Annotated in this window: 203 protein-coding genes and 10 pseudogenes (2 of these 213 only partly in view); 130 read left to right on the top strand and 83 right to left on the bottom strand. The window is 58.6% G+C overall.

From position 1 onward, the window contains the following. Positions 1–1,628, bottom strand: partial view of a PKD domain-containing protein gene (locus ACZ500_RS14495; protein ID WP_464228058.1) — the 5' portion only. The gene continues 859 nt to the left of window position 1, outside the view; 1,628 of the gene's 2,487 nt are visible here — the first part of the coding sequence; its start codon is at positions 1,626–1,628; its stop codon lies off the left edge, out of view. Positions 1,629–1,987: 359 nt separating this feature from the next. Then, entirely contained in the window at positions 1,988–2,767 is a 780-nt protein-coding gene (locus tag ACZ500_RS14490) for a hypothetical protein (RefSeq protein ID WP_464228057.1), read from the bottom strand. Positions 2,768–2,931: 164 nt separating this feature from the next. Here ACZ500_RS14490 and ACZ500_RS14485 point away from each other — a divergent pair, with 164 nt between their 5' ends. Then, positions 2,932–3,486 (top strand): SHOCT domain-containing protein, encoded by a 555-nt coding sequence (locus ACZ500_RS14485; protein WP_464228056.1) that lies wholly within the window; start codon positions 2,932–2,934, stop codon positions 3,484–3,486. Positions 3,487–3,617: 131 nt separating this feature from the next. On the opposite strand, the gene ACZ500_RS14480 is transcribed toward ACZ500_RS14485, so the two are convergent. The 20 genes from ACZ500_RS14480 to ACZ500_RS14385 form a co-directional block, all read right to left on the bottom strand. Beyond that, on the bottom strand, positions 3,618–4,022 hold the full coding sequence (locus ACZ500_RS14480) for a DUF4150 domain-containing protein (protein WP_464228055.1): 405 nt from the start codon (positions 4,020–4,022) through the stop codon (positions 3,618–3,620). A 9-nt stretch (positions 4,023–4,031) separates the two neighbouring features. Beyond that, positions 4,032–4,682, bottom strand: coding sequence for a DUF3540 domain-containing protein (locus tag ACZ500_RS14475; RefSeq protein ID WP_464228054.1), 651 nt, complete (start codon positions 4,680–4,682; stop codon positions 4,032–4,034). A gap of 87 nt (positions 4,683–4,769) precedes the next feature. Beyond that, positions 4,770–5,927 (bottom strand): pentapeptide repeat-containing protein, encoded by a 1,158-nt coding sequence (locus tag ACZ500_RS14470; protein WP_464228053.1) that lies wholly within the window; start codon positions 5,925–5,927, stop codon positions 4,770–4,772. After that, entirely contained in the window at positions 5,924–8,533 is a 2,610-nt protein-coding gene (locus ACZ500_RS14465; RefSeq protein ID WP_464228051.1) for a DUF2169 family type VI secretion system accessory protein, read from the bottom strand. The genes ACZ500_RS14470 and ACZ500_RS14465 overlap by 4 nt, the downstream gene beginning before the upstream one ends. 34 nt (positions 8,534–8,567) lie before the next feature. Next, positions 8,568–10,844: a type VI secretion system Vgr family protein gene (locus ACZ500_RS14460; RefSeq protein WP_464228050.1), complete on the bottom strand. Its 2,277-nt coding sequence runs from the start codon at positions 10,842–10,844 to the stop codon at positions 8,568–8,570. Between the two features lies 1 nt (position 10,845). Then, positions 10,846–13,617 carry a type VI secretion system ATPase TssH gene (gene tssH / locus ACZ500_RS14455; RefSeq protein WP_464228049.1) on the bottom strand — a complete coding sequence of 924 codons (2,772 nt, stop codon included), beginning with the start codon at positions 13,615–13,617 and terminating at the stop codon, positions 10,846–10,848. Positions 13,618–13,652: 35 nt separating this feature from the next. Continuing rightward, a complete protein-coding gene (gene tssG, locus ACZ500_RS14450; protein WP_464228048.1) occupies positions 13,653–14,750 on the bottom strand; it encodes a type VI secretion system baseplate subunit TssG in 1,098 nt (365 codons plus the stop codon). Further along, the gene (tssF, locus tag ACZ500_RS14445; RefSeq protein ID WP_464228047.1) at positions 14,714–16,447 is read right to left on the bottom strand and encodes a type VI secretion system baseplate subunit TssF; all 1,734 of its coding nucleotides are present in this window, start codon (positions 16,445–16,447) and stop codon (positions 14,714–14,716) included. The genes tssG and tssF overlap by 37 nt, the downstream gene beginning before the upstream one ends. Before the next feature lie 77 nt (positions 16,448–16,524). After that, on the bottom strand, positions 16,525–16,938 hold the full coding sequence (tssE, locus tag ACZ500_RS14440) for a type VI secretion system baseplate subunit TssE (protein ID WP_464228045.1): 414 nt from the start codon (positions 16,936–16,938) through the stop codon (positions 16,525–16,527). A gap of 297 nt (positions 16,939–17,235) precedes the next feature. Beyond that, on the bottom strand, positions 17,236–17,727 hold the full coding sequence (gene tssD / locus ACZ500_RS14435; RefSeq protein WP_464228044.1) for a type VI secretion system tube protein TssD: 492 nt from the start codon (positions 17,725–17,727) through the stop codon (positions 17,236–17,238). A 63-nt stretch (positions 17,728–17,790) separates the two neighbouring features. Then, positions 17,791–19,281 carry a type VI secretion system contractile sheath large subunit gene (gene tssC, locus ACZ500_RS14430; RefSeq protein ID WP_464228043.1) on the bottom strand — a complete coding sequence of 497 codons (1,491 nt, stop codon included), beginning with the start codon at positions 19,279–19,281 and terminating at the stop codon, positions 17,791–17,793. 22 nt (positions 19,282–19,303) lie between these two features. After that, complete coding sequence (tssB, locus tag ACZ500_RS14425) at positions 19,304–19,792, bottom strand: type VI secretion system contractile sheath small subunit (protein WP_464228042.1); 489 nt, start codon at positions 19,790–19,792, stop codon at positions 19,304–19,306. 28 nt (positions 19,793–19,820) lie between these two features. Further along, positions 19,821–21,590 carry a type VI secretion system protein TssA gene (gene tssA / locus ACZ500_RS14420; RefSeq protein WP_464228041.1) on the bottom strand — a complete coding sequence of 590 codons (1,770 nt, stop codon included), beginning with the start codon at positions 21,588–21,590 and terminating at the stop codon, positions 19,821–19,823. Next, entirely contained in the window at positions 21,568–22,347 is a 780-nt protein-coding gene (tagF, locus tag ACZ500_RS14415) for a type VI secretion system-associated protein TagF (protein ID WP_464228040.1), read from the bottom strand. The genes tssA and tagF overlap by 23 nt, the downstream gene beginning before the upstream one ends. Continuing rightward, positions 22,344–25,832, bottom strand: coding sequence for a type VI secretion protein IcmF/TssM N-terminal domain-containing protein (locus tag ACZ500_RS14410; protein WP_464228039.1), 3,489 nt, complete (start codon positions 25,830–25,832; stop codon positions 22,344–22,346). Before ACZ500_RS14410 ends, tagF begins: the two co-directional genes overlap by 4 nt. Further along, positions 25,833–26,513, bottom strand: a complete 681-nt coding sequence (locus ACZ500_RS14405; RefSeq protein ID WP_464228038.1) for a DotU family type IV/VI secretion system protein — start codon at positions 26,511–26,513, stop codon at positions 25,833–25,835. It lies immediately after the preceding gene. 2 nt (positions 26,514–26,515) lie between these two features. Next, the gene (tssK, locus tag ACZ500_RS14400) at positions 26,516–27,901 is read right to left on the bottom strand and encodes a type VI secretion system baseplate subunit TssK (protein ID WP_464228037.1); all 1,386 of its coding nucleotides are present in this window, start codon (positions 27,899–27,901) and stop codon (positions 26,516–26,518) included. Positions 27,902–27,920: 19 nt separating this feature from the next. Then, positions 27,921–28,499 (bottom strand): type VI secretion lipoprotein TssJ, encoded by a 579-nt coding sequence (locus ACZ500_RS14395; protein ID WP_464228036.1) that lies wholly within the window; start codon positions 28,497–28,499, stop codon positions 27,921–27,923. Beyond that, positions 28,496–29,224, bottom strand: coding sequence for a hypothetical protein (locus ACZ500_RS14390; protein ID WP_464228035.1), 729 nt, complete (start codon positions 29,222–29,224; stop codon positions 28,496–28,498). Before ACZ500_RS14390 ends, ACZ500_RS14395 begins: the two co-directional genes overlap by 4 nt. A gap of 228 nt (positions 29,225–29,452) precedes the next feature. Next, positions 29,453–31,612 (bottom strand): hypothetical protein, encoded by a 2,160-nt coding sequence (locus ACZ500_RS14385; RefSeq protein ID WP_464228034.1) that lies wholly within the window; start codon positions 31,610–31,612, stop codon positions 29,453–29,455. A 379-nt stretch (positions 31,613–31,991) separates the two neighbouring features. On the opposite strand from ACZ500_RS14385, the gene ACZ500_RS14380 reads away from it, so the two are divergent. The 4 genes from ACZ500_RS14380 to ACZ500_RS14365 all read left to right on the top strand — a co-directional run bounded on the left by ACZ500_RS14380 (position 31,992) and on the right by ACZ500_RS14365 (position 36,980). Next, positions 31,992–32,141, top strand: a complete 150-nt coding sequence (locus tag ACZ500_RS14380; RefSeq protein WP_464228033.1) for a hypothetical protein — start codon at positions 31,992–31,994, stop codon at positions 32,139–32,141. Positions 32,142–32,347: 206 nt separating this feature from the next. Further along, the gene (locus ACZ500_RS14375; protein ID WP_464228032.1) at positions 32,348–34,192 is read left to right on the top strand and encodes a cache domain-containing protein; all 1,845 of its coding nucleotides are present in this window, start codon (positions 32,348–32,350) and stop codon (positions 34,190–34,192) included. An 8-nt stretch (positions 34,193–34,200) separates the two neighbouring features. Beyond that, positions 34,201–35,670, top strand: coding sequence for a sigma-54-dependent transcriptional regulator (locus tag ACZ500_RS14370; protein ID WP_464228031.1), 1,470 nt, complete (start codon positions 34,201–34,203; stop codon positions 35,668–35,670). Further along, positions 35,667–36,980: an ABC transporter substrate-binding protein gene (locus tag ACZ500_RS14365; RefSeq protein WP_464228030.1), complete on the top strand. Its 1,314-nt coding sequence runs from the start codon at positions 35,667–35,669 to the stop codon at positions 36,978–36,980. Before ACZ500_RS14370 ends, ACZ500_RS14365 begins: the two co-directional genes overlap by 4 nt. Before the next feature lie 370 nt (positions 36,981–37,350). On the opposite strand, the gene ACZ500_RS14360 is transcribed toward ACZ500_RS14365, so the two are convergent. Further along, a complete protein-coding gene (locus tag ACZ500_RS14360) occupies positions 37,351–37,620 on the bottom strand; it encodes a hypothetical protein (RefSeq protein WP_464228029.1) in 270 nt (89 codons plus the stop codon). 38 nt (positions 37,621–37,658) lie between these two features. Between ACZ500_RS14360 and ACZ500_RS14355 the strand changes: the two genes are divergently transcribed. Together ACZ500_RS14355 and ACZ500_RS14350 are read left to right on the top strand one after the other, a co-directional pair. After that, on the top strand, positions 37,659–39,215 hold the full coding sequence (locus ACZ500_RS14355) for a class I adenylate-forming enzyme family protein (protein WP_464228028.1): 1,557 nt from the start codon (positions 37,659–37,661) through the stop codon (positions 39,213–39,215). A gap of 228 nt (positions 39,216–39,443) precedes the next feature. Next, positions 39,444–41,507 (top strand): molybdopterin-containing oxidoreductase family protein, encoded by a 2,064-nt coding sequence (locus ACZ500_RS14350; protein WP_464228027.1) that lies wholly within the window; start codon positions 39,444–39,446, stop codon positions 41,505–41,507. A gap of 171 nt (positions 41,508–41,678) precedes the next feature. On the opposite strand, the gene ACZ500_RS14345 is transcribed toward ACZ500_RS14350, so the two are convergent. Continuing rightward, positions 41,679–42,338 carry a hypothetical protein gene (locus ACZ500_RS14345; RefSeq protein WP_464228025.1) on the bottom strand — a complete coding sequence of 220 codons (660 nt, stop codon included), beginning with the start codon at positions 42,336–42,338 and terminating at the stop codon, positions 41,679–41,681. Between the two features lie 94 nt (positions 42,339–42,432). Further along, positions 42,433–43,311: a LysR family transcriptional regulator gene (locus tag ACZ500_RS14340; RefSeq protein WP_464228024.1), complete on the bottom strand. Its 879-nt coding sequence runs from the start codon at positions 43,309–43,311 to the stop codon at positions 42,433–42,435. A 148-nt stretch (positions 43,312–43,459) separates the two neighbouring features. Here ACZ500_RS14340 and ACZ500_RS14335 point away from each other — a divergent pair, with 148 nt between their 5' ends. The 20 genes from ACZ500_RS14335 to uvrA all read left to right on the top strand — a co-directional run bounded on the left by ACZ500_RS14335 (position 43,460) and on the right by uvrA (position 69,237). Next, entirely contained in the window at positions 43,460–45,412 is a 1,953-nt protein-coding gene (locus tag ACZ500_RS14335; RefSeq protein ID WP_464228023.1) for a heterodisulfide reductase-related iron-sulfur binding cluster, read from the top strand. A gap of 35 nt (positions 45,413–45,447) precedes the next feature. After that, positions 45,448–46,437 (top strand): electron transfer flavoprotein subunit alpha/FixB family protein, encoded by a 990-nt coding sequence (locus ACZ500_RS14330; RefSeq protein ID WP_464228022.1) that lies wholly within the window; start codon positions 45,448–45,450, stop codon positions 46,435–46,437. Next, complete coding sequence (locus tag ACZ500_RS14325) at positions 46,434–47,228, top strand: electron transfer flavoprotein subunit beta/FixA family protein (protein WP_464228021.1); 795 nt, start codon at positions 46,434–46,436, stop codon at positions 47,226–47,228. The genes ACZ500_RS14330 and ACZ500_RS14325 overlap by 4 nt, the downstream gene beginning before the upstream one ends. Positions 47,229–47,296: 68 nt before the next feature. Then, positions 47,297–48,940: a phytoene desaturase family protein gene (locus ACZ500_RS14320; protein ID WP_464228020.1), complete on the top strand. Its 1,644-nt coding sequence runs from the start codon at positions 47,297–47,299 to the stop codon at positions 48,938–48,940. A 208-nt stretch (positions 48,941–49,148) separates the two neighbouring features. Then, a complete protein-coding gene (locus ACZ500_RS14315) occupies positions 49,149–49,913 on the top strand; it encodes an SDR family NAD(P)-dependent oxidoreductase (RefSeq protein ID WP_464233057.1) in 765 nt (254 codons plus the stop codon). Between the two features lie 209 nt (positions 49,914–50,122). Further along, entirely contained in the window at positions 50,123–51,271 is a 1,149-nt protein-coding gene (locus tag ACZ500_RS14310) for a (Fe-S)-binding protein (protein ID WP_464228018.1), read from the top strand. A gap of 44 nt (positions 51,272–51,315) precedes the next feature. Then, the gene (locus ACZ500_RS14305) at positions 51,316–54,420 is read left to right on the top strand and encodes an FAD-dependent oxidoreductase (protein ID WP_464228017.1); all 3,105 of its coding nucleotides are present in this window, start codon (positions 51,316–51,318) and stop codon (positions 54,418–54,420) included. Positions 54,421–54,447: 27 nt separating this feature from the next. After that, positions 54,448–56,277, top strand: coding sequence for an aldehyde ferredoxin oxidoreductase family protein (locus tag ACZ500_RS14300; RefSeq protein WP_464228016.1), 1,830 nt, complete (start codon positions 54,448–54,450; stop codon positions 56,275–56,277). Further along, complete coding sequence (locus tag ACZ500_RS14295; RefSeq protein WP_051184628.1) at positions 56,261–56,629, top strand: 4Fe-4S dicluster domain-containing protein; 369 nt, start codon at positions 56,261–56,263, stop codon at positions 56,627–56,629. Before ACZ500_RS14300 ends, ACZ500_RS14295 begins: the two co-directional genes overlap by 17 nt. A 217-nt stretch (positions 56,630–56,846) precedes the next feature. Further along, a complete protein-coding gene (locus ACZ500_RS14290; protein WP_464228015.1) occupies positions 56,847–58,529 on the top strand; it encodes a PEP-utilizing enzyme in 1,683 nt (560 codons plus the stop codon). 174 nt (positions 58,530–58,703) lie between these two features. Next, entirely contained in the window at positions 58,704–59,732 is a 1,029-nt protein-coding gene (locus tag ACZ500_RS14285) for a PEP/pyruvate-binding domain-containing protein (RefSeq protein ID WP_464228014.1), read from the top strand. Between the two features lie 60 nt (positions 59,733–59,792). Continuing rightward, positions 59,793–60,452: a hypothetical protein gene (locus tag ACZ500_RS14280; protein WP_464228013.1), complete on the top strand. Its 660-nt coding sequence runs from the start codon at positions 59,793–59,795 to the stop codon at positions 60,450–60,452. Between the two features lie 165 nt (positions 60,453–60,617). Beyond that, positions 60,618–61,529, top strand: a complete 912-nt coding sequence (locus ACZ500_RS14275) for a damage-control phosphatase ARMT1 family protein (RefSeq protein WP_464228012.1) — start codon at positions 60,618–60,620, stop codon at positions 61,527–61,529. A gap of 113 nt (positions 61,530–61,642) precedes the next feature. Beyond that, positions 61,643–62,491, top strand: coding sequence for a hypothetical protein (locus tag ACZ500_RS14270; protein ID WP_464228011.1), 849 nt, complete (start codon positions 61,643–61,645; stop codon positions 62,489–62,491). Positions 62,492–62,502: 11 nt separating this feature from the next. Further along, the gene (locus tag ACZ500_RS14265) at positions 62,503–62,763 is read left to right on the top strand and encodes a hypothetical protein (RefSeq protein WP_464228010.1); all 261 of its coding nucleotides are present in this window, start codon (positions 62,503–62,505) and stop codon (positions 62,761–62,763) included. Positions 62,764–62,905: 142 nt separating this feature from the next. Beyond that, complete coding sequence (locus tag ACZ500_RS14260) at positions 62,906–63,709, top strand: ARMT1-like domain-containing protein (RefSeq protein WP_464228009.1); 804 nt, start codon at positions 62,906–62,908, stop codon at positions 63,707–63,709. 450 nt (positions 63,710–64,159) lie between these two features. Continuing rightward, positions 64,160–64,384, top strand: coding sequence for a hypothetical protein (locus ACZ500_RS14255; protein WP_464228008.1), 225 nt, complete (start codon positions 64,160–64,162; stop codon positions 64,382–64,384). Between the two features lie 402 nt (positions 64,385–64,786). Beyond that, positions 64,787–64,993 (top strand): sulfur carrier protein ThiS, encoded by a 207-nt coding sequence (thiS, locus tag ACZ500_RS14250; RefSeq protein ID WP_464228007.1) that lies wholly within the window; start codon positions 64,787–64,789, stop codon positions 64,991–64,993. Positions 64,994–65,344: 351 nt separating this feature from the next. Then, positions 65,345–66,382: a 4-hydroxythreonine-4-phosphate dehydrogenase PdxA gene (gene pdxA / locus ACZ500_RS14245; RefSeq protein ID WP_464228006.1), complete on the top strand. Its 1,038-nt coding sequence runs from the start codon at positions 65,345–65,347 to the stop codon at positions 66,380–66,382. Continuing rightward, positions 66,379–69,237 (top strand): excinuclease ABC subunit UvrA, encoded by a 2,859-nt coding sequence (gene uvrA, locus ACZ500_RS14240; protein ID WP_464228005.1) that lies wholly within the window; start codon positions 66,379–66,381, stop codon positions 69,235–69,237. The genes pdxA and uvrA overlap by 4 nt, the downstream gene beginning before the upstream one ends. On the opposite strand, the gene ACZ500_RS14235 is transcribed toward uvrA, so the two are convergent. From ACZ500_RS14235 to ACZ500_RS14195, 9 genes are all read right to left on the bottom strand, one after another. Beyond that, a complete protein-coding gene (locus ACZ500_RS14235; RefSeq protein WP_464228004.1) occupies positions 69,191–69,835 on the bottom strand; it encodes a redox-sensing transcriptional repressor Rex in 645 nt (214 codons plus the stop codon). The genes uvrA and ACZ500_RS14235 overlap by 47 nt on opposite strands. A gap of 194 nt (positions 69,836–70,029) precedes the next feature. Further along, complete coding sequence (gene atpE / locus ACZ500_RS14230) at positions 70,030–70,395, bottom strand: ATP synthase F0 subunit C (RefSeq protein ID WP_028321054.1); 366 nt, start codon at positions 70,393–70,395, stop codon at positions 70,030–70,032. 69 nt (positions 70,396–70,464) lie between these two features. Further along, on the bottom strand, positions 70,465–71,151 hold the full coding sequence (gene atpB / locus ACZ500_RS14225) for a F0F1 ATP synthase subunit A (RefSeq protein WP_464228003.1): 687 nt from the start codon (positions 71,149–71,151) through the stop codon (positions 70,465–70,467). Positions 71,152–71,154: 3 nt separating this feature from the next. Further along, positions 71,155–71,544 carry an ATP synthase subunit I gene (locus ACZ500_RS14220; RefSeq protein ID WP_464228002.1) on the bottom strand — a complete coding sequence of 130 codons (390 nt, stop codon included), beginning with the start codon at positions 71,542–71,544 and terminating at the stop codon, positions 71,155–71,157. Continuing rightward, positions 71,544–71,762: an AtpZ/AtpI family protein gene (locus tag ACZ500_RS14215; protein WP_464228001.1), complete on the bottom strand. Its 219-nt coding sequence runs from the start codon at positions 71,760–71,762 to the stop codon at positions 71,544–71,546. Before ACZ500_RS14215 ends, ACZ500_RS14220 begins: the two co-directional genes overlap by 1 nt. Before the next feature lie 85 nt (positions 71,763–71,847). Further along, entirely contained in the window at positions 71,848–73,134 is a 1,287-nt protein-coding gene (hemL, locus tag ACZ500_RS14210) for a glutamate-1-semialdehyde 2,1-aminomutase (RefSeq protein WP_464228000.1), read from the bottom strand. 59 nt (positions 73,135–73,193) lie between these two features. After that, positions 73,194–73,730: a siroheme decarboxylase subunit beta gene (ahbB, locus tag ACZ500_RS14205; protein ID WP_464227999.1), complete on the bottom strand. Its 537-nt coding sequence runs from the start codon at positions 73,728–73,730 to the stop codon at positions 73,194–73,196. 350 nt (positions 73,731–74,080) lie between these two features. Beyond that, entirely contained in the window at positions 74,081–74,221 is a 141-nt protein-coding gene (locus tag ACZ500_RS14200) for a hypothetical protein (RefSeq protein ID WP_464227997.1), read from the bottom strand. A 5-nt stretch (positions 74,222–74,226) separates the two neighbouring features. Continuing rightward, positions 74,227–74,442 (bottom strand): hypothetical protein, encoded by a 216-nt coding sequence (locus ACZ500_RS14195; protein WP_464227996.1) that lies wholly within the window; start codon positions 74,440–74,442, stop codon positions 74,227–74,229. A 41-nt stretch (positions 74,443–74,483) separates the two neighbouring features. Here ACZ500_RS14195 and ACZ500_RS14190 point away from each other — a divergent pair, with 41 nt between their 5' ends. Then, positions 74,484–74,855: a DnaJ family domain-containing protein gene (locus ACZ500_RS14190; RefSeq protein WP_464227995.1), complete on the top strand. Its 372-nt coding sequence runs from the start codon at positions 74,484–74,486 to the stop codon at positions 74,853–74,855. A 73-nt stretch (positions 74,856–74,928) separates the two neighbouring features. On the opposite strand, the gene ACZ500_RS14185 is transcribed toward ACZ500_RS14190, so the two are convergent. Then, positions 74,929–75,087, bottom strand: a complete 159-nt coding sequence (locus ACZ500_RS14185) for a hypothetical protein (RefSeq protein WP_464227994.1) — start codon at positions 75,085–75,087, stop codon at positions 74,929–74,931. A gap of 29 nt (positions 75,088–75,116) precedes the next feature. Between ACZ500_RS14185 and ACZ500_RS14180 the strand changes: the two genes are divergently transcribed. The 8 genes from ACZ500_RS14180 (at position 75,117) to ACZ500_RS14145 (ending at position 83,417) form a co-directional block, all read left to right on the top strand. Next, positions 75,117–76,166 carry a branched-chain amino acid ABC transporter permease gene (locus ACZ500_RS14180; protein ID WP_464227993.1) on the top strand — a complete coding sequence of 350 codons (1,050 nt, stop codon included), beginning with the start codon at positions 75,117–75,119 and terminating at the stop codon, positions 76,164–76,166. Between the two features lie 17 nt (positions 76,167–76,183). Next, on the top strand, positions 76,184–76,333 hold the full coding sequence (locus ACZ500_RS14175) for a hypothetical protein (protein WP_464227992.1): 150 nt from the start codon (positions 76,184–76,186) through the stop codon (positions 76,331–76,333). A 97-nt stretch (positions 76,334–76,430) separates the two neighbouring features. Then, entirely contained in the window at positions 76,431–77,306 is an 876-nt protein-coding gene (locus tag ACZ500_RS14170) for a branched-chain amino acid ABC transporter permease (protein WP_464227991.1), read from the top strand. 46 nt (positions 77,307–77,352) lie between these two features. Further along, positions 77,353–78,549, top strand: coding sequence for an ABC transporter substrate-binding protein (locus ACZ500_RS14165; protein ID WP_464227990.1), 1,197 nt, complete (start codon positions 77,353–77,355; stop codon positions 78,547–78,549). A 112-nt stretch (positions 78,550–78,661) separates the two neighbouring features. After that, entirely contained in the window at positions 78,662–79,486 is an 825-nt protein-coding gene (locus ACZ500_RS14160) for an ABC transporter ATP-binding protein (protein ID WP_464227989.1), read from the top strand. Between the two features lie 38 nt (positions 79,487–79,524). Further along, entirely contained in the window at positions 79,525–80,292 is a 768-nt protein-coding gene (locus ACZ500_RS14155; protein WP_464227988.1) for an ABC transporter ATP-binding protein, read from the top strand. Positions 80,293–80,296: 4 nt separating this feature from the next. Next, a complete protein-coding gene (locus tag ACZ500_RS14150) occupies positions 80,297–82,105 on the top strand; it encodes an AMP-dependent synthetase/ligase (RefSeq protein ID WP_464227987.1) in 1,809 nt (602 codons plus the stop codon). 13 nt (positions 82,106–82,118) lie between these two features. Continuing rightward, complete coding sequence (locus tag ACZ500_RS14145) at positions 82,119–83,417, top strand: helix-turn-helix domain-containing protein (protein WP_464227986.1); 1,299 nt, start codon at positions 82,119–82,121, stop codon at positions 83,415–83,417. 130 nt (positions 83,418–83,547) lie between these two features. Here the strand turns inward: ACZ500_RS14145 and ACZ500_RS14140 are convergent, their stop codons facing one another. Beyond that, positions 83,548–85,131: an FMN-binding glutamate synthase family protein gene (locus ACZ500_RS14140; protein ID WP_464227985.1), complete on the bottom strand. Its 1,584-nt coding sequence runs from the start codon at positions 85,129–85,131 to the stop codon at positions 83,548–83,550. 313 nt (positions 85,132–85,444) lie between these two features. Then, entirely contained in the window at positions 85,445–86,155 is a 711-nt protein-coding gene (locus tag ACZ500_RS14135; RefSeq protein ID WP_464227984.1) for a GAF domain-containing protein, read from the bottom strand. A gap of 524 nt (positions 86,156–86,679) precedes the next feature. Between ACZ500_RS14135 and ACZ500_RS14130 the strand changes: the two genes are divergently transcribed. Both ACZ500_RS14130 and ACZ500_RS14125 read left to right on the top strand, forming a co-directional pair. Then, positions 86,680–87,267 (top strand): NUDIX hydrolase, encoded by a 588-nt coding sequence (locus ACZ500_RS14130; protein ID WP_464227983.1) that lies wholly within the window; start codon positions 86,680–86,682, stop codon positions 87,265–87,267. Next, complete coding sequence (locus ACZ500_RS14125) at positions 87,264–88,433, top strand: GHMP family kinase ATP-binding protein (protein WP_464227982.1); 1,170 nt, start codon at positions 87,264–87,266, stop codon at positions 88,431–88,433. The genes ACZ500_RS14130 and ACZ500_RS14125 overlap by 4 nt, the downstream gene beginning before the upstream one ends. On the opposite strand, the gene ACZ500_RS14120 is transcribed toward ACZ500_RS14125, so the two are convergent. The 3 genes from ACZ500_RS14120 to ACZ500_RS14110 all read right to left on the bottom strand — a co-directional run bounded on the left by ACZ500_RS14120 (position 88,388) and on the right by ACZ500_RS14110 (position 91,354). Then, entirely contained in the window at positions 88,388–88,855 is a 468-nt protein-coding gene (locus ACZ500_RS14120) for a hypothetical protein (protein ID WP_464233140.1), read from the bottom strand. The two genes, ACZ500_RS14125 and ACZ500_RS14120, sit on opposite strands and share 46 nt — an antisense overlap. A 164-nt stretch (positions 88,856–89,019) precedes the next feature. Continuing rightward, positions 89,020–90,249 (bottom strand): type IV pilus twitching motility protein PilT, encoded by a 1,230-nt coding sequence (locus ACZ500_RS14115; protein ID WP_464227981.1) that lies wholly within the window; start codon positions 90,247–90,249, stop codon positions 89,020–89,022. 22 nt (positions 90,250–90,271) lie between these two features. Next, positions 90,272–91,354: a type IV pilus twitching motility protein PilT gene (locus tag ACZ500_RS14110; RefSeq protein ID WP_464227980.1), complete on the bottom strand. Its 1,083-nt coding sequence runs from the start codon at positions 91,352–91,354 to the stop codon at positions 90,272–90,274. A gap of 395 nt (positions 91,355–91,749) precedes the next feature. Here ACZ500_RS14110 and ACZ500_RS14105 point away from each other — a divergent pair, with 395 nt between their 5' ends. From ACZ500_RS14105 to ACZ500_RS14065, 9 genes are all read left to right on the top strand, one after another. Further along, on the top strand, positions 91,750–91,914 hold the full coding sequence (locus tag ACZ500_RS14105) for a hypothetical protein (RefSeq protein ID WP_464227978.1): 165 nt from the start codon (positions 91,750–91,752) through the stop codon (positions 91,912–91,914). 52 nt (positions 91,915–91,966) lie between these two features. Then, the gene (locus ACZ500_RS14100; RefSeq protein ID WP_464227977.1) at positions 91,967–92,164 is read left to right on the top strand and encodes a hypothetical protein; all 198 of its coding nucleotides are present in this window, start codon (positions 91,967–91,969) and stop codon (positions 92,162–92,164) included. Between the two features lie 93 nt (positions 92,165–92,257). Continuing rightward, on the top strand, positions 92,258–93,091 hold the full coding sequence (gene panB / locus ACZ500_RS14095; protein ID WP_464227976.1) for a 3-methyl-2-oxobutanoate hydroxymethyltransferase: 834 nt from the start codon (positions 92,258–92,260) through the stop codon (positions 93,089–93,091). Positions 93,092–93,101: 10 nt separating this feature from the next. After that, entirely contained in the window at positions 93,102–94,064 is a 963-nt protein-coding gene (locus ACZ500_RS14090; protein ID WP_464227974.1) for a ketopantoate reductase family protein, read from the top strand. A 5-nt stretch (positions 94,065–94,069) separates the two neighbouring features. Then, the gene (locus ACZ500_RS14085; protein ID WP_464227973.1) at positions 94,070–95,020 is read left to right on the top strand and encodes an NAD-dependent epimerase/dehydratase family protein; all 951 of its coding nucleotides are present in this window, start codon (positions 94,070–94,072) and stop codon (positions 95,018–95,020) included. 306 nt (positions 95,021–95,326) lie between these two features. Beyond that, complete coding sequence (groES, locus tag ACZ500_RS14080; RefSeq protein ID WP_464227972.1) at positions 95,327–95,614, top strand: co-chaperone GroES; 288 nt, start codon at positions 95,327–95,329, stop codon at positions 95,612–95,614. Between the two features lie 59 nt (positions 95,615–95,673). Beyond that, complete coding sequence (gene groL, locus ACZ500_RS14075) at positions 95,674–97,317, top strand: chaperonin GroEL (RefSeq protein WP_464227971.1); 1,644 nt, start codon at positions 95,674–95,676, stop codon at positions 97,315–97,317. A gap of 685 nt (positions 97,318–98,002) precedes the next feature. Next, the gene (locus ACZ500_RS14070; protein WP_464233056.1) at positions 98,003–99,775 is read left to right on the top strand and encodes an autotransporter assembly complex protein TamA; all 1,773 of its coding nucleotides are present in this window, start codon (positions 98,003–98,005) and stop codon (positions 99,773–99,775) included. A gap of 7 nt (positions 99,776–99,782) precedes the next feature. Then, positions 99,783–104,162 (top strand): translocation/assembly module TamB domain-containing protein, encoded by a 4,380-nt coding sequence (locus tag ACZ500_RS14065; RefSeq protein ID WP_464227970.1) that lies wholly within the window; start codon positions 99,783–99,785, stop codon positions 104,160–104,162. A 237-nt stretch (positions 104,163–104,399) separates the two neighbouring features. Here the strand turns inward: ACZ500_RS14065 and ACZ500_RS14060 are convergent, their stop codons facing one another. Beyond that, positions 104,400–105,590, bottom strand: a complete 1,191-nt coding sequence (locus ACZ500_RS14060) for an MFS transporter (RefSeq protein WP_464227969.1) — start codon at positions 105,588–105,590, stop codon at positions 104,400–104,402. A gap of 272 nt (positions 105,591–105,862) precedes the next feature. On the opposite strand from ACZ500_RS14060, the gene ACZ500_RS14055 reads away from it, so the two are divergent. From ACZ500_RS14055 to ACZ500_RS14045, 3 genes are read left to right on the top strand one after another with little or no spacing between them, the layout of a single operon-like run. Next, on the top strand, positions 105,863–108,172 hold the full coding sequence (locus tag ACZ500_RS14055) for a xanthine dehydrogenase family protein molybdopterin-binding subunit (RefSeq protein ID WP_464227968.1): 2,310 nt from the start codon (positions 105,863–105,865) through the stop codon (positions 108,170–108,172). 5 nt (positions 108,173–108,177) lie between these two features. Beyond that, complete coding sequence (locus tag ACZ500_RS14050; protein ID WP_464227967.1) at positions 108,178–108,654, top strand: (2Fe-2S)-binding protein; 477 nt, start codon at positions 108,178–108,180, stop codon at positions 108,652–108,654. After that, a complete protein-coding gene (locus ACZ500_RS14045) occupies positions 108,651–109,502 on the top strand; it encodes an FAD binding domain-containing protein (RefSeq protein ID WP_464227966.1) in 852 nt (283 codons plus the stop codon). The genes ACZ500_RS14050 and ACZ500_RS14045 overlap by 4 nt, the downstream gene beginning before the upstream one ends. 26 nt (positions 109,503–109,528) lie before the next feature. Here the strand turns inward: ACZ500_RS14045 and hisC are convergent, their stop codons facing one another. Together hisC and ACZ500_RS14035 are read right to left on the bottom strand one after the other, a co-directional pair. Then, on the bottom strand, positions 109,529–110,644 hold the full coding sequence (gene hisC, locus ACZ500_RS14040; protein WP_464227965.1) for a histidinol-phosphate transaminase: 1,116 nt from the start codon (positions 110,642–110,644) through the stop codon (positions 109,529–109,531). After that, entirely contained in the window at positions 110,641–111,963 is a 1,323-nt protein-coding gene (locus tag ACZ500_RS14035; RefSeq protein WP_464227964.1) for a hypothetical protein, read from the bottom strand. Before ACZ500_RS14035 ends, hisC begins: the two co-directional genes overlap by 4 nt. Before the next feature lie 79 nt (positions 111,964–112,042). Here ACZ500_RS14035 and ACZ500_RS14030 point away from each other — a divergent pair, with 79 nt between their 5' ends. The 5 genes from ACZ500_RS14030 to ACZ500_RS14010 all read left to right on the top strand — a co-directional run bounded on the left by ACZ500_RS14030 (position 112,043) and on the right by ACZ500_RS14010 (position 119,845). Then, positions 112,043–112,174, top strand: a complete 132-nt coding sequence (locus ACZ500_RS14030) for a hypothetical protein (RefSeq protein ID WP_464227963.1) — start codon at positions 112,043–112,045, stop codon at positions 112,172–112,174. 392 nt (positions 112,175–112,566) lie between these two features. Beyond that, a complete protein-coding gene (locus tag ACZ500_RS14025; protein ID WP_464227962.1) occupies positions 112,567–115,260 on the top strand; it encodes a DEAD/DEAH box helicase in 2,694 nt (897 codons plus the stop codon). A 178-nt stretch (positions 115,261–115,438) separates the two neighbouring features. Continuing rightward, positions 115,439–116,617 carry a hypothetical protein gene (locus tag ACZ500_RS14020; RefSeq protein WP_464227961.1) on the top strand — a complete coding sequence of 393 codons (1,179 nt, stop codon included), beginning with the start codon at positions 115,439–115,441 and terminating at the stop codon, positions 116,615–116,617. Positions 116,618–116,755: 138 nt separating this feature from the next. Beyond that, the gene (locus ACZ500_RS14015; protein ID WP_464227960.1) at positions 116,756–117,109 is read left to right on the top strand and encodes an SAM-dependent methyltransferase; all 354 of its coding nucleotides are present in this window, start codon (positions 116,756–116,758) and stop codon (positions 117,107–117,109) included. 495 nt (positions 117,110–117,604) lie between these two features. Beyond that, positions 117,605–119,845 carry a TonB-dependent receptor gene (locus ACZ500_RS14010; protein WP_464227959.1) on the top strand — a complete coding sequence of 747 codons (2,241 nt, stop codon included), beginning with the start codon at positions 117,605–117,607 and terminating at the stop codon, positions 119,843–119,845. Here the strand turns inward: ACZ500_RS14010 and ACZ500_RS14005 are convergent. From ACZ500_RS14005 to ACZ500_RS13975, 7 genes are all read right to left on the bottom strand, one after another. After that, positions 119,836–120,072 (bottom strand): hypothetical protein, encoded by a 237-nt coding sequence (locus tag ACZ500_RS14005; protein WP_464227958.1) that lies wholly within the window; start codon positions 120,070–120,072, stop codon positions 119,836–119,838. The genes ACZ500_RS14010 and ACZ500_RS14005 overlap by 10 nt on opposite strands. Before the next feature lie 81 nt (positions 120,073–120,153). Beyond that, positions 120,154–121,005, bottom strand: coding sequence for an ABC transporter ATP-binding protein (locus ACZ500_RS14000; protein ID WP_464227957.1), 852 nt, complete (start codon positions 121,003–121,005; stop codon positions 120,154–120,156). After that, complete coding sequence (locus ACZ500_RS13995) at positions 120,996–122,033, bottom strand: FecCD family ABC transporter permease (protein ID WP_464227956.1); 1,038 nt, start codon at positions 122,031–122,033, stop codon at positions 120,996–120,998. Before ACZ500_RS13995 ends, ACZ500_RS14000 begins: the two co-directional genes overlap by 10 nt. Further along, the gene (locus ACZ500_RS13990) at positions 122,030–123,826 is read right to left on the bottom strand and encodes a radical SAM protein (RefSeq protein ID WP_464227955.1); all 1,797 of its coding nucleotides are present in this window, start codon (positions 123,824–123,826) and stop codon (positions 122,030–122,032) included. Before ACZ500_RS13990 ends, ACZ500_RS13995 begins: the two co-directional genes overlap by 4 nt. Next, the gene (locus ACZ500_RS13985; RefSeq protein WP_464227954.1) at positions 123,807–124,484 is read right to left on the bottom strand and encodes a class I SAM-dependent methyltransferase; all 678 of its coding nucleotides are present in this window, start codon (positions 124,482–124,484) and stop codon (positions 123,807–123,809) included. The genes ACZ500_RS13990 and ACZ500_RS13985 overlap by 20 nt, the downstream gene beginning before the upstream one ends. A gap of 15 nt (positions 124,485–124,499) precedes the next feature. Beyond that, positions 124,500–125,609, bottom strand: coding sequence for an ABC transporter substrate-binding protein (locus ACZ500_RS13980; RefSeq protein ID WP_464227952.1), 1,110 nt, complete (start codon positions 125,607–125,609; stop codon positions 124,500–124,502). Positions 125,610–125,797: 188 nt separating this feature from the next. After that, the gene (locus tag ACZ500_RS13975) at positions 125,798–130,933 is read right to left on the bottom strand and encodes a RecQ family ATP-dependent DNA helicase (protein WP_464227951.1); all 5,136 of its coding nucleotides are present in this window, start codon (positions 130,931–130,933) and stop codon (positions 125,798–125,800) included. A gap of 249 nt (positions 130,934–131,182) precedes the next feature. On the opposite strand from ACZ500_RS13975, the gene ACZ500_RS13970 reads away from it, so the two are divergent. From ACZ500_RS13970 to ACZ500_RS13960, 3 genes are all read left to right on the top strand, one after another. Further along, positions 131,183–131,398: a hypothetical protein gene (locus ACZ500_RS13970; protein ID WP_464227950.1), complete on the top strand. Its 216-nt coding sequence runs from the start codon at positions 131,183–131,185 to the stop codon at positions 131,396–131,398. A 177-nt stretch (positions 131,399–131,575) separates the two neighbouring features. Then, positions 131,576–131,794 (top strand): type II toxin-antitoxin system prevent-host-death family antitoxin, encoded by a 219-nt coding sequence (locus tag ACZ500_RS13965; protein WP_464227949.1) that lies wholly within the window; start codon positions 131,576–131,578, stop codon positions 131,792–131,794. Positions 131,795–131,922: 128 nt separating this feature from the next. Then, on the top strand, positions 131,923–132,216 hold the full coding sequence (locus ACZ500_RS13960) for an OmpA family protein (protein ID WP_464227948.1): 294 nt from the start codon (positions 131,923–131,925) through the stop codon (positions 132,214–132,216). A 122-nt stretch (positions 132,217–132,338) separates the two neighbouring features. Here ACZ500_RS13960 and ACZ500_RS13955 read toward each other — a convergent pair whose 3' ends face one another. The 4 genes from ACZ500_RS13955 to ACZ500_RS13940 all read right to left on the bottom strand — a co-directional run bounded on the left by ACZ500_RS13955 (position 132,339) and on the right by ACZ500_RS13940 (position 133,816). Then, the gene (locus ACZ500_RS13955; protein WP_464227947.1) at positions 132,339–132,527 is read right to left on the bottom strand and encodes a type II toxin-antitoxin system HicA family toxin; all 189 of its coding nucleotides are present in this window, start codon (positions 132,525–132,527) and stop codon (positions 132,339–132,341) included. Next, the gene (locus ACZ500_RS13950) at positions 132,508–132,744 is read right to left on the bottom strand and encodes a type II toxin-antitoxin system HicB family antitoxin (protein WP_464227945.1); all 237 of its coding nucleotides are present in this window, start codon (positions 132,742–132,744) and stop codon (positions 132,508–132,510) included. The genes ACZ500_RS13955 and ACZ500_RS13950 overlap by 20 nt, the downstream gene beginning before the upstream one ends. A 342-nt stretch (positions 132,745–133,086) precedes the next feature. Further along, a complete protein-coding gene (locus ACZ500_RS13945; RefSeq protein WP_464227944.1) occupies positions 133,087–133,419 on the bottom strand; it encodes an acyltransferase in 333 nt (110 codons plus the stop codon). Between the two features lie 7 nt (positions 133,420–133,426). After that, the gene (locus ACZ500_RS13940; RefSeq protein WP_464227943.1) at positions 133,427–133,816 is read right to left on the bottom strand and encodes a hypothetical protein; all 390 of its coding nucleotides are present in this window, start codon (positions 133,814–133,816) and stop codon (positions 133,427–133,429) included. A gap of 533 nt (positions 133,817–134,349) precedes the next feature. Between ACZ500_RS13940 and ACZ500_RS13935 the strand changes: the two genes are divergently transcribed. From ACZ500_RS13935 to ACZ500_RS13860, 16 genes and pseudogenes are all read left to right on the top strand, one after another. Beyond that, positions 134,350–134,592, top strand: a complete 243-nt coding sequence (locus ACZ500_RS13935) for a ribbon-helix-helix domain-containing protein (protein WP_464227942.1) — start codon at positions 134,350–134,352, stop codon at positions 134,590–134,592. Further along, positions 134,577–134,915 (top strand): annotated as a pseudogene (locus ACZ500_RS13930) (type II toxin-antitoxin system PemK/MazF family toxin). The gene ACZ500_RS13935 and the pseudogene ACZ500_RS13930 overlap by 16 nt, the downstream one beginning before the upstream one ends. 111 nt (positions 134,916–135,026) lie before the next feature. Then, positions 135,027–135,308 (top strand): hypothetical protein, encoded by a 282-nt coding sequence (locus tag ACZ500_RS13925; protein ID WP_464233139.1) that lies wholly within the window; start codon positions 135,027–135,029, stop codon positions 135,306–135,308. Positions 135,309–135,442: 134 nt separating this feature from the next. Next, positions 135,443–135,676, top strand: coding sequence for a DUF433 domain-containing protein (locus ACZ500_RS13920; protein ID WP_464227941.1), 234 nt, complete (start codon positions 135,443–135,445; stop codon positions 135,674–135,676). Next, positions 135,673–136,053, top strand: a complete 381-nt coding sequence (locus ACZ500_RS13915) for a DUF5615 family PIN-like protein (protein ID WP_464227940.1) — start codon at positions 135,673–135,675, stop codon at positions 136,051–136,053. The genes ACZ500_RS13920 and ACZ500_RS13915 overlap by 4 nt, the downstream gene beginning before the upstream one ends. Positions 136,054–136,151: 98 nt before the next feature. Then, positions 136,152–136,292 (top strand): annotated as a pseudogene (locus ACZ500_RS13910) (type II toxin-antitoxin system HicB family antitoxin); the annotation flags it as partial. Beyond that, the gene (locus tag ACZ500_RS13905) at positions 136,285–136,602 is read left to right on the top strand and encodes a type II toxin-antitoxin system HicA family toxin (RefSeq protein ID WP_464227939.1); all 318 of its coding nucleotides are present in this window, start codon (positions 136,285–136,287) and stop codon (positions 136,600–136,602) included. The pseudogene ACZ500_RS13910 and the gene ACZ500_RS13905, both read left to right, overlap by 8 nt. A gap of 42 nt (positions 136,603–136,644) precedes the next feature. After that, positions 136,645–137,544, top strand: coding sequence for a zinc transporter ZupT (gene zupT, locus ACZ500_RS13900; protein WP_464227938.1), 900 nt, complete (start codon positions 136,645–136,647; stop codon positions 137,542–137,544). A 97-nt stretch (positions 137,545–137,641) separates the two neighbouring features. Next, positions 137,642–138,913, top strand: coding sequence for a phosphopyruvate hydratase (eno, locus tag ACZ500_RS13895; RefSeq protein ID WP_464227937.1), 1,272 nt, complete (start codon positions 137,642–137,644; stop codon positions 138,911–138,913). An 83-nt stretch (positions 138,914–138,996) separates the two neighbouring features. Next, positions 138,997–139,512: a GNAT family N-acetyltransferase gene (locus ACZ500_RS13890; RefSeq protein ID WP_464227936.1), complete on the top strand. Its 516-nt coding sequence runs from the start codon at positions 138,997–138,999 to the stop codon at positions 139,510–139,512. Positions 139,513–139,654: 142 nt separating this feature from the next. Continuing rightward, entirely contained in the window at positions 139,655–141,193 is a 1,539-nt protein-coding gene (locus tag ACZ500_RS13885; protein ID WP_464227935.1) for a DUF1254 domain-containing protein, read from the top strand. Between the two features lie 92 nt (positions 141,194–141,285). Beyond that, entirely contained in the window at positions 141,286–141,450 is a 165-nt protein-coding gene (locus ACZ500_RS13880; RefSeq protein WP_464227934.1) for a hypothetical protein, read from the top strand. After that, the gene (locus ACZ500_RS13875) at positions 141,440–141,706 is read left to right on the top strand and encodes a type II toxin-antitoxin system RelE/ParE family toxin (RefSeq protein WP_464227933.1); all 267 of its coding nucleotides are present in this window, start codon (positions 141,440–141,442) and stop codon (positions 141,704–141,706) included. Before ACZ500_RS13880 ends, ACZ500_RS13875 begins: the two co-directional genes overlap by 11 nt. A gap of 8 nt (positions 141,707–141,714) precedes the next feature. Next, positions 141,715–142,053 (top strand): addiction module antidote protein, encoded by a 339-nt coding sequence (locus tag ACZ500_RS13870; RefSeq protein WP_035253745.1) that lies wholly within the window; start codon positions 141,715–141,717, stop codon positions 142,051–142,053. Between the two features lie 251 nt (positions 142,054–142,304). Next, a complete protein-coding gene (locus ACZ500_RS13865; RefSeq protein ID WP_464227932.1) occupies positions 142,305–142,610 on the top strand; it encodes a type II toxin-antitoxin system RelE/ParE family toxin in 306 nt (101 codons plus the stop codon). 24 nt (positions 142,611–142,634) lie between these two features. Beyond that, the gene (locus tag ACZ500_RS13860; protein ID WP_084517056.1) at positions 142,635–142,985 is read left to right on the top strand and encodes a HigA family addiction module antitoxin; all 351 of its coding nucleotides are present in this window, start codon (positions 142,635–142,637) and stop codon (positions 142,983–142,985) included. Here the strand turns inward: ACZ500_RS13860 and ACZ500_RS13855 are convergent. Next, positions 142,956–143,135, bottom strand: coding sequence for a hypothetical protein (locus ACZ500_RS13855; protein ID WP_464227931.1), 180 nt, complete (start codon positions 143,133–143,135; stop codon positions 142,956–142,958). The two genes, ACZ500_RS13860 and ACZ500_RS13855, sit on opposite strands and share 30 nt — an antisense overlap. Before the next feature lie 173 nt (positions 143,136–143,308). On the opposite strand from ACZ500_RS13855, the gene ACZ500_RS13850 reads away from it, so the two are divergent. Continuing rightward, positions 143,309–143,842 (top strand): hypothetical protein, encoded by a 534-nt coding sequence (locus tag ACZ500_RS13850; RefSeq protein WP_464227930.1) that lies wholly within the window; start codon positions 143,309–143,311, stop codon positions 143,840–143,842. A gap of 265 nt (positions 143,843–144,107) precedes the next feature. Here ACZ500_RS13850 and ACZ500_RS13845 read toward each other — a convergent pair. Then, positions 144,108–145,066, bottom strand: a pseudogene (locus tag ACZ500_RS13845) (integron integrase). Between the two features lie 403 nt (positions 145,067–145,469). On the opposite strand from ACZ500_RS13845, the gene ACZ500_RS13840 reads away from it, so the two are divergent. From ACZ500_RS13840 to ACZ500_RS13825, 4 genes are all read left to right on the top strand, one after another. Next, complete coding sequence (locus tag ACZ500_RS13840; RefSeq protein ID WP_464227929.1) at positions 145,470–146,345, top strand: HNH endonuclease; 876 nt, start codon at positions 145,470–145,472, stop codon at positions 146,343–146,345. 29 nt (positions 146,346–146,374) lie between these two features. Continuing rightward, positions 146,375–147,049 carry an MBL fold metallo-hydrolase gene (locus ACZ500_RS13835; protein ID WP_464227928.1) on the top strand — a complete coding sequence of 225 codons (675 nt, stop codon included), beginning with the start codon at positions 146,375–146,377 and terminating at the stop codon, positions 147,047–147,049. Positions 147,050–147,151: 102 nt separating this feature from the next. Next, positions 147,152–148,318 carry an isochorismatase family protein gene (locus tag ACZ500_RS13830; RefSeq protein WP_464227927.1) on the top strand — a complete coding sequence of 389 codons (1,167 nt, stop codon included), beginning with the start codon at positions 147,152–147,154 and terminating at the stop codon, positions 148,316–148,318. A 10-nt stretch (positions 148,319–148,328) separates the two neighbouring features. After that, the gene (locus ACZ500_RS13825; protein WP_464227925.1) at positions 148,329–148,613 is read left to right on the top strand and encodes a hypothetical protein; all 285 of its coding nucleotides are present in this window, start codon (positions 148,329–148,331) and stop codon (positions 148,611–148,613) included. 57 nt (positions 148,614–148,670) lie between these two features. Here the strand turns inward: ACZ500_RS13825 and tnpC are convergent, their stop codons facing one another. Both tnpC and ACZ500_RS13815 read right to left on the bottom strand, forming a co-directional pair. Beyond that, positions 148,671–150,227: an IS66 family transposase gene (tnpC, locus tag ACZ500_RS13820; protein WP_464227924.1), complete on the bottom strand. Its 1,557-nt coding sequence runs from the start codon at positions 150,225–150,227 to the stop codon at positions 148,671–148,673. Beyond that, a complete protein-coding gene (locus tag ACZ500_RS13815) occupies positions 150,224–150,454 on the bottom strand; it encodes a Druantia anti-phage system protein DruA (protein ID WP_464227923.1) in 231 nt (76 codons plus the stop codon). The genes tnpC and ACZ500_RS13815 overlap by 4 nt, the downstream gene beginning before the upstream one ends. Positions 150,455–150,851: 397 nt before the next feature. On the opposite strand from ACZ500_RS13815, the gene ACZ500_RS13810 reads away from it, so the two are divergent. Next, positions 150,852–151,010 carry a hypothetical protein gene (locus tag ACZ500_RS13810; protein WP_464227922.1) on the top strand — a complete coding sequence of 53 codons (159 nt, stop codon included), beginning with the start codon at positions 150,852–150,854 and terminating at the stop codon, positions 151,008–151,010. Further along, positions 151,003–153,090 carry a recombinase family protein gene (locus tag ACZ500_RS13805; RefSeq protein WP_464227921.1) on the top strand — a complete coding sequence of 696 codons (2,088 nt, stop codon included), beginning with the start codon at positions 151,003–151,005 and terminating at the stop codon, positions 153,088–153,090. Before ACZ500_RS13810 ends, ACZ500_RS13805 begins: the two co-directional genes overlap by 8 nt. A gap of 26 nt (positions 153,091–153,116) precedes the next feature. Here ACZ500_RS13805 and ACZ500_RS13800 read toward each other — a convergent pair whose 3' ends face one another. From ACZ500_RS13800 to ACZ500_RS13790, 3 genes are all read right to left on the bottom strand, one after another. Next, positions 153,117–153,623: a Druantia anti-phage system protein DruA gene (locus ACZ500_RS13800; protein WP_464227920.1), complete on the bottom strand. Its 507-nt coding sequence runs from the start codon at positions 153,621–153,623 to the stop codon at positions 153,117–153,119. 111 nt (positions 153,624–153,734) lie between these two features. Beyond that, a complete protein-coding gene (tnpB, locus tag ACZ500_RS13795; RefSeq protein WP_464227919.1) occupies positions 153,735–154,133 on the bottom strand; it encodes an IS66 family insertion sequence element accessory protein TnpB in 399 nt (132 codons plus the stop codon). Then, entirely contained in the window at positions 154,130–154,516 is a 387-nt protein-coding gene (locus ACZ500_RS13790) for a hypothetical protein (protein WP_464227918.1), read from the bottom strand. Before ACZ500_RS13790 ends, tnpB begins: the two co-directional genes overlap by 4 nt. Positions 154,517–154,545: 29 nt before the next feature. On the opposite strand from ACZ500_RS13790, the gene ACZ500_RS13785 reads away from it, so the two are divergent. The 3 genes from ACZ500_RS13785 (at position 154,546) to ACZ500_RS13775 (ending at position 157,680) form a co-directional block, all read left to right on the top strand. After that, on the top strand, positions 154,546–155,742 hold the full coding sequence (locus ACZ500_RS13785) for an MmgE/PrpD family protein (RefSeq protein WP_464227917.1): 1,197 nt from the start codon (positions 154,546–154,548) through the stop codon (positions 155,740–155,742). A 58-nt stretch (positions 155,743–155,800) separates the two neighbouring features. Then, positions 155,801–156,469 carry a hypothetical protein gene (locus ACZ500_RS13780; RefSeq protein WP_464227916.1) on the top strand — a complete coding sequence of 223 codons (669 nt, stop codon included), beginning with the start codon at positions 155,801–155,803 and terminating at the stop codon, positions 156,467–156,469. A gap of 704 nt (positions 156,470–157,173) precedes the next feature. Next, positions 157,174–157,680, top strand: a complete 507-nt coding sequence (locus ACZ500_RS13775) for a GNAT family N-acetyltransferase (RefSeq protein ID WP_464227915.1) — start codon at positions 157,174–157,176, stop codon at positions 157,678–157,680. 546 nt (positions 157,681–158,226) lie between these two features. On the opposite strand, the gene ACZ500_RS13770 is transcribed toward ACZ500_RS13775, so the two are convergent. From ACZ500_RS13770 to ACZ500_RS13760, 3 genes are read right to left on the bottom strand one after another with little or no spacing between them, the layout of a single operon-like run. After that, positions 158,227–158,388 carry a hypothetical protein gene (locus ACZ500_RS13770; protein WP_464227914.1) on the bottom strand — a complete coding sequence of 54 codons (162 nt, stop codon included), beginning with the start codon at positions 158,386–158,388 and terminating at the stop codon, positions 158,227–158,229. A 22-nt stretch (positions 158,389–158,410) separates the two neighbouring features. Beyond that, positions 158,411–158,827 carry a type II toxin-antitoxin system HicB family antitoxin gene (locus ACZ500_RS13765; RefSeq protein ID WP_464227913.1) on the bottom strand — a complete coding sequence of 139 codons (417 nt, stop codon included), beginning with the start codon at positions 158,825–158,827 and terminating at the stop codon, positions 158,411–158,413. Positions 158,828–158,836: 9 nt separating this feature from the next. After that, a complete protein-coding gene (locus ACZ500_RS13760; protein ID WP_464227912.1) occupies positions 158,837–159,025 on the bottom strand; it encodes a type II toxin-antitoxin system HicA family toxin in 189 nt (62 codons plus the stop codon). Between the two features lie 339 nt (positions 159,026–159,364). On the opposite strand from ACZ500_RS13760, the gene ACZ500_RS13755 reads away from it, so the two are divergent. The 3 genes from ACZ500_RS13755 to ACZ500_RS13745 are packed head-to-tail and all read left to right on the top strand — an operon-like array spanning position 159,365 to position 163,748. Then, positions 159,365–160,120: a MinD/ParA family ATP-binding protein gene (locus ACZ500_RS13755; RefSeq protein ID WP_464227911.1), complete on the top strand. Its 756-nt coding sequence runs from the start codon at positions 159,365–159,367 to the stop codon at positions 160,118–160,120. Continuing rightward, positions 160,104–161,180 (top strand): ECF transporter S component, encoded by a 1,077-nt coding sequence (locus tag ACZ500_RS13750; protein WP_464227909.1) that lies wholly within the window; start codon positions 160,104–160,106, stop codon positions 161,178–161,180. Before ACZ500_RS13755 ends, ACZ500_RS13750 begins: the two co-directional genes overlap by 17 nt. A 15-nt stretch (positions 161,181–161,195) precedes the next feature. Continuing rightward, complete coding sequence (locus tag ACZ500_RS13745) at positions 161,196–163,748, top strand: hypothetical protein (protein WP_464227908.1); 2,553 nt, start codon at positions 161,196–161,198, stop codon at positions 163,746–163,748. 265 nt (positions 163,749–164,013) lie between these two features. Here ACZ500_RS13745 and ACZ500_RS13740 read toward each other — a convergent pair whose 3' ends face one another. Further along, positions 164,014–164,916 carry an integron integrase gene (locus ACZ500_RS13740; RefSeq protein WP_464227907.1) on the bottom strand — a complete coding sequence of 301 codons (903 nt, stop codon included), beginning with the start codon at positions 164,914–164,916 and terminating at the stop codon, positions 164,014–164,016. A gap of 466 nt (positions 164,917–165,382) precedes the next feature. Between ACZ500_RS13740 and ACZ500_RS13735 the strand changes: the two genes are divergently transcribed. Together ACZ500_RS13735 and ACZ500_RS13730 are read left to right on the top strand one after the other, a co-directional pair. Next, positions 165,383–166,588 carry a hypothetical protein gene (locus tag ACZ500_RS13735; protein ID WP_464227906.1) on the top strand — a complete coding sequence of 402 codons (1,206 nt, stop codon included), beginning with the start codon at positions 165,383–165,385 and terminating at the stop codon, positions 166,586–166,588. Further along, positions 166,575–168,350 carry an ATP-binding protein gene (locus ACZ500_RS13730; protein ID WP_464227905.1) on the top strand — a complete coding sequence of 592 codons (1,776 nt, stop codon included), beginning with the start codon at positions 166,575–166,577 and terminating at the stop codon, positions 168,348–168,350. Before ACZ500_RS13735 ends, ACZ500_RS13730 begins: the two co-directional genes overlap by 14 nt. A 552-nt stretch (positions 168,351–168,902) precedes the next feature. On the opposite strand, the gene ACZ500_RS13725 is transcribed toward ACZ500_RS13730, so the two are convergent. The 7 genes from ACZ500_RS13725 to ACZ500_RS13695 all read right to left on the bottom strand — a co-directional run bounded on the left by ACZ500_RS13725 (position 168,903) and on the right by ACZ500_RS13695 (position 175,512). After that, a complete protein-coding gene (locus ACZ500_RS13725; RefSeq protein WP_464227904.1) occupies positions 168,903–170,042 on the bottom strand; it encodes an ISL3 family transposase in 1,140 nt (379 codons plus the stop codon). Between the two features lie 42 nt (positions 170,043–170,084). Beyond that, positions 170,085–171,460 (bottom strand): IS3 family transposase gene (locus ACZ500_RS13720; protein WP_464233055.1). Its coding sequence is split into 2 segments (ribosomal slippage): positions 170,085–171,148 and positions 171,148–171,460, totalling 1,377 coding nucleotides; the frame shifts between segments, so codons are not numbered across the junction. A gap of 246 nt (positions 171,461–171,706) precedes the next feature. Further along, on the bottom strand, positions 171,707–172,447 hold the full coding sequence (gene istB, locus ACZ500_RS13715; protein WP_464227903.1) for an IS21-like element helper ATPase IstB: 741 nt from the start codon (positions 172,445–172,447) through the stop codon (positions 171,707–171,709). 2 nt (positions 172,448–172,449) lie between these two features. Next, entirely contained in the window at positions 172,450–173,916 is a 1,467-nt protein-coding gene (istA, locus tag ACZ500_RS13710; protein ID WP_464227902.1) for an IS21 family transposase, read from the bottom strand. Then, positions 173,891–174,280 (bottom strand): hypothetical protein, encoded by a 390-nt coding sequence (locus ACZ500_RS13705; protein ID WP_464227901.1) that lies wholly within the window; start codon positions 174,278–174,280, stop codon positions 173,891–173,893. The genes istA and ACZ500_RS13705 overlap by 26 nt, the downstream gene beginning before the upstream one ends. 86 nt (positions 174,281–174,366) lie before the next feature. After that, a complete protein-coding gene (locus ACZ500_RS13700; protein WP_464227900.1) occupies positions 174,367–174,786 on the bottom strand; it encodes a hypothetical protein in 420 nt (139 codons plus the stop codon). Between the two features lie 336 nt (positions 174,787–175,122). Further along, complete coding sequence (locus tag ACZ500_RS13695; protein WP_464227899.1) at positions 175,123–175,512, bottom strand: site-specific integrase; 390 nt, start codon at positions 175,510–175,512, stop codon at positions 175,123–175,125. 182 nt (positions 175,513–175,694) lie between these two features. Here ACZ500_RS13695 and ACZ500_RS13690 point away from each other — a divergent pair, with 182 nt between their 5' ends. The 15 genes and pseudogenes from ACZ500_RS13690 (at position 175,695) to ACZ500_RS13620 (ending at position 202,798) form a co-directional block, all read left to right on the top strand. Continuing rightward, on the top strand, positions 175,695–176,819 hold the full coding sequence (locus ACZ500_RS13690; protein WP_464227898.1) for a hypothetical protein: 1,125 nt from the start codon (positions 175,695–175,697) through the stop codon (positions 176,817–176,819). Between the two features lie 289 nt (positions 176,820–177,108). After that, positions 177,109–182,211 (top strand): NACHT domain-containing protein, encoded by a 5,103-nt coding sequence (locus tag ACZ500_RS13685; protein WP_464227897.1) that lies wholly within the window; start codon positions 177,109–177,111, stop codon positions 182,209–182,211. A gap of 439 nt (positions 182,212–182,650) precedes the next feature. Beyond that, positions 182,651–183,577, top strand: a complete 927-nt coding sequence (locus ACZ500_RS13680; RefSeq protein WP_464227896.1) for an FRG domain-containing protein — start codon at positions 182,651–182,653, stop codon at positions 183,575–183,577. 146 nt (positions 183,578–183,723) lie between these two features. After that, entirely contained in the window at positions 183,724–184,365 is a 642-nt protein-coding gene (locus ACZ500_RS13675) for a hypothetical protein (RefSeq protein ID WP_464227895.1), read from the top strand. Between the two features lie 134 nt (positions 184,366–184,499). Then, a complete protein-coding gene (locus ACZ500_RS13670) occupies positions 184,500–185,093 on the top strand; it encodes a hypothetical protein (protein ID WP_464227894.1) in 594 nt (197 codons plus the stop codon). Between the two features lie 418 nt (positions 185,094–185,511). Then, positions 185,512–188,043 (top strand): type I restriction-modification system subunit M, encoded by a 2,532-nt coding sequence (locus ACZ500_RS13665; protein WP_464227893.1) that lies wholly within the window; start codon positions 185,512–185,514, stop codon positions 188,041–188,043. Further along, on the top strand, positions 188,036–189,268 hold the full coding sequence (locus ACZ500_RS13660) for a restriction endonuclease subunit S (RefSeq protein ID WP_464227891.1): 1,233 nt from the start codon (positions 188,036–188,038) through the stop codon (positions 189,266–189,268). Before ACZ500_RS13665 ends, ACZ500_RS13660 begins: the two co-directional genes overlap by 8 nt. Further along, complete coding sequence (locus ACZ500_RS13655) at positions 189,265–189,849, top strand: DUF1016 N-terminal domain-containing protein (RefSeq protein ID WP_464227890.1); 585 nt, start codon at positions 189,265–189,267, stop codon at positions 189,847–189,849. The genes ACZ500_RS13660 and ACZ500_RS13655 overlap by 4 nt, the downstream gene beginning before the upstream one ends. Then, on the top strand, positions 189,846–193,379 hold the full coding sequence (locus ACZ500_RS13650; RefSeq protein WP_464227889.1) for a type I restriction endonuclease subunit R: 3,534 nt from the start codon (positions 189,846–189,848) through the stop codon (positions 193,377–193,379). Before ACZ500_RS13655 ends, ACZ500_RS13650 begins: the two co-directional genes overlap by 4 nt. After that, entirely contained in the window at positions 193,360–194,067 is a 708-nt protein-coding gene (locus ACZ500_RS13645; protein ID WP_464227888.1) for a M48 family metallopeptidase, read from the top strand. Before ACZ500_RS13650 ends, ACZ500_RS13645 begins: the two co-directional genes overlap by 20 nt. Before the next feature lie 179 nt (positions 194,068–194,246). Next, positions 194,247–194,537 carry a hypothetical protein gene (locus tag ACZ500_RS13640; RefSeq protein WP_464227887.1) on the top strand — a complete coding sequence of 97 codons (291 nt, stop codon included), beginning with the start codon at positions 194,247–194,249 and terminating at the stop codon, positions 194,535–194,537. A 156-nt stretch (positions 194,538–194,693) separates the two neighbouring features. Beyond that, a pseudogene (locus ACZ500_RS13635) lies at positions 194,694–195,005 on the top strand (AlbA family DNA-binding domain-containing protein); the annotation flags it as partial. 237 nt (positions 195,006–195,242) lie between these two features. Further along, positions 195,243–196,103, top strand: a complete 861-nt coding sequence (locus ACZ500_RS13630) for a Fic family protein (protein WP_464233054.1) — start codon at positions 195,243–195,245, stop codon at positions 196,101–196,103. 28 nt (positions 196,104–196,131) lie between these two features. Further along, positions 196,132–196,665, top strand: a pseudogene (locus ACZ500_RS13625) (N-6 DNA methylase); the annotation flags it as partial. A gap of 172 nt (positions 196,666–196,837) precedes the next feature. Beyond that, positions 196,838–202,798 (top strand): DUF3320 domain-containing protein, encoded by a 5,961-nt coding sequence (locus ACZ500_RS13620; protein WP_464227885.1) that lies wholly within the window; start codon positions 196,838–196,840, stop codon positions 202,796–202,798. Positions 202,799–202,969: 171 nt separating this feature from the next. On the opposite strand, the gene ACZ500_RS13615 is transcribed toward ACZ500_RS13620, so the two are convergent. After that, positions 202,970–203,392, bottom strand: a complete 423-nt coding sequence (locus tag ACZ500_RS13615; protein WP_464227884.1) for a PIN domain-containing protein — start codon at positions 203,390–203,392, stop codon at positions 202,970–202,972. 2 nt (positions 203,393–203,394) lie between these two features. After that, positions 203,395–203,676 carry a type II toxin-antitoxin system Phd/YefM family antitoxin gene (locus ACZ500_RS13610; protein WP_464227883.1) on the bottom strand — a complete coding sequence of 94 codons (282 nt, stop codon included), beginning with the start codon at positions 203,674–203,676 and terminating at the stop codon, positions 203,395–203,397. Between the two features lie 186 nt (positions 203,677–203,862). On the opposite strand from ACZ500_RS13610, the gene ACZ500_RS13605 reads away from it, so the two are divergent. The 3 genes from ACZ500_RS13605 (at position 203,863) to ACZ500_RS13595 (ending at position 206,835) form a co-directional block, all read left to right on the top strand. Continuing rightward, positions 203,863–204,774, top strand: a complete 912-nt coding sequence (locus ACZ500_RS13605) for a class I SAM-dependent methyltransferase (RefSeq protein WP_464227882.1) — start codon at positions 203,863–203,865, stop codon at positions 204,772–204,774. Between the two features lie 83 nt (positions 204,775–204,857). Then, positions 204,858–205,022, top strand: coding sequence for a hypothetical protein (locus tag ACZ500_RS13600; RefSeq protein WP_464227881.1), 165 nt, complete (start codon positions 204,858–204,860; stop codon positions 205,020–205,022). Between the two features lie 331 nt (positions 205,023–205,353). After that, on the top strand, positions 205,354–206,835 hold the full coding sequence (locus tag ACZ500_RS13595) for an ATP-binding protein (protein WP_464227879.1): 1,482 nt from the start codon (positions 205,354–205,356) through the stop codon (positions 206,833–206,835). Between the two features lie 11 nt (positions 206,836–206,846). On the opposite strand, the pseudogene ACZ500_RS13590 reads toward ACZ500_RS13595, so the two are convergent. Then, positions 206,847–206,978, bottom strand: a pseudogene (locus tag ACZ500_RS13590) (IS1380 family transposase); the annotation flags it as partial. 384 nt (positions 206,979–207,362) lie between these two features. On the opposite strand from ACZ500_RS13590, the gene ACZ500_RS13585 reads away from it, so the two are divergent. Both ACZ500_RS13585 and ACZ500_RS13580 read left to right on the top strand, forming a co-directional pair. Next, positions 207,363–207,635, top strand: coding sequence for a type II toxin-antitoxin system Phd/YefM family antitoxin (locus ACZ500_RS13585; protein ID WP_464227878.1), 273 nt, complete (start codon positions 207,363–207,365; stop codon positions 207,633–207,635). Positions 207,636–207,638: 3 nt separating this feature from the next. Next, complete coding sequence (locus ACZ500_RS13580; protein WP_464227877.1) at positions 207,639–207,965, top strand: type II toxin-antitoxin system RelE/ParE family toxin; 327 nt, start codon at positions 207,639–207,641, stop codon at positions 207,963–207,965. A gap of 174 nt (positions 207,966–208,139) precedes the next feature. On the opposite strand, the gene ACZ500_RS13575 is transcribed toward ACZ500_RS13580, so the two are convergent. From ACZ500_RS13575 to ACZ500_RS13560, 4 genes are read right to left on the bottom strand one after another with little or no spacing between them, the layout of a single operon-like run. Beyond that, entirely contained in the window at positions 208,140–208,322 is a 183-nt protein-coding gene (locus ACZ500_RS13575; RefSeq protein WP_464227876.1) for a hypothetical protein, read from the bottom strand. A gap of 22 nt (positions 208,323–208,344) precedes the next feature. After that, entirely contained in the window at positions 208,345–208,761 is a 417-nt protein-coding gene (locus ACZ500_RS13570; protein ID WP_464227875.1) for a type II toxin-antitoxin system HicB family antitoxin, read from the bottom strand. Between the two features lie 9 nt (positions 208,762–208,770). Next, positions 208,771–208,908, bottom strand: coding sequence for a type II toxin-antitoxin system HicA family toxin (locus ACZ500_RS13565; protein WP_464227874.1), 138 nt, complete (start codon positions 208,906–208,908; stop codon positions 208,771–208,773). Positions 208,909–208,955: 47 nt separating this feature from the next. After that, positions 208,956–209,141 carry a hypothetical protein gene (locus ACZ500_RS13560; RefSeq protein WP_464227873.1) on the bottom strand — a complete coding sequence of 62 codons (186 nt, stop codon included), beginning with the start codon at positions 209,139–209,141 and terminating at the stop codon, positions 208,956–208,958. Between the two features lie 156 nt (positions 209,142–209,297). Between ACZ500_RS13560 and ACZ500_RS13555 the strand changes: the two are divergent. From ACZ500_RS13555 to ACZ500_RS13540, 4 genes and pseudogenes are all read left to right on the top strand, one after another. Further along, positions 209,298–209,771, top strand: a pseudogene (locus ACZ500_RS13555) (MinD/ParA family ATP-binding protein); the annotation flags it as partial. A gap of 157 nt (positions 209,772–209,928) precedes the next feature. After that, a complete protein-coding gene (locus tag ACZ500_RS13550; RefSeq protein ID WP_464227872.1) occupies positions 209,929–210,591 on the top strand; it encodes a hypothetical protein in 663 nt (220 codons plus the stop codon). Positions 210,592–210,644: 53 nt separating this feature from the next. Beyond that, entirely contained in the window at positions 210,645–210,944 is a 300-nt protein-coding gene (locus tag ACZ500_RS13545) for a type II toxin-antitoxin system RelE/ParE family toxin (RefSeq protein WP_464233053.1), read from the top strand. Between the two features lie 11 nt (positions 210,945–210,955). Further along, entirely contained in the window at positions 210,956–211,297 is a 342-nt protein-coding gene (locus tag ACZ500_RS13540; RefSeq protein WP_464227871.1) for a HigA family addiction module antitoxin, read from the top strand. A gap of 472 nt (positions 211,298–211,769) precedes the next feature. Here the strand turns inward: ACZ500_RS13540 and ACZ500_RS13535 are convergent. Continuing rightward, positions 211,770–211,919 (bottom strand): annotated as a pseudogene (locus tag ACZ500_RS13535) (tyrosine-type recombinase/integrase); the annotation flags it as partial. On the opposite strand from ACZ500_RS13535, the gene ACZ500_RS13530 reads away from it, so the two are divergent. The 3 genes from ACZ500_RS13530 to ACZ500_RS13520 all read left to right on the top strand — a co-directional run bounded on the left by ACZ500_RS13530 (position 211,903) and on the right by ACZ500_RS13520 (position 217,050). Then, a complete protein-coding gene (locus ACZ500_RS13530) occupies positions 211,903–212,382 on the top strand; it encodes an IS91 family transposase (protein ID WP_464227870.1) in 480 nt (159 codons plus the stop codon). The pseudogene ACZ500_RS13535 and the gene ACZ500_RS13530 overlap by 17 nt on opposite strands. 433 nt (positions 212,383–212,815) lie before the next feature. Then, entirely contained in the window at positions 212,816–215,101 is a 2,286-nt protein-coding gene (locus tag ACZ500_RS13525; protein ID WP_464227869.1) for an AAA family ATPase, read from the top strand. A gap of 83 nt (positions 215,102–215,184) precedes the next feature. After that, positions 215,185–217,050: a UvrD-helicase domain-containing protein gene (locus ACZ500_RS13520; RefSeq protein ID WP_464227868.1), complete on the top strand. Its 1,866-nt coding sequence runs from the start codon at positions 215,185–215,187 to the stop codon at positions 217,048–217,050. Positions 217,051–217,320: 270 nt separating this feature from the next. Here ACZ500_RS13520 and ACZ500_RS13515 read toward each other — a convergent pair whose 3' ends face one another. Continuing rightward, complete coding sequence (locus tag ACZ500_RS13515; protein WP_464227867.1) at positions 217,321–218,430, bottom strand: IS4 family transposase; 1,110 nt, start codon at positions 218,428–218,430, stop codon at positions 217,321–217,323. Positions 218,431–218,617: 187 nt separating this feature from the next. Between ACZ500_RS13515 and ACZ500_RS13510 the strand changes: the two genes are divergently transcribed. From ACZ500_RS13510 to ACZ500_RS13485, 6 genes and pseudogenes are all read left to right on the top strand, one after another. After that, positions 218,618–219,316 (top strand): hypothetical protein, encoded by a 699-nt coding sequence (locus ACZ500_RS13510; protein ID WP_464227866.1) that lies wholly within the window; start codon positions 218,618–218,620, stop codon positions 219,314–219,316. A 187-nt stretch (positions 219,317–219,503) separates the two neighbouring features. Further along, on the top strand, positions 219,504–219,686 hold the full coding sequence (locus ACZ500_RS13505) for a tyrosine-type recombinase/integrase (RefSeq protein WP_464227865.1): 183 nt from the start codon (positions 219,504–219,506) through the stop codon (positions 219,684–219,686). 124 nt (positions 219,687–219,810) lie between these two features. Beyond that, complete coding sequence (locus tag ACZ500_RS13500; protein ID WP_464227864.1) at positions 219,811–220,206, top strand: IS91 family transposase; 396 nt, start codon at positions 219,811–219,813, stop codon at positions 220,204–220,206. Positions 220,207–220,244: 38 nt separating this feature from the next. Next, positions 220,245–220,831 (top strand): annotated as a pseudogene (locus ACZ500_RS13495) (Druantia anti-phage system protein DruA). A gap of 309 nt (positions 220,832–221,140) precedes the next feature. Further along, a complete protein-coding gene (locus tag ACZ500_RS13490; RefSeq protein WP_464227863.1) occupies positions 221,141–221,467 on the top strand; it encodes a hypothetical protein in 327 nt (108 codons plus the stop codon). A 23-nt stretch (positions 221,468–221,490) separates the two neighbouring features. Further along, the gene (locus ACZ500_RS13485; protein WP_464227862.1) at positions 221,491–221,667 is read left to right on the top strand and encodes a hypothetical protein; all 177 of its coding nucleotides are present in this window, start codon (positions 221,491–221,493) and stop codon (positions 221,665–221,667) included. Here the strand turns inward: ACZ500_RS13485 and ACZ500_RS13480 are convergent. After that, positions 221,652–223,382 carry an IS1634 family transposase gene (locus ACZ500_RS13480; protein WP_464232975.1) on the bottom strand — a complete coding sequence of 577 codons (1,731 nt, stop codon included), beginning with the start codon at positions 223,380–223,382 and terminating at the stop codon, positions 221,652–221,654. The two genes, ACZ500_RS13485 and ACZ500_RS13480, sit on opposite strands and share 16 nt — an antisense overlap. 170 nt (positions 223,383–223,552) lie before the next feature. Between ACZ500_RS13480 and ACZ500_RS13475 the strand changes: the two genes are divergently transcribed. Genes ACZ500_RS13475 through ACZ500_RS13465 form a run of 3 tightly spaced genes read left to right on the top strand, consistent with a single transcriptional unit; the run spans position 223,553 to position 224,441 of the window. After that, positions 223,553–223,735: a hypothetical protein gene (locus ACZ500_RS13475; protein WP_464232974.1), complete on the top strand. Its 183-nt coding sequence runs from the start codon at positions 223,553–223,555 to the stop codon at positions 223,733–223,735. Then, positions 223,735–224,082, top strand: a complete 348-nt coding sequence (locus ACZ500_RS13470) for a type II toxin-antitoxin system RelE/ParE family toxin (protein WP_464232973.1) — start codon at positions 223,735–223,737, stop codon at positions 224,080–224,082. The genes ACZ500_RS13475 and ACZ500_RS13470 overlap by 1 nt, the downstream gene beginning before the upstream one ends. A gap of 17 nt (positions 224,083–224,099) precedes the next feature. Beyond that, a complete protein-coding gene (locus ACZ500_RS13465) occupies positions 224,100–224,441 on the top strand; it encodes a HigA family addiction module antitoxin (protein ID WP_464232972.1) in 342 nt (113 codons plus the stop codon). 482 nt (positions 224,442–224,923) lie between these two features. On the opposite strand, the pseudogene ACZ500_RS13460 reads toward ACZ500_RS13465, so the two are convergent. Continuing rightward, positions 224,924–225,804: pseudogene (locus ACZ500_RS13460) on the bottom strand (tyrosine-type recombinase/integrase). Positions 225,805–226,202: 398 nt separating this feature from the next. Here ACZ500_RS13460 and ACZ500_RS13455 point away from each other — a divergent pair. The 5 genes from ACZ500_RS13455 to ACZ500_RS13435 all read left to right on the top strand — a co-directional run. After that, entirely contained in the window at positions 226,203–227,093 is an 891-nt protein-coding gene (locus tag ACZ500_RS13455) for a hypothetical protein (RefSeq protein ID WP_464232971.1), read from the top strand. Between the two features lie 40 nt (positions 227,094–227,133). Further along, on the top strand, positions 227,134–227,667 hold the full coding sequence (locus tag ACZ500_RS13450) for a DUF3795 domain-containing protein (protein ID WP_464232970.1): 534 nt from the start codon (positions 227,134–227,136) through the stop codon (positions 227,665–227,667). Between the two features lie 82 nt (positions 227,668–227,749). After that, positions 227,750–228,106: a hypothetical protein gene (locus ACZ500_RS13445; RefSeq protein ID WP_464232969.1), complete on the top strand. Its 357-nt coding sequence runs from the start codon at positions 227,750–227,752 to the stop codon at positions 228,104–228,106. Between the two features lie 689 nt (positions 228,107–228,795). Beyond that, the gene (locus ACZ500_RS13440) at positions 228,796–230,100 is read left to right on the top strand and encodes a DDE-type integrase/transposase/recombinase (RefSeq protein ID WP_464231342.1); all 1,305 of its coding nucleotides are present in this window, start codon (positions 228,796–228,798) and stop codon (positions 230,098–230,100) included. Further along, positions 230,097–230,686 carry the 5' portion of an ExeA family protein gene (locus ACZ500_RS13435; RefSeq protein WP_464231341.1) on the top strand. 220 nt of this gene lie beyond the right edge of the window, so 590 of the gene's 810 nt are visible here — the first part of the coding sequence; the start codon lies at positions 230,097–230,099; its stop codon lies off the right edge, out of view. Before ACZ500_RS13440 ends, ACZ500_RS13435 begins: the two co-directional genes overlap by 4 nt.

The following is a 230,686-nucleotide window of genomic DNA, read 5'->3' as shown; positions in this document are numbered from 1 at the left end:
GTGATGGGATAAAAGGGATCGGACGGCCGGGAGCGCGATCCATCCAGGGTAACGAGGGATCCCTCGTCGACGAACTGATCGGCGCCGGCATCGGCGATGGGCGGCAGGGGCAGGTCCGTCACCCCCACCAGGGCCAAATCGACACCCTGAAGACCGGCCGAGTCCGTCACCACCAGGATGAAGGCCAGCAACCGGCCGAGGGCCCCGCCCAGAGGCGCCGTAAAGGACGCCATGGGGGATTCGGCGCCGTTCATGACTACAGGCACGCCCCCCACCTGAATCCATCGGTAGGACACGATGGGGGCGGCCGGGTCCCATGGCGCGGAGGCGCTGCCGTCCAGGTTGACGAGCGACCCTTCCTCAACGCTCTGGTCGGGACCGGCCGAGGCGGTGGGCGGTTTGCGCGCGGAGATGACCCGGTAGCCCAGACCCGGGATGTCGTCCTGGACGGTTTCATAGGCTGCCAGCACGCTCACGTCCAGGGGGTTGTAGGCCAGGGCCGGCCGTGTGTCGCGGCTGCCGGTCGCGGCGATCGCGATTTCGAGTCCGTCCGAGGCGCCCTCGGCATCCAGAAACCGGCCGTAGACATCCCAGCCCGTGAGATCCCCCCCGCGGTCGTCCTGCCAGGCGGTGAAAAAGCGCTGCCCGGCCTCGAGGAAGACCACAGCCGGATCGAAGGCCTCATCGGCTGTGTCGGAGATCGGAAAATCGTTTCCGATCCATTCACCCTCCGAACTGGCCAGACGCCCGAAGATGTCGGCACCTTGTGTCGCGGCATTGCGCTCGTCCGTCCACACCGCCAGGTAGCGGCCGTTTACCCGGTCGAAGGCCACAGCGGGCAGGGTCTGGTCGGCATCGGCCGCGCAAAGAATCCATTCGTCTCCGATCAGCGCCCCGCCGACCTCGACAAGGCGACCGTGGATGTCCCAGCCGGTCGTGTCTGCGTTCAGGTCGTCCTGCCAGACCACGAGGCTGCGGCCGCTGGTGAGGTCGCAGACGACGGCCGGAAAGGCCTGCAGGCGGACCTCTTGATTGGACGGTGTCAGCAGGAAGGCCTCTTCCTGAACCAGCGTCCCGTTCGCGTCCACCTCCCGGGCGGCAATCGCCTGGTTGCAGATCGGGGTGGGGCCGAGGCTGTAGCAGACCCGCGTCTGCCAGGTCACGAGGCAAACGCCGTCGCTGCAGGCAAGCTGCGGGGCCATTTCACCCTGGCTGACGTATCCTGTGATGGGGATCGTCCCTTCGAGGGGCTGGCCGTCCGACGCAACGAGTCGTCCGACGACCCGCCAATACCGTATATTGGTATCCGGGAGGAAAGCGGATTCACTCCAGACAACGAGGTACCGTCCGTTTTCACCGATGCGGTCGACGGCCGGGGACTGCCGCATTACCGCGCCGTCAGTCCCCGAGAGGCGAACCGCGTCGGCGGCCGGCTCTCCGGCGGCGTCCCGAAGTTCCCCGTATATGCTCGATGTGGCATTGAAGACGTCCACAAATACCGATAGAAAGCGGTTGTCGACAGGGTCATGGGACACCGCCGGCTGGTAGGTGTCGGGAGCGGCTCCCACGCCGGCCGGCAGCATGAAAGTCATCCACAGACCCAGTGTGCAAAGCAATGTCTTTTTCATGGCATCCTCATCTTTTATTCCTCTAAAGGTCTCGCGTCGATCGGATCAGTGAAGGTAATGCGTTTTTTTCCATCCGGAAATGGTTTTTTGCCAATCTCGGCGTCAATCTGCACGTTTGTATGTGAGGTGACCTGTAGGTCGCTTCGCCGACAAGCGCTTGATTTCCTTGATATTGGTAGACCGGGACCCACCGTGAACCGGTGGGACTGAGCACCCGAAGGGTGTGAAGAAACCGGGACCCACCCCGCAGGGGTGGGACTGAGCACCCGAAGGGTGTGAAGAAAACAGCCTCATTTCCAGATTGGAAACTGGGTTGTACTGAGAAATCATTTCCTGAAGATCTCCCCCCCCCGACGGAGTCAGAAGTCCATGACGAAAAGCTCTGCGGACTCGCCGGCCGCGTAGGGGCCGAACAGGATGGAATCGGCTGTCCCCTGCACCCTGAAAAAATAGGAAGCCTCGGGATCGAGCCGGTTCTGCACCGCCCACGCCAGGTAGGACTTCTCACCGAGTGCCAACTGCATTCCCTTCAACGGGTAGGACAGAACCGATCGCTCGGGGAGGCTCCCTTTCGGGCCGACGGCCTGAAAGATGATCTCGGCCGGGCCGGCTACCCCTCCCATGGCGCCCTCCCAGGACGCCTCGATCGGCCCCACCTCGAACCAGGTCCCGATGGTGGGGGAGGCATGCACATCGATCCGGTAATCCGCTGCAGCGGCCGCCGGGGAGGGGGTGTGCAGACGGGCGACGATCTTGGCCGCCGGGTTTGCCCCCTGCAGGGCCGCCACCTGCGCCCCCTTGAGCGGCGTTGGCAGGGTATCCGCCGGGGGCGCCGCACCGGCGCTCACCAGCAGCGCCACGGGGAATCCCCGTCCGCGCACCGCCTGGACCGTGATCGCCAGCAGGGCGAGGCCATAGCGCACGGTCGGCGCCGCGAAGGCCTCGGCGCTGCCCAGGATCGCCCACAGGGCCACCCGGGGATCGACCAGGGCCTCTCTTACGCCGATCCAGGCCGCCTTCTCGATGTCGTCCGCCCAAAAATGCCCGCCGGCCTCGATCCCATAGGCCTTGAGTTCGGCCGGCAGGTGTTTGACCGCCTCTTCCGCCCCGCTCAAAGACGTGATCCATATCCGCTTCATCGGTGCACCGCCTTTCCGTCGTCCAACCAGACCGCAAAAACCGCTTTTTTGTCTTTTATATCGCGCCTGAGGGACGTTATAGTCTCGGAGGATCTCCTTTTTCGGGTTTGCAGGGAGTTCCCCGGCCTTTAACCGATGCCTCCGGATGGAAACAAGGAGACGCCATGAATCAACACCGGATCGGTCTGGTCATTGCCTCCCTCGGCATCCTCTGTGCCGTTTTGAGCCTGGTCGTGGTGATCGTCCTCTCACCGCTCGAAGGAATCCTTCTCACCCTCGTGTTTACGGGCATCTGCGGGGCCGTTTACCGGAGCGTTCTCCGCCCGATCCTGCATGACCGGGCGCTCCGGAAGCGCGGCCTTCCGGCCTCGGCGATCATCCTCGAGGCGCGGGACACGGGCACCACCGTCAACCGCAACCCCAAGGTCGACCTGCTGCTCGAGATCCGCCCCGAGGGCGGTGCGCCCTATCGGGTCCGGGCCACCCCGGTTGTCTCCCGGCTTCAGGCATCGCTTCTGCAGCCCGGAACGGCCGTCGAGGTCAAGATCGATCCGCGCGACAAAAAGCGGGTGGCGCTGGCTTCGGTGACGTCGGCGGAGGACGTCTCCCCGAGTCCTGCGGCAGCCAGGCTCGAACGGCTGCAGGACCTCCGCCGAAAGGGCCTCATCACCGAGGCCGAATACCGCCGCAAGCGCGAGGAGATCATCCGCGGTCTCTGATCCTGCCCGGCATTCGCGGATTTCCACTGTTGGACCCGTCTGCGGACCGCGGCGACCCCGGTCGGCGGACAGGCCCCGCGGCCCCCTGCGATGTCCCTAAAACCTCCGTCATGATAGCCTCGACGGCCCTCTCATGGGGCGAGCAGGATCACCTTCGTCTGGCTCGGGACGAGGCGCACCCCGGGGGCGTTGGTGCTGTTCTGGATGCTCGCGCTTGTCAGCCGGGTCGCGGGCATCCCCTCGAAAAGCACGGTAAAAGCCCCGGTCAGGTGCCGCTGGGGCCCCATGACCGTCCCCGAAGCCACTCCGAGCGAGACCCCGGTATTGTCACCGTTGGTCATGGGGATCATGGTGCCCAGATTGTGCGCCGGCATGCACATGATGAAGGTCTTTCTGCAGGCCGTGCCCGGATTGGCGGTCGGCCCCATGGCGATATTGGGATAGGGGACCGGGATCGGCGGCGCGGGGGGCGCCGGTGTCAGGCACACATCCGGAAAGGCCATATCCATCCCCATCATCTGTGTATTGGCGAACATCACGCCCTCCTATCCGATGTGGATCCTCTCACCATCCACCTTGACGTCTTCCCGTGCGGTCAGCATGGCATAGCGGCCTTTGAAGGACATCCATTTCCGGGCGAAATAGTCGAGGCTGCCCGCCTTGACGTGCTCCGACTCCTCGATCACGCGGTAGGAGCGCTTGACCTTTTGGGTAAGGCGCTCCGCCACCGATTCGAGTACCCCCGCCAGCAGCCTGACCCGGGCTGCCTGGACCTCCAGAAAGGTCCCGAGGAAGGCGGCACGATCCACGGCGATCTCCCCCCGGGCCGCATGCACCTCGAGGGTGGAGGCCGCCAGGTGGATGTCCTGGTTCGCGCCGAGATCGATGCCCTCCTGGGAGACGAGGCTCAAGCGGCCCTGCGAGACCCGGATCGCCGCCGGGCGGTCGAAACAAATCTCCAGCCCCTCGTCCTGCGGGCGCTCCAGCACGGCGAGGACGTAGGCGGCGCCGTCCCGATCGGCGCAGACAAGGACCTTGTCGCCGGGCAGAGGGCGGATCAGGCAGCCCACGGCCTGCCTGGCTTGGACCAGCCCGGAGGGGGTCTCGACGAGGCAGCCGTCCGCCTGGACCTTCTCGATGGATCCGAACTCCTGAAACACGGGTAAAGAGCCACGTCTGGTGGCGAGGTTTTCCATGGTCGTTTCTCCTGAGGGCCGGCGGTTCCATCCTTCGGTGCACCGGTCGCCGCGGCCGCTGCGCGGCGGCCTTCGGTTGTCTGTTGATCAGGGGCCCTTCCGAGAGGGGCCTTCGGAATCCCCGCGGGCCGGCTGCCAGTCTTCCGCCGCGGCCCTGTCCGGGTCCGTTGGAAGCGCGGCCGTGCGGTCCGTACCGTTCCACAGCGTGTAATCTTCCGCAATCCGGTGCAGGTTGGCGCGGTAAAGGCCGGCCTGGGACAGATCCGCCCCGGACAGGTCCGCATGGCTGAAATCACCATACGTCAGATCCGCCCCCGTGAAGCGCGCCGCACGGCAGCAGGCCTTGACGAAAATGGCGCCTTCCGCTCGGACCCCCGACAGGTCGGCGAGCGTCAGATCGGCCTCCTCGAAAGAGGCCTGGAGCAGGAAGGCGCTGCGCAGGGAGGCCTTTGCCATCTGCGCCTTCATGAAGATCGCGTAGCGCCCCTGGATCCGATCGAGGACGGCGCCCGAAAGGTCGGCCTCCATGAAGCTTGCCTGGGTCAGATCGGCCCCGGCCAGGTTCGCTCCCTTCAGGTCGGCGCCGATGAACTGTGTCATGGCAAGGTCCATGCCGCTCAGGTCCATGCCGGTCAATACGGCATCCTTCAAAAAGGCCCGCAGGAAATGCGCGCCCGCAAGCCTGACACCCTGCAGGTCGGTCCCGGAAAAGACCGTCTGCTCCAGTTCTGCGCCGCTCAGATCGGCATCGCGCAGGGGCGTTTCATACAGGGCGGCCCGATGGAGCCGTGCCCTTGCCAGGGTGGCCCCGGAAAGGTCCGATTCGATGACCTTCGCGACCCGCAGGTCCGATCCGCTCAGATCCGCACCGCCGAGATCGCAGTGCAGGACATGGGCGTCAGCCAGGTCCGCTCCTCGGAGGTCGGTTTGCATCAGTCGGCCCTTTTCGATAACGGCCTGGTGCAGATCGGCCTCGGCCATGGCGGCGTCGGAAAAGTCACAGTCGACCAGGACCGCTTCCCTCAGGCGGGTCCGTTCGAGGTGGGCGCCGCGGAACGAGACGTGCTCGAAGATCCCCCCGCTGAGATCCGCCCCTTCGAGGTCCAGCCCGCCGCAGTCCGCGTGGCAGACGAGTTCGCCCAACTGCACGAGCCGCTCCAGATCGGCGCGGGTCGGGCGGACCGGCGGGGTCTTCTTCAGCCCTGGATAAGACCGCATGCGTGCGATCAGCTCGTCCAGGTTCATGGGCGCTTCTTGATCCATCGATCCAGAAAGACCTTTTTCAGGAGGGAATCCCTGAGGTCCGTGTTGCGAAACCGGGCCTTCATGAAATCCACGCCATAGAGGTTTGAACCTTGCAGGCCGGCCTCGAAGAGGCAGGCCCGCTGGAGCGATCCCTCGCGCAGGTTGATGCCGGAAAGGTCGGCACCCGTCAGATCCGTTTTGACGAACCGCGCTTCGACCGCTTTGGCCCCCGCGAGGCTCGCCCCCTGCAGGTTGCATTGGCTGAGGTCGGCCCGGCTGAGATCGGCGCCGTCCAGGCGGGCGTTGGACAGGTCGAGGCCGCGCAGGTTGGCGCCGGCAAGGCGGCTCCCCTCGAAGCCGGCTCCGTTGAAGGCGTTCTCTCCGGCGGTGCAGAGCCGGCTTAGATCCGCGCCGTGGAAGGAGACCTGCTGGCACGTCGTCCCCACGAGCACCGCAGCCGTCAGATCCGCTTCGCTGAAATCCGCCTCCCGGAACGAGGTGTTCAAGAATAGGGCCTCGCGCAGGACGGCCCCGGCGAAGAGCGCCCCGGACAATCGTGTATCGATGAACCGGGCCTTGGCCATGGCGGCCCGGCTGAAGTCGACGCCCTCCATCTCGGTCTCGGACAGGTCGGCCTCGTCCAGCGACGCCTCCGTAAAGACACTCCGGGAGATCCGCGCCCGGGTTAACACGGTCTGTCGGAGGTCGGCCCCGCTGAAGTCCGCCTCGCTGATCTCGGCATCGCCGAGGTTGCTGCCCTCCATTTTGGCCGAAGTGAAGCGGGTTCCGGCCAGACGGCCGCGCACGAGGACGCACCCGCTCAGATCGGCCCCCTGGAGATTGGAACCCGATAGGTCGACCCCTTCGAGGAAGGCATTGCTTAGATCGATGCCGGCCAAGTCGAGGCCGCTCAGATCGGCGCCGGTCAGGTCCATCCCTGCGAAGGATGCGCCGTGCTCGTGCCCCGCGGTGACCGTGGCGCGCAGGGCGGCGGCATCGCCGGCCGCGGGCCGGTCGGCAGGCGGAAAATACTGCCCGTATTGTCGATAGGACTGGTCCAGCATGGCCTTCACGTCCCGGAGCTTCTGCTCGAGTTCCGGGTTGTCGAGCCCCAGTTCACGCAGACGCGCAATGGTTTCCTCCGGGGAGAAGGCCGGCCGGCCGCCGCCGCTCCGCGCGGCCTCCTCCATCGCTGCTTCACCGTCGATCCCGAGTTCCTGCATGAGCGCCTGAATTTTTGAGCGTGATTCGGTTTCGCGCCGTTCGGCCTCCGCCAGGATCTCATCCAGGTGGTCGACTACGGCGTCGATGTCGGTTGGATCGAACGATATCTCCTCGGATGGGGTTGCGTCCGGCTCCCCCGCCGGCGGATCGAGCCCCAAAGCGGAGGCGCGGGTCCGGGCTTCGGCGGCCTCCCGTCTGGCCTTGTCCTGCAGCCGCCCGGCCAGGATGTTTTCGCTCGCCTGGAGCTGACCCTCCTCGCTTTCCTCCATCAGCAGGGCGAGCCCTGACCGCTCCCCGTCGGGCATCAGGTCCGTCTCGCGCAGGCTGAAATAGGCGCCTTTTTCCGGGTCCAGCCGGTCTGTGAGGGCCCGGCGGTAGTGTTCGTCCGGACGTCGGTCGTCCTCCATCGATTCGAAGGCGATCAGGAGGTGCAGGACATCGTCGGCATCCGGGTCGGCCACCTCGGCGACTCCGCGGTGGATCAGCAGGCCCTTTTCCCCCTCGGGGAAAAGCCACACCGTTTCGAGATGGGCCGGGATCTCTTCGAAAACCGGGCCCGGCCCCGTGGTGCGGTTCATGAAGCAGCGCGGACGGATGCCGGGCAGGCGCCCCTGCTGGTGGGGCCGGTCGGGGTGCATGTGATCGATCGCGAAGGTCTCGCCACCCGTAAACCATCCTTCGATCTGCTGGTCCGCCGGCGCCGCATTGAAGATCGTCCAGTCCATGTCGGCGGCGAAACCCGGGAAACGCGTCTGAAGCCAATCCTGATCGTAGGTTCCGGCCTTGGAGAACCGCTCGGCCCAAGTCAGATCGAGCGGCCCGAAACCGGCCGGCGGCGGGCGGTCCGTCTGCGAGCCGATCAGCCGGCGCGGGTCCTCGATATTGGGGAGCGGCCAGATGGGTTCCCCGCGCTCGGAGGTCAGAGGGGCGGCCCCTTTGCCGACCGGATTCGCGGCATACCCCGCGCCGCCGAAGGCATTCGGATAGACGATATCCATAACGGTCATGGGCAGCGGATCGGTGATCACCCACGCCCCGCTCCGGCCGCGCCGCCAGAAGCGGTCGCCGAAGACATAAAGGGATTTCCGGACCGCGCCCAGTTCGAATCCCACGCGGCCCGCTGAGGTCGGGGCGCCGTCTGGGGCGAAATAGCGGCCTGTGATCAAAACCTCGCCCCTGGCCTTCGGCATCCCGAGGTCGATCACGGCCTCGGGGCCAAGCGCCTTGGCGGCGTATTTCCAGAGGTCGATCTCGGTCTCGACCACCGGCACGGATTCGGCGAACGAAAAGAAGGTGAGGAGCCCGGTCGAGAGGTAACAGCGCTCCCCGGCCTCGAAGGTCCTGTAGAGCAGTCCGAGTTTCAAGGGTTTGATCACTTTCATCGGTTCGACCGGGCTGGGGACCTTTCCATCCTTTTCACGCGAATATCCTGGCGATGCGATTGTCGAGCAGGATCCGCTCGCCAAGGACGATCTTGCCGTTGTCGGATTTGATGCCGTCTTTGGCCAGGTTCACGGCGGCGTGGCTGATGGCGATCGCCTTCTGCTCGAGGCCGAGCGAGAGCTTCGTCTCGTTCTTGAACCCCATGAAGACCTCGATCGCGGCCGCCAGCTTGATGGATTTTTCGAAGCCCTGGACGATGTTGTCCAACAGGGCGATGTTGCGCGCCTCCGGTCCATTGACCGTGATCGTGCGCGGTCCGTTGACCGTGTAGTTGTCTGTGCCGTTCACCGTGAGGCTTTTCACCCCGGTGATGGTGCTTGTATCGCCGCCCGTGATGCGGTGCGTATCCCCGCCCGAAACGGTGACTTCCCGCCCACCGTTGACGGTATAGGTCTCGCCGCCGCCCTCGACGGTCACATGCCGTCCGCTCGAGACTGTACGCACCTCTTCGCCTTCGAGGAAGACATGCCGGCCCCCCGTGACGTCGTGCGTTTCGCCCCCTGCTTCGATGGTGGTCATCACCCCCTGGCCCACATTCATGTTGAGGCCGCCCGTGATGGTGATGTTTTCATTCTGGCCCACCCGCTTGGTCCGCTCTCCGGTGACCCTGACGGTGTCCGTTTGGTCCACGGTGAGTTCCCTGTCGCCCTGCACGATGACGTGCTCCGATCCTTCGGTGAAGATCATCACGCCGGTCGGGCCATCTCCCGGGTTGGGAGCGCCGATGCGGATGGAACTGCGCGCCGTGGGGGTCTGCAGCTTGATCAGCTGTTTGCCGTCGGTATCTTCGGTGTGGATCTGATTCCCGCCGCCGGTGCGGATCATGCACTGGGTCTGGTTTTCGGATGTGACGGGGCTCGCCGTCTCCGGGTTGGGCACCGAGCCGGCGATGATGGGGCGGTCCGGATCGCCGCCGACAAACGTGAGGAGCACCTCCGTGTCACGGTGAAGCGGAAAATGCATCCCGTAGTCGGCCCCGGCGTAAGGTTGGGCCATCCGCACCCACCGCGAGGCGCGGCCCCCTTCCCGATCGCTCTGATCGAAGGAGAGGCGTACCTTGTAGCGGCCCTCGCCGTCGATCTCCGCATATTGGCCGTCGCCCGCGGCGTCGACCCTGGCGCTCATGGTGCCGAAAAAACGCGGCTTGGGGGTGGTGCGCTCCGGGCGGTACTGCACATCGGCCGGAACGGCGCTGAAGCGGTTCACATAGGTGGTGAGCGATGGCTCGCCGGCCTCCAGATCGTCTTCGCCGAAGAGGGCTCCGGCCTGGCTGCCCTCGTGTTCGAGTTCGGCCACCAGATACCGCTGGTTGCAGCTGTCGCGGTAGTGCCCGGCAAGCTCGAAGAGAAAGCCGGGCGCGAGGGCTGCGAGGAGGCTTTCCCCGGTGAAGACCCGTTCCCGGCAGAGGATTTCCTCGGACCGGATGCGCGCCAGTTCGTTTCCCTCCTCGGGGGTCTTGAAGTGCTCGCCGTAGAGGTAGACGTCGCCGCGCCCCTCGGCGTCGACCTCCGCCTCCGCGCGCAGTTCGAGGTCCGGGCGGCGGTAGTTGTAGTCCCGGAGGATGACGCGCCGCGGCAGCATGCGCTGGCGGCAGATCAGCGCACGGATCACCTCCTGCTCGCGCGCGGTCAGGCTGGAAGGCGGCCGGTAGTCGACCGCTCCGCCCGGGATGTCTTCATGGCTGGAGGAGCTGTCCGTGACGATCAGTTTTTCGAGGGTGTCCATCTGTTCGAAATAGTAGTAAATACCCTCGCGTTCCATCCACCGGCTGATGAAGTCGAGGTCCGTCTCTCCATACTGGCAGATATACTCCCACTGGGGGTAGGTGCGGGTCAGGCGCAGTTCGTAGTCGTCCCCTGTCAGGGCTGTCTGCCGCAGGATCTCTTCGATGATGTCCGGGACCGTTTTGTCCAGGAAGAGCTGGTTCTCACGGTAAAGACCCGCCTGCCACAGCCTCGGCACCAGGACCGCGCGGTAGAAAACGTGCTCGTCCCGCTGCTGCAGCTGTTCGAAGCGGGCCGGGATGCCATGGATCACCCGGGCCTCCTCTTCGGGGCGAAGAATAGTGAGGGTGGCCGGGCTGCGCAGCACGGCCCGCAGATCGATCTCGGGGTCTTCCGAGACCAGCGTGATATCGAATTCGTAGGGCCGGGATATGGCCTCTGCACCCCTGAAACGGACGACCTCGAAGGCGTCTTCCGCCAGGGCTTCCGATCGAAAGAGAAAGCGCCGATGATCCCGCTCTGTCATCTCAGATCCCTCCAAACCCGATGCTGAAGGTTCCGTCCTCGGCCAGGCCGATGTGCACCGCAGACGGCGGGGCGGCGGCCCCCATGGCCCCCAGGATCTCCCGTGAGAGCTGGGGCAGGATGGTCCCGCTCATGATATAATCCACATTCCGTGCGCCGGTTTCGACCTCCGTGCAGCGGGCGGCGATCTGGTCGACGACCGCCGGATCATAGGTGAGTTGCATCCGGTGCGTATCCGCCAGACGGTTCGCGAGTTTGCGCAGTTTGAGCACCACGATCTCTTTCATGATCTCCGGATCGAGGATATAGAACGGCACCACGGTCATCCGGGCCAGGAGCGCCGGTTTGAAGTGATGGCTCAGGACCGGCCGGATAGCCGCCATGAGGGTCTCGGCCGCCGGCCGTTCCCCGGCGGCGCACAGCTCCGTGATCACGTCCGTCCCGAGGTTGCTCGTCAGGAAGAGGACCGTGTTTTTGAAGTCGATGACGCGGCCCTCTCCGTCGGAGAGCATGCCCTTGTCGAAGACCTGATAGAAGAGGTTCATGACCTCGAGATCGGCCTTTTCCACCTCGTCAAGGAGCACCACCGAGTAGGGGCGCTGACGCACCGCCTCGGTCAGTACGCCGCCTTCGCCGTATCCGACGTAGCCCGGGGGCGAGCCGATCAGGCGGCTCACCGTATGGCTTTCCTGGAACTCGCTCATGTTGATCGTGACGGTGAAGCGTTCGCCGCCGAAGAGAAGGTCTGCGACCGCAAGGCCCGTCTCGGTCTTTCCGACCCCGCTCGGCCCGACCAGGAGGAAGACCCCGAGCGGTTGATGCGGGTCCTTGAGGCCGGCCTTGGCCGCCTTGATCACCTGGCCGATGGTTTGCAGGGCCTCGTCCTGGCCTTTGATACGTTCCTGGAGCCGCGTCTCGAGGTCGAGGACATTGTGCGCCTCATCGCGCATGACCTTTCCGAGCGGGATGCCGGTCCAGTCGCTGACCACCTTGGCCACCACGTCCGGGTCCACCTCGATCCGCACGAGGGGCGCCCCGGCCTGCAGGGCCTCGAGTTCGCCCTGGAGGCGGGTCATCTCGGCACGGAGCGCCTCCTCGGTCGGGCGATCCGTTCCGGATTGGGCGGCCCCCGGGGCCTCCGCGCCCGTACCCGCCGGCTCCAAGGGGAGCGCCGTGCCGCCCTCGGCCGACCCCGCCGACTCGGGGGAGGGCGTTTCGGGCACGGCCGGCGTCTGTGGCACCCCGCTTGCGACCTCATAGAGGGTCTTGCGGCACGTAATCAAGGCCCGGCCGAGTTCCTGCTCCTTCAGCCAACGCTCGGTGAGGGCTGCCAGATCGCGCTGGAGGCCTTCCCGTTCGGTGGCAATGGCGGCCGCGCGCTCGGGGTCGACCGCAACCCCGTGCAGCCGGTCCCGCTCGAGGGCGTGCTGCTCGCGCTCGAGGGCCTGGATCCGGCGCTCCTGGTCTTCGATCACATCCGGTTTGGCCGAGAGGAGGACCTTCACCCTCGCGGCGCTCGTATCGAGGAGGTCCACGGCCTTGTCCGGCAGTTGGCGGCCCGAGATATACCGGCTCGAGAGTTCGGCCGCGGCGGCGATGGCGTCGTCCCGCACGACCACGCCGTGCGCCTCTTCGTATTTGGGTTTCAGGCCGCGAAGGATCAGGGCGGTGGTCTCGACGGAGGGTTCGTCCAGTTTTACCAGCTGGAACCGCCGGGCGAGGGCCGCGTCGCGCTCGAAGTACTTCTTGTACTCCGACCAGGTGGTGGCGGCGACGGTGCGGAGTTCCCCGCGGGCCAGGGCGGGTTTGAGGAGGTTGGCCGCGTCGCTCCCCCCGGCCGTTCCGCCGGCGCCGATCAGGGTGTGGGCCTCGTCGATGAAGAGGATGATGGGTTTGGGCGAGGCCTTGACCTCGTTGATGACCGCCTTGAGGCGGTTTTCGAACTCGCCCTTCATACCGGCTCCGGCCTGCAGCAGGCCCATGTCGAGCCCGAGGACCGAGACGTCCCGCAGGATATCGGGGACGTCGCCTTCCACCACCCGCAGAGCGAGCCCCTCCACCACGGCGGTCTTTCCCACCCCTGCCTCGCCGACTACGATCGGGTTGTTCTTGCGCCGGCGCGCCAGGATGTCCACCATCTGACGGATCTCGCGGTCGCGCCCGAAGACGGGGTCGATCTCTCCGGCCGCCGCCTTCCGGCTGAAATCGATGCAGAAGCGTGTCAGTGCCGTGGCCTCGCCCGCCGCCTTTTCCGCGCCGGGTTCGGGTCTCGCCCCCGGCGGCGCCTCTGCGGACCCCTTGACGATGGACCAGAATCGGGATTGCAGGGCATCCTTCCCGATTCCGGTCAGGGTGTCCACGTACGCCCCGGTGGCGAACTGGGTGGGTTTCTTGAGGAAGGCCAGGAGGATGGCGCCCGAGCGCACACGCTCCTCGCCCAGGTCGACGGAGGCCGTCAGCCATGCGTCCTGAAAGAGTTCCATCAGCAGAGGGGAAAAGACCGGTTTGGCGGCGTTGCCCGTCCGAAAGGACTCGATCGTCCCGGTGACGGCCTTCTGCACGCGCCCCGGATCGATATCGAACCAACGGCAGATGAGGGCCAGGTCGGACTGGGGTTCTTCGAGGACCTTGGCCAGAAAATGCTCCACGGTGACTTCGTAGTGGGTGCGCGAGACGCAGAAGCCGGCCGCTCCTTCCAGCCAGCGGGTGCAATGCCGGTTCAATCGTCCCAAAAGGGCCTTGATATCGACCGTGATCATGGGTTTGCCCTCCATCGACGGATGTCGATCTGGTTGCGGTTATCTCCGTTTCACCGATCCGCCACTGCTGCGGGTGTTCTGCCGGCCTCCGTGCCGGTGAAAGGCGGGTAGACGGCATGGGTTGAGAGCCTTTCGGGAAAGAACCGCACGCTGGTTTCTTCCACCGCCCCACCCGAAAAGGCCCAGGTATCCAGGCCGAGCCTCGCCCAGGCAAGCCCCCCGAGGCAAACCGGCCTCGCTTCGCCGGCGGCGAGCACCAGTTCGAGATCGTATTCCAACGGGTCTGTTATATAGAAGGCTGTCAAGGAGGTCAGCCGTTCAAAGTCCGGGCCTCCCGGCAGCAGCGCCTGGAAGGCAGCGGCCTCGAGTGGGCCGGCGCGGATGCGGAACCGGCCCATGCGGTCCTGAATCGTTTCACCGAGATAGCTCGTCATGCCCAGCGCGTTTCCCGAGGACCCGAGCGAGAGTCGCTGATCGGGCGGGATAGGCGCGGTTCTGAGGATGCAGGGGACGATGTGGATCGGGATGTTCCGCAGCGCGTCTCCAAGGAGGCATGCGAGGCCAAGGGCCGAGCGAGGAAACTGGGTGAGGAGTCCAAGATACCGGATCAGGCCTGAGGCCCCGGGCACCGCGTCCCGAAGAACCGGCTCCCCGAGACCGAGAAGCGCGAAGAGCCGCATCAGGTCATCCCCGCTTTCCTCTTCCTCGATCTGGAGAAACAGGCGGTTTTTCATCCAGGCCCTGAAGAGCAGCATGAAGAGGGGCTGATTCAAGGTGTCGATGAAATCCCGGCTGACCGACTCCTCCGCGTCGGCCTCATCGAGGAGGTCCTCTGTGTAAAAGACCGGCAGCGGTGAGGAGACGCCATAAAGCCCCAGGAAATTGGCGGTCACCCGGTAGACGGGTCGTGCCTCGTCGTCGGGGTGCAGCTCTTCGATCCGGTCCACGTCGGCCGGCGGGAAGGCCAGATCGAGCTTCGGGCGGATCCTGACGCCCCCGGCCGCATCCGCCGGAGATCGCCGCCCCTCCTGCCCCGGGCTCCGCAGCAGGCGCAGCAATCGGATCACCTGATAAAAGGCGAAGCGGTGCCCTTCCTCGATCAGGGCTTGTTTCAGATCAGAAAGCGGTCTCCCACCCTGGCCGGCCATTGCAGATGCTCCCCTTTCAGGATCTCTTGGATCTCAAACTGGGTAAAGGTGTTCAGGGATGCGTAGACACCCAGAAAAAAGTCGAGAACGCCGCCGAACAGAAACAGGTCGCCCGCTCCGGCAAAATGGTCCTGCCGCATCCGGAGGATGATCCTGCGTCCCCGCATCGGGATGCCGGAAATGAGCCGGTCGGCCGGGTGCACCTCGATGCCCTGGATGCCCTCGACGCGCTTCCGGTTGGCGAGGACGGCGCGGCGGTCCCGGCTGTGGGGGAAGATGTAGAGTTCGAGCACCGCCCGCAGGTTTTCGGGCCTTTGCAGAGAGAGGTAGTTGAGCGACAGATGCGCCAGCAGACGCCATAGGAGGTTGGACCCGAGCGGCGGCAGGATATTGGGTGTAGGAGGCCGGATGTTGACGAACTCGGCGAACTCGGGCGAACTGCTCGTCGGCAGCGCGATGTCACCGACCCGCAGATTTTCGGGGAGGGTGCCGTTCGTGCAGAGTAGACGGATGGAGAGGGTCTCCAGCGCAGGCAGCCCCTCTTCGGGGGGATAGGACACCGACACAGAGGTGTCGTACCCGGCCTGGATAGGGGAACTGCGGAAGATCGACTGATAGACCGGCCCGTGTCTCCCCTCGACGCTGAAGACCTCGAAGGGCCGATAGGCGCGCTGGCGTGCGCTTCCCTGGGCCACCCCGATGACCTCCTCGATGTCGTACACCTGATAGTGCTGGGTGTTGACGCCCGAAGGGCGCACCGGATAGCCGGTCGTTCGGTGATTCAGCCGGATCGGATCGGCGTCGTGGCTGAAAAGATTGACGGCCGGGGCCGCCCCAAGGACGAAATGCTCCCTCCGGATCCTCGGAGGGGGTGAAGGTGCCTCGTTCAGTTCGAAGACGATCTCGAACCGGTCGCCGGGGCCCCGATCCCGCCAGCGCTCCCAGCCGGTCAAATCCAGAAAGAGGAATTTTTCGGGCAGAACGAAGTATTCCTGAAGGATCCGGTATCCCGGGAAGGACTGCGCCGGATAGGGAAGAAGCGCCTCTTCGCGGGAAAAACCGGCCGGCTGCAGGGCATCCGCCGCAAGGGAGCACGAAACGCCCCCCTCTCCGGGTATGAGAAGGACCCGGGCGAGGTTCCTGCGCAGGAGGAGGTAGAGGTCCGCGGCCTGGGCATACCCGCCCCCCAGAAAGAGCCGCAGGGCCCGCGGGGACCAATCGGCGAGCTTCAGGCCCCGCAGTTCGAGGAGGATCCGGATGGCGGGCGGCCGGCCCGCCGCGTCGACATAAGAGGCCTCCAGGAGGTGAAGCGGATGAAGCTCCACGTCGCAGCACGTTCGGAACAGACAGGAGGTTCCTTCGACCGGGACGGAGGCGATCTGAGCGCCGCGGGCGATGGTCAGGGGCTGCTTGAGCATGGGCTTGGGCCTGAAGGCGATCACGGTGGCGCAGGGGATCGGTCGCAGGTAATGCGGCCAGATGAGCTGGATCAGCTCATGGATGATCTCGGGGAAATCATCCTCGATCTTTTCCCTGATCTGCGCCGTCAGAAAGGCCACGCCTTCCAGAAGCCGCTCCACATCGGGATCGGCCCCGGCCCCGCCCAACATGGGGGCTACCGCAGGATGCGCCCGGGCGAACTCCTCACCGAGTTCTCTCAAATGCGCCAACTCCTGCTGGAAATATCGGCTGATCATCGATCCCTGCCGCTCCTCGCATGCCGCTGTGAGGTTATCCGGTTGAGGTTCATGTCTGTTCGGATGCCCGGGATCGGTTAGCGTCTGACGCTGACCCGGCCGTCCGACTCCACGACGCTTTCGAAGTAGACCGTATCCCTGAGGTCCTCGGCGGCCAGCTTCCCGACGATCTGAAACCTCAGGGAGAGCCTGTCTTCTTCGTCCGGAACGAACCGGACTCGGATCACTTTCAGTCGGGGCTCGTATTTCTGGATCGTCAGCCGGATCGCCCGTTCGAAGCGCGTCAGGGAATCCGGATAATCCTGGTTGATGTCCGTCAGGTCCGGGAGTCCGTAGTCCTCGGCGATGGGTACGCTGCCCTGGCGTGTGTTGAGGATCCTTTGCAGGTGCTTGAGCACGGACTCCACGACCCGCATCGGATCTTCGCGCGCCCGGGCGAGAGGCGACTCGTTCCAGGCCCGTATCCGCTCGAGCAGTCTGTCTTCACGCATAGCCGAATGCTCCGCACCCGCCGCTCACGCTGACGGGGGTTGGTAATCCATTACGGGAGCAGCAGGATCATCCGCTCGTATGATTCCACGCCGGGGTCGACCGCACAGCCGGTTCAGCATACCGGCAGGAAGATCGGTGGACATCGGCGCAATATGCCGTTTCCCCGTTCGAGCCCTGGAAGTTGCCGAGCCGGCCGCAGGCCTTCCACCCCCTCGATTGCTCGGGCTGTCCCCAACAGCCTCATCGGCAATGGGTTTTCGTTGGCCTTGTCGATCCAAAATGGCATCGATGTCCCATCAGGTCCGTTCGCTCCAGTGGTCGATATGTTCGACTCCGTCGGGTTCGTAACACATCCGGATGTATCCGAAAACGAACGACACCTCTTCGGTGGGCGGTGTGTTGGCCGAGGCCGGATCGATGACGTCGGGGCTGAAGCGTGTGATCGTGGAGATCCGCCCCTCCTGGATCTCGATGGTGAAAAAGTGCTGGGTGGTGCCGTCACCGGCAGGGTTGGGCCGGTAAAACTTGAAGACGCCCTCGATCACCTCGTTGTTTGTCAGTGCCTTGAACAAAAGCGGCGAACTCTTGTCGATCCGCTTGACGATCCGGAGCGGCTCATAGGTCCTCTGCCCGGTTGCCATGCCGGTCGCGGCCTCGCGCGCCGTCCGCACCGAGTCCCTGAAGGAAAGACACTCGATCGAGTTCTCTCGCTCCATGGAGGTGATGGTGGAGTCCCCCTGAATGTCCTGTCCATTGGCCTTGAGGAAAAGATGTACGGTTTGAGCCATGATTTCTGCCCCCCTTTCTGGTTACGCCCGTGAAAAACAGCCACCCTGAATGTTTCGCTCCGCTTACTCCTTGTCCAGTTTGCCGACCAGAGACAGGGTGAAAAAGGCCCCCATATACTTGAAATGCGGCCTCACCTTCAATCCGACCCTGTACCAGCCCGGCTCGCCCTCCACGTCCTCGACGGTCACCTGCGCCTGCCGGAGTGGCCGCCGGCTGCGGACCTCCGGCGCGGGGTTGTCCATGTTCACCACATATTGCGTGATCCACGTGTTCAACTCGCGCTCGAGATCGGTCCGCTCCTTCCAGGTTCCGATGTTTTCCCGCTGGATGACCTTCAGGTAGTGGGCCAGCCGGTTGATGACGAACATGTAGGGCAGCTGCAGCCCGAGCTTGTAGTTCAGCTCGGCATCCTTGCCCTCCTTGCTGATCCCGAAGAACTTCGGCTTCTGGACCGAGTTGGCGGAGAAAAAGGCGGCATTGTCGCTCCCCTTGCGCATGGTCAGGGCGATGAACCCTTCTTCCGCCAGCTCGTATTCCCGGCGTTCGCTGATCAGCACCTCGGTCGGGATCTTGGTCTGGATGGCCCCCATCGCCTCGTACTGGTGCAGGGGCAGGTCCTCCACCGTCCCGCCGCCCTTGGGGCCGATGATGTTCGCGCACCAGCGGTATTTGGCGAAGCTGTCGGTCAGGCGCGTTGCGAAGGCGAAGGCGGCGTTGCCCCAGAGGTAGTCGTTGTGGTTGGCCGAGACGTCCTCCTGGTAATTGAAGGCCTTGACGGGGGCGGTCTCCGGCCCGAAAGGGAGGCGCAGCAGGAAGCGCGGCAGGGCCAGCCCGACATACCGTGCATCCTCGCTCTGCCGGAAGGACTGCCACTTGGTGTATTGGGGCCCCTCGAAGATGGATTTCAGATCCTTCAACTGAGGCAGCCCGTTGAAATCGTCCAGGCCGAATATGGCCGGGCCGGCGGCGCCGATAAAGGGGGCGTGGGCCATGGATGCCACGCTGGCCAGATACTGCAGGAGTTTGATGTCCAGGGGGCCGGCCCCGAAGGCGTAGTTTCCGATCATCGCCGCGTAGGGCTGGCCACCGAACTGGCCGTATTCCGCGGTGTAGACGGTCTTGTAGAGCCCGGACTTGGTGATCTCCGGGGCGTCCTCGAAATCCTCGAGGAGGTTCTCCTTGTTGATGTTCAGGATCTCGATCTTGTTGTTTTCCCGGAAATCGGTCTTGTCGACCAGGTACTTCATCGAACGCCAGGCCGATTCGAGCTTCTGAAATTCGGGGTGGTGCAGGATGACGTCCAACTGCATCCCGAGGCGCTTGTCGATCTCGGCGATCATCTCGTCGACCACCGCCTTCGAGACCTTGGGCACCTCCCGCCCCGGTTCCAGGAGTTGGGTGATCAGCGCTTCGACCCCCCGTTTCGTCACCCCATAGGCCTCGTCCGAGGGTTGAAGCCTGGTGGCCTGAACGATCTCGTCCAGGATGGAGCGTTCTTCCGTCGCCTCCGCAGGAGCGGCGGCGGCAGCCTGCTGCTCGCGTTCTTCTACCATGGCACAATCTCCCCCTCTTGGCTTATTTTTCCTCAGCGCCGAGTTCTTTGAGCAACTGTTCGCGCGTGGCTTCGTCCTTTACCAGTTCCTGGATCTTCTTTCTGAAATTCGGCAGGTTGCTCAAAGGGCCCTTGAGCGCTCCCAAGGCCTCGCGCAGTTCCAGCAGGCGCTTGAGTTCAGGCGTCTTGCGGGCTACCGCCTCCGGTTCGAAGTCTTTGAGGGACTCGAACTGCAGGTCGACATTCATCTCCGCGTCGGGCTCCTCGGCAAGACGGTTCGGCACGGAGATGTTCAGCCCGATGCCCTGCGCTCTCAGTACCTCGTTGAAATTGTCCTTGTCGATATTGATCGGCTCGCGATCTTCGAGCGGCCGCTCGTCCGGCTTGCCGGTGAAATCGCCCAGGATCAGGAGCTTCAAAGGCAGTTCCACTTCTTCCTGGGCATCGCCCAGCGCGGGCCGGTAGACGATGTTCACCCTTTCACGCGGGGCAACGGATCCTTCTTTGGCCATGATTTCCTCCTTGATGGTATGAAACCGTTCAACGTCCGGCCAGACGCAGGGCGTCGGCCGGGGCGAGTCTTGCGATCCGGTCGAGGATGGCGGCGGCCCGGTTTTGCGCGTCGCCCGCCGATGCGGCGCTCAACCCCCGCCAGACGACTCTGAGCGCCTGTACGGCAAGGTCCGGGTCCCAGCTCTCCAGCCGGAAGGTCTCGACATCCTGCAAGACCGCCTCCAGCTGCGGCAGGGCCGCCTGTGTTTCCGAGGCACCGAGCAGCACCTCGCACAGGCTCAGACGCCACCCCAGCTGCTCCCGCCTGGAAACCCCGCCGCGGAGGCCTTGCTGCAGAAGTCCGGCTGCATCCGCCAGGCGTTTGCGGCCGGCCAGTTCGCGCGCCTGCTCCAGCAAAGCCGCGTCCGGGCCGTTTGCCGCGCCTGCCCCGGCCGCTTGCGCGGCCCCCGCTGGCTCCGCTCCTGTCCGGGGCCGGTGGGATTCCAGCCAGGATCGGGTGGCGCCGTCGGCACAGGGTGTTCCATCAGAAAAACTCAGTCCCTCGATCCCGGGGAGCCGCTCGACCAGACATAGGGTCTCATGGATAACAGCGTCACGGGCGGCTTCGTAGCGGGGGCCCATACGATTCAGGGACTCGGCTGCAAAGCGGTTCAGGTCGAGCCACAAGACGGCGCTCTGGAAACGCTCCTCGGCGCTGCGGACCAGGACCTCCCAGTTGGCCTTTGCCTCCAAGTCCTCGAGTTCGCCTTCCAGAAGGGGCTGGTTCATGGGCGGCGGGACCTCGGTTCTCCCGCTGACGGTTGGAGGCAGGGCGTGGATCAGGGACCAGCTTGCGATGCGGCGCAGGCGGTATGATCGTGGATCGCCGAGGTCCTGGCCGAGGTAATAGTCGGCCGCCCGCCGGATTGCCTGGAGGGCCCCCCGCAGCACCCGTTCCGCTTCGACCGCGGAGGCGGGTTGGATCCCCTGTCCTGTCTCGACGGGTTCGGGCCGCGCACCGGCAGGGCCTGCAGTCGGTTTGGGGGCCGGTTGCCGCTGCGGCTCAGGGGAGGCCGCTGAGGCCGGCGGCTTTTCTCCGGCCTTTTCAAGGGCCGACGGCCCAGAAGGGCTCGACTCGACCGCGGGCGCAGCGGATTCGGAGGGCGCGCCCGCAAGATTGTCTTTGCGCGCCGGGGCCTCACCCGGCGCACCGGCCGCCGCTGACCCCGTGGACTGTGCAGGCGAGGAGGCCGGGGCCGTACCGGTCTCCGCCTCATCCCCGCCCTGCACCGGGATGGCATCGATAAACCGTTCGAGAGGCCTTGTCAGCGGCGGACTGTCGAGGTTTGCCTGGAGGAGGGCGTCGACCCGCATCAGGGCCTCGCGGTATCGCTGCACCGCCTCCTCCTGTGCGCCCTCGGGCTTGATGTCCTCCAGCGCGGCCGCGCTCTTTTCGACCCACCATTCGATGGCCGCCGCCCGGCCGCGCACGCGTTTCTTTGGTGGAAAGAGGTCTTCCCAGAAGTGCTCGGTCAGGTCCGCCATGATCTGCAGTCCCTGTGCGAAGCCTTCGAGGCCGCGGATGCGGATGGCCGCCACCGCGAAATAGCTTGCGGCGAGCAGGTCTTTGGATTTGCCGCTCAGAATGGCGGCCGCCAGGCGTTCGACCTTTCCCCAGTCGGTGCCGCCCGTAGCCGAGGGCGTCGACAGCTTGTCGATTTCAGCCTGAAGGGCCTCGAAATCCGGATCGTAGCGCACATCCACGCCCGCCGGCTGGTCCGGCCGAATCGGTTCCTTACCGAGAGACCACAGGTCCATGCAATGACCTTTCCTCCAAAGGTAGAAGCCACAAGCGGACAAAATCGGCGGGCGTCAGGCCCCGCAGGAAGACCGCCAAAAACACGCGTTCCGGGCTTCCGCCCGCAAATACGGCCTGGGGGTTTTCCGTCAGAAGCCCTTTCAGCGCGGCAAGCCGCCGAGAGGCGGCCTGTTCCGCTTCGCCGGAAGCCCCGCCTTCGAGCGGCAGGACAAAGGCGGTTTTGCCGCTTTCCACTGACCATGGCTGCATGTCAAGCGGCAGTTCCGCCGGTTCGCTCCCCGAGCCCGTCATGCCTTCGTTGCCTTCACGCTCCCCGGTGTTCCACCGGGGTCCGGACGTCGGCAGGCTCCAGACGGCCTCCTCGAACTCTTTGAGCCCTGCGAACCTGCGGCTCGCCAACCCTTCGATCTGCGTATAGAGTTCTCCGAGCCCGGTCAGCAGAAAAGGCCAGCGGCTTTGCCAGAGGTTCAAGGGGCCGGTGCCGAGGATCAGAAGCGGATAGGGCCTCCCCAGAGTGTCGCTGCTGTCTTTGATGAGACCGCAGGCGAGGTCCCGGCGGGTCCCCGCCCCTGCCCAGAACCGCCAGGACTGGTGAAGCGGCCGCTTTGCCCCCGTCTCCCCGAGACGCCGGTACCCTCGATCGATCCATTCCGAAAAGGCCTTCGAGAGCTGGGTCGGCGCGCCGGTTTGGATGAAATCCTTCGCCGCAGGGTGTTTCCCGGCGGCCGTCCATTGCCACACAGTCCCGGGCTTCATCGATCCCAGCACCGCACGATGGTCCTTGGCGCCCGTCCGGGCCCCGCAGCCAGCAGTTTGAGAGCGGCGCCATGACCGCTGAACTGGTACCGGGCGCGGATGAAGCTGATCCCCATCTGCCGGAGGGCGGATGCTTCCCGCGGGAATTCATCCGGCCGGAAGGTGCGCTGCCCTTTGTCGAAATCCCTCAGAAACTGCGCGAAGGCCAGGTTGCCCGTGTAGGTCTTGACCAGGGTCAGGGTTCCCACCTCGATGGTGAAGACGACGTCGCCGCAGTTTTGGGGCTCCCACTTGAAGACCTCTGCAATCGGGTAGTGAAAGTTCGCCAGGCTGAAGGTCTGGGCTGCGCACTGCAGTTCCAGGCGCGTGGCATGGGGCCTGACGTGGGCCTCCGGGTCGGTGTCGGTCGGCAGGCCCTTGACGGTGACGGCGTAGCTTTGTTCGATCGGCCTGGCGGTGCGGGCGCCGCGGGTAAGGAAGGAGAGAAACCCGCTCTCCAAGGGGATGGCTTCCCCCATCACCCGCTTTGGATAGTAGCCCTTGTCGAGGCTTCGTCCGAGAAAGGGGGCCGCGGGCCCTTTGACATACTGCAGGGCATAACCCCCGTCGCCGAGGAGCAGTTCGTTGATCCGCTGCAGATCGGAGATGCCTTGGACCTCCACCAGCACCTGCTGTTCCCACAGCTCCTGAAGGTGGCAGGCGGTTTCCATCCGGACATAGGTCCAGAGGTAGTCGAAGGGACCCTTGACCAGATCCCAGACGATCCCCGCACCGGGTCCGGACCCGCCGCCTCCTGCCGCCATCGTGGCCTTGAGCCGCGTGTAAGCGTTCTGGGCTGCCACGAGAGGGGATTTGCCCGTTGCCGGATCTTCGCTGAAGACCTGGGCGGCCATCTGGTAGGCTACGAGACGGGAGGCCGAAACGGGGGTGATCTCCATCAAGGCGGCGCGGTAATCGCGCAGGGCCGAGGCCGCTGTCATCATCGATTGCAGCGATGGATCGCCCTCCCCCCGGCTGAACGTTTCCTCGAGTTTTCCGATCAGGTCTTTGCCCTTTTTCGTGGCCTTGGAAAGCCCCGCGCTCTCCTGCGCGAGGGCCTCCTTGTCCGCCAGGACGCGCACATTCCGGAAGGCGAGCAGGGCGGCCGGCCACCCGGTGTCGTCCTTCCGCTCGGAGAAGGGCGCCAGCTCATCGGCCATACGCGCGAGGAGGCTGAAATAGGGGCCTTGATCGCTTCCCATCACCGCTGCCGCCATCCGGCGGGGTTCGCGCGCTCCAAGCCCCGTTTCCCCCTCCCGGAAGGCCGTGCCGAAGGCCTGCCACATGCGGAGATAGGCCGCTGCATAAGCGGTCAGAAACGCGGCCTTCCGGCCGGCGATCAGCGCCGGATCCGGCAGGGCGGTCTCAATGTCCGCAATCAGGTTCTCGATGAGGGCTTTGCCTGCCCGCGTAAAGGCGGGGGTCACGGCGGGGGAGGCGGCTCCGGCCAGACTCTCCCCCCAGAAATCCCGCAGCGTGACCGGGTTGAGCGATGGGCGGGTGTCGACGTAGCCAGGAATCCAGTCGAGCTGCGCCCCTTCGTGGGTGAGGGCGTGCCGGAGCAGGCGTTGGAGGTCGCTCATTTCCCGGCTGAAGGCTTCATCGGCTGGAGACCAGACCAGGTAGTGGCGGTAAAGGACGGCAAAGCCCTCATCCACCGCTGCTTCGTCGATCAGGGGTCCGGCCCCCGGCAGAAGCGTGGCATAGGCGGGTTGCGCTCTGGCCTCGAGGTCTTCGAGGCCCTCCCCCGCGAGCCGCGCCTTGAGGAGGAGGATCCGCCGCACCAGATGAACGACGTGAGGTCCGATTATGTCGCCGGGTGTGGCGGCGGAAAAGCGCATCACCGTCTCTGATTCGGCCTTGTCGAGTGGATCGAGGAGCCCTTTCAGGAATTGCCCGCAGAAGTGCGCCTTCAGCTGCATCTCGACCTTCCGGCTGTCGGGCAGTCCCATGCGCGGGATCCACCAGTTGCGGTTCTGGCCCTCCACCCGTATGGCGGCTTGGCGGAAACGCTCCAGGGTGGCGAGGTCCGTGGCGGTTTCGCCCCGGAGGATCGCCGGCGCCGTGAATTCATGCGCGATATGCCGCAGGCTCGAGAGGTTCCGTACGAACGAAAAGCTGAGCAGCCCGCAGGCGGCCAGTACGAGGGCGACCCAGGCGCTCAGCCCGAAATTGCGGGTGAGACGACGCCAGTCGAGCGCGCGTTGGGTGGGGGCAAAGAGGCGCCGGTCCTTCGGCAGGATGCGCGAGAAGAAATCGTGCAGGAACAGCCCCCTGCTGGTTCCGGGCAGCACGTCGCGGGCCTCGATGAGTCCCAGGGCCTGGAGGAATTGGGAATAGGGGCTGCCTTCCTGACGTCCACTGCTGAAAAAGAGGCCGCGCAGGATTGGGGTCTCCTGATAGGGATTTTCCTGGAAAGCGGACTTCAGAAAGGCTGTCAGCCCGGGGGTCAACCCCTCGAATTCCTCCGGAAACAGGAGGAGCGCCGGATCCACCGCACGAGCGCCGCCGCGGTGAAGCAAAAGCAGGCGCAGTTCCCGCAGGCGCGTGCCGATCGTCTGCATGGCACGGCCTAGAAAGGCTTCCACACCGGTTTTCGGATCGCGGTTGACAAAGCCCATGGCCTGCTGCTGGGCCGTCTCGGGGAGCTGGTCGCAAAACTGCGTCATGCCCTGGATCAGGTCGCATTTGGTGACGAGCACGTAAACCGGGAAGCGGGCCCCAAGCACCCGCATCAGTTCGTCGGCCCGGCGGCGGATGGCCCGGCCGTCCTCCTCCAGGCGCGCCGCGTCGCCCTGGAGCAGCTTGTCGGCGGGAAGGCTCACCACCAGCCCGTTCAGCGGCTCCTTCTTGCGGAACTTGGCCAACTGGGCCAGGAAGCGCGTCCATTCCTCCTTGTCACGCCCCTCGTCCACCGGGATGGCATAGCGCCCGGCGGTGTCGATGATCACGGCCTGATCGAAAAACCACCAGTCGCAGTTGCGGGTGCCCGAAACGCCCGAGGTACGGGTCATCTCGGCAAAGGGCGCCGAAAGCCGGGCGCTCTGAATGGCTGTGGTCTTGCCGGAACCGCTTTCTCCGATGACCAGATACCAGGGCAGGACGTAGAGGGGGTTGCCGAGTTTCTTGAGGTGGGACTGTTTGAGGGCGGTCACCGCCTCCCTCCAGCGCTCCTGGACCTCTCGGGCCTGGTCCCGTTCCTTGTCGGCGAGTCCTTTCAGGTAGGCATCGTCCTGGGCGATGACCTGCTGGACGAAGCGTTCCTCCCGCTGGCGGAGCAGGACCTTTTCGAGAAACACAAACCCAAGCCAGACGCCGGCCAGACCGACGAGGATGAAGATCCCCACCCACCAGGGCCAGTCGAGGGTCAGGACCAGGCCGGCCACCACGAGAATGACCAGAAGGATCGCGAGGATGACGAGGAACCCTTTGATGAGTCTTTTCATTTACTGCACCGCGCTGAGGACGTTCGCACTGACGCTGCCGAGCACAAAACGGTAGATCAGAAACAGCCCGGCATAGAGGAGGATCGGGCACCCGATACAGAAAAGGGTAAAGAACGGCAGACGTCCAGCCGATTTGGAGGGGGCGGCAGGCATCTCCGTTTCGGACGGATAGGCCTCCGGGAACAGCTCCCTTCCTTCCAGGCTCGGCAGGGTCATCGAACTCCCGGAAAGGACTTTCAGGTTGGTGGTCTTCAGCTGTTCGAGAAGGTAATCGTCCCCCTCATGACAATACCGTCCCATGAAGCCCATGGCCAGACACAGATAGTAGACTTCCCGGACCTCCGACTGGTGAGGGCCGAGCAGGTTGAGCCGCTCGAAGAAACCTTCGCCGGCGTCCGCGGTCCGGTAGTAGGTGCGCTGCAGCTGCTCTCCCTGCCAGCGCTGCCGCTCCGACCACTGCGAACTGAGGATCACCTCGTCGATCCAGGCAAAGACGGCGAACCGCGCCAGATCATAGTCTTCGCGTGGGAAGGAGCCGGTGTTGAAACGGGCCTCCGCGCCCGAGATCAGCCGTTGAATGTCGGCCCGCACCTGCTCGAAAGAGGCCTGACGGACGGTGCCGCCCCGGACGAAATAGGCGACATAGGCGATCAGCTCCATGAAGCAATCGGTCAAACGCATGGTCATCTCCTCCCCGTGACCATCAGCTCGATCTTGAGGTCTTCCGGGGCTTGATCCCAGTAAAGGGCCAGGTTGCGGTTCTTCTGCACCGGGGCCCACTGGTCGCCGTGGTGGTCGATCTGAAAGTAAAGGGCCCTCGCCCGGCGGGGGAGTTCCTGGGGTGGGGCCGGCAGATGAGACAGTCTGATCCCCGGCAGGGCGCGCGCGATCAGGATGGGAAGGGTTTCGCGCGACCCGGTCTTGGCGGCCGTCTCGAGGGAGCGGAGCACGGCCTGCGGATCGGCCTCGGTCTCGAAGACCAGATAGTAACGGTTGCGCCCTTCGAAGATGGCGGGCGGCAGTTCAGCGGCGAAATAGGTCCCGTCGAAGAGGACCTGCAGGACATATTCCGGGCCGGCCGTGATCTCGTCCAGGAGGCGCGTGATCAAGGCGCGGGCGGCAGCGAAACAGGGCCCGAGGTTGCGGTGGTCGTATGAAGGCAGGAGGCGCGTTCCGTCGGACCCTTCGCCCATCGCATTGATCTCGCCTGAAAAAGAGGAGAGTTCCCCCACCAGTTGGCGCAGAAGTCCATAGACCTGCCACGGGTGGACGGGTTCGGTCTCCGTCAGGTGGAAAAGGAGCGGCACGAAGCGGTTGAGGGAGCGCAGGGCGAGCAGATAGACCATGTCCCTGGCCCCGAATTCGGCCGAATGAATGCCCCGGTCGCGTTTATAGGCCTCCAATTGACGGCCGCGCGCAGCGAGTTGATCGCGGATCTCCCGAACGGTCGCCAGCAAGGGGCCGCAGGCTGTCACGGCGACACAGGGAGGGAAGAAGCCTTCATCGAGAACGACTTTCTCCGCGCGCCGTTCGAGCCGCGCCACCGGGAGCAGGGCGTAGCCCCCGAGCTGGCTGAGTTCCGTCTCCCAGAAGATGCGCAGGACGTAGTGGAGGCGCTTGACCTGCCCGGCCGGGCCCTGCTGATGGAGGTCCTGGATCTCATCCGGATCGACCGGGGCCGCGAAGCGGGTGGTGACCTCCGAAAGCCTTTCGAGGCGCGGCAGCACGGTCACGTTTTCACCTGCCTCGTTCCATTGGCGGAGGCCGAGGTAAACGGTCAGGGGCTTCCCTCCGTTCACCCGGGCCTCTTCGAAGGAGCGGCCTTCTATCAGGGCATTGCCCGGGAAGACGGCATGTGTCCGGTCGGGGAAGATGAATTCCCCCCGGGTCAGTTCGAAGGTCAGGTTTCCTAGGGCCGCCTCGGCGATTCCGAGATCGCCGACCCCCCAGAAATCAGGCTGCAGGAAGCGATGGAACGGCTGGAGCAGCGCCCCGGCGTGCCGATCCGCCAGTTGAAAATGCTGCGGTTGCAGGAAAAGGCCCTGATGCCAGAAAAGGGGTCTATCCATGGTCCTGCGCGCCCTCCCCTCAGTCGGTTTTGGATGGAGGATCGGTTGCGGGTTTGTCCTCGATCCGTTCAGAGCCGAGGTTCAGCTCGATGGTTAAACGGCCGGGCCGGGACACCGGCTGCAGACCTTTCGCTTCCGGTTTTTCAACGACGACAGGGATGTCGAAGAAACGGACGATATTGCCCTTCTGGAGCGCGTAATAGCCGGCCGCGACTGCCACGTAGCGGGCCCCTTCGGCTCGGTCCAGGGGGTATTTGAGGTCCTGGTCAGGGTGAACGATCAGGCGTTTGGCGGCGGCGACGCTCGGGTCGAACGGTGCGCATTCGAGGAGCTTGTAGATCCCGCCCGGTTGATCGGCAAGCTGAAGGAAGGTATTCGGATCTCTCAGCTGATAGACGCACAGGAGGAGGGTATGCGGCAGGCCGTCATACAGGTTCAGGCGGGGATCGGATTTGACGTGCAGCTCGATCGCCTCCTTTTCGTAGGTGTATTCAGGTGGAGAGGGGGGCAGCGGCGGGCTCTTGGCACAGCCCACGAGACCGGCGATGACGCCCCACAAGAGACAACCGGCGCAGATCGATGTAATCCTTTGTTTCAATGCGAACCTCCGTGTCGTTCCGTCTCTATGGTTGCGCAATTCCGTTCGAAGCCCCGTACCCAGTCCTCCACGAAGCGATTCGATTCGAACCATCGCCGGCACTGCCGAAAACTTTCTTCGTAAAGTCCGAAGAGTTCCGCCTTGCGCAGGGGGCCGAATCGGAGCCCACCGCTGCCGCTCTTCGAAAGGGCCTCCGGGTCGAGGGCCTTCAGGATGCCGCCCACCTGCTCGACGGCTGTCCGCTTGAACGATTCCTGGGCGATCAGAAAGGCCCGTTCGATCTGCCCGAGATAGTCTTCGATCGACCTGGAGCCGCCGCCCCCGGCTATCTCCGAGCCGATGACGTGCCGTATGGTTTCCTCTCCCCCGCCGGCAGCCAGATGAAGGTCGATAGAGCGGACTATCTCGTTGAGAAGATCGAAGATCGTATGGATCGATTCGGCCAGGCGCTTGACCAGCTCCTCGCCCGGGATGCCCGCCGCCGGCTCCCTGCCGAGAATCGAGGCCACGACACGCCGAAGGGCCTCCGTCTCCAGAGGGCCGCCGGCTGGGCGATCTTTGCGCGGGAGGAATGCGGCTGTCAGATCCGTCAGGAGCCTCTCCTGCGCCTCGGGCGGATAGTCGGCCAGCTCCGCTGCAAGCATCGCTCCGATGCGGGTGCGCGCCTTCTCCGGGTTCTGCCGGTAAATCTCCCGGATTTTTTCTGCCAGTGTCGTTGGTTCCATCCCGCAATCCGCCCTCGGATCTCTTTTTATCCATGTGGTTTTGGACCGGTCGGAAGAAGCCCGAACAGGGGGCTAGGCACATAACGACGGCCCTGCTGCAAAATGCCTGTTCAGCTTCGCCCCGACCCTTTGCCTGACCTTGCCCGGTGGACCGGACCGCTTCCCTCCGGAAAGGCCGTTTTCCTCCCCGGCTCGTGGCGCTCGGCGGCGCGGCGCGGTTCTCGCCGCTTATCCTTTGTCTCCGCGCAGAATCACCGTTTCGGTCATGAGGTCGTCATCCTCGGATCTTTCTCCGGGATTGGAATTCGTCTCCGTTTTGCTTCCGGCGGCGGATCCAGGGCCGGAGGGGCGATTCCAGCTTCCTGCCACGGGTGCTCCGGTTCGGCCGATCACGACGGTTTCCTCGAGATCTTCCGCCGCCGACCGGGCCGCGTGGGCTTCAGGGGCCGGTCTGTCCGCAGGGGGCCATGGGGCGCCCGGCGGACCGGCGGGGGAGAGGATTAGGGTCGGTGGCTGGAGGTCCTCCCCGGGCCCTGATGGATCTGTGAAAGGATGGGTGCCGGCCCCCGAGGACTGCGGCCTTTCGTCCGGGGCGAGGATCACCGTCGCCTGGAGGTCGTCTTCCCTTGCCGGCGGAAGATCCGGGGGGGGCTTCCCGAACGGCGCATCGGCCGCCGAAAGAATCGTGGTCCCGGCGAGGGTTTCGGCAGAGTCCTGTTCGGGTTTCCGGCGGTGCGGCTCTGGCACTGCGGGTTTCGTCGCGGTCTCCCGCGCCCCCCGGGCGGCCCATTCGGTCTTGATTCGCTCCAGGATGCTATAAATGGCCTCATCCTCGATGAGGCGCTCGGCATCCTCCCCCTCGGCGGCAGGGTGGCCCTCGAGCTGGAAAAGCCACGTATGGATTTCCTGCCGCAGTTCCTGCAGCGTCTGTCCGGTTCTCTCGAGGGCGGCTTCGACGGCGCCCGCGGCGCTGTTTTGAAGGAGGTTCCAGCCGATGCCGAGGGATTGCCTCCACCATCGTTTGAAAACCCCGGTGATGCTGACAGGCCCACTCGCCCAGAGGATGTTCCCGGGGGCGAACACGCTGTCCGGATCGTCCAGCGCAGGAAGGGGAACGGCGCCATCCGGATCGACGCCGGGCGCCTCGACGGCCTCTTGCAGCGCGGCGAGAACAATCCGGGGCCTCTGATTCCGATTGGCCAGCAGGGTCTGGAACCAGAGCAGTCCGAGCAGCTGAAGCCCGTAAGCGGCGCCTCCCCTCAACGAGAGGGGAAAGGCCCGGCCGCCGCTGATCGTCCCGATGGAACGGAGGTTGAAAGACCAGCAAAGAGGCAGATGGCCGGGGCTTTCGGGGAGATCGACCCACAGACGGTCGAAGGAAAAGTCTGTATCCGGTCCCGTGAATCCCTCCAGATTCGGCCCCAAAAGGCGGAGACATTCACCGAGGAGACCCAGCTTGAGGTAAAGGATCTCGGCGAAACGGCGGGGGGATCCATCCGGGAAAAGGAATGCTTCCCTGCCTTCCCTCATCGCCTGGAACACCGAAGCGTGGAAAGCCCGCAGTCTTCTGTAATCCCCTCGTTCGCGTGCCAGGGCCTTCAGGTCATCCGGCGAGGCCCCTGCAAGGAGGGATGAAAAATCGGTGAGGCTCAGCGACGGGGCGTCGAAGATCAGCATGAAAAACGGGTAAAAGGCGAAGGGGACGATCCGGGATACGGCCAGGCCCGGGGGCCCGTAGCATTCAGGGGCATCCGCGCAGCCCCGGCATGGGAAAGCCGGGGCCGTTCCGGCGGATCTCGCCTGCTGAGCGAAGCCGCGGATCAGCGCCCGGCCGTCTTTCAGGGCGAGCGGGTCGGCGGGACCCGTAACCGGGGCATAGAATTCGGTCCGTCCGGTTTCTTGAAGGCAGGCGGGGCAGTGGAGATAGCGCGCGAGCGATCCGCTGTAGGGACTCAGCCCCATCCCCCGAAGGAGCGAATCATCCCGGCACAGGTCGAGGGGCGCCCCGCACGTCGGACATGGGGGATGGAAGAAGACCCGCTGCGCCTGGCAGAAAAAGAGCGGATGCAGTGGCATGAGCCGCTGCGAGGCGTCGAGCTGGCTTCCCAGAACCGTGAGTCCGGCCGATTCGCCCTGGCGGCGGTAATAGGTGTAGGTTGCCTGCCAGAGCCGGTCGATATCCGGATTGTTGAGGGGGCGGATGGGGTCTTCACCCCCGAGACAGCGGTCCCGCTGCACGAGCAGGAGAAGCCGTTCGATCTCTGTATCCGCGTCCAGCACGAAGCGGGCTTCGAAGAGGCGGGCGAACGGCTGGGAATCGTCAAAGAGGCAGAAGGGCGGTTCGGACTGATGACCGCCCGGCAACGGCGTGATCATCTGTAGCCGCATTCCGGCGGTGCTCCGGACACCGAGATAAGGCAGCAGAGACTGTAAGGCGCTCTCGTGAACCACGCTCCAACCCTTTCCTCTGCAGGAACGTTTGGTCAGGGTACCGCGGAATAGCCAGCTCGAGATGCGATGATGGAGTTATGAAAATATATTAAAGATTCAACAAGTTTAGACACTACTTTAAACGTCTTGGGGTTTCAAGTCAATCTCAAAGTTGAATCTGATTCAAAATGTGCCTGCCCTCAAAGCGAGGTATGCCGGCGTTTCGGAAGGATTTTCGGCTGCGAGCGCCTGTCCCGGACGGGAAACACGAACCGTTCATCCGGCAGCCGGCTTGAGTACAGGCCCCAATTGGGTGTAACATCGTTTCCATCCGGAAATGGTCTTTTTTGCCAATCTCGGCGTCGATCTGCGCATTTGCTTGTGCGGCGACCTGCAGGTCGCCTCCGCGCAAACGCTTGATTTCCTTGATATCGGACAAACCGGGACCCGCCGCGAAGCGGTGGGACCGAGCACCCGAAGGGTGTGAAGAAAAATCCTCATTTCTGGATTGGAAACTGGCATGCTGGATCCTCATTTCCGGCTGGAAACCGACATGAGGTTTATTTTTGAAATTCCGCGGGAGAAAAATCTTGCAGGACATCGCTTCGACCCTATGATATACGGCAGCCGGGGCATATCGGTACGGTCTTCAGAGGTTTAAGGCAGTCGCCCCATGCGGTCGGGAGAAACCCTTTGCGATTTCGCTTTTCGATCTTCATCAAGCTGATCCTCTTCATCATTCCTCTGGTGTGCATCCCGATCGCCGTGGTGGGCTATCTCTCCGTCCAGGCCTCCGTCGAACGGGTGAATCGGCTGGTGCGTCAGGAGCAGATGGCTCAGGTGCAGGCGACCGCCGAGAAGATCGACGCCGTCTTTTACAACGGCCGGATGGACCTCGAGACGCTGGCACGGTCTCCCGTCCTGGCCGATTTTTACCTTGCGCGGCTCTTCCGGCTGGAGGCCGAAGCCGGGTTCAACCGGGAGAATCTGGAAAAGCTTTTTTCCGACATTCTGGTGCGCACGCCCTATTACCAACGTATCCGCTTTCTGGACGGGCAGGGCCGTGAGCGGATCCATGTGTCACGCGAGGGACTTCCAGAACTATCGGCGGACCGGAGCGGAGAGGGATTTTTCCGCGAGACACGCGCCCTCGGGCCTGAGGGGGTCTATTTTTCCGGTCTGGTGCGCTGCGAAGATCATGGGGGTTACGTCGTTTACGCCGCCCGGCCTTTCTTTACCGGCTGGCGTGAACATGCGGGGGTGGTGGTGATCGATGTGGATTTCGATAAGATTATCGAGATCATCCGCGCCATACAGGTGGGGGAAGGGGGGTATTCGTTCCTGATCGATCAGGAGGGTCGTACGTTGGTGCACCCGCGCTATGAGCCTTACACCTTCGGCCTCGAAGACTACCCGGATGCGAGCCTGCGAGATATGGCCCGGAGCATGCTGTCAGGGGGAAGCGGGTGGCAGACCTATACCTTCCAGGGGGAGGAGAAGGTGGCGGGTTTTGCGCCGGTGGGCAGTATGGGTTGGTCCTTGGCCGTGACGGTACCGATCCGCGAATTCGGCCGCGAGGCGCACGGCCTGCAAGCCCAGGTGCTGAATCTTGTCCTGGTTACCGTGTTGGTCACCCTCGCGGGGATGTTCGCGCTTTCCTATCACCTCCTGAGGCCCGTCAGACGCCTGGTGGCCGCCACCAATCGGGCGGCGGGCGGCGATCTGAACCAGGAAATCCCGGTTACGTCCCATGACGAACTGGGTGATCTGACCCGTTCTTTCAACCACATGCTGACGGATCTCGCCCGCATCCAGCAGGAGCTGGTCCGATCGGAGAAGCTGATCGCGCTGGGGCGGCTTTCGGCCGGCGTCGCACACGAGATCCGCAATCCCCTGAACGCCATGAAAGGGGCTATGGTCCATCTCCGCCAGAAACGGCCCGATGAGCCTCTGATTCAGGAGATCACCGGACTGGTGACCGAAGAGATCGACCGCCTGGATCGCCTGGTGGTGGAGTTCCTCTACTTCTCCAAACAGGCACCGCCCCGGCTGGAGCCTACGGATCTGAACACGGTCATTCTGGGGGTCCAGGTGCTGCTGGTCCACCAGGCCTCGCGCAAAGGCGTCCGATTCGAGAACCGGTTGGACGAGGATCTGCCGCCCGTTCCGCTGGATGCCCATCAGATGGAACAGGTGCTCCTGAACCTGGCCATCAACGCCTTGGACGCCGTCCGCCCGGGCGGCGAGATCCGGTTTACGTCCGGTATGAGCATGGAGGGGGGCTTGCGCTTTGTACGGGTCGAGGTGGAGGACGACGGAGCAGGCATCGGCCCGGAGGACCTCCCCAACGTGTTCGACCCGTTTTTTACGACCAAAGAGGAGGGCACCGGCCTCGGGCTGCCGCTCAGTCTCGGTATTGTGGAGGGGCATGGCGGCAGCCTGGAACTCGAGAGTATTCCCGGTGAGGGGACGCGCGCGACGATCCGCATCCCCCTCGACGGACCTGCAGTTCCGCGCATAGACAAACGTGCTGATTGACGCGGAGATTGGCGAAGGAAGACCCTTTCCGGGATGGAAACCTGTCGACACCTGACGGGTATTTCCAGATGGACACGAGGAAGATGGTGAGAGAAAAGACAGTTCTCGTTGTGGATGACCGAATCAATGCCTTGAAGGTGTTGATGCTTTTTCTGGCTGATAAGGGTTACCGCGTATTGGAGGCATCGGGCGGCCCGCAGGCGCTGGCGCTCTTTCAGGACCATCCCGAAATCGACGTGGTGCTCTCCGATCTGAAGATGCCGGGCATGAGCGGACTCGACCTGTACAAGGCCATGCTGCAGGTGCGGCTCGTACCTCCTTTTATCATCATGACCGCTTATGCCACGGTGGAGACGGCGATCTCGGCCCTCAAGGAGGGGGTGACCGACTATCTGATCAAGCCGCTCAACTACGAGGAACTCCCCATCGTGCTTGCCAAAGCGTGTCGGCAGGCGGAGATGAGCCGGGAACTGGCTGCTCTCCGCCGGGAAGTCAGGGAGGAGCAGAGCTTTCACGGGATGTTGGGGGTCTCGCGCGCGATGCGGGAGGTCTTCGAGATGGTCCGCACGGTGGGGCCGACCGATGCGGCGGTGCTCATCACCGGCGATACGGGCACCGGAAAGGAGCTTTTGGCCCACAGCCTTCACGAGGAGTCGCGGCGAAGGGAGCGGCCTATGGTCTGCGTCAACTGCGCCGCCCTGACCGAGACCCTGCTCGAGGCAGAGATGTTCGGGTACGTGAAAGGGGCCTTCACGGGGGCCCTGACGGACAGGAAAGGCCGCCTGGAGATGGCTCACGAGGGGACGCTTTTCCTGGATGAAATCAGCAATATGTCGCTCCACCTGCAGGCCAAGTTTCTCCGGTTTCTGCAGGACGGCAGCTTCGAGCCGGTTGGGGCGAGCTGGAGCAGAAAGGTCGATGTGCGTCTGGTGGCGGCGACGAACGCCGACCTCGAAACACAGATCGCGGGCGGCCGATTCATGCGCGATCTCCTTTACCGGATCGAGGTGATCGCTGTGCACCTGCCGGCGCTGCGGGAGCGGATCGAGGACATTCCCATCCTGGTCGGGCATTTTACCGCCCACTATGCCAGGCACTATCTGAAATCGGTCGATGGGGTTGCCCCGGAGGCCATGCAGGCCCTCCTGGATTACCCATGGCCGGGAAATGTGCGTGAACTCAAAAATTGTCTGGCCCGAGCCGTTATTCTGTCCAAGAAGCCTGTTCTCACCCGGGAGGACCTGCCCCAGAAGATTATCGAAGGTGCGCAGGCGGGTGCCGGGCTCAGGGAGCAGGGAAGGAAAGAGGCATCGCCCGCCGAAGGGGTGACGCTGAAGGATATGGAGACCAGGCTGATTGCCGATACCATCCGACGCTGTCAGGGGAACAAGACCCTGGCGGCCAAGGTGCTCGGCATCTCCCGCAAAGGGCTTTACGAGAAGATGGCTCGCCTGGGAATCAGGGAGGACCTGGTTTGAAAGGGACCACAGGCCGATTGTTCAACCTGCGGGGGGGCGCGGCTTCATTGGGGGCTTCGGCGGCACTCCTGCTGGTGTGTATGGCTCCGTGCCTTCTTTTCGCTGCGGCGCAAGGAGAGATCGTTCTCGGAGCGCCGACCTCCCTCGGAACGCTCGAGGGGGGCGAGAGTCTCAAGGCGGCGCGCCTGGCCGTGGAGGAGATCAATGCAGCGGGGGGCGTACGGGTCGGCGGGCAGGTTTACCGTCTGCGTCTGGAGACCTGCGATCTGGATGATGCGGGCGGGCGCTTGCGTCCGGAAGAGGCGGTGATGCGGCTGGAGCGGTTCATCCAGGAGCGGGGTCCCGACGCCATCGTCATCGGGCCGTTCCGGTCCGAGGTCCTCCTGGCCTCGATGGATCTCCTGGCCGGGCATCGGATCCCCACCCTGGTGAGTATCGCCATGTCTCCGGCGGTGGATGCCAAGATCCTTTCCGATGCGAGGTATCGCTGCATTTTCAGGCTGGGGCTCAGCACGAGGTACCTCGCGGCGTGCCTGATCGAGGCATTGCAGGTGATGCGGCGTGAGTTCGGCTTCGAAAAGATATGGATCCTGAACCAGGATGTGGCTTGGGCCCGTTCGACGATCTCGCTGCTCTTGAAGGTGTACCTCGACCGCTCGGACTGGACTGTGACGGGGCAGGAGAACCTGAGCGGTGAAACCGTGGATTTCAGCCCGGCCTTGAATAGGGCCAGGGCCGAGGGGGCTCAGGTCATCCTGACGATTTTCGATGCGCCCGCGTGCGGAAATCTGATCGAGCAGTGGCATGCGATGAAGCCGCCCGCCATCCTGTGCGGGTTCCTGTCGCCCGCCATCGGACCCGGCGCCTGGAAGACCTTCGGCGCCCGCCTCGACGGGGTGATCAACGTCATCTTCGAACTCGGAAATTTGCCTTCGTCCAGGTATGCGCCGGCCGCGTCCTTTCACGAGGCCTTCGAGGATGCCTATGGGGCTCCGATCGAGGCGGGCCACGGGCCCGCTCCGTCGTACGAATCCGTCCATGTGCTCGCCGAGGCGATCCAACGGGCCGGGAGCCTGGACCCGGAGCGGGTCGTAGCGGCGCTCGAGGTCACCGACCGGCAGGGGAGCATGGGCCGTGTGCGTTTTCACCGGGGGCATCAGGTTGTTTTCGGCGAAAATCCTTACCGGGAGGCTTTGGCCTGCGTGGTTCAATGGCGGGCGTCCGGCCGACGGGTGATCGTTCATCCGGCGGCCATAGCCGAGGGGCCGATTGTCCTGCCTGATTTCGTTCGTCCGGCAAGCGAGAAGTGATACCGCGAGGGGCCCCGCCCGGAAAGGACCTGTGGCGTTCAGTCCGCTGTCCAGGCCGTTGCTGGTAGTTTGGCCCTTGCGGAGCGGCCGCGACCGCATCCCCGTGTGGGATCCATGGTCGTGATCTTGGCCGACGACCCTCATTTCCGGCCCGGATGTGCACGGGTGTTGGAGCGCTGCCTCCGGGTGAAGAGGCGTCAGCCTGAGGAGAGCGAATCTCCGAAACGTGTTACTTTTTCTTACATGCGATGCCAGGCGTAACGAATGGTAACAGTTTCAGAACCTTAAGTTTAACTGATGAATATAACAGCCGTTTTTTTTAGCCGCCGGCTTTTCCACCCCTTGGTATTCCCTCTTCCGTAACGAAATCTTACACCTGTCTGTTCACCCGGATTCCCTTCGAAGGGTATTCTTCCGGATAATCTATGCAATTACAGAGTGTTGAATCATCATTCGAGGGCTGGCATAGCCTTTGCTCTCTCTTTATCGTCAATCGGATGCTCACGGATGGGTGAGCACGTCCGGGTCCGCCGTCGGTTCGGGTTGGGGGCGGTGCAAGACATCGGCCAGGCGCGGCGACCACTAGGTCGCCGCACAAGCAAACGTGCAGATTGACGCGGAGATTGGTCAAAAAGACCATTTCCGGATGGAAACTAACTTGACGAGGGGGAGACAGTCATGCACACGGTAGGGACACTCAGGATGGTGGTGGCACGGAATCTCGAATACAACCCTGACAAAACGGCTTTGATCCTCGGGGACCGGCGCTACTCCTTCCGGCAGTTTGCGGACAGGACCCGCCGGATGGGAAACGCGCTGCTCGGCATGGGGCTCAAGAAGGGGGATCGGGTGGCGATTTTGAGCAAGAACAGCATCGAAAACGCCGAGAGTTATTTCAGTATCCCGAATGCCGGTCTTGTCCTCGTGATGCTCAATTTCAGGCTCGCACCCCAGGAGATCCTCACTATCCTGATGGATTCCGGCGCTTCGGTCCTCATGGTCAACGAAGAATATCTGGGTCAAGTCGAAGCGATCGAACGGGATCTCGATTTTGTGAAGCACTATGTCTTCATCGGTCCGGTGGAAAAGACCCCGCCGGGCTGGTTCCATTACGAGTCCCTGATCGAGGCGTCTTCGTCCGAGGAGCCTCAGACCGAGGTCTCCGAGGACGACCTGGCGGCCCTGATGTATACGAGCGGCACCACAGGGGCCCCGAAGGGCTGCATGGCGACCCATCGGAATTACTACCATGCCGGCCGCAGTCTGACGCTCGAACTCAAGATGCATGCCGATGACGTGAACATCATTCCATCGCCCCTCTTTCACGCCACCGGCGAGGTCGTTCTGATGAACGGGATGTACAGCGGCACCCCGTCGATCATCATGCCCCAGTGGGATGCGGAAATGTTCATGCGGCTCGTCGAGCGGTACAAGGTGACGAGCGGAATGCTGGCCACCCCGATGCTCCTCTTCCTGGTCGAACACCCCGATGCGGAGAAGTATGATCTGTCGAGCATCCGGAAGATGTTCTTTGCCGGGGCGCCGGTCACGCCGGTGGTCTTCGAGCGGGCGATCGAGCGCTTCGGGAACGTGTTTCTGCACCTGTTCGGCACGACGGAGACCGTGGGGCAGGCGACCATCCTGCGCACGGAGGAGATCGCGCAGGCCTTGAGGGAGGGCAATACCGAGATCCTCTCGTCGTGCGGCCGTTCCTTCGCGGACATGCAGAGCGTTGTGGTCGACGAGGACGACCGGCCGGTGCCCCCCGGCGCGGTGGGCGAGATCAAGGTACGGGGGCTTGGAACGACCCTCGGGTATTGGAACAAGCCGGCGGAGACGCGGAAGGATTTCCGGAACGGCTGGTATTATCCTCTGGATCTGTGCCGGGTGGACGAAAGGGGCTTCATCTATGTGGTGGACCGGAAGAAGGACATGATCATCACCGGCGGCGAGAACGTCTACCCGGCGGAGGTGGAAAACGTCCTCTACAAGCACCCGACGGTAGCGCAGGCGGCGATTGTGGGGATGCCGGACGAGCGGTGGGGACAGGTCGTCACCGCGATCGTGGTCCGTAAGGACGGTACGGAGGTCTGTGAGGAGGACATCCGTTCTTTCTGCCGGAAAGAGATCGCGGGCTACAAGGTGCCGAAGCGGGTCCTGTTCGTCGATTCCCTTCCGATCAGCGCCAGCGGCAAGATCCTGAAGTACAAGCTGCGCGAGGAACTGATGCAGTAGCGACTGGGGAATTCCCCATCCCCTCCTCGATTTTTCGCTTGACCTTTCGGCCGGCGCAGGGTTGAAATCAGGCAAACAGCACGATCCGGGCAGTTCCCGCTTTGCGGGATGTGGATGTTCCCGGTTTCGTGAGGCGCCTGTGACCGTTTCACTCGCGCCTTCCAGTGCACCGGGCCTGAATCGGCGAATCTTCTTGCGGCCCGAACCCTGCGGCCGGTCGGAGGGAAAATGCAGGAGAAACGGGAGGTCCCCACCCTTTGCAGGATGTGCGACCATGGCTGCGGCATCCTGGTGAGCGTCGAGAACGGAAAGCCGGTCCATATCCGAGGCAACCCGGACCATCCGTTCAACAGAGGCTGGATGTGCATCAAGGGGAAATCGGCCCTCGATCTGTTCTATGCGGCGAACCGGCTGAAAACGCCCCTGATCCGCAAAGGCGGGCGACTTCTTCGGGCGTCGTGGGATGAGGCGCTGGGCTATGCCGCGCAGCGGCTGCAGCAACTGAAGGAACGATGGGGTCCCCAGGCCCTCGCCGTTTACTATGGCGAGGGGGTCGGCCACCAGGAGATCCGCTACTATATGAAGCGGTTCGCCAACGTCTATGGCACGCCGAATTTCATGAGCGTCGGGGCTATCTGCAACGCGGCCCGCACCCTCGGGGAGACGCTGACCCTCGGCGGCATGACCAAGCCGGACATCGCCAACGCCCGGTTGGTGATCCTCTGGGGGGCCAATCCGCTGGTATCCCACGAACCGGTCCCCCCGAAGATCATCCGGCAGTTGGAGAAGTCGGGTGCCCGTCTGGTGGTCGTCGATCCCCGCAGGACCGAGACGGGGGCCAGGGCCGATATCCACCTGGCGATCCGCCCGGGAATGGATGCGGTCCTGATCGCCGGCCTGCTGCACGTGATCCTGCGTGAGGGATTGTGGGATCGGGCTTTTGCCAGGGATTGGATGGTGGGGTTCGAGAGGCTGAAGAGGGAGCTTTCGGACCCGCGGTATTCACCGGAAGCGGGGGCGGCCCTGAGCGGCATCGCGCCCGAGGCGGTGGCGGCGCTGGCGCGCGAATACGCCGGGGCGAAGCCCGCCTGCATCTTCACCGGGAACGGCCTCGAGCACCATCCTTCGGGGGTCGCTACGACGCGGCTCCTGGCGGTCCTGAAGGCCCTGACAGGGAATCTCGACGTTCCGGGCGGGGAGCTTTTCACCCCGAGGCCGCCGATCAAAGACATCACCGCGCCTTTGCCTCCGCCGCCGGCCCCGCCGATCGGCGCCGAGCGGTTTCCGATCTTCTGCCGGGCCCGCGGAGAGGGCCACGCCCTTTCTCTTTCCAGGGCCATCCTGGAGGAACAGCCCTACCCCATCAAAGGATTGACCCTGACCGGAGGCAACCCGACCCTCGAGTGGCCCGACAGCCGCCGCACCCGGGAGGCCTTCGAAAAACTCGAATTCATGATGGTGGTCGATGTGGTGCAGTCCCCCGACACCCGCTTTGCGGACGTGGTGCTTCCCGCCTGCACGTTTCTCGAACGCGACGAACACCGGAGCAACGTCTACCTGAGTCTGCCGTATGTGACCCTGAGGCGGGCCGTGGTGGACCCCCTTTACGGCCTGCCCGATCAGATGATCTGGGTGAGGCTGGCCCACGCCATGGGCTATCAGGAATACTTTCCGTGGAAAAGCTGTCAAGAGGGTATCGACGAACTGTTGAGTCCGATGGGAACGAGCTATGCCGATCTCGTGGCCGAGGGCGGCATCCATGCCTATGACCGGAGGATCTACCGAAGGTATGAACGGGAGGGGTTCGGTACGCCTTCCGGCAAGGTGGAGATCTACCCGGAGCGCCTGAAGGGCGCGGGATTCAATCCCTCTCCCGTTCCCCCCATGGCGGAGGACGAAATCCCTGTAGGCGAAACGGATGAAAGCGACCCCTTTCCCCTGATGCTCACGACAGGGGGTAATCTCCTCCCTTACACCCACTGGCAGTTCCGCTATATCCCCAGACTCCGGAAATCGGCGCCTGAGCCGTTCCTCGAGATTCACCCCGATACCGCCGTTTCCCTGGGGATCCAGGACGGCGAGCAGGTGGAGGTGAGCACGGAGACCGGCCGCATCGAGGTTGCGGCAAGGCTTACCGAAGCCATCCGCCCGGGGGTCGTGCATCTGCCCCAGGGGTGGCAGTCGAGCAACGCCAATCGGCTGACGTCCACCGAAGGCGCCGATCCCGTCTCCGGCTTCCCGAACCTCAAATCCGTCAGGTGCCGGGTCGGAAAACCCCTGCCGACCTCCTGAAGCTTGGGATAAGGAGGATTTCCGTCTCCTCCCGGACCTTTCGCGTTTTCGGGTTCCCCTGGCTGAGGCCTGACGTTTCCGCGCCGTCCGCTCGCTCCTCGAGGGGCATCTGCCTGCGGGGAACCGCCGTCCTTCGAAAAGGACGGCGACCCGTTCAAACCGAAAGAACCCTCAAAATCCTTTCATCATTTCCGCAATCAGGTAGGGGACTTCCACCCGGCCCGTAGGCGCCAGAATCCGGCTGCTGAAGTTGACGGCGTACTGTTTTTTGAGGGTCCGGGACAACTTGCGGTAGGCGGCGGAATCGATGGCCTTGGCGATATCCGCGAGGCTCCGGGCCGTGCACTCGGCCAGAATCCGGGGCCCTGTGCCGATGGCGAGCCTCCAGCCGTGGGTGACGGGCACTCCCATTTCCTTCATCATGGGGATGGCCTCATCCCGGACGAAGTGGTTGTGCGCCTCTTCCTGCCCCGGGACGATGTCGTAGTACTGATTGAACTTCCACGCACCCGTCTGGATGTTGAAGGTCTGATCGCGGAACATGCCCGTGGGGATCCAGACCCGGTTCCCGTAGTTGTAGACGTAATGCAGCAATTGGTTGGCCATGATCCGGTATTCCCGCGAGGAAAAGGCGGCAAGAAGGCCGGTGTCGTTCTGTACGGCGGCCGCCGCGACGATCCGGGGCCCTGCGCCGACGGCCACGTAAAACCCGCCGAGCATCTGAATCCCGAGCTTTTCGAGCCCGGGGTTGAAGGTTTTCGAGATGAATTTCGAATATTCATCGTATTCGCCAGGGTTTACATCCCAGTATTGGCTGAACAGAATCGTCATGGGTGGGGTTCTCCTTGCATGAGTTTATGGGGTCCGGGAAGGCCGAAAACCGGCGGTCCCGTGGATGCCGCACAGGCATCTTATAGGATTTCCATCATTCGAACAAGCTGAGAAAGGCCTTGGTGGGCGGATTGAGGTCGATTCCTTTGGCGAAGATCATGTCGGTCTGGATCTGGATCGGCCCCTCGGCGAGATTGATGGGCTTCAGGAGGCCCAACTGGGTCTCCAGGCGGATATCCGGCCGGTAAAGGATGCTGACCCCCCGCCCTTGAATGACATACTGCTTGATGAACTCGACGCTTTCCGCCTCCAGGAGCACCGACGGCTTGATGCCGTAGGAATCGAGCAGGGAAAGGATCGCGTAGCGCGAGCCCGAGCCGTCCTCGCGGATGATGATCGGTTCTTTGATCAGATCGGTCATGTGGACGGTCTGCATGGTCGCGAACCGGTGTGTGGTGGGCACCACCAGACAGAACTCCTCTTTGGAATAAGACACCACGCTCAGATTGCTCCGGAACGGGATCCGCGCAATGATCCCCACGTTGAATTCGTGCGCGATGACGCCGTCCGCTATGCTGGTGGAACTGGCTTCCTTCAGGTACACCTTGACGCCCGGATGCCGCTCCTGAAAACGGGACAGGATCTTCGGCATGAGGTGCCTCGCGAAACTTCGGGTCGTGCCGATGACGAGGGAACCCTGAGAGAGTTCGGCGTGGCCCTTGAGGACATACTCCATCTCCTCCACGATCTCGAAGATCCGCTCGGCATAGCCGAAGAGGACCCGGCCGGTATCGGTCAGTTCAAGGGCCTTCCCATAGCGCGTGAAGAGCTTCAGGTCCAGGTCTTCCTCGAGGGCCTTGATCTGCATGGTCACCGCCGGCTGGCTCACGTAAAGGACTTCGGCCGCCTTGGTGATGCTCTTCTCTCGGCTCGCCAGAAAAAAGGCCCTGAGCTGATTCAGGTTGATGCGCATGGCTCCTCCCATAAAAAGATCTTTTGAATTATAAGAAAATCTTATGACATCATAAAAACAATTGCTTTGACAAGTCAATAAGAAAACAAGGACTATCTAACCAAACGGGCGCTTTTGTGCGGCAACCCATCAGAGAGGAGAGGGCTTCATGACACCGCAGCGGATGATGTTCTGGCAGATCGACCATGTCTGGGTGTTTTATCTGTTGGCGGCCCTGGCTACGGCCCTTTTTCTGGCAGGGATGGCCGCTCACGTGGTCGTCTGGAAGAAAAACGCGGGGTCGTTGAAGGTCCCCTTCTCCAAGGATGCGCTCGAGCGGACGGTCCTGGACAGCTTTCTGGGGCGGCGCATCCTGCATGGGGAACTCGCCGCGGGTTTGATGCACCTGCTGATCTTCTGGGGCTTCCTCTCACTCTTCATCGGCACGTCGGTTCTGGCCGTGCACCACTACCTCCACTCCTTTCTGACCGGAACCCCCTATCTGATCTTTTCCGTGGCCATGGAGATCGCGGGCCTCATGCTGGTGGCCGGGATCCTCTGGGCGCTCGTTCGCCGGTATATCCAGCGCGTCCCAAGGCTCGAGCGGAGAATCGAGGATGCTGCCGTCCCGTTGTGGTTTCTGCTGGTGGGGCTTTCCGGGTTCCTGCTCGAGGGGCTTCGCCTCTCTTATGAGCAGCCGGCGTGGGGCGGATGGTCGTTTGCGGGCGGTTGGGCAGGGGCGCTTTTTTCAGCCCCCACTGCCGAAGCCGCCTACCCGGCGGTCTGGTGGGGGCATACGCTCTTGAGCCTCTCCCTCATTGCCGTGATTCCTTTCACCAAGCTCTTTCACGTCCTGGGGGCGCCGGCGGCCGTCTATTTCGATGGGATCGAGGAACCGGCCGTCCTGGATATCGAGGGCGCCGGCGAGTTCAATCTCGGGGATACGGTCTTCTTCGATGCCTGTATGCGCTGCGGCCGGTGCGTTGCGGTCTGCCCGTCGGCGGGCGCCAAAGAGCCCTTCGCCCCGCGCGACTTCATCCAGGCCATGCGGCGTTCGCTGTGGCAGGCGCACTCCCCCTTCGGGGATGTCCGGTTCCTGAGCCGGGGGGAAAAGAGCGATGTCGACAAGAATTTCTGGTACTGCACCACCTGCCGGGCTTGCCTGGAGGTCTGTCCGATCTACGGGGCGTCCTTCGAGGCGGTGACCCGAAAGCGGGTCCTTGCCGTGGAGGAGGGGACCCAGGTGCCGAAGCTCCTGAACGCGACCCTCGAGAAACTCGGAAAGTATGACAACCCGTGGGAGTCCTCGAAGGGCCAGCGCGATGCCTGGGCGAAGGACCTGAACCCGCCCGATCTGACCAAAAGGGGCGTGGAGGCGGATCTGTGCTATTTCGTCGGTTGCACCACCTCCTTTGACGACACGGCCCGGGGGATCGCCCGTTCGTTGACCAAGATCCTTCAGACGACCGATGTTTCCTTCGGCATCCTGGGCAAGAAGGAGCCCTGCTGCGGGGATATCGCCAGGCGGGTGGGTGAACTGGGTCTGTTCCAGGAACAGCAGGAAAAATGCCTCGAACTCTTTGACCGCTACGGCATCACCGAGGTCGTCACCTCGTCGCCCCACTGCTTCCACACCTTCCGGAGCGAGTACCCCGACGCCCCGTTCAGGGCGCGGCACTACACCATGCTGTTGCGGGAAATGCTTGCGCAGGGGCGGCTCCGTTTCCGGGAGCAGGAGAAAACGACGGTCACCTATCATGACCCCTGCTACCTCGGCCGATACAACCGCATCTTCGATGAGCCGCGCGAGGTGATCCGCGCGATCCCCGGGCTCAGCCTGGTGGAGATGGCCCATCACCGGGAAGACAGTTTGTGCTGCGGCGGCGGCGGTGGACGGATGTGGCAGGACCTGACCGGCGAGGTCAAGATGAGCGAGATTCGAATCCGGGAAGCCGAGGCCACAGGGGCCAGTATCCTGGTGACCGCGTGTCCGCTGTGCCGGATCATGCTGGAAGACGCCCGCAAGGCGGCGGGATTGAACGAGACCCTTCGGGTCATGGACCTGAACGAACTCGTTTTGCAGGCATTGGAAGGTGTCGATGCCGAAACTCCCAACGCCTGATATAAGCCGAACCTTTTTGCAAGAGGAGGAACCACATGGGTGATGTTCTGATTTTGGGAGAAGTGAAACAGGGGTCGCTCGATACCCGGACCCTGGAGTTGGTGTCGGTCGGCAAGCGGCTGGCCGGTGAACGGGGCGGCGATGCCTGCGTCCTCATCTTGGGGGATGCGCCTCAGGGCGCCGCCGCTGAGGCGGCCTCGTACGGACCGGCCAAGGTGTACAGCGTGGGGCACCCCCTGCTGAAAGGCTTCCAGCCGGAGTTCTGGCTCGCAGCCCTGGAGCAGGTCTGCAAACAGATCAAGCCGGGGGTCTTCCTGATGAGCCATTCCTACAGAGGGATGGAGCTGGGGCCGCGACTTTCCTGCCGTCTGGGCGCGCGGCTGACGACGGATTGCATCGATCTGGCGATCGACCCGCAGGATGGGCTGCTGCTGCGGACCAAGCCGGTCTCGGGGGGAAACGCCATATCGGTTTTCAAGTGCCCCGGCGAGCCGCAGATGGCGACGGTACGCGGAAAGGTGTTCGAACCGGCCGCAGCGGGCGAGGCCAAAGGCGAGATCGTCGAGATCGGCGTGGAGCTCGACGCCTCCATGGCCAAGGTCATCTCCCTCGAGGTGGTCAAGGAGGAGATCGTTGCGCTCGACAAGGCGGACGTGGTCGTGGCCGGCGGGGCGGGCCTCGGGGAAGAGGACGGATTCGAGGCCCTGGAGGATCTGCGCAAGGCGCTGAGCAAGTCTTTCGGCAACGTGATGATCGGGTGCAGCCGCGTGGCGGTGGACAAGGGGTGGATCTCCTCGGACCATCAGGTGGGTCTGACCGGGACGATGATCTCCCCGGACATCTACGTGGCGGTGGGGATCTCGGGGGCGATCCAGCACCTGGTCGGCATGGTGCACTCGAAGAAGATCATCGCGATCAACACGGATACCGGCTGCAACATGTTCAAGGTGGCCGACTACGGCGTGGTCGAAGACTACGGGAAGATCATCCCCGCCCTGGTCCAGAAATTGGAGGAGCTGTCATGAAAGAGATGCGAATCATCGTCTGCGCGAAGCAGATCCCCGACCCCGAAGCGCCCCTGTCGGATGTCCGCGTGGATGCCGAGAACAAGGAAGTGGTGGTCGATGCCCCTCAGGTGATCAGCCCCTTTGACGAGAACGCGCTCGAGGCGGCCCTGCGGATCAGCGAGGACCTGGGCGGAAAGATCACCGTCCTGAGCCTCGGCAAGAAGGTGTCGGACACGGTGCTCCGGAAGGCCCTGGCGGCCGGTGCCGATGAGTTGATCCTGCTCCAGGACGACGCCTTCGACAAGCTCGACAGTCATTCCGTCGCACTGGCCTTGGCCGATGCGATCCGCAAGATCGGGGACTACGGCCTGATCCTGACGGGTCGGCAGGCCGGGGACTGGGACTCCGGACAGGTGGGCCTGCTGCTGGGGGAGATCCTCGGGCTTCCATGCATCAGCATGGCCCGCGAGATCGGCATCGAGGACGGGAGCGTGGTGGTCAAGAAGAGCAATCCCGAAGGGTACGAACGGGTGAAGGCCGCCATGCCGGCGCTCGTCACCGTGAGCAACGAGGTGGGCGAACTCCGGTACATCTCGAGGACCCGTATGTTGAAGATGCTCAAGGGCGCTGGATCCATCCCGTCCTGGGGCGCTCAGGACCTGGGGACGGCCCCGGATGCCCTGAAGAAGATGTGCATTGTCGAGCTGTCTTCTCCACCGGATATGCGAAGAGACTGCCAGTTTCTGGAGGGGGCGACCCCGGATGAAGTGGCGGGTAAGCTGGCGGCTGTCTTCAAGTCTCTCCAATAAGGTTTTCAAAACCGGGTGATAGCGGAAATGGTTTCAATCATTATCAATAGGAACGGGAGGTAGTTGAAATGGCGGATAAATCTTACGATGCGGTGATTATTGGCGGTGGACATCACGGGACGACCATTGCCCCCTATCTGGCCAAGGCCGGTCTGAAGGTGGGCGTTTTCGAGCGGCTGGATCACCTCGGCGGCGGCGCGGTGTCTTTCGACGATTCCCCCGCGCCCGGGTTCCGCGGGAACTTCTGCGCGCATTTCACGCGTTACTACGGCCATCCGGCTTACAAGGAATTCAACCTTCGGGCGGAGGGTCTGGAGTATGTCTTTCCGGACACCAACGAGGCCATCATCTTCGATGACGGGACATCCTATGTCAGCTACGCCGCGTTCCCGGTCGTGAACCCGGAAACCGGCGAGACGAAGTTCAGCGAAGAAAATTTCAAGAAGACCTATGAGCAGATCAAGCGGTTTTCCAAGGCCGACGCGGAGGCCTACCTGGATGTCACGGCGAAGTACCGGGATTACGTCCGTCCGGCGTTTCATCGGCAGCGCTATTCCGTGCCGACCCCCTGGGGAGTGCCGGACCCGGTAGAGGAGCTGATGTCCAACCCGAAAAGCGGGGTCGACCCCTCCATGCAGTTCATGACGGCCAAAGAGGTCGCCCACTACTTCTTCGAGAGCCCTGAGCTGCGGATCCTGACCCTGCGGGGCTTCCTGACCTCCTGCGGCATCTATCCGGACGATGTGCCGGGTCTGGCCTTCCTGTACGCCACGCTGCACCTCGTGCTCGGCTGGGAGACGGCGGCCATCGCCAAGGGCGGCACCCAGTCCATCACCGATGCGCTGGTTTCGGCCGGCAAGAAGATGGGGGTCGAGTACCACCTCAACTCCGAGGTGGCCAAGGTCCTCATCCAGGATGGCAAGGCCAAGGGGATCAAGCTCCTGGACGGGACGGAGATCGAAGCCAAGCAGATGGTGGTTTCGGACAATGCCAGCCCGCAACTCTTCCTGCGCCTCATCGGCGAGGACAAACTCAACACCTATCAGAAGCGCAAGGTCGACACCTACTTCTTCGACCGCGCCCAGCTGTTCTGGGGACCCGTGGGGGTGCACGAACTGCCGCAGTACAAGGCTGCGAAGGACAACCCGGATGTGAACATCACGCCGCGGACCTACTGGGCCCCGAAGGACCTCGGGTTCATGGAAGACAAGTACATGCACGAGATCTTTCTCCTGGGCATGCCGTCCAAGATCTTCTGCCTGACGGCGCCGGACAGCATCTGGGACCCGACGCGCGCGCCGGAGGGAAAGCACAGCATCCACGTGGAGGAATTCACCGCCCCCGCCCGCCTCTTCTCGCGGAAGGAATGGCGTCAGCTCCACGACGAGTTCATGGATGCGATGATCGAACAATGGCAGAAGTACGCCCCCAACATGACCAAGGACAACTTCATCGGGGAGCGTGTGGCCACGCCGATCGACATCCAGGACACGCACCTCGATATGCGTGAGGGCGGCTGGTGCGAAGGCAACCAGGGCGGCAGCCAGAGCGGTCGCTTCAGGGGCCTGCCGGGCGGTTACAAGACGTTCGTGAAGAACCTGTATATGTGCTCTTCGGGCGTTCCCGGGGGTGCAGGCATCGGGCGCGGCTCGAGCTACGCGTGCTACACCGTGATCGCGGATGAGCACGGGCTCCGCAAGCCGACTTACTGATCGGGTCGGTCTCCCCCCTCCGGCCTGTGTGTGGCCCGGCACGAAGGAAGGGTTTCCTCTTCTTCGTGCCGGGGACCGATTCGATGCCGGCCGGGTCTTCGATTCTGGGATGGGGATAGAGAAGCTTGCGTTTTTCAACCTGTTCGGCGGCAAGGCGGACGGCCTTTCCTGCCGGCATGCAACGGATTCAGCAATGAGGAGCGTGGCCATGCGTTTGAAGGACAGGGTGGCTGTGGTGACCGGCGGGGCCCGGGGGTTGGGAAGGGCGTTTGCGCTGCGGCTGGCGCAGGAAGGCGCGCGGATCATGGTCATGAATATTGTGCTGAGAGACAAGGACCGCGAGGACATGCAGGAGACCGTCCGGTTGATCGAGGCGCTGGGCGGCGAGGCGCGGTCCTTTGCGGGGGACGTGACGAGCGAGGCGGACACAAAGGCCATGGCGGAAGCGGCGGTGGCCGCATTCGGCCGCATCGACATCCTGATCAACAACGCCGCGATCTACGACGGACTGGTGCGCAAGCCCTTCGACGAGATCGACCTCGGGGAGTGGGACCGTGTGATGGGGGTCAACGTCAAGGGGGCTTTTCTGGCCGTCCGGGCGGTTTTCCCCGTCATGAAGGCGCAACAATCCGGGAAGATCGTCAATCTCTGCTCCGAAACGGCCTTTACGGGGTCCCACGGGTTTGTCCACTACGTCTCCTCGAAGGGTGGTATACTGGCGTTGACCCGCGCTCTGGCCATCGAGCTCGGGCCCCACAATATCTGCATCAACGCCGTCGCCCCCGGATTCACGGATACGGAGGCCAGCCGTTCCCTGGCGGACGTGACCCGCTACGACACCAGCAAGACGCCACTCAAACGATTGGGCACGCCCGAAGACATCACCGGGGCCGCCCTCTTCCTGGCCTCCGCGGAGAGCGATTTCATCACCGGCCAGACGCTGGTGGTGGACGGGGGCCGCTATATGCACTGATCCCGCACCGCTGGCCCTCGAGGCCGCGGGTGCCTTGCGCGCACAAACCGAAACGCGTTACCGAAGCCACTTTTCCGCCTGTCTCTTGAAACCGGAAGCCGTCTGCGGATGACTGTTGCAGGCGTAGGGGGCGTTTCCTCCCTGGAGTGTTCCGGCTGCACAATACCACTACGACAAAAACACGTTTACGTTCTCGACAGGAGTCCGGGATGGAGATCGTCGAACCTCTGGAAGAAGCCATCGACCTGATTCAGGAGGCCGGGGGCGAAGCCTTCAAGCTGTGCTTTCAATGCGGTTTGTGCTCGGCGAGCTGTCCCTGGAACCTGGTGCGGACCTTCATGCCGCACCGGATGATCTGCGAGTCACGTTATGGGCTGGTGGACCTCGAGGACGAGGCGTGGTGGCGGTGCACGACCTGCAACCTGTGTGTGAGCCGCTGCCCGCGCGGCGTGGCGATCACCGACGTCCTCGGTGCGGTGCGGAAGATCCTGCTCGATTTCGAATACCGCATGGCGCCGGCCAGCCTGCGCAGTGCGATGGGGGGCCTCGGCGGCGAGGGAAACCCCTGGGGCGGCAAGCGGGAGGAACGATCCAAGTGGGCGGAGGGCACCGGGGTCGAGATCTTCAACACCGAACACGAGGCCCTGTACGCGCCATGCTGCGCGCCGGCCTATGATACGCGGCTCTGGGGTGTGGCCCGGGCGACGAGCCGGATCCTGCAGCAGGCCGGGGTGTCGTTCGGCATCCTCGGGAACCGGGAGAGTTGCTGCGGGGAGAGCGTGCGCAAGGCCGGGAACCGCGAACTCTTCGAGACCCTTGCGGAAAAGAATATCGCGCTTTTTCGGGAAAGCGGGGTCAGGACGATCATCGCGACATCGCCCCATTGCTATACGACCTTCAAGCAGGATTATCCAAAGCTCGGCGGCGAGGTGGAGGTCCTGCACGTGACCGAGGTCCTCGCGCGGCTGATCGCAGAGGGGCGGATTGCCTTCGGAGGGGGGCTGCGAAAAAAGGCCGTTTACCACGACCCCTGCTACCTCGGACGGCACAACGGGATCTACGATGCGCCGCGGGCGGTCCTCGCGGCCATCCCCGGACTCGAGTGGACGGACGAGCTGAACAGCCGCGAGAACAGCCTCTGCTGCGGGGGCGGCGGCGGCCGGATCTGGATGGAGACCCCGAAAGGGGAGCGGTTCTCCGATATCCTGGTTGCCCAGGCGATCGAACAGGGAGCGGATATCCTGGTTACGGCCTGCCCTTATTGCATCCTCAACTTCAAGGACAGCGTCGTGACAGCGGGGTTGGAAGATCGGCTCGAAGTCATGGATATCTCCGAGATGGTCGTCAGGGCCCTTTGAATTGCGGGGAAAGGACGCCTCAACATGCCAGTGGGGATGAACGAATGTCAGGATATGATCAGGGTCCCATAACGCCGGAATGTGCCCGTGAGACGGTCGGCGCCGTCATGGTGGTCGGTGCCGGGGTGAGCGGCATACAGGCGGCCCTGGATTCTGCCAATGCGGGGTTCAAGGTCTACTTGGTGGAAAAGGGCCCCTCCATCGGGGGCAGGATGTCGCAGCTCGACAAAACCTTCCCGACCAACGACTGCTCGATGTGCATCCTGTCGCCCAAATTCCTGGAATGCGCTACCAATCCGAACATCTCCATCCTGACCGAAACCGAAGTGGAGGCGGTCGAGGGGGAATCGGGGGATTTCAGGGTGCATCTGCTGGCGGCCCCCCGGTTTGTGGATCTCGAGAAGTGCACCGGGTGCGGGGTCTGCGCCGAGTACTGCCCTGTCAACATCCGCGATGACTACAACGCCGGGCTTTCGACGGTCAAGTGCATCCACCTGCCTTTCCCCCAGGCCGTGCCGGCGGCGAGCGTGGTGGACCCGGCCCACTGTCTGTTTCTGAACCGCAGGGAGTGCCAGATCTGCGTCCCCACCTGCCGGAACCGGGCGATCGATTTTCATCAGCAGGCGCAGCGCCACACCATCCGCGTCGGCGGGATCATCCTTGCCCCGGGCTACGAACCCTTCGACCCGTCGAGACAGAGCCTCTACGGCTACGACCGCTTCAGGAACGTCTTTACCGGCCTCGAATACGAGCGGCTCCTGAGCGCCAGCGGGCCGAACGCGGGCGTCCTCAGGCGACCGTCGGACGGCACCTCGCCGGCTCGGATCGCCTGGATCCAGTGCGTTGGCTCGCGGGACGTCTCGATCGGGAACGGCTACTGCTCATCGGTCTGTTGCATGTATGCCATGAAGCAGGTGATCCTCTCGAAGGAGCACATCCCCGGGCTCGAGGCGGTCGTCTTCCACAACGACGTGCGGGCATTCGGCAAAGGCTTCGAGCGCTATTACGAGCGGGCCAAAGGGCTCGAAGGCGTCCGGTTCGAGTGGGCGAAGCCCGTGGTCGCGGGCGAGGACCCCGAAACGCACGCCGTGACCCTGCGGTATCGGGTGGGCGGCGAGGCGGTGCGCGAGGAGACCTTCGATATGGTGGTTCTCTCCGTCGGGCTCAGCTCACCGGTCGGCAACCGGGCCTTGGCCGGAAAAATGGGCATCCCGCTCACCGAGGAGGGCTTCTGCCGACCATCCGGCTCCCTGCGTCCAATGGAGACCGGGCGCCCCGGGATCTACGCCTGCGGCGTCTTCTGCGGGCCGATGGACATCCCGGATTCGGTCACTATGGCGAGCGGTGCGGCGGCCCTGGCGACCCGGGACCTGAATCGTGTCCGGGGGACGCTCGTCGAAGAGAAGAGCTATCCGCCGGAGCGGGACACGCTGGGAGAGCCGCCAAGGGTCGGGGTCTTCGTCTGCCACTGCGGCACCAACATCATCAAGGGGGTGGATGTCCCGAAGGTGGTGGACTACGCCAAAGGGCTCGACGGGGTCGTGCATGCCCAGGAGGAGACCTTCAGCTGTTCCATCGATTCGATCAAGCGGATGGTCGAGGTGATCCAGAAGAAGGCCCTGAACCGCGTGGTAGTGGCGGCTTGCACACCCCGGACCCATGAGCCGGTTTTTCAGGACGCCCTCAAACAGGCCGGATTGAACCCCTTCCTCTTCGAAATGGCCAATATCCGGGAGCACTGCGCCTGGGTCCACATGGGGGAGAAGGGGCCTGCGACGCAGAAGGCGCGGGACCTGGTCCGGATGGCCGTCATGAAGGCGAGGCTCCTCGCGCCCCTGACGCAGCCGACCTATCCCGTTCTACGCTCCGCCCTGGTGATCGGGGGCGGGATCGCGGGGATGTCCGCGGCGCTCTCGCTCGCCAACCAGGGGGTCAAGGTCCACCTGCTCGAGAAGGGGCCGGTGCTCGGAGGCATGGCGGGAAGGCTCCGCCGCACGGTGGAGGGCGAAGACGTCCAGGCGACCCTGAAGACGCTGACCGAGCGGATATACCGCCACCTTTTGATCCAGGTCCACACGGAGGCCGAGATCCGGAATTTTTCTGGATACGTCGGGAATTTTCGGACGACCATCGAGACCGGGACGCGGCGGGCGCCGGTGGATATCCCGCACGGTGCGACGGTGGTGGCGACCGGCGGCGGTGAGTTCCGCCCCGATGAATACCTCTACGGTCAGAACGATCGTGTCCTGACCCACCTCGCGCTGGAGGGGGAGATCGCGGACGAAAGCGCGCGGATCAAGGACTGCCGGTCTCTGGTGATGATCCAGTGTGTGGGCTCCCGCGATGCGGAGCGCCCCTATTGCAGCCGCGTTTGCTGCGGTCAGGCCGTGAAAAACGCCCTCGGCCTGAAGGCCGTGAACCCTGCCATGAGGATCACCGTCCTATACCGGGATATGCGGACCTACGGTTTGATGGAAAACGCCTACCGCGAGGCGGCGGAAAAGGGCGTGATGTTCATCCGCTACGATGAGACGGACAAGCCCGAGGTGAAAGCGGGAGAGGGCGGCGGGCCGCTGGAGGTCCTGGTGACCGAGCCGACTCTGGGGCGCAGGCTCAGGCTCCAGGCGGATCTCGTCTCGCTTGCCGCCGCGATCATTCCTGCAGCGGACAACCACCGCCTTTCCCAGCAGCTCAAGGTGCCCCTGAACCCGGACGGGTTTTTCATGGAGGCCCACATGAAGCTCAGGCCGGTGGATTTTCCGACGGACGGGATCTTCATGTGCGGACTCGCCCACGGGCCCAAGCGGCTTGGAGAGAGCATCGCCCAGGGGCATGCCGCGGCCGCGCGGGTCATGACCCTCCTCTCGCGGGAGGAGATGCGCGGCGAGGGCGCCGTCTGCCGGGTGGATGCGTCGAAGTGCACGGGCTGCCGCGTCTGTGAAACCGTCTGCCCGTTCCATGCGGTGGCGGTCGAGGAAGACAGCGGGGTTGCCGCGGTGAACCCGGCCCTCTGCAAGGGATGCGGCCTTTGCGCGGCCTCGTGTCGGAGCGGGGCCCTGCAGGTCATGGGAAACAATGAAGAGCAGGTCTTCTCGCAGCTCGAAGCGTTTTTGGAAACACCCGTCGGACAGCGCCGGGTTGCAGCCTGAGGCCGTGGGCCTTTGAAAGGAGCCTCGATGTTTGGATGGAAAGGCAGGATTCTGCGGATCGATCTCACGACGGGGAACCGCTCGATCGAAGACCTCTCCCCTGAGTTGTGCCGGGAGTTTGTCGGGGGGCGCGGGGCGGGCTTGAAGATCCTGATGGATGAGATGGACCCCCGCATCGACCCCCTGGGGCCGGAGAACAAACTCGTCTTCGCCACAGGGCCCCTGACCGGCACCGGCGTCCCGGCGGGCGGGCGGTTCGTGGTGGTCAGCAAATCGCCCCTCAGCGGATTTATCGCCAACCCCTGCTGCGGCGGGTATTTCGGCCCGAACCTCAAATATGCCGGGTACGATTTCCTGATCCTCGAAGGGAAGGCGCCCTCACCGGTCTACCTCTATATCCGGGACGAACAGGTGGAACTCCGGCCGGCGGAGCATTTGTGGGGCCTGTGGTCGACCGCCACGGAGCACGCCCTGCGCCAGGAGTTGAGAGCGGAGCTAGACGACTGGCAGTTGAACGACCTGAGCATCGTCTGCATCGGGCCCGCCGGGGAGAATTTGGTGCGGTTTGCCTGCATCATGGCCGACGGGGGCCGCGCGGCCGGACGCTCGGGTCTGGGGGCCGTCATGGGCTCCAAGAACCTGAAGGCGATCGTGGCGGGCGGCACCGGCTCGGTCGAGCTGGCGGACGTCGAGGGGTACCGGCAGGCGGTCATGGATTTCCTGGAGGAGGGCCGGGAAAACCGCGTCCTCTATGCCCGGCGGATGTACGGCACCTGGTCGCTGCCGGGCCGCGCCAACAAGAGCGGTACCCAGGCGACCCGGAACTTCCAGGAGGGCTACTCGAAGGCCTTCGAGTGGTACGAGGACCCGAACCACGTGAGGGATCATATCCGGGTGCGGGATGAGGCCTGTTTCGGCTGCCCTTTCGCCTGCAGCAAGCGCAGCCGCATCGACGACCCGGCCTACCCGGGCACGACCAAAGGGCCGGAGCACGAGAGCATGGCGCTGCTGGGGTCCAACTGTGGCTTCGGGGACCTCGATGACATCTGTCGGGCCAATTACATCTGCAACGAACTCGGCATGGACACGATCACCGCCGGGGCCACGATCTCGTGCGCGATGGAGATGTACGAATCGGGGTTTCTGCCGGAGGAGGACCTCGGATTTGCGATGGGCTTCGGGAATACGGAGGCGATGTTCGCGCTGCTCCATCAGACCGCGGTCCGCGAGGCATTCGGGGCGGTCCTTGCCGAGGGCGGGAAGTTCCTCGCCGAGCGCTACGGCCACCCGGAACTCTTCATGGGGGTCAAGGGGATGGGAATGCCCGCCTGGCACCCGCAGGGGGTCGAGATCATCGGGCTTCAGTATGCGACCAACAACGTCGGAGGCAGCCACACAAAGGCCACGCTCCCCTTCTACGACGGGCGCCGGGACCCGGCGGAGCATCTGAAGTGGGCGAAATACGACCAGGACTATATCGCCCTGGTGGACTCGGCCATTCTCTGCTGGATCATCTACCACGGGCCCTTGTGGGGGGGAAAGCTTCAGGTGTGGTTGAAGACGGTGACCGGCATCGACTATTCGAACGAGGCCCTGGCGTTGATGGGAGAACGGATCTGGAACCTGGAGCGGCTCTTCAACCTCAAAGCGGGGCTGACCCGAAAGGACGACGCGCTGCCGAGGAGGATGACGGACGAGCCGCGGGTGAAGGGCCAGGTGGTGCATATGGACCGGATGCTGCCGGAGTATTACGCCCTTCGGGGGTGGGATGAAAACGGGGTCCCCACGCCCGAAAAATTGAGGGAATTGGGGCTTTCCGAGGAAGGCGGGGGGAGAGACGATGCGAATCAAGATTGATTATGCCAAATGTACCGGCTGTAAGCTTTGCCAGGTGGCCTGTTCCCTCCAGCATACGGGTTCGGTCAATCCTCAGCGCTCCCGGATCCGGGTGTTTCTGGGGGAGGATGTCTGCCTGCCGGTGATTGCGGGCCCGTATACGGAGGCGGCGTGCAACTCGCGGGGCAAGGTGGTGATCAACGGTCTGGAGGTGGACGGGTGCGTGGTTTGCCGGGCCTCGTGTCCGGTCAAGTCCGCCTTCCGTGAGCCGGATACGGGCATCCCGCTCAAATGCGATTTCTGCGGGGACCCGCCGGATCCGCAGTGTGTGAAATGGTGCGATCCGGGCGCATTGACCCTTGTCGATGCGTAGACGAAGACACAGCGGGAAAGGAGGTGTTCGGGACAAAGACTTTGGTAATCCCTTGCTTTCGATCTGAGAACGGGATGTCCCACCCCGTTTGGACCTTTCTTCGATGGAGATCTTCAGGAAGCATGGGCGCTGGCGATTGTCAAAAGATCGGATGGTGTAGAGCTGTTGGGTAAGACCGGTTTTTACTTCCACAACCATGCTTTAAAGGGGGAGAAACATGAAAGTCTACGATGTGGTTCCAGGTTTGGAATTCGATCCGGAAAGAGATTTTGAGCTGTCGCCTGCCTGGTTCTTGGACGGCACGCACTCGGTGCCGCCATGGACGCCCATGTTTGGGTGGTTCTGGGTGAGTTTCTGCCGTCACGGCATGCAGTGGGGTGCGGAAAAGCTCAGCCTGCCGACGGTCAAGGGGTGGGACTGGCGTTTCATGAACGGCGGCGGTTATCTGACCCTGCTGCTGGTCAAGAGCGAGGAGGAAAAGCAGCGCAGGGAAAAGAGATTCCGGGAGGCAATTCTGCCCTTTATCAAGGATTACGACGGGTTGTGGAAGGGCTTCGTCGAAGAGATCCTGGGGCGGTACGAGGCCTTGAAGCAGCTGGATCTAGACACCGCTACAAATATCGATCTTCTGGCCAATTTCGAGGAGACGATCAACACCTGCCGGCGGATGTGGGAGATCCACATGTACATGATGTACGGGACATACACGGCTTACATCCTCTTCGAGAACATGTGCCGGGAACTGGCGGGGATCGATGACACCACCCCCATGTTCCATCAGCTCGTGTCGGGTTTCGACAACAAGGTGTTTCAGGTGGACAAGCGCTTGTGGGAGTTTTCGAAGCGCGCCCGTGAGGATGAACTCGAAAGCGCATTCCTCGAAGGCGAGGTGGACAGCATCAAGGCCAGACTGGAGAGGACCGATAAAGGCCGTGATTTCATGAAGGATTTCGGTGGATTCATGAACGAGGACGGCTGGCGCATGCAGCGTATGAGCGAGATCAATCTGCCGACCTGGGTGGAAGACCCGACCCCGGCCCTGGTGAACGTCAAGCAGTTCCTGCAGAAGGGAGGCGAGTTCAACCTCGAGGCGGAGCGGGCGAAGATCACCGAGGCACGGCTGGAGGCCGAGAAGCGTGTCCTTGAAAAGGTGCCGCGTGAGCAGCGGGCCTGGTTTGAGCCGCTGATGCGTCTGGCCCAGAAGAGCGGGGTCTTCAGCGAGGAGCATGACCATTATCTCGACCTTTACACCCACGCCATGATCCGGCGGATTGTTCTCGGTATGGGCAGACGGTGGGCGCTCGAAGGGGCGATCGACGATCCCGAAGACATGTTCTACCTGCAGCCGGACGAGGTGCGGCGGGCGGGGATCAACCCGGATCAGTTCAATATGCGCTACATCGTCGAGCGCAGAAGGGCGGAGTGGGAAGAGTGGTGCAAGAACCCGAACCCGCCGGCGCTCCTGAAGGAAGGCTTCGATCTCGACCAGGCCATGGCGGTCCTCGTCAAAAGCAACGACCCCATCGCCAGCAAGGTCGTGGTAGGTTCGATGCCGCAGGTGCGCCCGGAGCTGAAGGCGGATCTCTATGGCACCTGCGGTTCTCCGGGGGTGGCCGAAGGCCCCGCGCGGGTGATTATGAACGAGGATGAGCTGAGCCTGATCAAGGAAGGGGACATCTTGGTCGCAGCCAGCACATCGCCCAGCTGGACCCCCATCTTCAGCATGATCAAAGGGGTTATCGTCGATCGCGGCGCCAGCCTGTCGCATGCGGCCATCGTCGGCCGTGAGTACGGCATCCCCGTGGTGATGAACGTGTTCGAGGGCACCACCAAGATCCGCTCCGGTCAGAAGGTGAAGGTGGATGCCAATATGGGGACCGTTTATATCCTGGACAAGTGATCGATGGCAGGTGGGACGACTGGTTTTTTTCACCTGACCTGTGGGGGTGAAGAAAGGCGTGATGGGCGTGCCCATCCTACAGGTGTTGGTTTCGAACCAAAGGCAAAGGGATGTCCCGCAGGACCGCAAATGGTCATTGCGGGATATCCCACAGCCTCAGGGGAGGGATTCAAAATGGCTCAAAAATGGATTTACAGGCTCGACGAACTCCGCAGTGAGCACAATGATCTGGTTGGGAAGAAATGTGCCAATCTGGGGGAGATGGTGCATATGGGCATGCGCGTTCCACCTGGATTCGCCATCTCCGTGGAAGGCTATGAACGGTTCATGAGCGAGACCGGCGCCGGCGAGGAGATTCGGAAGTATGTCGAAGAGGCGGGCGAAAGCCTGCGCAGGGTGGAAAAGCAGGTCGAGGCCGGTCGGGCGATCCGCGGCCTCATCGAATCGAAGGATATGCCCGAGGCGATGAAACAGGAACTCCACGGCTTCTACGATACGCTGTGTGAGACGGTCGGCCAGCCCGATGTGGCGGTCGCGACGCGGTCGAGCGGCGCGGTGAGTATGCCCGGGCAGATGGAGACCTATCTGAACGTAAGGGGGAAGCGGGATGTGGTTCGGAAGGTGATTCGGGTTTGGAGCAGCGCGTTTACGACGCGGGCCATCGCCTTCCGGCTCGAAAAGAAGATGGAGATGAGCAAGGCCCCCATCGGGGTGGCGGTTCTCAAGATGGTCAATGCCCGATGCGCCGGGGTCACCCTGACGGTCCAACCCACCACGGGTGATTTGAGCAAGGTGGTCGTCGAGGGGAATTGGGGACTTGGCGAGAGTGTCGTATCCGGCGAGATTACCCCGGATAGCTTCCTGATCGACAAGGAGACCAAAGAGGTTGTTTCATCCACCATCGGCCAGAAGCTGCGCATGGTGGTTTACCGGAAGGACGGGATCGGTATGGTCAGCGTCCCGAAGGAGATGCAGAGCAAGCCCTGCCTAGATGAAAAGGAACTCCAGGAGATCGTGCGGATCGCCCTCAAGGTGGAATCCTACTTCAACATGCCCCAGGATATGGAATGGGTCATCGACGAGGATATGTCATTTCCTGAAAACCTGTTCTGGGTGCAGGCGCGCCCGGCCAAGTACTCGAAGAAGAAGGAGGACGACTCGGAATACCTGGCCGAGCTGATGACACGGATTTTCAAGATGTGATTGTCACAACGACCCCTTCTTCAACAGGAATCTGTTGTTCCTGATTCAAGGAGAACGCTCATGGCCATATTGTTCAGCCAGTACTGGGATGTCAACCCAGGCGAATACGACGATTACTCGCGGTTTATCTCGGAGGAGTTCAACCCGGTGCTCGAAAAGCTGGGGGTAGAACTGGTGGGCGGTTTTTACGCGGCTGTCGGTGCAGGACCGAGGATCGTGGCGGTAGCTGCCGTGCGGAACGACATGGGCCTGCTCGCCGCCCTCTCGTCCAGGGAATACCGGCTGATCTCCACGAAGCTGATGCAGTATGTTTACAATTATGGAAGCCGCGTGTGGATTCCCACAGGTATGTTCAGGCATCAGGCCTACAGCATCCAGACCGGCGCCTGGAAGTTCAATCAGTACTATGATATCGTCCCCGGCAAAGAGAAAGAACACAACCGGTTCGTGGTGGAAGAGGCCATCCCGGCAATGAAGGAGATGGGCGTGCCCGTTACCCACGGCTGGCGCCTTTCCGTCGGGACAGGCCCCCGGATCCTGGCGGAATGCACCGCACGCGGCCTGGCGGACATCGCCAAGGCGATCGACACGGCCGAGTACCGCAAGCTTTCCCGGACCTTGAAAAAGGATTACACGACGAATTTCAGCAGCCGCATCCTCGCGCCTACCGGCCGATTGGAAGTACCCTACCTGATCAAGGGGATGATGAAGGGGTTCTGAGGTCCGGGAGGGGTATTGGAATGCAAGGGGCCCAAGCGGGGGCCCTTCCCGACTTCCGCCCGGATCAAACATTGATAGCATGCCCCTTCAATCCATACAATCAATTTGGTATTTTTCCGTTTCTTCCACCATTCAGCCCTTGCGCATCACAAAGGAACATACACCATGCTGATTCAGCCCGACTGCATCCCCTGCATTTTGAAAATGGCTGTCTACGTCATGCGGGCCCTGCAATTTGACAAGGATGAAAGCAGGGCGTTGTATCGCCGCATCGCAGCGATGCCCTCCTTACAGGGAAACCAATGGAACTTTACAAGCCCCGAAATCATCGAGCAGGTAATGCTCATCATCCTGCAGGCGCGCGGGGAGAACGACCCGTTTCGTGAGATCAAACGTCGGCAGAACCAGATGATCCTGGATCTTGCACCTTACATCGAAACCCTCGTCCGCGAAGACCCTGACCCGCTTCTGACGGCGGTCAAACTCGCCATACTGGGCAACAATATCGATTTCATGGTCGGAGAGAACCCCCCGGACATCAAACGCCTCATCCAGGAAAAGATCCAGGCACCCATTTCGCCGGAGCTGTTCAACCGCTTCAACGAGCGACTGGCGAAGGCGAAGCGGATGGTCTTTTTCGCCGACAATGCCGGAGAGATCGTCTTTGACAAGCTCCTCATCCGCATTCTCAAAGAGCGGTTCGAAGCGTCCATCACCGTTGTGGTCAGACAGCGTCCCACCCTGAACGACACCACCCTCGAGGAGGCGCAGGCCGTGGGCATCGATGCGATAGTCCCCGTCATTGCGAACGGCATGGACGGCCCCTTTCCCGGTACGCGGTTGGAGCGGTGTTCACCGGAGGTAAATACCCTCGTCGAGGAGGCCGATCTGATTGTTTCGAAAGGCGGGGGGAACTATGACTCCCTCAGCGAAGAAAGAGAGGCCGTAACCCGCAAGATCGCCTACCTCCTGGTATCGAAATGCTATCCTTACCACGAAAAATTCGGCGTTCCGCTGTTTCAACCCGTTCTCGAGGTGTTCACCGGAAAGAAACATCCATCTTCAAACAACTTCTAGCCTAAGCTCGATTTCCGATCCCGAGAAGGAGACGCTTCGTCACCGGCTGAACCGGCACGAGCCCACCCTGCCGGAAAAGGCGGTTTCCGGACGGAAACGCAGGAGGAACCCTGATGGAAGCGGGTACAACAATCAAGGATAAGGCCTTGTCGTATGGCGTCAAGGCGGTCGGCATCGCCTCGGTGGAAGCGATCAACCGGTATGCCCCTCCGGGGCACCGCCCCGATGATCTTCTGAAAGAAGCCAAAAGCGTCGTGCTGATCGGGGGTGGCCAACCCACAGCCGGCGCCTGGCGTTCCGGGACCAACAGGGTCCTCGGGAGCATCGGGTACAACCGCAGCGAAACGGGCGGTGCAGCGCGCAAGCTCGCCTCTTTCATCGAAGAGCGATTCGGCTTTTACACCATACCGATCCCAACCGGAGAGCGAAACGGCCATTACCCCTACCTGAGCCTGAAGCTCTGCGCCGAAATGGCCGGCCTCGGCACACGCAGCATGGCGGCCGGCATCATCCTCAACCCCGTCTTTGGTCTGCTCTATTTCAATGGGGTCATCACCACGATGCCCCTCCCGGCCGACGGCCCCCTGGAAAAGCCCGTCTGTCCCCACCCGTCCTGTGTCCGCTTGTGGGAAAAAAAACAGACGACGCCCTGCCTGTCCGCCTGCCCGGATTGCCTCTCCGGCGAGTTGAAGGACGGCGCCATCCGCTGGATGGAGTACCGCCAGGAGGGCTGCTACCCGCGGGCGCAGACGGCCGCGCGGGATGTCTTCCAGAAGCTCCTTCTCGAAGCCGTCAATGAAGAGGACAAAGACCGGCGCAAGGCCATCCTTTTTGGCAGTCACTTTACGAGGGCGGTGCGGGGAATCGCCTATTCGACCGAGCTTTCAGCCCAGTGCTTCAACTGCCTGAAACGGTGCCCCGTCATCCCGAGAAAACTTCAGCCTCATACCCCGCCGCAATAGGAGGTGCCGGCATGCCACGACCCGTTTCCCCGGAATTGTATCAGCGCTATGGTCAACAGGTCTGGGAGTGGACCAACCGCGTGCAGCGGTTTGTCCCCGGCGAGCGGAACCGCGGCCTGACCGACCAGGAAATCGCCGCCCGGCTTGGCCTTACCGTCCACGAGGTCATCGAGATCCGCGCCATCGCCGAACATGACCGGATCCCTCTGGAGGCCTATCTGGAGGCAGAGGATATCAAGGAGAGCCGTTTCAAGCGGAGGCCAAAGAAATAGCCCTCAAAAAGACGGGTGGGCCGCAAAAGGCAGCCGGAAGGCCCTGCGGACCCCCCCCGGAAAAGGATCGAATTTCATGAAGCCCTTTGCCGACTGCGCCTTATGTACCCTTGAATGGATATATGGGAGAACGGCCTCTTCCGTGGACGAACCCGAAAAGCTCACCTTGATCCAGACCCTCCTGGACGCATTTCATCAAACGTTCGATGCCGGGGAGAACCTCGGGTTTACAGCCAGAGAGACTCTCGACGCCCTGACGCCCCAAGTGGTCGCCGCCGCCCGCATCTATGATGCCGTCAAGAAAGAGAGCAATGAGGCCGTCAAGGCCTTGCTCCCCGCCGCAAGACGGTTCATCGACGAAGGGGCGACCCCGAAAAAGCGCTTCGAGCGGGCATGCTGCCTCGCGGCAACGGGCAATGTCTCGCCGCTTGCCGCCCCGAGCGGCGGGCTGAAATTCTCGGATGCCGAAAGCCTGATGGCCGGGCGAGCCGAATCCCCCGTGCTCATGGGCGACGTCTACGAAGCGGCCTGCGATAAACGACGGATCCTCTATCTTTTCGACAATGCGGGGGAGATCGGTTTCGACTCCCTGCTGATCGAGCAGTTCCACGCCATGGGCGCCGCCGTTACGCTCGTCCTCAAGGAAGCGCCGTTTTTCGAAGATGCCACCTGCGCGGATGCCCGGTATTTCGGCCTCGAAGATTTGAGCGAGCGTATGCTCAGCGTGAAGACCCTCCTGATCCCCGGCAGAAGCACACCCGAACTCGAACGTGCCCTCAGTGAGTGTGATCTGATCGTCGCCAAGGGCACCTTCAACATCGAGGCCACCTACGAAGAAAACCTGGGGAAGCCCGTCATCTATATGCTGAAAATCAAATGCGGACCTTTGTCCAAGAAACTCGGCGTCGCAGAGGGCCGCTTCGTGGTTGCACTGGCAGAGCCATGACCCGGCGATAAAGCGCTGCATACGGCACCGAAGACGTTCACCTGTGCGTACTCGGCGTGGTTTTCGGCATGCCTATCCGGTTGGCACCCAAAACAAACTCTTCCCAGCAACCGTGGAAGCAGGCTGGTGTTCAATGGCAGGAAGAAGAATTTTTGCCCGCGTACGGCAAGAGATTTGCTTTTATTTAAGGGTTCTTTTGCCATTTCCTATGGCAGAGCGAGGCTGATCCGGTCTGCCTTCCGGCTTTAGCATGGGCCAAAACTTGGAAAGAGCATGCTTTGGGAGTTAACCGGATAGGCACGGTTTTCGGCTTCGCGCCATGCCGCGATCCGCGACGAAGGGCATCCGATCCAAGAGAAAAACCTCTTAGACCTTCAGAAGGGAGGGAGGCTCTGGATAAAGCATTCCCGAATGGATGCCAGGTAATTTGATGATTTAGATCGTCCGGAAATGGTCTTTTTTGCCAATCTCGGCGTCAATCTGCACGTTTGCTTGTGCGGCGACCACCAGGTCGCCTCCGCGCAAACGCTTGATTTCCTTGATATTGGCAAAACAGGGACCTGCCGCGTAGCGGTGGGACTGAGGGGCGAAGCGGTGGAGGAAAATCCTCATTTCCGGATTGGAAACTGGGTTGTACCGGGAAATCATTTCCGGATGGAGACTATTTTAGGATAGGCGGAAGGTTTGACAGCTGCTTTGTTTGTGGAGATCACATCCGGGCCGGCCGGAAAGCAGACCTCCGCAGATGGCGATCAGGTGCTTGAAATTATATAGTCATCATGTAATATAAACCACGAAGAAGCTGAAAATCGTCGGACAATCTTTTCTTCTATCCGCAGCGCTCCGGGAAATGATGGTTGCTTCCGAGAGAAGATGGTCTTGAGCGGACCGGATCCAGGATGCCTGCAGAGGCAAAGGCCAAGGGGCTTCAAACGAAGGCGGATCCCGGTCGGCCCGGGATTTGCGCGACCGGATCATCACAGCGGCGCCGGTCGTCTCGCAAGTGCACGGATCCGGGTGGCTCGGCCGCGGTCCGTGGAGGCCGCCGATGTCCCGAATCTCAATGGAGAAAGGTTCATGGCGTTGAATATCACTGTGGATGGGGTGGCCAAGACATTACCCGGTGCGCTCACGATCCGCGAGTTGATCGAACAGTGCAATAAAAGGGACCCCCATCTGATCGTCGAGCGCAACGGGGGGTTCGTATATCCCCAGGACTATGAGAATATCAGGGTTCAAGACGGCGACCGGATCGAACTCATTATCCCTGATTTCGGCGGGTGAATCTTTTTGCGACGGTGTGCTTGAAAGCGGTTCCTTGCAAAATCCGTGCGGAGCCGGTAAGCTTTCGATCCATGAAGCATCCGGCCCGAGTGGCGCCGGAAGGGTCGACAGGTTGGATAACGGACCGTACGGCGCGAGCTTGCCGTCCGATGGTGCGCGTCGGGGATGGCCCGCAGGCGCTTTGGATAAAGAATCGTCAATGCAACCGTTATATTGAAGGCGGTGAACCCCGATATCCTCTGCTCTCACCGATGCGATCGGGGAGCTTCGAGGCGGACGCGAACGATCGCATTTCAGCCTGATGCAGGGACGGTTTTCGACCACAGCGATGCCGTCTTGACGGAAGCGCGTATGCAAATGGCAAAGACGCCTTTTTTACCTTTGATCGGCATCACGATGGGTGATCCGGCCGGCGTGGGGCCTGAGATCATCGCCAAGGCGCTCGCGGATCCCGCCGTCTATCAGATATGTCGGCCGCTGATCCTGGGGGATGTCGGGGTGATGCGGGAAGCCATCCCGGCCGGGATGGCGATCAGGCCCGTAGACGGGCCGGCCGCCGTGGAGGCAGTCGCCGGGCGGATCGATCTGCTGCCGCTCTCGGAACTCCCGCCGTCCTCGAGGCTCCCGGGGAAGCCTACTTTAGAGGGTGGACGAGGCATGGTGGGCTACATCCTCGAAGCGGTCGAACTCGCACAGCGGGGCGAGATCCAGGCCATGGTGACGGCTCCCATCAACAAGGCCCTGATGCATGGGGCGGGCTTCCCCTACGAAGGCCACACCCAGCTGATCGCCGAGCGGACAGGCACGCGGGACTATGTCATGATGCTGGCCGGCGAGCGGCTGCGGGTTACCTTCGTAACGATCCACTGCGCCTTGAGGGATGTGCCCGGTCTTCTGGACACCTCCGCCGTTCATCGCACCATCGCGATAACGCATCGGGCCTTGAAGCGGGATTTCGGGATCGAGGAACCCCGGATCGCCGTGGCGGCTTTGAACCCGCATGCCGGCGAGGAGGGGCTTTTCGGTGACGAAGAGACACGGGTGATCGCTCCCGCCGTCCGTATGGCCCGGGCGGAGGGGATGAAGGTCGCCGGCCCGCTGCCGGCCGATACGCTCTTTTTTTACGCCGCCTCCGGCCGCTACGACGTCGTGGTCTGCATGTATCACGATCAGGGGCTGATCCCTTTGAAACTCCTCCATTTTGCCGACGGCGTGAATGTGACGCTCGGTCTGCCGATTGTCCGGACATCCGTGGACCATGGCACGGCCTATGACATCGCGGGGAAAGGCCGGGCGGATCCTTCCAGCCTGAAGGCCGCGTTGCGCATGGCCGCATCCATGGCCCGCCACCGGGCTGCCGCGGGCGAGTCGGCCGCGATCGACCCATGAGCCACCATTCCATCAAGATCAGGGGGGCCCGGCAGCACAACCTCAAGAACATCTCCCTGGACATCCCGAGAGACCAGCTGGTCGTGATCACGGGTCTTTCGGGATCGGGAAAGTCTTCCCTCGCCTTCGACACCATCTTCGCCGAAGGGCAGCGCCGCTACGTGGAGTCCCTCTCGGCCTATGCGCGCCAGTTCCTCGAGCAGATGGACAAGCCGGACGTGGACGCCATCGAAGGTCTTTCGCCCGCCATCTCCATCGAGCAGCGCTCTTCGAGCCGGAACCCCCGTTCGACGGTCGGGACCGTCACCGAGATCTACGATTATCTGAGACTCCTCTACGCCCGCGTCGGGGTGCCGTTTTGCCCAACCTGCGATGTCCCCATTCATTCGGAGACCGCCGAGCAGATCATCGATCAGGTCATGGCCCTTGGGGGCGGGGCGCGGGTCCAGATCATGGCCCCGCTTGCCGCAGGGCCCAAAGGCGCATACCGGCAGGTCTTTCAGCGGCTTCGAAAAGAGGGGTTCACGCGCGTGCAGGTCGATGGCAGGATCCGGATGCTCGATGAAGAAATCGAACTGGGCAAGGCCGCCGAGCATGAAATTCTGGTGGTGGTTGACCGTCTGGTCCTCCGGGAGGGCATTCGGCAGCGCTTGACCGACTCCATGGAGCTGACCCTTTCCATGGGAGAGGGCAAGGCGGTCGTTGCAGTCCTGGAAGGGGAGGTGCTTTCATTCAGTCAGACAGCGGCTTGCCCACGGTGCGGTTACCGTGTCCCTGAACTCTCGCCGCAGGTGTTCTCTTTCAACAACCCCCAGGGGGCCTGTGAGGTCTGCAACGGTCTGGGTACGCGGCGGCATTTCGACCCGGCGCTGATCGTGCCGGACCCCGCCGTTTCGCTGCGTGAGGGGGCCATCGCCGCGTGGGCCGGCCGGGATTCCGTTTATTTTCAGCAGATGCTCGATTCCCTTTGCGCCCATTACCGGGTCAGCGTCCATACACCCTTCGGCGAGCTGCCGTCTGAGATACAGGAGGCCTTTTTCTATGGTTCCGGGGATGAAGAGATCGCCTTCTTTTTTGAACGGGAAGGCCGGAGGCATGATTACACGCGGCCGTTCGAGGGGGTGATCCCGAACCTCGAGCGGCGCTACCAGGAAACCGGCTCCTACCAGGCCAGGGAGGAGATCGAAAAATTCATGAGTGTGCGGCCTTGCCACGCCTGCCGCGGCGGGCGCCTCAAACCCCCGATCCTGGCGGTGCGGCTGGGTGGAAAGGGCATTCACGAGGTGACGGCGCTTTCCATTTCAGCGGCCGAAGGGTTCTTTGCAGGGCTTGAACTGGGGGAGAGGGAAGCAGCCATCGCCTCCCGGCTCATCAGGGAGATTCAGGCGCGGTTGGCCTTCCTGAAAAGCGTCGGGCTCGGCTATCTGACCCTCGACCGCTCCTCGGGGACGCTTTCAGGCGGTGAAGACCAGCGGATCCGACTGGCTACGCAGATCGGCTCGGGGCTTGCCGGCGTCCTGTACGTGCTGGACGAACCCAGCATCGGTCTTCATCAGCGGGACAATCTGCGGCTGCTCGAGAACCTGAAGCGTCTGCGCGATCTCGGGAACAGCGTGCTGGTGGTCGAGCACGATGCGGAGACCATCCTGGCGGCTGATCATGTGGTGGACATGGGTCCCGGGGCCGGAAGCAACGGCGGCGAGGTGATCTTTGAAGGGCCGCCTTCGGTGCTTCTCGAGGATGGCCGTTCTGTGACGGGGGCCTATCTTTCCGGCCGCAGGTCGATCCCCGTCCCGGCTGTGCGCCGCAAAGGGACGGGCCGGAGCATCGTGCTCGAAGAGGCGCGCGAAAACAACCTCAAGGGCATTACCGTCCGGATTCCCCTCGGGACTTTTACATGCATCACGGGGGTCTCGGGGTCCGGGAAGAGCAGCCTCCTGAACGGGATTTTATTTCCGGCGCTTGCCCGGGACCTTTACCGAGCCAAGGGCCGGGTGGGGGCAGTCAAGGCCGTGATCGGGACCCGCCATATCGACAAAGTCATCGACATCGATCAGAGTCCTATCGGCAGGACCCCCCGCTCGAATCCGGCGACCTATACCGGTGTTTTTACCGACATCCGGGATCTCTTCGCCCAGCTGCCGGAAGCGCGGGTGCGGGGGTACAAACCGGGGCGCTTCAGCTTCAACGTCCGGGGCGGCCGTTGTGAAACCTGCCAGGGCGACGGCATCATCAAGATCGAAATGCACTTCCTTCCGGATGTATACGTGACCTGCGAGGCCTGCAAAGGCCTCCGTTACAATCGGGACACGCTGGAGATCCGTTACAAGGGGTTGAACATCGCCGAGGTCCTCGACATGACCGTCAACCAGGCCTACGGTTTCTTCGAGAACATCCCGGCGATCAAGAAGACCGTCCAGACCCTGCTGGATGTGGGACTCGGGTATATCAAGCTCGGGCAGGCCGCAACGACGCTTTCCGGCGGCGAGGCCCAGCGGATCAAGCTTTCGCGCGAATTGAGCAGGCGCAGCACCGGCCGGACGCTCTACATCCTGGATGAACCGACGACCGGGCTGCATTTCGAGGACATCCAGAAACTGCTGGAGGTCCTCAATTACCTGGTGGGTCAAAAGAACACGGTGGTGGTGATCGAGCACAACCTCGATGTGATCAAGACCGCGGATTACATCATCGATCTCGGTCCGGAGGGCGGCGAAGAAGGGGGAGGGTACCTGGTCGCTTCCGGTACGCCGGAGGAATTGTCCACAGTGCCCCAATCCCATACCGGAAGGTTTCTGGCGAAGGTGCTCAACGCTTGTTCTTGCTCAGATAGTAGGCCAGATTCTCCAGCTTGACCGTGATGTCCACGTTTTCGATCAGGCAGCATTCGGGGATTCTGAGCCTTACCGGTGTAAAGTTCAGCAAAGCTTTGACCCCGGCCTTCATGAGGATGTCCGCCGACCGCTTGGCTTCCTCGGGGCGGGTGGTGATCAGGCCGATCTCGATTTGGAACTCTCGGACGAGCTTCTTGATGCTCCGCATCGGTTCGACCACAAGTCCGCAGGGAAGGACCTGTCCGATCCTCCGCTGGTCGGAATCGAAGGCCGCAACGAAGTGATAGCCGCGCCGGCGAAAATTCTCGTTTTCGACGAGGGCGGCGCCAAGATAACTCATCCCCACAATGCAGAGCTTCCAGGTCCGGTCGGTGGCAAGGATCTTCTTGATGGCTTTCAGAAGGTCTCTGACATCGTAGCCGACCCCGCGTATGCCGAACTCGCCGAAGTAGGCGAGGTCCTTACGGACCTGCGCCGAATTGACGCCGCACAGCGCGGCCAGCTTTTCGGAGGATATCACCGCCGAAGCGCTGTCACAAAGCGTCTCGAGGGGGCGCGAGTACAGAGCGAGCCGCTCGATGGTCGGTTGCGGGATTTTAGACTCTTTGATCATCGGCATCCGAAAACGTCTTGGGGGGCAGCCTGAGAAAAGAGCCCTGAAGGGTTGTCGGGCAGTCGACCTCTGGCAGTCCTCTCAATGACTGCAATGATGGCCATGGATGAGCGAGGTCAACGGTGATTTTGTGAAATATTGCACATGTCTCCGAAAAAAAAGAGGGCCTTCAGCAGGCCCTCCTTCTTTCAAGAGGACCCTTACGCGCCTATAGACTTCAGCATGACTTCGATATCGGGAATCTTGAAGACAAGGATGAAGCAGATGACCAGCGCGTAGATACACAGCGACTCGATCAGGGCGAGACCGATGATCATGGTGGTCATGATCTTGCCGCCCGCTTCCGGGTTCCGAGCCGTTCCCTGGAGTGCACCGTTGATGGCGTTACCCATCCCGATGCCGGTTCCCAGGGCGGCGACGCCGATGCCGAAGCCGCAAGCGACGGCAATCCCGAAGAATACCCAGAACGCTGCCGCCTGAGCCTGGCCGTCAGCGGCCATGGCCATCGATGTCATACCCAGAACCATAAGAGCTGTGAGAACCCCAACGACTGTTTTTTTGGACATACGAACCAACCCTCCTTTCCACTGATGATGTTGTAACGCGGCCTTCTTCCCAAAAAGCCTTCCAATACGCTAGTGGGCGTGCTCCATGGCGCCCACGAAATACATGATGGACAGAAGCATGAAGACCAGGGCCTGGATGAAACTGACGAGGATGCCGAGAAACAGGATCGGCAGGGGCGCCAGGTAGAGCCCAGCCAGACCGAACAGGATCCCGAGGACCATCTCTTTGCCGAAGATGTTTCCAAAGAGCCGGACGCTCAGGGACATGATCCGGGCGAAGTGACCGATGATCTCGATCGGCAGCATCAGCGGGGTGAGCCACCACACCGACCCGGTGAAATGCTTGATATATTTGACGCCGTGAAAGCGGATACCGATGACATGTGTGAACACGAAGGTGCACAGGGCCAGGGCCAGCGTCGTGTTGAGGTTCGCCGTCGGTGAGAAAAAGCCGGGGACGAGCCCGATCAGGTTCGAGATGAAGATGAAGAGGAAGATGGTGGCGATGTACGGGAAAAAGAAACGCCCTTCGGGGCCGCTGATTTCCACCATGAAGCTTTCCAGCCCGTCAATGACGACCTCGAAAAAATTCTGCCCCTTTTTGGGCAGCAGCTGAACCCCTCTGGCAAAGAGCAGGGCGCTCAGGATGAGCAGCAGCATGACGAGCCACATATGGGTAACGTGCGTATATGCCGCCGCATGGTGAAACCCGAGGGATTCAAGCAATGAATCGATGAAGAAGATTGGATGCTCCATGATCTAGACAACCTCCTCAGAAGATGTTTTCCAGACGAGACGCAAGGCCAGGTGGACAATGCTGATGACGACGATCGACAGCCCGACGGCCAGGCCGACGGGATTTACCAGATCCCGCGTGATCAGTACGTACATCAGAAAACCCAGGGCCAAAAGGCGCAGATAGAACTTCACGATGATGGATCTGCGGCTGACCTGCAGGGTACCTTGCGATGAAAATCCGCACCGGATGGTGTGCTGCAGGACGTTGAAATTGGCGATGATCAGCAGTCCGCCGATCAGGACGCCCAGCGTGAAATGAGGACTCATGACGAAAAAACTGGCCGCACCGAGCATCATCAGGATGAGCCAGTTCTGAATCCTCAAGGTTTTAAAAAGGCTGTCCCACTCCATCAAAGGTCCTTGGCTTTCTTATAGAGAATCTGCAGGTTCCGGAAAGCCGCTGCAATACCGAATGCGAGAAAGATATAAAAAAACCACGGCTCGGTTCCGAATTTCCCGTCGATATAGTGACCGATCAAGGCCCCGAGGCCGATCGAAAGAGCCATGGCAAGGCCCACGGTACTGATGTAACCCAAGGCCTTGACCGTTCGTTTCAGGTCTTCATCCATTGCTTGCGGCCCCTCCTGCCGAGTGCGCCGACGGCTTTAAGACCGCTTGGTCTTTAGCACACGTTTTTAAAAGAAGTCAATCTTTTTAGTGCAGTTTATCGAAGGCGGCCGCAGCGCAGGCGATGGTTTTTTCGAGGCTCGCCGGATCGTGCGCGAGGGAGACGAAGCTGGCCTCGAACGGTGAGGGGGCCAGGTATATGCCGCAGGCGAGCATGAGCCGGTAATAGGCTACGAACCGCTTTTTGTTGCATTGGAGGGCCGTTTCGAAGTTCGTCACGGGTTTGCCGGTGAAAAACAGGCTGCCCAACGAGCCCGCGCGGTTGATGACGACGGCGATCCCGGCGGCCTCGGCGGCCTCGGCAAGTCCGTCGAAGAGGCGGGCGCCGGCCGTTTCGAGCCTGTCGTAGACGCCCGCCTGCCCCAGCAGCTCGAGGGTCGCTACGCCCGCGGCCATGGCCAGAGGGTTGCCGGACAGGGTCCCGGCCTGATAGACGTTTCCTTCCGGCGCGATGCCGCACATGATCGCCTTCCGTCCTCCGTAGGCCCCCACAGGCAGTCCGCCGCCGATGATCTTTCCGAGGCAGGTCAGATCGGGCATGACGCCGTAAAGCTCCTGTGCGCCGCCCGGGGCCACCCGGAAGCCGCTGATGACCTCGTCGAAAATAAGCAGGCTTCCGTAAGTTTCGGTGATCGTGCGCAGGCCCTGGAGGTATCCCGTGTGCGGGAGAACGACCCCCATGTTTCCGGGGATCGGTTCGACGATGACCGCGGCGATCTCGGGCCCGTATTTCAGGAAGGTCGCTTCGACGGCATCCAGGTCGTTGAAGGGGAGCGAAAGGGTGTGCCGCGCGAGGTCGGCGGGTACCCCCGGACTGCCGGGGATCCCCAGGGTGGCCACCCCGGAACCCGCCTCCACCAGCAGGCTGTCGGCATGGCCATGGTAGCATCCGTTGAACTTGACGAGTTTGTCCCGGCCCGTGTGTGCCCTGGCCAGGCGGATGGCGCTCATGGTGGCTTCGGTGCCGGAGTTGACCATACGCACCATTTCGATCGAAGGAACCCGGTCGACGATGGCGCCGGCCATCGCCACCTCGAGCGGCGTGGGTGCGCCGTAGCTGGTTCCACGGTGCAGGGCCTTTTCGAGGGCTTCGATGACCTTCGGATGCCGGTGCCCGAGGATCATGGGGCCCCATGATCCCACGTAGTCGATATATTCGCGTCCTTCGACGTCCCAGATGCGGCATCCTTCCGCCTTGTCGATGAACAGCGGCGCCGTCAGGCCGACGGCCTTGCAGGCCCGGACAGGGCTGTTGACGCCCCCCGGGATATAGGTTTGCGCCTGTCGGAACCATTCGGTCGAGTTTCGTTCCATACTGCGGATAGCCTCCCTCCTGTGGTGTGACGAGACCTTCTGGCGGATGATGACATGGGCTAAAAATAGGCCATGCTGGTCTTCTTGAATTCTTTTTCGCTGAAAAGCAGGGTGTAATCCCGGATCTGAATAGCCTCCGACATCTCGCGGGCCGTCCGGTGGCACGCCTCCCGGCTGCTTCCATGGACCATCGCGTAAAGATTGTAGGGCCAGTCGCCCTGGGGCGGTCTGTGATAACAATGGGTTACGGCCGAGAAGCTTGCCAGGGCCTCTCCCACCTCATCGATGCGGTTCTCGGGCACACGCCAGGCCACCATGGCGTTGGCGCCGAACCCGGCCTCCTGGTGGCGGAGTGTGGCCCCGAACCGGCGGATGGTTCCATGGTCCTTCAGGCGGCGGATCCGCTCGATCACTTCGCCCTCCGGGATTCCAAGCCGTGCCGCAATGACGGCGAAAGGCCGGGGTTCCAAGGGGATGTCCCCCTGGATCTGGGAGATGATCTTTTTGTCGGTGGGGTCGATCATAGCGTTTCCCTGCACCGGATCCGTAAGGTTTTTGCCGGTGCCGATGGCAAAAAGGTTGAATATCATGGACATAACCGACGGGGCCCGCTCTTGTCAAGCTGGATATCGTCCATCCGGAAATGACGATCCGGTGCGACCCCATTTCCGGATTGGAAACGCGGTTTCAGGGTCGGATCAGCGATTTGGCTTGAAATCCTGTCCATAATTGTATAAATGTACTATCAGTCGGGGAGTGGTTGTCCAACACGTGCGTCTGCTCACGGCGTCGCCTGCGGATGCTCACGGTCTGGCCGAGGTCGAGAATATCAGGCGTTTGCGCAGAGGCAGTTTCCGATCCGGAAATGAGGAATTTTTCTTCACACGCTTCGCGTGCTCAGTCCTACCGCTTCGCGGCGGGTCCCGGTTTGCCGATATCAAGGAAATCAAGCGGTTGCGCGGAGGCGACCTTCTAGGTCGCCGCACAAGCAAACGTGCAGATCGACGCCGAGATTGGCAAAAAAGACCATTTCCGGATGTACCACCCAGTTTCCGATCCGGAAATGAGGATTTTTTGCCAATATCAAGGAAATCAAGCGGTTGCGCGGAGGCGACCTTCTAGGTCGCCGCACAAGCAAACGTGCAGATCGACGCCGAGATTGGCAAAAAAGACCATTTCCGGAGGGGAACCATTCGGAAAGCCGTATTCCGGCCCCGGACTTGACGCATTGACGGATATGAAACATACCCCCCCCGGGTACGAAGATTGCGTGATCGCTCTTTTGCACGGGGCGTTCCGGCGGGGCATGGGCCTTTTTTCGACACAGGAGGAGCGTTTTTCGCACGCCTATGTTTGCATTCGACAAGATCGCCGAGCGGCGCATTCAGGAAGCCGTGGACCGGGGGGAGTTCAATGACCTGCCCGGCCGGGGGAAGCCTCTTCAGATCGAGGATGACAGCGGGATCCCCGAAGATCTCAGGATGGCCTATAAGATTCTGAAAAACGCGGACTGCCTTCCGCCGGAACTACAGCTCAAAAAGGAGATCCGCCAGATGGAAGATCTGCTGGATGATATTCCGGACGAGAAGGAACGTTACAAGCTGATCAAGAAAATCAATTATCGCATCATGAAACTCAACATGATGGGGCGTAAGTCACCTTTGCTGGAGGAAACAGAGATCTACTATCATAAAGTCGCCGACAAGCTAGCGGGGAAGTAAACGCCCGGAGGGTCGGTTCAAACCGGCCCGGCGAGTGTGCCCGGCATCTCGAAAACGGTTCTGCTCTGCACGTTCATTCGCCTTCCGAGACATGGATCATTAGGGGGTTTCCCTCCGAACAGGAGGGTTTTTTGCCAATATCCGGGAAATCGAGCGTTTGTGCGGAGGCGACCTGGTGGTCGCTGCACAAGCGAACGTTCAGATGGATGCCGAGACTGGCAAAAGGGGCCATTTCCGGAGGGGACCAGGGAGTACCCGCACATGGACATGAAGAGGGATTACTATGAGGATGTCCAGCTGTTCAGTTCCGGCGTCGTTGTTTTCTGGTTTCTCCTTCTGATCGCATTCCTGGTTTTTTTCCCTTTTTTCGCCAAAAACTACTACATCTATATGGCCAATTACATGGCCATCAACATCCTCGTGGCGGTGGGCCTGAACCTTCTGGTCGGGTACACGGGGCAGATCTCCCTGGGGCATGCGGGGTTCTTTGCCCTGGGCGCCTACGGCACCATCATCCTGATGTCGAAGGTCCATCTCCCTTTCATTCTGGCTCTCCCCGCTGCGGCGCTCGGTTCGGCGCTTTTCGGCTTTCTCCTCGGGCTCCCCGCCCTGCGCCTGGAGGGGCCCTACCTTTCGATCGCTACCCTCGGGTTCGGCCTGACGATCACCCAGGTGATCGGGCGGATCGAGCTGTTCGGCGGGCGGCAGGGCCTGCATACGCCGGACCTCGTTATAGGACCCTGGCGTTTGGACACCGACCGTGATTTCTACTACCTTCTGGTAACCATCACCCTCATTTTGACGGTGGCCGCGCGCAACATCATCAAGACGAAGGTGGGGCGCGCCTTTATCGCCCTGCGTGATGCGGATGTCGCCGCCGAAACGATGGGGGTGAATCTGACGCTTTACAAGACGCTGGCCTTTGCCGTGAGCGCTTTTTACACCGGTATCGCCGGCGGGCTCTACGCCTTCGTCCTGCGTTTCATCGAGCCGGAGATGTTCAGTCTCCTCATGTCCATCATTTTTCTGGCCATGGTGGTCGTAGGGGGGCTCGGTTCTATCTTCGGGTCGATCGCGGGGGCGTGCCTCCTCAGTTGGCTCGACCTCGAACTGCGCAACATCCTGAGCATCCCCTATCTGGGCGAATGGCTGCAGGCGCTTTCGCAAAGCTATTTTTCGATCACCGGGGTTTCGAATATCCAGTTTATCGTTTACGGGTCGATCATGGTCCTGATCATGATCTTCGAGCCTCTCGGGATCTATGGGTTCTGGATCCGAACCAAGCTATACTGGCGCACCTGGCCTTTCTAGCTCGTTTCCATCCGGAAATGGTCTTTTTGGCCAATCTCGGCGTCGATCTGCACGTTTGCTTGTGCGGCGACCTACAGGTCGCCTCCGCACAAACGCTTGATTTCCTTGATATTGGCCAAACCGGGACCCGCCGCGAAGCGGTGGGACTGAGCACCCGAAGGGTGTGAAGAAAAATCCTCATTTCCGGATTGGAAACTGGGTTCTACCGCGAAATCATTTCCGGATGGAAACTAGCTCGTTTCCTTCCGGAAGCAGGAGAAAGATATGCTCGATTTTATGCAGATGCTCGCGAGTGGCGTGGCTGTGGGGAGTTCCTACGCCCTCATGGGGCTTGCCATGGTGATCATCTACAAGACGAGCGAGGTGGTCAATTTCGCACAGGGGGAGATGGCGCTCCTTTCGGTCTTCATGACCTACATGGGCCTCGAGTATTACGGGGTGCCCTTTTATGCCGCATTCCCTGCGGCGCTCCTCTTCGCCCTTTTCCTCGGCTTCTTCCTCGAATTCGCGGTGCTGCGCCGCGCCAAGGAGCCGAATGCCCTCGGGATGATCATCATCACCATCGGCCTCGAGATGATCCTCATGGGGCTGGTTTCGTGGAAATTCGGGGCTGATCCGAAGACCATGCCCTTTCCCCTTTCGCCTTACGAGAGTCTGATGATCGGAGAGGTCTTCATCAGCGCGCTCGAAGGGTTGACCTTTGTCGTGGCTTTGACGGTCATGGTGGTGCTCTTTCTCTTTCTGAGATACTCGAAACTGGGGGTGGCCATGAAGGCCACCCAGCAGAACCCGATGGCCGCCCGCCTGATGGGGATTCGCACCAACCGGATTCTGATGTTCACTTGGGGGATTTCTTCGGTGGTGGGATGTCTGGCAGGGCTTCTGATCGCCCCGACCACCATGCAGCCCTACATGATGTGGGACCCCATGCTGAAGGGCTTCGCCGCGGCCGTCCTCGGAGGGATGACCTCTTTGCCGGGGGCCGTTTTCGGCGCCTACCTGATCGGCGTCATCGAAAATCTCTTCGGCGGGTACGTCTCGATCGAGTTCAAGTCCTCGGTGGCTTTTTTCATTATCGTTCTGGTCCTATGCTTCAAACCGAGCGGGCTTTTTGCCCGGCATTATGTGAAGAAGGTGTGATGTGAGGCTTCATTGGCATAGACGAAACACGAAAAAGGAGGGAACCATGCTGAAGAAAGTCTTGGGGATGGGGTGTCTGGCGGCGTGTCTGGTTCTGCTACTGGGTTTTTCGGCCGCTGCCGAAGAGGGCGTCACGGATACGGAGATCCACATCGGGCAATGGGGCCCTCAGACTGGACCGGCTGCGCCCTGGGGCGCGGTGGCCCGGGGGACGGGTGTCCTGTTCGACATGATCAATGCCGAAGGGGGCATCCACGGCCGGAAGATCGTCTATCACATGTTCGATGACGGGTACAACCCGGCCAAGACCAAGGCGGGCGTGAAGGAACTGCAGGAAAGCGTCGGGATCTTCGCCTGGGCCTGCGGTGTGGGGACGGCCTGCGGGCTTTCGGTCAAGGACTACCTGATGGAGAGGAAGATCCCCTGGGTGGGCCCGGCGGCCGGTTCGCTCCATTGGATCAGCCCGCCCGAAAAGGAGCTTTTCGCCGTCTACCCGCTTTACTATATCGAGGCGAAGGCCCTTTGCAACTATGCCGTCGACATCCTCGGCAAGAAGCGCGTCGCCATCGCCTATCAGAATGACGATTACGGCAAGAACGGACTCGAAGGCGCCAGGAAGGAGCTGGCCAAGTTCGGTCTGGATCTGGTCGCTGCCGTGCCGGTCGAAAAGGCCGACACGGATATGAAGCCCCATGTCATGGCGCTCAAGAAGGCCGAGGCCGATATGGTGCTCTTGTGGGTCACCCCTGTCCACGCGGTGAAGATCCTCGGCACGGGGACGGCCATGCAGTTCAAGCCGCAGTGGATGAGCACGAGCACCTGCTCCGATTTTCCCCTCATGTACACCATCAGCAAGGGGCTCTGGAAGGACGTGATCGTCGCGAACTTCGCCGAGTTGCCGGGCTCTGGCGACCCCTTGATGCTCAAGTACCGTGAGGCCTATTCGAAGTTCGCCGCCAAGGACGAGCGCTGGGGCGTCTTTTTTTACGCCGGGATCGGTTTTGTCGAACCGATGGTCGAGGGGATCAAGCGCTGCGGCCGCGAGTTGACCCGGGAGCGCTTCGTGAAAGAGATGGAGGGGATTCAGAACTTCAAGGGGATTTTCGGTCAAATCAGCTACAAACCCTATGACCGCAACGATCCGATGTCCCGCCAGGGGCAGAAGGAGGTCTTCCTGAGTCAGTGCCTCGAAAACGGCGAATCGAAGCAGTTGACCAACTGGTTTGCGCCTTCGATGGACTAGAGTACAGGCCGAAACAGCCGTCCCGCCGTTCCGCCGTCTATCCGGGAGGGTCACCTCTCCCCGGGACAGACGGTCGGTGGCGGGACATATCCCACCCAGCAGCGGAGCGTGCATGGGCTTTTTCCGTGTAGAACGCCTTTCGATTGCCTTCGGGGGTTTGCAGGCCCTGGAGGAGGTGAGCTTCGAGGTGCCGAAGGGGTCCATTTTCGCTGTCATCGGTCCGAACGGCGCGGGGAAAACGACCCTCTTCAACTGCATCAACGGCATTTACCGCCCCGATGCCGGCCGGATCGTTTTCAAGGATACCGAAATCCAGGGGAAAAAACCGGATCGCATCGCCCGGTTGGGCATTGCCAGGACCTTTCAGAACATCGAGCTTTTCTCGCGCATGACCACGATGGAAAACCTCATGCTGGGCCGTCATATCTTCATGAAAAACGGCCTTTTCAGGGGTGCCTGGATGTGGGGGCGGCGCTCCTTTGCGGGTCGTGAAGAGGTCCGGCACAGGCGCGCCGTGGAAGAGATCATCGATCTGCTGGATCTGCAGGCGGTGCGCAACAAGTTTGTGGGGGCGCTCCCCTACGGCACGCAGAAACAGGTGGAGCTCGGGCGGGCGCTTGCCCTCGAGCCCGAGCTGCTGCTGCTCGACGAGCCCTGCGCGGGGATGAACTCCGAGGAGAAGCAGGACATGATCTTCTGGATCAAGGATATCCAGGATGAGCTCGGGGTGACGATCCTGTTGATCGAACACGACATGAAGATGGTGATGGACATCTCCGAGCGCATCCTCGTGATCAATTTCGGACGTCCGATCGTCGAGGGCACGCCGGATGAGGTCACGAACCACGCCGAGGTCTTGCAGGCCTACCTCGGGGAAGATGAGCCGGCGAGCGGCAGCGGGATGGCGGGTGCCGGAGCGGGCGTTTCTCCATTCTGAGATGCTGGATCCATGATCCGTTCCATACGAGGCGGCCTTTGCTCGAGATCAAGAACATCGAGACCTATTACAATCTGATCTACGCCCTGCGGGGGGTTTCCCTCACGGTCGAGGAGGGGACCGTCACGGCGATCCTCGGCAGCAACGGTGCGGGCAAATCCACCGTGCTGAAGACCGTCATGGGGCTGATCGAGGATCAGCCCGACAAGGGCACCATCGAATTTCAGGGACGCCGCATCGACGGTAAGGATACGGAGGAGATCGTCCGCAGGGGGATCTCTCTGGTGCCTGAGGGGCGCGAGGTCTTCGAGGAGTTGACGGTGCGGGAGAATCTGCTCATGGGTGGGTACACCCGCAGGGAAAAGAGCGGCATCCGACAGGATTTCGATCGGATATACGAGCATTTCCCCGTCTTGCGGAGCCGTGCGGATCAGTGGGCGGGGACGCTTTCGGGCGGCGAGCAGCAGATGCTCGCCATCGGGCGGGCCCTGATGGCCCGGCCCGCCTTGCTGCTCCTGGACGAACCGTCCCTCGGGCTTTCCCCCATCCTGGTGCGCGAGATCTTCGGAATCATCCAGGCGATCAATCAGAGCGGCGTCACGATCCTACTGGTGGAGCAGAATGCGCGCATGGCCCTCGGGATTTCGCACTTCGGGCTGATCCTCGAAAACGGGCGCTTCGTCATGAAAGGGCCCTCGCAGGAGTTGATGCAGGACCAGGACGTGCGCGAGTTCTACATGGGGATCCGCTCCGAGGCATCGGCCAAGGGGTATCAACGCTGGAAACGCAAAAAGCGCTGGAGATGACGCATTGACCGACCAGACAGTCCCGGCCGTCTTCAAGGCGACGGTCGAACGCTACGGCCCCCGAGTGGCCCTCAGGCAGAAGGAGTACGGCATCTGGCACGACATCTCCTGGGATGAGTACTATCGGAGGGCCTCCCGGGTGGCGGCCGCCCTTATTGCGATGGGGCTTCGGAAAGGGGAGTGCGTTTCCATCATCGGCGACAACTGCCCCGAGTGGGTGATCGTCGATCTGGGCATTCAGTGCGCGGGCGGGGTCGCGGTGGGGGTCTATTCGACCAATGCCTGGCCGCAGGTGGAATATGTGATCGAACACTCCCAATCGCGCTGCTTCTTCGTCGAAAACGAAGAGCAACTGGATAAATGGCTGAATTTCCGGGATAAAACGACACGCCTCGAAAAGGTTGTCGTCTGGGATCTGGAAGGCCTCAGGCACTTCGAGGACCCGATGGTGATGACCTTCGAGGAGTGGCTCGAGCAGGGGAAGGTGGCGCTCGCCAAGGACCCGCAGATGGTGGAGCGCCGGATGCGCGAGGTTACGCCCGACGACCTTTCGGTTCTGATCTACACGTCCGGGACCACCGGGCCGCCCAAGGGGGCGATGCTGACCCACCGGAACGTCACGTGGATGGGGAGTACGATCACCACCGACAACCCGATGTTCGACAGGGACGAGGTCATGTCCTTCCTGCCGCTCTGTCATATCTTCGAGCGCATTTTTTCGGTCTTCGCTCAGATCACCTACGGGTACACCGTCAACTTCATCGAGAATCTGGACACCGTCACCGACAACATGATGGAGATCTCGCCCACGGTGGGGTACGCCGTCCCGCGCATCTGGGAAAAATACTACTCGGCTATCTACATCCGCATGTCGGATGCCACCTGGTTCAAGCGCATCGTCTTCGGGCTGGCCCTCAAGGTCGGGAAGAAGCGGGCCGACCTGCGCTTGTCGTTCAAGAAGGCGCCGCTTTACCTGGAGCTGCTCTACCGCCTGGCTTATCTGGCTGTTTTCAGAAAGCTCAAGGAGCGCCTGGGCTTCGACCGGCTGCGCGTGGCCTACTCCGGGGCGGCGCCGATTTCGCCCGATGTCCTCAAATTCTTCCAGTCGATCGGTGTGAACCTGATCGAGGGCTACGGGCAGACGGAAGGGACGGGTGTCACCTGCGTTTCCAGGGTGGGAAGGGTCAAGTTCGGCACCGTCGGCCCGCCGTTGACGGGGACGGATGTCCGCATTGCCGATGACGGCGAAATCCTCGTACGCTCGCCGGGTGTCTTCAAGGGGTATTACCGTGATCCGGAGGCCACGGCCGCGACGCTCAAAGACGGCTGGCTCTACTCCGGGGACGTGGGCGAACTCGACGAGGACGGCTATCTCAAGATCACGGACCGCAAGAAGGACATCATCGTCACCGCCGGGGGAAAGAACATCACACCGCAGTATATCGAGAACAAGCTCAAGTTCAGCCCCTATATCAACGACGCGGTGGTGATCGGCGACAAGCGGAAGTTCATCAGCGCCCTCGTCATGATCGACGAAGACAACGTGGTCAAATACGCCCAGGACCATAAGGTCCAGTTTTCCACCTACGGCGACCTCACCCAGGATCCCCAAATCATCAAGCTCATCCAGGGGGAGGTGGACGCCGTCAACGAGACCCTGGCCCGGGTGGAGCAGGTGAAGAAGTTCACCATCCTGCCGAAGAAGCTCTACGAGGAGGATGGAGAAGTCACGCCGACCATGAAGGTCAAACGGAAATATGTCAACGAGGCCTTCAAGGACCTGATCGAGGCCATGTACCGCAAAAGCGGGTAAGGGAAACCGCGCAATGACCAAAAGGATACCAGTGGCGTCGGGGGTCGAAGATCTCGATCGGCTCCTGGGGGGGCTTTTTATCGGAGACAATGTAGTTTGGCACGACGATGCGGGCAGTCTGGCCTCCGTCTTTTGCCTCAATTTCATTCAGGCCTCCCAGGTACAGAACCGTCCGATCATCTACGTCAGCTTCGACCGGTCGCCGCGGAACCTCCTGGACAAACTGGGTTCCCTGTCCGAGAGTCCTTTCTTGACCATCCTCGACTGCTTTACCTATGGGAAAGGGGACGGCTCGGAGGTCTTCCTCCGGTTTTACGAGCGGCCGGAGGAGGAATGGCCCTGCCGGATCATCTGCGTGAAGGAGCCGCGGAAGGTCGAACGGGTGAAGGACGCCTTCTACGGGGTTCATGCCACGATGGAAGGGGATGTGCGCTTCGTCTTCGAGAGCCTGACCGGGATGCAGGAGTTGTGGGGCGGCGAGGAGCACATCCGTGATTTCTACAGCCATTCGTGTCCGCGCTTATACGAATTGAACACCATCGCCTACTGGATCCTCGAGAAGCGTGCGCATTCCGCGCGCCTCAAGGCCCAGATCAACCAGATCGCCCAGGTCGCGATCGACCTCTCGGTCAAGCGGGGCAGGACCTCGCTGACGGTCCTCAAGGCGGAAAAGCGAAACCTGGATACCCTCGACAAACCCTTTTCCTATTGGTCCAGGGACCTGACGGTCACGTTCGAGTCGGAGCGACGATCCACCGGGCGTTTGGACATCGGCCCGCGGCTCAAGGAGCTTCGGACGCGGCGCGGCCTGTCCCAGACCGAACTCGCCAAGATGGTCGGCGTGACCCCGAGCACCATCTCCCAGGTCGAAAGCAATCTAATCTATCCCTCGCTTCCCGCGCTGTTGAAGATCGCCGAGGTCCTGTCGGTCGAGATCGGCGCCTTTTTTCGCGGGGAGGGCGAGGAGGACCACCCGGTGGTCTTCCGGGAGGCGGAAGGGTTGGATGTCAGGCTGGCTGCTCTGCCCGAAGGCAGTGTAACGGCAAGGCTCCTTACCCCGTTGGACCTGGAGCCGAAAGCGGAGCCCTACCTCCTGGAGATCCGGCCCAGGGGAAGCATCCATAACCATTTTATGACCCACAAGGGTGAAGAAATGGGGTATCTCCTTTCCGGGAGGCTTCAATTTACCCTGGGAAAGGGTGTCCATAACGTGGAGGAGGGGGATGTCATCTATCTCACGAGCGGGATGCCGAGCCAGTGGAAGAACCCCGGTCCTGAACCGGCCCGCCTGCTATGGATCAAGATCCGCTGACGGGCTGGAGCTGCAGAGGCCAAAAAAAGCCGGAGTGCAAGCACTCCGGCTTTTTTTGGCTTGGGGTGACCGTCTCGGCGGGATACCTGGAGGCCCCTGCCGGAACGGTCTGCCGTATTCCTGAGGACGATCAGGCGTCTATGACGGCCAGGGCCTCGTCCCGATAGGCGTTCATGATGTAGGGTATGCCGGTTATCTGGGCGCCTTCTTCCGTCAGGGATGCGAGGTCTCTCCGGTTGATCAGGTCGACCCGCCACTTGCGGGCGCCGGCCATGAGCTGCTGAAGCCCCACGCGGAGCTTTTCGCCGGCGCTGTAGATGCCGATAGCCCCGAGCGGAAAGTTCTCTACCTCTTTCCCGTAAGTGGCTTTGAGGTCTTCATAGCAGACGAAGATCTCTTCTTTGGTGGTGCCGTACTTGGAGACGGTCGAGGGCAGCCCGCCGTCTTCGCCCTGGAGCCAGCGGCCGATGTTCTTGCCCACCATGCCCGGGATCATCAGGGCTCGGCCCATGCAGACAGCCTTGCAGTATGGGGCGCCAAGGGCCAGGGCCTTGAAGATGTGGTCTTCGCTCGAGAACCCGCCCGCAAAGGCGATGTCCGGCACCCAGCGGCCATTCCTGGCGAGGCGTTCGCACAGCTCGTAGGCCATGGAATGCAGGTAGATCGAGGGGATGCCCCACTCCTCCATCATGCGCCAGGGGCTCATGCCCGTTCCACCGGGTGCGCCGTCGATGGTCAGGAGGTCGATCTTGGCGTCCGAGGACCAGCGGATGGCCATGGCCAGTTCCCGCATCGGGTAGGCTCCGGTTTTCAGGGTGACCCGTTTGGCGCCCAGCTTGCGCAGCCGCTCGACCTCCCTCATGAAGCCTTCCTGGTCGACGAAGCCCAGGCGCGAGTGGCGCTCGAACTCCTTGATGGCCCCGTCTCTGAAGGCCGCCTGGTTGGGCGGGCTTTCGGGGTCCGGAGTGACGATGTAGCCGCGCTTCTTGAGCTGGATGGCCCGTTCGAGCGAGTTGACCTTGATTTCGCCGCCGATGCACTTGGCGCCCTGGCCCCACTTGAGCTCGACGGTCTCGACGCCGAGCTTGTCGATCACGTACTCGGCCACGCCAAGCCGCGTGTCCTCGACGTTCATCTGGACGAGGATGTCGCCGTATCCGCTGTGATACCGGCGGTATTCCTCGACGCGCCGCCGCATGTCGGGGGCCTCCTTCACCTTCCCGTTGGCGTCGAATTCGAGGCCGGGGTCGATGCCGCAGACATTTTCCCCGCAGACGAGGCTGATGCCCGTGATGGCTGCGCCGATGGCGAAGTGCTCCCAGTTCTTGCGCGCGATCTCCGTGCTGCCCAGGGCGCCCGTGAACATGGGGATTTTCATCCGGACCTTGTCGGTGGCCCCGAAGGCCGTCTCGGTGTTGACGCTTGGAAAGGTGGCGTGGTCCGGGTCGGCCACGGTGCCTTCGGCCCCGAGGGCGTATCCCATGATGTTCAGGTGGGAATAGTCGACCGGATAATCCTTGCCGGAGCCGGCGGTGATGTCGCCGAAAGGCGTGGGATACAAAAGTTCACGGCTGCGAAAGGTGGCGTTGAAGAGATCGCAGTTGCCTTTGCACCCGTCCACGCAGCGGGTGCAGATCCCCGATTGGGGCGCCACGTCGCGGGAGCGGTTTTTGGTCTGCAGGGACTCGTTCGAATTCGGTGTGCATAGGTTCATTTTGGTATCCTCCGTTTAAACTGATAAGGTGAAAAACAAAAAAAGGCGTCTCCCCGTGAAGGGGCAGACGCCTTTGTCCTTAATATGGTTCAACCCGCACGCCATTGTGCAGGTTTCATCCACGCTTTAAAATGTTTAATTATCTTAGTGAGGATAATGCTTTCTGTCAAGGAATTTTTACTTGAAGCAAGAGGATTTTTTCAGCAGGGCTTAAAAGACCGGGCCGAGGCGGGTGGCGGAGCGCAGCATCGGAAGAAGGCCCGGTCGTTGGGGCTGTTTGCCGTTTCAGGAAGGGAACGGCTAAGCGGCTCGCCTACAGTTCGTCCGAGAGGAGGACCGCTTCGGCTACGTAGCGGATGGACTTCCGGCTGTCCATGCTCCGCTTCTGCAGCCAGCGATGGGCCTCGTCCGCCTTCATGTTGCGCCGGCGCATGACCACTTCCTTGGCCCGTTCCAGGAGCTTGCGCGTTTCGAGCTCCTCCTGGATGACCTTCGTCTGGACCATCAGTTCGGTGTTCATGATCGCGACGGCAGCCTGGTTCGCGACGGCGGTGATGAGGTTCACCTCGGTCTGCGAAAAGTCGTGCGGTTCGGAGGTGAAACAGTTCAAGACGCCGATGACCTGCTGATCCTTCCCGTGCATGGGGATGCCCAGCATGGACACGAGCCCCAGTTTGCGGGCCATATCCTTTTCTTTGAAGCGCGGCTCCTTGAGCACGTCCCGCAGGATCAGCGGCTGCTTGTAGGTGGCGACGTAACCCACTACCCCCTCGTCCATGCCGAGAGAGCGGTCCTTTACATAGTCCGGGTCGATGGCCTGGGTGGCCTTCAGGCGGATCTTCGGCGGGGCGATACTCTCATCGACCATCCAGAGGGAGCAGATCTCTACACCGGTGACCTTGGCTGTCACCATCACGATGAGCTTCAGGATGTCCTCCAGGTAGAGGTCGGAGGTGATGGCCCGGCTGATATCCGTCAGGCCCTTGATATATTTTTCATAGGTTTCCGGGGTGATCTGTTCCATCGATCCGTCTTCGCGGTTCGGCCCGCACTACGGGCGCCGCGTGAAAGTCTCCAGTTGGAAGGTTTTACATTCTAGAGTCCATTCGAAAATGATGATCTAGAACGGCCAGGTTTGCAATCCGGAAATGAGGATTTTCTCTCGCCGGCTTCGCCGCATCGATGTACCTCAACCCTTTCTGCCTGCCCATTCCACGACTGGGGACCGAAAAGGCGGCTTCTGCTCAAGAGTGTGATATTTACAATGATTCCAGTGCGTTATTCTTGTCGACCTGAACGGTTGATGCATCGGCAGGCGGAATGACAACTCGATCCTTATACACCTGAAAAGGCAGCGGTTCAATCCTCTTGATGGACGTGATCGATCGGATGCCGCTGCTGCTTTCGATTGACGGTGTGTGGGCCGGCTCCCTATAATCCGACCTGGAAAAGGCGGAATCGACGGGGTGACATGGGACGCCCGGGGGCCGGGCCGGCAGCGCCCGGCAGACCGATGTGCATTGCCAGATGCTGAATGGGAGGATGAGCATGGATACAGACGATCGATCGATAGAGGTGGTGGCGCACGAAGATGTCTACCAGTGCCGGGTATTCCGATTGGAGCGGGAGCGGGTGATCCTCGGCAACGGCACCGAGGTGAGCCTCGATATCATCCGGCATCCTGGCGCTTCGGCGATCCTTCCGCTGACGGGGGACGGGAGGCTTCTGATGCTCCGGCAGTATCGGCACGCGGTCGGCGGCTTCATCTGGGAGATTCCGGCCGGCACTTTGAATCCGGGGGAGGATCCCTTGACCTGTGCGCGGAGGGAACTCGCGGAGGAAACGGGTTTCCGTGCGCGCAGCATGGAGAAGATCGGCGAGATTACGCCGCTTCCCGGTTATTCGGACGAGCGGATTCACTTGTTCGTGGCCGCCGATCTGGTGCCGGCCGAGCAGCGGCTGGACGAGGACGAGTGGCTTCAGGTGGAGCCGCTGCCGATCGACCGGGTGATGGAGATGGTCCGGGAAGGCGCGATTCAGGACGGAAAGACCCTTTGTGCGCTGCTTTTCCTGGGGCACGGGGCGGGCGGAAGGCTGCATCCCGCCGCGGCGGAAGAGATCAGGGGGAAGCGATGATATCAGCCCGAAGAGCTATCCGGGGTCTGATCGAGGAGAGGACCCTCAGGGCCTCGGCCCCCTGCCGTATCGATGCCGGCGGGACCTGGGACATCAAGGCGATGGCGCTTCCTTTCGAGGCCGCCGAGCCGACGACCGTCAACATAGCGCTCGATCTGAGGACGTCCGTCACCGTGTCTGCTCATCGCGAGGGCCTGGTGAAGATCACCTCCAGGGGCTTCGAGGGGGAGGTGGAGGCCCCGAGCGGCCGTTTTCCCCTGAGGCCGCCTTTCGGCGCCTATTTTGCGGCGGCGGCCCATTTCGGGGTGGACGGGATTCATATCCACATCGACTCGGCCTCCCCCGTGAAGTCCGCTTTGGGGGGTTCGAGCGCGGCCCTGGTGGCCCTGATCCGGGTGCTGGGTGAACTTGCGCGGAGGGCTTCGGGCGGAGGTGCGCCCGGCAGACAGGAGATCCTGCTGCTGGCCTATCATCTGGAAGACGCCCTGCAGGGGGGCTGCGGCGGTATGCAGGATCAGGCGGCGGCGGTCTTCGGGGGCGTGTCGGAGTGGCGCTGGGCCTACAGCCGTCCGGCCAGGCCCTTTACCCGTAAGCGCCTCCTCGACGGCCCGGGGCGCAGGGCGCTGAACCGCAGGATGCTTGTGGCGTTCAGCGGTCAAGAGCACGTTTCGGTTGCGACGAACCGCAAGTGGGTGGAGGATTTCCTGGAAGGAACGACCCGGGATGCCTGGCTGGAGGCGAACCGGGCCGTTTCGGACTTTGCACGCGCGATCGAAGGGCGGGACTGGGCGGAAGCGGCCCGTCACCTCCGGCGGGAGATGGGGGTCCGGCGCGGCATCACGCCCGAAGCCCTCATCCCTGAGACGGAGGCCCTGATCGACGAGGCAGAGGCTTGCGCCTGCGGGGCGCGGTTTGCAGGGGCGGGGGCCGGCGGGTCTCTCTGGGCCATCGGCCCGGAGGAGGCCATCGACCGGCTGCGCATAGCCTGGCGGGTCAGACTCGCTGGCATCCCCGGGGGTCAGCTGCTGGACTGCGTAGCGGATGGCCGGGGCGTAAGGATCGAAACGGTTCGGGATAAGGACGGTCGCGGGGATTCAGCCGAAAGGAGCGATGGGGGAGGTCAGGTCCGGCCCAGTTCGGCCATCGTATCCAGGAAGACCCGGTAGAATCGTTTCTTGCTGGAAAGTCCTTTGGTGAGCCAGGTCTCCAGCTGCGGCAGGTCCTGAGGGTGGATGACCAGGTCGGCGCTCAGCGCAAATGCCCCCATGGGATCCTTTGTCTTGAATCCGGGGGTCAACACGGCCAGAAGGATGTGGCGCCGGACCGACATGGACAGGCTGTTCAGATAGTCCAGCACGGGATTCTTGCAGGCAACGGCGCCGTCGAAAGGATCCGCCATGAGGACCAGATCGAAGGGGTACAGGCGCAGGCTGTCGATGGCGGTGGCGGGTGTGGAGGCGGTGACGGTCCTGTATCCAATATCCTGAAGTATTCGATTGATATGAGTGGCTTGGGCTTCATCGGCGGAAAGGATCAGCGCCAGGTCGGCCGTTTCGTCGAACGATCCGGATCCCCGATCGCTCAACACGGGGACGGACCGGGGGGACGGAGATTCGCCGGGTGCGCGATTCCCCGGCTCGATTGCAGGGGGTCGTCCCGCATCGTTTGGAGGGGAGACCCTCTGGCGGGTGCTGCATCTGGGGCAGGTGACAAAAAGGGCCTTGCCCGGGGGAATGTCTTCTTCTCTGACCTTCAGTCGGGATCGGCAGGATTCGCAGGTGATTTCCATAACAAGGCCTCGTAGAGTTTCTTGCCCCTCTCGCGGTTGCCGTATTCGAGGTCCAGTTCGAGGTCCGTGATGGGGGAGGTCGATTCGCCCTTGCCGGCCCGGATCGTGTCGAGCGCCCGGCCGACCACGGACTTTCGCGAGGCGTAGCTCATGGCGGTTTCCTCCGTAATCAGCCCTTTCTCGAACAGTTCGACGATGCTCTGATCGAAGGTCATCATGCCGAAGGGGTGTCCGGCTTCGATGATTTCATAAAAGGTCTTTCCCTCCGATTCTCCGTTCAGGATGGCATCCCGAACCCGCAGATTGGTCCTCATGATCTCGAAGGCTGCAACGCGTCCGCCTCCCGCCTTGGGCAGCAGGCGTTGGCATGCCACCCACCGAAGGGTTTCGGCCAGCCGGATCTTGATCTGGTGTTCCTCGTCCTGGTCGAACATTCCGAGGATCCTGTAGATGGTCTGCCCGGCGTCCACGGTGTGGAGGGTGCTCAACACCAGATGACCGGTTTCCGCGGCCGTCAACCCGATTTCGATCGTCTCCCGGTCTCGCATTTCCCCGACGAGGATGACCTTCGGCGCCTGGCGCAGTGCCGCCCGCAGGCCTGAGGCGAAGGATTCGAAGTCGGTCCCCAGTTCGCGTTGGTTGAAGGTGGCCTTTCTCTGTGGGTGAACGAACTCAACCGGATCTTCCAGCGTCACGATGTGGACCGCGTCTCGCTGGTTGATCTCATCGAGGATCGCGGCGAGCGAGGTCGTTTTGCCGGTTCCTGTCGCGCCGGTGATGAGGATGATGCCGTTACGGCATTCGGTCATCTGGTGAAAGGCCCGGGGCAGTCCGAGATCCTCGATGGCGGGCACCTCGTCTGGCAGCAGCCGCATGACAATGGAATAGCAGCCTTTTTGAGAGAAGATATTGACCCTGAAACGCCCTTTCCCTGGAAGCTGGTAGGAAAGGTCACAGGAGCCTTCCGTCAGCAGCCTCCTCAGGAGGCGCCGGTCCCCTTCAAGCAGGTTGAGGGCGAACGCCTCTGTCTGAAAGGGTGTCAACGCCTCGATGGCCGGGTGGACCGGGGCTGGGACGAGGATGCCGGAGGTCTCGACCTGAAAAGGCTTCCCCACCGTTATGTTGATGTCCGAAACCTCGGCTCCCGTCTCGAGTATCCTGTTCAGAATGTAGTCCACGTCCCTTTTTTGCATGATGGAGCGGTCCTTCCTTTACCTATACCTCGGTGAAATCGGCGGGTGGATGTGTCAGGAAAGGCAGGAATCGAGATTTGTCCGTGGATTTGGAATAGGCGTCTTCAGGAGCGATGATCTTCTGGTTGAGCAGGTTCAGGATGGCGTCATCGAGGGTCTGCATGCCGTATTTTTTGCCCATCTGCAGCATGGAGGGGATTTGAAAGGTCTTGCCTTCACGGATGAGGTTTCGGACGGCCGGCGTGGCGATCAGGATCTCGAGCGCCGCCACGCGGCCCCGACGGTCGGTGCGTTTGAACAGGGTCTGACTGATTACGGCCCGCAGATTGTCCGCCAGGGTGTTGCGGATCTGCTCCTGTTCATTTTCCGGGAAGACCTCGATCATCCGGTCCACGGTCTTGGAGGCGCTCGATGTGTGCAGGGTGCTCAGAACCAGGTGGCCCGTGGCGGACGCCTCGATGGCGAGGGCGATGGTCTCCAGATCGCGCATTTCCCCCACCATGATCACGTCGGGATCCTCACGCAGAGCCCCCCGCAGGGCGATGGAGAAGGAGCGTGTGTGCCGGCCCACCTCCCTGTGGTTGATGATTGCCTTGTCGCTATGATGTACGAACTCGATGGGGTCTTCGATGGTGATGATATGGTCTTTGCGAGTGCGGTTCACTTCATCGACGACGGCCGCAAGCGTGGTGGACTTGCCGCTGCCGGTCGGCCCTGTCACCAGGACGAGCCCGCGGGGGAGCGAGGCGAGCCGGCGGATCACCGGAGGCAGGCCGAGTTCCTCACAGGTCAGGATCCTGGAAGGGATTTCACGAAAGACGGCGCCGACCCCGCTCCGCTGCTGGAAAAAATTGGCGCGATAGCGTGCGAGCCCCGGGATCTCGTACCCGAAATCGACGTCTCCCGTCTCTTCGAACGCCTTGATCTTGTCCTCCGGTGCAATCTCGTAGAGCATGGCCTTCAGGGAATCGTTTTCGAGGATCCTGTACTTGATCCGTTCGAGATCCCCATGAATGCGCAGGACGGGCTGCTGACCCGTAACCATGTGGAGGTCGGAGGCCCCCTGTTCGTTCATGAGTTTGAAAAAAGCGTCGATCTGGGCCATTCTGGGACTCGTGACGTCCAGGGGTTGAGAGGTCCGCTGCAGGATTCCGGACACTCGACGTTTTGTCTGGAACTGCAGCAGGGTCATTCTGGAAATGAAAGGCAGGCAGCGGGAGTTTCCGGACCGGGACCGAGCGGTTTGAACTGGATGGAGAAAACACTGGTTTCATCCGGACGCAGCCTGGAGGTCACCGCTCGGTCGACGGTAGGGGTGGGTGCCGATGTCTGCCTGCATGACGGGTTTCCGATGAAACAGGAGTATACACGTCCCCTCTGGTTTGCGGCAACCTTAAAATGTCTGTACGGGGATTTCGAATGCCTTTCGAGGGCGCTGCTCAATAAGGTTGACAACGCTGTGCCGTTGACATAGACGTGATAGATAGTTTCCATTCGGAAATGGTCTTTTTGACCAATCTCGGCGTCGATCTGCACGTTTGCTTGTGCGGCGACCTGCAGGTCGCCTCCGCACAAACGCTTGATTTCCTTGATATTGGCCAAAAATCCTCATTTCCGGGTTGGAAACTTTGCCGCGCTGGATGCTCTTTTCCGGATGGACACTAAAGAGAATGGGAAATGACAGCTGTGTCGGCAGCCATGGGCTTCCGGACAGTTTTTGCAGGAGTCGGTTTCCATCCGGAAAGGGTCTTTTTTTGCCAATCTCGGCGTCGATCTGAATGTTTGCTTGTGCGGTGACCAGCAGGTCGCCTCCGCGCAAACGCTTGATTTCCTTGATATCGGCAAACCGGGACCCGCCGCGAAGCGTGTGAAGAGAAAATCCTCATCTCCGGATGGGAAATGTGCATGTGGCTGATGATCGTTTCTGGCTGGATATCCTATAAGGACTTTTGGGTGTGGAGGGTTGACGCCACCGCGGCCTCCGGGTACGCATCGAGAGGAGGGACCAATGGAACGGAAAAAAGTGACGATTGCAGGTTTGCAGGCTAAAAAGGCGGCGGGGCAGAAGATCACCATGCTGACGGCCTATGACTATACTTCTGGGGCGCTGGCCGATCAGGCCGGGATCGACACCATTCTGGTGGGCGATTCCCTGGGTATGGTCATGCTTGGGTATGATTCGACGGTCCCCGTGACGATGGACGAGATGATCCATCACTGCAAGGCCGTGCGCCGGGGCGTGAAGAGCGGTTTCATCCTCGGGGATATGCCCTTTCTCTCGTATCAGGTGAGCGAAGAGAAGGCCGTTGAGAACGCCGGCCGCTTCATCAAAGAAGCGGGATGTGAGGCCGTCAAGCTCGAGGGCGGCAGCGAGATGGCGGGGGTGATCCGGGCGATTGTAAAGGCGGGGATTCCGGTGTGCGGGCACATCGGGCTCACACCGCAGACGGCGACCAAGCTGAGCGGCTTCAAGGTTCAGGGCAAGGACGCCGAGAGCGCCCGGGAACTGGTCCAGGCGGCCAGGGACATGGAGGCCGCCGGTGCTTTCATGATCGTCATGGAATGCGTCCCGGACGTCCTGGGGGCGCGTATTACCCGCGAATTGCGCATCCCCACGATCGGGATCGGCGCCGGGCCCGACTGCGACGGACAGGTCCTGGTTTATCATGACGTGTTGGGGCTTTTCGAACGCTTCACACCGAAATTCGTCAAGCAGTACGTCAACCTGGCGCCCCAGATCCGCGAGGCCCTCGCCCGGTACAGGCAGGATGTCGAGAGCGGCGCCTTCCCCGGCCCTGAGCACGTTTTTTCGATGAGTGCCGACGAGGCCGAAAAGATTTGAGGGGTTGCCCATGAAGATCCTGGTTGTTGGCCCGGGGGCGGTGGGGTGTCTGTTCGCGGCCCGGTTCCGGAAGGCCGGTTATGACGCCACGCTGCTCGATTACCGGCCGGAGCGGGCGGATCGCATCAACAGGGAAGGGATTTTCATCGAAGGAATCCTAGGCGATTACAGGGTCGAAGTGCCTGTCATCACGCCCGAAGCGCCCTCGAGGCCCGATCTGGCGCTGATCTGTGTCAAGGCCAACCAGACGCGGCAGGCGGCCGAGCAGATCGCGGATTGGCTGCCGGCCGAAGGGAGGGTGCTCACGCTGCAGAACGGGCTCGGCAATTTCGAGGTTCTCCAGGATGTCTTCGGTCCGGAGCGGGTCCTCGGCGGGATCACGGCCGAGGGCGCGACGGTGCTGGGCCCCGGCCGTATCCGGCATGCCGGCCGCGGGGATACGGTCATCGGCCCTGATCCGGGGCGGGACGAAACGATCGAACAGATCGCCGAAGCCTTCAGACAGGCTGGCTTTGCGATCCGTACGGCCGAAAGGGTCGATCAGCTCATATGGGGGAAACTGATCGTCAATGCCGGGATCAACGCCCTCACGGCGCTGCTGCGGGTCAAGAACGGGCGCCTGCCGGAACTGCCGACCGTCTCCCGGTTGATGGACGATTTGGTGAGGGAAGCGACGGCCGTGGCGGCTGCTCGGGGGATCACCCTTCCCTATCCCGATCCGATTGGGCGCGTCATGGAGGTGTGCCGCGCGACGGCGGACAATATCGCCTCGATGCTGCAGGATGTCCTCAAAGAGCGCCCTACGGAGATCGCGCATATCAATGGGGCCATCGTCACGGAAGGGGAGCGCTGCGGGGTCTCAACACCCATCAACCGCGCCCTGACATGGCTGGTCCAGGGACTTGAGAACAGTTACGCGGAGCGGGTTCCGGACCCAAAGACTTCGCCGGGGGATCGAACGGGGGCAGGATGAGGATCATGGTGACGGGAGGGGCCGGGTTCATCGGTTCCAACGTGGTGGATGGATATCTGGCCGAAGGCCATCAGGTTTCGGTGGTGGACGATCTCTCGAGCGGCAGGCTTTCCAATGTCAACCCCGGCGCCCGCTTTTACGAAGCGGACATCCGCTCTGCGGAGATCTTCGAGATTATCGCGCGCGAACGGCCGGACGCATTGAACCACCATGCGGCACAGATCAGTGTGCCCGCATCCGTGGGCGATCCGGTTGCGGATGCGGATATCAATATCAAGGGTCTTCTGAACCTCCTCGAGGCCGCGGTGCGCTCCGGGGTGAAAAAGGTGATCTTCATCTCTTCGGGAGGGGCGATATACGGGGAGGCCGAGGAATACCCCACATCCGAAGACTGCCTGCCGAGGCCGCTCTCACCCTATGCGGTCGCCAAATACGCTTCGGAGCACTATCTCGCGTATTATCGGCATCAGCATGGCCTGGATTACTGCGTCCTGCGCTATGCCAATGTCTATGGGCCGAGGCAGATTCCCAAAGGGGAGGCCGGTGTCGTGGCCATCTTCATGAACAATCTCCTGAAGGGTGAGCCGTCGCTGCTCTTTCATTTCCCCGGAGAGGAAGACGGAATGGTCCGGGATTACTGCTTCGTCGGCGATATCGTCAGGGCCAATATCGCCGCACTCTCGCACGGAGGGGGCGGTTGTTACAACATCGGTACGGGGATGGAAACACGGACGCGCGATTTGTACCGTACGATCTTCAACAGCCTCGATGCCCTGCGGGGACCGATCGACCCGCAATTGGCCACCCCCCTGTTGAGGGAAGCCCGTGCCGGTGACCTTCGCCGCAGTTGCCTGCGGGTCGGGAAAGCGGCTGAATACCTGGCGTGGACGCCTCTCAAACCCCTTTCGCTCGGTGTCATGGAGACTTGGTCTTGGCGCTTGAGCCAGCCTCTGTAACCTTTTCCTTTTTTTCCTTCCCGGTCTATTGACAAAAAGCGATGCCGTATTAGCTTTAACCGTTGTCTGATTTCGGTGAAACGGGGGGGCTCCAGGCGCCTTCGCCGGGGTGTGGTTGGCAAAGCGCTTGAATGCTCATGGGCTGCTTTCTGTTTAAACAGGCTTCCTGGAAAGGCCTTGTTGAAGGTCATCGCTTGTAGGCAGCGTTTCGAACAGGTGCCCGACAGGAAAGGAAGCTTTTTGCTTTAAGGGGCCGATGAGGGCCTCTTCAATTCGAAAAAAAACTGAAATGGGAGGAAATGGAAGATGAATGTAAGGCCACTGCATGATCGCGTCATCGTGAAACGGGTCGAGGGTGAAGAGAAAACCAAGGGCGGAATCATCATTCCGGACACCGCGAAAGAAAAGCCCATCGAGGGCGTCGTCGTTGCTGTCGGCAACGGGAAGATCCTCGAGAACGGGACCAAGATGCCCCTGGAGGTGAAAGCGGGCGACCGTATTCTTTTTGGAAAATATGCGGGCACCGAGATCAAGATCGAGGGCGAGGAACATCTCATCATGCGGGAAGACGATATCATTGCCATCGTGCAATAGCAGCCTGAACGATCGGATATCCGCCTGTTCAAAACAATTATATGAGGAGGAGAATCAGCATGGCGAAAGAGATTAAATACGGTGTAAAGGCGAGGGAATCCATCCTGCGGGGCGTCGATTTCCTTGCAGATGCTGTGAAGGTGACTCTGGGGCCCAAAGGCCGCAATGTTATTTTGGACAAATCCTTTGGTTCACCGAACATCACGAAGGACGGCGTAACGGTCGCCAAGGAAATCGAACTGGAGGACAAGTTCGAGAATATGGGCGCGCAGATGGTCAAGGAGGTCGCCTCCAAGACCTCCGATGTGGCCGGTGACGGGACCACGACGGCGACGGTTCTGGCCCAGGCGATCTATCGCGAAGGATCCAAGCTCGTGGCCGCCGGTATCAACCCGATGGCCCTCAAGCGCGGCATCGAAAAGGCGGTCGAAGTGGCCGTCGGAGAACTCAAGAAGATTTCCAAGCCCACCAAAGACCAGGAAGAGATCGCCCAGGTCGGCACCATATCGGCGAACAACGACACCACCATCGGCAATATCATCGCCGAGGCCATGAACAAGGTCGGCAAGGAAGGCGTCATCACGGTCGAAGAGGCCAAGAGCATGGAGACCACCCTCGAGGTGGTGGAAGGCATGCAGTTCGACCGCGGCTATCTCTCCCCGTATTTTGTCACCGATCCCGAGAAGATGATCGTCAATCTGAGCGAGCCCTATATTCTGCTCCATGAGAAGAAGATCAGCAGCATGAAGGATATGATCCCCATCCTGGAACAGATCGCCAAGATGGGCAAGCCGCTCCTGATCATCGCCGAGGACATCGAAGGTGAGGCGCTGGCGACCCTGGTCGTCAACAAATTGCGTGGAACGCTGCAGGTGTCCGCGGTCAAGGCCCCCGGATTCGGGGATCGCCGCAAGGCCATGCTCGAGGATATCGCCATCCTGACCGGCGGCCGTGTCATCTCCGAGGACCTGGGCTTCAAACTCGAAAACACGACCCTGAACGACCTCGGCACCGCCAAGACCATCAACATCGACAAGGACAACACCACCATCGTGGACGGCGGCGGAAACCGCGCCGACCTCGAAGGGCGGGTCAAGCAGATCCGTGCCCAGATCGATGAGACGACTTCCGATTACGACCGCGAAAAGCTCCAGGAGCGCCTTGCGAAGCTGATCGGCGGCGTCGCCGTCATCAGCGTGGGGGCTGCCACCGAGTCCGAGATGAAAGAGAAGAAGGCGAGGGTTGAAGACGCCCTGAACGCCACGCGCGCCGCTGTGGAAGAAGGCGTCGTGCCGGGCGGCGGTGTCGCGCTCGTCCGCTGCATTCCGGCGCTGGCTGGGTTGAAGCTCGAAGGCGAGGAACAGCCCGGCGTCAAGCTGGTCATGCGTGCGCTCGAGGAACCGCTCCGTCAGATCGCCAACAACGCCGGGGCCGAAGGGTCCGTGGTCGTCGAAAAGGTCAAGGAAAAGGAAGGGGCGATCGGTTACAACGCTGACAAGGGCGCGTACGAAGACCTGTTGAAGGCCGGGATCATCGACCCGACCAAGGTGACCCGTTTCGCGCTGCAGAACGCCTCCTCGGTCTCCTCGCTGCTTCTGACGACCGAGGCGATGATCGCCGAAAAACCGAAGGACAAGGATGACATGCCTCCGATGCCGGGTGGCGGCATGGGCGGTATGGGTGGCATGGGCGGCATGATGTAAGCGCCGCGCATCGCTCTACCCTGCAGGCCGGCGCATCAGGTCACCGGCCGCAGTCGATCATAGAGGCCCGGTGCGGGAGGCATTCGCCTTCCGCACCGGGCCTTTTGCTTTTGGGGCCTTTCCGCGCATCTGCGGAGGGTTCCCGGCCTGCCGTCGACGGCCACGCTCCCGGCGAAGGTCTTCTCGCACCACGCGAGCCAGAGACCGTCGCGCTCCTCCTGAAAATGGCGCACAAATTCCGAGAGTTCGGCACCTACCCGGGTCTCGAAGGAAACGTCGAAGCCCCAGCGATCGTGGTAGTAAACCGCGTGGAGTTCGGTTATCTTACCTACAGCGCCGGGGACCTATCCCGTTGTGGTTTGTTCGTTCATCGTTGCGATCCTCCATGCCGTTGCGCGGCCGATTTTGGTTGAGACATAGTTTCCCTGCCGATCCGCAGGACGCATCCGCGAGACAGCCTGCGGTCGAGCGCCAGGCGCGAATCCGGCGGGCCCGCTCGTTTCGCGCTTCGGAGGCCGGCGTTTCAGGAAGGCGTCGGCAGCGTCGCATCGTGTTCGCGATTCATGGGAATATGTATACTAACATCCTGAATTTCAATCGTAAAATTAAAAATCGCCCCCCCCGCCGACCGGAATCGGGTCGGCGGTCGAGGAGGTTTCCCCGTCATTCGGTTTGTCTCTTGATCGTGCTTTCGACCTTTTTCTCGATCGCTTGGGTGCCTGCCCGGGCCTGGGCGGACACGAAAAAGGAAGGCGTGGCATACGTCGTCCATTTCGCCGGAATCGAGGACCCGCCCTTGAAGCGCCTGCTCGAGGAATCGTCCGTCGCCGTTCAGGAGCGCGAGACCTATCCGCCGGCTACGGTGAGGTTTCTGCGGAGGCGTGTCCAGGAGGACATCCCCCGACTGACGGCGGTCATGCGATCCGAGGGGTATTACGATGCACGGTTTGATTTTCAAGTGGATCGGAACTCGACGCCTGTCAGGGTGACCTTCGAGATTGCCTCCGGTCCGCTTTACACCTTCAGGAATGTGGAGATCGCACCGGCTGAGGGCACCGAACTGCCCCCGGAGAAGGTGCCTTCACCTGCGGAACTCGGGCTTTACCCCGGAAGGGCCGCCCGGGCGGCCGCGGTGGTCGATGCCGAGGCCGCCCTCCTTCGCCACGTGCGGGAGAAGGGCTACCCCTACCCGAAGATTGCCGAGCGACGCGCTCTGGTGCAGCATGGGGCGCGTGCCATGGATCTGCTTTTCGTCCTCGATTCGGGGCCCCGAGCGTGTTTTGGCGAGGTCGAGATCGAGGGCCTGACGCGCCTCGAGGAACAGGTGGTGCGGGACCTGATTCCCTGGAGATTCGAGGATCCTTACGACCCCGGTCCCCTGGAGGTTTTTCAGGACCGGCTACGGGCGACGGGCTTTTTCTCGATCATCCGGGTCGAGAAGGGCACCGTCTCCGAGGCCGACGGAAAGCTCCCGCTGAAGGTGGTGCTGACGGAGAGAAAATTGAAGACGATTGCCACCACTCTCTATTACCGCACCGATGAGGGCTTTGGCGGCCGGTTTTCCTGGGAGAATCGGAACCTCTTCGGTGAGGGCGAACATCTGGGCTTTACGGGGACGCTTTCCCGCTTCGAGCAGGGAGGGGAGTTCAGCTTCCGCAAGCCATGGTTCCTCCGTCAGGACCAGCGGCTGGAGATGACCTTGCGGCTGGCCGATGACAAACCGGATGCCTATGAGGCTCGCAGCTACACCGGCCGGTTCCTGGTGGGGCGAAAACTGCGGGAGACGCTCGAGCTGGGCCTGGGGGTTCAGGCCAAGGTCTCGACGGTGACGCAGTTCGAGGAAAAGAACCGCTTCAAATACCTTTCCTTCCCCGTTTCTTTGGCATGGGACGGCACGAAGGATCTCCTGGACCCCGAAAGAGGGGGCCGTCTGGCGGTGGAGGCGTCTCCCTACCTGGATCTTGAACGGCGTGATGCGGACTTTCTGAAGGTGATCGGCACGATGACCCATTACGTCCCCGTCATCGCGAACCGGCGCCTGATCCTGGCGGGCAGGGTGTCGGCCGGCGCCGAGCCTGGGCCCGACGTGCTCGATATCCCGGCCGACGAGCGTCTCTATGCCGGCGGGGGCGGCTCCATCCGAGGGTATGCCTACCAGTCTGTGGGCCCTCTCAGGGACGGGTCTCCAATCGGGGGCAAGGCATTGCTGGAGATGTCGGTGGAGGCGAGGCTGGGTATGACGGATACGATCGGTGCGGTCCTTTTCCTGGACGGCGGCAGCGCGTTTTCCGACCGGATTCTGGACGACAGCTCCGACGTCTTGTGGGGGACGGGCATCGGCCTGCGCTATATTACGCCCATCGGACCGCTGCGTCTGGATGTGGGCATCCCACTCAACCGCCGGCCGGATGTGGATGAACCCTTCCAGGTTTACATCAGCCTGGGGCAGGCCTTTTGAGCGGACCATGTCGAAGCGAACCGTCATAAAAACCATCCAATGGGGTCTGGGTGCGGTCGCCCTGCTGATCGTTCTGGCCGCTGCGGCTTTTACGGCCCTGCAGACGCCGTGGGGCAGGGCGAGGCTCATTGCGGCCGTCGAGGCGGCTTCCCGGGTCGATGGCGCACCGTCCGTGAGGATCGAGGGGTTGACGGGCGTCGTACCGCTTGACTTCTCTGTGGGGGCGATCGCCCTTTATGACCGTGAAGGACTTTGGATCCGGATCGAGGAACTCGATTTCCGTCTGGGGAGCCTGTGGGCGCTCTTTGCCGGGAGGCTCCACGTGGAGCATTGCCGTGCGGGCGAAGTCCGGCTTCTGCGCGCGCCTGTGGCCGAGGCTGACGCGGCCTCCGAAGAGGAGGGCAGCCCCCTGTCGGCCGTCAGGAATGTCTTCGCCCGCCTCGCGGTGGGCGAGATGCGGGTCGAGCGTCTGACGCTGGAAGAGCCTGTTTTGGGGGAGCCTGCCGCGTTCATGTTCGATGGCGCCCTGGGGGAGGCCTCTGCGGATCGTGGTCAGGGCGTCCGGCTCCGTGTCGACGGCGGTCCTGCGGCCCGGCTCGAGGGCGATGCCGTTCTGTGGCTGGATGCCGATCGGCTGCGCGTGGCGTTTGTCTTTCAGGAGGCCCCTGGAGGGATTGTGGGCAGGGCCTTGTCGATTCCGGACGGAGTGATCGAGGTTCGGATGGAGGGCGACGGCGCCTTGGATGCCTGGAAGGGCCGGTGCAGCGCTGCCGTGGGGCCCTGGGGAACGGCCGTGCTCGGGCTGGGCCTGGAGATCGGAGATGCCCTGCGCCTGTCCATCGACGGGATGCTGCGCCCGGCGGAGGGGGCCCTTCCGCCGGAGTGGTCCGTCTGGTGTTCAAAGGCTCCGGAGGTCGCGGTGGTCGTCCGGATGGATGACCCCGAAACGGCGACGGTCGAGCGGGTCGCGTTCGATACGGGGGGTGTACGCCTGGAGGGGAGCGGGTCTTTCGATTTCGAAAGGCGGCTGGTGGAGGCCGGTTTCGAAACGCATATCCCGGATCTGGCGCCGCTTGGCACCCTGACGGGTGGCAGCGTGAAGGGAACGTTGACCTTATCGGGTTCGGCAAAAGGTCCTTTCGACCGGATCAGCGCCGAGTTTCATCCTGTACTCGAATCGGTTCAGATATCCGACGTGGGGTTCAAGCGGCTTGTCGGCACCCTCCAGGCGGAGTTTGCATCCGGGCGGGATGAGACGCCGGGTGAACTGCGGTGGGCCGGAGAGGGGTCGGTCGATGCCCTGGAGGTTGCTGGTCGAAGGCCGCTTGGGGATTTGCCGCTGGTGTGGAAGATTGCGCTGGCCGGGCCGAACCCTGAGGGTTGGGGGCTCGAGTCGCTCGAACTTGCCGCTGAAGGGCAGCGTTTGACGCTGGCCGGTTCGTTCGATCCCGCCGGTCCGCGGGGCGAGTTGCAGGGCGTCTTTTCTTCCACAGACCTGAGCCGCCTGGCCGCTCCATGGGGGGTCGCCGTGGCGGGCCGAACCGACCTCCGTTTCCACGTCGCGGCGGATGGCCCGGGGGATCTCGATGCCGCTTTTGAAGGGACGTTGTCGGTACCTGCAGGAGGGCTTCCGCCCGGGATCCTCCCTGCGCTCGAAGGCCGGTGGGTGGCTGCCGGCGCTTGCCGTCTGGAGGCTGGAAGACACCTGACCTTCGAAGAGGTCCGGCTCGAAGGCGAGCGTGAAACCCTCGGCGCATCGGGCACCCTCGATTTGACGAGCAGGCGGATCGAATGGTCCGCCAGCCTCTATTCAGCCGATATCGCGGCCATCGGCCGTAATGTCGGTCTTCCTGTCGAAGGGGCCGTTGCGGCCTCCGCCGTCGCTTCGGGGACGTTGGGGGCGCCGGAAATCACCATCGAGGCGGCGGGGACGGAATTCAGGGCGGCGGGGATCGCCTTCCCCGGCCTGCGCCTGAAGGGCAGTCTGAGAGGACCCTTCGCCGCGGCGCGGGGTGAGGCCGTTGTTTCGTTCGGAGACGAAACGGAGCGCTATGCCGTTGCGGGTCTCTACGCGTTCGAGGGGGAGCGGATCTCGATCGACGACATCCGGGTGACCGCCCCCGGACTGACGGCGGAGGGCCGATTGCATCTGGCAGGGGGAGCCGTCGAGGGGGAACTCGCGGGGACAGCGCTCGACCTTTCGTTTCTGGCCCCCTTTCTCGGGTGGGAGATGCAAGACCTCGGAGGGGCGGCGGATTTCCGCTTCACATTCGATCCATCTCCGGAGGGCGGAACGCTCACATGCAAGGTGTCCGGCAGCGGGATCCGCGGGCGGTTTGGAAGGATCGATTCGCTCGATGTATCCGGGAGCCTGCGCGGGCCTTTGGATCGACCCGCGGGAAAGGCCCGTATGGAGGTGAAGGGGTTTCGGCAGGCCCCGTTCAGCGTGGCGTCGCTGTCAGTGAGTCTGGAAGGGGAGCCCGCAGCGGCTTCCTTTGAAGCGCAGTTTGCAGGAACCTACGGAGAACCTGTAACACTCGATCTGGACGGCGCGTTTTCATACGGGGCCGAGGCCGAGTGGCTGCGGATCGAACGGCTTCAAGGGCGCTACGGGGCGTATCCCGTTTCGCTGATCCGGCCTGTGACGGTCGAGCGCGAGAGTGCGGCCATCGACATGGCCGACCTGGCGCTGCGCTTCGGCTCCGGTGAGCTTCGGGCATCCCTGCACGTTGACGGGGATCGTTTACGGGGGGATGGGACCGTCGTCGGCTGGCCGCTGGAGTCGCTGCCGCTGCTTCATTCGGCGAATGCAACCGGGCTTGTGAATGTCAGCCTTCAGGTGGCGGGTTCGCCCGAAAAGCCGGTTTTCGAAGCGGATTTCGGGCTGAAGGACGTGATGTCGACCGATCCCGACTTCTCCGGAATGCCTCCTGTGCAGGTCGCCGGACGTGCGAAGGGCGCGGAGGGGGGGCTTTCGGTTTCGGCCGGCATGCACGCCCGGGACCGGGAGATCGTGAGCTTCGACTGCCTCGCGCCTTATTCCGTGTCGTTTTCTCCTGCCGGTGCGCAGTCGATCGACGGACAGGAATGGAGCGGACGGCTGAGGACCGATATCGATCTTGCCATGGTCAATGCCTTGATGGATTGGGAAGATCAGGTCCTCTCCGGGGTCCTGAAGGCTGACATGAGCCTCGAAGGGGGCGGGGAGGCTCCGATCCTGGCGGGTGGGTTGAAGGTCGCGGAGGGCGCTTATGAGAATCTCCGGACGGGGACCGTGTTGAAGGAGATCGATCTCGAGGCGTCCTGCAATGCGGAACGGATCGAGATCACCTCGGCGCGGGCGAGCGATGGGGGCAACGGCAGACTTTCCGCTGCGGGCTGGATGGCACTCGCCCCCGCAAAGGGGTTCCCCCTGCATCTGGATCTGACATTGGCAAACGCGACCCTTGTCCGGCGGGTCGATGCGACGGTTGCAGCGGAGGGTGCGCTCCGCTTGACAGGGACGCTCCGGGATATGCTGCTTGGGGGGCGGGTCGTCGTAGGTCCGGCGGAGCTGCGGATTCCGGAAAAGCTTCCTCCCGAAGTGGTCATCCTGGACGTGATCGAGGTCAACGGTGCGCAGGGCGGACCGGCGGCCCCGGAAAAGAAGGAGATTGCGGCGGAACCCTCGAGCCTTCGGCTGCGGTTCGATCTGGCGGTTTCGAGCCCGGGTCGGGTCTTCGTGCGCGGCCGCGGCCTCGAATCCGAGTGGCAGGGCGACCTGACCATCGAGGGATCGGCGGACGCTCCGGTGGTCGCCGGTCGGTTGTCGCTCGTCCGGGGGCGGTTCAATTTCCTCGGCAAACCGTTCCTGCTGACCAGGGGGGTGATCACCTTCGACGGCTCCGTACCTCCGGAGCCGTATATCGATGTGGTGGCCGATGCGTCGACTGGGGATGTCACGGCGCGGGTGAGCCTTGCCGGTACTCCCTCGACCCTCGAGCTGGCGCTGACCTCGGACCCGCCGCTGCCTCCGGACGAAATCCTTTCCTACATCCTGTTCAGGCGCACCGCATCACGGCTCAATGCGGCCCAGGCCCTGCAGCTCGCGAACGCGATTCGTACACTGGCCGGCGGCGGAGGCCTTGATTTCATGAGCCGGACGCGGCGGTTTCTGAACGTAGACCAGCTTCAGATCAAGACCCCGGAGGACGGCCGGAGCGATACGGCCCTGGCGGCCGGCAAATACATCCATGAAAAGGTCTACCTGGAGATGGAACGGGGGTTGGGACCGGAAAGCGGCAGAATAACGGTCGACATAGAGATTACACCCAGCATCACCTGGGAGGCCGACGTCGGTGAGAACTCCGAAGGCGGAATCGGCATCAAGTGGCGCCGCGATTACTGAGGTTTCCGGATGCGCTGTGCTGCCAGGCGCGGCCGGTGGATCTGCACAAAAAACAAGCAGCGCTCATCCGGAAACGAATGTCCGGCACGACCAGGGTACCCATCCGGAAATGGCCCTTTTTGAGCATCCTGACGTGGATTGGCGCGTTTGCTGGTCCGGCGGCCGACAAGTCACCTTCGCACAAACACTTCCCCCTCCCCCGAACCCCGCCGTCGCTTCGTCCGAAGGCGTTGCTTTTCAGTCGGCTTCACCCCGTTTGCCTGCAATCAGGGCCAGAGCCAGGGTGACGCAGCCGCCGGCGATGTAGAAGAGGATGCCGAACTCGGCTCTAAAGGAGATGAGGGCCCCGCCGAGGTACGGCGTACAGAAGTAGGCCAGGTCCATCGTAAAAAGGGCCAGGTTGGTGTTGAGCCCTTTGAGAGAGGGCGGTGAGGCCGAGAAGAGCAAGGCGTTGAGCAGCGGCAGACCAATGCCCATGCATGTCCCGTAGATCGCCGCCAGGACGTAGTAGAAGGTGCTCGATGGAACGTGTGGAAGGAGGACCACGCAGGGGATGAGAAGGGCGAGGGCCTTCCGGAGGGTGGAGCGCTTGTCCAGCCGGTCGAAAAGGGTGGTCCCCGTCAGGCGTACGATCACCATCATGACCATCGAAACGCTGAAAAACAGGCCTACCTCCCCGAGGCCGATCTGGACGGTGAGGCTCTTCAGAAAATAAAAGAAGGTGGCATGGGTGAAATAGATCAGGAAGAGCATGAAAAGCAGGGTGGCCACCGGCCGCCGGCGCAGGTTTTCACGGATTTCCGGCCAGGTGGGCCGGCGGATCAAGGCCGTGTCGAGCCCTGCTACGGCTGCGCCGATCCGGCCGCGCGCGGCGGCCAGAAGCAGAAGGGAGAGGATGGAGAAGATCGAAACCACCGCGTAGATGTCGGCTTCGTTCCGCAGATGCGGCAGGAGCGCCTCCGAGACGGGCGGTATGACGGCGTACGGAATGATCGATACGATGCTGATGACGCTGAAGCCTTGGCCGCTTCTTTCCTGGGGGATGAAGGTCACGGCGAGGGCGATGATCGCCGAGGTCAGCAGAACGAATACCCCTCCGTGGATGATCCGCAGGGCAATCATGGCCGGGACTGTCGTCACCCAGAGATAGGCGCATGAGGCGCCGATCAGAAGGATGAGCCCGGCCTGGATGACGCGCACGGCATTGCGCACATTCAGCCAGGGCAGGACCACCAAACGCAGGATGAAGGCGGACATCGGTTCGAGGCCGACGAGGAACCCCCGCCATGCCGTGGGGATCCCGATCGTTTCCAGATAGGGGTAGAAGCTGTAAAAGACGCTGATGTTGCAGAAGGCCGCTCCCATGATCAGACAAAGGGAAGTGAATTCGATCGACATGAGTTTCGGCGGTGGGGCTGGGTCGTTCATGGATCCTCGTCTCAGATCGGCGCAGTTCCGCAACATTTGACAGCCGGCGTTGCATTCCGCCCGCGGCCGCGGTTATTTCTCCGGGTGTTGCACACCCCAAGACAGATGAATGGGGTGAGAATAAATCAGGAGGGTTGGAAAGACAATCCTGTTTAGCGTTGAACGATCGAGGGCTTTGTGCTATGCACTGGCGAACACCACTTTTGCTATTGTGAACTTTCGTTGCGTGATGGAGGGCATCCCTGGATGCCGGCCATCGAAGCGGACAGCGCATGAATGAGGACATTCCCAGAATCGGACGACCTTTTGTCCGTCCGGACGCGGCGTCGAAGGCTGCGGGTCTGGAAAGGTACGCCGCCGACCATTATGGCGAAGTCCTGCTGTGGGCCGGGGCCAAGCGCGCCGGGGTGCCCCACGGCCGCATCCGAGGCGTCGACATCGGAGCGGCTGCCGGGCTGCCGGGGGTTGTCACCGTCCTTACGGGGCGCGATGTGCCGGGGACCAACCGGCAGGGGATCGTCCACAAGGATCAGCCGGTCCTCTGCGACGACGTCGTGCGGCACCGCGGGGATCCGGTCGCGCTCGTTCTCGCGGAAGACCGTTCGGTGCTCCAAAAGGCCTTGGACCTAATCCGGCTGGACATCGAGCCGCTGCCCGGCGTGTTCGGGATCGACGAGGCGCTCCTTCCGGATGCGCCGCTCGTCCACGAAGGCAGGCCGACCGGGAACACGCTCCTCCAAACCGTGATCCGCAAAGGCAGCGCAGAGGCGGCCTTGCGGTCCTGCTCCGTCATGGTCGAAGGGACCTTCGAGGTCCCCTTCATCTCCCACGCCTTCCTGGAGACGGAAAACGGGGTCGCCTGGCAGGAGGCCGACGGCCGGCTCGTTCTGGTCGTTTCCACCCAGGCCCCCTTCCGGGACCGGTGGGAGATCGGCCATGCCCTCGGCATCCCGATGGACCGGATCCGGATCGTCGGGCCTTACCTCGGCGGCGGCTTTGGCGGAAAGGACGGCGCTACGGTCCAGTGTCTCCTGGCCTTTGCGGCATTGCATGCCGGGGAGCGGCCGGTGAAAATGTGGTGGTCGCGCGAGGAGAACTTCCTGGCAGGGTACAAGCGCCATGCGGCGCGCATGCACTACCGGCTCGGGGCATCCGAAAACGGTGAACTCCAGGCGCTCGACTGCCGCCTGTTCTATGACACGGGGGCCTACGCGCACCTGGGCGGCGAGGTCATGGCCCTCGGGATGGAGCACGCCTCCGGCCCCTACCGCATCCCGCACACCCGGATCGAAGGCGTGTGCGTCTACACGAACAACCCCATCGGCGGGGCCATGCGCGGGTTCGGGGTGGCCCAGGTGAGCTTCGCCGTCGAGCGGATGATGGACCGGCTGGCGGCGCGGCTGGGGATGGACCCTCTGGCCCTGCGGGTCCAAAACGCCCTCGAACAGGGCGATACGAACGGATGCGGCGTGCGGCTGACGCAGTCCACCGGCATCCGCGCCTGCCTCGAAGCGCTGTGGGAGCACCCCCTGTGGCGAGGACGGGAGGCCTGGAAGGCGGAGGCCGGTCCGTTCAAGAAACGGGGCGTCGGCGTGGCGGCCCTCTGGAATGCCATGGGATACGGGCGCGGACTGCCCGACTCGGCCATTGCCAAGGTCGAGTTGACGCGCGAAGGGGCCATCCGGGTCTACAATGGGGTCAGCGATATGGGCCAGGGGAACACGAGTGCCCTCTTTCAGATCGCCGGTGAGATCCTGCACCAGCTCGAGACGCGCATCGAGGGCGTGCAGCCGGATACGGAGAGGACCTATCCGTCGGGCTCGGCGGCGGCGAGCCGGACCACCTACACCTACGGAAACGCCCTGATCCAGGCCTGCGAGGAGCTGCGCCGCCGGATTTTGGGCTGGGCGGCCCTGATGCTTTTCGCCGACACCCTCGACGACCTCGAACTGCTTCCGGGGCGGGTGCTCTACGCGAAGGCGGGAAAAGAGGTCGCCCTCCGCGACATAGCGGCCATGATGCGCGACGAGGTCCGTGTCTGCATCAGCCAGTTCATCATGCCGGTCGCAAAGGACGTCCCGGATACGGGGAAGGAGTTCGTCATCGGGTTTCCGCACCTCCTCTTTTCCCACGCCGCCCACCTTGCCCGTGTCGAGGTGGATGAACTGACGGGGGCCGTTACGGTCGACACCTATTGCGCAGCGACGGAGGCCGGCCGGGTGCTCAACCCGCAGACCTTCGAGCAGCAGGTCGAGGGGGCCGTCGCCCAGGGGATCGGCTATGCCCTGAGCGAGGCGGTGCGTCTGGAAGAGGGCCGTATCCTCACCCCCGATTTTGCGACCTACATCATCCCGGGGGCGATCGACGTGCCGGAGATCGCCTCCATCGCTGTGGAGGCCCCGGAGGCGACGGGGCCCTTCGGGCTGAAGGGCGTCGGGGAGGTCGGGATGAACGGGCCCCTCCCGGCCATCGCCAATGCGGTCTCGGACGCCTGCGGCATCGAGCCGGACCGTTCACCCCTGACCGGGGAAAGGATTCTCGCGCTGATGAGCGGGGGAAGCGCGGCATCGCTTACGGAGTGAGGGCAATGGAAATCCGCTTTGTCTTGAACGGGAAAGAAACGCGTCTGGACACGGCTCCGGACCGGCGGGTGGTCGACCTCCTGCGGGAGGACCTGGGGCTGACGGGGACCAAAGAAGGCTGCGGCAGCGGAGAGTGCGGGGCCTGTGCGGTCCTGGTGAACGGGGAAAGCCGTCTCGGCTGCCTCATGCTGGCCGCGCAGCTGGATGGGAAGACTCTGACGACCATCGAGGGCGCCGCAGAGGACGGCCGCCTCCGGGCGCTCCAGGAGGCCTTCGTCCGGTGCGGGGCGGTGCAGTGCGGCTTCTGCTCGCCCGGCATGATCGTCGCTGCCGCGGACCTCCTGGGGGCGGACCCCGACCCCGGCCGGGAGGCGATCCGCGAAGGCCTGAGTGGCAACCTCTGCCGCTGCACGGGGTACGCCAAGATCGTGGATGCCGTTCAGGCGGCGTTCGAGACGCTGCAGGGAGACCCCATCCCATGAGAGACGTTTTTTCCCCCGAGAGCCTGGAGGCGCTTTGGCTTCTCATGGAAGGGGAGCCGCAAGGGGTGCTCCTTGCCGGAGGGACGGACCTCCTGGTGAAGGTGCGGGCCGGCAGGAGCGATCCCGCCGCCTTCATTTGCCTTGAACGGATCGCCGAACTCCGCGGGGTGCGCGAGGGGGAAAGGGATCTCTGGATCGGGGCCTGCACGTCCCATGCGGAGTTGATCGGCCACCCCCTTGTCGAGCGGCACCTTCCGGTGCTCCACCAGGCGTTGCGGGGGCTCGGCTCCCCGTTGATCCGCCGGATGGGGACCCTTGGCGGCAACATCTGCACCGCCTCCCCTGCAGGGGACACGCTCCCGCCTCTCTATGTCCTCGATGCCGTCCTGGAGCTTCGAAGCCGGAGCGGGATGCGGCATGTGCCGATCGGGGAGTTCATCACGGGTCCGGGGAGGACGCGCCTCGAACCGGGTGAGATCCTGGCGGGTGTCCGGGTGGAAAAGCCGGCAGGGAGGCAGGTGCATCACTTCGAGAAGGTGGGGCAGCGCAAGGCCATGGCCATCGGGTTGGCCAGCATGGCCGCCCGGCTGCGGGTATCCGTGGACGGCGTGGTCGAGTCGGCGCGCTTCGCCTGGGGGAGCGTCGGCCCGACCGTCATGACCTGTGACCCGGCGGAGGCGCTGCTTGCCGGCAAGAGGCCCTCGCGGGAGGTGTTCGAGCAGGCCGCCGCGCTTGCGAGGACGGCCGTGGCCCCGATCGACGATGTCCGAGCATCGGCCGAATACAGGCGCATGGTCTCGGGCAACCTCATGCTGCGGCTCCTCTCCCTGGGGGCGCTGCTTCCCTGAAAGCAGCGGCACGGTTTCCCGCCTCCTCAGGCTGGTGGTTTGAGGATCTTCTGCAGGGCCTCCACCAGGGCCTCCAGGGCCTCCATGTGGGAGAGGGTGATGCGGATGTAGTTCGGGAAGCGGAACCCGGTCATCGTCCGGACCATGACGCCCTCCGCCATGAGCCTCCGATAGGCGAGCGTGTCGCTCATGGGCAGCCTGACCATCATGAAATTCCCTTCCCCGACCACGACGGGCAGGTGCATCCGCGCGAGTTCGCGGCCCAGGAAATCCTTGCCCTGCCGCACCATCGACCGCGTCCGTTCGATGTGCTCCGTGTCCCGGATCGCCGCCTGCGCCGCCTCCTGGGCCAGGACGTTGACGGAGTAGACGGTCATGGTCTTCCGGATGGTTTGAACGACTTCCGGACTCCCCGCCAGATAGCCGATGCGGAGCCCCGCCAGCCCGTACATCTTCGAAAAGGTCCGGAATACGACCAGATTGGGGTAGTCCTCCATCAGCGCCATGCCGTCCGGGTAGTCCGCGCGGTCCACGAACTCGCAGTAGGCCTCGTCCACGACGACGATGCGCCGTCCGTCTATGGCATCCAGAAAGGCCCGCATCCGTTCGGTGTCCCAGTAGGAGCCGGTCGGGTTGTTCGGGTTGCAGACGAAGGCGATCTTGGTGCGGTCGTCCATCCTTTCCAGCATGGCCTGATCGTCGAATTCGAAATCCTCGAGCGGAACCAGCCGCGCCTCGAGCCCCGAGAACTCGGCCACCCATTCGTAGACCGCGTAGGTCTTGTCCGCCGTGACGATGTTGTCCCCCTGCTGGCAGAAGGCCTTGATCACGCAGGTGATCACCTCGTTCGCGCCGTTGCCGACGATGAACTGGTCGGGGTGCTTCCCGAAGGTTTCCGCGAGCGCCGTCCGGAGGTAGTAGCAGTCCCCGCTCGGATAAACGGCTGCGGCGGGCGGCGGGAAGCGCTGGATGATGCGCTGCGCCTCCGGCGGGGGGCCGAGGCAGTTTTCGTTGTTGTTGAGGCGGTAGAGGCGGTCGCACCCATAGAGCTTCTTCAGTTCGGGATCCGGCTTGCTCGGGATGTAGGCCTCGAACCGCTGGATGTAGTCGGGGACGAGTTGCTGCAGGGCCACCCCGCTCATTTGGAGCCTCCCCTTCTCGAACGCTGAAAAAGCAGGAGATCGGACACGCCGCCATAGGGCATGACGATGCGTGGTTCGAAGCCTTCCTCGATCAGCATCGGGGTGAACCGCACGTGCCAGGGGTTCCCGAGATCCATGGCGAACAGGATGTTCGAGAGGGATTCCTTTTCGAGCAGCGCGAGATGATCCGCCAGGTTCTGTTCTGCGTCCCGGCTCCACCAGATCGGATGAAGCACCGCTTCGTCGTGAAACGGATCAAGTTCCACGAAGATCACCGAGTAGGGGGAGGCGGTTTCTCCGAGGTCGCTGACGGTGCGGATCCTGCGGGGCAGGGCCAGACGTCTGTATTCGCCCGAAAGAAAAGCCGTCAGGTCCGGGTGGCACCAGACCGCCGTTCCGAGATCCTCCTCGATCTGCCGGTAGTAGAACGGGTTGGACCGGATCTTCCCGTCCTCCCCCCGGGGCTCCAGAGTCCCCAACAATTCGAACCATCCTTCCGGGATGTGCCGGGTCGGGTGGCGCAGAATCAGCCCGATTCTGCCGGTCCGGGCCAGGGAAGCGATGCAGGCCTCGATCAGATCCTCGGCCATCCGGGAGGTGTCTTCCTGGCCGAAGATGTAAGGGCCTGCGGCTTCGACGACCTGGTTTCGAGAAAGGTGAAGGAGGATCCCGCCGCCGATGTTCCCGGTCTGGTCGGCGGCGATCAGGATGGCGAACTCGCCGGCGGCGGCCATGTCCACCACCTTGCCGGGGAAACGGAAGGCGAGGGGGAGTTGGGCGGTTTGATAGAAGGTCAGGGCCATGTGGACGAAGGTCTTCAACTCCTCCGAATCGGGGGGACGGACCGAAAACGATTCAAGGGGCTTCGCGGTTCCGTTCCAGGTTCCGCCGACCTCCGGATAGGCCTTTTCCTTGATGAGTGTCAGCATCAGGCCGTCCGGCACGTTCTTGAATCGGAACCCGTCGACCATACGCGAGGCGATGATCAGACCGGTCTCTTCGAGGCTGGATTCGTCTTCAGGCGAGACGCGCGCCGTGAGGTTGAAGGCCCGCAGATCGAGGTCGCGGTCCGGGAGCCGGAAGGTCTCCTCGACGCAATACACCCTTTCCTTGCAAAGGATCTCGATCTCGCCACCTTTCGCAGGTGTCCTCGAAAGATGCCCCACGATCTCCTCGGTGGCGAGCGTCAGCGCGAGGACGCTTTTTTTATCCAGATCGAAGGCGGCGGCGGATTGCTCCGCGAAGGCGGCCGCCAGGTGAATGAGATCGGGGTCGATGGTCATACGCAGCGCTACCTGGCGCATCGGTTTCGGCGTCACGATTCACTCCTTCGGGCCTTCACAGGGCGCTGCCCTGTCAAAGGCAATGGCAGAAAAGCAAGTTCGTTTCCATCCGGAAATGGTCTTTTTTGCCAATCTCGGCGTCAATCTGCACGTTTGCTTGTGCGGCGACCTAGAGGTCGCCTCCGCGCAAACGCTTGATTTCCTTGATATTGGCAAACCGGGACCCGCCGCGAAGCGGTGGGACTGAGCACGCGAAGCGTGTGAAGAAAAAATCCTCATTTCCGGATTGGAAACTGGGTTGGACCGGGAAATCTTTTCCGGATGGATACAAGTTCTCTATCCCAACCCTTCTACGAAAGGAAATATCCGCACCGCTCGATCGTCGACTCGCTGGTGTTCGCGTGACGCCCGCGCGAGGGGTGTCGTCGAAAGAAAAAAGAAATGAGATGTGCTTGGCCGAGAAATCATGTAATTTCTCCAAGGGCTGTTTTTTCCGTAGGCCCGGATGGAAACGTTTTTCCTGTTCTGTTCACCCTCAGCGGCGCAGGCTGATCGGCAGACCGCGCTCTGGTCCGGCGCCCTGCCGATTTTTAGCTGAAAGGCCTCCGATTGTCCACCGTTTTACCCGTGTTCACCGCGATGAAGAATGATCAGGACACATTGCGCATCAGATTGACCAGGGGCGGCGCCTTGCGGCTGGAACTGCAGGAGGCCCTGCCGCCCTCGCGGACTTGGGAGGCGCTGCAACGCTCCTTCGAGGCGGACTGGCGCTCGGGGCTTTTCCTGCTGGCAGCGGAAAAGATCTCCTGCGACGGATGGCCGACCCTGCGGTTCTGGCAGGATTGGGCGGCGCGGTATCTGACGGCCCTGTGTCACGTGCCGGCGGAGATGGCGAGCTTCGCGGTCGATCCGCCCGCGGACGAGGCGTGTGAGGCGCAGGTCCTGGCCGCCCCGCCTATGCGCGGTGGGGAGTATCTCACGGCCGATGTCCTCCGGGGCGTGTGGTTCGAACTGGACGGCTGGGTTCGCAGTGAAATCGAAGGCGGGCAGGGACTTGAGGCCTTCTTGACCACCCGTGCGCCCCAGTGGCGGCAGGTCGGAAGGGTCTGCTTCCATCTGGCCGAAAACCGGCAGGACGAGCGGCGCCCTTTCGCTTTTATGGCGAGCTTTTCCACGGGTTTCGGGGCCGCCGGGCAACTGAAATACCTGGCCCTCGGGAAGGCCCTCGAGCAGTATGCCGGTGCCGGAAACCGGCCGGCCCTCATCAAGCTGCTCGCCCCGGTGCACCGCGCGGCGGAAATCTGCGCCTGGGTGCAGGAGTTGACGGCGTCCCGGCGGATCTATCAGCCGATGGCCTGGTCTGCGGAGCAGGCCTACACCATGCTCCGGAGCGTTCCGCTGCTGGAGGAGGCCGGGCTTTCGGTCCGGCTGCCCAACTGGTGGAAGAAGCGTGCCCGCCCCAGGGTGAGCGTGAAGATCGGCGAAACCCGAACGACGCTCGGGACCCGGGCGCTCCTCGATTTTGACCTTCAGGTCGCACTGGGGGATCGAACGCTCTCATCCGAAGAAATGCAGGCGATCCTCGATGGAGCCGACGGGCTGGTCTTCATCAAGGGCCAATGGGTGGAAGTCGACCGGACGAGGCTCCGGGAGGCGATGGCCCATTGGGAAAAGGTCCGGAGATCCGCCGGAGAGGATGGAATCTCTTTTATCGAAGGGATGCGTCTGCTCGCGGGGGCATCGGCGGATCTGAAGCACGAAGAGGAGGCGGAGCGGCACCGGCCGTGGTCGGAGGTCGCCGCCGGCGATGCCTTGCGGGACATCCTGGCGGGCCTGCGGGATCCAGGCCGATTGGCTCCTGTGGATACGGGCGGGGCGCTGAAAGCCGAGTTGCGGCCTTATCAGCGGGAGGGGCTCAGTTGGCTGCGGTTTCTGAGCGGACTCGGGTTGGGGGCGTGTCTGGCCGACGATATGGGGCTCGGGAAGACGATCCAGGTCCTGGCCCTGCTGATCTGTGCGGCACAGGAACCTGCCGGAGCGCAGCGGCATCCTGCGCTGCTCGTGGTGCCCTCCTCGCTCCTCGGGAACTGGCGGCAGGAGGCGGCGCGCTTTACGCCGGATCTCCGGCTCGTTTTTGTGCACCCGGCCGAGACCGACCGCCGCACGCTCGACCGGATCATTCGCGAGCCGGCCCGCCTGGCCGAGGCCGACCTGGTGGTGACGACCTACGCCATGGTGCACCGCCAGCCGTGGCTGGCCGATCGGCATTGGCGTCTGGTGATCCTGGACGAGGCCCAGATGGTCAAAAACCCCGCAACGCTTCAGAGCCGGGCGGTCCGCCGGCTTTCAGCCGATGCGCGCATCGCCCTGACCGGGACGCCGATCGAGAACCGGTTGGCGGACCTCTGGTCGCTCTTGGATTTTTTGAATCCGGGCCTCCTGGGGTCGGCAGGGGTCTTCCGGAGCTTCGTCAAGGGCCTGGAGGCGCGCCCCGAGAATCCGTTCGAGCCGCTCCGGCGGCTGGTAGGCCCCTACATCCTGCGCCGCCTCAAGACCGACCGGCGCGTGATCGCCGATCTCCCGGAAAAGACCGAGATGCCGTGCTATTGCACCTTGACCCGGCAGCAGGTCGCCCTCTATGAGAAGACGGTCCAGGACCTGAGGGGGGCGTTGAGCCTGGTGGAGGGGATAGCCCGCCGTGGGCTGGTCCTTCAAACGCTCCTTCGTTTGAAGCAGATCTGCAACCATCCGAGCCAGGTCACCGCCGACGGCGATTATCGGGCGGAGCGGAGCGGGAAGTTCGTGCGTCTTTCCGAGATCGCCGGAGAGATCGCCGAGCGCCAGGAAAAGGCCTTGATTTTTACACAGTTCCGGGAAATCATCCCGGCGTTGGCGGATGTGCTTGCGGCGGTTTTCGGGCGGCCCGGGCTGGTCCTGCACGGCGGAACGCCCGTCAAGCATCGCAAAGGCCTGGTGGCGCAGTTCCAGGACGAAGACGGCCCCCCGTTTTTCATCCTTTCCCTCAAGGCGGGCGGTACGGGGTTGAACCTGACGGCCGCTTCCCATGTGGTGCACTTCGACCGCTGGTGGAATCCGGCGGTGGAGAATCAGGCCACCGATCGGGCCTTCCGCATCGGTCAGTCGTGCAATGTCCTCGTGCACAAGTTTATCACGCGCGGCACGGTGGAGGAGCGCATCGACGCCTTGATCGCCGAAAAGCGGCAGCTGGCCGAAGAGGTCCTTTCCTCGGAGGGTGAGGTGAACCTGACCGAACTCTCAGACGATGCCCTGATCGAATTGGTCCGTCTGGATATCAGCCGGGCGGCTGCCTGAGGCTTGGAAGGGACGTCGTTCGTGCGGAGGCGACCTATAGGTCGTCGCACGAGCGAACGCGCAGATTGACGCCGAGATGTGCAGAAAAGACTATTTCCGGACGGACACCAAGCTTGCATTTACAGCTGCATGGACGCGCGGAGCGTTCAATAGAGTGGTCAGGAGGAGGTGATTCCCGATGGCGAGACGAGGAAGAAGGCATAACAGCTACTGGCCGCCCTACGTACCAGTCGCCGAAAAGCGGGCCAGGGCGGCCCGGCAGGCGCAGAAGTTGATGAAGAAAGGGACGCGGATCGATCCGGTCGAGATCGAGGGGCGCACCATTACACGGAGTTTCTGGGGTAACGGCTGGTGTGAGCACCTGGAGTCCTTTTCGGACTACAGCAATCGCCTGCCCCGGGGCCGCAGCTATGTCCGGAACGGCTCGGTCTGCCACCTCGAGATTCTTCCCGGCTGCATCGAGGCCCTGGTGAGCGGAAGCTCCCTTTACTCCGTTTCGATCAAGATCCGCGAACTGCCGGCCCGGACCTGGAAGGGGATCAAGGGTCAATGTGCGGGGCAGATCGGTTCCATGCTCGAACTGCTGCAGGGGAAAGTCTCGAATGAGGTCATGCGGATCGTGACGGATAGAGAAAAGGGACTCTTTCCCGGCCCCAGGGAGATCACATTCCATTGCAGCTGTCCGGATTGGGCGGTCATGTGCAAACATGTGGCCGCAGTCCTCTACGGTGTCGGGAACCGGCTCGACGACCGGCCCGAACTCCTTTTTCTGCTTCGCGGGGTGGACCCCGAGGAGTTGATCGGCGCCGAGATCGTTTTGCCGGCGGCCGCGGCCGAAGGCGCAGGCGAATTCCTCCCCGAGGAGGATCTGGGGGAGATCTTCGGGATCGAACTCGAGGCGTGCGACCCGAAACCCCGATCCGCAACGTCTAGGAGGCGTGCGACGGGAAAGGACGATGCTCCGGCTGACCCGGGCAAAAAGGCGCGGCTCCGAAAACCCGCCGCTCCTCCACCGCGCTTCAAATCTCCCGCAAAAGCTCCGCCGAAATCCGCCTCTGTGCCGGCCGCCGTTAAACGTCCCGCCCCAGCCGCGAAGTCCAGGCAGGTGCGGGTGCCGCCTCCCGCGAAAGCGCCTCTGCGCACCCCTCCGGTCCCCGTTCTTCCGCGGCTGCGCCCGTCCGGTCAGTCGGTTGCCCGCCTGCGCCGGACCTTGAAGATGACCCCCGCCGAGTTCGCGGAGCGGCTCGACGTGACGACCGCCACCGTCTACCGTTGGGAGTCCACCGTCGGCCGTCTCAAGCTCAAGGACCGCAGCCTGCAGGCCCTTCGCATCCTGGCCGCTCTGGCAAACAAGTAAGCGGATCGGGCGCCAGACCCGGACGTCGATGACCCGCGGCCGTCCTGCGAGCCGGCGTGCTATGAAGGGCTGGAAAGGCGAGGCGCCTCGATCCCTCGCGACCCAACAGCCTTTTTGAGGGCGGCCGCTGCCGGTTGAATGACGCGGCAGGGAGGCGGCCATGGATTGTGCGGCATCCTTGTGGCCGCCCCCTGGATGCTGCTGCAGAATCCCTCCGTCGTCGAATCGGCGGGTGCGGCGGGAGGCACCATCTGCATCTTTATGGGGTTTTCGTCCCTCGATGATCTGACCCCGGTTCTCCTGCGGGGCTACCAGGCCGGGACCCCGGCCAGGCTGGTGTACAAGGCGGGTTACGCAGAGGAGGAGCAGGTCGTTCCGACCACCCTCGAAAAGCTCGCCGAAACCGCCCGTCGACAGAAGGAGCGGTACCTCGGTCTGATCTATGTCGGCCCCTGCCTCAAGGGCGACGACCGGAGCGAGTGCCCCCTCTGAAGAGGGCGGGCGGAGCGCCCCCGGGGGACGAAGCGCGCCGGGCGGGTTTTGCCGCATCCCGGTAAAGGGTTGGTGGATCTTCGCCTCGCCGCCTCGCCGGAGCCAAACTCGAAGGGAAAGGCGGACAGAGAGTTTCCCCGATAACTCTGTTCTGGAGGGAGTCTCTTGAAAAGATGGACCCCTCCGCAACAAAGCAGAAATTTTTCTTGACTATATATTCCATATTGGAATATTACATAACGGATTAAAGAGGCCCGGCACCCTGGCTCCTAGCCGGTTTCCATCCAGAGGAAGGCCTTTTGCCGGATATGAGACAAGAATCCTTCCTCCCCGACTGAAAACGTCGTCATCCCCAGTCGATCATTTCAGGATGGATACGAGATCTGCCACGGCGGTGGAGGCTCGCCGGCGCCATCTTTGTGAGCGGAAAAGAAACATCGAAATCTTAATCGCTTACGCATGTCTTGAGCGAGACGACCTGAAAGGAGATTCGAAATGAGACGGTTGTTCCTGGCGGTGCTTTCAATGGGTTGTATCCTGTTGAACGGTTTGGCGTTTTCAGCGGAAGAGGTTGTCTCTTTGCCTGATATCATCGTGCAGGGCGAGTTCGAGGAAGCCGATTTTGTGGGACCGATGTTTACAGAAACGAACACCAAAACAAAAATCACGGAAAACGGGATGAATGTCCTCGGGACAGGATCCACGATGTCCGTGCAGAAAACAATCAATCTCATGCCCTCGGTGAATCAACAGAGCGTTGATCCTTTCGGTCTCGGGGATATCAGCAATTATCATGAATCGTTCAGATTCAGAGGGGTGGAGGCAACCGGCGGCGGCAACCCCGCCTCCCCGGTCAATGTGGAAAACATCCCTATCAGTGGGAGGCCGGGGGGAGGAGCCAACATCTACGATATGGAAAACTTCAAAAGCGTATCGATCTACAAGGGAGGGCTTCCTGCCGATAAGTCTTTCGGTTTGACAAGTATCGGCGGGAAAATTGATATGGAGGTTAAGAGGCCTTCAGAAGAATTCAGCTTCGATCTCAAACAGGCATTTGGAAGTTATGACGCAAGGAGAAGTTTCCTTCGCCTCGATACGGGATTACTCCCTTCCGATACTGCCGGGTTTTTGTCGTATTCCAACACGAATGTAGACAAGTGGAAAGGCGAAGGACATTCCGGCCGAAACAATACCATGGCTGGTTTGACACAAAGGATAGGCAACAATATTGAAATTGAAGCATTCTCCATATATAACAATGCAAAAGTAAATACATACAGGCCACTCAGTTATAAGCAAGTATCTTCGTTGGATAAAACCTACAACTTAGACTATGTAAATGACAAAAAAGATTATTTTTATTATGATTACAATAAGAACGATTTCGTAGATTTCAATTTCTTTTTAAATGCAAAATATAATATTTCAAATGATGCTAAAATAAACGTGAAACCATTCTACTGGAATGACCATGGATATTACTCTGAAACAATCACCATGAAAAATGGACAAAACAGAATCAGAAGATGGGATACAGATCATGATATCGTAGGCGTTCTGGCGGAGTATACCCAGAAAATCCGATTATTTGATTATACTATAGGTTACTTCTATCTGGAACAGGAAAAGCCGGGCCCACCGACATCATGGAAATTGTATAAGCTCGATTCCGGAGAATTGGTTTTCGACAAGTGGCAAATACTTTCCAATTCTTCAAAACATCGTCAGCATGCTCCGATAGTGTCAGGGAAATATTCTTGCGGTCGATTGACGCTGGAAGGGGGTGTCAAATATCTGCGATACTCAATGCCGGACATCACTACCTACGACGCAACCGGTATCCCGGATGTAAGCTATGAGGAAGCGCTTAATTTGACTACGTCCATCGAATCGAAGGCAAGTGCGGCTTCAAAGGATTTTGATGAAATTCTTCCCAATTTTGGTTTGAATTACAAGTTGAAAGATTCTTTGAGCTGCTATTTTTCTTATGGCAGAAATTTCGGTATGAGCGTCGCTCTTTATCCTTATTATATTTCCCAAAAAAGCGAATTTTACAAGCAAGGCATAACATTACAAGATCTATGGAATAAACAGGAACTGGAAATAGCCGATAATTTCGATATCGGTTTGAGATATATCTCAGAAAAGCTCTATGTTGTTCCAACGATCTATTATGCCAGGCACAAAAACAAGGCTGCCACTTATTATGATGACTCGCTTGGAGTCAGTTTTCCTGCCTCCATTTTCGATGCCGAGGGATACGGGTTCGAACTGGAAGCAGGAGCCGTTCCTGCCAAGAATCTGTCTCTGTATGCATCCTTCTCTTACAACCGGTTCTATTTTTCTCAGAATATTTATAATCAGGCAGGATCCGTCGTGTCGATTGACGGGAATCAAGTGCCTGACGCCCCGGAATTTCTGGCGAAAGCGCTGCTGAGCTACAGAATCGGCAGTTTGTCACTGTCTCCGATCTTGAGATATACCTCGAGCAGGTACGGAGACATCTTGCAGACGGAAAAAGTGGACGATGCGTTGATAGTCGATTTCGATATTACCTATACGACATCGATCCCGAAGATAAATATCCGTGAATTGGATGTTTCTCTGTCGTTCTACAACCTGATGGATAAAGAATATATCAGCATTATCAATACCTCCGATTATCAGACGCTTGGCTCCACGTATCAAACCGGCGCCCCTTTTACCGTCTTCCTTTCTGCCGCCGTTCATTTTTGAGTGGATAGATCGTTTCCATCCGGAAATGATTCATCCAGCACGACCCGGTTTCCAATCCGGAAATGAGGATTTTTTTCACACCCTTCCGGCGCCCAGCCCCACCCCTTCGGGGCAGGTCCCGGTTTGCCGATATCGAGGAAACGAAGCGCTTGCGCGGGGGTGATCTTGTGGCTGTCGTCGTACAAGCAAGCGTGCGGATTGACGCCCAGATTGGCCAAAAAGACCATTTCCGGATGGAACGAGATCGGGTTCTTATGCTGGTTCGCCTCCTTGAAATCGTTGAGGTTGCAATGAAAGGGAGGCTGCTTTTATGCCAAGCGGGCGGCGAAGGCGGCCTCGCCGCCCGCGGCTTGACCATCGGCTTGACGGTGACGACCGGGGTCGAATCTCGGGATGCAAACGTTTCTGCCCGCCTGGGAGACATAGCACACGTCGATAGGGACGCCGTAGGCCTTGAAGAGGTTTCCAGGGCTGATGACGCTTCCGGCTTCTCCCACAGCGAGGAGGCGACCTCCGTAGATCAGTGCGATCCGCTGGGAGAGCAGGAAGCCGTGATCCGGAAAATGGGTGGTCATGATGACGGATATCCCCTCTTTCGACAACGATTCGAGCATCGAAAGCACTTTGATCTGGTTGGATATATCGAGATGAGAAGTCGGTTCGTCCAGGAAGAGAAGCCGCGGACGCTGATTGACGGCCCTGGCGAGCGTAACCATCTGCCTTTCGCCGCCGCTGATTTCGGAGACGCTCTTCTCCGCAAGATGCGCTATCCCCGTCTTCTCGAGTGTCTGATGCGTCATGCGGATGTCCGAGCGTCCAGGCGTCCTGAAGATGGAGATGTGAGGGGCGCGCCCCATGAGCACGAACTCGAAGACGGAAAAAGGAAACACGGTTTGGCTTGTTTGGGGAACGTAACCTGTCGCGGCGGCGACAGCCGTCAAGGGCAGACGTGAAATGTCCTTCCCGGACAGCAGAACGGATCCTTCGGACAACGGCATGAGATTGAGCATGGATTTGATCAAGGTGGATTTGCCGGCCCCGTTGCTGCCCAGAATGGAAAAAATCTCCCCCTCCGCGATCTTGAACGAGATGTCGCGAAACACCGGTGTTCGTCCGTCATAGGAAAAGGCGGCGTTTTTGACCTCGAGTATTACAGCCATCCAACCTGTCTCCTCATCATCAGCCAGGCGAAGACCGGCGCTCCGATCATGGCGGTCAGGATGCCCAGCGGGATCTCTGTGGGAAAGATGGTTCGGGACAGGCTGTCGACCAGCAGGAGGAAGACAGCACCGATCAAGGCCGAGGCCGGCAGCAGTTTGCGGAAGTCGGGGCCGACCAGCATCCGGCCGATATGCGGCACAACCAGTCCGATCCATCCGATGATCCCGCTGATGCAGACAGCGGAGGCGGTGATCAGCGTGGCGCAGATGAGGATGATCCTGGTCATCCATTTCGTGTTGACGCCGAGCGCCTTGGCTTCGTCGTCGCTCATCGTCAGGAGATTCATCCTCCAGCGGATGATGAAGAGAACGAGGCAGGATGCCGCTACGGGGGGAGCCGCCATTCCGACGTCTGTCATGGAGACGGATGAGAGGCTTCCCATCAACCAGAAGACGATGGCTGGAAGGGTGTCGTAGGGATCGGCGACATACTTGAGCAGCCCCACCAGGGCCGAGAAGAGTGCGCCGACGATGATTCCTGAAAGCACGAGTACCAGAACGGGCCCGGATCGAATCATGCGGCTCATGGTGTAGGCCATGCCGACGGCGCCGATCCCGAAGAGAAAAGCCAACCCCTGGACGAGTGCTGGAGGGGCGGAAATGAGGATGCCGATGGCTGCTCCAAAGCCGGCCCCTGAGGCCACGCCCAGGATTTCCGGCGAAACGAGCGGGTTTTTGAAAAGCCCTTGAAAGCTGGTTCCGGCTACGGACATGCCCGCACCGATCAGGGCGGCGGCCAGGATGCGAGGCAGCCGGATCCCGAAGATGACCGTTTGGTGAATGGTCGGGGCGGATGGGGCCGTAGCCCCGAGTACCCACTGGTTCCACAAATCGCATGCCCACAGGAAAAACGCGGCGCACACCTCCCCGGGTGTCATTGGGTAGCGCCCGACGAAGAGAGACGTCAGGAGAAGGCAGGCCGTGACACCGATCAGCACCGACCAGAAGATGAGTCCGGGTTTTTTCATCTGTACAGGTCGCCGTTCCAATCAGAATCCGAGGCGGCGCCCATGTGGACCATCGACGGCTCCTGGTAAAAGGAGCGATTGGCAACGAATTGCTCGGGGGAGGCCTGATAAAACGTGCGATAGAAATGACCGGCTTCTTCATCGAGGTCGAAGTCGCATCGGTCAGGGTGAAGCGCATTGGCGATCTGCATGAGCCCCAGGATCCATCGCGGGTTTCCGAAGTCCCACCCCGGTCTGATGACATGGATCCGCCCGTGGCGCACGGCATCGATCCAAATGCCATCGGCCTCGCACATATTGCGGAATTCGTCGGCGGTTGAAGAGAGCAGACCGGAGACGAAGATGTGTTCCGGATTCAGCTGCAGCAGTTCCTCTCGGGAGAGGTTGACCCCCGGTTTGCCGGATCGCTGAATGCGTTTGTTGACGCAGTCTCCGCCGGCAAAGGCGACGAGCTGAACCTCCAGGCGGTCTTCGTTGAGGGCGAAGAAGGGGGTGCTCATGGCATAGTAGGCGCGGGGTTTCTTCCCATCGAGGACGGCTCGGGCAACCTTGCTGCAGCGCCCCTCCATATAGCTTCGGAGGATCGACGCGTTGTCTCTCCGGTGGAACCTGCACCCCATTTCGGTGATCAGGTCCAGATAGGTGTCGATGCGGTTGATCTTGTTGTGGAGTTGGTCGATGTCGTTGTGCGCGATGGCGCTGTGCCACACGCGGGAGACTTCTTCCTGCGAGGTGATTCCCAGGATCCCGCAGAGGGCGCGGATGATTTCGAGGCCCCGGGTGAAGCGGTAGCCGCCGCTCATGCCGAACTCTTCAAAGGCCGTGTCGCGGACAGGTCCGATCAAAGGCAGCTTGTGGCCGCATCGGCAACGCCCATCCGGGGGATATGAGATCAATCGGCAGCCCATGGGGCCGTAAAATTGCCGGTAGACGAGCAGCCTGCCGCATTCCGGACAGTGGGTGTGCAGGTAGGAGGTCCCCGGCGTGTTGAAGAGGTAGGTGTAGGGCAACAGGGTCCGCACCTGCTTGCACAGGGCCTCCGCCTCCAGGACGGTAGGTTCCTGGTGGATGGGAGCCTCCCCGAAAGGCAGAAAGCGCATGATCTGCATGGAAATGCTCCTTGAAATCTGCGCCAGTTTTTCAGCCGCCAGCAGGACCTCCGATTCGTTTCCCTTGGCATACATGATCGAGATTTCGATGTGGACCCCGGCATCGTGTAGAAAACGGATATTCCGGAAGACGGGATCCGCCGAGGGGACGCCGCACAGACGATACGCCTGGTCCGTTGCGCCTTTCAGTCCGCAGTTGACGAAATCGACGGCCTCGGCCAGCTGCGCGAGCGTTTGAGAGGTGTGATAAACATTGGAGGAGCACCCCACCAGAAGTCCTTCGGACCTGGCTGCTGCGGCAAGCGAGAGAAAGGACGGGTGGCAGACCGTCGGATCGTTCATGCACCAGACGATTCCTTCGCAGCCCATGGCCTTGGCCTGTTCCACGAGGTGCTTTGGCGCAAATCGGGTCAGGGCGGGGGCAAAGAGATCGATATGGTGGGTAAACAGATCCGAAACACAGCCCATGCACGAGAAATTGCAGCCGATCCCTCCGAGTTGGAGGAATTTGGCCCTGGGCCGGAAATGGGTCATGGGAATGGTCTCGATGGAGACGGGGATGGCCGCTATGTAAGAAAAGGGAAAACGCTCCTCCAGGACACCCTCACGGTTTTGGTACATGCCGCACGAGCCGGAAAGGCCGGGGCCCAGCCTGCACCCGATTTCACAGATCCCGCATTTCAAGGTCGTTCTCCTTTCTGATGATCATCCAGAATCCGGAGTCATCTTTGATCGTGTCGAAGAGAACACCGGAGGCATTCAGGGCCGACAGGAATTTTATCCGCGTGTCTTCACCGAGATTCCGGTCGCGGAAGGAACGCCAATCAGACTGCAAGGACATCATCTTTTCACAGATGCGATCCCGCAGGTCGGCGTTGCCGAAACCTCCGCCGATGTAAGCCCTGCCCTTCGGCGCCAGGACCCGACCGATTTCTTTGAAGGCATCTTTAGGCCGTTCCCAGAAAAAAACCGATCCACGGCTCACGATCAGGTCGACGGAGGCCTCATTCAGAGGCATGCGATGCACATCGCCGCAAAGGAGGGTGAAGCGGTGCGGAAACGGCGTTGCGGCGATGTGCCGTCTGGCCTTTACGTGCATGGGCACTGCGGCGTCCATCAAGATCATCCGCAGGCGGGTGATTTTCGCCAGGGCAAGGGCAAGCAATCCGGGGCCGCTGCCGATTTCCACGCAGCATCCCTGGGTGATTCCCATACGCTGGACGATTTGCTCCGCTATGACGGGGTAGATCGGTGCAAAGACTTCAACCGCCGTGCGGTCCATTTGTGCGGCGCCTGCCTCGTCGAAGCGCACCCTCCGGTTCTGGGTCGGGGCTGATTCCATCCTGGCAGTCCTGCTTCAATCGGTGTTGATGTGGGTGTTCAGCAAGTGCGACAACTCGCGCTCCGTCAGGCGATGGTGATAGAAATCCGCATAAAAGCGCCGGGTCAGTTCTTTCAGATCGCTTTCGGGGAATCTATCCGGATACAGCACGGCAGCCGTCCACAAGATCCCGGGAATCGTGGTGATCCCGGGCGGCCGGTCAAACCAGCAGAACGGGCCGTTCGGAACCAGATACACCCGTTTGCGTTGGACCGCTTCGACAGTCCTCCACAGGGGGTTCTCGGCGATTTCATCGAAGATGGACCGTTGCTCCGCAATAATGACCTCCGGGTTCCAGTGAAGCACCTGCTCCATCGAGACCCTGGTCAGGCCCATCCCCTGTTTCAGGGCGCAGTCCGCCACATTGACCCCGCCGCAAAGGGTGATCAGGCGGGCGTGGCGCGAGCCCGAAGGGTCGGTGGAGAGGCCGTCCGGCCGTTCGGCATAGTAGACCCGGACACGATCCTTCAAGGGGATCGTCTGGATTCGATCGGTGACGGTCCGCAGGATGTCCTGATGAACGGCCGCTAGTTCGCGGGCCTTCTCCTGTACGTCCAGGATATTGCCTAAGAGACGTATCGATTCGTCGACACGGGTGATGTCGTGGGAACCCGATACCCCGATCACGGGGACAGCTCCGAAGTTTCGTTGAAGATTACGGACGTTCTCCAGGCCTTCTTCGAACGGATAATCCAGCATGCTCTGATAAAGAACGACATCGGGTTTGAAGGCGAGCATGGTTTCATAATGGCCGCTCTGGAGACCGAACCACCCCCCCACCACGGGAAGCTCGGCGTACTGCGCTGGCAAATAAAGCCCATCCGGCTTGAAGTTCCATCCCAGCAGCTTTTTGGGCGCCAGCATATAAACGATGTTGGTGATGGGTGGATAGGTTGAAAGCACTCGATCGATCTGTTTCGGGATGACGACCGGTCGTCCGAAAGCGTCGACGACGGTCCTGGTGGGGGATTCGGCAAGACAAATGGCATTGATCGGTATAACGAGCAGGAGAAAACAGAAGACGACGGTGAAGCATCGCAGCCCCTTGCGGCTTGGGCGCGTCTTGGTGGGGGTCGGATAAGGCATGCGCTGGATCCTTTCGATTACGGGCGCGGCGAATTGAAGAAAAGGGGTGGGTCTCTTATTTCAAAATAGAATATTCCATAATGGAATTCATCGTCAAGTTTTTTTCTCGTCTGTATTGCGATAGTGCGTGGGCGGTTTCAAGGAGGATCGGCCGGGAGGGGCAAAAAGGAGCGTTTCCGGGTTGAAGATTAAACGGCGGGTCGTGCCGGTTCGAAGGCGAGCTGGAAGAGGCCGGTGTACCAGGGGGCGGAGCGGGTGCCGGGGCTCGGGGGGTGCGGGGCGTCCTTTTCCTGCCGGGCGACGGCGGCCAGGAAGCGCAGCCTGCGCAGCCGTAGCCCCTGGGCGAGGATGCCCTCGTACCGGGCCTCGCCGCGGGCCGAAAGCCGCGCGATGGGCGTGAGGTCGTAGCTGATGAGGTAGTAGCGGCCGGGTTTGACCAGGGTGAGGGCCTCCGCGGCCCCCGGCTCGATCCGGCGCAGGATCGGCTGGGCCTGCTTGATGAAGCCGGGAAGAGACGGGAACGAGATCACCACGTCGCGCAGGTCCAGGTCCCAGAGGCGCGTGTGGTAGTCCCGCTCGTCTTCGGCGTCGAGCGGCGGGTCCGCCTCCCGGTAGACGACGGCTTCGGGACCGGCTCCGGCCAGTTCGGGGATGAAGGGGTGCGGGTCCCGGCGCTCGTAGAAGACCGTCAGGTGCCGCATGGCGCGGGTCACCGCCACGTAGAACAGGCGCCGCTCTTCCTCGTGCCCCGCCTTGTTCCGGACGGGCTGCCCGGCGATGATCACGGCCGGGAACTCGAGCCCCTTGGCGGTGTGCAGGGTGGCCGCCAGGACGCTTCCCCGGTCCGTCTGATACAGCTGGCGGACGTCGCGCGAGGCGTCGTACACGTAATCGATGAAATCGGCGACCGGCAGGTCTCTTCCCATGGTTTCATGCAGGTGGTTTTCGAGGATCGAGCGGAACATCCCGATCCACATGTTCTGCGGGGCGTAGCCGCTTTCGGAAGCCAGCTCCTCGACCAGCCCCCGCAGGGCGGCCGCGCTCATCACCTCTTTGCGGCAATCGTTCAGCGTGTCCAGGAACAGCCGGAACTCCCGGACCGCCGTCAGCGGCAGCCGGCGCCCCCTCAGACCGCGGACGGGGAGCCCCAGCCGCCGCGCCAGCATGAGGAGGGTGTCCAGCTCGCGGTTGGTGCGGCAGAGGATGCTCACATCCCCCGGGGCCAGCTCCGGGTCCTCGGAGAGCAGCCTTTGGGCCTCCAGGATCGCGCCTTTGAGGCAGCTCAGATGGTCTGGGGCGCCCACCAGCCCCACCCGGTGAGGGACGGCGCGGTTCGGCCCGTTCTCGGCGCAGACGATCGGGGCCGACTTGATCCGGTCCTGGTTGCGGGCGATCAGGGCATTGGCGGCCGCTACGATGGCCGGGCTCGACCGGTAGTTCCGCGAGAGCTCCAGGGTCTCGGCGCCGTAATCCTCCTGGAAGCGGCGGATGAACCGGACGTTGGACCCCTGCCAGCTGTAGATGTTCTGGTCGTCGTCTCCGACCGCCGTCAGGACGGGCCTGCGGTCCGCGTCGCTCTCCTGCCTCCCGGCCAGGAGGGAGACGAGCCGGTACTCGAGCTCGTTGATGTCCTGGTATTCGTCCACCAGGATATGGCGCAGGCCGGGCAGAAAGGTGTCCCGCCAGGGCCTGAGGCCGCTGTCGTCCCGCGCGGCCGCCTCGAGCATCTGCACCGCCTCCTGGAGCACATCCTGGAAGTACCCGGCTTCGGGGTCTTCCGTCCCCTGAACCGGGCCCGGGTCGAAGATGCGCCCCGTGAGGAACATGGCCAGGCTGTGGTAGGTGCGCACGCGCACCCAGGCGCCCTCGGGGCCGAGGAGCTCCCGCAGCCGCAGCTTGAGCTGGGTGACCGCGTTGCGGTTGAAGGCGAGGGCCAGGATGCGCTGGGGCTGGATGCGGTGGATCCGCACGAGGTAGGCGATGCGGTGGACGATCAGGCGCGTCTTGCCGGAGCCGGGCCCCGCCACGACGAGGATGTTGCGCCCTTTGGCCGCCGCTACGGCCTTTTCCTGCACGGGGTTCTGGAGGTCCGCGACGATCCGGCGCCACGATTCGGGCGTCGTGGGGATCTCGAGCTGCTTGTACTGGCCCTTGAAATAGAGCTGCTTGAAGGGTTCCCGCAGCAGGTTGAAGTAGTCGGCCACGAACCTCCCGGCCTCTTTGACCGAGTCGAGGGCCAGGGCCACGTAGCGGTCCATGATGTGGATCTGGGCGATCCGCTCCTTGTAGTGATCCTCGAGCGGCAGTAGTTCCTCCTTGTAGAAACGGTCCTCCTTGCCGGCCAGGACGCGGATCGTGAGCGCCGGGCGGAAGACCGTCAGGCCGCTCTGCAGGGCGATGGCCTGGATGGCGTGCAGCGCCAGCAGGCCGTGTTCCATGTGCTGGTTCAGGTCCTTCAGGTAGCTGGTCGTGAGGTTGCTCTTGAGGGCGGCGATCAGCTCCCCGCTCCGGAAGGCGGCCAGAAGGTCCTTGCCGCGGGCGTTGGTGGGGAGTTTGCGGATGAGCGCCTCCAGGATGACGCCGCAGACGGCCCCGCGCTCGGCGACCTGCTTCCGCAGCGTCTCCCAGTCCGTCTTGAACGCGAGCCCGCAGGTATCCTGGCTGATCTGCCAGCGCCTCAGCAGCTTGTCCTGGATGAGCACGTCCAGCACCCGCATCAGGCGGTCGGGCCGCGCTTCCTCGATCCCCCTTTCCTTGAGGGCCTGGGAGGAGCGGCGCACCCCGAGGATATAGGGGGTGTCGCCGCCGATGTCCGGTTCTTCCTCCTCCATCAGGGAGAGGAGGGCCTTTTCGAGGTGCAGAAACCCTTCGAGCCGCCGCCTGGAGTCGTTCACCACCCCCACGTGCACGTAGGCGGTCAGGTTGAGGTCGTGGTTCAGGAGCCCCGCTTCGCGCATGGATCTCAGGGTGGCGACGAGGCTCCTGGGCTCGAGGCCCGTGGCCTGGCTCAACCGGTCGGTGTTGAGGAGTTCCTTGGGGTCGCTTTCGAGAAGCACCTGCAGGAGGGCCAGCCAGGCAGCCTTCCGGTTCTCCGACAGGCCCAGGGCGGCCATCCTCCCCTCGGCCTCCGCCAGGCTCCGCACCAGGACCTGGCCCTGGATGACGCTTGTGCGGTTGTCGCCCCGTTCGAGCTTTCCCTGCCGCTCGAGCCAGGCGAGGGCCGTCCGGGTGCGGATGTCGTAGGAGGGGTCTTCGAGCGTCAGGTTCTCGAGCCCCTGCTCCTCCACGGCCTCGCTCCCGAGGAGTTCGCCGGCCGTGACCACGATCGTCCGCTCCGGATGCCGCTCGGCCAGGTGCTTGAGCCCGGTCAGGAGGCCCGATATGTCGCGCCACTCGAGCCAGCTCTGGGCGCTCAGCCAGAACTGGGTTTCGAGGTCTTCGGGGGTGAAGAGCAGACAGCAGACGGCCGGCTTTTTGTCCCGTCCGGCCCGGCCCGCCTCCTGGAGGTAATTCTCGAGGGAGCCCGGCACGCTGTAGTGGATGACGGCCCGCACCTCGGGCTTGTCCACTCCCATGCCGAAGGCGTTGGTGGCGGCGATCACCTGCAGTTCGCCCTCCAGGAAGCGCTCCTGCACGCTCCGCTTGTCTTCAGGGCTGCGTCCGCCGTGGAAGTAGTCCGCCAGCCACGAGCGCTCCCGCAGCCCCTCCGCCACCCGTTCGGCGGTGCTCCGCGTGGCCGTGAAGACGATGCACCCGTCCCGCGGCCCGCTCGCCTGGAAGATCTCGCGCAGGAGCTGGTCCACCATCTCGATCTTCTCGTTTTCGGAGGCCGCCTCGACGCTGAACCGGAGGTTTGGCCGCTCGTGCCCCCCCTCGAAGACCTCCAGCTCCAGCCCGCCTTCCTCCCGGAAATACCCGCAGATCTCTTCGATGACATCCTTCTTGGCGGTGGCGGTGAAGCAGACGATCTGGGGCAGGTCCGCCGCCCCCTCCGAAAGGAGTTCCCTCAAAAACTTGACGATGAAGAGATAGTCCGGGCGGAAGTCGTGCCCCCACTTGCTGAGGCAGTGGGCCTCGTCGATGACGACCAACCCGATTTCACGCTGCTTGAGGGTGGCTTTGACGGTCGTGTTGCGCATCTGCTCGGGGGCGATCCAGACCAGGTCGATGTCGCCGAGGCGGATGCCTTCCAGGGTCCGGGCGCGCTCGAGCATGGTCAGGAGGCCGTTTACGGCCCCCACGTTGGCGATGCCGCGCCGCCTGAGGCTGTCCACCTGGTCCTTCATGAGGGATTGGAGCGGGGAGAGGATCAGCGTCAACTGGCTGCGCTGACGGGCTCGCATGAGGGCGGGCAGCTGAAAACAGAGGGATTTCCCGGAGCCGGTGGGCATGACCGTGAGGCAGTTCCGGCCCGCCAGGATGCGCTCCACCACCTGCTGCTGGAGCGGCGGGTCCTCGCCCCGCACCGGCAGGAAGCGCTCGAAACCGAAGAACCGCTGCAGGGCCTTCCCGGCGTGGTGGTGTTCGGCGCAGTAGGCGCAGCCAAGATCGCCGCAAGCCGACGCCCGCAGCTCGTCCAGGTGCATCGGAATCACGGGGAATTGCCGCCGCACCCAGGGCGGCAGCACGGAGTTGCCGCCCGCCACCCCGAGCCAGGCGGCGATGTAAGCCAGGGCGGCCGCCGTCTGCGGGTCGCGGAAAAGCTGTTCGAAGACCGCTTCGCTCCGCCGGAGGCAGACCCTTCCTGCCGCGATTTCCATCCACGCCCCCTTGAGTGCGGTCTCCTCCAACGGCGGCGCGCCGCGCAGCGCCGCGAAGAACCGCGCGTAGAAGTCCGCCGGGAAGGTCCGGTCCAGCAGGCCGCCGAAAAGCCCGAGGGTCCGCGGCGTCATCCGGCCGAAGGCCTCGACCTGGTCGGCGAAGAGGGAGGCCGTGCAGGCGGCGTCTCCCACCGGGTCGTTGGCCGACTCCCGGATGATCTTGTAGTCCTTGACCAGGCGGTGATAGGGGTTTTGCGGGAAGGCGAGCGGCGAGAGAAAAAGGGTGTCGAGCAGGGGCGATTGCAGCAGCCGCAGGTCCGGGTGGCGCCGCCGCAGATAGGGGATATCGTGACAGGCGAGGTTGTGCCCCAGCAGAAAATCGGCCCCCTCGCAGAAGGCGTCCAGCTCCGCCAGCGCCCTTTCGAGGCCGCCTCCACCTCTGCGGGCGAAGGTGCGCGTCCCGTCGGCGGTGACGGCGCCAATCTGGAGGATGCGGTCTTCGCCGGGATGGATTTCGAGGTCGATCGCAACGAAGGAGAAGCGGGGGGGCACGCTGATGCTCATGTCAGGTGGTCGGTCTCCGATCGTTCAGAATTCTGCCGGCGCCCGGGGCGTTCGGTCAGGAAAACCTCCCAAAAATTACAACCATACATCACCCGCCCCGAACATTCAAGTTCTCCGGTAAGCGGTCCGGAAAGCCGATGCCGAAGCCTCTTGAAAAGGTGCCGGCTTGCTTCTCGTTCCGCCTCCTATCACTTGACAAACACCATAGTTGTTGTGCAATTGTCTAAAAATCCGTTTTAAAGATTTGCTATGGATATTGTAATAGACGCATCCGCTTTGATTGCCGTTTTGGTTGATGAGCCGGAACGTGCCAAAATTATAGAAATAACCGTCGGGAAAGCATTATTTGGGCCGGGTTCAATCCCCTGGGAAATGGGTAACGCATTTTCGCCATGTTTAAGCAAAACAGATTGGCTCTCAATGAAGCTCAAAAGGGATTATCAATATTCAGGAGAATTCCATTGAGGTATGTCGAACCAGATTTTGCGAATGTTTTAAAACTATCGAAAACCATCAATATGTATGCTTACGATGCATATATCCTGGATTGCGCTATCAGATATAAATCTCCACTCCTCACTCTAGATCGTAAATTAATTTTAGCGGCTCAAAGCATTAGTGTCGCAACATTGGAGGTTTAGAATGCAAGTATATACCTATTCAGAAGCTAGACAAAAGCTTTCCTTGGTGCTGGAACAGGCCGAAACTACCGGCAAAGTATTAATTCGAAGAAAGGACGGCCGAATTTTCGCACTTGTACCGGAAAAAGTCGCCTCATCTCCACTTGATGTACCCCCTATCAAAGCAAAAATAACTACAAAAGAAATCGTGGATATCATTAGAGAAGGAAGAGAAAGGTAGAACACAATCCTTCAGCAGACCGCAGTAAGACCGTCGCCGCTAAGGCAAGTGTTATCCGCACTAATTAAGTCAAACAGATGCCCCTGATTGGTTTGCTTGGATAGCATTCTGTGCGGCGTGAACAAGAAATGAAGATCGTGACATACCGCGTTTTTGAGCTGCAGCATTTGGTAACTCTGCTTAAAGATAACCCTGACCTTATGCTCGAGGTCCAGGGCCATACCGACGACCAGGGCTCTGATGATTACAACTTGAAACTCTCGCAACGCCGGGCGGAAACGGTGGTGGCCTACCTTGCCCTGTTCGATATCGATACCAGCAGGCTCGTGCCTAAGGGTTATGGTGAATCCAAACCCGTTATGCCCAACACCACCGAAGAAGCGCGGGCCAAAAACAAGCGAGTGGGATTGGTTAAACGTTAGCCAGGTTAACCTGGGGGAAATTATAACATGGCTAATTCAGCCGACGCAAAAAGCTGCGCGGCTGATTAGCGATGTTATGGAATTGTCATGGCTTGGTCTAAGTGTGCCAGCAGAAAAGAAGATCAGAATATTGGTTGGATACCGGCCTGTTTGCAGATTTCATTTGCGGTTATTCGATCAATTTGTTTATGGCGCTTCACTGGAATAACCTTTTTGCCACTACTGTAGATGGAGTGGTTGGCTCCTTCTCTGAGAAGATGGAATCCGTTCGCTTCGAGGTGTCCCACTAAATCACGACGCTTGACCGACACTTTGAATCTCTATAGGGAGTTGTTCAATGAGTGCATTTCCGAGAGGGATCTCCTTGCCAAGCTGCTGGTATGCGAGAACCATTTCATGCAATGCATCCCGGAGCATTTCACGGCAATTTTCAAGATCATTACCTTCGGTAACGACCTCGGGCCACTCCACCAGTTGACCCATGTATCCTGAACTTATTTTAGTATATTTTGCAGTATAATTTACCATTGTAGCATATTCTCCTCTAATGCTTGGCAAACAGTTGAATTAAACAATATCTCTTTGTCGTGGGCTTGTCAATTTGCAATCGAAATCACATGAAAGATCATTTTATGATGATATATCAGTTGGTTAATTAACAATAATCCATAACCTTGCTACTTCAGCCGACCGCAAAAAGTGCGGCGACTGAGCGGCCCGTTATGGCAAGAAACGGTAGCTGTGAATCGATTTCTGAAGAGCGCAGTGCGGGAAATCCGTACGCTGCGTTCCGTGGGAGCCGGAGGCGGGTTACCGCCTCTAGCGACCCGGTGGCGAAGGCCGTGAGGCCTTCCCCTATCCGGATTGTGTCTAGTAGAGCCAGATGTGGTCGAGCTCGTCTCCGTGCCTTCCGTCGCTCTTCCGCTCCCGGATCAGGGTGGCCGGGGACCCTGCCACAACACCGTTCGGGGGAACGTCTCGGGTGACGAGGGCCCCGGCTGCCACAATGCTCTCAGTCCCCACCCGAACGCCGGGGAGAATCGTAGCGCCTGCGTAAACCTTTGCGTAGTCCTCGATCACAACCCGCGCATACGTTCGCTCCAGGTGGGATGACTCGGAGTGGCTGTGGGTAAAAATACGAACGTCCTCGGCGAGGGCCACGAAGTTCCCGAGTTCAATGCATCCCTTGGTATCCAAAAACACCCCTCTGTTAAAAAAAAACGTTGTCGCCTACCTCGAGAAACTGCCCGAAGTTGAAGCGGACGTTTTCCTCGGCAATGAACGCGACGCCGCACCGCTTGAAGAGGTGCGCTGCCAGCAGGCGCCTGAAGGGGATGGAAAACGGAACAACCAGGCTCAACGGCAGCTTGTCGAAAACATCCCACAGAAAATGGAGAAAGCGCTGCTGAGGGCTGAACGGCGTTTCGCCCCCCCTGGGATTGGGAAGGGTGTCGCTGTAAATTTTCATGTGCTCCAGCACCTGTTCTGACACGGGCGGTGCTTCGATGAGGGTGAGAATCTCTGCCACCCGGGCTGCGGTCAGCCCTTCTGAGATGAGTTGCTCGATGGCGGCGAGCTTGTGCTCAAAAACGTTTCCCATGATGGTATTCCCTGACAATCCTGAAGTTATTTTCAATCAATACGAGATTCCGTGTTACCCATATGGCCATTCTCTGAAATAAGATTATGCGAGGTCGTTTTCAAGTAGGTCGTTTCCGTGCACGGCGCCACCCGGAACTCCCCGGGAGAACATACGCTTACAGGCCGAGTTTGCCAGCGAGTTCTTTCAGAATGCGGGCCGACCGGGCGACTTGTGTCTCCTCGCCCGCAGTCATGGGAATCGCGTAGGGAGCCCCCTTGCCCCTGCCCCTTTGAAAAGGTGGCCTTTGCTTTACCCACGGATGTGTTTTTTCCCATTATCGACCTCCTTTTTTGACCATTGTGACCATTTTGAACAAAATATCAAAGGGTTTGATTGGAGCAGGCACATAACAGTGGGGCAACCGGACGCCGAGAACGATGGCGATTTTTTACAAAAGCTTAGGCGACGCTGGTTACCCGGAGCGTTAACCGCCAAAAAAGATTGGCAGATGCTTCGGGCATGATTTGTTATCATACCCGGAGGTGATAGATATGGCAGCTTCAAAGATCGCAATCACTATTGACGACCGGACACTTAAGCGACTCGATCTGCTCGTGAAATCAAAATTTTTCCCAAGCCGCAGCAATGCTATTCAGCAAGCTGTTACAGAAAAACTGAATCGGATCGACAAAAGCCGTCTGGCCCAGGAGTGCGCCAAGCTTGATCCGGAATTTGGACAATCGTTAGCTGAAGAGGGCTTCTCAATGGAACTGGAAGAATGGCCGGAATATTAAGGGGTGAAATATATTGGGCAGATTTAAACCCAGTTATTAACAGTAAACAGGGCGGCTTACGCCCTGTTCTTATTTTGAGCCACAATGTGTTTAATGAGAGGTCCGGCACGATCATTGCCGTAGCGATTACCAGTCAGCCGCAAAGGGCAGGTTACTCTTTGACTCTGGAACTGGCTGGTCCGGGTCTTCCGTAGAAATCCTGGGTAAAGATCAGTCAGATTCAAGTTTTTTCAACAAAGCGGATCGGAAAGAATATATTCAAAGCATCCGAGGAAGAGTTGGCTCTGATAATAGATGGCTTAAATGAGATAATTGGTGGTTAACCAGTCTCTGTTGCGGACTCGCTTCACTCGCCGCAAAGATCCAGCGTGGTATATGCTAACCACGTAAATATGTTTATTAGAACGACCAAACGCAAAAATCGAGACGGCTCCGTGGTCGAGTACTTTCAACTCGCGCATAACGTTCGCCACCCTGAGAAGCGGAACGCCAGAATCTGCACCGGGACTGCCGTTCGGACGGTCATGATGCGCCTTCTCGCCCTGCAGCCAGCCAGCCCGGACGGCCCCTGGCACACTCTCTTTCGGGAGTTGCTGGAACGGGCCGATTATCGTGCCCTTCTGGCCGAGATGCAGGGGGACGGATCGGCGCGGGTATCCGAACCATCCGCGGCCTACGATGTCTCCCGAATGACCCAGGGGCGGCTGTTTGATTGAGGCGGAATCGGGATGAACATGTGCGTTGATTTGGTGTATGATGGCGAAATGAAAAAAGCAATTCCGGCAGCCGCTGTTGAAGAAGGCAAATCGCGATTGACCGGCTTTCAGGAACCATGAATAGGAGGCGTACCATGATCGAGCGCATCACAGCCAACCCGAAGATACTGGGGGGAAAACCGATTATACGAGGAACGCGTATCTCGGTAGAGTTCATTCTCGATCTGCTGGCCTCCGATGTGTCGGAGGAAGACATCCTTGAAGACTATCCCCATTTGACAAGAGAGGATATTCAGGCATGCCTTCGGTATGCCGCACGTTCCTGCAAAAATGAGATCTATGTGGCGCTGGAGACGGCCGCACCATGAAACTCGACTCCATCCAAATCCTTACAGACGAAAACATCTCGCCAAAGGTGGTGAAATGCCTGCGGGACCAAGGGCTTGACGTTCTTGATGTCAAAGAGGAGCGTTGGTACGGAAAAGAAGACCAGGAGATCCTCGATATGGCGTTGAGGGGGCACCGGTTTGTCCTCACCCACGACTCTGATTTCGGAACCATGGCCATCAATGAAGGGAGACCGTTCTACGGCATCCTCTATCTGCGGCTCAACGACTTGAAACCTGAACAGGTCGCCCGTGTCTGCCGGCAGCTCTTTCGCCAGGACCTGGATATTCTTCCAGGCGCCATCCTCGTGATTGAAGAGACCCGAATACGCATCCGTCACCCTGTAGAAAACGGTTAAGCCAGACCCCGCGCCGCGTGGGCACCTCCGCATCTATGCCAATGGGAACCGATTCGTGACCTGCCGGTTCCACCGGGACGTCGATGAGCAACGGGCCGAAGGGAGATACAATAGAAGATGCTCGCAAAAATCTTCAGGAGGCACTCGAGTTATTTTTTGAAACAACCTCACCCTCAGAAATTCGTGCCCACTTTCATGAGGAAGTATATGTGACCCAAGTGGAGGTTGCCATTGGGTGAGCTTCGTATGCTTTCCGGGAAACAGGTTTGCGCTATTCTTTCGCGTCATGGATTCGAAGAAATTTGGCAACGTGGCAGTCATATCGTTATGCAGAGGCAACTTCCTGATACCACGATTACCGTGCCGGTCCCAAACCAATCAGAATTGCGTACAGGAACACTACAATCCATTATCCGTCAATCTGGCGTTCCAAGAGGTGAATTTGAATCACAATTGCCCAACAATGCTTTTACAGCGGATCGCAAAAAGCCGCGCTCGATGAAAAGCGTTGGGCGGCGATCAAGGCCGCCTCTTACACGGCTTCAATGAGTCAGTGGAATGTAAGATTAGTTCCTTAGTCACGGGTTTGTTATGAATGACGTAGTGGTTGCATTTGGCCTGACTCTGTTTGCGGGAATGGCAACCGGGGTCGGCAGTGTCATCGCGTTCACCGCCAAGAGAACAAACTACCGGTTTCTCTCGGTGGCAGCGGGATTCTCGGCTGGCGTGATGCTCTACGTTTCGTTTGTGGAGATCTTTTTCAAGGGCGCCGAATCCCTCTCGGAGCGTTTCGGGGATTACGCGGGGAGTTGGATCAATACAGCCTCCTTCTTTGGCGGGATGCTGCTGATTGGACTTATCGACAACCTGATCCCGTCCGCAGAGAACCCCCACGAAATCCACTCGGAAACGGAGACACGGCCGCTCCACGACCCGACCGCTCCGATTCCGGACTTCGATTCCGCAACAACCATGCCCTTGAGGGGGCAAGGCTTTCACGATCACGGCGCTGATCACCGTAAGCTTATGCGGATGGGGCTGTTCACCGCGCTGGCAATAGGAATTCACAACTTCCCGGAAGGATTGGCCACTTTCCTGGCGGCCCTGGAGGACCCGAGCCTGGGCGTGGCTATCGGCGTGGCGATCGCGCTTCACAACATCCCCGAAGGGATCAGCGTATCCGTCCCCATCTTCTACGCCACAGCGAGCCGTAAGAAAGCCTTTTTTTACTCTGTGCTCAGCGGCCTGGCGGAACCGATCGGGGCCGGCTTGGGATACCTTGCGATCCGGTTCTTCTTTGGAGGCAGCACCGGGGTGATTCCATCGGAGATCATGGGCGTCCTTTTCGCGGGTGTGGCGGGCATCATGGTGTACATCAGCCTGGACGAATTACTTCCAACAAGCAGGGCTTACGGAAGAGGTCATGACAGTCTTTACGGACTAACGGCCGGCATGCTGGTGATGGCGTTGAGCCTGTTGTTGATGCAGTGATGAAGAGAGAATCGTCAACCAGGGCAAGCACGTGACGGCGCGGGGTGCGCCACCCGTGATGCCCTCCATGAGGCACCTACCCGGAAAGGAGAATGCAATGGCCACCATCTCCAAAATACGAGCAATGGAAATCCTTGATTCCCGAGGGAATCCGACCGTACGTGTGTTCGTCGAGCTCAATGACGACACGTGTTCCTCCGCATCTGTCCCTTCTGGCGCCAGCACGGGCGAAAATGAGGCCCTCGAATTACGTGACGGTGACAGCTCACGATATGCAGGCAAAGGGGTTCTCAAGGCGGTGTCCAATGTCAACGAAGTCATCGCCCCATCCTTGATTGGACTGGAAGCATCCGGGCAAGCCCTTATCGACGGACGAATGATCGAGATCGATGGAACGGAAGATAAATCGAAGCTGGGGGCCAATGCCATCCTTGGCGTCTCCATGGCTGTCGCTCGTTCGGCGGCTCAGTCCGCACATATCCCCCTCTACCAATACCTTGGCGGCGTCGGAGCGAGACGATTGCCGGTCCCGTGTATGAACATCGTCAATGGCGGCCAACATGCAGACAACAGCGTGGACTTCCAGGAGTTCATGGCCGTTCCGATTGGCGCCCCTACGTTTCGCGAAGGGCTGCGTTACGTTGCCGAGACATTTCATGTACTCAAGGGTATTTTGAAAGACCGGAGATTATCGACGGGTGTGGGCGACGAGGGAGGCTTCGCACCGAACTTCTCAAGCAATGAAGACGCAATAGAAACAATCGTGCTGGCGATTGAAAAGGCCGGTTATAAGCCGGGTGAGCATATTGCAATCGCCATGGATAGCGCAGCGACGTCATTTGGACTGGACAAGGATGGAGAATACGACCTGAATCGCTCACGGGCCGGAAAAATGAGCAGTGATGAACTTATTGCACTGGCCGGCGAGTGGATTGACAAATACCCGATTGTGCTCTGGGAGGATCCTTTGGCAGAAAATGATTGGGAAGGGTTCAAGCGTTTTACAGCCCGACATGGCAAGGGAATCGAAGTTGTCGGAGATGACATCTTTGTCACCAATACGCGGTATATCGCAAGGGGAATCAAAGAGGGCACAGCGAATTCTGCCCTTATCAAACTCAATCAGATCGGAACCGTATCCGAAACGATCGAGGCCGTTCGAATGTGCCGCGATTCAGGTTGGCGCTATTTCCTCTCGCATCGTTCCGGCGAGACTGAAGACGCCTTCCTGGCCGATTTCGCCGTCGCTATGGACGGGGGGCACCTGAAGACCGGATCGGCTAGCCGAAGCGAACGTATTGCCAAGTACAATCGTCTGCTGGAAATTGAGGAAGAGCTTGGGAAAAGCGCTCTATATTATTGGAAATAGCGGACGCTTCGCGCGCATGACAGAACCTTTGCAGCGGAGCGCAAAAAGCCGCGCCGCTGCGAAGCGAACATTGGGCAGATAAAATGTATTCAATAAAAACTGAAAGACTCCTTCTCTCAAATTTAAAAGACTTTGAGAAATCCCCATTAAAAAGCATGCTCAGCGATCCCTCTGTAATGAGGCATTTATTTGCTGGCAGGCCCATGTCATCAGAAGAAGCAGATGTTTTGATCGATCAATATTTCATGAAACAAAACGACAATACTGGATTGGGGTCTGTTTTCGATTTGGCCGAGAAGAAGTTTATCGGATTTGCCGGCATTACACCATGTGAGTACGTCGATACTGGAAAAGAATTCGAATTCGGCTTTGCATTCCAGGACATCTCATGGGGGAAAGACTATGCGACAGAAATTGGGAGAGCGCAAATAGACTACGCCTTTAAAAACCTGGACATTGACCGTTTATTCGCTTTGGCCCATCCAAACAACGTCGCATCGAACAAGGTATTGTTGAAGCTGGGCATGAAAATACTCAAGAATATTGAAATAAAAGAACGGGGCGAAAGAATGGTATACACCATTGAGCGGTGTGCCTGACAAGCTGCTGCACCGGACGGTCATTCCGTGCTTCTTTTTTTCGAGCAATTGGTTTTGGTAGATCGGTTAGACAGGCTTTTGTACAACGCAGATCGTCGTAGCAGCGCAACAGCCAAATCACAATCGATAGGAGGATCATGAAATGAGCACTCGGAGGCCGGACCGTAGTATTCTATGGCCGAAAGGCGCTCTTCGGGCCATGGGCATAGCATTGGCGTCTGCGTCAGTCGCGATTGGGGTTGTGGCGATTGTGTTGGCGGATAGCGCTTCCGCAGCGAAAAGAGTGCCGCCGTGGCAGGTCCGGGAGATTGCCGAGAAAGCTTACTACTATGGCCTGCAGCAGGTGATCTACTATGGCCAGCGCTGGACCATTACCCAAAACGATGACCCAGGAAACAGTGCATACTCGGGAATCAATCGGTTTTTTTGGGTGCGCAAGAAGATCACACCGGACTTTTATGTGGTAACGCCCCAATCCACCACGCTCTATGGCTCCGGTTTCATCGATCTGCGGGAGGAACCGGTTGTGATCGAGATGGCCGAGATCACCGATCGTTACTTCAGCCTGCAGATCATGGATCAATACGGCATCTTCCACACCGTTGTGGGGAGCCCCTTCAACGGCACCCGGAGCCGGAAGTATCTTTTCGTGCCGCCCGGATATGACGGCAAGCTGCCGGGAATTTTTCCCGCCACCGATATCATCTTCTGGCCCAGCGAAACCGCCTATGTGATCGTGCGAATTGCGGTGGAGAGCGGGACCGACGAAGAAATCGAGCAGATCAATGAATATCAGGACCAGATCACGGCGACGCTCCTGAGCGACTGGACGGCCAACGACAACACCGGCGTACCGCAAACCGAACGCGAGATTGTCCAGGGCGACTTTGCGGTGTACCCGCGCATGCCGGAAATCGCCATCGGTCAGGTCGACGAACAGACCGCAGAGGACTTTTATACGATCCTGAACATGGTCATGAACGACCCAAGCATGACCATTATGCCAGATTCCCTTGCGGAGATGCAGATGCTCGAACGACTCAAGTCGATAGGGATCGGTCGAGGTCTCGCTTTTGATTGGGATTCGCTCCGCCGCAACACCAAGGCGGCTATGGAGGCCGGATTCCAGGCTGGGTTCGACGGCGTTCGCAAGGCGCTCACGACAGGCCTGGTCGATATGAACGGCTGGCAGGTGGCCCGGGCGGAGGGTGACTTTGCAACCAACTGGATCGATCGTGCGGTGATAGCCGATGCCGGATGGGGCGCTTGTGACAAGGCCATTTCCCATCTCGGGGCGTTCCGGTTCACCGACGCAGACGGCGAGCCGTTGAACGGCTCCAACACCTATACGATCACCTTTGACATGAGCAACTTGCCACCGGTCACCGAATTCTGGTCGATTCCCATCTACAACGCGCAGGGCTATTTTGTGGCCAACGAGATTGACCGGTACGAGATCAACAGCTATATGTTGGAGCATGGCGATCTGGTGGTGGAGGACGGCAAACTGGTGATCTATGTGCAGCACAGCAAGCCCGAAGATCTGAACCAAGCCAAAAACTGGCTGCCCGCACCGGAAGGCGACTTCCGTTTCACAGCCAGGTTCTACGGACCCTATCAGGCGGTGGTGGATGGCAGCTACGAAATGCCTGTTCCTGTGAAGACGGGGCCGGCCAAATAGAACTTGCTAAGGGTGTAGCCTATTGGCTACAATGGCCGTTATGATCGAAATCCGCAAAACCGAGGCCTTTGCTAAGTGGTTTCCATCCGGAAATGGTCTTTTTTGCCAATCTCGGCGTCAATCTGCACGTTTGCTTGTGCGGCGACCCACAGGTCGCCTCCGCGCAAACGCTTGATTTCCTTGATATTGGCAAAAAATCCTCATTTCCGGATTGGAAACCGGGTTGTACCGGGGAATCATTCCCGGATGGATACTAAGTGCCTCGATGGCTTGCGTGACCTCCGGGGCCGGGCTCGCATTCAGGTGCGGATCGAGCGTCTGGCGACTGGGAATCCGGGGGACGTGAGGCCGGTTGGCGAAGGAGTCTCAGAGCTGCGGATCGATTATGGACCCGGGTACCGTGTGTACTATACGCACAGGGGTCAAGCATTGGTCATCTTGCTTGCTGGCGGAGACAAGCGCACCCAAGCCGGCGACATCGAGACTGCCTTGCGACTCGCTCGCAATCTATAGGAGCTATTATGCCAAAGACAAAGACCACACGCTACGATGTTGCCGAGCACCTCCGTACACCTGAGGAAACGGCAGCATACCTGGAAGCTTGTTTTGAGGAGGCCAACGGAGATGCTGCTTTCATCGCCAAGGCTTTGGGGGATATCGCCCGCGCCAAAGGCATGTCTCAGGTAGCGAAGGATGCTGGCCTATCTCGTGAAAGCCTGTACAAGGCTCTTTCCGGGGAACGGACCCCGACCTTTGACACGATCCTCAAAGTGATAGGAGCGCTAGGATTGAGAATTCATGCTGAACCTGTTGCTGCAGATTCAAAGGCCGAACGCCTGCATCAACCTCAAGCGGATTGAAGCCGGCGGTTTTGCCAATCGTGGTTGCTGCACAGGTTATGCAATTCATTCGGCATAGCATGACAAAAAGCTAGGCCATGAAGAAGAAAATTGAGATCCGAGCACTCAATGACGACGAAACTCTTGCAGTAATGAATATGGAAAAATTCGATTTGCTGACATCCAGCTCCGCCGGCGCCCTTTCGAGGCCGCCTCCGCCTCAGCGAGCGAAGGTGCGCGTCCCGTCGGCGGCGCCGGCGCCGATTTAGAGGATGCGGTCTTCTCCGGAATACATTTCGAGGCCGATCGCAGCGGAGGAGATTTTCAACGGCCGGTCAACCAAAGCTGCGAGGAAAATTTGTCCGCAAAGCCTCTGGGCGATCGCGTTTAGAAAGCTTGATAGGCTTGATTCTGTCCTGACTCTTGATGAATTGCGTGTTCCGCCCGGAAATCGATTGGAGGCGCTGTCGGGTGACAGAAACGGACAATACAGCATCCGCATAAACGATCCATATCGTATTTGTTTCACTTGGACCGAAACCGGGCCCATGGATGTTGAAATAGCGGATTATCACTAATAAATACAACCATGAGGAGCTGCAATGATACGGATACCTACTCATAGGGCACCAACCCATCCTGGCGAAATGCTGTTGGAAGAGTTTTTGAAGCCTATGGGCATAACTCAGCGAGATTTAGCCAATGCGATAAAAGTACCTTATCAACGCATCAATGAAATTATCAACGGGCGGCGTGGAATTACTCCAAGTACGGCCTTAAGGCTTGCAAAGGTTTTTGGTGTGTCAGAAGACTTCTGGATGAATGTTCAGCTGAGATGGGATCTTTATTTCGCTAAGAAATCTGAGTTCGACGCCCTGGAGAATATTAAGCCGTTGCCCCTTGGCGGTCTTAAAGCAAATAGCTCAAGCGCCGAACATGGCGTTGGAAACTGACCGGTGCTGCTTTGCTGCTAGGCCCCGGCAGGCCAACTTGACGTTCGGCGGCCGCGCCCTCTTGAAGACCTCCCGCTCCAGCCCGCCTTCCTCCCGGACATACCCGCAGGTTCCTTCGGTGACGTCCAGCTCCGCCGGCGCCATCTCCATTGACGTATCGCCGCTGTCTGCGTGCCGATGGGGTGCGTTTACGGGATCGCGAACTTTCTGTCCGGAAAATACTGGCTGCCGGGCTGCAGTTTTGCGGAGCTGCGGCCGCAGGTCGCTCTGCCCATGTTCATCGGGGTCCTCTGGCCGGCTTCGCCACGGGGGCGTCGGGCGACATGCTCGGCTACGCCTTCGCGGGCAAGGGCCCGCTCTTCGCCCTGCACTGGAGCTTCGCCAACGGACTGATGGGGCTTATCCCCGGACTGGCCGGCCGGTTCGGCGCGAGGCCGGTCGATTCCATCTTGTCCTTCGTCAAGTTGCTGCTCCTCCTCCTGCTGGCTTCGGCCCTGCCCTTCGCCCTGTCCACGGGGGTCGAGGTCGGACTCGGACGCGTCGCGTTCCATAACGCGCTCTTCAGCCTCTTCCTGCCGATCTTCATCACCGACACGCTCTGGGCCTTCATGCTGGTGCCGCCCCTGATGCAGCTCTTCGGCCTCCTGATCGCCCGCGTCGAGATACGCACGATCCAGGCCGTTTACTACCTTCTGATCGTCATGAGCGCCGTGAGGGTCTTTTCCGGGCTCCCGGGCTTCGTCAGCCTCCTGAAGGGGGTTCTCTCCCACTACGAAAAGGGCGACGCCTATCCCCCTGCGATTTACGCCCTGGACCGGAACATCGACAAGAACGGGAACGGCCGCCCAAGCGTCTGATGCATACACCTTTCCCTTGCCCACAGCCTGTGTCAATTCAAGCATATGCCCTTACAGCGTATGTAAGACGTCCAAAATGCCCTTCAAGCTTAAATCGCTCTTTCTGTTCAATATATAAACGAAATTAGATTGACATTCGGTATGACTTTTACGATGATTTGCCCGATCGGTAGTCAAGCCGCAACTATGCGCAGAAAAAGGTGCGCTGAAACATGAGGGAACATCATTCTCGACGGTAGTGGAAATTCCCCACACTCACCGTGTTTCAATCCAACGGGCTTTTGACCGCTTTCCCTCCTTTGCCGACTAAATGCGTATAGATCATCGTTGTGCTGACATCTTTGTGACCCAGCAGTTCCTGGACCGTTCGAATATCGTAGCCATTTTCGAGCAGGTGGGTGGCGGAACTGTGCCTGAACGTATGGCAGCTTCCGTGTTTAACGATACCGGCCTCCCGGATCGCCGTTTTGACAGCGCGCTGCAGGACAGATTCATGCAGATGATGGCGTGTGACAGCGGATGTGCTGGGGTCTCTGCACAGTTTGGAGGCTGGAAACACATACTGTGCCAGCCCCACTCGCGCGGGGCGTTGAGGTATTTCCTGGCCAGTGCGAAGGGGAGATTGACCCTTCCAAAACCGTTATCGAGGTCAGGCCCGTGGATGAGCCGCACCTTTTCGAGGTGCCGCTGAAGGGGCTCCCCAACCGGCTCCGGGAGCATGGTGACCCGGTCCTTCTGCCCCTTACCGTCCCGGACGGTGATCTGGCCATAGGTGAAGTCGACGTCTTTGACCCTAAGTCGGAGGCATTCCATCAACCGCAACCCAGACCCATAGAGAAGGGCCGCCATGATCCAAAGGACTCCGTCGAGGCGGTCGAGAATGGCCCTAACCTCGTCCCGTGTGAAGACGACCGGAAGCCGGCGGGGTCTTTTGGCCCGTTCGATGTCCTCGATCCAGCCGAGGTCTTTCTTGAGCACGTTGCGGTAAAGGAACAGGATGGCGCAGAGCGCCTGATTCTGGGTGGAGGCCGCCACCCTTTTTTCCACAGCCAGATAGCTCAGGAAAGCACTGACCTGGGCTTCTCCCATTTCCAGTGGGTGCTTCCGGTTGTGGAAGAAAATGAAGCACTTGATCCAATGGACGTAAGTCTGTTCGGTGCGATAGCTCATGTGCCGGATACGAAGCGCAGCCCAGACCTGGTCGAGAAGTTTCGGCTTTTCCATGGCATTTCTCCTGGGATGTCTACCCGCGGGTTCCGACAAGGGCCTTTCAGTAGGGCGGTCTTAGATGGCGGCGGACGCCCGGCACCCTTCGTACGTACCCGAGTGGATCAACTTGGCGGCGGGGCGGACGGGGGGCACTTGAAAAGGCGGAACGATCGGGAAATGGCGATCCGAGGTGGGGGCAATGCTCTGAATCTTGCCGCACTCAAAAAACTTACAGTTATTTATACAGCTATCACTTGTGAATATCAAGATCCGATTGCGTCAAATTTGAAGCCTAGATCCCCTTAGGATCGGTTTATACGACACATCAGCCACCTAAATCCAATAGGCAGCCAAATCGAGGTTTTTCGCGGCTTCAATTGAGACGTCAAATATAAAGTTGGGCTACTGGAGATAGATTATGGAATTTATCAAACATCGAAAAAGGATTAAAAACTATATCCGAAAATTTATCGATTTAATTGAAGAAAATGAAAATTATAGCAGCAAGGGCTATACTATAGGTCAGATACCAGACTACCGAGGTGTAAATGGCAATGGTGTATTACGCCATAACATATTCTTTGGTTTTATTGAAAATGATCAAAGAAAAAATTTACTCGAAATCAACATCCCATACGAATATGACGGAAATATTAATGCCATCAGGGGCAGAATCGCAAAAGACAGCAATGGCCATTATATATTACGTTCCACAATCATAATGACGACATCAGGAAGGATAAATATAAGTGAGCAAATCGAAGAAAGTTTAAGAAATAGAATTGTTTATATAGACGATAAGCCTTGGATTCTCATTTGTAATATTGATCAATTTGATATTGAACATATTTGCGTTGTTCTCGATGTAATAAAAGATTGCCGGGAAGAAATATTTTTTTCAAATGTGCCTGGAGAGATATCAAATCAAACCAATGTAACAGAGGGTGCAAAGCAAACCGTAGTTGTTAACAAATATGAAAGAAACTCAGAAGCAAGAAAACAATGCATTCAGCATTGGGGGGTTACTTGCCAAGTTTGCGGTTTTAGGTTTGAAGATTTTTATGCTGACCATGGAGCTGAATATATCCACGTACATTATTTAAAACCTCTATCAGAGATAGGAGAGCAATACGAGTTAAATCCGATTAATGACTTGAGGCCTATTTGTCCCAACTGCCATGCAATGATTCATCGTTCTACTCAAGCACTTACGATTGATGATTTGAAAACAAAATTAAAAGTCAAACAAAGCCCAACCAAAAAATTCAGTGGACGCAAAAAGCCGCGCTGGTGATTTTAACCGTTAGAAATCAGAGGAAGAAAATGGATATACAAATCATAAAAGTTGGTGTCGATAATTGCTATATCATCAAACATGAAAGTACGATTTTAGTAGATGGTGGAATGCCAGGAGAATTCAATAAATTTTCCAAAAGATTGAAGGATATAGGTATTAATCCAAGGGAAATAAAAGCTATAGTCATTACCCATTGCCATTGGGATCACATAGGTTGCACAAAAAAGATAAAAGATATGACAGGTGCAAAAGTTATAGTTCAAAAATACGAGAAAAACATTTTGGTAAAAGGGGAAACGGCTATGCCACCAGGTGTAACACGATGGGGGAAAATTTTCGGCGCTTTCCTAAATAGTTGGAGCAAGAAGTTTTCAATAGAGTCAAGTGAAGTTGACATTGTTATTGGAGAAGAAGATTACTCACTTGATGAATTTGGCATAAAGGGAAAGATTGTATTTACTCCGGGTCATTCTCGCGGCTCCATTTCTGTTGTGCTGGACTCCGGGGATGCTTTTGTTGGAGACATGGCCATGAATGGTCTCCCGCTAACAATAGGTCCAAACCTTCCAATATTTGCTGAAGATATGTCTGCCTTAAAGAACAGTTGGAGGAAGCTGATTGATAATGGAGTAAAGAAAATCTATCCTGCTCATGGGAAACCATTCCCCGTTGAAAAATTGATGAAAAAAGTAGTTTTATAGAAGACTTCTAACAAGACTATTTCAGCCGACGCAAAAAGCCGCGCGGCTGAATAGCAGCGTTGGGCATCAAGTCTGGGGAGGAAATGAAAGGATGGATGCGGAATGCAGGCGTGGGAAGGGCCGCATTCTTATGGTCGCGGAGATCGCGGTTACCCGCTTGTTTCTCGCTTCTTGCGCGATGGTAACGCCTCGGTAGGCCGCCCTCCGTGTGAGTTAGGCCAAAGGAAAAAAATGTATATGAACTTCTTTACTACAGATGCTCGCAAAGCCGCGTTTGTCGTCATAGATATGCAGAACTTCTCTTGTGTGCCCGTGGACGGAAAACGCATGCCGGGAATCGCCGCGGTCATTGAACGAATCAATCGCCTCGCTGATATCTGCCGGGAAGGCGGTGTCCCTGTCATCTGGGTCCGGCAGAATATTACCTCTATCGGTGATACAGATGACGGAGGATTCTATCGCCTGTTCCATGACGAGGAGCGAACCCGGGGCGTGATGAATCGTGGTAAGGGAACTGAAATCTATCGCGAAATGGACGTCGATGGCTCCCGCGACTACATCGTTTTCAAGAACCGCTACAGCGCCTTTCTCTCGAAGCCGCCCGAACTGCAGGACAAGCTCAAGGCGCTCGGCCGGACGCAGCTCCTGATAGCCGGCATCGCCGCGAACGTGTGCGTCGAGTCAACGATCCGGGACGCGATGCAGCTCGACTACGAAGTTATTTTGGTTTCGGACGGCACAACGGCGCCGGACGACGGGGCGTTGAAGAATACCCTGACGAACACTCGCCTGTTTTTCGGCGACGTTCGGACCACAGATGAAATCGCGGCGAGTCTTATGAAGAACTCAAGCAAAGTAGTTGAAACCATGAAAAAAATCGGGATCTCGACGACGGCGGACATCGAGGCTTTCTTTCAAGCCTATAACGAGCGCGACTACGACGCGCTTTTCGAAAAGTACATGGCGGAGGATTGCCTTTGGCACGCATCGGAAAGAGCTCTCAAAGGCAAACGGGAAATCCTGGATTACTGGACGAAAAGCCATTCGGCCTTTAAGGAGATCCTGGGCCGACCCGAAAACGTGGTCTTCGGAGACGGCCGGGTTTATCTGCAGGTGAAAATCCGACTCGACTTCGTTGAGGATGGCTCGTTCTACGGCCGATACTACAAGAAGGGCGATGTCTGCCATTTTGGGTGCGCCGACTACTACGAATTCGACGCCGTGGACAAAATCAGGCTCGGGCTCGTTTATCTCAAATGCTTCAACTGAGAACCGGTCCATGTCATTGGAAGAAACCATCGCCAGGCGGGTCTTAGGCCTCTCCTATGAGAGCCTCGACGCCGATCTGCTCCACATCCTCAAGCGGAACATCATGGATTCGTACGCTGGAATCTGCGGATCGCTCAAAGATAAGGAGCTTCTGAGCAACTTCGACCGGCTGGTGGCGGGACCGGCCTCAGGCTCCGACCTCGACGTTTGGGGCATTAACAGGCGGGGGAGCTTTCGTGTCCTTTCGGCGGGCGTGCAGAGGTCAATAAATTTTCAGCATGTAAAATTTTTTTAGCGTGCGAGGATGAAGCTGAGGCCGGGAGACCCCAAGGGGCCCCGGGCCGGGATAGGGTTAGCGGTTTTGATCCTGGTAATGCCACGGCATGAAGGTGTGCGGGGAGGACTGCAGGGCTTTGGTACTCTTCAGGAGCCATGTGAGGTAGTCGAGCGGGTTGACGCCTGAAAGTTGACAGGTGTGGATGAGGCTCATGAAGAGATCGCCGACATAAGCGCCGCGTTGCGTCTTGTAGAAGAGGGAGTTTTTCCGGTGTAGGATGGCGAACTTCAGGGCCCTTTCGCAGATATTGTTGTCCAGCGGGGCTCCAGGCACCCTGAGAAAACAGGTCAGTTCCTTCCAGTGTTTGAGGAGGTAGGTGATCGCCTTCCCCAAGCCGGAGTTGGGCTCCACGGTCTTCTCCGCAAATTGCTGATGGCACCACGCCTCGAGAGCTGTCATGACGGGCTCAGTGTTGAGCCGATGGTAAGCCAGTCGATCCTCCGGAGACATTTTTTCGGTTCTGGCGATCGCTTCATGCATATAGACCGTTGCCAGCTCGTTGATCACATGAGCGCAGTCGTCCGGGAATCGCTCGACCAGCTCCACGAACTTCCTGCGGGCATGGGCGAGGCAGTTGGCCAGGATCGTCTGAAAGTCCTTGGATACGTTCCGGCTCAGGGCATCGCACATCTGAATCGGTGGGGGGAGCCCCGTTGCCCGGCGTTTCAACAGGTCGTGCAGGTTTTCCCCGGCATGCTGCCTGCCGGTCATGAACATGGCGACCTGATGGCCCTCGGATTCGGTGACCATCCCTGTGGTGAAGATCCCTTTGCGTTTGCTGTCCGGATCCTGCTCTTTGAGGAAAGCGAGCACCTTCGCGGAGGTGTCATCATTGTGGAGTAGCGTGCCCTGCGCGGCGAATGAGACCATGGCATCCATGACCGGGGCCAGAGCTACGGCTGCGGTATCGAGGATATCCCACTGGGTGGAGGCGGGCAGAGGTTGGCCCAGATTCCTTTGAAGGGTCTCGATCCGGTTGAAGGGCATGCCGCAGCCATACTTCAGTATCGCCAGCATGGGCGTAGCGGAATCGTCGTATTTTTGCTCGGAGATCCCTTCGGGCAGCTCAGGGGTGAAGATATCTCCGCACAGATTGCAGCGTAAGCGGATTCGTTCATAAACGGTGGCTTTGAGAGGGGCTGTTCCAACGATATGAACAAAGACCGACGGCATGGCCAGTTCGTATAGTTTACCCTTCTCACAGCTTGGGCAGGGGTCCCCCGAGTTCAGAGCGGGGTGTGCGATGCGCACCCTGGCAGCGCCGGTGTACTGGCCTGCGCCGTTTTTCCCGTGCCCCCAGGGGTTTGGTTTGTCGCCTTTTTTCCGGACCGGTTCGGTTTTATCCTCGAGGATGTTTCGGGCTGTCTCGGTCGGGGCCCCCAGCAGGTACTTGCACAGCCGGGCGATGGAGGTTTCTTTCTCGGCAAGGACCTCCCGCAGGCGCGCCACTGTCTCGGCAAGCCCCAGGAGCACGTCATAGTCCGAGTCGGTCAGGTTCCGCTCTTTGATACGGTCCTGGAGCGCTTCGAACTCGCCGGCGGATATCTTCAGCTTTTTGGGTGATTTTTTCATCGGCACAAGACCTCCCTGAACCGGCGCTTGAGCGGATAGAGCCAGATCGTCTTGACCGGTTTGTCACAGGCCTTTTTCCGGTCCCACTTGCCTCGCCCCTGCGTCTGCCCCACGCAGACCCAGTTGGCGGCCTTGTACGAGGCGCCGGTGAAACGCTGCTTTTCGACGAAGGTCTCGAGCAGGGAAGGCCGGTAACGGTAGCGCCCTTCCCAACAATCGGGGAGCATCCGCGCCGTGCGTGCAAGGATCTGCGAGGCAAGATTGAAAGATTTTACCCAGGGCAGGATGGGCGAAGGATGCCCATAAAGTTGATTTCGTTGAAGTCCACTATATCTTTCACCCCTATTTTGGGCAAAGGCTGAAGGTCAAGCGTATCTTTAAGGAGGAGCTTATTGTGGTTTCTCCTGAGGGCAGGAGACTTAGAGGAATACCCTTATGGATGACAGACAAGGAGGCCTGTAAACAGATCAAGATATCCCCCCGACCCTACTGTAGTTGTGACGCCCTAAGGAACTTAAGGGAACTGCTAAGCCATATAGGCGAAGAGTCGTAACCAAGCCCTTGGTCCTGTTTTCGTAACATAGTACCATGCCGCAAACTATGTCGGAAACAGGAGGGATGCAAATGCCAAAGCAGTTACCTTTAAGGTTTGGCGAGGAATGGTCGGTCAAAGTTCTTGCCTCGCTTTCCGATAAGGAGAAATACGAAGCGTTGGATGCCTTGAAAGAGATGCTGTTGGCAGCCTTTGAGGCAACAAGGAAGGGGGGCAAAATAAATGGGTAATGCCGAGATACAAAATGAGCACCTCTTGCGTACAGCTTATGTATATATCCGCCAATCCACTTCGTACCAGAAGGAGCATAACCTCGAAAGTCAAAGAAGACAATATCAACTTGTTGACAAGGCATATGCTTTAGGTTTTAAGGATGTTCAGGTCATTGACGAAGACCTGGGTCAATCTGGAGCCATTGGTTCTGAAAGGAGTGGTTTCAAGAAACTGGTGGCCGAAGTCAGCATGAACCGGGCTGGGATTGTTTTCGGCCTGGAGGTATCAAGATTTTCAAGAAATAATCGAGACTGGTACCATTTGGTTGACTTATGTGCAATATTTAATACTCTTATTGCGGATCAAGAGGGAGTTTATCACCCAGGCAACCCTAATGACCGCATGGTACTGGGTCTCAAGGGAACTATGAGCGAAGTGGAACTTAATCTGATCAAAAGCAGGCTTCATTTCGGTGCCGAAAATAAGGCAAAAAGAGGTGAATTGATTTATCGCTTGCCTGTGGGTCTGGTTAAGACTGATGAAAACAAAATAGAAAAAACCCCTGATTTGAGAATCCAGAATTCAATCCAGCAAGTTTTTATTAAATTCAGTGAATACCATAGTGCAAGACAAACGTTTTTATGGTTTATACATGAAGAAATTTCATTTCCTGCAATAAGTAACGGGCACTATGGGATGGAGGTTGTATGGGGAAAACCCCGATATCGTGCGATTTACGATGTGTTGAAAAACCCTTTCTATGCGGGCGCCTATGTTTACGGCAGGCGCGAGAGCAAGGCCTATGTTGAAGAAGGGGAGATAAGAAAAACTAAGGGCCATGCTTTAGATATCAAGGACTGGAAAGTCTTAATAAAAGACAATCATATAGGCTATATAAGTTGGGAAGAATATACAAAAAACCAGGAAATCCTCAAAGAAAACAATGCGCGAATGGCTGGTTCCCGCCGAGGCCCCATTTTAAAAGGTAACGGTCTTTTAACCGGTATTTTGAGGTGCAAGCGCTGCGGGAGAAAGCTGTCCGTAGCCTATGGCGGCAAGAGAAATACAGTTCCCAGATATCAGTGCATTGGTGATCGACTTCAACGGGGAGGAAGCGATTGTATAGCATTTGGAGGTCAACGTGTCGATAATGCTATCAATAGGGCCGTCCTTGAAGTGGTGGAACCACTATCGATAAAGGCTTCATTAAAAGCCATTGAAGGTTTACAGAAAAATATCGAGGAACAGGTTAAGCTCATTGATATGGAAATTGAAAACGCTGAATATGAAGCTGAACGAGCTTATAGGCAATACAACAAAGCCGATCCAGAAAACAGGTTAGTATGCCGTGAGTTAGAAAATAAATGGAATATATGTCTTGAAAAAACAGAAGAGATAAAAAGAAAACTAGCTGCCATAAAAGCGCCCATACGGCCTATCACTGAACAGGAAATACAGGAATTGATGCGGCTTTCTGATTATTTGCCCAAAATATGGAACTCGCCTAGCACAACGAATGAGATAAGGAAAAGGATTATCAGAACACTTATAAAAGAGATAATCTGTGACGTTGATGAAGAAAAGCACCTGATTCTTTTGGATATTCACTGGGAAGGAGGTGTTCATACCAACCTACAAGTGAAAAAGAATAAAACTGGGGAACGTAACAACAGCACAGACAAGTCGATTGTCGAATTGATAAAGCAGTTAGCGCGACAACTGCCGGATAAACATATCGCTCCTGTTCTTAATAAACTTAAACTGAAGACTGGGATAGGCAACACTTGGACTGCTTGTCGAGTAAAAAGCCTGAGGAACTATAATGAGATTCCACCCTATTGTCCCGGCGAGGGAAACCCCTTTTTAACGCTTGAAAAAGCGGCCGATCAACTGGGGGTGTGTGCTCAAAGTGTCAGAGATCTCATCAACAGGAATGTGATTGTTGCCGAGCAGGTTGTCCCCTACGCTCCCTGGGCGATACAGAAGCAAGAGCTCGAAAAAGAGGAGGTCAAAATGGCGGTCAAGGACATAAAAGAAGGGGCCAATCGGCGAAAGCAGTGTTCACAGTGTGAGAACCAAGCCAATCTTTTTCAATAATATCAACTAGGTGGTGAGGTGAAGTATCATGCAGGGATCCTGGGCAAAATGAGGAAGCGGCTGTTGTCGATCACCCGGTGCAGATTCTCTATACGCTGATCGTCGCTCCAGCCGATGAACTCGTCACGCGGGGCGACACGCCAGGCGGCGGCCGAGAAACCCAGAAGCGCAACCAGATGCTGTCCGGCCCAGACCATAAAGCGCATCTGCGCCCCGCCCATGCGGGCATAGCCCAGGTAATGGTATCGGTCGATCAGCTCATTCCAAAGTGGGGATGATCTCCGGTCGACCGGCTCGATCGAAAGGCTTGTGCGACCGGGGCCGATCTCGATCGGGGATTGGGGTTCTCCTGTCAGGGTGTGTTGGATCCGCTTGGACGCGACGCGCCTTTTCCTTGGTGCTGGAAGCGGGATGACACCGGCCCGGTAAAGGCGCAGTAGGGCCACCCGGCAGCTCATGTCCTTCAATCCGCCGTCGGGCTTTCGCCACTCGGCCCATTCGCAGAACATGCGTGAGAGCTGTGCACGGTTCAATCCCGGCACGCTGGTAACTTGACGGCGGATCCAATCCAGATCGGTTGGCGTGAAGTCTCGACCACAAATGAGCAACCTCTGTAATCCTCCTCTTGGTAAAGGTTGCCCTGCTTATAGCAAAGAACGTTTTTTGTGGCCAGTACTTTTTTGAGGGATGGGTCGATTTTTTTCTATCCGCCGAAAATCCTCCGGGATATTTTTGAACGGATCGGCGTTCCACAAAAGCTGTTGGAGTTGAGCAGCCGCCAGATCGCGGATGGCGCCCGGGCCGAAGTTCCACAAGAAACGACCCCGAGACAAGCGTTTATGGCACAACCAAAATCCCTGGCCATCATAAACCAGGATGCGCAGGGCCTGACGGGACTTGTTGGTAAAGATGAAAAGGGTGCCGCTGAATGGGTCCACGGCCAGCTTCTGCCGGCATACTGCCACCAAACCGTCGATGCCTTTGCGGAAATCCACCGGGTCCACTGCCAGCAAGATCCGCATGTGGGCAGTGATCTGGATCATGAGAGAAACTGCCCGAGAATGCTTTCAGGATCGGGCGGTTGACCGGTGCCCGAGAGCCTCAGCCTACTGCCATCCGCGCGTTCGCACTCGACGACCCATTGGCCGAAGAGGCAGGTGGTGTCCAGCTGGATCAGCTCCGGAGTGGCATGATCAGAGGAGAGACGCTTCTTGAGCTCTGTGAAGGAAAGCCTCAGCCTGCGGCATACCTCGGAAACAGAATGCCCTCTGCATTGCTGTACCGCAGCCTCCCACAACTCCTGCGGGATCAGGGCACGCTTCTTGCCGCGCTGCCGGCGCCACTCGGCAAACCGGCGTTCGACCTCGACGAGGTCGGGCTGGGAGTGGCTGCTGTATGGGACAGGGTTCCTCGAAGTGGTTTCCATCGCCATCCTCCTTATATAATCCAAATGGGATGGCGCTACCTTATAACATCCCGGCCCCGCGTGTTAAGCACGCCTGCCGGAAGGACACGAGCTTTCTTGACGCCTTCTTTATGAATGCTATCCTTGCCCGGCGAAGCGACCTTCTCAATACCTACCTTTCCCCTAACGGCATGGGGGGAGCGCACCCTTCGGATAACGTCGCGCTCGCCCTGACCCTCGCCGACTGGAGGAAGATGAATGGGAAGGAGTTGCTCTCGACGATCCATACGGCGTTCCACCTTTCTGCGGCCTACGCGACGCATTACAACCCGGAGCCCGCAAAATACGATTATGACGCAAGCGCGACGTTTTATACGGCCCTGACGACCGGCCATGCGTTGGGTTTTTCCCTGGAGCAACTCGTCCAAGTCCAGCGGATCGCGGGCATGTTCGGCCTGGACATCAACCAGGCCGCTGTCGGGCAAATGACCGACTGGAAACATTGCACGTACGCTTCCTGCGTGCTCCGGGGGATCGAAGCTGTTAAGCTGGCCCTGGCGGGTTTTCAAGCTCCGCCGGAAATCTACGAGGGCCCAGCGGGCGTCAGCCAATTTTTCCCCCACACTGGCGCGATCTTTGATCCGCCGCCAGATCTCAAGCGGATCGTCTTCAAACGCTGGCCCGCGCTGGTCTTCTGCCAAACACCCATCGATGTCGCCCTAGACATCTCCGGCACAATAAGAGACAAGGCCGCCATTCAATCGGTCCTCGTCAAAACGCACGAAGTCGCATTCCGGAACGGCGCGATCCCTGAGGCGTATCACCCGACCAGCCGGGCGGGACGAACGCACTCGATCCCCTATTGTGTCGCGACAGCCCTTCTAAAGTCTGTCAAGTACGAAGACTTCGACGAACCCCGTGCTTCGGACGGCGCCCTCAACCGGCTCATTGCAAAGGTCCATGTTGTCGAGGATACTGAAATCACCAAGGCATACCCAGTGAAATCGAAGTGTGTCATCGTGGCCGCCTTGGCGGACGGCTCGACGGTCGAGAGCGAGCGAGACTATCCCAAAGGCGATCCCAACGATCCATTGTCGGACAAGGAAATCGAGGAGAAACTCTCAAAGTACTTCTTTTTCGCCGCGAACAAGACCGAGCAGGACGAAATCATTGCGCGCCTCTGGAGACTCGAAGAACAAGAGAGCTTGGACTGGCTGATCGCTCCGCTCAAAAGGAGGCTGGCTTAAATGAAAATGCCTCAAATAGAACCGAAGCAACTGCCGAACAAACAGGTGCAGGCGACGCTTGACAGCGCGCCTGACCTTTGGGTTCGGAGATAATGAAGACATGAGAATAAAAGATAAAGCCAATAAATTGGTCGAGTTCATCCGAGGATTGTCCGACTTCAGCATCGTTACCGAGATTGATGGAAACTACCAACGCCTCGGAGCAACGATAGCGGACGTGGTCTTGCAGGCAAACATGCCATATGAAACACATGTCCGTCCCCGGATTAAACAAATAAGAAGGATGTTTCCCGCGGCAGCTACCATGTCGGGCCTGAAAAAGGTCTTAACGGAAAGAACAACAAGCGGCTTTTTGGACTGGCGTGGCAAGGATAGGGTAACGCGATTTGACGATATTGTTAGCCTCTTCTCATCCGAGAGCATTGAGACAGAAGACCACTTAAAACAATGGCTGATGAATGAAAGAAACCTTATGAAACTTGCTATGATAAAAGGCATAGGCCCGAAAACCCTTGACTACTTCAAAATCCTAACCGGCATTCAAACCTGCGCGATAGACCGTCGCTTGCTCGATTTTCTAAAACAGGCTGGCATAGATGCGCCCAGCTATGACGAGGCTAAAGAAATCATCAATTTAGCGGCAGACATTATGTCGGTACAAAGAGCTTATTTTGATCACAGCATATGGGAGTATATTGGCAAAAAAGGGTTGCAGCCATGCAGATGAAAGGGCTCCGAACCATCAGGTGCAGCTAACTCGGCCATAAAGCGGCCTCGTAGCTGACCCACCCATTATGCAAAAAAGCAAATAGGGAGGGAGTAGAATGATCAATAAGATATCAGGGGTGAATCCTGCAACAGTGGGTTTTAAAACAACAAAGGGAAGCGTGTCCTATGACATTCATAATATAAGCCCCCATGAGATGGACAGACTGACATTAGAGATGTTCAATAGAGGTGAAATAACTCTAAAATAAAGATTGCCTTTCGTTCCGATAGATACGAAACGCCTAAGCCAAGTATCAGGACAAGAAGTCCACATAAAATACTATTCCCGAGTTTGGGATGACCCGGACAGAAAACGCGATATGATACTTGAATTCAGCAATGTCCTGAAGGAACAGACGAGGGATAACGACAGTCAATTGAATATAAATATCACCCAAGACGCTTTATCGTTGCTGAAACGAATAGAGCAAAAGCAATCATTTGAAAAAGCCTTGAGAGACAGAGTGAAACAAAAGGCATAACGACCGGATGCAGCCAATCGCAGCCCTGTCGGGCCGCTCTGGCTGATCTATATGTTGGACGGACCCTGCGGGCGAAGATTAGAATATGAGATAAATGTCAAAGTATTTGTTGTTATTGCCTTTTGTTCACTTTTTCGTCACTATATAACTAAATTTGATTCTGCTGTATGGAGACAATAAAATGGTATTTGAACTTCTTCCTCTATGTCCAGAGGATATACAAGTGTTTAAAAAAGATATGCAGGAAGCATTTCAGACGGGAGCTGCATCTGAATTCTCGGATTTGGATGTTCAAATTCTACCAGAAAAGGATATTGATAGCTCTCTCTCAAAAAAGGGTGCTGCCGCATACAAGGCAGTTATTGATGGGCAGATTGTCGGTGGCGCGATTGTAGTTATTGATGAATCTACAAAACATAATCATCTCGATTTTCTATATGTAAAATATGGTGTCCATTCTCATGGTATTGGTAAAATGATTTGGTCTACAATTGAGAAAAGGTATCCTGATACAAAGGCATGGGAAACAATCACTCCATATTTTGAAAAACGAAATATTCATTTTTATATTAATCGTTGCGGTTTTGTAGCTGTTGAGTTCTTCAATCCTCACCATAAAGATCCAAAAATACCGGATGATATGATAGGCGGAGATTACTTCTTCCGTTTTGAAAAAGTGATGAAATAAGAAAAATTATTTTCTATATGTGCTTTAATTCAACACTAAGAACTGGAAATATCCTTAGTAAGGAAAGAACAGTGGGGTCAGCCCTTGACAAGGGACAAATGAAAGGATGAAGAACAGCCCAACCCGGCAATCCAGCCGATCGCTTACGCTCCGGCTGATTTCGTCGTTGGGTCAATCGACTGGCGAAATTGGCAAGTCGCTCCGGTGAGGCAAACGAAAATGATCAATAAACGAATCGAGAGAAAAACATCACGAACCGCTGAAATGACTTGCCTTTCACGCGCGGTTTCATCTCTGGAAAAAGGAGACCATTATCACGGCGACGACCATCTTGCCGTGTGTCTTCTCCCAAGCTTTGTCAGGGTGCCCATTCAGGCTTCTCTATGTAGAAAGTTCTTTGTCCGTTTCCTTGTGGCTAAGGGGGTTTATGAGTACGTTATCGCCCGAACCAAGTATGTCGATGCCGCATTTCGGAGGGCATTGACTGAGCGATTCGACCAAATCCTTCTGTTTGGCGCCGGCTTCCCCCTGATGCAGCACGTGATCTCAAGGATTTTTCTTCAGCGCTTCGCCGCTCAGTCCCACCGCTACGCGGCGGGTCCCGGTTTGGCCAATATCCAGGAAATCAAGCACTTGCGCGGAGACGACCTGGTGGTCGCCGCACAAGCAAACGTGCAGATTGACGCCGAGATTGGCCAAAAAGACCATTTCCGGATGGAAAGTAATTAAATCAAACAGATGCCTCTGATTGGTTTGCTTGAATAGCATTCTGTGCGGCGTGAACAAGAAATGAAGACCGTGACATGCCGCGTTTTTTAGCTGCAGCATCAATTTGTTTAAGAGTCATTTCGGGAACGGTAATATTGACCCTGACCGTTCGGGGCTTGGCATCCGGGACGTCAACGACCAGATAGGCCATAGCATCGGCGAAATCGGGATCGGCCATAATCTCTTCGAGCTTTGATGGGGCGGGCAATTTTTCTCCATCTTCAATCATGCCTTGAATATGGAGGGTGAGAGCCTCTTGGGCCATGTCCTTAGCTTCGTCGATGTCTTTCCCGGCCGTGATGCAGCCCGGAAAATCGGGAAACGAGATGCCAAAGTCACTTTTGGGATTTTTGTGTACGATTGCGATGTAGTTTGCCATGGTTACACCTCAGCTAAACTTGATTCCCGATTGGCGCTCAATGCTTTTTACAGTACCAATCGGTATGTCCTTTTTGGGGTGTGGGTCGGCAACCCGCCCATTTTTGTATGGATGCCGAAATTGAGCATGGGAGCCGACTTTTGCCACTTCGCTCCATCCGTTTTGTTTGAGAATTTTGATAATTGTTCGGCTATCCATGATGTGTATTTATACACATTATAATAGGCTGTGTCAAAAAAAGTCAACGGATAACACGTCGCTCCAGTCGACGTCAGGCCGCGGTGCGCCCCCTCGAAGACCTCCCGCTCCAGCCCGCCTTCCTCCCGGACATACCCGCAGGTCTTTTCGATGACATCCAGCTCCGCCGGTGCCATCTTCATTGACGTATCGCCGCCGGGCGTCTATGATGGCCGCGGGATCGGCGAGGCAGGCATCCGCCTGGGTTCACGTGAACGGTAGAGCTGTGCGGCCGATGTCGTCGCACCGGATCGATCCCATCCCCGTCGACGATTTTCATCCACTCTCTCAGGAAGCGACATGGCCAGGATCATATCGGTGCATTCATTCAGAGGCGGAACGGGGAAGTCGAACATCTCGGCCAACCTGGCGGCCGTCTATGCCATGCGCGGGGCGAGGGTCGGGGTGATCGACACGGACATCCAATCGCCCGGCATCCATGTCATCTTCGGCCTGGGCGAGGAAGAGATCGCGTACTCCCTGAACGACTATCTGTGGGGGCGGTGTTCCATCGAGCAGACGGCCTGCGACGTGAGCGCCTCCCTGGAAGGGCGCTGCAAGGGGGCCGTCTATCTGATCCCCTCGAGCGTCAACGTCGCCGACATCGCCCGCGTCCTTCACGACGGCTACGACATCAACCTCCTGAGCGACGGGTTCAGGGCCCTCATCGAGGGGCTCGAACTGGACGTCCTGATCATCGACACCCACCCGGGCCTGAACGAGGAGACCCTGCTTTCCATCGCCGTCTCGAGCGCCCTGCTGGTCGTCATGCGTCCGGATTATCAGGACTACCAGGGGACCGCGCTGACCGTGGAGGTGGCGCGCGAACTGGAGGTCCCGAAGATGCTGCTCGTGATCAACAAGGTGCCGGCAAGCTTCGATGCCGGACAGATCCGGTCCACGGTCGAGCGGACCTACAACTGCCCGGTCGCCGGGGTCATCATGCACTCGGATGAGATGATGACCCTCGCCAGCCAGGGGATCTTCGTCGTCCGCTATCCAGGGCACCCCGTCGTCGCCGAGTTCAACCGCATGGCGGATGCCCTTTCAGGTTGACCCGATGGCTTCCGTCCGTCCGCGCCTGCCCCGTTCGAGCTTGAGGATCGCCGCTGTCTGCGTGGCGATGGGGTGCGTTTACGGGATCGCGAACTTCCTGTCCGGAAAATACTATCTGCCGGGCTGCAGTTTTGCGGAGCTGCGGCCGCAGGTCGCTCTGCCCATGTTCATCGGGGTCCTGTACGGCCCGTTGGCCGGTTTTGTCACAGGGGCGTCGGGCGATATGCTCGGCTACACCTTCGCGGGCAAGGGCCCGCTCTTCGCCCTGCACTGGAGCTTCGCCAACGGCCTGATGGGGCTCATCCCCGGACTGGCCGGCCGGTTCGGCGCGAGGCCGGTCGATTCCATCCTGTCCTTCGTCAAGCTGCTGCTCCTCCTCCTGCTGGCTTCGGCCCTGCCCTTCGCCCTGTCCACGGGGGTCGAGGTCGGACTCGGGCGCGTCGCGTTCCATAACGCGCTCTTCAGCCTCTTCCTGCCGATCTTCATCACCGACACCCTCTGGGCCTTCATGCTGGTGCCGCCCCTGATGCAGCTCTTCGGCCTCCTGATCGCCCGCGTCGAGATACGCACGATCCAGGCCGTTTACTACCTCCTGATCGTCACGGTCATGGCGACCTGGCTGAGCAGCATCTTCATCACCATGCGCGAGCGGATCGCGGTCGAGGAGCTTTACGGCCTCGGGGCGGTCACACTGGTCGTGCTGATCACGGGGCTGGCGGTCTGCGCCGTCCTGTCCAAGAAGATTACGGCCCCCATGCTGGGCCTGACCCGCGTCGCCCGGCGGGTCGCCGACGGGGACTACACCCATGTCGAGGAGCTGAAAAGCATCTCGAGCCGGCAGGACGAACTGGGGACCATGGCCCAGGTCTTCACGGACATGCTGCAGGCCGTCGAAAAGCGCGAGAAGGATCTGCGCAACGAGGTGACCACCCTGAAGATCCAGATCGATCGGGGCAAGCAGTGCGCCGATCTCGAGAAGATCACCGGATCGGACTATTTCAAGATGCTCAAGGCGAAGGCCGGGAACCTGCGGCAGAAGGCCGGAGCGGCGGAGCGATGAGAGGAGAAGGACCTCTTGGCTGACGAGAAAGACACGCGGCGGATCGATTCGATTCTGAGCAACCTCATGCACACGCCCCGCTTCGGCAAGGCGACGGCGGGGCGCGATCTCCGGCACGGCCCCCGGGGGACGTCCTTCGGGGTGCCGCTGATCGAGCAGGACGACGGCGGATTCCTGATCGACATGAGCGCCGTGAGGGTCTTTTCCGGGCTCCCGGGCTTCGTCAGCCTCCTGGCCAGGCAGGTCCTCGAACAGTCCCGGAATTCCTCGGTGGACGTCCTCGTCCAGGTCATCGTCGATCCGGGGACCACAGCCGAGCTGGCCGCCCTCGGCGTCACCCATGTCGTCGTCTACGCCCGCCGCCCCGTCGCCGGGTATCTCCTCCAGGACCAGGAGGGGTTCGTCCGGGATCTGCGGCTCGTCTTCGACGCCGTGCAGCTCCCGCAGTGGGGCGGATTGCTCTTCCCGCGCGCCTTTCAGAAAAAGGAGGAAGCCGAGGCCGCCGTCCTCTTCCCCTTTCATGTCTCGAAGGAATCCGGCCAAAGGCATTTCATGCTGGTGGAGCACGACCGGGAGGGCCGTTTTCTGCGCATCACCGTCGAGGACGGCGCCCAGTCGCGCCTGTTCCTGAAGCGGATCCCCCACCGGGTGGTCACGGACATCGGCCGAAGGCACTACAGCCTGGACATCGCCGCGATGGCCGAACAGATCTTTGTGGGGATCCACCACGAGTGCCAGAACCAGCAGCACGAGTACATCGAGCTCCCCGGCCGGCAGGCCGCCCTGTTCGAGCTGTTGATCGCCTCCGGACTTGCGGCCGTCCGGGACGCGGCCTTCAGCTGGAGCCAGGAGACGGCCGAAAGCCTTCTCCTTTCGGGCGGCTCGACCTTCGTCCAACTCCTGTCCAAGGTCCTGGTGCTGCTCGAAGACGACGTCGTCATGCAGACCCTGTCGGACGGCCACTGCATCGAGATGCTCGATGCCCGGGACCATGTCTACATCGATCTCTCGCGGAAGGGGGCGCGGCTCAACATCGCCATCGGGGCCCGGCGCAAACGGCCGGACATGCACGCCCACCTCCTGCGGATGCCGCACCTCCTCGCCTGCCAGGAGGCTGCCCGCCCCGATTTGCTCCAGGATTACCGCATCCTCCTGATTCACCACACCACCTCGGAGGTGCTCGGCTTCGTGAGGGCGCTGGAGGCCTCGCAGTGCGCATCGGTGACGACCCTCTTCATCAACTATCAAGGGGTGGTCCCGGACTATTATCTGGAGGACATCCTGAGCCTCCCCGACCGGCGGTTTTCCTTCCATGCCCTGCAGCGGGTCGAGCTTCGCGATTCGGTCGCGGGGGCCTACATCCTCTCCCGGCAGTATTCCCCGCTCGATCGGCTGGCACGGCTCGATCAGGCCCTTCGGACGCTGCGCGGAGGCTATCTCGAATCCATGCGCCTTGCGGCCGGCCATCTCTTTTTCCGGGAGGCCGTGGCGGCCCGAAAGGAGGGCCGCAAACTCCTCCTGATCGAAGACGGCGGATACGTCGCCCCGGTCCTGAACCGACTCTGCCGCGCCGGGCTTGCCGCCTCCAAGGCGCTCGAAGCCTATGCGGTGGAGGCGCCCGAGGACCTCCCTGATTCCCTTCCGCTCGACGCCTGGCTGAAATCGATCGTCCCCGCAACCTTCGAACACACGGCCAACGGCTACTACCAGCTGCAGGAAACGGAGGCCGAGTGCGGCGGCCTTGCCCTGCCGGCCTTTACGATCGCCTCCTCGCGATACAAGAACATCGTCGAGGCCGAGGCCTGCGCCCACTCCATCCTCAGCGCGGTCGAGTCCATCTTCAACGGCCTCGGAAAGTGCATGATGCACCGAAACGCCCTCGTCCTCGGCTCGAGGGGGAACATCGGCCGCTTCCTCTTCCGGACCCTGAAGGAGCGCGTCACCTACGGGTCCGTGTGCGGGCTGGACCTGAAGGTGCAGACCGCCCGGGAAGAGACCGCCCCCGAGTTCTCCGACGCCGCCGCGCTTCCGGAGGGCCTCTGGAAACAGACGGATCTGTTCCTGGGCGTCACCGGCGTCTCGGTCTTGAAAAAGCCCTTCTTCGAACGTCTGATCGCCGAGGGGGCGGCCCGGGACCTCTTCTTCGCCAGCGGCTCCACGAAGACGATCGAGTTCACGGACCTCCTCGCCCTGATCGAAGAATGCTCGAACGCAGATCGTCCCGCCATCGACGGGCGACCGGTGCGCCTCGAGAAATTCCCGATCAAGGACCCCCAGAACCGTGTCCTCCAGGGCCACCACGTTCAAATCACCTTCCTGGACGGCGAAAACCCTCCAGCGTCAAAGGCCGCCCCCTCCAAGCACCTCTATCTCCTGGGCGATTCCATGCCCATCAATTTTCTCTACTACGGCGTCCCCGGGGAGGTGATCGACGGGGTCTTCGAAGAGCTCTTCAGCCTCCTGAAGGGGGTTCTCTCCCACTACGAAAAGGGCGACGCCTATCCCCCGGCGATTTATGCCCTGGACCGGAACATCGACAAGAACGGGAACGGCAGCCCAAGCGTCTGATGCATACACCTTTCCCTTGCCCACCGCTTGTATCAATTCCAGCACATGCCCTTACAGCGTATATAAAACGTCCAAAATGCCCTTGAAGCTCAAATCGCTCTTTCTGTTCAATATCTAAACGAAATTAGATTGACATTCAGGATGACTTTTACGATGATTTGCCCGATCGGTAGTCAAGCCGGAGTTGTGCGCAGAAAAAGGTGCGCTGAAACATGAGGGAACATCATTCCCGACGGTAGTGGAAATTCGATACACTCACCGTGTTTCAATCCAACGGGCTTTTGACCGCTTTCCCTCCTTTGCTGAGTACATGCGTATAGATCATCGTTGTGCTGACATCTTTGTGACCCAGCAGTTCCTGGACCGTTCGAATATCGTAGCCATTTTCGAGCAGGTGGGTGGCGAAACTGTGCCTGAACGTATGGCAGCTTCCGTGTTTAACGATACCGGCCTCCCGGATCGCCGTTTTGACAGCGCGCTGCGGGACAGATTCATGCAGATGATGGCGTGTGACAGAGGATGTCCTGGGGTCTCTGCACAGTTTGGAGGCTGGAAACACATACTGCCAGCCCCACTCGCGCGGGGCGTTGAGGTATTTCCTGGCCAGTGCGAAGGGGAGATTGACCCTTCCAAAACCGTTATCGAGGTCAGGCCCGTGGATGAGCCGCACCTTTTCGAGGTGCCGCTGAAGGGGCTCCCCAACCGGCTCCGGGAGCATGGTGACCCGGTCCTTCTGCCCCTTACCGTCCCGGACGGTGATCTGGCCATAGGTGAAGTCGACGTCTTTGACCCTAAGTCGGAGGCATTCCATCAACCGCAACCCAGACCCATAGAGAAGGGCCGCCATGATCCAAAGGACTCCGTCGAGGCGGGCGAGAATGGTTCTAACCTCGTCCCGTGTGAAGACGACCGGAAGCCGGCGGGGTCTTTTGGCCCGTTCGATGTCGTCGATCCAGCCGAGGTCTTTCTTGAGCACGTTGCGGTAAAGGAACAGGATGGCGCAGAGCGCCTGATTCTGGGTGGAGGCCGCCACCCTTTTTTCCACAGCCAGATAGCTCAGGAAAGCGCTGAGCTGGGCTTCTCCCATTTCCAGTGGGTGCTTCCGGTTGTGGAAGAAAATGAACCGCTTGATCCAATGGACGTAAGTCTGTTCGGTGCGATAGCTCATGTGCCGGACACGAAGCGCAGCCCGGACCTGGTCGAGAAGTTTCGGCTTTTCCGTGGCATTTCTCCCGGGATGTCTACCCGCGGGTTCCGACAAGGGCTTTTCAGTAGGGCGGCCTTAGATGGCGGCGGACCCCCGGCACCCTTCGTACGTACCAGAGTGGATCAAATTGGCGGCGCGGCGGACGGGGGGGGCACTTGAAAAGGCGGAACGATCGGGAAATGGCGATCCGAGGTGGGGGCAATGCTCTGAATCTTGCCGTGCTCAAAAAACTTACAGTTATTTATACAGCTATAACTTGTGAATATCAAGATCCGATTGCGTCAAATTTGAAGCCTAGATCCCCTCAGGATCGGTTTATACGACACATCAGCCAACTAAATCCAATAGGCAGCCAAATCGAGGTTTTTCGCGGCTTCAATTGAGACGTCGAGTTTAAAGTTGGGCACTAAGATGAAGGAAAGACTCTATGCCACGCACTGCTGACTACACAATTCAAGGCTTCTTGTACCAGTTCAACAAGACGGCTATGGAAATACTGAAAGCCCAGGATGATGACACAATCACCGTCGAGGGCATTGTCGAGGACATCGAAGTTACGTCGCCTGCGATGCTGACCGCGATCCAGTGCAAGTACCATGAGGCGAGCACATCTTTCACTGCGAGCGCGGTCTACAAGCCGTTGCTCCAGATGCTCAAGCATTTTTCTGAAAATCAGACCGTGAACATCCGGTACGTCCTCTTTGCCCATTTCCCGGGGGTCGGAAAAAAGCCCCCCGCTGTAGACAAGTCCACCTTGCAGGCAGCCTTGGCATCAAGGGATAAGGAGCTCGCGAAGCACGTCAAGGCAGTACCGCCAGGCATTAACCTCGATAGCTTCGAAGGCCGATTCACCATGGAGTTCGGACCCAGCTACGACGAAATCACAAAACAGGTCAGCAAGGAACTGGGGGCCAATGGAATTCCGGTCGACGACATCGAGACCCTCGCATATCCAAACGCGATCCATATGATCGCCACGCTCAGTGTGAAACATGACCCAGCCGACCGGCAGATTACGAAGAAACGGTTCCTTTCCGATCTCACGGCTATCCGCACAACGGCCATCTCCCGATGGACGCTGGCTCTCAAGACTCGGGAGAAGCTGCTTCAAGCGCGGCGTAAGCAGCTCAAGGTTCACCTGGATAAGAATGCGCGGCTCCGATACTTCGTCATCGACCCAAGCAGTATCGAGGACTACGACACCGAAATCGTCCTTTTCATCACCGACTACATCGACAAGTACCACTTCAAGCCTGCTCACATCAGCACGCCCATCCTGTGCCTCTGCGCGAACCGAAGCGAGATTCAGGACATTCAGCACCGATTGTACGCGAAGGGCATTGTCGCGACAGACGGTTATGTGGGCGCCCAGTTCGAAGGGTCGTTTTTCTTTCGGGAGCCGCTATCTTCCAAGGGAGCCGGGGGCAAAGTGAAACGCGAATTCACTCTTCGCGTCTTGAGTTGGGACGACTACGGCAAGGTGCTGAACGACCGGAAGTGCGATGACCTTTTTATCATTGGCGAGTCAGACTGCGATTCACTCGATACGGTGGACGTAAATGTCGAGCGACTGGCAGGCGCGACAATGAAGGAAATCAAATACGTAATGGGGGTAAGCAATGTCTACGAATAGCATCGGTCAGGTTTTATCCTGTTCCCCGGAGGCCATCGTCGTTCTTATTGACAATTTGAAGGTGTTCGAAGAGCATAAGGCGGCCTTACAAGTGGGTCGCTACCTGCGGATTGCCCAGGGAAACAACGACTTCACCGTTGCTGTTATTCGCAATGTCCGTGGCGTTCTCGGCCAGGATGGTGAGGGGAAGCCGAAATGGCAGTTTCATATTGAGTGCCAAGCGGTCGGCACTCTCGTTGACGGCAAGTCATTTGAGCGTGCAAGTGTCCTCCTGCCCGTGCCTACAGAGCCGGCGTTTCCGGCAGACAAAGACACCATCGACAAGCTCTTTGCCGAAGATACCGACTATCAGTTTCCTCTCGGCCAATTATCGATGAACAAGGCGACAGCCATGAAAATCCATGGCGACCGCTTCTTCAGCAAGCACATTGCAATCGTGGGGTCCACCGGTTCTGGAAAGTCATGCACCGTCGCTCGCATTCTCCACGACGTGGTGGGAATCGCCGATGAGAAGAACTCGAACATCGGGAAGCAGAACAACTCCCACGTTGTGATCTTCGACATTCATGACGAATACACGGCCGCGTTCACTTTGGAGAAGAAGCAGGCTTTCACACTGAATCGCCTCGATATAGACAGTCTTCAGCTTCCCTACTGGCTCATGAATTCAGAGGAGTTGGAAAGCATGTTCATTGAGAGTAATGAGCAGAACTCCCACAACCAGGTTAGCCAGTTCAAGCAAGCAGTTATTTTGAACAAGGAAAGACACAATCCAGGGATCAAGGAGATGACGTATGACACCCCAGTCTACTTCTCGATAGCTGAAGTGTATCGCTACATCGAGAATATGAATCGAGAGGTAATCGGCCGGTTGACGGGAGAGAACAAGCCCAAGCTGGAGGACCGGACACTGGTTGAGGATCGGAAAGACCACTATTTTGGCCAGCAATGCACATTCGTTGCTCAATCCACCGCAGCCCAGACAAAAGCGACAAATGGTCCGTTCAACGGTGAATTCAACCGTTTCGTTTCGCGTCTGGAAACCAAACTCGCAGACAAGCGCCTACGGTTCTTGCTTCACCCTGCCAAGCTTGACGGGAAGCCTTTCAAGACCGAGGATTTCGAGAAGATCATGAAGCAGTTCGTCGGCTATCTGAACAAGGCGAACATCACGATCGTGGACCTCAGTGGAATTCCGTTTGAGGTATTGAGCATTACGGTGAGTCTCGTTTCTCGTTTGATATTCGATTTCTGCTTCCATTACTCGAAGCTGCGCCACGAAAAGGACGCTTTGAACGATGTGCCTGTGATGATCGTTTGCGAGGAAGCCCACAACTACATCCCACAGAAGGATGACGCCGCATATCGGTCATCACGCAAGTCACTGGAGCGTGTCGCGAAAGAGGGGAGAAAATACGGTCTCAGCCTCATGGTCGTGAGCCAACGCCCGTCAGAAGTCTCCGAGACAATCTTCGCGCAGTGCAACAACTTCCTCGCCCTCCGACTTACGAACAACGCAGATCAGAACTACGTCAGGAGGCTATTCCCAGACAACTCAAGTGGGATTACGGACATCCTTCCTAACCTTGCCCCCGGTGAATGCGTTGTCGTGGGCGATGCTATCTTGCTTCCGGCCGTTGTCCAGATGCCATTACCGAATCCTGAGCCGTATTCACAAAGCGTTTGTGTTCACAAGGAATGGAAGGAGCCGTGGCGTGATGTTACGTTCGCGGACGTTATCAGTCGCTGGAGAAAGGAATAAAGTGCCCAAAATAATCTGTTTGGCGTAAATATTATGAATGAAATACTTCAATCATTTCTTGCTGGAGTTAACGGTGCAGGGGTTGTAATCCTTGGACTCTCTGCTTAGGTCGGGAAGGTTCTGGCCGAAAAACTATCAGAAGCAGACAAGGGACGCCATGCTCGTGATTTGGAACTTTACCGAGCGGTGATCCAGCAAAATAGCAATCAAAGGCAGCGTATCTCAGATGAAACGTTCAACTTATATATGGATGACTAGGGACGATTACAGGATGTGAAAACGATTGCGTATCGCCTTTGGGACAGAGCAAGCCGCGACCACCTTAGAGCATTCATTTCCACATTAGACAATGTGCGAATTGCGAGCAATCGCGGCAGACTGATTTTAAGGCCCGAACACTATCAAAAACTGTCAGAGTTACTAACGGTTTTTGAGAGTTACGAACTTGGCAAGAAGAGACTAATTGATATCAGGACAGAGGACGAAATGGATGAGAACCTTTCAATTGACGGGGCAGAGCATGTGAGAAGCCAAATTCATCAGAATGCTGGTTCATCCGACTAAAGCGTACTTTGCCTCGTGCAGGGCCATGATTTTGAGTTTGAAGAAATCCATGTCCCTGAACCCATAGGCTTGTTTCTGTAGGGTTTTGATTTTGTTGTTTGTACCCTCGAGCGGACCGGTTGAAATCGGATAGTCATAGTAGGCCAATATTCCGCTTTGGTGGAGAAGCAGGGAGTTGGCCATGCGGATGAGGATAGCGATGCCCGATGCTCTTCCCCTGCTGGCCCAGCTGGCCAGGAACGCTTTAGCGGTCTGTTTGTCGCGCTGCTTCCAGAGTTGACGGAGTTCCTCCTTCATATAGTAGGCCGTTGCGAGGGGCTGATTCAACTCAAGGGCTTCACGGAGCCTTCGCGGTTCATCCCGCGCAGCATCGAGATTTTCAGGGTTCTTCAGGAGCAGCCACCGGGTTCCCTTGATGACCCGCTTTTGAAGGACGTCATGGACCTCGTGAAACCATTTCCGACGCAGATCCGACAGCTTGTCGTTGAACATCTTGATGATATGGAAGTGATCGAAGACGATCTTTGCCTCTGGCAAATGAGCCGAGACAGCTTGAATGTAGGCCGGAGACATGTCCATGGCAACCGCTCGGATCCTTGCGCCCGTGGCGCGGAGCCGCTTCCAGAAAGGTTCGAGCGCCTCGGCCCCTTTGCTGCCCTCTTCGATGAAAACCACTGCCCCGCTCCTGAGGTCGAGAACGACCGTCAAATACCGATGACCTTTGCCGATGCTGATCTCGTCGATGGCGATCAGCTTCAGCCCGCGGAGCTTTGGCCGGGAAAAACGGCGTTTCAAATAGCGTTTCTGGATGTCTTTGATTACATCCCAGCTGACGCCCAGGTGCCGGGCCGTGTCCCGGATCGTCATCTTTCGCGACAGGTCGAGGGCATAACGTTCAAAGGCCCGCGTGTAACTTCTGCGTGGGTCCGCAAACCCCAGATTGACTTGCCGGACAAGCCCACAGGCAAGGCAATGCACCCGCTGCACAGCGAGCTTGAACCAAACCGGTTTTCGGCCGATGGGCAAAGACCGGAAAAGACGTGTGACCGTGCCCCGGCGGATTACTCCCTGACCTCCACACGACGAGCATCTCAGTTCGAATGGTTTCGGTCGCAGGGTGAAAATCACAGCGGAATGTGTCAATGAAAATGAGACACGCCATGCGGTAAATTAGTGTACCCCCGCATCGCTCGTCGACGGTTTGTTGATCCATACGGCATCGGGTAAGGGGGTAGGTTGTGGTACGATGCCCTTGAACCTTTTGGGAAAGCGCTGGAAGGCCTCAAAGAGGACTTCTTGGCGTTGTTTCTGAATGGTCTGGGCATGGCCGTAGTGAAGGCTTTCCGGTGTCATCATGGCGATGCCGGAATGATGGTGGTGCTTGTTGTACCAGTTAAAGAAAAACCGACAGAACTCCGTGGCATCCTCGATGGAACCGAATCGACCAGGAAATTGCGGGCAGTATTTCAGTGTCTTGAACTGGGATTCTGAATAGGGAATATCGTTGCTGACGTGCGGCCGGCTGTGGGTCTTGGTAACGCCCAAATCAGCCAGAAGTTGGGCAACTGCCTTAGATTTCATGCTGGAACCGCGATCAGCGTGCAGCGTCAGTGTTCCAGGTTCGATGTTTTGTTTGATGCAGGTCTCCTCAATGAGCTGTTTGGCCAATTCACTACTTTCATGGGGGGCTACCAACCAGCCAACGACATAGCGGCTGAATATGTCTATGATGACATAGAGGTAAAGATAAGTCCATTTTTGCGATGTTTTCAGTTTAGTAATATCCCAGGAGTATACCTGATTCGGACCTGTAGCGAGTAACTCAGGTTTTTCGTAATGTGATCGTTGCACCTGACGACGACGCTCTTTGACATCACCGTGTAGTTCTCTGATGAATCGATACATGGTGCTCACAGAGCACAAATATTGCCCATCATCAAGAAGATTGGTGTAGATCTGATGTGGTGCCATGTCCTGAAAACGCTCCGAGTGCAACACGTCGATCACGGCCTGCTTTTCTGCGGGCATCAAGGCCAAAGGCGGAGCAGTCGAGCAGACTTGTTCCATGGGAGTGTCGTTATTCGAGGTTTGACGGTAAAAAGTGGCACGAGGAACGCTCAATGCGCTGCAGGCGGATTTTATCCCAACTGTCCGACCGAGATCCTGTGCCGCATTCATGAGATTTTTCCGTTGCCCTTGTCCTGGTCTTGAGGGATCCCCAGGATCTCCGATATTTTTTTTTGAACCTCGATAATCGTTTCAGCTTTGCGCAGCTGGTCTTTCAGTTTTCGGTTCTCCTTTTCAAGCTGCGCAAGGCGGGGTGCCAAAGGGTTCTGCTCTGTCTGTTTGCGGCCGCGTTTCTTCGGCTGAAGTGCCTGCAGCATCCCCTCTTCCCGTTGGCGGCGCCAACAGGTCAGATTTGAGGAATAAAGGCCCTCACGACGAAGTATGGAGGCCACTTGCCCGGATTCGGCACAACCGTCGACTTCCGCAAGGATGCGCAGCTTGTATTTGGCAGTAAAATTGCGTCGGCGTTTTATCGCGATAACCTCGGGTTCTGGAGGTTCGACCGCTGCATCCCCTGTGGGTGATTATTAACGCCGGTCAAAAAATGGACAGAATGGACGGTTTAAAAATCACTAGGGAGAGTACCGGGGCATAGCTGTGCACGGGGCGGCAAACGGCTTCGCGAAGAGGGGCAGCCTGCGGGAGCCAGATACGCCCAAGGAAGGGCCCGCCACATCTCCAGGAGGGGGAGGCGGGAGCAAACAAAGATTTTTTAGGGAATGAACCTATTTGTTTTTTCTTCGATAACTTGTTCCTCCGAGGATGATGATCTCCGAGTTGTAGACGAGCCGGTCAGCGATCGCGGTGGCTACAGTGTTGGAATCGAAGACCTTCCCCCATTGAGCAAAAGGCAGATTGGTGGAGAGGATTGTTGACCTCATGGTATGCCTTTGACTGATGACCTGGAAGAAGAGGTTCGAACCCTGTGAGCCAAGCGGAAGATAACCAAGCTCGTCACAAACGAGCAGATCCGGGGTTTGGTAATGCCGAAGCTTTCTGATGAGCGACCGGTCGAGCTCGGCGGCGACCAGCTGGTTGATCATGTCGATGGCGCTGGTGAAGAGGACCTTGAGGTTGGCATTGCACGCTGAGGTGGCGATGCATTTGGCCAGCATGGTTTTCCCGGTGCCTGGGTTGCCGATGAAGATGACATCCTGTTTTTTTTCGATGAAGTCGAGGTTGAGGAGTGCGAGGATTTTGTTTTTTTGATCCTCGCGGGATTTGTGGTGGTGGAAGTCGAACTGATCGATGCTCACTCTTTCCGTGATGCCGGATTGTGAGAAGCGGCGGCTGACGGCGTTTTTCCACCGCTCCTCCTGTTCTGCATCCAACAGACGCTTCAGGATATCCAGGATGCCGAGGTTTTTCTGCCGAGCCTGCTCGAGGACACCCTCGAGATGGGCAGCCATTACGGAGAGCTTGAGGGCCTTGAGGTCCTGAGAAACGACCTCGATGGACACGGACATGGCTATTTCCCCTTTCTGAGCACAAAGGCGTCGAACTCGGCGAGATTGGGTTCTTCGAGGCGGATGCGGTTCAGGCGCTCTTCTTTGAACTGGAGAGGCGGGTGGTCTTTGGTGGGGGTGTGGTCCTGGACCAGGATGTTTTCGATGTAATGAGCACCGAAGGCTTTGTTGATCAGTGCTTTTTGAAGAGATGCCAGGAAAGCGACCAACCCGTAGCGGTCTTTGAGAACCAGGAGTTTACTGACATTCTTCCTGAGGGGAAGGCGGGCTGCAGCCATGTGTTCTAGGTAGAGCCTGGCATCTTCGCCCAGGGAGGCGAAGAGGGCCACTTCTTCGGATTGCCACTGCCTGCGCATGCCTTTTAAGACCGCTTCGCGGTGCTCCGGGAGTTCGATGCGCTGTTTCCGTTCCCAGGAGCGCTGATGGGTGGCGATCAGTTTTTCCTTGAGATAGATGCTGAGGGTTTGCTGATCGGCCTTGACCACGACCTGTTTGCCGACGGCCCAGGGGGGAGTGGTGTAGGTGTTGGCATCGAAGTGAATGCAAAAATCGGTGTGGACCTTGAGCACGGCTGATTCACGGCAATCGGGAAGGAAGTCGGGCAAAGGCCTGAGTTGCTCCTGAAGGGCACGATCAAGAGGCCTCTGAGCGGTGGTGGCATGCAGCCGGCAGTTGGCGAGGGTATCGCGCCAGTGATCGGCCTGGCGCTGCAAGTCGGTGAGATCGACGAACTCGCGCAGGGGCCAGAAGTTATGGCGGATATAGTGGATGACGCCCTTTTCGACCTTGCCTTTTTCCTGAGGCTGGCGGGGGTTGCAGGCCCTCGGGGTGATGCCGAAAGGACGGAGGAACTCCAGAAAGGCTTCGTTGAAGCGGATGAGGGATCCTTCCCGTTCGAGCACGGCGGTGAGCATATTGTCGGTGAGGACTTCTCTCGGGACCCCGTTAAAGAAACGAAAGGCGTTCAAGAGGCAACGGTGAAGGGTCTGCTGGTTTTGGGAGTGGGTGAACTCGAGGTAGAGCAGTCGGCTGTAGCTTAAAACGATGGCGAAGCAGTACAGCCTGCGCTCCGTATCGCCGTAGGGGAAGCTGCCGAAGTGGCCCCAGTCGATCTGGCACTGCTCGCCCGGCAGGGTTTCGAAGCGCAGGAACACACAACGCGGTGCGGGCCTGATCGATCGCAGGAAGTCCTTGAGGATGGTGAGCCCTCCCCGGTACCCCTTGGCGGTAAGCCGCTGGTGGATAACGGTGGCCATGGCGCGGGGGTTACGTTCAAGCATGGCCTGGATATCATCCCGGAACGGGTCCAGTTTGCTGGGCCGTTGGAGTTTTTTCCGCTCGGGGGTTGGATTGCGAAGGTATTTGGTTACGGTTTGGCGGTTCAGGGCCAACTGCTCCGCGATATGGCTTTTCGTCCAGTCTTCCTGTGCCAGGCGGTGGATCTCAAAAACGATGCGTCTTGTGATCATGGTCTCCTCCGAGGCTTTGGTGGATGAGTTGGCGAACGGTGGCGCGGTCGGTCCGAGACCCAAAAGGCAGGGAAAGAACCTGAAACAGCCTCCCGTCAAAGGCGATCAAGTCTTTGTGAATCAAACCGTCCCGGGCGAGGATGTATTCATCGGCCAGCAGGCCAGTCAAAGAACAGATCCGGTCGTAACTGTAATAGGACAATCCGTGGCGGTCTCCGACCAGGACCAAGAAGAGATAGAGGATCAACTCGTGGGGGCTGAGTTCGGCCCAGAAGCCCTCGCGCAAAAACCGGTGCTCGATGGCGGCAAAGCTCCCTGCGATCTTCCTTGCCCTGTCGGGGCGAAGCAGCCGTTTTTCGATCATGGCCTCTCTCCTTTCGAGAGAAAAGCTACCATGCGGATGGAACCAAAGGCGATCGAGTCCTCTTTTGCAATCAGAGCCTGACGTGTCTAACAAGCTGGAATCAAAAAGACTTTCTCTGGGAACGCGTCCATTTTTGCAATCACTGGGAGCATGTAAAAGGCCTGCGGAGGTCCGCCAATCCAAGGGATCAACGCGTCCATTTTTGCAATCCGCTTTCCTGGCGATCTACGGCTGTTGCGGCAGCGCTGCAGCAGGCGGTTACGCTGAGCTTTGCCGGGATGGCGTTCACGGTAGGCTTTGTAGTATCCCGGGTGGCGGTCGTGCCACGCCTTCTGGCAGTCGCGCTGGTTGGCTTTGTAATCCGGGTCGGAGAGGAGTTTTTCACGCTGCCACTGGCGCTTCCGGGCACGCTGGCATTCCTTCCGGGCGCAATAGCGTTGCGTCTTGATGCGCGGATTGCGCTCGAAAACAGATCCGCAATGGAGGCATCGAATAGTCTCGTTCATGGTCGTCCTCCCCGTGGATGACAACCATAACACTTGTGAGCCTAATCTTTCGAGATTACACAAAAAGGCGAAATAAAGAAGAGAAGGAAGCAGATCCAGGAAGAAAAGACAGGTTTTACATACAGGAAAGAAGGAAGAACCTGCAATGCCGGTTTTTCAGCCGCTCATTTTGGCCAGTTTTCTACCGGCTATATTTGTCCATTTTTTGACCGGCGTTAATAGGTGATCCTGTCGCCCCAGGGGCGACAGGATCACCCACAGGGCCCGTTTCCTCAACCATGGGCCTTTTCGGTGCAATTTGGGTTAGCTTCTTCATGGCTCAAAACCTTACCCGCCCTACACTAAATTTTCAAGGGGGGCGTGTCTCACCCACATTGACACAGAGGGCTCTTCGACGGCAAGGGTGTCGGGCAACGATTGTACTTTGGGAGCTTTGACGATGTTTACCCAGTCCCATTCGCGTTTGAGCACATGCTTCCAGAAGAATTGCAGCCCGTTTCGGTCTACCTTGACGGTGCTCCAGGAGTGGGACTCGACCAAGTCGGAAAAATACTGTTCTCGTTGCTCCAGGGTCAATTGATCGGGGCAGCAATCGAAATGCTCCCTGATCCGGCGCACAGCCCGAGAATAGGCGGCGATGGTCTTCTGACTCTTGCCTTGAAGCTTGAGAAAACGCAAATGCTGCTGGTAAAGCCCGTTGAACCGATCCGTTTCTACCTTGTTCATCGCATACCCCTTTCTTTATTGGCCCGGAATTGGGCAAATATGGGAGTATACAATGATTTGAGGTTTTTTTCCGCCGCGTAGCGGCTTCGTCCAACAAGCCGCTCAAGCCGATCGCGGCCCCGTGGGCCGCTCCGGCTTCCTTAGCTTTTCGTTAGGCGGCTCTCGGCGCATTGGAGGAGTAGATGAATGACAATACTGAAGAGATGAGATATTCCGTCGTAGCCTGCATTGACTTGCAAGGCTTTTCTAGTCACCTTGAAACTGGTAACTATGATCTCCGGACTCGAATCGGAGGTGAAGCTATAGAAAGACTTAAGATATTGGACAACCAATTAACATTATTAAAAAAAGAGAAGGAGCTGGCACCAGAATACTATCCAAAGCTTTTCACTAGGCGGGTAAATGACTCGCTGATCATCTCTATTGATCTGCCTGATATTTTGCTTCCAAGTGTTGGAGCTTCTGTAAGAACTGGATTTACAGGGGAAGAATTCGTCAAGTATTTTGATGTCTCTAGTTACGAGAATGAGGAAGATTTCGTTGAGGACTACCAGCGACAGATCAGAAATTCAATCCAAGATCTCATTCTGTTTGTCGGTTTGATCGCCCGGATTCATTCGTCTGTTTCTATGGAAGAATTAAAAAACTCATTTCCTGGTGTGAAGACAGTCATGGCTACAGGATATCGACTGTCATACAAAATTGATGGTAAAGAAGATTTCTTATCTGCAAACTTTGCCTTTTCGAATTCATACATAGCTTCGAACAGTCTACATGGTGCTAAATTCTTCGTCGATAATAACATCCTTCATCTGCTTTCAGTCGATAAGTACTGTGTAAATTTGCTTAAGCGATGTCAATTTATCGGATCAGCAGAGGTGTTTGACATATTTAGTGACCGGTCCGAACCACTCCGTCCAAACAGTGTGTTTCGTGAAGGGGTACTAGAGCAAGTAGAGCTTTTTAGAAAGGATTTTTGGTTTAGAGAGTTAGATGCTACAAAGGTTGCATTCTTGCAGATTGTTCCACAATTAATGCCTTACCTTGAAGGTAAGAAAGCTTATGACAATCCAAAGTTGTTTAAAAAAATCTTTGAAACCATGTCGACAAACTCAACTCGAGAAGATTTTGCAGCAGGTATTAAACGTGGATTCTTTGTTTGGTTCGGTATGGATGAAGACATACGTGTGGTTTACGACTTAATTAGTGTAGGAAAATCTGAGATTCTTGAAAAGAAACAAAAGGAAGAGATGATGAAGAATTTATATGTCTATTTTGACGAAAAGAGTGCGAATTCCATAAAATAGCGACTATATATAAGTGCATATCGCCTAACTACAGATTTGAGAGGGACGCGCAAAAAGCCGCGCGCCCCTCAAGCTGGCTGTTATGCGGCATTGAACGTGCATGGCAGTCGTCCTTTGATGGCTCGCTATAGGACAAGACCGGACTCTCAGTGGAAGCGCCACCATGCCAATGCGACATCAAGCGTTCTTGCTACTCTTGGTCCGTGAAACCATCGGACGGGACGTGCAACCACTCGCATGAGGTCGTCATCGAACTAGGCTTGAACGGCTTTCCCCGACTACCGAAACAGTGGAACATTTGGTGAATTACATGGATGGCCCAAGCCAGAAACGAGTTTCAAGTCCGATCTCCACGGGCGGCGAGGGCGTGTTCTTCGAGCAGCACGTCGCGGCTTACTGGCTAGCGCAGCTGCTCGTCCGCAGCATCCCGCCGATCCTGACCGATACCGGGGTCACCGAAGTCCATTTCCAGACCGAACATCTCGGCTTCCATACCGACGACGTTCTCGTCGTCTGCGCGCGCGCAGGCGCGGCGACTGCGCGGCTCGTCGGGCAGGTGAAACGCAGCTTCACCATCAGTGCCGCCGACGACGAATGCAAGAAGGCCATTGGCGACTTCTGGAGGGATTTCAAGGAGGCCGACCCTTTCAATCCCCAGCACGACCGCTTCGTGCTCGTCACGCTGCGTGGCACGAATACGCTTCTCGAGAATTTCGTCGGGATGCTCGACTGCGCGCGGGGCGCGGCCGACGGCGAAGAATTCCAACGGCGGCTGTCTTTCGACGGTTTCATCTCGAAGAAGTCCGTCCACCAGTGTAACGAGCTCTGCCGCATCGTCAGCGCATTGGAAGGAACGCCCGTCATCGCCAAGGACCTGTGGCCTTTCCTGCGGGTGCTCCACGTCCTGAGCCTCGACCTGCACACCTCCACTCGCCAGACCGAGGCGCACATCAAGACGCTGCTCGCCCTCAAGTCTACCGACCCAGATCCCGTTGCCAGTGCGACGGCTGCCTGGGATGCTCTTCTAGGCCATGCCAGCGAGGCCGGACCGGCGGCACGGAGCCTGAAACGCGCCGACCTTCCAGCCGCTCTCGTCCAGGCGTACGGCGAGGTGGGCGCGCACGAGCAGCGGGTACTGACGGCACTGAAGAACCACACGGACTTCGTGCTGCGGAAGATCCGCACGACGATCGGGCGTGCTTTCCGTCTGCGGCGCGCTGGCATCGTCAACAAAGTGCTTGCGGCCATCGAGGCGAGGCAAGTCGTCCTGATCACGGGCCCGGCGGGCAGCGGGAAATCCGTCATCGGGAAGGAAGCGGTAGCCTTTCTCTCCCGCGAATTCTTCGCTTTCGGGTTCCGGGTCGAGGAATTCGCCGTCGCCCACATCGACGAAACACTCCACAACAGCCAGATCCCGGCGCGCGCCACAGAGCTTCAGGCCATCCTCGGCGCACAGGGCCGCAAGGTGCTCGTGATCGAGAGCGTCGAACGCCTGCTTGAGAAACCGACGCGCGACGGGTTCAGCGACGTCATGACGCTCGCCCAGTCCGACGACGGCCTCGGTATCCTCATGACCTGCCGCGACTATTCCGTGGACCAGGTACGGGCCAGCTTTCTCCAGGCGGCGGGGATTGATCACGCGGTCATCGAAGTTCCGCCGCTTGACGACACCGAATTGCAGGAAATCCAGGCTGCCTTCCCGTCGCTGGCAGTGCCACTCGCCAACCCCGCCCTGCGCGAGATCCTGCGCAACCCGTACTTCATCGACAAGGCATTGCAGATTCCGTGGGATGCGGGACGTTCGCTTCCGGAGAACGAGCGCGATTTCCGCGCCGTCTTCTGGCGGCAGATCGTGCGCGCGGACCAGAATCCGGCCGACGGTATGCCGCGCCTGCGCGAACTGGCTTTGCAGGAGCTGGCGGAGCGCAGGGCGCGTGCCCTTTCGGATTACGTGCCAGCTACTGGACTCAATGCCGCAGCCATCGCCCTCCTCAAACAGGACTCCCTCATTGTTTCGCCCGACAGCAATGCTTTGCTCGTGGCGACGGCGCACGACGTCCTCGAGGACTGGGCCATCCTTCAATGGATCGAGGAACAGCACCTCACGGATGAGACGGCGTTCAAGGCATTGTCGTCAGCGATAGGGCCCCATCCTGCGGTGCGCCGCTCGTACCGGAAGTGGGTTGCCGAACTGGTTGACCGCGAGGCACCCGCAGCGGACCGGCTGTTCAGCGCGGGCATCGCACAGGCGGACGTGCCCGCCCAGTTCCGCGACGATACGTTGGTCTCGCTGCTCAAGGCACCGTCCGCGTCAGAATTCCTCACGCGTCACGAGGCCGAGCTGCTCGCCAATGACCGCGCTATCCTCAAGCGGGTCATCCACCTCCTGCGCGTCGCCTGTGTGGCGTCGCCCGCGTGGCTTGCCGACGTGCGCGGCCACAGCTCGATCCTGAGCGTGCCGGAAGGCGCGGTCTGGGCAACCGTCGTGAGGCTGGTGCACCGCAACATAGGCAGTTTCGGACCAGAAGACTCACCGCTGCTTCTCGCGTTGATCGAGGATGCCGTGAGGGGCGTCAGCTGGTGGGCACCTGACATCGACGGGGCCGAACATGTTGCCGGCATTGCCCATTGGCTCCTCCCGCGCTTTGACCACTACAGGGGAGGAGACACGCGCCAACGCATTCTGAAGGTGATTGCGAAGATCCCGAAAGCCGACCCCGTGCGCTTTGAAGCCGTCCTGCGCGGGCAGATCAAGGAAGGGCGCCGCCGCGATCTCGTCGCCGAGGAATTCCGCGACATCCTCCTTGCGGGGCTCGACGGTGCGCCCGCCGCGCGCGACCTGCCGGACCTCTTGATCTCCGTCGCACTGGATACCTTCCTCGCCACGGAGGAATATCTACGCGCGGAACCCTATGGCCGCTCATCCATCGACGTTGGCCTTTACTTCGGCATCAAGGAACACCTGCGCCATGATTTCTTCCCTGCCAGTGCCTTCCGGGGGCCGTGGATCAACCTGCTCACGCACCATCCGAGAAAAGGCCTCGACTTCCTGATCCAGGTCTTCAATCACAGTGCCGAGTGGTACGCGCATCCGCGTCTCCGTGACCCCCTCGAACCCGCCTGGGAAGTCGAGCTCACGTTTGCCAACGGGACCAGGCGGAAGCAATGGGCGAACCCGCGTCTCTGGGGCCTGTATCGCGGCATGACCGTCGGGCCTTATTCGCTCCAGTCGCTGCTGATGGCCTTCGAGAAGTGGTTGCTCGACTACGCCAAATCCCATCCCGAGGGGCTCGACGCGGTACTGCTCGAAATTCTCCAGCGCAGCGATTCCGCCGCGCTCGCAGCCGTCGTCGCAAGCGTGGCGACCGCTCATCCTCACCGGTCAGGCGAGGCCCTTCTGGTGCTGCTGTCGGTGCAGGACTACATCGAGATTGATCGCAGCCGCATGGCCGGCGAGCACCAGACTTCGAGCCTCACGGGACTGTTCCCGACCTTCCGCGCTGAAAACAAGATCTACGAAGAGGAGCGGAAGAAGTCGAACGCGCTGCCGCACCGCAAGCACGACCTTGAAGCGGCCATCGCAAACCTGGAACTCGGTCCTCTGGCCCCGCGGGTTCACGCCATCATCGACCGCTACATCGCGGCACTGCCCGAGCCGGACAAACGCAACAAGCACGGCCTCACATGGCAGCTCGCCCTTCACCGGATGGACTTCCGTCAGTACGACGTGGCCCACGACCAGCCCGCAGCGGGCGAAACATCGGCAGCGGACGGCGAGGGCTCTGCGAGGAATTACATCCGCCTCGAACCCAAGCCTCCTGCTCCGGAAGTTCAGCAACTCACTGACGAGAGCACGAAGAAGATGGGCGAGATGAATGCCCGTCTGGGTGTTTACATGTGGGGCCTCCAAGTCTTCCAGCGGGAGGCCGGCTTTGCCGACCCCGCCCAGTGGCGGGAGAAGCTGGCAAGTGCCAAGGGGATGGACCGCACCGCGGCACATCCCGACAACAGCCGTAACGCTCCAGGATTTGTGGCTGCCGTCTGCGCCCGCGATCACTGGGACGAAATGTCGCCGGAAGAGAAGGAGTGGTGCACCGACGTCATCTGCTCCGAAATCTCCAGACACGCGGACCAGTGGGGAACCATCGACCGCGTGCAGCCGTTTTCGATGCTGGCTGATCGCCCCTGTGCCTTCGTCGTGCCACTGCTGCTCTCTAAGCCCCTGACTGAAGCCCAGACGCCGCGTGTGCGCCAGGCCTTTATTGCCGCGCTAACCCATCCGATCGACGAGGTCCGTTGGTACGCCACCTGGGGCATAAACGACAATTTATGGGCCGCGAACCCCGCTCTTGCCCTGCGCGCCGTCAATGCCGTCGCAACCGAGGCCGCTCTTGCTGATCGCGACTGGAACGCCGAGGAGAAGAAGCGTTACGACAAGCGGCGCACGCCGGACACGATTTCGGCCGCCGCGGCCGCAGACGTTCGCGGGCGGTTTTGGACCGAAGGGGAAATCGCCGAAAATGCGCACGTCAGGTTCGACATCACCGAGATATTCGGAGCCGAGGCGCACGCGAAGATCCTCGCGATCCTGGGCCAGGTTCCCAACGAGCCTCTGGCCGTGGCCGCACACCGGCGCGCCAGCGAAGACCTCGTGGAGTGCTGGAACCGTGAGCACGATCGTGCTCCCGACCGGCGCGAAAGGAATTTTCACAGGGAGCAGGCCATATCCGACCGCATTCAGCAATTTGTGATGCGCGCCTCAGATGCCGATGCCCAGCAAGTCCTCCAGCCGATCCTCGAGGCCGTTGACCGGCATCCGCGCGAGGTCCACAACGTCATCCAGGGGTTCACGAGTAGCGAGGACAGCAACCCCAATACGCCCCATTACTGGTTCCTATGGAACCTATTTGCCGAGCGGGTCAAGCGCGCCAAGTGGCTCGCGCATCTGGACAGAGAGCATCCCCATGGCAGCGAGGTGCTGTCGACGATCTTCCTGACCGCGTGGTGGAAGGACAACGTCCGTCACTGGCGTAGCCTTGAAGGCTACGCCCATAACGTCGACGCGCTCTTCGACGCGCTGCCGCCGGTCTGGATCGTCCTGGACAGCTATGTCCGCTTCCTCTACCACATCGGCGAGCGTTCCATGCCCGCCGCGTTTGTGCGCATCGAGAAAGCGCTCAGGCGCGGAAATCCCACCGACATGCTGCGCGAGTCCAACACCGTCTTCATGCTCGAAGTTCTTCTCCAACGGCATGTCTACGCACGGCCGCTGGAACTCAAGCGCGATCCAGCCCTGCGCGAGGCGATCGTGTATGTGCTCGATGTTTTTGTGGAGAGCGGTTCTTCCGCCGCGTTCAGGATGCGGGACGATTTCGTTACGCCGGCTGCCTGATGCTCCCCAATCTATTGCCAAGGAACTGGCTGAAAGATGCGTCGTGGGCTGTCTCAACGATTTTCGCCAAGCACTCGGAGAGCTGCTCGTAAGCCGCTCACGCAGTGGCGTCTTCGGGTCGAAAGTGGACAACCAGCGGCTGCATCAACCAAGATGCCGCATAACATCCGCATGCACTTGACCGGCTACAGCGAGCTTCGCCCGCCTCCGCTGGCAAGTGATGCGGGGCGTTAGCTTTCAAAAAGAGATCCTGTACAATGATTGAACTTAAATGCCATCGTCCGCAATGTCCTGTTTCGCAATAGCGGCCATTGCTAATTTGAAAAGGAATCTTTTATTGAAGCGTTTCAAGACCCTCGACGAACTCCGGCCATATTTGCAACTTCCGACAATAAACACTGGTCGGACTGTTACACCTTTAGGAGCAAGTGGGCCAGTCATGACCGACATGGAACAGTTAACAGCCATGACAGACGAAAATGGCTTCATCGTTTTTCAATCCGGCCTAGAATTAGCACCCTTCGCGTACAGGGGGCAAACGGAAGATTGGCCGTGCGTTCCTGCTTTAGCTAGAAAAGAAAAAATCGAAGATCGGCTTTTGGCTGCCTGTCAAAATATTGCATTCCAAGACATTCTTTCAGAACATCCATACATTGTAATAACGAAGAACTCGACTTTCCTAGAGAGACCGCTGTATGTCGACGTTTCTGGTTTGGCGCAGCATTACGGCCTCGCTACTGACATGCTGGATTTGACCCTTAATTTTGATGTGGCGAGTTTTTTTGCAACTTGTCGTTGGAACGATGAAAGAAAATCGTTTATCCCAATAAAAAAGGCAAAAGAATTGGGAGTCGTTTATCGAGTTATGTTTCCATTACTGGTTGATCAGATTCCTAAACGAGCTACTATTGTGGGCTGGCAAGCATTACCACGGCCTGAGCAGCAGCGAGCAGTAGGCATCCGCATGCGCGCCCAGGATGACTTCGCAAGATGGCCACAGGTTCAAATGATTAGGTTCCGCCAAAGTAAAGAGGCTTCTTTGCGTATTTTTAATTTTTTCGATAAGGGAGAAATATTGTTTCCTCCTGATGTTGCTGCTGATATGGCAGACGAAGCGAAGAAACTAAAATATTTTACGCCTACCCAAATAGAGCGTGCTTGGAAAGCGCTAGAAATCTTTGATCCATTAACTCCCAGCGGTATGGAGCAGCGTCAGTCGATAGAAAAAAGCGCGGAAATATATACTTGCCATGAGCTGAAATTATCTTGGGATAGATACAATATAGAAAAAGACCAGGATAAGCTAATGGCTCAACTGCAAAGCGAATTATCAGGGGTTAAGTATCGTCGTGCGTGTTATCTATAAATTTCGTATGGAAATAAGTCTAAAAAGGGCACAAAGCAGTCGAAAAAAGCTAACAAGGCAAATTAACACGGATTGCAAAAGCTGCTACGCATCTTTTGCATCCGGTTATTTGCGGCGTTGGGCTTTTCGAAATGGAGGAATATAAAATGGCTGAAGATGTTGCATCTGAAATTGAAAATGTACTTACTGAATCTTGGCATCAATTTGTCGTTTACTATAATAAATTGGCACCTAAATATTCAAGCGGTTTGAGTAAAGGAGAAAAAGAAACCTCTCATTGGATATGTTGGAACGAATATGATTTAATGTTTCACATAGGAAATTTATTCTATAATATCCTTGGCCATAAAGAAGGCTCATTATATTCAAATATCCAAATCCATTTCGAGAAAAATATTAATATCAGCAACTTTAGTGGGTATAATTTTGAAAACCGATTAGATGAGTTAAAAGAAAATCTAAAAATGAAAAAAGGCCCCAAAGTTGACATGATAGTCACCGATGAATTGAGCTACAATTCTTTTCTATTATGTTCAGAAGTGAAATTTTTCCACGGTCCGACCCGATATGAATCCCCAGTACAACAAATAAGCCGGGATATAGAAAAGCTAAAAGTTATAAAAGAATGTAAAATAGCACAAAAGATACTCTTTATACTCCTTGATGATTATTATTACTGTACAGACAATAAAACATCAGCAGAAATTATGAATACAATAAAGGAAATAGAAAAGTATGAGAATGATATAGCTGTACTTTATAGTGATACAAGGTCGAAGCTCCAGTAATATAAAAAATGCCCAACCATTTAACAAACGCAGACCTGGCAAAAAGCTCGCCAGGCTGGTTATCAAAACGTTGGGCTGACTGAACCGGGCAGAATTGATCGACCCGAAAAATATATAGGCATAAGGGGTAAATCATGAGGACGATCAATCAACTCAGGAAAGACTTCGCACTCTATTTTGAAGAAATTGAGCGGTGCGAGAAAGCCAAGTGCTATTGGGCTCTTCTACACGTCCTCTTAACGCTTCCAGACGTATGCGCGACCCTGGAAACCGATCAGACGATCAAGAAAGCAAGCGTCGGCGATCGCTATGTTGGCTGGTGTGATGCTTATTTGCCAAATAATCCTGCCTTATCCGGTGCTGATCGATACCAGATGCGCAATGCGCTACTGCATAGTGGCAGCTCTACTGCTCAGAATCGTTTCAAATCACATAACACTAACTACACACATTTCAGCTTTATTGACCCTGACACGTTTGATGTATCCGTTCACGAAACAAAGAATCAGAGTCGTACAGTTCTGAATATCCACATCGTAGCCATGGCGAATGAAACGGGGGATGCGATCGAGAGCTGGTTTAATGCTCTTCAAGGCGATTCCATCAAGATGTCTCAGGTGGAGCAGAACATCAGGTGCTTGACTCGGCTTCAACCAAAAACAATTTTAGTCGCCCAGCCAAATGTGAGCCATATTGAGAGCAAAGGCTTGACACGGAGCAGCACTTGAACCGTTGAATAGTCCGTCGAAAAGGCAGCCCAACATTGCGCTGAAGCAGACAGCCAGGGCCGTTGCGATTTTGAAAGGATGAAGTAACTTGAAATTAATCATATTTTTTAAAGCATGTAGTAGCCTTGACTGCTGCTGAGCTCGCCGTTGGGAACCGGAACGTTGGCTGATAAAAGCAGCGGAGATCGAAGCAAACGGATGGCAAGTAGGTTGATAGGCATTACGGATTCGCGATAGGGTGCAGACGAGAGCGGCGTGCTGAGCGCCGCATTTGGTTATTAACAGCCAACAGCGATTTGCCACAGTGATGGTTTTCATCGAAGCGTTGGCCTATGTTTAGGTTTGACGCGGCGGTATTTGAAAAACAGATGGGCGATGGAACTCAAGCCCTGGAATAATCAGCGGGGAAAAACCATATATGGCCAGATTGACCCTACCGAAACTCAAGCGCCATCTCTATGCCGCGGCAGACATCCTGCGCGGCAAGATGGACGCTTCTCAATACAAGGATTTTATTTTTGGAATGCTTTTTCTCAAGCGCTGTTCGGATGTTTTTGAGGAAGAGCGGGAAAAGATCATCCGTGAAGAGGTGGCGAGGGGTAGCGGCCAACAGGAGGCCGAAGAACTGGCCGAGGACCGTAACCTCTATGAAGGGCTCTTCGTGCCGCCCCAGGCCCGGTTCCGCACCTTGGACGAAACGGCCCACCAGAATATCGGTGATACGCTGAACAAGGCGCTCTCCGCCATTTCCGAAAACAACCCGGTCCTGTCCGGCGTCCTGGAACAGATCGATTTCACCCGTCTGATCGGCAAGAAACCCATTGCGGACCCGAAACTGCGGCAGCTCATCACCCATTTCCGCAAGCATCGGATGCGCAATGAGGATTTCGAGCATCGGGATCTGCTCGGCTCGGCGTACGAATACCTGGTCTACATGTTTGCCGAGTCGGCCGGGAAGAAGGGGGGCGAGTTCTATACCCCCCGCGATGTGGTCAGCCTCATGGTGCGCCTGGTCGATCCCAGGGAAGGCATGCGCATTTATGACCCCTGCTGCGGTTCCGGCGGCATGCTCATCTATGCCCGGCAGCATGTGGGCCAACATGGCGGCAATGCCGACAACCTCTCCCTGTACGGGCAGGACAACGAAGGTTCGGCTTGGGCGATCTGTAAGATGAACCTCATCCTGCACGGGGTTTTCGAGCGAGCCTTCATCGAAAACGATGATACCCTCACCGCCCCCCAGCATCAGGAAGGCGGGGAGTTGATGCGTTTTGATCGGATCCTCTCCAATCCGCCCTTCAGCATGCCCTACGAAAAGAAGCAGCTCAGTCATCAGGAACGCTTTTCCGCGCATGGTTTTCCGCCCGAGAAAAAGAAGGCCGACTTTCTCTTTGCCCTGCACATGCTGGCCTCGCTCCGGCCCGGCGGCATCATGGCCACGGTCATGCCCCACGGGGTCCTCTTCCGGGGCGGTGGTGAATACGAGATTCGCCGCAAACTGATCGAAAAAGACCACATCGAGGCGATTATCGGCCTGGGGGCCAATCTCTTTTTCGGTACCGGCATTCCGGCCTGCATCCTGGTTATGCGTCGCGAGGGGGATAAGCCCGCCGCGCGCAAAGGAAGGATTCTTTTCGTCAATGCCGACCGGGATTACGAGGAAGGCCGCGCCCAGAACTATCTGCGCGCCGAGCATGCCGAAAAGATCGTCCAGACCTTTCAACACTTTGAAACCATTTCCGGCTATTCCAGCGTTGTCACGATTGAGCAGCTTATGGAAGGGGACTTCAACCTCAACATCCGCCGCTACGCCGACAACTCGCCGCCGCCGGAAGCGCAGGACGTGCGCGCCCATCTGGTTGGCGGGGTTCCCAGGTCCGAGGTGGACGAGCTCCGACCGCTGTTTGAGGCACATGGGCTTGACGTGACCCGTCTTTTTGTGGATCGCGATGAACGGTATGTTGATTTTGCGCCCGATGCGGCCGGCAATGGCGCGCTCCGTGAGGCCGTGGATAACGATCCCGGCATCAAGGCCCGTGAACAGGCCATGATGGCAGCCTATCACGACTGGTGGGCAGCACATTCTCCCCGCCTGGCCGGGCTGCCGCAAACATCCGACCCCATGATCCTGCGGGATGAATATCTGCAATCCTTCCAGGCCGCGCTTCTGCCCATCGGGATACTTGACCGCTTCAAGCTGACCGGAATTCTCGCCACCTGGTGGGACAGTGTCCGGGACGAGATCCAGACCATCAGCGCCCGTGGCTTTGAGGAACTGGTGGACGGCTGGATCGACCTGATCCAGGATGTGATCGAGGATACCGAGACCAAGAAGACCGAACTCTTCGACCCTTTTGAGCATAAGCTGGTGGTCAAACTCCTTCCCGATTACCTCCGGCAGATCGATGACTGCCGGGCCGAAATCGCCCGACTGGAAGGCGAAAAAGAGGCCTTTGAACAGAAGTCCGATGACGAGGATGAAGAAGACCGGGAGGAAGGCGAGGAAGACAACCCAACCAATTATGTCAGGACCCTGGAAGTGCGACTGAAAGAGGTGAAGCAGCAACTCAAGAAGGATAGGGACAAGCAGGAACTGCTGACCGAAAAGGATCTGCTGGAAGAGAAGTTGGCCCCCTACCGGGAGATTCTGGCGGCCTTACGGAAGGCCAAGAAGATCTTGAAGGATCTGAGCAATGCCTTGTTGCAGGTGTTGAAGAAGAAACGGGCGGAGTTGTCAGGGGATGACTGCTGTGAACTGGTACTGGAATTTGCCAGGGAGGACCTGCAGCGGGTGCTGTTGCGCTATGTGGAGGAACATCGCCAAGAGGTAAGGGCAGCGGTGGAAAATTTGTGGAATAAGTATGGGGTGAGTTTGCGGGCGATTCAGGAGGAGAGGGATGTGGCGGCTGGAAGGTTGGATGGATTTTTGAAGGAGTTGGGGTATGTGTGATAATTTTATTCCGCCAGGATGGGATAATGTTCGCATAGCACAGCTTGGGGAAATCGTATCCGGTGGGACACCGTCAACGACTGTTCCAGGATACTGGGATGGCGTTATACCTTGGGTAACACCAAGCGATGTAACTTCTCTGCACGCTAAGATAATAACAGAAAGCAAAAAAAAGATAACCTCACAAGGTCTTTCCAGCAGCTCTGCTAAACTACTCCCTATAGGATCACTCCTCGTTACAACCAGAGCAACAATAGGGGCATGTTGCCTTGCAGGAAAACCACTTACTACAAATCAAGGCTTCAAATCAATAATCCCAGAAGACAAGACATATCTTGACTTTTATTATCATTATTTAACGAATTCAGTCAGAAATCTTGAAAAAAGGGCTATTGGCTCGACTTTTAAAGAAATTTCGAAACAAGAATTTGAGAATATTTACGTTTTACACCCGCCTAAGTCAGAACAAATTGCCATCGCCGCGATACTCGACACCGTGGACGAGGCAATCCGACGGTCCGAGGTTTTGATTGCCAAGCTGCGGCAGGTGAAGGCGGGGATGCTTCACGACCTCCTCACCCGCGGTCTCGACGAAAACGGTGAACTCCGTGACCCCATCCGCCACCCCGAGCAGTTCAAGGATTCACTGCTGGGAAGGATTCCTGCCGCATGGGATATTTGCCCTCTAATGGCATTTGCGACACTTCAAAGAGGATTCGATATTACTGTTGCAGAGCAAAAAACAGGAAACATACCTGTGGTATCTTCATCAGGCATTACAAGTTATCATAATAAAGCGGCAGTTAGTGGACCAGGTGTAGTTATTGGGCGTAAAGGAAAGCTGGGAGGAGCGTATTTTCTTGAAGGGCCTTTCTGGCCCCATGACACTTCTCTTTGGGTAAAAAATTTTCATGGAAATGATGAAAAATTTGCAGCAATATTCCTCAAATTTTTAAGATTGGAAAGGTTCGATGCTGCAACGTCTGTTCCAACTTTAAATCGGAATGCGATACATCCTATCCTTATAGGCATTCCTGGGAAATCAGAACAGATCAGTATTGTAAAACATATTGAAAAAAATGAAAAAACTGTTCGAATGGAAGCAACTTTCCTGAATAAACTAATCACAATCAAACAAGGCCTCATGCAGGACCTCCTGACCGGCCGTGTCCGTGTCCCTGAAGCAATGCTCCCAAAATATCAAACAGAGGTCGCGGCAGCATGAAGAATAAAAAGAAAAAACAAATGAGCGTGTTCTTAAACCAATTTACTGAGCCGGCCGCATCGCCGCCGCTTCCGGACGGCTATCAGGTTTTTCTCGGCGAGGTCTCCTCCTTGCTGACAGAAGCCAGAAAGCAAGCGGTCCGGGCGGTCAATCCTGTCCTGGTTGCCAGCTACTGGGAACTTGGCAGGAAAATCGTCGAGCTTAAACCGAACGGAAGAGAGCGCGCCGACTATGGCGCTCAACTGATTGAACGACTTTCCGGGGATCTGACCGAAAAATTCGCCAAGGGATTCTCCCGGCAGAATCTGCAATATATGCGACAATTGTATACGGTCTATCCACCCGGGCAGATTCGCCGGACCGTGTCTGGCGATTCCCTAGGTTCGATGTGCCAAGCCGTGTCTCGGAAATCGGCCGAACCGAAAAAATCCGGGACGCCGTCTCGGATTTTCCCGCTTGATGACCTGATGGCCGCTTTCCCGCTTTCCTGGTCCCATGAGGGCCACTTGTCAAAGAAGATCGAGAACACCCGGCGGTTACTGGATGAAATGGCGCAGCGAAAAACGGGAGACGCACCATGAGCGTGCCGCACCGTTCACCCATCCCCTCTCTCGACCCGGACCCACAGCGGGAAACGCCCAACGAGTGGACTACGGTGGAGCGCCCGCTCCTGCAACAGTTGGCCGCGATGGGCTGGGAGTACCTGCAAGGCGATATGGATTACCCGCAAAAGACCTTGCGGGAAAACTTTCGTGAAGTGCTGCTGCGGGAGCCGTTGCGCAACGCCATCCGCAAAATCAACGCCGCCGAGAATCTGGACGATATCACCATGGACCGGGCCATCCGCGAACTGGAACGATCCGATAAGCCCGGCGGCATGGACCGCAACCGGGAACTGACCGAAAAACTGATCAAGGGGGTTTCGGTGCCGCGGGCAACCGGCGGCGAAAGCCCCCATTCCCGGAATGTGACGGTCCGGTTCATCGATTTCGACCCGGCCGAGCAGGACAATAACTCGTTTCTGGCCATCAATCAGTTCCGTATCGATACCATCGGCCGGGTGGGCTTCGTGATCCCGGACGTGATCCTGTTCGTCAACGGCATTCCCCTCGTCATCATCGAATGCAAAAGCCCCAGCCTGGCCGAGACCGATGACGGGGGTTTCTGGAAACCCGTGGAATCAGGCATCACCCAGTTGCTGCGCTACTCCAATCAACGCGAGGAGGTTGAACTGGAGGAGGGGGTGGAGCATCTTTTTCACTGGAATCAGCTGATGGTCTCCTCCTGCTACTACGCGGCACGCGTCGCCATCTTTGGCGCCGATTACAAACGCTATGTGGAATGGAAGGATACCGCCCCATTCACCGAAGCCGAGGTGCTGGCCGAAATCGGCCGACCGGGGAAGAGTCTGCGCAGCCAGGAAAAACTGGTGGCCGGCATGCTGCGTCCGGCCCATCTGCTCGACATCCTGCGTCATTTTATCCTCTTCCAGGTCGAGGAAGGCAGGCTCACCAAGCTTTGCCCGCGCTACCAGCAGTACCGGGCGGTGCAAAAAGCCATGGTGCGCCTGGCGGAAGGGAAGACGAGAGAACGGTCGGAAAAACGGCGGGACGAGCGCGGCGGCATTATCTGGCATACCCAAGGGTCCGGCAAGAGCATCACCATGGTGCAACTGGTGCGGAAACTGCGCACCACCCCCGGGCTTTGCGGCTTCAAGGTGGTGGTGGTCACCGACCGAACGTCACTGGAGCAGCAGCTCCAGGAGACCGCCAAACTGACGGGTGAGCGGGTCCGGCCGGATAAGGACGACTTCCGATCCGGAGAGTCCGGCAGCGACCGGGTGAAACGGATACTCAGTGAAGACGGCCCGGATCTGGTCTTCTGCATGGTCCAGAAGAATCAGGACCGTGAAGGCGAGGTGGTGGTCCTGGAATATGAGGTGCCGGTCCCGCCGCCTCGGAAAGCTCCATCCGGAGATGTTGTCGATTATCAGGTTGCAGACGACTTTGACGTGCCAAAAGCCGCTGAAGCAAAATCCCGTTTCAAATTGGCCCAAGGGATGACGAAAACCCTGCGCCAGGTGATTCGCAACGAAACGGAATATCCTGAGGTGAACCCTTCCGAGAAAATCCTGCTTCTGATCGATGAGTGTCACCGTTCCCACACCTTGAGCCTCCATGCCAACCTGATGCGGGCCTTGCCCAATGCCGCCAAGATCGGCTTTACCGGCACGCCGATCATGAACCGTGATCGCGGCAATACCCTGAACATCTTCGATGACTTCATCGACAAGTATTCTATGAAACAGGCCGAGGAGGACGAGGCGACCGTCAAAATCCTCTACGAAGGCAGGGTGCCCTTGGGGCTGGTGGAGAACGGGGCCCGGCTCGATGCCCAGGTGCCCGTCCGGTTTTCCGAATTCACCGAACCCGAGCAGCAGATCATCATGCAGAAATTCGCCACCGAACGGAAGGTGATGGAGGCCTCGAAACTCATTGCGGTCAAGGCCAGGGACATGCTCCATCATTATGTGCGGAACATTCTGCCCGGGAACTGCAAGGCCCAGGTGGTCGCCGTCAGCCAGGAGGCGGTGGTCCTTTACCAAAAAGCCCTGTGCGCTGCCCGTGACGAGCTGGTCCAAGCGGCGGAAGCCATCGACCCGGTCCTGCGGGCCCTTTCCGAAGAGGAACTGCTTCAACGCTCCGAGGACGAGCGCTCCGTGGTGGCGGCAAGTAAGGACCTGGAACGTGTCAAAGCGCTGGAATTTGCCGCCGTCATTTCAAAGAGGCACAACCAAAGCGCGGATTGGGACCGGTGGACCGACCCCAACACCATTGAAATCCATATCGCCGACTTCAAGAAACCCTTCGAGCATAAGGACAAAGACAAACGCAGCAATCTGGCGATCCTCTGTGTGATGCGGATGCTCTTGACCGGATTCGACGCCCCGGTGGAGCAGGCCATCTACCTTGATCGCCGTATGATCGAGCATGACCTTCTCCAGGCCATCGCCCGGGTCAACCGGAAACGTCTTGGCAAGGAATGCGGGTACGTGATCGATTATATCGGGATTGCCAGGGAGCTGCGGGCGGCCTTGACGGAATCGGAAGAAGGCGGCGAGGGAGGCCCCCGCCCGCCAACGGGCATCGATGGGGTGCGGGATGAAATACCCCGCCTGAGGGACCGGCACCAGAAGGCACTCGATGTCTTTCGCTCCCGTGGTATCCCGGATCTGATGCCCATCGATCCCTGTGTGGACCTGTTGGAAGACGAAAGAATCCGGGCGGAATTTTTGAACCGGGTGCGGGCGTTTCTGGCAAGCCTTGCCATTGTCATGCCCCGGCCGGAGGCCTTGCCTTTTGTGCGGGACGCCAAGATTTTGGGCTTTATCGCCAAGGTGGCGGCCAATCTCTACCGTGACAACCAACTCGACCTGGAGGGCGTTGATCGCCGTATGAAGCGGCTGATCGATGAGTATGTTTCGGCCCAGGGTATCGATCCGCGGATTGCACCGGTGGCCATCACGGATATTCATTTTCTGGATGAGGTCAAGCGCAAGAAGAACGCCCGCGCCAGGGCGTCGGAGATGAAGCACGCCCTGCGCCATCAGATCCGGCTTCGCTACGATGAAGATCCTGCGCATTACAAAAAATTGAGCGAACGGCTGGAGGCAATCATCCAGCAGCTCAAAGATAACTGGGAGGCCCTGGAAGAGGCACTCCGAACATTCATTCGGGATGAATTGGAACGGGAAGGAAAGCAGACCGTGCCGGGACTTGACCCGCGTTTGCACGCCCCCTTTTTCGGGACATTGAAGGAGGCGATCGAAAAAACGCAAGGTCAGGAATTGAAAAGTGATGACCCGGTTTTCAAGGAAGTGGTCGATTTGACCGTGGCCACGGTGGATGAGATTCGGGAAAAAATACGACTGGTTGATTTCTGGCGGGATGAACACAGCCGCCGGTCCCTGGAAAAGTCGGTGTACAGGTCCCTCTTGCGAAGCGGGAAGATTGCCAGGGACAAAATAGCGGAACTGGCCACCCGAGTGGTTGACCAGGCCAGAAACCTTCATCGGCTGTTGGTGTGGGGCAATGGAAAGAATCGCGATTAAGGACATCGCTGTCGAGGTGAGACGCAGTGCCCGCCGCAAAACCGTTGAACTGAGCGTGGAACGCGATGGGCGTGTTCTTCTCTATGCCCCGGATAAGACGGACCAGGAAAAACTGGAGGCCATGGTCCGGGAGAAACTTCTCTGGATCTACCGGCAGCTCGGCCGAAAAGAGGAAGAACTGTACCAGATGCCGGCAAAGGAGTATGTTTCCGGCGAAGGCTTCTATTATCGCGGGCGGAAATACCGGCTGAAGCTCCTCGATGAACCGCAGCCCTTCAGAAATGGGGAGCCGCTTCGTTTCCAAGGGAACCGTTTTCTGATGCCCCGTGCTGTAGCTCCCAGGGGGCGGGAAGTGTTTATTCATTGGTATGGGAAACGTGCTGCCGAGTGGATTCCCAAGCGCGTCCATATGCTGCAAGACCGGGTAGGCATACAGCCGGAATCCATCGAAATTCGTGATCTTGGTTTCCGCTGGGGATCTTGCACGGAGAAAGGGAAGATTCTGTTTCATTGGCGGCTGATCCTTCTGCCACCGGAGCGGATTGATTATCTGATCCTTCATGAACTGGTACATCTTCACGAACATAACCACAGCCCGGCCTTTTATGAACGATTGAGGCGGGCAGCCCCGGAATATGAAACCCATGAAGAGTGGTTGCGGCGAAACGGAGACCAGTATGGGCTGTAGAAGATGAAGAATCGCTGCCGAACGGGACACACTGTAATGAGCGGAGATCATTAGGGCCAGGATCAAGAATCGCGGGCGCGCGAGGTATGCGAAAAAATCGGATGAAACGCCGTCCAACCCAAAAAATGCACCGGATAGGACCGGTGATTTTTATCGTTAGGTAAAGAAGGAAAGATGTAATGAGTGCAACGGAAACCAATGTGCCTGATTCCATTCGTCCTTATTTAAACGAGGTTGCGGAACGCTTATGGGCTGAGCGCGCCGCTGTTATGGTTGGCGCGGGCTTCAGCAAAAACGCGGGGCGTGGGTTTCCCGATTGGAATCAGTTGGGCGACCTCTTTTATCAGAAAGCGCAAGGGATTAGACCTGATTCAACCCGACAAAAATATCTAAATGTCCTGCGGCTGGCTGAAGAAGTGCAGGCAGCCATCAGTCGTCCTGCGGCGGAGCATTCTGAAAAAGGCATTTGAAGGGGAACTGACCAGGGAGTGGCGGGAAGCTTACCCGGAGCTGATTTCCGGTGAAAACTCGGCGGAAAGCCTGCTGGCGCGTATCCGGGCGGAAAAGGAAAACGCACGGAAGAATTCACCGCAAAGGCGCAAAGGGCGCAGAGGGAAAACAACAAAATGAACAAGACGGGAATAAAGAAACTGATCCGCGCGGGAGAAGGAATCGCCGTCGAATTCAAGAAGTGCTGGAACGGTCTAAGCAGAAATGTTTTTGAAAGTATCTGCGCGTTCCTGAACCGAAACGGCGGGGATCTGTTCCTCGGCGTCGATGACAGAGGAACAATCACCGGCATCGATGCCGAGGCGGTAGAGCAGGTCAAAAAGGATCTGGTCACCGGCCTGAACAACCCCCAAAGGCTGAATCCAACCTTCTACCTGACCCCCGAGGATTGGACCATCCAGCGGAAAAGAATTATCCGCCTCTTTGTCCCGGAAAGCTCCCAGGTTCACCGTTGCAACGGTAGGATATATGACCGGAACGAGGACGGTGACTTCGATATTACGGGCAATACGAACCTGGTTGCCGCCCTTTATGTCAGGAAGCAGACCACTTATTCCGAAAACCGCATCTATCCCTATGTTACCATCAAAGACCTCCGTCTTGACCTTATCGCCGCGGCGCGGACACTGGCAGTGAATCAAAGACCCGGCCATCCTTGGTCCGGGATGACGGATATGGAGCTGCTTCAAAGCGCCCAGCTTTTTCAGCGCGACTATCAGAGCGGCAGTGAAGGGTTTACCCTGGCGGCCGTCCTCCTCCTGGGAGAAGACCAGGTAATTCTGTCTGTCCTCCCCCATCACCGCACCGATGCCCTCCTCCGGCGTGAAAATATCGACAGATATGACGATCGCGATGACATCCGGACAAACCTGGTCGAGAGTTACGACCGCCTGATGGCATTCGTTGCGAAACATCTTCCGGACAAGTTTTTCCTGGAAAAGGCACAGCGGATCAGCCTCAGAGATCACATGTTCAGGGAAGTGGCGGCAAACATGCTCATTCACCGTGAATTCCTGAATCCCTATCCGGCAAAGCTCGTTATCGAAACCCATCGTCTGTTTACCGAAAACAGCAACAAGCCCCATGGACAGGGATTGATCAATCCAGCCAGCTTTTCACCCTTTCCCAAGAACCCGGTAATCGCCCGTTTCTTCAAGGAGATCGGACGGGCGGATGAGCTCGGTTCCGGGGTGAGAAATCTGTTCAAGTACTGCCGCCATTATTCTGACGGCAAGTCGCCGGAACTTGTCGAGGGAGATATTTTCACGTGCATCGTGCCGCTCACCGAGCAAGTCACCGAGCAAGTCACCGAGCAAGTCACCGAGCAAGTCGAAAAAATTATGGCGTTTTGCAAGAGTCCAAAATCGACTTTTGAAATCATGGAGTTACTGGGTCTGAAGCATCGTGAGCATTTTAGATCAACTATCCTGAAGCCATTATTGGAAGAAGGTCTTTTAAAACCGATGATCCCGGACAAACCTACTAGCTCAAAACAAAAATATTATTCAACCGAAGGCAAAAAATGAACGACACAGCAAACATTGTTTCAAACACACCATGCTTAAAACCAGAGGCCGGGCGGCCGTCGTGGTTCCGGACAATGTGCTCTTCGAAGGGGGCGCCGGTGAAACGGTTCGACGAAAGCCCCTTGATAATACCGACCTGCACACCATCCTGAGGCTTCCCACCGGCATATTTTACGCCCAGGGGGTCAAGGCCAACGTGATCTTTTTCGATAATAAACCCGCCGCCAAACACCCCTGGACCCAGGAGGTCTGGTTTAAGAAAAATCTGATGGCATACGGGGACCTGAAGGATTTCATTGTCTGCTACAACCCGCAACACCGCCACACGCGTAAAGAAACCTGGTCGGAAGACAACCCCGACGGCCGATGGCGCAAATTCAACTAGGACGAGATTATCGCCCGTGACAAAACCAGCCTGGACATCTTCTGGATCAGGGATCAAAGCCTGGCGGATCTGGACTACCTGCCCGATCCGGGTGTGCTGGCCGAAGAGATCATTGAGAACCTTGAAGCCGGTGTCGAGAGTTTCAAGCAGATCATGGAATCGATCAATGGACATTAAGGCATACACATAACCCCGCTGCTCCAGGGGACGGCGAAAAAGCTTGGCGCCCCTGAGCAGCCTGTTATGGCAAGAAACGATAGCAGAACAGTAGGAGCCATTACACCTGCCTCTACGCTTCAGTTTCCACAGTTTCGGAGCTACCATGGTTGAATCATCTCAGCAATCGAGGGTGGAACCCCCGCTGTCCGTGGGGGCGGAGTATACGCCGTTCGTGAATTTTGCGATGCAGCAGAACGCAGTTCCGTTGCTTAGAGCGCTCTCCGTGACGAACTCCTCCGGGAAACAGGCCATTCACGTGGTTGTGCGTGTGTGGAGCGACCCGCCGGTCATTCGGGAGGCGACGTTCCGGGTGGATCGGGTTGATGCTGGTACGAGCTACGCTTTCTCGGACCTTGCGCTCACCCTCTTGCGCGAGCCCCTTCGCAAGCACTCCGAGCGCGAAGAAGGCCACCTGTGGATCGAGCTCGCGGCTGACGACATTCCGCCCTGTCGCCAGCCGCTCCCCCTATCCGTGCTGGCCTATAACGAGTGGTTCGGCGGGACATCGCTTCCGGAGATCCTCGCTGCACACGTGCTGCCTAACGATCCGGCCGTGGAGCGCATACTGGCTGAGGCGTCGAAGCTGCTCTTGGAGAAGACACAGGATGGTTCACTGTCGGGCTACCAGAGCGGTGATTCATCTCGAGCGTATGCCCAGGCTGCCGCGATCTACTTCGCGGCGGCCCTTCAGAAGATCAGCTATGTCAACCCTCCGGCGAGCTTCGAGGAAACCGGGCAAAAGATCAGAACCCCGGAGCACCTGTTGGGCAGGAAACTCGGTACTTGTATGGATACTACCGCACTCCTCGCCGCGTGCTTCGAGCAGGCAGGACTGCGACCAATTGTCGTGCTGGTGGATGGGCACGCCTTCCCTGGCGTGTGGCTAGTGGACAAGTCCTTCGACGAGATTGTGACCGGCCACGCCTCGATCCTCCTGAATCGGCTCGCTTTGGGCGAACTCCTCGTCGTTGAATCAACGGGGATAACCAAGACACCACCCCTGAGCTTCAAGATCGCGTCGGAAGAGGCGAAGACCCACCTCCAGACCCAGGCGCACTTTCGCTTTGCGCTGGACGTAAAGGCTGCACGCAAGATCGGCATCCGTCCCTTGTCGCTGATCGAGGAGGGTAGTGGATCGGCGGACGACAGTATCGGCGCTCGTGAAGGTGCCGTATCCCTCGATGATGACCTGGCCATCCCGGAGGCGGTTGTGGAAGCTGGCGCCCCGAAGCCGACGCGCCCTCCCCGTGAGCAGGAGAGCGGTGCCGACCGCCTCGGGCGGTGGAAGACCAGCCTGCTCGATCTCAGCCTGCGGAACCGCCTGCTCAACTTCAAGGACTCCAGGAAGTCGATTCCGTTGCTTTGCCCCGACATCGCGGGATTGGAAGACGCCCTGGCCGCCGATGCAGTTTTTCGTGTGCGTCCGAAGCCGGATGCCTGGGGGCCGGGCGACCCCCGCGACGCCACCCTGCATCAAGAGCAAACGGGCGGTGAGGCCCTGGCCGATTACCTGCGCGAGGAGATGTCGCAGCGACGGCTACACGCCGTCGTGACGGAGCGTGAGCTTGCCGGCCGTCTCACCGAGATCGAGCGTGCCGCCCGCCTGGGCCTAGAGGAGGGAGGTGCGAATACGCTGTTCCTGGCCCTCGGCTTCCTGGTCTGGACGGAGGCGCCGACGAGCGACATCGAGCGCCGAGCGCCTATACTCCTGATTCCAATGACCATCGAGCGCAAGTCCGTGCGCGACGGATTCCGCATCCAGCGGATTGACGAGGAGTCGAGGATCAACGTCACGCTGCTCCAGAAGCTCAAGGTGGACTTTGGCATCTCCATCGACGGCCTGGACCCCCTGCCCGAAGACGACTCCGGTCTGGACGTGCCGAAAATCCTGCGGACCCTTCGCGACGCGATCAAGCGCGAACCGCGCTGGAAGGTAGAGGCGGAAGCCAGCCTGACGATCCTCACCTTCTCCCGGTTCCTTATGTGGCTGGACCTCGAGGCGAACGCAGGGGAGCTCAAGAACAACGCGGTGGTCCGCCATCTGATCGAGACTCCAAACGAGTTGTTCGAGCCCGACGCATCGTTTCCGGACCTGGAGACCCTCGACGACCGGTATCCGCCGTCGGCGTCGTTCTGTCCGCTTCATGCCGACTCCTCCCAGCTTCGCGCCGTCTTCGCGGCGTCCGAGGGGCAAACCTTCGTGCTGCAAGGTCCGCCGGGTACAGGGAAGTCCCAGACGATCACCAACCTGATCGCCCACTGTCTGACCGTTGGGAAGCGGGTGTTGTTCGTGGCCCAGAAGCGGGCGGCGCTCGACGTGGTGCATAAGCGCCTGACGGATGTAGGACTCAGCCCCTTCTGCCTGGAACTGCACTCGAACAAGACGACAAAGGAGTCTTTCCGTGCGCAAGTGCGCGAGGCGCTCGCCGTAGCGGGTACCGGAGCCAGCGAACACTGGGAGTTAGAGACGAACCGCCTCGCCGAGCAGCGGAAAGCGTTGAACGAGTATGTGCGCGACCTCCACAAGCCCCGCGCGTTTGGTAAAAGCCCGTACTGGGTTATCTCCAGGCTCATAGGCCGTGGGGGCGAACCGAAAGTCAAGTTGGACCTCGGCGATTCTGACGGGTGGACGGCCGAAGAGTTCGAGCGGATGCGGGCCGCCGTGCGCGAGGTGGCGGAGGCGGCGCGCATCTCCGGCGATCCAGCGGGACACCCGTTGGGTGCGGTCCGGTTGCCCAGCTGGATCTATGGCATCGAGGACGACGCCAAGAAGGCGATTCAGGCCGTCGAGGAGATGCACCGGAGCCTGAGGGCTGCGGGCTTGTTGATTGTGCAGGACCTTGGATTGGACATCGAGGAGGCTTCGCTCTCTGACCTCAAGCTTGCGGGTGAGCTGACCGCCCTGCTGGAGACCGCCCCGAGCGTCACCCAAGCGATCCTCTCCGAGCCTGATTGGCAGGGCACCAGGACCGAACTGACCCGGTGGATCGAGCTGGGATGCGGGTGTGCGGCGAGGCGGACGGCGCTGCTGGAGACGTATACCGACGGGGTCCTCATGCTGGACCTTCCCGCTTTGATAGAGAAGCTGCGGGCGAGAAAGGAAGCCTGGTTCTGGAAAAAGTGGCGCTTGGGAAGCTTCGCCCGGAAGCTCGTGCGGGAGGTCCGCAAGGATGGCAAGAAGCCCAGGGACCTGGCCGTCCTGGAGGCGGAGCTTAGCCAGGCGCTGACCTTGGTCGAGGAGAGCGCCAGGCTGGGCGCTCAGGGCGAGGTCCTCTCCAGGCTCCTCGGCTCGTTCTGGCAGGGACTTGAATCGCCCTGGGATGAGCTGCAACGGATGCTGGTTTGGGTGGAGGGGTTCCGCGCGGTCCTCGACCGCGCTCCGGGTGCGAACCTGGATGCGAAACTGAAGATCAGAGATACGTGGGCGTGTCTCGCTACGGAAGGCCGCGCATTGTATGCCACCGGTGCTCCTGCCGCGCAGCAGGCGCGGGTTTTCCGGGACGCCGTCCAGGGCTTCGACGGTCAGCGGGCGCACTTGTCCAGCCTTCTATGTGTGGACGCGCACATGGCCTGGGGCGAAGATGCTGACGCACGGATGCTGGAGAGGGCTGAGAAAACCTTGCGAAATTTGGCCGCGAACCTGCCTCGCCTGCGGGTATGGACGCACTACCAGACGTCGCGCGCGCTGCTCGTGCAGCATCACCTTGCCGAACTCGCGGAAGCCCTCGAAAGCGGGCAGATCGGCATTCACCAGATGGAAGCCGTGTTCGAGCATTCATTCGCCGACTGGTGGGCGCGGACCGTCTTGAAGTCTGTTCCCTCGCTCGTCGGATTTATTGGTGAACGTCACAACCTGAAGATTCGGGAGTTCCGGGAGCATGATGCCAAGGTCGCCGACCTGACCAGAAAGGAGACTTTTGCACGAATCGCCGGCGGGATGCCGCGAGCGGTGGCAGCTGGGCAGCGCACGCCTGCCAGTTCCGAGGCCGGCCTGCTTCAACGGTTCGCGCAAGGTGGGCGCAAGACGATCCGGCGCATCTTCAAGGAGTGTCCCAACGCGCTCGCCAGGTACAAACCCTGCGTCCTTATGAGTCCCCTGTCGGTGGCCCAGTTCATCGGCGCGGATTTCCCAAAATTCGACATGGTCGTGTTCGACGAGGCGTCGCAGATGCCGACCTACGACGCTATTGGCGCCATCGCACGAGGAAACCAGCTCATCGTGGTTGGTGACTCCCGCCAGCTTCCGCCCACGAGTTTCTTCGAGCGGCAGAAGGGCGACGAGGAATACAGCGAGGTCGATCTGCCCGAGGAGTTGGAGAGTATCCTCGAGGAGGCAGAGGCGGCGGGAATAACAGCCTTGCGTCTCGACTGGCACTACCGCAGCCGCCACGAGAGCCTGATCGCATTCAGCAACCTGCAATACTACGAGAACCGGCTCCACACCTTCCCGGCAGCATTCGCTGAGCACCCTCGGCTCGGGGTACGGTGGTGCGAGGTCCCGGACGGAGTTTACGACCACGGGAAGACGCGTACGAACCGCAAGGAGGCGGAGGCGGTGGTCGCCGAGATTGTCCGAAGGTTGCGCGACCCGCAGGAACGGAACGACTCCCTGGGTGTGGTTACTTTCAGCCAGGCGCAGCAGGGCCTCGTCGAGGACCTTCTGGACGCGGCGCGGGGCGAATACCCTGAAATCGAGCCATACTTCACGACCGTCAGCGAGCCCGTCTTCGTGAAAAACCTGGAAACAGTCCAGGGAGACGAGCGGGATGTGATCCTGTTCTCGATCTGCTACGGGCCGGACGCAGCCGGGGTGGTTCGTATGAACTTTGGGCCGCTGAACAACAAGGGCGGGGAGAGGAGGCTCAATGTGGCAATTACCAGAGCCCGCAAGCAGCTGTTGGTCTTCTCTCGGCTACGGCCGGATCAGATCGACTTCTCCCGGACCCAGGCAACGGGCGTGCACCACCTTCGTACCTTCCTCGACTTCGCCAAGCGCGGTCAGGTGGCGCTTATGGAGGACATCTCCCGAGCGACCGGCGAGGTGGAGTCCTTCTTTGAGCAGTCGGTCTTGGATGAGTTGACCGGGCGGGGCTGGCGCGTGGATGCTCAGGTGGGTTGCTCGGGCTACCGGATCGACCTCGCCGTCCGCGACCCCGACGCCCCCGGGCGGTATATCCTGGGCGTGGAATGTGACGGTGCGAACTACCACAGCGCCAAGTCGGCCCGGGACCGCGATCGGCTTCGCCAGACGGTGCTGGAGGGCCTCGGCTGGCGGCTGCATCGCGTCTGGTCAACTGACTGGTGGTTTCAACGTCCCAGGGAGATCGGCAAACTCGAAGAGGCACTCGAACTGGCGAAGCAAAAATCCGTGGCAGCCGACGGCATGGAACTGAGTCCGCCGGCAAGCGTCCCTGCGGCGCATGTGCCGACCGATAACCCCGGTGGGCAGGATATGAACCGGCAATTCGCGAGTGTGACGACAGTTGTCGAGCGGAAGGGCGTCGAACCTCTTCCGGGCGTTGCCGCGTTTGCGGAGCAGTCGATCTACCGGCGTTACAGGGCGGATGCCCACACTTTTTCGGGCGAGGTTTACGATTCAGCCAACGCAGGCAAAGTGCGCGACTTGGTCATGGCGATCGTCGCCACCGAGGCTCCCCTGCTGTTCGATACGCTCTGCTCCGAGGTTGCGTTTGCCTGGGGACTGCAAAGGGCGGGGAGCCGCGTCCGTGAGGTAGTACGGGCCGCGGTGAAGCGGAGCGGTCTGGGGATGCGCAGCGCGGGGAAGCGCGAGTTCGTCTGGACCAGGGAGTTGAGCGCGAATCCCTACAAGGGATTCCGAATCCCTGGAGAGGAGGACCTGAAGGCGCGCACGGCGAGGGAAATCTGCCCTGAGGAGATTGCCAACGCAGCGGCCCAGGTCCTTATCCTGAACATCAGCATGGGCAAGGACGACCTTGCGCGAGAAACAGCCAAAGTGTTCGGTATCACACGCCTCGGTAACAAGGTGCGGTCGTTCTTCGATGAGGGCATCGAACTCTTGAAAAGGAGTGGTGGGTGTCGAGTCGAGGGGGAGAACCTTGTCGCGCCGTGAGGAGGGGAGAGTTCAGCGTACCTCCCTAGGTCGAAGAAATCCGCATGACAAAGGCATCCAGGAGACACGAAATTGCGCGGGGGCAGTCCGGTGGCATTGCGTTGAAATCCCTTGCCCGCGTGGTTGTCGTGCCCCTGATGCCTGGTGTTATGTGGGAGAAGAGGAGAGAAATCATTGATTCCGTGAATTTGCGAGGATATTATTAACCTTCAAATCGGTAATCCTACTAAAATAATGAAGGTTTCCGGTTATAAGCTCCAAATTATGGGTTATAGCCGTGGCTGCAATCTGAATATCCGCATCGGGAAGGATTGTTCCCATTTCTTCAAGGTGAGCTCGGATTTTACCAAAAACTTTCGCAATGCTTGTGTCGTAAGGTAAAACGCTGACAGCGGGGAGAACCCGTTGTTTTATATTGGTTAGGTGTCGTTCACGGTGTTGGGAGCGGTAGGCGCCTTTGTACAGTTCGCCTATTACAACAGCACTGGTAAATTGCTCTTCACGAGGAACTTTCATGATCCACTTCACATAGGCTATTGCGGGGCGTGGGCGCAGGAGTTCTGAAATTGCATCGGTGTCAAAGAGAAAAGCCATTTTCAATTTTCCAGGTTAGGGGTATTTCGTTGTCCCTGTCGAGGAGATGCGTTCAAAATTGAAGCCAATTCTTCGCTATTTTCCCAGCCGCCAGCAATACTGGCAAGGCCACTCTCTGGCCCTGCTTTTCTCAAACGCTTTAGATGTTCGAGGTCAGTGGGGCTAACCAGAGCGGCGACAGGTTTGCCATGCCTGGTAATGAGCACAGCATAACCTGCTTCAACTTTACGGATGCATTCTGAAAAGGTGGCCTTTGCTTCACCCACGGATATGTTTTTTTCCATTATCAATCTCCTCTTTTGACCATTATGACCATTATGACCATTTTGACCAAAATGTCAAGGGGTTTGATCGGAACAGGCACATAAACAACTCATTTAAGCCGATGCCGCTTGGCGGCGCGGCTTGATTCGGGCTTTGGGTCAATCGACTGGCGAAATTGGCAAGTCGCTCCGGTGAGGCAAACGAAAGTGATCAATAAACGAATCGAGAGAAAAACATCACGAACCGCTGAAATGACTTGCCTTTCACGCGCGGTTTCATCTCTGGAAAAAGGAGACCATTATCACGGCGACGACCATCTTGCCGTGTGTCTTCTCCCAAGCTTTATCAGGGTGCTCATTCACACTTCTCTATGTAGAAAGTTCTTTGTCCGTTTCCTTGCGCCCAAGGGGGTTTATGAGTACGTTATCGCCCGAACGAAGTATGTCGATGCAGCATTTCGGAGGGCATTGACTGAGCGATTCGACCAAATCCTTTTGTTTGGCGCCGGCTTTGATACGCGAGCATTACGGTTCCATTCCGAAGCGGAACCTACCCGCGTTTTCGAGCTGGATGCACCTCTAACCCAAATGGCCAAAATCCAGCAGTTTAGGAAGCGCAAGCTCAGTATCCCATCGAATTTGGTGTTTATAGCTGTTGACTTCGAAAAGGAGGCACTGTCCCATAAACTGGACATGGCGGAGTTCAGGAAAGATCAAAGAACACTGTTCATTCTCGAAGGTTTGCTGATGTACCTGGAACCGGATTCCGTCCGATCGACGCTTCGGACCATTCGTGAGTATGCTGGGGTAGGGAGTCGAGTTGTCTTTGACTACATTCAAGCTTCCGTGCTTCGTCATGAGAATACCCTCTACGGTGAAAGCGGGCTCGCAAAAACCGTGGCAAAAGCAGGAGAGCAATGGCGATTTGGTATCGAACCCGATGAGATTGAATCATTTGCAATGGCTCATGGCCTTGTTGTCATCGATCACAAGTGTGCCCAGGAATTGGAAGCGACCTATTTTAGGGGCGAAGATGGCCGTCTGGTTGGGCGTATCAACGGTACGCATTGCATCGTGACGATGGAAAAAAAGTGGGCATCCTGCCCAACCAAGGCATGAAGGCGGACGGACTATTTATGGCGCTTCGATAGCCTTTGAGATATGGCAAGGAAAGTGCGCTTTAAACTAGTTTCCATCCGGAAATGGTCTTTTTGGCCAATCTCGGCGTCGATCTGCACGTTTGCTTGTGCGGCGACCTACAGGTCGCCTCCGCACAAACGCTTGATTTCCTTGATATTGGCCAAAAATCCTCATTTCCGGATTGGAAACTGGGTTCTACCGCGAAATCATTTCCGGATGGACACTAAACTACAATCGAGTTTGAACCGCCCGCCGCTTATGGCTATCGTTGGGTCAAAACATATGATAAATTCGAGGAAGAGAAAAAGCGGTCAGCCCTTGACAGAGGACAATAATGAAGGTGAATTCACCGAATGCGGCAAGAGTGGCAGAGTTTCTAAATATAACTGCCCCGCAGGAGATACGGAGTCGAGCGTAGTGAGGGGTTGCACGTTACCTTGCTAGTTTCTTACCGTTGCAAGGCGAAAATCGCCTGGGTATGGAATGGGTGTACATGAAAAACAGAGGGCTTTGAAAGAGAATAGGATCGTGTGACGCGGAGAGAATAGGAGAAATGATATGATACATGGAAGTGCGAATCTGACGGTCACGAGCGAACTCTTATATTTGCCTGCGATTCAGGCTTTTGCCAGGGAATTTTCTAGGGAAATAGGTTTTGACAGCTCGGATCAGGAAAAGATCCTCCTCGCGATTGAGGAGGCTGTAATAAATGTGATCAAACACGCTTTCGAGTCCACAGAGCAATCATTTCAGATATTATTTGAGCCGTCTCCAACAGGTATCAAGATCATCATTAAAGACATGGGTCTGCCGTACGATCCCGGTCTGATTCCCGAATATGAAGCACCTAAGGACATGGAGGAGATGCCGTCTAAAGGTCTTGGATCTTTCATCATGAGAAAATGTGTCGATGAGGTGCTTTTCTGTAATCTTGGAAAGGGAGGGAAAGAGCTCCACCTTATCAAACGTCTTCCGACTAAGAACGTCGTCGAACTCGGGGAATGTCCGGAGCCGATTCAAGAAATCCAAGATAGAAAAACCGTTTCTTCGTCGCCTCCCTCAATCGAGCTGAGGTTGATGAAACCATCGGAGACCCTGGAAGTCTCCAGGCTTTTCTACCGGACATACGGGTATTCTTATTTGTCGGATGTAATGTATTATCCGGAAAGACTCGCGGAACTCATCAGGGAAGGTCTCATCACGTCGTCTGTTGCAGTATCGGAGGAAGGAGAGATTGTCGGGCACGTTGCCATAACGAGAGAGACAAAAGATGATATGATTGCCGAGGCAGGGAAAGGAGCCGTAAATCCCAGTTTCAGGGGTCACGATATTTTCACGGGAATGCAAAAGCTTCTCAATGATGAAGCAAGAGCTATGGGACTGAAGGCCATTTACGGGAGGTCGGTTACGGTTCATAGCGCAACCCAGAAGATGGCGGAGAAAACAGGGTATAAAGACTGCGGCATTGTACTCGGTTATGCACCGGCAGATATTGCCTTCAAAGCGATCCAGGAGCAGCTTGTCCAAAGGGAATCGCTTGTATTCTCTTTTCAGCCTGTGGTCGAACTACCGGCCACGTCCGTATACCTCCCTTCCCGCCACGAATCCATTTTGCGTAAGCTCTATGAAAATATCGGATTGACCAGAAGTTTCGAGACTCCGGAAGGGTCCGCCCCCATGCCGGATTTATCCGTAATGAAATTAAAGATTTTTTTTGAAATAAACAGCGCGGAAATCGTAATTCAGCAATACGGCAAGGATGCAATAAGAGTTCTTCGAGATCATCTCAAGGACCTCTGCGCAAAAAGAATTGAACACTTCACTCTTTTTCTTAACCTCGGCGATCCGATCACGAGTTATATGAGTGAAGAGATTGAAAAGCTCGGCTTCTTCATGGGCGGAATCATCCCGTGTCTTCACTTTGAAGATACCCTGATACTTCAATACCTGAATAACGTCATCGTTGACCCTTCCAAAATGAAATTATATTCCCCTATTGCAAAAGAAATAGTTGCATATCTGGCTGATGAGATTCGCTAAAATCCTCAACACTGCCCGATGAAACGCAGGATGTTGTAGGCCAGCCCGGCCAAGGTCAAGATCAGGGCGTTGGTGGTGAACTTGCCCGATGGCAGGCGTTCCATGTCCATGTCGGATTTGATCTGACTGTGGAACTGCTCGCTGTGGCGCTGGAGACGGCCGCACCATGGAGCTCGACTCCATCCAAATCCTCACAGACGACAACATCGCCGGGGTGTGCGGCCCCGGCTGGTGAATGTGGGGTCCACCAACGCCATCAGCCGCTTCGATCGGTTTGGATATCCCATTTGCACCGTGTGCGGTCAGAGCATATCACCCCTCTCCCCCTTTCATGTCTCGAAGGAAGGCGCCCCCAAAGGCATTTCATGCTGGCGGAGCAGGACCCCGGGAGGGCCGCTTCCTCTCGAATGAGAGGAAAAATCGAGAGGACCAATCCGAGGACCGCGATCATCAATAAACCGCTATCTTGACACTTGACCTTTTTATGGACTAAATTGAGTCGTAACCAGGAGATGGAGGTGTCACCCATGAAATTCTCGAGTCAGATTAAACCCATTAGTTACCTGAAGGCCCATGCCGCTGAAATCGTCAGGGAACTTGGGGAAAAGCGGGAGCCGCTCGTCATTACCCAGAATGGCGAAGCCAAGGTGGTCATACAGGATATTGAAAGCTACGAGCAGACTCAGGAGACGATGGCCCTCCTGAAAATCCTGGCGCTCGGAACCGGCCAGATCGAGGAAGGCAAGGTTCAGCCGGCCAAGGAGGTGATCAAACGGTTGCGCGTGAGGGCAGGAGGGTAACGGATGCCGTTCGTGGTTTTGCTGACCACTGATGCAGCACGTGATCTCGAGGAGCTTTACGACTACCTTGGTGTGCACGATGCGCCTGAAGAGGCGGACTATGTTTTGACGCAGATCGAGCGAGCCTTCTCCGGGCTGTCCGAATTTCCCGAGCGGGGTGCCTATCCCAAGGAACTGCTGGCCCTGGGGATTCGTGAATACCGCGAGATCTTCTTGAAACCATACCGCATCCTTTACCGGGTTATCGACAGGAACGTCTACGTTCTATTGATCGCCGATGGCCGGCGTGACATGCAGTCACTGCTGCAGCGGCGGTTATTGGGCGCGTAGTACAACGTGCCGGTGTAGCAAATGGAGGACGATCTGACGATGGCCGAACCTGTCGCCCAGCTGGACACGGCAAAAAAACGGCTGTGCCAGTTAGCTTCCATCCGGAAATGATTTCCCGGTACAACCCAGTTTCCAATCCGGAAATGAGGATTTTTCTTCACACCCTTCGGGTGCTCAGTCCCACCGCTTCGCGGCGGGTCCCGGTTTCTTCACCGCTTCGCCGCTCAGTCCCAGCGCTACGCGGTGGATCCCGGTTTGGCCAATATCAAGGAAATCAAGCGTTTGCGCGGAGACGACCTGGTGGTCGCCGCACAAGCAAATGTGCAGATTGACCCCGAGATTGGCCAAAAAGACCATTTCCGGATGGAAAGTAATTGAATCAAACAGATGCCTCTGATTGGTTTGCTTGAATAGCATTCTTTGCGGCGTGAACAAGAAATGAAGATCGTGACATACCGCGCTTTCTAGCTGCAGCATCGATTTGTTTAAGAGTCATTTCGGGAACGGTAATATTGACCCTGACCGTTCGGGGCTTGGCATCCGGGACGTCAACGACCAGATAGGCCACCGCATCGGCGAAATCGGGATCGGCCATAATCTCTTCGAGCTTTGATGGGGCGGGCAATTTTTCTCCATCTTCAATCATGCCTTGAATATGGAGGGTGAGAGCCTCTTGGGCCATGTCCTTAGCTTCGTCGATGTCTTTCCCGGCCGTGATGCAGCCCGGAAAATCGGGAAAGGAAATGCCAAAGTCACTTTTGGGATCTTTGTGTACGATTGCGATGTAGTTTGCCATGGTTACACCTCAACTAAATTTGATTCCCGATTGGCACTCGATGCTTTTTACAGTACCAATCGGTATGTCCTTTTTGGGCTGTGGGTCGGCAACCCGCCCATTTTTGTATGGATGCCGAAATTGAGAATGGGAGCCGACTTTTGCCACTTCGTTCCAGCCGTTTTGTTTGAGAATCTTGATAATTGTACGGCTATTTACGATGTGTATTTATACACATTACAATAGGCTGTGTCAAAAAAAGTCAGCGGATAACACGTCGCTCCAGCCGACGTCAGGCCGCGGTGCGCCCCCTCGAAGACCTCCCGCTCCTGCCCGCCTTCCTCCCGGACATACCCGCAGGTTTCTTCGGTGACATCCAGCTTCGCCGGCGCCATCTTCATTGACCTATCGCCGTCGGGCTCTATGATGGCCGCGCGATCGGCGAGGCAGTCATCCGCCTGGGTTCGCGTGAACGGTAGAGCTGTGCGGCCGATGTCGTCGCATCGGATCGATCCCGTCCCCGTCGACGATTTTCATCCACTCTCTCAGAAAGCGACATGGCCAGGATCATATCGGTGCATTCATTCAGAGGCGGAACGGGGAAGTCGAACATCTCGGCCAACCTGGCGGCCGTCTATGCCATGCGCGGGGCGAGGGTCGGGGTGATCGACACGGACATCCAATCGCCCGGCATCCATGTCATCTTCGGCCTGGGCGAGGAAGAGATCGCGTACTCCCTGAACGACTATCTGTGGGGGCGGTGTTCCATCGAGCAGACGGCCTGCGACGTGGGCGCCTCCCTCGAAGGGCGCTGCAAGGGGGCCGTCTATCTGATCCCCTCGAGCGTCAATGTGGCCGACATGGCCCGCGTCCTTCACGACGGCTACGACATCAACCTCCTGAGCGACGGGTTCAGGGCCCTCATCGAGGGGCTCGAACTGGGGGTCCCGAAGATGCTGCTCGTGATCAACAAGGTGCCGGCAAGCTTCGATGCCGGGCAGATCCGGTCCACGGTCGAGCGGACCTATAACTGCCCGGTCGCTGGGGTCATCATGCACTCGGATGAGGTGATGACCCTCGCCAGCCAGGGGATCTTCGTCATCCACTATCCAGGGCACCCCATCGTCGCCGGGTTCAACCGCATGGCCGACGCCCTTTCAGGTCGATTCCATCCTGTCCTTCGTCAAGTTGCTGCTCCTCCTCCTGCTGGCTTCGGCCCTGCCCTTCGCCCTGTCCACGGGGGTCGAGGTCGGACTCGGGCGCGTCGCGTTCCTCGAACAGTCCCGGAATTCCTCGGTGGACGTCCTCGTCCAGGTCATCGTCGATCCGGGGACCACGGCCGAGCTGGCCGCCCTCGGCGTCACGGTCTTGAAAAAGCCCTTTTCCGAACGCCTGATCGCCCAGGGGGCGGCCAGGGACCTCTTCTTCGCCAGCGGCTCCACGAAGACGATCGAGTTCACGGACCTTGTCGCCCTGATCGAAGAATGCTCCAACGCGGATCGTCCCGCCATCGACGGGCGACCGGTGCGCCTCGAGAAATTCCCGATCAAGGACCCCCAGAACCGTGTCCTCCAGGGCCACCACGTAAAAATCACCTTCCTGGACGGCGAAACCCCCTCAGCGGCAGAGGCCGCCCCCTCCAAGCACCTCTATCTCCTGGGCGATTCCATGCCCATCAATTTTCTCTACTACGGCGTCCCCGGGGAGGTGATCGACGGGGTCTTCGAAGAGCTCTTCAGCCTCCTGAAGGGGGTTCTCTCCCACTACGAAAAGGGCGACGCCTATCCCCCGGCGATTTACGCCCTGGACCGGAACATCGACAAGAACGGGAACGGTCGCCCAAGCGTCTGATGCATACACCTTTCCCCGCTTTCCCTGGAAATATCTTCTTGACATGCGTAACCTTGAAGGTTACATTGCACGTAATGATAAAATCGTTTAAACATAAAGGTTTGGAAGAATTTTTTTATACAGGGGTCAAGAAAGGAATTAAGCCTGAACATGCAAACAGGCTTGAACGAATCCTCGATCGCCTCAATGCTGCAACTGAGATTAAGGATATGAATTACCCTGGCTCATCCCTTCACCTGTTGAGCGGCGATAAAAAAGGATTTTATGCAGTGAAAGTATCAGGCAATTGGCGAATTTTTTTTCAATTTATCGATAGTGATGCATATGTTGTAGATTACGATGATTACCATTAGAGGGTATGCCAATGCGTAGAATGACGAGATGTCCAACACATCCGGGCAGCATAATAAAAGAAGACTATCTCTTGCCTCTATCCATCACAATCAAGGATATGGCTGAATCGCTCGGAGTTTCGAGAAAAACATTATCTAAAATTATAAATGAAAGAGGTGCCGTCACACCGGAGATGGCCTTGCGCTTGTCACGTGCCTTTCATACCACTCCGGACTTTTGGCTTAACTTGCAGAAAAATTTTGACCTTTGGCAAGCGGAAACAAAATCGCAAGAATGGAAAAAGGTAAAGCCATTTCCCCAAGAAATGCTCCATGATCATGATGCATCGCCCAACTGCGAACCAGCCACTTGATAGGGTCCGGGTTGGCAGTGCCGCGTCCACAATATGTATAAACGTAAAATATGTCCGGTTTTTGACTCGTGCATCCGAGCGGCTGGCCTTGGAGTCTGCTCCCACGCATCACCGCAATCTGCTGCACCGAGTATATGCCCATATGGGCATCCATACGCGGGAAATATCCGCCGGAGTTCCAGGGCCGGCGAAGCGCAGCCCAACGGGCTGATCAAGACACCTTCCTCTTTCCCCGCGCCTGTTTCAATTTCAGCACATGCCCTTAAAGCATAAGACGTCCAGAATCCCCTTCGAGCGGATCCCGCTCTTGCTGTTCAGTAATTAAACGAAATTAGATTGACATTCAGGATGACTTTTACGATGATTTGCCCGATCGGTAGTCAAGCCGCAATTATGCGCAGAAAAAGGTGCGCTGAAACATGAGGGAACATCATTCCCGACGGTAGTGGAAATTCGATACACTCACCGTGTTTCAATCCAACGGGCTTTTGACCGCTTTCCCTCCTTTGCTGAGTACATGCGTATAGATCATCGTTGTGCTGACATCTTTGTGATCCAGCAGTTCCTGGACCGTTCGAATATCGTAGCCATTTTCGAGCAGGTGGGTGGCGAAACTGTGCCTCGTGGCTTACTGTAAATCCCCGTTCCGGAGCGCAGAAACGGTGGTGGATTATATCGGGCGCTATACCCACCGGGTTGCCATCTCGAATCACAGATTGGTGGCGCTGGAGAATGGCCGGGTCACCTTCCGTTATCGTGATGGTGCTGACCATGATGCGACAAAGCTCATGACCCTGGATGTCTTTAGGTTTATCCGACGCTTTTTGGTGCACATTCTGCCTGATGGGTTCATGAAGATCAGGCACTATGGCATCCTGAGCAACTGGAACCGGAAAACGAAGCTGGTTCTGTGCAGGAATCTTCTCGGCATTTCCGGTCAGCACGAAAGCCCGCAGAAGGAGGCATGGCAAGACCTTCTTGCCAGGGTCACTGGTGTTGATCCCAGGGTCAGCCCTTACTACGGAAAAGGGAAGATGATCTTCAAGGAGGTTCTCAACCCCTCCAAATTTCCTTTGCCTCCATGAGGATCGTTCTATCCAATTGCAAACGCCACACCCCGGCGATGCGCATGAATCATCGCAAGGAAAGAGTATGCGCTTACCTTCAGAATCCCTTTTTCCAGACGCCTCCGCCATGCATTGCAGGCCGCAATGTTTGATCTCGGGGTGCCAAAAACGTTATTCAATTGTCATTAAGCCAACCGCTTCTCTAATGTTCGGCTGGGGTAAGGGTTGGATTAAATCCCCATAGCGGGGTGGAAGCGGCTCAGTTCAACATGATTGTAACCGGAATGAAGACAAGCTTCACTCCGGTTACAATCTTAAGCGTTAGAGTGCACTAAGCACGGTCTGTTTGAGGCCAAAAGCGGATCTGATGCCGAGCTTCTTTAAGCGCTTGTGGTTGATCTGAGAAATAGATTGAACACATTGAAAACGAATGATTCGAAGGAGAAGAAGCGTGCATCTGCACTCATGCAGGATAAAGAACTACAGGCGGCTGCGAGATGTTTACATCGAGCTTGCGTCTGATATTTCGATCTTTGTCGGGTCGAACAACAGCGGGAAGACATCAGCCACACAAGTCCTGTACGCATTTGCATCCGGTTCGAAGGATAAGCTTTCACTGTACGATTTTAGCTCGGCTTGTTGGAAAGATTTTGACGCCTTCGGCGACCTCCCTGAAGACGGTACGGAACAGCCAGAGTTGCCTTCGATAGGCTTGGACCTTTGGTTCGAGGTAGCGGCGAGCGATTTGTACCTTGTAATACCGCTGTTGCCGAGTAGGGCATGGCGCGGGACGCAAGTCGGCATGCGGATAGAGTTTGCGCCGCGTAATTCCGTAGAGCTTCTTGGGAGCTTCCGCACAGCCCGCGCGGAAGCTCAGACGAAGGCGGCCGCTTTCCCACCACGGGAGAATGAGAGATATGTGCCGTGGCCAAAAAGCCTGACCGACTATCTCAAGAACGAACTTCTGAATGAGTTTGAGTTTAAATACTACGTCCTTGATCGGGCTCAGTTCGATAGCGCTCACAAGCCGCATGAGGGATACATGCCCCTGCTGCTTGGCAAGGACCCGGGCGGCGCAGCGATCTTGAAATCTCTCATCAAGGTCGATAACCTTCATGCGCAACGGTATTTGGCCGACCCGGCAGTGGGCGCAGGAACGGGCGCAGGACGATCCGAAGACCTCTCCAAACGATTGAGCAGGTTCTACAAGCGGAACCTCAATCAACGGCAGGAGGACCATAGCGCACTAAGGGCGCTGTTTGAATCCGAGATGAGACTTAATGAACACTTAGCCGACGTGTTCAAAGATACCCTCGATCGCCTCTCAAAACTCGGCTATCCAGGTCTTCTTAATCCCCGGCTAGAAATCAAGTCCGCTCTCAATCCAGCCACGATCATGAACAGCCAGGATGCTCGCGTGCATTACGTTCTGGGTGACGGCGAAGAGGCCCTAAGGCTTCCCGACACTTACAACGGCCTCGGTTATAAAAACCTCATCTATATGGTGGTCGAGATACTCGATGTTCACGCCAGATGGGTCGCGGACAGGGAGCAACGCGCTCCACTTCACCTGATATTTATAGAAGAGCCCGAGGGACACCTTCACGCTCAGCTTCAGCAGGTTTTCATTCGAAACGTTCTCGATCTTTTGAAAAGCAGCGAAGAGGATGGTAGCGCTTTCCAAAGTCAGACCGTCGTGACGACCCACTCGCCTCATATCGTCTATGAACGCGGCTTCCAGCCTATCCGATATTTCAGGAGGCAGAACATTGGCGGCGAGCAGACGGCCGAGGTTTTGAACCTCTCCGCGTTCTACAGTCAGACCCCGGATGAGCGGGATTTCCTGCAAAGGTATCTAAAACTAACGCATTGTGACCTCTTCTTCGCGGACGCAGCCATTCTTGTAGAAGGCAATGTCGAGCGGCTCTTGCTCCCCGTGATGATTGAGAAGGAAACCGTTTCGCTGCGGTCAGCCTGTCTGTCTATTCTGGAAGTGGGCGGTGCCTTTGGCTATCGTTTCAAATCGTTAATTGAGTTTCTCGGTCTTGTTGCGCTTGTGATCACCGACTTGGACAGTGTAGAGCTTGTTGCCGCCGCTGATGAGGATGAGGATGAAGATACCGAGTTCGAGGTTCCAAACGCCGAAGCAGGGCAGCCGCCTCTGAAAAAATCCGGCAAGGCGTGTTTGCCATCTAAACCGAACGCGCGCACTTCAAACCAGACTTTGATCCAGTGGCTACCAAAAAAGCAGTCCGTTGAAGAGCTGCTCGCTGCGGCCGATTCCGAGAAGTTGCATGCAGCGGAAGACGGTAACAGCTTCAAGGTCCGTGTGACTTATCAAGTCCCGACGAATGTGACATGGAATGGCAAGACTGCCATCCTGTGCGGACGAACGCTGGAAGAGTCCTTTGGGCTTGAAAATGCGGTATGGTGCCAGGCTGCAGCGCAACGGCACGTCGGCCTGAAGCTCCGCGAGAACCCTGCGACACCCGACGATCTTGCGTCCGGCCTTCACAAACGAGTCAGCGGAAAGTCGTTCGACAAAACGAAGTTTGCCTTGGGCGTTCTGACCGAACTTCCTGCGAATTGGAATGTGCCTCTCTACATCAAAGCCGGTTTGCATTGGCTCGAAAGTGTGGTCAGTCTCGAGCTGCCTGCACCGCCGCCAGAGGTAACCGCGCCTGCGGCCTCTGCCATACCGGGCGATGCGGCAACCATCGGGGAGGCGGCGAAATGACTAGCCGCGCTCACCAAAGAGATACCGAGGCGGATCGAGAACTTTACCGCTGCTTGAACGCATTGCCACCACGAAGCTTCCTGATGATAGCAGGAGCCGGCTCTGGGAAGACTACTTCTTTGATTAAGGGGCTCGCCGAGACACTCAACAAGCACGGCGAGAGGCTGAAACTGCGCCGACAAAAAGTCGCTTGTATCACTTACATGGAGATCGCAGCCGGAGAGATTTGGGCGGATGTGGGTAACAATCCCCTCGTCCATGTCTCGACTATTCACAGCTTCCTTTGGTCGCTGGTTCGGTCGTTCCAGTCAGATATCCATGGGTGGGTGGCAAAGCGAATTGACGAAAAACTCCTGGAACTACGGGAGATAGCGACCAAATTCGGGCCTCGCGTGCAGCAGCGCACGCGCGACAAGAACCAGAACGACATAGCTCGCTATGAACAGCAGCGGACGCGGATTGGCCAAGTCCGCTCGTTTACCTATGGAACGGGTAGTGATTACGTGAACGGAATCCTCGGTCACGATGACATCATAAAAATGGCCCCGCAGTTCATCGTCGAGAGCCCGTTGATGCGGAGCCTCCTCTGTCAACAATATCCCTTTCTCTTTGTCGATGAGAGCCAGGATGCAATGGAAAATGTCGTTGTGGCTCTCAAGGCGGTGAATGAGGAACTGGGAGATCGGTTTTGTCTCGGTTTCTTTGGGGACCCGATGCAGCGCATCTACCTGACAGGGATCGGCTCAATTTCGGCCGATCCTGGTTGGGAAAATATCACGAAGCCAGAAAATTTCAGATGTCCTGCAACTATACTCAGTGTCGCTAATGCGATTCGACGAGACGGGGACGGCTTAGTTCAGACGCGAGGCCGGATGACAGGACCGGAGGATGCTCTGGTCAGCGTGCCAGGCAGCGCATACATCTTCATCCTTCCCATTGACGAGAGACGCGATCAGCGGCTCGCGCAGGTGCGCGACTGGGCTGCTAGGAAGAACGACGATCAAGTGTGGCTCACCGATGAGAGCAATGAAGCTGTGAAGGTCCTTGTCATCGTCCACCGAATGGCCGCCAAGCGGCTGGGATTCGGCGAACTGTACTCGGCACTAAACGATAAGGCTCCGGAGAAGTTCAGGAACGGATTCCTGGACGGGACCGCGTGGCCGGTGCGACCATTCAATAACTTTGTCCTGCCGCTTGTTAGCGCTGGCAAGGAGGGCAACGAATTCGAGGTGATGCAGGTTCTCAGAAAATCGCCGCTCTTGGATCGCAAAAACCTGAGCGGAGTCAATGTAGCTGAACGGCTTGGCGAGCTGAGTCGATTCACCGAGAGTCTTCAGCAGATGATGGAACCGGGATCAGGCGCAACTAATGCAGATATTCTTCGTCATGTTCATGGGTCGAGGGTAATTTCCCTCGACCCGAGGGTACTCTCGTATTTGAATCTGCCGGCTCCGGTCGAAGCGGAGGAAGCCGATAACGACGAGAGCGAGGATGAAGCTGACAGTGAAGAGATTACCAAAGAAGTTTCGGCGATGGACGCTTTCCTAGCGTGCCCGGCATCGCAGTTCTGGGGTTACTACAAGTACGTGAACGAAGGCTCTCCGTTCTCGACACATCAAGGTATCAAGGGCGCGGAGTTTGAGCGCGTGCTTGTTGTCCTGGACGATGATGAGGGTACCCACGTTCAATTCTCTTATGACAAATATTTGGGAATCAAGCCGCTCTCGGACAAAGAGGAGGCAAACAGGCGAGAGGGAAAGGAAACCACTATTGAGAGGACTAGGCGTCTCTTCTACGTATGTTGTACGCGGGCTATGAAAGATCTAATTGTCGTTCTCTTTACTGCCGATGTTGCAGCGGCCCAACGCCAGATCACAGCGCTCGATCTTTTTCCGGTGGATGCGATCCATCTTGAGGAGGAACTCGCGGGAAACACTTCCCCCATATGACGAAAAGATTAGTGCGCATCATGCTATTCGAATGCCTTAGCCAAGGTAATTATAAATGCAATGAGTACGCCGCGCCCTAACGAATAGCACTGCTGTCCAAATTAGCCGGGGATTCAAAGTCCACCCCCTGAAAACGTTGGGATTTTAGAGCAGATTTGGCGGATTTGGAAATCAGGTTGTACTTTCGACATGGATGCTGCCCCGATTATGAAAACGCGAAAGCCAGCTGTTCATGGTCTAGGTTGAGGGGAGGTGTCCCCAACGGCTCGTTCAGGCACCTCCAAAGATCTCGAAAAGTAAAGAGGTATATCCTGACCAGCGCCACCAGGTTGTAAATGTATCTGGCGCAGGTGAGTCCTGATTCAATATATCAATATGTTTGAGAATCAGCATGGCGACCAGTGCTGTCCAAATCTGGGTTTTCAGAGCGTTGGCAGAGGTTCCGACAAAGGTTTTGATCTTCAGGTTCTGTTTCAACAGCTTGAAAAAGATCTCTATTTGCCACCTGTCCTTGTAAATGGCGGCGATGGTGACCGGCGAAAGCCGCATGTGGTTCGTGACGAACTCGAAGGTTTCGTTCCGTTCGTCGTCATGCCATAGGATCCTGCGGGGATATTCAGGACAGGCTTCCTCAGCCTTCTTGTTGAGAAGGTGAATGATGTCATCGGCTAGGACACGGGTATCTTTCGGACAGGGTCTGCGCTCGCAAACCTCGAACTGGGCGTTTTTCTTGGCCCTGGTAACGAAGAAAACCCCTTGCTGGCACCACTTGCCCCACAACCGATAGTCGTTGTAGCCCCGGTCGTCCACAACGATAGTCCCCGGATCAAACCGGATTTGATGCGCTATCTTCACATCGCAGACGTTTCCATTGGTAATCACCCCAAATGAAGGGAGATATCCGTCGTGATCCAAAACCAGGTGCAGTTTCACCGCTCCCTTCGTCCGCCGAAACTTGGCCCAATCAAAAACCTTTACGCACAGGTCGATGGTCGTGGAATCAAGGCTCATCAGCTTATTTTTGAACCGAAATTTTCGCTTGAATCCAGCTGTCTGGACCCGGCACCTCTCCAACAGGTTGAAAAACACCCTCTGGTAAAGCTCCCAAGGACGATGCTCATTGGCATAAGCCAGGCTGAAGCGACTCGGCGCGCGAATTCCCAGATGGACCAGCTTCCCTTCGCAGGTTGCAAGACCGCCGCAGATCTCGCGCAGGCTATGGGCGCGTCCCAATTGGCAAAAAAGCATCGCCACAAACTGTCCCCAGCATGTAAAGCCTCTGGCATGCCGCTCCGCACGAGTCTCTTTCACCGCTGCCTCGAATTCAGCCCGCGGAAAAAGTTGCAGCAATTGGCTAAATATGCTACCGAATCTGTTCATGGGTATCAGCCTCCTCTTGGTGTGTTTGTTTTTCCCAAAATCCTTATACACCAGAGAGGCTATACCCAGAAGCCTCGATCACCTTCCCGACTCTGCCTTGCGCTTTACCTCCGCCCTAAACAGCCGCAATTCCTAATTTGGACAAGAGTGATTCCGTAATGTAATTGCACAAAGGATATGACCTAAAATGAACGAGGCAAAACGTTTTCTTCGATACATTACCCCAGGTTTTCTTTTCGGAAGCTTACTACTGATTATGCTTTGGATAACTCTTCCAAATTGGACGAGTGATATTTTTAAAATTACGCTGTTTGGAGAAGAAAATGCCCTTGCAATAGTAATTGGGTCCATTTTTACTTCAGGTGCACTCGGTTATTTGTTTGCAACAATTCATCACTGGTGTCATTGGAATTTGCCTTTTGATCAGAGCGTCATTAATCATTCAAAACAAATTGAATCACTACGCCAGAAGAAGATTATCCCGCCAAAACCAACTGACGCTCCCAATAATGTTCAGCTAGAAGCATTAATAACAATATCAACCTTATGGTTTGAACGATTGGGCGCAGATAATCCTATAGGAAACTCCGAAAACAGGGTTGCAGCATATGGTGATCTTGCCCACGCTGCGGGTGCAGCAAGAGTAGCTGCATTTTTTGCGCTATTAATGTCTGTTATAGTTTGTATGCTTTACGGAAACTGGGATCCAAAAATTTGGCACATTATACGATTCATCATTATGGTGTCTTTTGGTGGCATAATCACTTTACTGTTCAATAATGCGTGGCGTCACACCGGAAAAATTTCTCAACAATTGAATGACCGAATTCTTGTGGACGCACTTGATAGAGAAAACCAACATAAGCAAGCAGCACAGAAAGGATAGCCAGGGCACCCGGTTTCTGAAGATACGGAGGGAACTGAACAATAACAATCTTTAAGCAAGGCGGAGACAGCCCTGGCTGCCGCCGTTGAACTAAACCGCTTCGCGGTGGTTTGGTTCTGCCCCCTTATGGGAGCATCGTTCTTTGACAATTGAATAGCATTTACTGAGGTGTATCCTACCGTTCATCTTGAGGCATAGCTTCGCGACGCATCTATTGGAAGCCGGCACCGACCTGTATTATATCCAGCACCTATTGGGACACACGAGCGTTACCACGACTTCGGTTTATCTTCATGTGACGGGCAGAGACATGGCGAGGATCAGGAGTCCGCTTGATTTTCTCGGAGGTGAAAAGGGGCCGACGCTTTAGCAGCTGGGCTTCTGACGGAACGTCGTCTTGAGGTGGCCGACGCGTTTTGGTTGCATGGACCGGCCTATCGCCATGCCCATGCCATGCCGACGAGGCAGATGCGTGCCATGCGAGCCGTAGAGGCTTGTCGCACGGCCGAACTTGGGGGGCGTATGTGGATGCCTGCGATCATTGCGGCAAAGTGAGGATCTCCTACAACTCCTGCCGTAACCGCCACTCCCCGAAGGGCCAGTCACTGGACAAGGAGCGGTGGCTCGAGGCGAGGAAAGGAGAACTGCTTCCGACGCGATATTTCCATCCGGTCTTCACCCTGCCTGAAGGGGTAAGGCCCTTGGCCTCGAGGAACCGACAGGTGGTCTATGGTATTCTTTTGAGGGCGGTATCGGAAACCATCGAGGAGTTGACGCAAGACGGCAGATACCTGGGGGCGGAGGTGGGCTTCATTGCCATCCTGCATACCTGGTCGCCAGGGCTCCGTCAAAGTCAGCCAACGTCAAGTGAGCCGGCCCTAAAGAAATAGCGCTGGCTTTTTGTTTTTTCATTAGCTATGCTGAAGTTATGGCCAGCGTAGCAATCCAAAACTTTTTCTCAGACAACCCCTTGCGGGTGCGCCTTGCTCGGCGCGATGAGTTGCCGAAATCGCGCGACTTGATGCGCCGGCATCACTATCTCGGGTTCGGGCGTATTGTCGGCAGCGCCCTCCACTATGTCGCCACCATTGGCGACCAATGGGTTGCATTCCTCGGTTGGGGCTCCGCCGCCTTGAAATGTGCTCCCCGAGCTCATTACATCGGTTGGGACCCTCATCTTCACTACCGACGTCTGCACCTTGTCGCCAACAATGTCCGATTTCTCATTCTTCCTGGGTAAAATCTTTCAATCTTGCCTCGCAGATCCTTGCGCGCACGGCGCGGATGCTCCCTGATCGGTGGGAAGAGCGCTACCATTACCGGCCTTCCCTGATTGAGACCTTCGTCGAAAAGCGGCGGTTCACCGGCGCCTCGTACAAGGCCGCCAACTGGGTCTGCGTGGGGCAGACGCAGGGGCGGGGCAAGTGGGACCGGCAAAAGGCCTGTGACAAACCGGTCAAGACCATCTGGCTCTATCCGCTCGAGCGCCGGTTCAGGGAGGTCTTGTGCCGATGAAAAAATGACCCAAAAAGCTGAAGATATCCGCCGGCGAGTTCGAAGCGCTCCAGGACCGTATCAAAGAACGGAACCTGACCGACTCGGACTATGACGTGCTCCTGGGGCTTGCCGAGACAGTGGCGCGTCTGCGGGAGGTGCTTGCCGAGAAAGAAACCTCCATCGGCCGGCTGTGCAAGTACCTGCTGGGGGCCCCGACCGAGACAGCCCGAAACATCCTCGAGGATAAAACCGAACCAGTCCGGAAAAAAGGCGACAAACCAAAACCCCGGGGGCACGGGAAAAACGGCGCAGGCCAGTACATGTTGGTTGGCAGAATATGCTGTCGGGAAGGGTAAACTATACGAACTGGCCATGCCGTCGGTCTTTGTTCATATCGTTGGAACAGCCCCTCTCAAAGCCACCGTTTATGAACGAATCCGCTTACGCTGCAATCTGTGCGGAGATATCTTCACCCCCGAACTGCCCGAAGGGGTCTCCGAGCAAAAATACGACGATTCGGCTACGCCCATGCTGGCGATACTGAAGTATGGCTGCGGCATGCCCTTCAACCGGATCGAGACCCTTCAAAGGAATCTGGGCCAACCTCTGCCCGCCTCTCCACCCAGTGGGACATCCTCGATACCGCAGCCGTAGCTCTGGCCCCGGTCATGGATGCCATGGTCTCATTCGCCGCGCAGGGCACGCTGCTCCACAATGATGACACCTCCGCGAAGGTGCTCGCTTTCCTCAAACCTGGGTTCCGGGTGGGTAGTCAAAGGGTAGCCGAAAACGGCATTAAATCCGAACGGTTAGATGCGAGCCCAAAAAACGCGTGTTACTACGCCTCTGAATGACGGTTCACAACTTCTAGAATCGGTTTAGGGATTGAAATCTTTAATGTTTTCAGCGTAGACAGGACCTCCTCCGGGGGTTCATTGCGTCGAAAGAATAGGTGACTCGGGGTCTCGAATTCCGCGGCCTGGAACTGAGCCAAGACATGATGGAGCCACCCCCATGTCTTGCCGGTCATGAACTCGGCTACCCGTTGGAGCAACAGGGCCAGCACACAGATTTTGATATGCGCTTCAATTCGACGCGGCAACCAATGATACATAGGAGTCATATGGATCTGAGTGCTCTTCATCGTACGGAAACAGCGCTCGATGATCAGGAGGTTTTTGTACCCTGTGGCGGCACCCTCTGCCTGGAGGGTGTCATCATTGGTGATGAGGACCCATTTGCCGTCAAGCTTCCGGGCCGCTTCGATCTTGGCTGTGTCGATGAAGATCTTCCCGGCCTTGCTGATGCCGAGATAGCGTCTGGTGCGTTGGGAGGCCAGCAGCTCGATCGCCCATTTGGCCGTGGCATCCCAATCCCTGTGACGGTCGAGTTCCTGGCGCAGCTCTTCCAGGACAGATTCCCGGTGCAGATTTTGCCGTTCCGCTTCCCTCGGGTTGAAGCAGACGAAGGTGCGCCTGCGCAAGACCCCGGTGCCGATTTGGACCTCTTTGACCTGGAGATTGTCCCCTACCTTTTTGTATCGTCCCCCACGGGTCAAGACTTCTTCCTTGATCTCTTTGACGCTCCCCGCCCTGGCAGCCAGGAGGTATTTACCCCCGCCCAGAGACAGGCGTTTGCGGTTGTCTTCAGAGTTCATGCCGGCATCGGCGACAAAAAGGCAGCGGTTCAACTGCCATCCCCTCAGATCTTTTTTGACCGTTTCGATCGTGGTCACATCCCCCGTGTTGCCCGGGAACACCCAGGAGCGGACCGGAAACCCCTCTCGAGTGACCGCCAGAGCCACCACCACTTGAGGGTTCCACGTCCCATTTTTGGATTTCCCGCGCTTGCGCAGGCCGGATACGGGCCGGGACAGATCCTCTTCGCGGCTCTCTGCGCTCGCAACGAGCTCGGCATCTTCGAAGTCGATCTCGAAAGAGGCTGTGGTCGTATCGTAGAACACCACATCGACCTCGAGGTTGAAGAGGTTGGCGGTGTTGAAGAAAATGGTTTTTTCGACCTCGGCCGCGCTTGCATGGAGCAGATCCATCGCTTCGTAAAAGTGGTCAAGCTTCAGTCCCTGGCAAGACAGGAGATAGACCGTCGGGAGCCACCGGTCCCATACACCCAGCTTGCTGCGCGGTTCGCAAAGCCGGTTGGCGGTCATCGCCAAAAGCGCCCGCTCATAAGGGACTTGACAGTTTGCATCTGCGGCAACCTTGCGCAGCGCCTCTCCGATACCCAGGCGCTCCCACAACGCCTCCGCAACCAACACCGGGCCCAATTGCCGGGAACCCAGGAGTCTGAGCTCGGCCGGCCACGTTTTCTCAAGCGAGGTTCTTCCCGGCACGGCGGTTCCGCCCACTTCCAACTCGAGCCCGCAGGCGCGCGCAATCGATTGGCACAGGCGCATCATGGCATCACGGTCGATCAAGTCAGCCCGCCCGAAATTATGAATGATCTGGGCGGTCGGTTTGCGCGTCTCAGGGTGGCGAACGTTGTGCGCGAGCTGAAGGTACTCGACCACGGAGCCGTCTCGATTTTTGCGTTTGGTCGTTCGAATAAACATATCTACGTGGTTAGCATATACCACATAGCATGTCAATATCATAACGACCAAGTCGTGTTACTACATGTTTTGGCGGTTTTTTAGATGCCCCCCTTGATTTTATTAGGAAAATCCGGCTTCGGAGGCCAAAAAGTGCCTACTGAGCCGGAACTCAGGTCCTGGGCGATTCCATGCCGATCAATTTTCTCTATTACGGCGTCCCGGGGGAGGTGATCGACGGGGTCTTCGAAGAGCTCTTCAGCCTCCTGAAGGGGGTTCTCTCCCAGTACGAAAAGGGCGATGCCTATCCCCCTGCGACTTACGCACTGGACCGGAATATCGACAAGAACGGGAACGGCAGCCCAAGCGTCTGATGCATATACCTTTCTTCGCTTTCCCTGAAAATATCTTCTTGACAGGCGTAACCTTGAAGGTTACATTGCACGTAATGATAAAATCGTTTAAACAGAAAGGTTTGGAAGAATTTTTTTATACGCGGGTCAAGAAAGGAATTGAGCCTGAACATGCAAACAGGCTTGAACGAATCCTCGATCGCCTCAATGCTGCAACTGAGATTAAGGATATGAATTACCCTGGCTCATCCCTTCACCAGTTGAGCGGCGGTAAAAAAGGGTTTTATGCAGTGAAAGTATCAGGCAATTGGCGAGTTTTTATTCAATTTATCGATAGTGATGCATATGTTGTAGATTACGATGATTAGCATTAGAGGGTATACCAATGAGTAGAATGACGAGATGTCCAACACATCCGGGCAGGATAATAAAAAAAGACTATCTCTTGCCTCTATCCATCACAATCAAGGATATGGCTGAATCGCTCGGAGTTTCGAGAAAAACATTATCTAAAATTATAAATGAAAGAGGTGCCGTCACACCGGAGATGGCCTTGCGCTTGTCACGTGCCTTTCATACCACTCCGGACTTTTGGCTTAACTTGCAGAAAAATTTTGACCTTTGGCAAGCGGAAACAAAATCGCAAGAATGGAAAAAGGTAAAGCCATTTCCCCAAGAAATGCTCCATGATCATGATGCATCGCCTAACTGCGAACCAGCCACTTGATAGGGTCCGGATTGGCAGCACCTTTTCCGCAATATTTATCACAGTAAAACATGTCCGGTTTTTCACACGTGCATCGGAGCGGCTGGCCTTGGAGTCTGCTTCCCCCCGCATCACCGCAATCTGCTACACCGAGTATACGCCCACATGGGCACCGATACGGGGGGGGGGAAATATCCTCCGGAGTTCCAGGGCCGGCGAAGCGCACCCCAACGGGCTGATCAAGACACCTCCTGCTTTCCCACGCCTGCTTCAATTCCAGCACATGCCCTTACAGCGTATGTAAGACGTCCAAAATGCCCTTCAAGCTCAAATCGCTCTTTCTGTTCAATATCTAAACGAAATTAGATTGACATTCGGTATGACTTTTACGATGATTTGCCCGATCGGTAGTCAAGCCGCAATTATGCGCAGAAAAAGGTGCGCTGAAACATGAGGGAACATCATTCCCGACGGTAGTGGAAATTCGATACACTCACCGTGTTTCAATCCAACGGGCTTTTAGCCGCTTTCCCTCCTTTGCTGAGTACATGCGTATAGATCATCGTTGTGCTGACATCTTTGTGACTCAGCAATTCCTGGACTGTTCGAATATCGTAGCCATTTTCGAGCAGGTGGGTGGCGAAACTGTGCCTGAACGTATGGCAGCTTCCGTGTTTAACGATGCCGGCCTCCCGGATCGGCGTTTTGACAGCGCGCTGCAGGACAGATTCATGCAGATGATGGCGTGTGACAGCGGATGTCCTGGGGTTTCTGCACAGTTTGGAGGCTGGAAACACATACTGCCAGCCCCACTCGCGCGGGGCGTTGAGGTATTTCCTGGCCAGTGCGAAGGGGAGATTGACTCTTCCAAAACCGTTTTCGAGGTCAGTCCCGTCTGCCCCTTACCGTCCCGGACGGTGATCTGGCCATAGGTGAAGTCGACGTCTTTGACCCTAAGTCGGAGGCATTCCATCAACCGCAACCCAGACCCATAGAGAAGGGCCGCCATGATCCAAAGGACTCCGTCGAGGCGGTCGAGAATGGCCCTAACCTCGTCCCGTGTGAAGACGACCGGAAGCCGGCGGGGTCTTTTGGCCCGTTCGATGTCGTGGATCCAGCCGAGGTCTTTCTTGAGCACGTTGCGGTAAAGGAACAGGATGGCGCAGAGCGCCTGATTCTGGGTGGAGGCCGCCGCCCTTTTTTCCACAGCCAGATAGCTCAGGAAAGCACTGACCTGGGCTTCTCCCATTTCCAGTGGGTGCTTCCGGTTGTGGAAGAAAATGAAGCACTTGATCCAATGGACGTAAGTCTGTTCGGTGCGATAGCTCATGTGCCGGATACGAAGCGCAGCCCAGACCTGGTCGAGAAGTTTCGGCTTTTCCATGGCATTTCTCCTGGGATGTCTACCCGCGGGTTCCGACAAGGGCCTTTCAGTAGGGCGGTCTTAGATGGCGGCGGACGCCCGGCACCCTTCGTACGTACCCGAGTGGATCAACTTGGCGGCGCGGCGGACGGGGGGCACTTGAAAAGGCGGAACGATCGGGAAATGGCGATCCGAGGTGGGGGCAATGCTCTGAATCTTGCCGCACTCAAAAAACTTACAGTTATTTATACAGCTATCACTTGTGAATATCAAGATCCGATTGCGTCAAATTTGAAGCCTAGATCCCCTCAGGATCGGTTTATACGACACATCAGCCACCTAAATCCAATAGGCAGCCAAATCGAGGTTTTTCGCGGCTTCAATTGAGACGTCGAATATAAAGTTCGACAAGAGGATGTATGGCACTAACAAAGGAAATGTGGGAATCTGCAATTTTGGCGGCTATTGTTTCGGCAGTTTTTGCAGGGACAATGTCATTTCTTGTTCATGCCTATAGAATACTTAGACGTTTATCGGCTATTCGACGACTTTTGGGACCTATATGCAGGAATGAGCCAGTAGCATTTTTTTCGAAACGTCTATACTCAAAAGACAGAACCTACTTATCTGACGAGCCTAATTATTTTCCTCCGCATACGCAAAAAAAACCTAGTACTCATCCGAATATTCCTTATGTCGTCGGTACCGCTCAGATGGGGGCTGCAGCCGATATCATGCACCTGCTAGGTCAGGTTGGTCGCCAAGCTGGAGTTAACTATCTCTCCGCTGATGCTGACTGGGACGTGTGGGATCAACATCTATTCGTAATAGGTGGGAGCAATAAATCTAATGCTATTTTTTCTTCATGCGAGCCTCGACTTGTTGAGATAGTTCAATATAAAATCCAGGAAACGGATACTATAGGCTTCAGACTTACCGATTCGAACGAAATTTTTTCTGCTATAAATCATGATGATTACGGCCTGATTCTAAAAACAAAGTATCCGCCCACAGGCGCTTGGTGCTTCGTAGTAATGGGGATAGGATCATTGGGGACAGAAGCGGCTGCCTACTTTCTTCGAAAGAACGCAGCGATGCTTGGCCGTGCATACGGTGGAAGGAGTTTTGCGGTTCTTGTTCACGTACGACTGGAGCAAGGAAAGCAATCGGCACGCCTCCATCGCTGGAACCCTATCCCAACTTGGACAAGAGTGTTGCTACACCAGTCTCTTTGGGCCGAATACCGAAGAATTGGGAGAATGTCGAACAAGGCTAATTCAGCCGACGCAAAAAACCGCGCGGCTGATTAGCAGCGTTATGCAGCGAAAGAACAAAGACATGCATCAGTAAATGAGTATGAGGGTCGTCATGCAAAGGGAAGTTAGGAACATTTTGGACAAAAATCTGGCTGCTGTTTGTGGCCTTTACTGTGGAGCGTGCTCATGGTTTATTTCCACCAATGAAGACCCTGAAAGGCTCGAAAGGCTTGCGGCTCAACAAAATTGGTCGGTGGAGGAGAGCAAGTGTTATGGATGCCGGTCAGGGAAGAGGTTACCATACTGTGCGAAGTGCAGAATGTTCGCTTGCGCTGCAGAACGAGGCATCGATTTTTGCAGCGAATGTGAAGAATATCCCTGCGATGACCTGAAGCAGTTTCAATCTGCTATGCCTCATCGGATCGAGCTTTGGGTCAATCTCGATCGGATCAAGTCTGTTGGCTATAGACAATGGCTCAAAGAGGTCAGGGAAAACTACGTATGCCCACGATGTGGAACGATCAACTCGACCTACGATTTAAAATGTCATAAGTGCGGCAGAGAACCCAGCTGTAATTACGTAGCCAATCATAAGCATGCGATTGAACAGTACTTGAAGAATAGATAATTGCATAACATCGGCATTGAGCAGGACGCGCAAAAAACCGCGCGCCTCTCATGCCGGGCGTTAGATTCGCAAGAGGTTCAAGTTGACTGATTACTTAAATTATTTTTTAGAACCGTTCCTCGAAGACATTGTTCAAGGGCGGTGCCTTCCATTTATTGGGGCTGGCTTCTCGCTCAACGCGAAGATTCCAAGGGGCAAGAAGATGCTCGACTGGGACGGGCTTGGCAAGAAGGTTGCGTCAACTTTACCGGAATACCAATACACAACAGCCATAGAAGCCTTGTCCGCTTACTCACATGAATTCACACGAGTGAAACTTGTTGAGTTACTCTCGTCGGCGCTTCTGATCACGACTATTCAGCCTGCCAAACCGCATGAAGAGTTGTTGGTTGGCAGAATATGCTGTCGGGAAGGGGCCGTATTTTTCACAAACGCTTGACTAGAGGGGGTCGGATGTCGAATTATTCTGGCTTTGGGAATAGGGCGAAAGCGGGCATAGAAAACAATTGGGGTAAAGGATGTAGCAGCACCCTTTACCCCGAAAAACATGTGAGTAAAACTCACAACCCGTACTCTATTGATAGTATTTGTCGAGGTATGCGTCAAGAGCCTTTTCAGGCTGGGCCGAAAATATCTCTGGCCCAGGCCGCCATCCTGCCCCAAATGCGAAGGGAAGCTGTGGGGGCATGGGTATACCACCGCCTGTTTTGACGGGTACGGGGAACCTGCCGAGATTCCGAGGTACCGCTGCCCGGCTTGCGGGTGTGTGGTCCGGCTCCGCCCCGAAGGATACTTCTCTCGTTTCCAATCTTCTATCGAAACCATCCAATCGAGTATTGCCAACCGCTTGTCTGGCCGCGGCTGGCTCCCGGGCCTTTCGCCATCCCGCCAGCGCCACTGGCTGAACAGCTTGATCGAGCAGACGAAACTGCATCTCGGCCTGTCGTGGTCGGGACAGCTCCCGGACGCATTCGAACTGCTTCACGCCGTGGGGATCTGCCCGGTCAGCCACTCCATCCAATGTGAAAGGAGTGCTTCTTTTGTGGGGCCCCACCGAAGGCTGCCCTTTACCAGCCCTCGGGAGGTGGAGTATCCAGACGCAAAACCACCACAAAGGAGGTCCCACACATGGACGAACAGCAACAAAAAGACATCGCCGTTTTCCGGTTCGGGGTGATCAGCGACTTTTTCTGCCAAAAATTGACCCGGGGAGAGAAAGAGCGGTTGCTCAATGAGAAGTGTTCCCGACAGTGGCAGATCCCCCACTCAGAGCGTACCCGGCTTGCCCGCACCACGATCCTTTCCTGGATCAAGGCGTATCGGGAAGGCCGGCAGAGGCTCGAAGCCCTTTACCCTCAATCCAGAAGCGACCGGGGCATGCCCCGCAGCATCCACGATGAGGCCGCTGCCGTCATCGTCACGCTGCGCAGGCGGATGCCCCGCTGCACCCTCATGGTTCTTCTCTCGGAACTTGAAAACCGCAAGCTTTTGAGGTCGGACGAGCTGCCGAGCTACTCTTCATTGTACCGCTTCCTTAAAAAGGAGAACCTCTTGCACCTCGATCAGTCCGCACCGGTCGATCGGAGAAAGTTCGAGGCCGAATCCCCCAACGACATTTGGCAGGCCGATGCCATGCACGGTCCCATGATCCTCGATGGGGAAAAGCGGCGGAAAACGTACCTCTTCGCTTTCCTCGACGACATGAGCCGACTGATCCCCCACGCTGCCTTCTACTTCAGCGAAAACCTCGAATGCTACCTCGACGCCTTGCGCTCAGCGCTCCTCAAGCGCGGCCTGCCACGCAAACTCTACACCGACAACGGCAGCGCCTTCCGCTCCAAACTCCTCCAGGAAACCACCGCCAGCCTCGGCATCGCGCTGGTTCACTCCCGGCCTTACAAACCCCAGGGTCGGGGCAAAATAGAGCGTTGGTTCCTCACCGTGCAGAAACAGTTCCTCCCCACACTCAGCTCCAACCTCGATCTCAGGGGCCTCAATGAAAAGCTCGAAGAGTGGATCCACTCCGTCTACCATCAACGTCCCCACGGATCCACGGGTCAAAGTCCCATCCAGCGCTTTGCCGAAAAAATGGAGTGCATCCGCCCCGCCCCCAGAAACCTCGAGGACTTCTTCCGTAAGCGTGCCAGGCGAAAGGTCGCCAACGACCGCACCATCGCCCTGAATGGCAAGGTCTATGAGGCGCCTGTTCCCCTCATCGGAAAACAGGTCACGCTCCTTTACCACGACCATGATCCCACCCGGGTTGAAGTGCACCTGGACAACCTCTCCTACGGGTTCCTCACCCCTCTGGATCTGCACGTCAACTGCCGAGTGCGCCGGTCCCGCTCCCAAGACCTCGTCATAGACAGCGCTCCTCCAAAATCCGTCCCATCCGGCCGGTTACCCTTTTCTCTCGCAAAGGAGCCCCGATGAAACCCCATTATCTCAACTTTTTCGGCTTTACTCGTGAACCGTTCGGCTCCGAACTCGAGCTCGATCAGATCCTTCAGACCGCCGAAGTGGTGGCCGTCGCCGAGCGCTTCGATTACACCCTGCGCCTGGGCGCTGTCGCACTGGTGACCGGTGAGGTCGGTGCGGGCAAGTCCACGGCCCTGCGCTGGGCCATCAGCCGTCTTCACCCCTCCGAGTATCGCCCCATCTGGGTGACGGCAACTTCTGGCTCCATCCTCGAGTTGTATCGCCAGCTTTGCTCCGCCCTCGACTGCGATTTGCAGGGCTCTTCCCGCGCCACCCTCCTGCGCATCATCCGCAGGCAGGTCCTCGATCTCGTCCTCAGCCGCAAGCAGACCCCGGTGCTTGTCATCGACGAGGCTTCACTCCTGCGCCTCGAGGTCCTGGCCGAGGTCCATACTCTCCTTCAGTTCGAAGCCGACTCCAAACCCTATTTGCCCATGATCCTCGTCGGCCAGAACCATCTGGCCGATCTGCTGACCTATCGTACCTCGCTTCCCCTCTCTTCCCGCATCATCGCCCGCTATCATCTCCAGGGGATCGACCG

It is taken from the genome of Desulfatiglans parachlorophenolica, assembly GCF_055394735.1.
This window is presented reverse-complemented; position numbering and strand designations above follow the sequence as displayed.

Coding starts and splice junctions, on each gene's coding strand:
- ACZ500_RS13890 (WP_464227936.1), top strand. CDS start 138,997: ATGTATTCAATAAAAACTGAAAGACTCCTTCTCTCAAATTTAAAAGAC.
- atpB (WP_464228003.1), bottom strand. CDS start 71,151: ATGGAGCATCCAATCTTCTTCATCGATTCATTGCTTGAATCCCTCGGG.
- ACZ500_RS13580 (WP_464227877.1), top strand. CDS start 207,639: ATGCCGTTCGTGGTTTTGCTGACCACTGATGCAGCACGTGATCTCGAG.
- tssG (WP_464228048.1), bottom strand. CDS start 14,750: ATGGCCGGCCAGGGTGGGAGACCGCTTTCTGATCTGAAACAAGCCCTG.
- ACZ500_RS14130 (WP_464227983.1), top strand. CDS start 86,680: ATGGATACAGACGATCGATCGATAGAGGTGGTGGCGCACGAAGATGTC.
- uvrA (WP_464228005.1), top strand. CDS start 66,379: ATGAGCCACCATTCCATCAAGATCAGGGGGGCCCGGCAGCACAACCTC.
- ACZ500_RS13770 (WP_464227914.1), bottom strand. CDS start 158,388: ATGGTCTTTTTGGCCAATCTCGGCGTCAATCTGCACGTTTGCTTGTGC.
- ACZ500_RS13865 (WP_464227932.1), top strand. CDS start 142,305: ATGCGGTCTTCTCCGGAATACATTTCGAGGCCGATCGCAGCGGAGGAG.
- hisC (WP_464227965.1), bottom strand. CDS start 110,644: ATGAGCGGGGTGGCCCTGCAGCAACTCGTCCCCGACTACATCCAGCGG.
- ACZ500_RS13570 (WP_464227875.1), bottom strand. CDS start 208,761: ATGGCAAACTACATCGCAATCGTACACAAAGATCCCAAAAGTGACTTT.
- istA (WP_464227902.1), bottom strand. CDS start 173,916: ATGATCACAAGACGCATCGTTTTTGAGATCCACCGCCTGGCACAGGAA.
- tssK (WP_464228037.1), bottom strand. CDS start 27,901: ATGGATAGACCCCTTTTCTGGCATCAGGGCCTTTTCCTGCAACCGCAG.
- ACZ500_RS13455 (WP_464232971.1), top strand. CDS start 226,203: ATGGCACTAACAAAGGAAATGTGGGAATCTGCAATTTTGGCGGCTATT.
- ACZ500_RS13690 (WP_464227898.1), top strand. CDS start 175,695: ATGAATGACAATACTGAAGAGATGAGATATTCCGTCGTAGCCTGCATT.
- ACZ500_RS14275 (WP_464228012.1), top strand. CDS start 60,618: ATGCTGATTCAGCCCGACTGCATCCCCTGCATTTTGAAAATGGCTGTC.
- ACZ500_RS13480 (WP_464232975.1), bottom strand. CDS start 223,382: ATGTTTATTCGAACGACCAAACGCAAAAATCGAGACGGCTCCGTGGTC.
- ACZ500_RS13440 (WP_464231342.1), top strand. CDS start 228,796: ATGGACGAACAGCAACAAAAAGACATCGCCGTTTTCCGGTTCGGGGTG.
- ACZ500_RS13750 (WP_464227909.1), top strand. CDS start 160,104: ATGCCCTTTCAGGTTGACCCGATGGCTTCCGTCCGTCCGCGCCTGCCC.
- tnpC (WP_464227924.1), bottom strand. CDS start 150,227: ATGAAAAAATCACCCAAAAAGCTGAAGATATCCGCCGGCGAGTTCGAA.
- ACZ500_RS14105 (WP_464227978.1), top strand. CDS start 91,750: ATGGTCTTTTTGACCAATCTCGGCGTCGATCTGCACGTTTGCTTGTGC.
- hemL (WP_464228000.1), bottom strand. CDS start 73,134: ATGGAACGAAACTCGACCGAATGGTTCCGACAGGCGCAAACCTATATC.
- ACZ500_RS14025 (WP_464227962.1), top strand. CDS start 112,567: ATGAAGAATGATCAGGACACATTGCGCATCAGATTGACCAGGGGCGGC.
- ACZ500_RS13650 (WP_464227889.1), top strand. CDS start 189,846: ATGAGCGTGCCGCACCGTTCACCCATCCCCTCTCTCGACCCGGACCCA.
- ACZ500_RS13670 (WP_464227894.1), top strand. CDS start 184,500: ATGAGGACGATCAATCAACTCAGGAAAGACTTCGCACTCTATTTTGAA.
- istB (WP_464227903.1), bottom strand. CDS start 172,447: ATGTCCGTGTCCATCGAGGTCGTTTCTCAGGACCTCAAGGCCCTCAAG.
- ACZ500_RS13840 (WP_464227929.1), top strand. CDS start 145,470: ATGGAATTTATCAAACATCGAAAAAGGATTAAAAACTATATCCGAAAA.
- ACZ500_RS14335 (WP_464228023.1), top strand. CDS start 43,460: ATGACACCGCAGCGGATGATGTTCTGGCAGATCGACCATGTCTGGGTG.
- ACZ500_RS14045 (WP_464227966.1), top strand. CDS start 108,651: ATGAGAGACGTTTTTTCCCCCGAGAGCCTGGAGGCGCTTTGGCTTCTC.
- ACZ500_RS13585 (WP_464227878.1), top strand. CDS start 207,363: ATGAAATTCTCGAGTCAGATTAAACCCATTAGTTACCTGAAGGCCCAT.
- ACZ500_RS14135 (WP_464227984.1), bottom strand. CDS start 86,155: ATGGAACAGATCACCCCGGAAACCTATGAAAAATATATCAAGGGCCTG.
- tnpB (WP_464227919.1), bottom strand. CDS start 154,133: ATGATCCAGATCACTGCCCACATGCGGATCTTGCTGGCAGTGGACCCG.
- ACZ500_RS14125 (WP_464227982.1), top strand. CDS start 87,264: ATGATATCAGCCCGAAGAGCTATCCGGGGTCTGATCGAGGAGAGGACC.
- ACZ500_RS13980 (WP_464227952.1), bottom strand. CDS start 125,609: ATGCCTTATCCGACCCCCACCAAGACGCGCCCAAGCCGCAAGGGGCTG.
- ACZ500_RS13850 (WP_464227930.1), top strand. CDS start 143,309: ATGCTCGGCTACGCCTTCGCGGGCAAGGGCCCGCTCTTCGCCCTGCAC.
- ACZ500_RS14385 (WP_464228034.1), bottom strand. CDS start 31,612: ATGCGGCTACAGATGATCACGCCGTTGCCGGGCGGTCATCAGTCCGAA.
- ACZ500_RS14020 (WP_464227961.1), top strand. CDS start 115,439: ATGGCGAGACGAGGAAGAAGGCATAACAGCTACTGGCCGCCCTACGTA.
- ACZ500_RS14110 (WP_464227980.1), bottom strand. CDS start 91,354: ATGGCCCAGATCGACGCTTTTTTCAAACTCATGAACGAACAGGGGGCC.
- ACZ500_RS13655 (WP_464227890.1), top strand. CDS start 189,265: ATGAAGAATAAAAAGAAAAAACAAATGAGCGTGTTCTTAAACCAATTT.
- ACZ500_RS14325 (WP_464228021.1), top strand. CDS start 46,434: ATGAAAGAGATGCGAATCATCGTCTGCGCGAAGCAGATCCCCGACCCC.
- ACZ500_RS13870 (WP_035253745.1), top strand. CDS start 141,715: ATGCCAAAGACAAAGACCACACGCTACGATGTTGCCGAGCACCTCCGT.
- ACZ500_RS13815 (WP_464227923.1), bottom strand. CDS start 150,454: ATGCTCCCCGATTGTTGGGAAGGGCGCTACCGTTACCGGCCTTCCCTG.
- ACZ500_RS13810 (WP_464227922.1), top strand. CDS start 150,852: ATGCCAAAGCAGTTACCTTTAAGGTTTGGCGAGGAATGGTCGGTCAAA.
- ACZ500_RS14355 (WP_464228028.1), top strand. CDS start 37,659: ATGCACACGGTAGGGACACTCAGGATGGTGGTGGCACGGAATCTCGAA.
- ACZ500_RS14055 (WP_464227968.1), top strand. CDS start 105,863: ATGAATGAGGACATTCCCAGAATCGGACGACCTTTTGTCCGTCCGGAC.
- ACZ500_RS14180 (WP_464227993.1), top strand. CDS start 75,117: ATGGACATGAAGAGGGATTACTATGAGGATGTCCAGCTGTTCAGTTCC.
- ACZ500_RS13705 (WP_464227901.1), bottom strand. CDS start 174,280: ATGATCGAAAAACGGCTGCTTCGCCCCGACAGGGCAAGGAAGATCGCA.
- ACZ500_RS13860 (WP_084517056.1), top strand. CDS start 142,635: ATGATACGGATACCTACTCATAGGGCACCAACCCATCCTGGCGAAATG.
- ACZ500_RS13595 (WP_464227879.1), top strand. CDS start 205,354: ATGATACATGGAAGTGCGAATCTGACGGTCACGAGCGAACTCTTATAT.
- ACZ500_RS14295 (WP_051184628.1), top strand. CDS start 56,261: ATGCGAATCAAGATTGATTATGCCAAATGTACCGGCTGTAAGCTTTGC.
- ACZ500_RS14165 (WP_464227990.1), top strand. CDS start 77,353: ATGCTGAAGAAAGTCTTGGGGATGGGGTGTCTGGCGGCGTGTCTGGTT.
- tssC (WP_464228043.1), bottom strand. CDS start 19,281: ATGGTAGAAGAACGCGAGCAGCAGGCTGCCGCCGCCGCTCCTGCGGAG.
- ACZ500_RS13660 (WP_464227891.1), top strand. CDS start 188,036: ATGTGTGATAATTTTATTCCGCCAGGATGGGATAATGTTCGCATAGCA.
- ACZ500_RS14050 (WP_464227967.1), top strand. CDS start 108,178: ATGGAAATCCGCTTTGTCTTGAACGGGAAAGAAACGCGTCTGGACACG.
- ACZ500_RS13995 (WP_464227956.1), bottom strand. CDS start 122,033: ATGAAAAAACCCGGACTCATCTTCTGGTCGGTGCTGATCGGTGTCACG.
- ACZ500_RS14460 (WP_464228050.1), bottom strand. CDS start 10,844: ATGACAGAGCGGGATCATCGGCGCTTTCTCTTTCGATCGGAAGCCCTG.
- tssB (WP_464228042.1), bottom strand. CDS start 19,792: ATGGCCAAAGAAGGATCCGTTGCCCCGCGTGAAAGGGTGAACATCGTC.
- ACZ500_RS13855 (WP_464227931.1), bottom strand. CDS start 143,135: ATGGAGATGGCGCCGGCGGAGCTGGACGTCACCGAAGGAACCTGCGGG.
- ACZ500_RS13825 (WP_464227925.1), top strand. CDS start 148,329: ATGTCATTGGAAGAAACCATCGCCAGGCGGGTCTTAGGCCTCTCCTAT.
- ACZ500_RS13450 (WP_464232970.1), top strand. CDS start 227,134: ATGAGTATGAGGGTCGTCATGCAAAGGGAAGTTAGGAACATTTTGGAC.
- ACZ500_RS14195 (WP_464227996.1), bottom strand. CDS start 74,442: ATGCCCCGCCGGAACGCCCCGTGCAAAAGAGCGATCACGCAATCTTCG.
- ACZ500_RS13520 (WP_464227868.1), top strand. CDS start 215,185: ATGATAGCAGGAGCCGGCTCTGGGAAGACTACTTCTTTGATTAAGGGG.
- ACZ500_RS13740 (WP_464227907.1), bottom strand. CDS start 164,916: ATGAGCTATCGCACCGAACAGACTTACGTCCATTGGATCAAGCGGTTC.
- tssH (WP_464228049.1), bottom strand. CDS start 13,617: ATGGAGGGCAAACCCATGATCACGGTCGATATCAAGGCCCTTTTGGGA.
- ACZ500_RS13640 (WP_464227887.1), top strand. CDS start 194,247: ATGAGTGCAACGGAAACCAATGTGCCTGATTCCATTCGTCCTTATTTA.
- atpE (WP_028321054.1), bottom strand. CDS start 70,395: ATGTCCAAAAAAACAGTCGTTGGGGTTCTCACAGCTCTTATGGTTCTG.
- ACZ500_RS14465 (WP_464228051.1), bottom strand. CDS start 8,533: ATGAAAGTGATCAAACCCTTGAAACTCGGACTGCTCTACAGGACCTTC.
- ACZ500_RS14490 (WP_464228057.1), bottom strand. CDS start 2,767: ATGAAGCGGATATGGATCACGTCTTTGAGCGGGGCGGAAGAGGCGGTC.
- ACZ500_RS13920 (WP_464227941.1), top strand. CDS start 135,443: ATGATCGAGCGCATCACAGCCAACCCGAAGATACTGGGGGGAAAACCG.
- ACZ500_RS14305 (WP_464228017.1), top strand. CDS start 51,316: ATGTCAGGATATGATCAGGGTCCCATAACGCCGGAATGTGCCCGTGAG.
- ACZ500_RS14315 (WP_464233057.1), top strand. CDS start 49,149: ATGCGTTTGAAGGACAGGGTGGCTGTGGTGACCGGCGGGGCCCGGGGG.
- ACZ500_RS13470 (WP_464232973.1), top strand. CDS start 223,735: ATGCATATACCTTTCTTCGCTTTCCCTGAAAATATCTTCTTGACAGGC.
- ACZ500_RS13915 (WP_464227940.1), top strand. CDS start 135,673: ATGAAACTCGACTCCATCCAAATCCTTACAGACGAAAACATCTCGCCA.
- tssA (WP_464228041.1), bottom strand. CDS start 21,590: ATGGACCTGTGGTCTCTCGGTAAGGAACCGATTCGGCCGGACCAGCCG.
- ACZ500_RS14285 (WP_464228014.1), top strand. CDS start 58,704: ATGGCTCAAAAATGGATTTACAGGCTCGACGAACTCCGCAGTGAGCAC.
- ACZ500_RS13760 (WP_464227912.1), bottom strand. CDS start 159,025: ATGGATAGCCGAACAATTATCAAAATTCTCAAACAAAACGGATGGAGC.
- ACZ500_RS14410 (WP_464228039.1), bottom strand. CDS start 25,832: ATGAAAAGACTCATCAAAGGGTTCCTCGTCATCCTCGCGATCCTTCTG.
- ACZ500_RS13575 (WP_464227876.1), bottom strand. CDS start 208,322: ATGGTCTTTTTGGCCAATCTCGGGGTCAATCTGCACATTTGCTTGTGC.
- ACZ500_RS13960 (WP_464227948.1), top strand. CDS start 131,923: ATGAAGATCGTGACATACCGCGTTTTTGAGCTGCAGCATTTGGTAACT.
- ACZ500_RS14185 (WP_464227994.1), bottom strand. CDS start 75,087: ATGGCCCCTTTTGCCAGTCTCGGCATCCATCTGAACGTTCGCTTGTGC.
- ACZ500_RS14485 (WP_464228056.1), top strand. CDS start 2,932: ATGAATCAACACCGGATCGGTCTGGTCATTGCCTCCCTCGGCATCCTC.
- ACZ500_RS13475 (WP_464232974.1), top strand. CDS start 223,553: ATGCCGATCAATTTTCTCTATTACGGCGTCCCGGGGGAGGTGATCGAC.
- ACZ500_RS14345 (WP_464228025.1), bottom strand. CDS start 42,338: ATGACGATTCTGTTCAGCCAATACTGGGATGTAAACCCTGGCGAATAC.
- ACZ500_RS13560 (WP_464227873.1), bottom strand. CDS start 209,141: ATGAAGATGGCGCCGGCGAAGCTGGATGTCACCGAAGAAACCTGCGGG.
- ACZ500_RS13485 (WP_464227862.1), top strand. CDS start 221,491: ATGGTCTCATTCGCCGCGCAGGGCACGCTGCTCCACAATGATGACACC.
- ACZ500_RS13880 (WP_464227934.1), top strand. CDS start 141,286: ATGGTCTTTTTTGCCAATCTCGGCGTCAATCTGCACGTTTGCTTGTGC.
- ACZ500_RS13985 (WP_464227954.1), bottom strand. CDS start 124,484: ATGGAATCAGCCCCGACCCAGAACCGGAGGGTGCGCTTCGACGAGGCA.
- ACZ500_RS13775 (WP_464227915.1), top strand. CDS start 157,174: ATGGTATTTGAACTTCTTCCTCTATGTCCAGAGGATATACAAGTGTTT.
- ACZ500_RS14270 (WP_464228011.1), top strand. CDS start 61,643: ATGGAAGCGGGTACAACAATCAAGGATAAGGCCTTGTCGTATGGCGTC.
- tssE (WP_464228045.1), bottom strand. CDS start 16,938: ATGCGTGAAGACAGACTGCTCGAGCGGATACGGGCCTGGAACGAGTCG.
- ACZ500_RS13675 (WP_464227895.1), top strand. CDS start 183,724: ATGGCTGAAGATGTTGCATCTGAAATTGAAAATGTACTTACTGAATCT.
- ACZ500_RS13975 (WP_464227951.1), bottom strand. CDS start 130,933: ATGAGCATCAGCGTGCCCCCCCGCTTCTCCTTCGTTGCGATCGACCTC.
- ACZ500_RS14170 (WP_464227991.1), top strand. CDS start 76,431: ATGCTCGATTTTATGCAGATGCTCGCGAGTGGCGTGGCTGTGGGGAGT.
- pdxA (WP_464228006.1), top strand. CDS start 65,345: ATGCAAATGGCAAAGACGCCTTTTTTACCTTTGATCGGCATCACGATG.
- ACZ500_RS14265 (WP_464228010.1), top strand. CDS start 62,503: ATGCCACGACCCGTTTCCCCGGAATTGTATCAGCGCTATGGTCAACAG.
- ACZ500_RS14220 (WP_464228002.1), bottom strand. CDS start 71,544: ATGGAGTGGGACAGCCTTTTTAAAACCTTGAGGATTCAGAACTGGCTC.
- ACZ500_RS14030 (WP_464227963.1), top strand. CDS start 112,043: ATGGTCTTTTTTGCCAATCTCGGCGTCAATCTGCACGTTTGCTTGTGC.
- ACZ500_RS14300 (WP_464228016.1), top strand. CDS start 54,448: ATGTTTGGATGGAAAGGCAGGATTCTGCGGATCGATCTCACGACGGGG.
- ACZ500_RS14065 (WP_464227970.1), top strand. CDS start 99,783: ATGTCGAAGCGAACCGTCATAAAAACCATCCAATGGGGTCTGGGTGCG.
- ACZ500_RS14280 (WP_464228013.1), top strand. CDS start 59,793: ATGGCCATATTGTTCAGCCAGTACTGGGATGTCAACCCAGGCGAATAC.
- ACZ500_RS14060 (WP_464227969.1), bottom strand. CDS start 105,590: ATGAACGACCCAGCCCCACCGCCGAAACTCATGTCGATCGAATTCACT.
- ACZ500_RS14235 (WP_464228004.1), bottom strand. CDS start 69,835: ATGCCGATGATCAAAGAGTCTAAAATCCCGCAACCGACCATCGAGCGG.
- ACZ500_RS13735 (WP_464227906.1), top strand. CDS start 165,383: ATGCCACGCACTGCTGACTACACAATTCAAGGCTTCTTGTACCAGTTC.
- ACZ500_RS13970 (WP_464227950.1), top strand. CDS start 131,183: ATGGATATTGTAATAGACGCATCCGCTTTGATTGCCGTTTTGGTTGAT.
- ACZ500_RS13790 (WP_464227918.1), bottom strand. CDS start 154,516: ATGGAAACCACTTCGAGGAACCCTGTCCCATACAGCAGCCACTCCCAG.
- ACZ500_RS14360 (WP_464228029.1), bottom strand. CDS start 37,620: ATGGTCTTTTTGACCAATCTCCGCGTCAATCTGCACGTTTGCTTGTGC.
- ACZ500_RS14175 (WP_464227992.1), top strand. CDS start 76,184: ATGGTCTTTTTGGCCAATCTCGGCGTCGATCTGCACGTTTGCTTGTGC.
- ACZ500_RS14090 (WP_464227974.1), top strand. CDS start 93,102: ATGAAGATCCTGGTTGTTGGCCCGGGGGCGGTGGGGTGTCTGTTCGCG.
- ACZ500_RS14480 (WP_464228055.1), bottom strand. CDS start 4,022: ATGTTCGCCAATACACAGATGATGGGGATGGATATGGCCTTTCCGGAT.
- ACZ500_RS14290 (WP_464228015.1), top strand. CDS start 56,847: ATGAAAGTCTACGATGTGGTTCCAGGTTTGGAATTCGATCCGGAAAGA.
- ACZ500_RS13805 (WP_464227921.1), top strand. CDS start 151,003: ATGGGTAATGCCGAGATACAAAATGAGCACCTCTTGCGTACAGCTTAT.
- ACZ500_RS13610 (WP_464227883.1), bottom strand. CDS start 203,676: ATGGAAAAAAACATATCCGTGGGTGAAGCAAAGGCCACCTTTTCAGAA.
- ACZ500_RS13665 (WP_464227893.1), top strand. CDS start 185,512: ATGGCCAGATTGACCCTACCGAAACTCAAGCGCCATCTCTATGCCGCG.
- ACZ500_RS14350 (WP_464228027.1), top strand. CDS start 39,444: ATGCAGGAGAAACGGGAGGTCCCCACCCTTTGCAGGATGTGCGACCAT.
- ACZ500_RS14405 (WP_464228038.1), bottom strand. CDS start 26,513: ATGCGTTTGACCGATTGCTTCATGGAGCTGATCGCCTATGTCGCCTAT.
- ACZ500_RS13835 (WP_464227928.1), top strand. CDS start 146,375: ATGGATATACAAATCATAAAAGTTGGTGTCGATAATTGCTATATCATC.
- ACZ500_RS14160 (WP_464227989.1), top strand. CDS start 78,662: ATGGGCTTTTTCCGTGTAGAACGCCTTTCGATTGCCTTCGGGGGTTTG.
- ACZ500_RS14475 (WP_464228054.1), bottom strand. CDS start 4,682: ATGGAAAACCTCGCCACCAGACGTGGCTCTTTACCCGTGTTTCAGGAG.
- ACZ500_RS14380 (WP_464228033.1), top strand. CDS start 31,992: ATGGTCTTTTTTGCCAATCTCGGCGTCGATCTGCGCATTTGCTTGTGC.
- ACZ500_RS13600 (WP_464227881.1), top strand. CDS start 204,858: ATGGTCTTTTTGGCCAATCTCGGCGTCGATCTGCACGTTTGCTTGTGC.
- ACZ500_RS13940 (WP_464227943.1), bottom strand. CDS start 133,816: ATGGGAAACGTTTTTGAGCACAAGCTCGCCGCCATCGAGCAACTCATC.
- ACZ500_RS13765 (WP_464227913.1), bottom strand. CDS start 158,827: ATGGCAAACTACATCGCAATCGTACACAAAAATCCCAAAAGTGACTTT.
- ACZ500_RS14145 (WP_464227986.1), top strand. CDS start 82,119: ATGACCAAAAGGATACCAGTGGCGTCGGGGGTCGAAGATCTCGATCGG.
- ACZ500_RS13510 (WP_464227866.1), top strand. CDS start 218,618: ATGAACGAGGCAAAACGTTTTCTTCGATACATTACCCCAGGTTTTCTT.
- ACZ500_RS14015 (WP_464227960.1), top strand. CDS start 116,756: ATGACGCGGCAGGGAGGCGGCCATGGATTGTGCGGCATCCTTGTGGCC.
- ACZ500_RS13680 (WP_464227896.1), top strand. CDS start 182,651: ATGACCGACATGGAACAGTTAACAGCCATGACAGACGAAAATGGCTTC.
- ACZ500_RS13935 (WP_464227942.1), top strand. CDS start 134,350: ATGGCAGCTTCAAAGATCGCAATCACTATTGACGACCGGACACTTAAG.
- ACZ500_RS14470 (WP_464228053.1), bottom strand. CDS start 5,927: ATGAACCTGGACGAGCTGATCGCACGCATGCGGTCTTATCCAGGGCTG.
- ACZ500_RS13695 (WP_464227899.1), bottom strand. CDS start 175,512: ATGAACAAGGTAGAAACGGATCGGTTCAACGGGCTTTACCAGCAGCAT.
- ACZ500_RS13885 (WP_464227935.1), top strand. CDS start 139,655: ATGAGCACTCGGAGGCCGGACCGTAGTATTCTATGGCCGAAAGGCGCT.
- ACZ500_RS14215 (WP_464228001.1), bottom strand. CDS start 71,762: ATGGATGAAGACCTGAAACGAACGGTCAAGGCCTTGGGTTACATCAGT.
- groL (WP_464227971.1), top strand. CDS start 95,674: ATGGCGAAAGAGATTAAATACGGTGTAAAGGCGAGGGAATCCATCCTG.
- ACZ500_RS14085 (WP_464227973.1), top strand. CDS start 94,070: ATGGTGACGGGAGGGGCCGGGTTCATCGGTTCCAACGTGGTGGATGGA.
- ACZ500_RS13645 (WP_464227888.1), top strand. CDS start 193,360: ATGGAAAGAATCGCGATTAAGGACATCGCTGTCGAGGTGAGACGCAGT.
- eno (WP_464227937.1), top strand. CDS start 137,642: ATGGCCACCATCTCCAAAATACGAGCAATGGAAATCCTTGATTCCCGA.
- ACZ500_RS14010 (WP_464227959.1), top strand. CDS start 117,605: ATGAGACGGTTGTTCCTGGCGGTGCTTTCAATGGGTTGTATCCTGTTG.
- ACZ500_RS13785 (WP_464227917.1), top strand. CDS start 154,546: ATGGCGCTACCTTATAACATCCCGGCCCCGCGTGTTAAGCACGCCTGC.
- ACZ500_RS14340 (WP_464228024.1), bottom strand. CDS start 43,311: ATGCGCATCAACCTGAATCAGCTCAGGGCCTTTTTTCTGGCGAGCCGA.
- ACZ500_RS14330 (WP_464228022.1), top strand. CDS start 45,448: ATGGGTGATGTTCTGATTTTGGGAGAAGTGAAACAGGGGTCGCTCGAT.
- ACZ500_RS13700 (WP_464227900.1), bottom strand. CDS start 174,786: ATGAACGAGACTATTCGATGCCTCCATTGCGGATCTGTTTTCGAGCGC.
- ACZ500_RS14005 (WP_464227958.1), bottom strand. CDS start 120,072: ATGGTCTTTTTGGCCAATCTGGGCGTCAATCCGCACGCTTGCTTGTAC.
- zupT (WP_464227938.1), top strand. CDS start 136,645: ATGAATGACGTAGTGGTTGCATTTGGCCTGACTCTGTTTGCGGGAATG.
- ACZ500_RS14190 (WP_464227995.1), top strand. CDS start 74,484: ATGTTTGCATTCGACAAGATCGCCGAGCGGCGCATTCAGGAAGCCGTG.
- ACZ500_RS14115 (WP_464227981.1), bottom strand. CDS start 90,249: ATGCAAAAAAGGGACGTGGACTACATTCTGAACAGGATACTCGAGACG.
- ACZ500_RS14390 (WP_464228035.1), bottom strand. CDS start 29,224: ATGGAACCAACGACACTGGCAGAAAAAATCCGGGAGATTTACCGGCAG.
- ACZ500_RS13515 (WP_464227867.1), bottom strand. CDS start 218,430: ATGAACAGATTCGGTAGCATATTTAGCCAATTGCTGCAACTTTTTCCG.
- ACZ500_RS14310 (WP_464228018.1), top strand. CDS start 50,123: ATGGAGATCGTCGAACCTCTGGAAGAAGCCATCGACCTGATTCAGGAG.
- ACZ500_RS13730 (WP_464227905.1), top strand. CDS start 166,575: ATGTCTACGAATAGCATCGGTCAGGTTTTATCCTGTTCCCCGGAGGCC.
- ACZ500_RS13540 (WP_464227871.1), top strand. CDS start 210,956: ATGCGTAGAATGACGAGATGTCCAACACATCCGGGCAGCATAATAAAA.
- panB (WP_464227976.1), top strand. CDS start 92,258: ATGGAACGGAAAAAAGTGACGATTGCAGGTTTGCAGGCTAAAAAGGCG.
- ACZ500_RS14320 (WP_464228020.1), top strand. CDS start 47,297: ATGGCGGATAAATCTTACGATGCGGTGATTATTGGCGGTGGACATCAC.
- ACZ500_RS13465 (WP_464232972.1), top strand. CDS start 224,100: ATGAGTAGAATGACGAGATGTCCAACACATCCGGGCAGGATAATAAAA.
- ACZ500_RS13965 (WP_464227949.1), top strand. CDS start 131,576: ATGCAAGTATATACCTATTCAGAAGCTAGACAAAAGCTTTCCTTGGTG.
- ACZ500_RS14140 (WP_464227985.1), bottom strand. CDS start 85,131: ATGAACCTATGCACACCGAATTCGAACGAGTCCCTGCAGACCAAAAAC.
- ACZ500_RS13615 (WP_464227884.1), bottom strand. CDS start 203,392: ATGGCTTTTCTCTTTGACACCGATGCAATTTCAGAACTCCTGCGCCCA.
- tssD (WP_464228044.1), bottom strand. CDS start 17,727: ATGGCTCAAACCGTACATCTTTTCCTCAAGGCCAATGGACAGGACATT.
- tssF (WP_464228047.1), bottom strand. CDS start 16,447: ATGATCAGCCGATATTTCCAGCAGGAGTTGGCGCATTTGAGAGAACTC.
- ahbB (WP_464227999.1), bottom strand. CDS start 73,730: ATGTCCATGATATTCAACCTTTTTGCCATCGGCACCGGCAAAAACCTT.
- ACZ500_RS13950 (WP_464227945.1), bottom strand. CDS start 132,744: ATGGTAAATTATACTGCAAAATATACTAAAATAAGTTCAGGATACATG.
- tagF (WP_464228040.1), bottom strand. CDS start 22,347: ATGAAGCCCGGGACTGTGTGGCAATGGACGGCCGCCGGGAAACACCCT.
- ACZ500_RS14000 (WP_464227957.1), bottom strand. CDS start 121,005: ATGGCTGTAATACTCGAGGTCAAAAACGCCGCCTTTTCCTATGACGGA.
- ACZ500_RS13630 (WP_464233054.1), top strand. CDS start 195,243: ATGACGGATATGGAGCTGCTTCAAAGCGCCCAGCTTTTTCAGCGCGAC.
- ACZ500_RS13755 (WP_464227911.1), top strand. CDS start 159,365: ATGGCCAGGATCATATCGGTGCATTCATTCAGAGGCGGAACGGGGAAG.
- ACZ500_RS14255 (WP_464228008.1), top strand. CDS start 64,160: ATGGTCTTTTTTGCCAATCTCGGCGTCAATCTGCACGTTTGCTTGTGC.
- thiS (WP_464228007.1), top strand. CDS start 64,787: ATGGCGTTGAATATCACTGTGGATGGGGTGGCCAAGACATTACCCGGT.
- ACZ500_RS13875 (WP_464227933.1), top strand. CDS start 141,440: ATGGATACTAAGTGCCTCGATGGCTTGCGTGACCTCCGGGGCCGGGCT.
- ACZ500_RS13830 (WP_464227927.1), top strand. CDS start 147,152: ATGCAGGCGTGGGAAGGGCCGCATTCTTATGGTCGCGGAGATCGCGGT.
- groES (WP_464227972.1), top strand. CDS start 95,327: ATGAATGTAAGGCCACTGCATGATCGCGTCATCGTGAAACGGGTCGAG.